Here is a 228,345-nt window from a genome sequence, read left to right as displayed (position 1 = left end):
GCGGGTCTGCCCGGCGAAGGCGGCCGCGAGGTCACCGAACAGCCACGGCCGGCCCAGGCAGCCGCGGCCGATGACGACCCCCGCGCAGCTGGTCCCGGCGACCATCCGCAGCGCGTCGTCGGCCTCCCAGATGTCACCGTTGCCGAGCACCGGGATGTCGACGGCCTCCACCAGCCGGGCGATGGGGGCCCAGTCGGCGGTGCCGCTGTAGAGCTGGTCGGCGGTGCGCCCGTGCAGGGTGATCCCCGCGGCGCCCTCGTCCTGGGCGATCCGCCCGGCGTCGAGGTAGGTGACGTGGTCGGCGTCGATGCCGATGCGGGTCTTCACCGTGACCGGGACGTCCCCGGCGGCGCGGACCGCGGCCCGGACGATGTCGCGGAAGAGCACCCGCCGCCACGGCAGCGCCGAGCCGCCGCCCTTGCGGGTGACCTTGGGCACCGGGCAACCGAAGTTCAGGTCGACGTGCGCCGGGCGGGTGCCGGCGACGCCCTCGTCGACCAGCATCTCCACCGCGCGGCCGACGGTGGCCGGGTCGACGCCGTAGAGCTGCACGGAGAAGGCATCCGCCTCGTCGGGGGTCGCCCGGACCATCTGCAGCGTCTTCTCGTTGCGCTCGACCAGCGCCCGCGTGGTGATCATCTCGCAGACGTAGAGCCCGGCACCGAACTCGCGGCACAGCGTGCGGAAGGCCGGGTTGGTGATACCGGCCATCGGTGCCAGCACCACGGCGGGGTCGACGGTGAGCGCGCCCAGGTGCAGCGGAGCAGGACCGGTCGCGGGGGACGACGGTCGCTCGAGGACGCTGCTGCTCACGATCTCCAGGGTAGGTGGCGAGCCGGCTTCCCCTCCCCCACCGCCCGGGTGACGGTTGTGGTCGTCGACACCGGAGCGTCCGTGTGTGCCGGCGACCACGACCGCTCACCCGGAGGGCGGCGGACGCGGTTGCGTCAGGCTGCCGGGTCCACCACGCGCAGGTCCGTGTGGGCGGCGAGCACGGTGAAGTCGGGGTCCCGGTGGAGCACCGGGACGCCGTGCCGCAGGGCGACGGCCGCGACCAGGCAGTCGTTCAGCGAGCGGGGGGTCTCACCCGCTCGCCGGCACGTGCGGTAGAGCGCAGCCGCGTGCTCGGCGTCCACCGGCGACTGCTGGCGGAGCAGGTGGGCCCCGGCCACGAAACGACGGAGGCGCGCCGCGCGCTCCTCGTCGGTCGTGCCGGCCAGCACCTCGAGCAGCACGACGTCGGTCGTCGCCGCCCGCTGTTCGCCGATGAGCCGCTCCAGCAGGTCCTGCTCGGGGCCACCGGAGTCCCGGAGATAGGCGATCCACACCGAGGAGTCGACGAGGACGGTCACTCCCCGGCCCACTGAGCGGCCGCCTCGGCAGCCTCGCCGCTCCGGATCTCCTCGAGGTCCGCACCCCACCCGCTGCCGCGCATCGCGTGCATCTCGCGCGTCGTCATCGGGACGACCGAGACCTGACGCAGGGCGAAGTCGACGGCGTCCTTCTTCGTCGACAACCCGTAGCGGCGCATGACGCCGGCGACGAGGTCGTCGTCGATGTCGATGTTGGTCCGACTCACACCTCCATCGTACACATCGAGGTGTATGCGATACACCACTGCGTGGTCGTGAGCGCGACCCCGTTGCGACCCCTGCCTCGGGGCACCGCGTCGGGCGCAGCGGACGCCTCGGCGTGAGCGGAGCGCCAGCAGCCGCAGCACCCGGACGGCCTGATCGGTCACGGCGACACGGTGGCCGACGATCCGGACCGCACCTGACTGCATCCGCCCCCAGCGTGCCGCCATGGAGACGACACGGACGACGACGGTGGACTGGACCTCCGAGCTGGTCGAGCAGCTGGACCTGCACTGGCGCACGCAGCTGCGGCCGCGGCTGGACGGACTCACCGACGAGGAGTACCGGTGGGAGCCGGTCCGCGGAGCCTGGAACGTCCGCCCGCGAGGCACCGGCGCGGCGCCGATCCAGGCGGGACGGGGCGACTTCACCATCGACTTCGCCGTACCCCAGCCCGACCCCGCGCCGGTCACCACCATCGCCTGGCGGATCGGGCACGTGGTCGTCGACGCGGCCCACGCCGCCTGGACCGCCGGCGTCCGCAGCCTGGACGAGCAGCGCCTGCGACGTCCGTGCGGCCCGGCCGAGGGTCCGTGGGCGGACTCCCCCATGGCCACGCTCGTGCTGCACATCAACCGGGAGGTGCTGCACCACGGCGCCGAGATGGCCCTGCTGCACGACCTGTACCGCTGGCGCGACTGAGTGGTCCGGGCGGCCGTCCCCGCGGGGAGGGCCGCCCGGACCGCTCAGCAGACGGGCAGGCGGGTCTTGAGGTAGGTCTCGACCTGGTCCAGGCCGATCCGCTCCTGGGTCATCGAGTCGCGCTCGCGCACGGTCACCGCGTCGTCCTCGAGGGTGTCGAAGTCGACAGTCAGGCAGAACGGCGTCCCGATCTCGTCCTGCCGCCGGTAGCGGCGGCCGATCGCGCCGGCGTCGTCGAAGTCGACGTTCCAGCTCTGCCGCAGCTTCGCGGCCAGGTCGCGGGCCTTCGGCGAGAGATCGGCGTTGCGCGACAGCGGCAGGACGGCGGCCTTGACCGGCGCCAAGCGCGGGTCCAGCCGCAGCACGGTGCGGGTGTCGACGCCGCCCTTGGCGTTGGGCGCCTCGTCCTCGGTGTAGGCCTCGATGAGGAAGGCCATCAGCGAGCGGGTCAGCCCGGCTGCCGGTTCGATGACGTACGGCGTCCAGCGGGTGTTGCTGCCCTGGTCGAAGTAGGCGAGGTCGGCGCCGGAGTGCTCCGAGTGCGTCTTCAGGTCGAAGTCGGTGCGGTTGGCGATGCCCTCGAGCTCGCCCCACTCGGAGCCCTGGAAGCCGAAGCGGTACTCGATGTCGACGGTGCGCGTCGAGTAGTGGGAGAGCTTCTCCTTCGGGTGCTCGTAGTGCCGCAGGTTCTCCGGGGAGATGCCCAGGTCGGTGTACCAGCGGGTGCGCTCGTCGATCCAGTACTGGTGCCACTGCTCGTCGGTGCCGGGCTCGACGAAGAACTCCATCTCCATCTGCTCGAACTCTCGCGTGCGGAAGATGAAGTTGCCGGGCGTGATCTCGTTGCGGAAGGACTTGCCGATCTGGCCGATACCGAACGGCGGCTTCTTGCGGGCCGCGCCCATCACGTTGGCGAAGTTCACGAAGATGCCCTGCGCGGTCTCCGGGCGCAGGTAGTGCAGGCCGGAGTCGTCCTCGACCGGGCCGAGGTACGTCTTGAGCATCATGTTGAAGTCGCGCGGCTCGGTCCACGCGCCCTTCGTGCCGCAGTTCGGGCAGGTGATGTCGGCCAGGCCGTTCTCCGGCAGGCGGCCCTTCCTGGCCTCGTAGTCCTCCTCCAGGTGGTCGGCCCGGAACCGCTTGTGGCAGTTCTGGCACTCGGTCAGCGGGTCGGTGAAGACGCCGACGTGCCCGGAGGCCACCCACACCTGGCGCGGCAGGATCACCGAGGAGTCCAGGCCGACGATGTCGTCACGGCCCTGGACGACGGTGCGCCACCACTGCCGCTTGATGTTCTCCTTGAGCTCGGTGCCCAGGGGTCCGTAGTCCCAGGCGGAGCGGGTACCGCCGTAGATCTCGCCCGACGGGAAGACGAACCCCCGGCGCTTGCAGAGGTTCACCACCTTGTCGAGGCGTGCGGGGTCGTGCTTGGCGGCGCTGTCGCTCACGGCGAGGGGCTCCATCCGGCTGGCGGTCGGCGGTTGACCCGTCCACGGTAGTTGCCGCTGCTCGTCCACTCCTCCGCCGCCCGGCCGGGCGTCCCGGTGCGAGCGACCGGTCCCCTGCGGTGCCTCACCCCCTGCCCACGGTGCGGGGCAGCGGGAGAGGTCAGCCAAGAGCCGCCCCGCCGGACCACCCGGCGAGGTCGCCGTCCACCCGCAGGTGCACGCCGAGGAACTGGACGTCGCCGTCGATCGTCGCGCCCCGCCACATCATGACCCCGAGGACTGCGCCGAGCACGACCAGCGCGAGTACGACGGCGAGGATCCACGGCCAGGTGCGCCGGCGCCGTCCGGGCCTCGGCCCGACGGTGACGCCGGTGCGCAGCGTGCCGTCGAGCTCCAGCGTGCGGTCCGGATCCCGCGGTACCGGGCCGTCGAGGTGGACGGTCGGCTCGTCAGGACGGACCGGGGGCGTGGCGAGCTCGCCGCTCGCGAGCTGCGCTCGCACCGCCCGACCGGGCAGTGGTGGGGGTTGCACCGGCCTGGTGGGTTCTGCGGACGGCGGGGGTGTCGCGTCGTCCCGCCTGGGCTCGCTCATCGTGCGTCCTCCGTGCTCGAGGCCCCGGCCCTGCAGCGGCCGTCGGCGCACCGGCCTCCCCGGGGGATGCCCACGACGACGCGGGATCACCCCTCGCGCGTCCCCTCCCCGGGCACGTACACGCCCGGCTCGTCCAACGCGTGGACCCAGACCGGCGCCCCGGCGAGCTTCACCTCGGCCGCCGAGAGCGCCCGGCGGTAGGCACCGACGCCGTCCCACCGGGTGACCAGCGCCCACAGGGCATCGTCGTCGGTGCAGCGGCCGAACTCGCCGTCCCGGAAGCCGGGGCGGGCGGCGAGCGCGGCCAGCAGGACGTCGACGGCGGCAGCGAACCCGTCGGCGTCGGCCTCGGGCACCCGCAGCCGGGTCACCGCGAACACGGTCGACCTCCCATCAGGCGCGGCCCCGTCCGGAGGCTCGCCGCGAGCTCGCGAGCGGGGAGAGGGACGGGGTCTCGGGGTCCTTCAGGCGCTGCCGAAGCGGCGCTGCCGCGAGGCGTACTCCTCGCACGCGGCCCACAGGTGCCGGCGGTCGAAGTCCGGCCACAGCGTGTCGAGGAAGACGAATTCGGCATAGGCCGACTGCCACAGCAGGAAGTTGCTGGTGCGGCTCTCCCCCGAGCTGCGCACGAACAGGTCGACGTCGGGCATGTCCGGCTCGTCGAGGAACCGGGCGACGGTGTCCTCGTCCACCTTCGCGGGGTCGAGCCGGCCGGCGGCGACCTCGCGGGCGATGGCCGCGGCGGCGTCGGCGATCTCGGCGCGGCCGCCGTAGTTGACGCACATGGTCAGCGTGAGGACGTCGTTGTCGCAGGTGAGCTCCTCGGCGACCTCGAGCTCCTTGATGACGCTGCGCCACAGCCGGGGACGGCGGCCGGCCCAGCGCACCCGCACCCCCAGCTCGTGCATCTCGTCACGGCGACGGCGGATGACGTCGCGGTTGAAGCCCATGAGGAAGCGGACCTCCTCCGGGCTGCGCCGCCAGTTCTCGGTGGAGAACGCGTACGCGCTGATCGCCTTGACGCCCAGCTCGATGGCGCCCTCGACGCAGTCGAACAGCGAGGACTCCCCCGCCTCGTGCCCGGCGGTGCGCGGCAGCCCGCGCCGCTTGGCCCAGCGGCCGTTGCCGTCCATCACGATCGCGACGTGACCGGGCACCTTGTCCGGTGGCAACTGCGGTGGGCGGGCACCCGAGGGGTGCGGGTTCGGGGCCTTGACCTCACGCCTCACTCAGCAGACCTGCTTCCCGGCGTGGCGCCGTCGGATCGGACCGGTCGACCAGCGGCAGCGAGCGCAGCCCGCGCTCGAGGTGCCACTGCAGCAGCGCGGCGACCAGCCCGCTGCCCTCACGGCGGTTGGCGCTCTGGCTGGCCTCGGCGGCGTCCCAGTCGCCGGTGAGCAGCGCGTCGAGCAGCTCGATGGTGGCCGGGTTGGGCATCGCCGAGCCGGTCGGGCGGCAGGGCGGGCAGACCATGCCGCCGGCGGGCACCGAGAAGTGCCGGTGCGGGCCCTCCTCGCCGCAGCGGGCGCAGCCGCCCAGCGCCGGCTCCCAGCCGGCGACCGACATGGCGCGCAGCAGGAAGGCGTCGAGCACCAGCGGCGCCGGGTGGGTCCGCTCGGCCAACGCCCGCAGCGCCCCGATGACGAGGAGGAACAGCCGCAGCGAGGGCTCCTTCTCCTCGGCGGTGAGCCGGTCGGCGGTCTCGAGCACCGCGGTGCCGGCGGTGTAGGCCGGGTAGTCGGCGACGATCGGCTGCCCGTAGGAGCGGATCGACTCGGCCTGGCTGACGATGTCGAGGGTGCGGCCGGTGTAGAGCTGCAGGTCCACGTGGCTGAACGGCTCCAGCCGGGCGCCGAACTTGCTCTTGGTGCGGCGCACGCCCTTGGCCACCGCGCGGACCTTGCCGTACCGGCGGGTGAGCACCGTGACGATGCGGTCGGCCTCGCCCAGCTTCTGGGTACGCAGGACGACGCCCTCGTCGCGGTACAGCGCCTTCGGTGTGGTGGACATCAGCAGCTGCACTTCCCGGCGCCGGCTCGCTCCGCTCCCCGGTCGCTGTCCCCCGCGAGCGGGACGTGCCCCCGGCCTCCGGCGATGCTCACTGTGCCGCCGCCTCAGTAACCAAGCCGGTTCAGCTTCTTCGGGTCGTCCTGCCACTCGCCGAGCACCGTGACGTGCAGGTCCAGGTGCACGCGGGCGCCGAGCAGCGCCTCGATGCCCTGGCGCGCCTCGCTGCCGATCGCCTTGATGACCTGCCCGCCGCGGCCGAGCAGCATCGGCTTCTGGCTGGGGCGCTCGCAGTGCAGCAGCGCGTGGACCTCGACCAGTTCACCGCTGTCCCGCTTGGGGTCGGGACGGCGGGTCATCTCCTCGACGGTGACCGCCAGCGAGTGCGGCACCTCCTGGAACACCTTCTCCAGCGCGGCTTCCCGGACCAGCTCGGCGATCTGCCGCTCGACGTCCTCGTCGGTGGTCTGCTCCTCCGGGTACAGCGGCGGGCCCTCGGGGAGCAGGCCGACGAGCAGGTCCTCGAGCAGCTCGACCTGGTCGCCACGCACGGCGCTCACCGGCACGACCTCGGCGGCCTCGACCAGCTGGCTGGCCGCCATCAGCTGCTCGGCGACCTGCTTCTTCGACGCGGCGTCGGTCTTGGTGACCACGACCACGACCGGTGCCTGCACCTCGCGCAGCTGGCGGGCGATGAACCGGTCGCCGCTGCCGACGGGCTGGTCGGCCGGCACGCAGAAGACGATGACGTCGACCTCGGACAGGGTGTCGCGGACGACGTCGTTGAGCCGACGGCCCAGCAGGCTCCTGGGCTTGTGCAGGCCCGGGGTGTCGACCAGCACCAGTTGCCCGCCCGGCCGGTGGACGACGCCGCGGATGGCGTGCCGGGTGGTCTGCGGGCGGTTGCTCACGATGCCGACCTTCTCGCCGACCAGGGCGTTGGTCAGCGTGGTCTTCCCCGCGTTGGGGCGGCCCACCAGACAGGCGAAACCGCTCCGGTACGGCGGCTGGTCCGGTGGTGTCACGCGTTCCATCCTCCCACCCGGGGACGACACCTCCGCGCCGCCCGTGCCGTCCGGGGCGGCTGGGAGGATCGGGTCCGTGACGCAGCGGAGGCGGGACGGACGGCGCCCGTCGGCGGAGGCGGTCGACACCGCTCGGCGCCTGCACGTGCAGCAGGTCGGCGCCCACCGGTTCCTCGCCGGGCTCGGCCCCAGGCGGACGGCCACGATCGTCCCCGCCCCGCTGCGCCACTCGGATACGGCCCCCGTCGGCGTACGAGATCGCCGGTCTCGCCCGGGGCTGGTTCAGACGGTGCTGCGCAGGGCGCCGTCCGGGCCGGCGAGGTGCACCGGGGCGGACGGGGCGAGGTCGTGGACGGCGGCCAGCCCGGCCTCCTCCACGCCGTCGGCGGCCGAGACGACGGCGGCCGCCTCGAGCCCCTCCACCCCGCTGGAGACGGCGGCGGCGACGGCGGCCTGCAGCGCGGACAGCTGCAGCGACGGCAGGGAAACGGTGGCGGCCAGGTAGGTGCGGCCGTCGGTGTCGCGGACCGCCGCGCCCTCAGGAGCGCCGGTGCGGCCGCGCGCGGAGCGGGCCAGGGTGACGAGCTTGGCGTCCTCGGGGTCCAGGGAACTCACGGGCCGTCAGCCTTCCACGACGCCGGCGGGCTCCTCGACGCGGGTGGCACTCGACGCCGTGGCACCGGAGGCGGTGGTCCCGGACGCGGTCGCACCGGACGCGGTGGCCCCGTGCGCCTGCGGCTCCTCGCCCTCGGTGGTCTCGGCCTCCTCCTCGGGCACCCGGCAGACCAGGATGGTGTCGATCCGGTTGCGCCGTCCGCCGGTGCTCTCGGCGACCAGCCGTAGCCCGGCGACCTCGGCCTGCGAGCCCTCGATCGGCACCACGCCGAGCTCGCGGGCGAGCAGCCCGCCGACGGTCTCGACGTCGTCGTCCTTGGGCAGCTCGACGTCGAAGAGGGCGGCGAGGTCCTCGACCGGCAGCCGGGCGGTGATCCGCACCGAGCCGTCGGCCAGTTCCTCGACCGGGGGGCGCTGGAAGCGGTCGTGCTCGTCGGCGATCTCGCCGACGATCTCCTCGAGGATGTCCTCGATCGTCACCAGCCCGGCGAAGCCGCCGTACTCGTCGACCACGATCGCGATGTGGATGCGCTGGGCCTGCATGTCCCGCAGCAGTTCGTCGACCGGCTTGGACTCCGGCACGAACGTCGGCGCACGCATGAGGTCCTCGACCTTGACGGTGTTCCTCGGGTCCTGCCCGCCCTGGGTCCGGCGGATGAGGTCCTTGAGGTAGATGACCCCCACGACGTCGTCGACGTTCTCGCCGATGACCGGGATGCGGCTGAACCCGCTGCGCATCGCCAGTGCGAGGGCCTGCCGCAGGGTCTTGGTCCGCTCGATCCAGACGACGTCGGTGCGCGGCACCATGACCTCGCGGGCGATGGTGTCGCCCAGCTCGAACACCGAGTGGATCATGTTGCGCTCGCCGGACTCGACGACCCCGCGCTCCTCGGCCATGTCGACCAGCTCGCGCAGCTCGACCTCGGAGGAGAACGGCCCGTCGCGGAAGCCGCGCCCGGGCGTGATCATGTTGCCGACCAGGATGAGCAGCGTGGCGATCGGCCCGAGCACCCGGCCCAGCAGCTTGACCACGCCCGCACCGGCCAGCGCGGTGCCGTAGGCGTGCTGGCGGCCGAGCGTGCGGGGTCCGACCCCGACCAGCACGTAGCTGACGACGGTCATCACCCCGGCCGCGGTCAGCACCGGCTGCCAGCCCCCGCCCCAGATCCGGTAGAGGATCACCGTGACCAGGGTGGCGGCCACCATCTCGCAGGCGATCCGCAGCAGGAGCAGCAGCGCCACGTGCCGGGCGCGCTCGGCGACGACCTCGGACAGGACGCCCGCACGCTTGACGCCGTCCCGGCGCATCTCGTCGACGCGTGCCTTGGAGACCCGCTGGAGCGCGGCGTCCATGGCGCCGAACAGGCCGGCGAACGGGATCAGACAGACGGCGATCACCAGCAGGGTGATCTCGCCGGAGGTCATCGGTCGACCGGTCCCCGGGGGACGGCCGCACCGGTCATCGGAGCCCGTGGGGTGGCGCGCCAGCCGTCGAGCAGCTTGGTCTGCAGGCCGAACATCTCCTTCTCCTCCTCGGGCTCCATGTGGTCGTAGCCGAGGAGGTGCAGCACGCCGTGCGTGGCGAGCAGGATCAGCTCGTCGTCCATCGTGTGGCCGGCCGCGCGGGCCTGCTTGATGGCGACCGAGGGGCACAGGACGACGTCCCCGAGCAGTGCGGGGCCGGGGTCCGGCTCGTCGGGACGGCCGGTGTCCAGCTCGTCCATCGGGAAGGCGAGGACGTCGGTCGGCCCCTTCTCCCCCATCCAGCGCTCGTGCAGCGTGCTCATGTAGTCCGGGTCGACGCAGAGGACCGACAGCTCGGCCATCGGGTTCACGCCCATCTCGCCCAGCACGTACGTGCAGACGGCGGCGAGGGAGGACTCGTCGACGGCGATCTCGGACTCGTTGGCGACCTCGACGGGCACGGCGCTCAGCTCCCCTGGCGGCGCGGCCGCGACGGGCGCACCGGCGGCTGCTGGCCGGTGGTGGGCCGGTTCTGGTTGTGCGTGGCGTCCCAGCGCTCGTAGGCGTCGACGATGTCGCCGACCAGCCGGTGACGGACGACGTCGGAACTGGTCAGGTTGGCGAAGTGCACGTCGTCGATGCCGTCGAGGATCTCGCGCACGATCCGCAGCCCGCTCTGCGCGCCACCGGGCAGGTCGACCTGGGTCACGTCACCGGTGACCACGATCTTGGAACCGAAGCCGAGCCGGGTGAGGAACATCTTCATCTGCTCGGCGGTGGTGTTCTGCGCCTCGTCGAGGATGACGAACGCGTCGTTGAGCGTGCGCCCGCGCATGTACGCCAGCGGCGCCACCTCGATCGTCCCCGACTGCATCAGGCGCGGGATCGACTCGGGGTCGACCATGTCGTGCAGCGCGTCGTACAGCGGCCGCAGGTACGGGTCGATCTTCTCGCTGAGCGTGCCGGGCAGGTACCCCAGCCGCTCGCCGGCCTCCACGGCCGGGCGGGTGAGGATGATCCGGTTGACCTGCTTGGTCTGCAGGGCCTGCACGGCCTTGGCCATCGCCAGGTAGGTCTTGCCGGTACCGGCGGGGCCGATGCCGAAGACGATGGTGTGCGCGTCGATGGCGTCGACGTAGCGCTTCTGGTTCAGCGTCTTGGGCCGGATCGTGCGCCCGCGGCGGCTGATGATGTCGAGGCTGAGGACGTCGGCCGGCCGCTCGGAACCACCCGCGCGCAGCATCCCGATGACCCGGCGCACCGAGTCCGGGCGCAGCACCTGACCGGTGCCCAGCAGCGCGATCAGCTCGTCGAACACCGCGACGGCGAAGGCGTTGTCGGCCGGCTGACCGGTCACGGCGATCTCGTTGCCGCGCACGTGGACGTCGGTGTCGACCTCCTTCTCGACCAGGCGCAGCAGCTCGTCCCCGGAGCCGAGCAGGGCGACCATCGGGACGGAGTCGGGAACGGTGATGGTGGTCCGGACGGTGGCCGGGGCGACGTCCCCCAGGCCGGTGTGTCCGGGGTGGCCGTCGGCGGCTGCAGCCTGCGCCGAGGCCTCACGCGAGGTGGGCGCTCCGGGCACGGGGACGTTCGGGGAGGAGTCGGGCAAGAACCCTCGACCCTGCCTTCCTGCGAGAGGAGGTGTGGACCCCTCGAGTCTACCCGCGCGTGCAGTCCCGGAACCGCCGTCCGGACCGTCGCTCACCTGCCCGAGTAGGTCGCCCTGCCGGGCCCCTCGCTGAGGAACGAGCGCACCGCGCCGCGCAGGTCCTGGGTGGCGAACAGCGCACCGGAGACGTCGGGCACCAGGTCGTCCGCGGCCCGCGCGCCCTGCCGGACGGCGGTCGTGACCAGCTGCTTGGTGGCCGCGTGCGCCACCGTCGGGCCGGCCGCGACCTGGCGGGCGTAGGCGCGGGCGGCCTCGGCGAAGCCCTCGTCGGGCAGCACCCGGTTGACCACGTCCCACCGCTCGAGGACGGCGGCCGGGTAGCGCTCGCCGGTGAACACCAGCTCCTTGGCCCGCGCGGACCCGGCCCGCTCCGCCAGCCGCTGCGGCCCGCCCATCGACGGGGTGAGCCCGACGACGATCTCGACGAGCCCGAACGACGCCTTCTCCGCCGCCAGCAGGACGTCACAGGCCAGCGCCAGCTCGAACGCGGCGGTGAGGGTCAGCCCGTGCGCGGCGAAGACGGTGGGCACCGGGAGGTCCTCGAAGGTCTGCGCCACCCGCAGCAGCCGCCGCCACAGGTCGGCGCCGCGCTCGGCGGGCTCGGGCCCCTCGGCGATGTCGCGGAACACCGTGACGTCGACACCGCCCGAGACGACCTTGCCGCGCGCCTCGACCAGCACCGCCCGGGCGCGTGCGGGGTCGGCCGGGTCGGTGAGCCGGACCAGCTCGTCGGCGACCCCCTCGATCGCGTCGAACACGGAGGCGTCGAAGAGGTTCAGCGGCGGGTTGTCCAGGACGACGACGGCGACGTCGCCGTCCCGCTCGATGCGCACGGGGGTGGGATCGGTCATGCCGGGCAGCCTGGCAGACGCCGGAGCCGGGTACGCGGGGCCGCATGACCGACCGCTCCCCCTACGCCCTGACCGCGGCCGCCGTCACCACCACCGCCGTCCTCGGCGGGATCGGCACGGCGACCGGCACCCGCTGGTACCGCGAGCTCGACAAGCCGCCGTGGCAGCCGCCCGGATCCGCCTTCGGGCCGGTGTGGACGGCGCTGTACGCCCTGCTCGCCCTCGCCGGCGGCCGGTCGCTCGCGGGTTCGGGCGGCCAGGAGCGGCGCCGGTACCTGCGGGCCTACCTGGCCAACCTGGCGCTCAACGCCGGCTGGACCTGGGTCTTCTTCCGCGCCCGGCGACCGGTGGCCGCCACCGCCGAGGCCGCGCTGCTGGCCGCCTCGACGGCCGACCTCGCCCGGCGCTCCTGGGCCGTCGACCGCCGGGCCGGCGCCGCGCTGGTGCCCTACGCGGCGTGGACGACGTTCGCGACGGCGCTCAGCGGAGCCATCGCCCGCCGCAACCCGCGCTGACCGTCGGCGTCGCTCAGCCGGGCGGCCAGCGGAGGTCGCGGCCACCGAGCACGTGCAGGTGCACGTGGTGCACGGTCTGCCCGGCGGCGGGGCCGGTGTTGGTGACCACGCGGTAGCCGGGCTCGACGCCGTCCTCGCTGGCCAGTCCCTCCTGGACCGCCACCTCCCCGGCCGCGCGGACGACCGCGCCGAGCAGGTCGGGGTCGGCCTGCGCCAGCGCGGCCACCGTCGGGTGGTGCTCCTTCGGCACGACCAGGACGTGGGTCGGCGCCTGCGGGTTGATGTCCCGGAAGGCGAACGTCCGGTCGGTCTCGTGCACGACGTCGGCGGGGATCTCCCCGGCCACCATCCGGCAGAACAGGCAGTCGGTCACACGACGACCCTAGAAGGACCCCGTCCTCCCCACCGCTCGTGGAAGGACCCCTCCTGCCCGCCCCCCGCAGGCTCGGGGCGGTGCCCTGGACGGGGCCGCGGCGAGCCTCCGGACGGGGCCTGCCGGGGACGGGGCCGGGGCGTCACCGCTGGCCGGGCGTGGTCTCGACCCCCAGATAGGCCTGCACGATGCGCTCGTCGGCGAGCAGCTCGGCCGCCGGGCCCGAGTGGACGACCTCGCCGCTCTGCAGCACGTAGCCGTGGTCGGCAGCGCGGAGCGCCCTGCGGGCGTTCTGCTCGACGAGCACCACGGTGGTGCCCGACGCCCGGATCTCCTCGATCACCCGGAAGACCTCGTCGACGATCTTGGGCGCGAGCCCCATGGAGGGCTCGTCCATGAGCATGACCCTGGGCTGGGCCACCAGGGCACGGGCGATGGCGAGCATCTGCTGCTCACCGCCGGAGAGCGATCCGGCGGGCAGCGCCCGGCGCTCCGCGAGCACCGGGAAGCGGTCGTACATGGCGTCCATGGACTGCTGAGCGGTCCCGCCGGTGTGCCACGCGCCCATCCGGAGGTTCTCCTCGATGGTGAGCGTGGCCAGGATCTGCCGGCCCTCGGGGACCTGCACCAGCCCGCGGCCCACCAGCTTGTGGGCCGGCGTCCGGGTCACGTCCCGTCCCTCGAAGGTGATCCGCCCGCCCGCCGGGCGCAGCATCCCCGAGACGGCGTTGATGACCGAGGACTTCCCGGCGCCGTTGGCCCCGACCAGGGTCACCAGGGAGCCCCGTTCGACGGCGAAGGAGACCCCGCGGACGGCCTCGACCCGCCCGTAGCTCACCCGCAGGTCCTCCACGCTCAGGATGGGGTTGCTCATGTCGCGTTCCTCGGGGTGGTGTCCGGGAGGCCCAGCGTGCCCGCCGCGCTCGGGTCCACGTTCGTGACGGCGCCGGGCGCGGCGACGGCGCCGCTGCCCCCGGTCGGGCCGGCCAGGGTCCCCTCGGCGACGGATCCGCCGTCCAGCTCGTCGTCCGCCGTGCCGAGATATGCCTCGATCACGGCCGGGTCGGCAGCGATCTCCGCCGGCGAGCCGCTCGCGATGACCTCACCGAAGTCGAGGACGACGACCCGGGTGCAGGTCTCCAGGACCATGCCGACGTTGTGCTCGATGAAGAGGATCGTCAGCCCGTCACGGGCCAGCGACCGGATGAGCTCGGACAGCCTCGCCGCCTCGACGTGGTTCATGCCGGCGGCCGGCTCGTCCAGGATCAGCAGGGACGGCTCCGAGGCGAGTGCTCGAGCGATCTCCAGCCGGCGCTGGTCGCCGTAGGACAGCGACGACGCCCGGTTGCCGGCCAGGTCGGCCAGCCCCACCCGCTGCAGGCAGCGGGCCGCGTGCTCGAGGGCCGCCCGCTCGTCACGGCGGGCCGAGGGCAGCCACAGCAGGCGGCGCAGGAAGGTCGGTCGGCTGACCAGGTGCGCACCCACGAGCACGTTCTCGAGCGCCGACAGCCGGTTGAACAGCTTGGAGTGCTGGAAGGTGCGGCTCACACCCGCCGCCGCCACCTTGTGCACGGGGGTCCGCCCGATCGTCGTCCCCAGGACGGTGGCGCTGCCCGACGAGGGCGGCACGAGGCCACTGATCATGTTCACCAGGGTGGTCTTGCCCGCGCCGTTCGGGCCGATCAGGCCCACGACCTCGCCGCTGCGGATCTCCAGGTCGATGCCGCGGACGGCGTGCACCCCGCCGTACTCCTTGGCCAGGCCCGTCAGGCTGACCACCGGCTCGCCGGCGGCGGGGTGCCGGCGGGCGGCCAGGCGCGGCGCGGGGTCGGCCCCCGCCGACGGGACGCGGGTGCGCCGCGGGATCAGGCTCGCCAGCCCACCCGGCAGGAAGAGGATCACCACGAGCAGCAGCAGGCCGGCGAGGAAGGGACGGATCCAGCCCGCCTCCACCCCGACCGCCCGCTGGACCTCGGGGATCATCGTCTGGAACCCGCTGCCCAGCAGCGGGCCGAGGAACATGGTGGAGCCCCCGAGCACGGCGGTGACCAGACCGTCCACGGCGGCGGTGAAGTCGAAGTCACCCGGTGCGATGAGCCGCACGTAGTAGGCGAACAGCACGCCGTACAGGCCGGCCACCGCACCGGCGGTGACGAAGGCGGCGAGTCGGTGGCGACCCACGTCGACGCCCATGGAGCGCGCGGCGAGCTCGTCCTCGCGGATGGCCTCGAGCGCCCGGCCGTACCGGGAGCGGCCCATCCGCCAGAACCAGTACGCGACGACGGCCAGCGCCGTCCAGGCCATCCCGACCGTGAGGATGCGGGGCACGGCGAGCCCCTGCGCGCCGCCGGTCCACTCGAGGTTCAGCAGGACGACACGCACCGCCTCGGCGAACCCGAGGGTGGCGATGGCCAGGAAGACGCCCCGCAGGTGCATCGTCGGCAGACCCAGCACGACGGCGGCGAGTGCGCCGACCGCCATGCCGATGACGACGGCGGTCAGCAGCGCGGGCACGTCGCCGACGTCGTCCCCGCTGGGGGCGAGGCTGGCCGCCGAGAAGGCCGCCAGGGAGGCGAACCCGGCCTGGCCGAGGCTCAGCTGCCCGGCGACCAGGACGGCGTAGAACGAGTAGGCGAAGATCGCGCCCAGGGCGATGAAGGTCAGCGTGGTGGCGTACTGGGCGAGCATCAGACCTCCCGGACCCTCCGGGCGCCGAGCAGACCCTGCGGGCGCACCAGCAGGATCAGGAACAGCAGCCCGAAAGCGATCACGTCTCGCCAGGACGACCCGATGTACTGGACGGCGAACACTTCGGCCAGCCCCAGCACGAGACCGCCGATGAGCGCACCCGGCAGCGAGCCCATGCCGCCGACGATGATGATGGCCAGTCCCTTGAGCTCGATGGCCGCGCCCATGCCGAGCTGGGCGGTGTTCACGTTGATGGCGAACAGCACGCCGGCGACCGCCCCGAGCGCCGAGGAGATGGCGAACGTGACGGCGGTGATCCGGTCGACGTTCACGCCGAGCACGCGGGCCGCGGTCGGGTTCTCCGCGACGGCGCGCATGCCGCGGCCCAGTCGGGTCCTGGTGACCATGTACGTCAGCCCCACCATGAGCGCGAGGGAGACGGCCAGGATGACCACCTGGACCAGGGTCACCTGCGCGCCGGCCACGTCGAACCGGGTCTCGGGGAACGACCCGGCCGGGAACCGGCGGGTGTCCGGGCCGTAGCGCCACTGCAGGAGCGCGATGAGCATCCCGGCCAGGGCGATCGAGGAGATCAGCCCGGCGAAGTGGGCGTCGGCCCGGCCCTTGAGGGGGCGGAACGCCAGCCGCTCGATCACCAGACCGAGCACCGCGCCGAAGACGAACACGACGGGCAGCGCCGCCCACAGCGACAGCCCACCCCGCTCGACCAGCTCGATGCCCACGAAGGCCGAGACGGCGAACACCGCGGGGTGCGCCAGGTTCAGCCGGTCCAGGATCCCGAAGACCAGGGTGAAGCCGATGGCGAACAGCGCGTAGATCGAACCGATGAAGATCCCGTTGAGGAGCTGCTGCACAGCCGTCCCTGTCTGATCGTGTCTGCAGACCCCGGCCTGCCGGGGCCCCGCGCGGTGGTCGCGTGCACCGGACCACCGCGCGGACGGTACCGAGAGCCCCCTCCGGCCGGTCCACCCGGCCGGAGGGGACACACGGCTCACTCCAGGACGGCGAACGCCCCGTTCCGGACGACCTGCACGACGGCCGGGTGGACGGCGTCCCGGTTCTCGTCGATGGAGAACGCCCCGAGCACCGTCGGGACGTTCTCCAGCTGGCCGAGCGCCTCCTTGAGGCTCTCCCGGTCGGCGGCGCAGTTGGCGCGGACGGCCTGGTCGACGAGCATCAGGCCGGCGTAGGCCTGGGCGGCGAACTGGTCGGGCTGAGAGCCGTACTCGGCCTCGAAGTCCGCCAGGAAGGCGGTGTTCTCCGGGTTGTCGGAGGCGGAGTTCCAGGCGGCGCCCACGACGACGCCCTCGGCCGCCGGACCGGCGTCCGCCATGAGGCGCGGGTTGTTGAACCCGTTGCCGCCGATGATCGGCACGTCGATGCCCAGCTCACGGGCCTGGGTCACCAGTGGGATGGCGGCCTCGATCAGCGCGGAGACGACGAGCGCGTCGGGGTCGCTCTGCTGGGCCTGGGTCAGCAGGGCGCGGAAGTCGGTGTCGGCCTTGGAGAAGGTGAGCGTCTCGCTCACCGTGACGCCCTGCTCCTGCAGCGCGGCCGCGAAGGCCTCGTAGCCGGACTCGGTGAACGCGTCGTCGTTGCTGTACATCACCACCACGTCCTGCAGCCCGAACTCCTCGGTGGCCGTGGCGATGGTCTGCGGGATCACCGCCTGCTCCGTGAGCGAGTTCCGGAAGATGTAGTCGCCGATCTCGGTGACGCCGGCGGCGGTGTTGGAGATGCCCAGCACGGGAACCCCCGCCTCCTGGGCGATCGGGTCGGCCTGCACCGCGGCGTTGGACAGGGTGGGACCGATGATCAGGCTCACGCCGTCGGACACGAACTGGTCGAACAGGGTGATGCCCTGGCGCGGGTCGGTCTGGTCGTCCTCGATCCGCAGGTCGTAGGTGACGCCGCCCTTCTCGGCCAGCTGCGCGGCAGCCAGTTCCAGCCCCCGCTGCTGCGACTCGCCGTAGCTGGCCGCGGCACCGGTCAGGCTCAGCACGGCGCCGATGGGCACCTCACCCTCGATGGTGCAGGAGTCCCCGCTCCCCTCTCCGGCGAGCTCGCCGGAGGCGGCCGCACCGCTGCCGCCTCCGTCGCCGGAGCCGCAGGAGGCGAGGAGGAGGACCGCCGCGGTGGCAGCGGCGGCGGTGCTGAGTGGAACGCGCATGTCTCTCCCTGGTCGTGCACGACGGCCCGTCGCGGCCCACGGGCGGCCGGGGCCCGGCGCACTGTCGCACGGACGTCGTGTGGCCGGCCGGTGTCCGGTCGGCGACTGGCAGCCGACACAGTAGGCACCTGCGGGCGGTGGTCCGTCGCGGACGGTGGCACCGTGCCCAGAACGTGACCCGGGGGCCGGTCACGGCAGCCCCGGGTCACGGCGGGGCCGCAGCCGGTACAGGATGGGCCCGACCAGTCCCCGACTCCGGAGGTGTCCCGTGCCCGTCGCCCAGCCCCGCGCCCGGACGTAGTGAGCACCCGCAGCGTCGCCCGGTCGGGTGGCCCCGGAACCCAGTCCCTCCTCCCCGCACTCTCCCGCCGCTCGTTCCTCGCCGCGGGTGCCGCGCTCGCCGCCGGGCTCGCCGGCTGCGGCCGCACCGCCGCCTCCACCTCCCCGGGCCCGCTGCGTGTCGGCGCCATCCCCGACCAGGACCCGGAGGTCCTGCAGCGCCTGTACGGCACCGTCGCCGACGCGATCTCCGCCGCGCTCGACCTCGAGGTGGAGTACACGCCGGTCACCGACTACGCCGCGGCCGTCTCCCTCTTCCGCACCGGCGACCTCGACCTCGTCTGGTTCGGCGGCCTCACCGGCGTCCAGGCGCGACTGCAGACCCCCGGGGCCGAGCCGATCGCCCAGCGCGACATCGACCAGGCCTTCACCTCGGTGTTCGTGGTCAACGCCGGCACCGGGCTGGCGCCGTCCGACGACCTGACCGCGCTGTCCCCGCTGCGGTTCACCTACGGCAGCGAGACCTCGACGTCGGGACGGCTGATGCCCGCCTGGTTCCTGCGCGAGGCCGGCGTCGACCCGCAGGGCTTCCCCGGCGGCCCCGGCTTCGCCGGCTCGCACGACGCGACGCTGGCACTGGTCGCCTCCGGCAGCTACCAGGCGGGGGTGCTCAACTCCCAGGTCTGGCGGTCGCGCAGCGAGCAGGGCGCGGTCGACCCGGCGGTCGTGCGCTACGCCGAGAGCCCGCCGTACCACGACTACCACTGGCTCCTGGGCCCGCAGGCCGCCGAGCGGACCGGCGTCCCCGACCTCGCCGACCGGCTGCGGGACTTCCTCACCGGCCTGCCCGCCGGCTCCCCGGTGCTGGAGCTCTTCGGTGCGGGGGCCTTCGTGCCGGCGCGGGCGTCGGACTACGACCGGATCGAGGAGATCGGCCGCGACCTGGGGCTGGTCAGCTGACCACCGTCCTGCGGCTGGACGACGTCACGGTCCGGTACGGCGGGACGACGGCGCTGGCCGGGGTCGACCTCGAGGTCGGTCCCGGCGAGCGGGTCGCCCTCGTCGGCGCCTCTGGAGCGGGCAAGTCCACGCTGCTCGCACTGGCCAACGGCACGGTGCCGCCCACCGCCGGCACCGTGCGGGTGCACGGGGCCGACCCCGCGGCGCTGTCCGGGCGGGACCGGCGCCGGCTGCTGGCGCGGGTGGGCACGGTGCACCAGTCGCTGGAGCTGGTCGGCCGGCTGCGCGTGGTGCACAACGTCAACGCCGGCCGGCTGGCGGACTGGTCGTCGGCGCGGGCGGCCTGGTCGCTGGTGCGCCCGCGGGGGCTGCCCGAGGTGCTGGCCGCGCTGGACCGGGTGGGCCTGGCCGACCGCGCGTTCGAGCGCACCGAGCGGCTCTCCGGCGGCCAGCGGCAGCGGGTGGCCCTCGCGCGCCTGCTGGTGCAGCAGCCGGACCTCGTGCTGGCCGACGAGCCGGCGTCCGCCCTCGACCCGGTGCTCGCCGACCGGGCGCTGACGCTGCTCGGCGAGCCGGCGCGGACCCGCGGCGGCGCGCTGGTCGCGGCACTGCACGATCCCGGGCTGGTGCGCCGGCACTGCGACCGGGTGGTCGGGCTGGCCGGCGGGCGGGTGGTGCTCGACGCCCCGGTGGCCGCGCTGTCGGCCGCCGATCTCGCGGAGCTCTACGGGGCCGCGTCGTGACCGGGCTCGCCCTCGACCGGCCGGTGCGGCCGGCTCCCCCGCGACTGCGGCGCGACCGGCGTCGCTGGGCCTGGGGTCTCGGTGCGGGGACGGCGCTGGTCTGGTCGCTGGCCGGCGCCGGGCTGTTCAGCGGCGAGGTGCTCAACCCCGCAGGGACGGCGCAGTTCGGCCGGTTCGCCGCCGCGGCGCTGGACCCGGCGGTCGACGCGGAGTTCCTCGGCCTGCTCGTCCGGTCGGCGCTGGTCACCGTCGCCTACGCCGCGGCCGGCACCGCGCTCGCGCTCGCGCTCGGTGCCGTGGGGGCGCTGCTCGTCTCGCGCACCACGTGGGGACGGCGCCGCGCCGGCTGGCTGGCCGCCCGCGGCGTGCTCGCCGTCCCGCGGGGGCTGCACGAGGCGGTGTGGGGGCTGCTGCTGGTCAACGTGCTCGGCCTGGACCCGTGGGTGGGCGTGCTGGCGATCGGGGTGCCCTACGGCGCGGTGACCGCCAAGGTCTTCGCCGACCTCGTCGACGAGGTGCCGCAGGGGGCGTACCGGGCGCTGCGGGCGGCCGGGGCCGGGCGGACGGCGGCCGCACTGTACGGGCTGCTGCCGCCGGCCGCGGGTGGGCTGCTCTCCTACGCGTTCTACGGCTCGAGTGCGCGGTCCGCTCGGCCGTCGTCCTCGGGATGGTCGGCGCCGGCGGGCTGGGCTACCAGCTGGCGCTGTCGTTCGCGTCGCTGCGCTGGGAGCAGGTGTGGAGCGCGGTCTACGCGCTGTCGCTGCTCTGCCTGACCGCCGACGTCGCCGGGCGGGCGGTGCGCCGGCGACTGGCCGCGCCGCCGTCGTCCGCCCGCCGCGACCCGGTGCTCACCGCGGCGGTCGTCGGCGCCGTCGTCCTGGTGGGGTGGTCGTGCTGGTACCTGGCGCTGTCGCCGGCGTCGCTGGTGTCGGACGGCACGGTCGCGCAGCTGGGTCACGTGCTGGGCGCGGCCTGGCCTCCGGCGACCGACGGCGACCTGCTGCGCACCACCGGCGCGCTGGCGGTGGACACGGTGCAGATGTCGGTGGTCGCGGTCGCGGTCGCGCTGCTGGGTGCGGTGCTGCTCGCCGGTCCGGCGGCGCGGCCGGCCGGGCGGCCGTCGCCCGCACGGCGGGTCGCGGGGGCGCTGGTTCGCGGCGGGCTGCTCCTGCTGCGTGCCGTGCCGCCGCCGGTGTGGGCGCTGGTGCTGCTCTTCGTGCTGCTGCCCGGCGTGCTCCCCGGCGCGCTGGCGCTGGGTGTCTACACGCTGGGGGTGCTGGGTCGGCTGGTGGCGGAGGCCACCGAGGAGCTCGACCCGCGGCCGCGGGCGGCGCTCACCGCGCTGGGCGCCCCGCCGGCAGGGACGTGGCTGTACGGGGTGCTGCCGCAGGCGGCCGGGCCGGTGCTGGCCTACGCGCTGTACCGGTGGGAGGTGGCCATCCGCGACACCGTGCTGGTCGGGCTGCTCGGCGCCGGCGGCCTCGGTGCGCTGCTGGCCTCGGAGCTGGCGACCTTCGACTGGGCCGCGGGAACGACGGTGCTCGCGGCGGTCGTCGTCCTGACCTGGGCGGTCGACCTGGTCAGCGACCGCGCCCGCACCGCCCTGCGCTGACAGCCGTCCACACAGTCCGATCGCCGTCCTGCTGCAGCGCGAGGACGGCGCCCCGACGGTGAGGTCGGCCGGACGTCCCGAGTGCGCCTGCGACGCCGCACGACGCGTCACAGGCGACGACCCGGCGCCACTCGTCCTGGCTCGGCGTCCCCGGTCCCGGCTGACGACCAGGAGTGAGCCAGGACCCGCGACGATCAGCTCAGCTGATCATCGACACGGACCGCCGTCACGCCCAGCGGGTGCGGACAGAGAGGGCGGCGAGGGCGGCGGCGCCGGCCGTCGAGGTGCGCAGCACCTCTGGGCCCAGCCGCACCGGGCGGGCGCCGGCGGCGGTCAGCGCGACCACCTCGCCGTCGCTGAGCCCGCCCTCGGGACCGACGATCACCGCGATCGAGCCCGACGTCGGCAGGTCGACGCGGGCCATCGGGTGGCGGGCCTGCTCGTGCAGCACCAGCGCCAGGTCGACGTCGGCCAGCGCGCCGCACACCTGGCGGGTGGTCAGCACGTCGGTCACCTCGGGCACATGCGGACGGCGGGACTGCTTGCTGGCCGCCCGGGCCGCCGCGCGCCACTTGGCGACGCCCTTGGCCGCACGGTCCTCCCGCCAGCGCGTCACGCAGCGGGAGGCCGCCCAGGGCACGATCCGGTCGACGCCGAGCTCGGTGGCCAGCTCGACGGCCAGCGGACCGCGCTCGCCCTTCGGCAGCGCCTGCACGAGCACCAGCTCCAGGGCCGGCGGCGGCACCTCGTGGCGCGCGGAGACCTGCACCCGCAACCCTTGCGGCCCGGCGGCGACGACCTCGCCCTCGGCGACGGTGCCGCGCCCGTCGCCGACGCGCACCCGCTCGCCGAGGGTCAGCCGCAGCACGTCGACGGCGTGCCGGCCCTCGGCGCCGTCGACCAGCAGGTCGACGGTGTCGGGCAGCTCGTCGAGCAGGAACAGCGGCGCCCCGTCGAGCTCGGGCAGCCGGTCGTCGGTCGGGACGGCGCTCATGGGTGAGCGTGCGAGCTCGCTCACTTGAACAGCCGGGAGAAGAGCCCGCCGTGGCCCTCGGCACCGGCGGCGGCCGGGCGGTCCTCGCCGCGCAGCGCGGCCAGCTCCCGCAGCAGCTTCTCCTGCTCGGCGTCCAGGCGGGTCGGCGTCTCGACCTCGACGTGCACCATCAGGTTGCCGCGGCCGGTGGCGCGCAGCCGCGGCGCGCCCTTGGCGCGCAGGGTGAGCACGCTGCCCGACTGGGTGCCCGGCCGGATGTCGACCTCCTCCTGCCCGTCGAGGGTGTCCAGGGTGAGGGTGGTGCCGAGCGCGGCCGCGGTCATCGGCAGGGTGACCCGGCAGTGCAGGTCCTCGCCGTCCCGGGTGAAGACGGGGTGCGGCCGCTCGGCGATCTCCACGTACAGGTCGCCGGCGGGCCCACCGCCGGGTCCGACCTCGCCGTGGCCGGTGAGCCGGATGCGCATGCCGTCCTCGACGCCCGCCGGGACCTTGACCGGGATGGTCCGCCGGGCCCGTACCCGCCCGTCGCCACCGCACTTGTGACAGGGCTCGGGGATGACCTGCCCGGTGCCGGCGCAGGTCGGGCAGGGGCGGCTGGCCACGACCTGACCGAGGAAGGAGCGCTGCACGCTCTGCACCTCACCGCGGCCGGAGCAGGTGGTGCAGGTGGTCGCGTGGGTGCCCGGAGCGGTGCCGGCGCCGGTGCACACGTCGCAGAGGACGGCGGTGTCGACGGTGATGTCCTTGGTGGTGCCGAACACCGTCTCGTCGAGGTCGAGGTCGAGACGGATGAGCGCGTCACCGCCCGCGCGGACCCGGCTGCGCGGACCGCGCGTGGTCGCCCCGCCGCCGAAGAAGGCGTCCATGATGTCGCCGAGCCCGCCGAAGCCGGCCCCGCTGAACCCGCCGGCCCCGGCCCCCGCGCCGTTGTCGAACGGGTCGCCGCCGAGGTCGACGATGCGGCGCTTCTCGGGGTCGGTCAGGGCCTGGTACGCGCGGCTGACCTCCTGGAAGCGCTCCTTGGCCGCCGGGTCGGGGTTGACGTCCGGGTGCAGGTCCCGGGCTAGCCGCCGGTAGGCCTTCTTGATCTCGGCGTCGGAGGCTCCGCGGGTCAGGCCGAGCACGCCGTAGTAGTCGGTTGCCATCGAGAAGTCTCTTACCTCAGCTCTCGGCCAGGATCTGGCCGACGTAGCGGGCCACGGCACGCACCGCGGCCATGTTGGTCGGGTAGTCCATGCGGGTGGGGCCGACGATGCCGAGCCCGCCGAGGGCGCGGTCACCCGAGCCGTACCCCACGGACACGACCGATGCACCGGAGAGCGCCTCGTGGGCGTTCTCCTCGCCGATCCGCACGAGCACGGCGCCCCCGGTGTCCACCTCGCTGATCAACCGCAGGACGACGACCTGTTCTTCCAGCGCCTCCAGCAGCGGGCGCAGGCTGCCGGGGAAGTCCAGGGCGGCCCGGGCGAGGTTCGCCGTCCCGCCGACGACGAGCCGGTCCTCCCCCGGCTCCACCAGGGTCTCGACCAGGGCGGCGCTGACCGCGGCGACCAGCCGGCGCAGGGGCGGCGGGGCGGTGTCCAGCAGGTCGGGCACGAGGCCCGCGGCGTCGGCCAGCTTGGCCCCGGCGAAGGTCTGGAGCAGCAGCGCGCGCAGGTCGGCGACGTCGTCGTGGTCGACGTCGACCGGGCAGTCGACGAGCCGCTGCTCGACCCGGCCGGTGTCGGTGATGAGCACCAGCAGCAGCCGGGCGGTGGCCACCTGCACCACCTCGAGGTGGCGGACGGCGCTGCGCGAGAGCGTCGGGTACTGGACGACGGCAACCTGGTGGGTCAGCTGGGCCAGCAGCCGCACGGTGCGGCTGAGGATGTCGTGCAGGTCGAGGGCGCCGTCGAGGAAGCGCTCGATCGCCCGCTTCTCCGCGACCGACAGCGGCTTGATCGCCGAGAGCCGGTCGACGAAGAGCCGGTAGCCCTTGTCGGTGGGTACCCGGCCGGCGCTGGTGTGCGGCTGGGTGATGTAGCCCTGCTCCTCGAGCACGGCCATGTCGTTGCGGATGGTGGCCGGCGAGACGCCGAGGTCGTGCCGCTCGGCGAGGGCCTTGCTGCCCACCGGGTCGTTGGTCGAGACGTAGTCCTGGACGATGGCCCGCAGGACCTGCAGGCGGCGTTCGTCGTGCGCCACGGTGACACCTCCCCGTACCGGTCGACGCGTCGGGCGGCGCTCCTTCCGGAGCCCCCGGCGCCCGGACGACGGGTCGCGGGCGCTGGCACTCGCGCTGACAGAGTGCCAGATCAGCATACGTCGGGACGGCGGTCCCGTCGCGGAGCTCGGCAGGGCTCGCGGCGCCCCCCACGGGGCGGTCGATAGGCTGGACGGCGGTCCAGTGCCCGCACCAGGCAGCGCAGAGCGGAGGTCGGTCCCCTGATCTTCAAGGCGGTCCGGAACGGCCGGCCCTACCCCGACCACGGGCTGTCGACGCGGGACTGGGCGATGATCCCGCCGCGCCAGATCCGGCTGGACACCCTCACCACGACCAAGCGCGAGCTGGCCCTGGACACCCTGCTCGCCGAGGACTCCACCTTCTACGGCGACCTGTTCCCGCACGCCGTCCAGTGGAGGGGCGAGCTATACCTCGAGGACGGCCTGCACCGCGCGCTGCGGGCCGCGCTGCAGCAGCGCAACGTCATCCACGTGCGGGTGCTCGACCTCGACGCGCTCATCCCCGCGATCCGCGACTGAAGGAGGACCACCCTCCCCCCACGCCTCGCAGGCCCGGCGCGGGCCCCTGGAGGATGGCCGCCCCTGCCTCCCGCCACTCGCAGGCTCGGGGCGGGACCCGGGACGGGGCCAGCGGGGCCCCGCAGGGGGGCCGGCGAGCCCGGGACGGGGCCGGGGCAGGCGGGTCCTCTCACAGCCAGCCCTTGTCCGCCGCCACCCGGGCGGCCTCGACGCGGGTGCGCGCACCGGTCTTGCCGATCGCCGAGGACAGGTAGTTGCGCACCGTCCCCTCGGAGAGGAACAGCCGGCGGGCGATGTCGGCGACCGTCGCGCCGTCGGCGGCCTCGCGCAGCACGTCGGCCTCGCGGGTGGACAGCGGCGTGGCGCCGAGCGCCAGCGCCGCGGCGGCCAGGTCCCGGTCGATCACCCGCTCACCGGCGACGACCGCGCGGATGGCCCGGGCCAGCTCGGCGACGGGCGCGTCCTTCACCAGGAACCCGGCCGCGCCGACCTCCATGGCCCGGCGCAGGAAGCCCGGCCGGCCGAAGGTGGTGAGGACGACGGCGCGCACGGCGGGCAGCTCGGCGGCCAGCTCCCGCGCGGCCTCGAGGCCGTCGAGGCCGGGCATCTCGATGTCGAGCAGCGCGACGTCCGGGCGGTGCTCCCGGGCGGCGGGGAGCACCTCGTCGCCGCGGCCGACCTCGGCGACGACGGTGAGGTCCTCCTCCAGCTCCAGCAGCGCCCGCAGCGCGCCCCGGACCATGGACTGGTCCTCGGCGATCAGCACCCGGATCACCGCGCCGCCCCGGCCGGCACCGGCGCCAGGGGCAGAGCGGCGCGCAGCTCGTAGCCGCCGTCGGGGCCGGCGCCACCGGTGAGCGCTCCGCCCAGCGCGCCCACCCGCTCGGCCAGGCCGGTCAGGCCGGAGCCGGGCTCGGTGTCGTCGGCGGGGCCGCGCCCGTCGTCGGTGACGGTGAGCACCGCCTCGGCGCCCTCCTCGGTGAGCGTGACGGTCACCGAGCGGGCACCGCTGTGCCGCAGCACGTTCGTCGTCGCCTCGCGGACCACCCAGCCCAGCGCCGCGTCGACCGGGCCGGGCAGCGCCGGCACCCGCGTCGGCAGCCGGGCGGTGATCCCGGCGCCGGACAACGCGGAGCGGGCCTCGGCCAGTGCCTGGGCGCAGCTGACCTGCCGGTAACCGCTGACCGCGTCACGGACCTCGGCGAGCGCGCGCCGGGCGGCGGCCTCGACGTCGGCCATCTCCGCCCGCGCCCGGACGGGGTCGGCCTCGGCCAGCCGGCCGGCCAGCTCGCTCTTGAGTGCGATGAGCGACAGGCTGTGGCCGAGCAGGTCGTGCAGGTCGCGGGCGAAGCGCAGCCGCTCCTCGGCGACGGCGTTGCGGGCCAGCTCCTCGCGGGCCTCGGCGAGCTCGGCGTTCACTGAGACCAGGAAGCGGGTGCCGCGCAGCGCGAACGCGGTGAGCAGGCAGATCACCGGGAGGATGAACAGCCCGGGCTCGTCGTCCACGGTGATCACCGCGGCGCAGACGGCGGCCGCTGCGACGACGGCCGGCCACACCCACCGCTGCGGCAGCCCGGCCGAGGCCGCCGCCGACACGTAGATGAGCAGCCCGGCCCACGACGGCCCGAGCCAGACGGCGAGGCCGACGCCCAGGACGGCGACGACCAGCAGCTGCCGCCACGGCCACGCCCCGGACGGTGCGAAGAACCGGGAGAACGCCGACAGGTAGGCGCCGGTGAACACCAGCAGCCCGGCGGCCGCCACCAGCCGGACGGCGAGCGGCCGGTCGGTCGTGAGCAGGTCGGCGACCGGGAAGAACTGGAACAGCAGCCAGGGCAGCGCCCAGCCGACGCGCTGCCAGCGGGGGCGGGGGTCCACGGCGCCCGACCGTAGCCGCATCAGCCGGCGACGGCGGTCAGCGGACGGCGCCGCGCCACGAGGACCGCCAGGGCGGCGAACACCGTGGCGAAGCCGATCAGTGCGGCGACGGCGAGCACCGACGGGAGCTCGCCACCCGCCGCGGCGCGACCGGTCTCGGCGTACCAGTACGACGGCAGGCCGTGCGCCACCGCCCGCAGGCCCGACGGGAACGCCTCGACCGGCACCCACAGCCCGCCGAGCGCGGCCAGCACGACGCCGACGATCCCGATCGCCCCGCCGGCGGCCTTCTCCTCCAGCGCCCAGCCGAGCAGCAGGCCGAGCGCGACGAACACCGCCGACCCCAGCCACAGCACGCCGATCAGTCCGGCCCACTCGCCGGGTGCGAGCCGCACGCCGTTGACGAAGCGGCCGGTGAGCGCGACGACCAGCAGCGGCGGCAGGGTCAGGAGCATCCCGACGACGACGTCGACGGTGACCACCGAGGTGTGCGGCACCGGGGTGACCCGCAGCTGGCGCAGCCAGCCCGACGCCCGGTCGAAGGAGAGCCGGATCGTCGCGCCGAGGGCCGCCCCGACCGCGCCGTAGGCCATCATCGAGACCGTCGTGGCGGTCGCCTGCTCGGCGTCGACCTGCCCGGACGGGCCGGCGAAGACCTTGGTGAAGAAGACCGTGAAGGCCGCCGGCAGCACCACCGTGAAGAAGAGGAACTGCCGGTTGCGCGCCACCCGGCGCAGCTGGAAGGCGAACAGCGGGCTCATCGCGCGACTCCAGGAGTGGTGAGGGACAGGACGGCGTCCTCGAGGCTGGCGCCGCGGACATCGAGGTCGGCCAGCGCGACGCCCTCGGCGAGCAACGCGCGCAGGGTGGCCTCGACGTCGGTGGTGGCCAGGGCGACCGAGCTGCCCAGCCGGGTGGCGCCGGTGACGCCGGGCACGCGGTCGACGACCACCCCGATGGGGGCCGAGAAGCGGACGGTGCGACCGGCGACGGCCGAGCGGACCGCCGCGGAGGGCCCGTCGGCGACCACCCGGCCGCAGGCCATGACCACGACCCGGTCGGCGACCGCGTCGGCCTCCTCGAGGTGGTGGGTGGCGAAGACGACGGTGGTGCCGCGGGCGGCGAGGTCGCGCATCGTCGCCCAGAAGGCGCGGCGGCCCTCGACGTCCATGGCGGAGGTCGGCTCGTCGAGCAGCAGCAGCGGCGGCTGACCGGCCAGCGCGAGCGCCAGCAGCACCCGCTGGCGCTGTCCGCCGGAGAGCGCGTCGACGTCGCGGCCGAGCAGCCCGCCGATGCCGGTGGTGGCGACCAGGTCGTCGAGCGGCCATGCCCTCGCTCGCCCGGCCCGCCCGTAACTGCGGCGGACCAGGTGCAGCACCTCGCCGACGCGCGCCTCGCCGGGGAGGCCGCCGCGCTGCAGCATCGCGCCGACGCAGCCGGCGCGGACGGCGTCGACCGCGGTACGGCCGAGCACCCGGACGGTGCCCGCGTCGGGGCACAGCAGCCCGAGGACGGCGCTGACGGTGGTGGACTTGCCGGCGCCGTTGGGGCCGAGCAGCGCGACGGTCTCGCCGCCGCGGATGCGCAGGTCGAGGCCGTCGACGGCGAGGACGTCGCCGTGGCGGACGGTCAGGTCGGTCAGGGTGAGGGCGTCGGCAGGCACGTGGCGAGCCTGCAGGTCAGCGCCCCGTCGGCAGTAGTGCGGGACGTCGCGATCTCCATCTGACATCTGTCAGCGGCGGGACTCCGCGCACGTCGGGACGGCGGCCTCCCTGCCGGCCCGTCCCGGCTCGCCGCGAGCCCCTGACGGCCCCCTTGCAGGGGCCGCCGCGAGCCTGCGAGTGGCGGAGGGCAAGGGGGTCCTCCACGAGGAGGACGGGGTCCTCCTTCAGTCGGTCAGGTCCCGGACGAGGGCGTCGGCGAGCAGGCGGCCGCGGTCGGTGAGGACGGCGCGGCCGGCGGCGTGCGCGTCGGGATCGAGCAGCCCGCGGACGACGGCGTGGGCAGCGCGGGTCCGTCCGGCGTCGGACAGCGCGGTCAGCGGCAGCCCCTCGCGCAGCCGCAGGCCGAGCATCACGGTCTCCAGCGCGCGGTCGTCGTCGTCGAGCTGCTCGGAGTCCTGCACCGGGCTCTCCCCGCGCAGCACCCGGCCGGCGTACGCGGCCGGGTGCTTGACGTTCCACCAGCGCAGCCCCCCGACGTGGCTGTGCGCACCGGGCCCGACACCCCACCAGTTGGCGTTGGCCCAGTACAGCTCGTTGTGCCGGCAGCGGGCGGCCTCGCTCCGCGCCCAGTTGGAGACCTCGTACCAGTCGAAGCCGGCGGCGCGCAGGGTCGCGTCGGCCTGCTCGTAGCGGTCGGCGAGCACGTCGTCGTCGGGCATCGGCAGCTCGCCGCGGGAGATGCGGCGGGCCAGCCGGGTGCCCTCCTCGACGATGAGGGCGTAGGCGCTGACGTGGTCCACCGGGGCGGCGAGGACGGCGTCGAGCGAGGCGGCCCAGTCGGCGTCGGTCTCCCCCGGCGTCCCGTAGATCAGGTCGAGGTTGACGTGCTCGAACCCGGCCGCGCGGGCCTCGTGGGCGGCCTCGACGGCGCGCCCGGGGGTGTGCCGCCGGTCGAGGACGGCGAGCACGTGCTCGGCCGCGGACTGCATGCCCAGGCTGACCCGGGTGAAGCCGGCCTCGCGGAGGGTGGCCAGGGACGCCGGTGTCACCGTCTCGGGGTTGGCCTCGGTGGTGACCTCGACGTCGGGGGCGACCGGGAACAGCCGGTGCACCTCGGCCAGGACGGCGGCCAGGTCGTCGGCGGCCAGCAGCGTGGGCGTGCCACCACCGACGAAGACGGTGGAGACGGTCGGCAGGTCCGGGCCCAGGGTCTCGGCGGCCTGGCGCAGCTCGGCGATCGCGGTGCCGGCGTACTCGGCACGGCTGGCGCCGGGTCCCAGCTCGTCGGCGGTGTAGGTGTTGAAGTCGCAGTAGCCGCAGCGGGTGGCGCAGAAGGGCACGTGCACGTACAGCCCGAAGGGCGTGCGGGCCAGCCCCTCGCGGGCGCTGTCGGGGAGCTGCAGGGTCCGCGGCGGGGCCTCGAGCAGCGGCAGGACGGTGTTCATCTGATCCCAGTGTGCCGCTCCCGGCAGGCTGCCGGGCGTGAGCGACGACACCGTGCTGCCGGACTCGACGTCCCGGGGTCGCGACCCTCACTCTGGCCTGCCCCGCCGACCGCAGCGGCGGGCGGCGCGGACGGCGACCAGGGTGGCGCGAACCGCCCGATTCGACTGGAGTGGGGGTGGCCCGCGCCCGCTGGGGACCCGCGGCCGACCGAGGCCCCGCGGACGCTCTGCCCCTGCCCCGCACTGTGGGCAGGGGCAGAGCGTCCGCGGGAACCTCAGAGCACGTAGCCCGCGACCATCTGCCCGAGGCCGCGGATGTCGGCGTTGCCCCTGAACTCCAGCCGGACGTTGCCCAGCCCGCTGAACCACAGGTCGAGCTCGGCGTCGAGGTCGAAGGTGCCGGCGGTCTCGATCGAGAAGGCCTGCACCTTGCTGTACGGCAGCGAGGTGAAGTCCCTCTTGCGGCCGGTCATGCCCTGGACGTTGACGGCGATCAGCCGCTTGTCGGTGAAGACGACGAAGTCGCGCACGGCCTTGAAGCAGGCCACGACCTGCTCCCCCGGGACGAGCAGCGGCGCCACCTCGGGGCCGAGCTCCTGCGGGGAGGCGGGGTTGAGCCTGAAGACGGAACCGTTGCTGAAGTCGATCACGGCATCACGGTAGGTCGCCGAGCAGACACTCCGGGCGTTCGCCGGGTGCGTCCTTGCCCCGGCCCACCGGCAGGAGGACCCTCCGGGCATGACCGAGCCCGACGAGCGCGAGCGGTTCCGTTCCCTGCCCGAACCCGTGCGGCTCGAGGACACGGTCGAGAGCGTCGACACGGCGGCCGGCCCCGCACCGGAGGCCTCCGACGAGCGCGAGCGCTTCCTCCGCGAGGCCGGCGGCTGAACGAGGACCCCCCGCCCCCACCGTGGAAGGACCCCGTCCTCCCCACCCTCGCGAGCTCGGGGCGGGACCCGGGACGGAGCCAGCGGTGGGACCCTGCAGGGGGCCACCGTCAGCGCAGGCGGCGGGTGTTGTCGGGCAGCCGCTCGGTGACGCCCTGCGCGTCCAGCCACTCCATCAGCGGAACGGCGACCCGCCGGCTGGTCCCCCACGCCGAGCGGGCCTGGCTCAGCGTGAACGGCGCGGGGACGCCGGCCAGCCGGGCGCGCGCCTGCTCGGCGACCCCCGGCGCGAGGTAGACACCATCGGCGATCTTGACCAGCTGTCCGTCGCGCACGGCCGCGGCCAGTTCGCGCGACCCCAGCCCTGCGGCGCGGAGCTGGTCGGCGTCCGGCGCGGCGAACGGGTCGGCGGCCAGCGTCGCCCGGATCCGGTCGACCGCCTGCTGCACCCGGGTGGGCAGGCCGGCGGTCGCGACGACCACCCGGCCCTCGCGCAGGGCCAGCGGCTCGCGGACGACGGCGGGTACCAGCTCGTCGTCGGGCAGCTCCAGCGCCCGCCGGGCGACGGCGACCGGCGGGCCGGGCTCGAGCGGGCGCAGCTGCCGGTAGCGGGCGACGATCCCGGGCAGGGCCGCGGCCAGCTCGTCGACCAGCCCGGGCGCGAGCAGCCAGGGCCCCACGCGCGTCGACTGCTCGGGCACCGGCCAGCCCATCGCGGCGAAGTCGGCGGCCCGGACGAACCGGCGCCGGGCCAGCTCGGCAGCGGCCCCGGCCGGGCCGACGGGCTGGGCGGCCAGCTCCTCGGCGCGCCGGCGGGCGGCTCCGCGGCGGCGCAGCTCGGGCGGGTCGACGTCGCGGACGTCGGCGCCGCACACGCGGTGGGCGCCGGGGTCGCGCAGCAGCAGCCGGTCGCCGACCCGCAGCGGCAGCGGCGTGGCCAGCCGCAGGCGCACCGCCGTCCCCTCCAGCGGGCGCAGCCGCGCGCCGACCGCGGCCGAGCCGACGTGCACGACCACCTCCGCGGGCAGTCGGGCATCGTCCCCGGCGGCCCACCCACCCCGTGCCAGGGTGGCGTCGAGCTCGGCGGTCGAGCGGAACGCTCCCGGCGTGAGCAGGGCGTCGCCGCGGGAGAGCTCCTCGACGGCGATCCCGCGGAGGTTCAGCGCCACCCGTGCGGTGGCCTGCGCCCGCTCGACCGGCTGCCCCAGCGAGTGCACGCCGCGCACGCCGACCTCCCGGCCGCCGAGCTGCAGCCGGTCGCCGGCGGCGACCCGCCCGGCGGCGAGGGTGCCGGTGACGACCGTCCCGGCGCCCCTGACGGGGAAGGCGCGGTCGATCCACAGCCGCACCGGAGCGTCCCGGTCCGGCGCCGGCAGCCCGGCGAGCAGCGACTCGAGCGCGGCGACGACGTCCGGCACGCCCGCGCCGGTGGCCGCGCTGACCGCCACCGCGGGCACCTCGCCCATCGGCCCACCCCCCAGGGACGTGGCGGCCAGCCGCTGCCGGACGTCGGCGAGCACCGGCGCGGGGTCGGCGAGGTCGGCCTTGGTGACGGCGAGCAGCGCGTGCCGCACGCCCAGGGCGTCGAGGACGGCGACGTGCTCGGCGGTCTGCGCGGACCACCCGTCGTCCGCCGCGACCACGACGAGCGCGGCGGGCACCGAGCCGACGCCGGCGAGCATGTTGCCCACGAAGCGCTCGTGGCCGGGCACGTCGACGATCGCGAGCCGGCGGCCCGAGGGCAGCGTCGTCCAGGCGAAGCCGAGGTCGATGGTCAGCCCGCGGCGGCGCTCCTCCTCCCACCGGTCGGGTTCCATGCCGGTGAGCGCGCGGACCAGCGTCGACTTGCCGTGGTCGACGTGGCCGGCGGTGGCGATGACGTCCATCCCGGACGCGCCGGGAGCGGTCAGGTCCACCGGCGGGCCACCTCCAGCACCACGGCCGCCAGCGTCTCGTCGTCCGCCGGCGGCAGGCTGCGCAGGTCGAGCAGGGTGCGGTCGCCGGCGACGTACCCGACGACGGGGGGCGTGCCGGCGCGCAGCGGCACCGCGAACTCCGCGGGCAGCGACACCGCGGCGCTGGGCAGCGGGTGCTCCGGCGCCCCTCCCCCGCCGACGCGGGCCTCGGAGTCCACCGCCACCGCGTCCAGCCCGGCGGCCGTCAGCCGGGCGGCGAGTGCGGCGGCGCGGCGGCGCAGGCCGTCGACGTCGGCGGCGAGCATCTGCTGCACCGGCGGCCGGGGGCCGCGCAGCGTGGCCTCCAGCGCGGCCAGGGTCGTCTTGTCGACGCGGAACGCCCGGTAGAGCGGGTGCCGCCGCAGCCGCTGCACGAGGTCGGCGCGGCCGAGCACCAGCCCGGCCTGCGGCCCGCCGAGCAGCTTGTCGCCGCTGGCCAGCACCAGGTCGGCGCCGTCGGCGAGGGTGGTCTGCAGGTCCGGCTCGTCGGGCAGCACCGGGTGCGGCCGCGCCAGGCCGGAGCCGACGTCGGCCACGAGAGGGACGCCGCTGCCGGCCAGCCCCGCGGCGAGTTCGGCCACCGGCACCGCCCGCGTGAACCCGCGGACGACGAAGTTCGACGGGTGGACCTTGAGCACGGCGCCGGTGTGCTCGGACAGGGCGCGGCGGTAGTCGTCGAGGGTCACGCGGTTCGTCGTCCCCACCTCGCGGAGCCGGGCACCGGTGGCCTCGAGCAGCTCGGGGATGCGGAAGCCGTCGCCGATCTCGACCAGCTCGCCGCGGGCGATGACCAGCTCCCCACCGAGCGCGGTGGCCACCAGCGCCAGCGCGGCGGCGCAGTTGTTCACCACGAGCGCGGCCTCCGCGGCCGGGACGGCGTCGAGCAGCGCGGCCAGCGCCGCCTCGCCCCGCGGGCCGCGCCGGCCGGTGGTCAGGTCGAGCTCGACGTCGGTGGTGCCGCTGGCGGCGACGACCGCCTCCACCGCGGCCGGCGAGAGCGGCGCGCGGCCCAGGTTGGTGTGCACGAGGACGCCGGTCGCGTTGAGCACCGGGCGCAGGCTGCTCGCCGTCGCCGGCAGCGCGGCGAGCACGGCGGGGACGGCGGCGTCGGGCGGGACGGCGCCGGTGCGGACCCGCTGCTGCACGTCCTGGACCGCGGCCCTGACCAGGTCGCGGCCCAGCCGGTCGGCGGCGGCGGCGAGCTGCGGGTCGGCCAGCAGCGTGTCGGTGCGCGGCACGCGCCGCCGGGGGTCGTCGCTCATCGCCCGGCAGCGTAGGCGGCGGCCGGGGTGGGCGGACGCAAACGGCGGGAGGAGTTGGCGGAGGCGGACGGGAATCGAACCCGCCTGACCGAGCTGCTCGGCCACGTCGGCTTTAGAGGCCGCGGGGGTCACCAGACACCCTGACGCCTCCACCGGGGAGCTTACGGTGGCCGCGTGACGTCCGCGCCCGCACGCATCCGCCTCACCCAGTACGCCCACGGGGGTGGCTGCGCCTGCAAGATCCCGCCCGGCGAGCTGGAGTCCGTGGTGGCCGGCCTGACCGCGGCCGGCCCGGTCGACCCGGCCGCGGAGCTGGTCGTCGGCCTGGACGACGGCGACGACGCGGCCGTCGTCCGGATCGCCGGCGGTCAGGGTCTGGTGCTGACCACCGACTTCTTCACCCCCGTGGTCGACGACGCCCACACCTTCGGCCGGATCGCGGCGACCAACGCGCTCTCCGACGTCTACGCGATGGGCGGCACGCCCGTCGTCGCGGTGAACCTGCTCGGCTGGCCGCGCGACCTGCTGCCCGCCGAGCTCGCCGCGGAGGTGCTCCGGGGTGGGCTGGAGGCCGCGCAGGAGGCCGGCTGCCACGTCGGCGGTGGGCACTCCATCGACGACCCCGAGCCCAAGTACGGCATGGCGGTGACCGGCATCGTGGACGTCGACCGGGTCGTCACCAACTCCGCCGCGGTGGCCGGGACGCCGCTGTCGCTGACCAAGCCGCTGGGGATCGGCGTGCTCAACAACCGGATGAAGGCCACCGGCGAGGTGTCGGAGGAGGCGGTCGCGGCGATGACCACGCTCAACCGCGACGCCGGCCGGGCCGCCGTGGCCGCCGGGATCCGCGCCGGCACCGACGTCACCGGCTTCGGGCTGCTCGGGCACCTCTACAAGATGGCCCGGGCCAGCGGGGTCACCGCGGTCGTCGACGCCGCCGCCGTCCCCTACCTGACCGGGACGCGGGAGGCGCTGGCCGAGGGCTTCGTCTCCGGCGGCACCCGGCGCAACCTCGACTGGGTGCGGCCGCACACCGACCTGTCCGCCGTCTCCGAGGACGAGGCGCTGCTCCTGGCCGACGCGCAGACCTCCGGCGGGCTGCTGCTCGGCGGCGAGGTGCCCGGCGCCCCGGTGATCGGCGAGTTCGTGCCCCGCCAGGAGCACGTCGTGGTGGTCCGCTGAGCCCGGTGCGGGTGCCCCCGTCATCGTGGAGCCCCGCGACTGACCGGCCCGGCAGGACGAAGGGCTCTGGGGGTGCCGGGGCCCGGCTGCCAGGGTCCTCCGCGAGGCTGCGAGGTCACCTCGCGCAGGAGGAGCCATGGCCACTCGCGCCGAACGGGTCGAACGGGCACGACAGCGGTGGAACGCCGGGGACCTGCCCGGCTACCTCCAGCTGTACGCCGAGGACCTGCGGTTCCACGGCGTGGAGCCGGAGCCGATGGACAAGCCGTCCGTGGCGCGCTTCTACCGACAGTTCTGGTCGGTCATGGGAGCACCGGGGCGGCCGAACCCGCAGCTGGACTTCCACGAGCACCTCGTCGACGGCGACCTGTACAGCTGCCGGTTCGCCGTGTCCGGCGAGCACCGCGGCGACTTCATGGGCGTGCCCGCCACGGGCCGGCCCTACGTGTTGGAGGGCATCACGATCATGAGGTTCCGCGGCGACCAGGTGGTCGAGCGCTGGACGACCGCCGACTTCCTGGGCCTCATGGTGCAGCTGGGCGCCGTCCCGGCCCCGGCCTGAGACCCGGCTCCCCTCCCGCGCCTGGCTCGACGTCGAGGGGTGTCCGCCTACCCTTCCCCCCTCGGCCGTGTCCCGGACACCGGGACACGGCGGGTGGCGCTGCCGGGTGGGCAGGTGGGGTCGTCCCGCCCGGCGTGTGCACGCGTGGCGACGACGAGACCTGCTCGGTCCGCCCGCGGAGCTGCGTCAGCCGCGGTGTGCCGTGACCAGCCAGGCGGCCGCGCCGAACAGGACGCCCGCGGGGGTCGCGTGCGCAGCCATCTGCGCGCGCAGGTCCGCGAGTGCCGCGCGCCGGGCGTGGTCGTCGAGCCCGCCGAGGAGTCCCCGGGTCAGCCCCAGCCCGCTGACGAAGCCGAACGCGTCCTCGGCGTCGGCGCCGAGCCGGACCGTCCCCGGCAGCCCGGCGAGGTCGACCGCCTCGAACCCCGCCGCGGCCAGGACGCGGCGGACGTGGTCGGGGTCGGACAGGCCGAACGGTCCGGGGGCATCGCCCGGTGGCTCCGGCAGCGGGCGACCGGCGGCCAGCGCGCGGCGCAGCACCAGCAGCCACTCGTTCCGGGCGAGCTCCTGCCACGACAGCAGGGCCAGCCGCCCGCCGGGTCGCAGGCCCCGGGCGAGGTTGGTGAACGCTGCGACGGGGTCGCCGAAGAACATCGCCCCGAACCGGCTGATCACGACGTCGTACGCCCCGGACTCGACGGGGTACACCTGGGCGTCGCCCTGGACGAACGTGGTGTTGGTCAGCCCGGCGGCCGCACTGCGCCGGCGGGCCTCGGCGAGCAGCGGGGCGGACAGGTCGATGCCGGTGGCGTGCCCGGCCGGGGCCGCGCGGGCGGCGGCGCGGGTCGAGACCCCGGCGCCGCAGCCGACGTCGAGCACCCGGTCGGTCGCGGTGATCCGGGCGCCGTCCAGGAGAGCGGGGTCGAAGGCCGCCGAGGCCGCGTCGTAGCGGTCGGCGTGGGCCACCCAGTCCTCGCCGTCCGCCCCGTTCCAGGCGCTGGCCATCTCGGCGTTCAGCGTATCGACGAGCGGGGTCTGCGGTGGTGTCGGCACGGTCATCACCGTCTCCCGTGGGCGCGGGGGCATCCGGTCTCGGATGGTCCCGGACGACGGCGCGACTGCCCACCCCGTCGGTCGCGGCTCGGCGGGTCGCAGTGACATAGTCCCGGCATGCTCGCTGCCTTCGTCTCCACGCCCGCCCCGAAGGACCCGCTCTCCGTGCTGGAGGTGGGTGAGCGCCCCGAGCCGGAGGTACCCGACGGCTGGACGACGGTGCAGGTCAAGGCCGTCTCGCTGAACCACCACGACCTGTTCAGCCTGCGCGGGGTCGGCCTCCCGCAGGAGCGGATGCCGATGATCCTCGGCACCGACGCGGCCGGGCTCGACGAGGACGGCAACGAGGTCGTCGTCCACGGTGTCGTCGCGACCCCGAACTGGACCGGTGACGAGACGCTCGACCCCAAGCGCACGCTGTTCTCGGAGCTGTACCAGGGCACGATGGCCGAGCGGGTCGCCGTCCCCCGGCGCAACGTGCTGCGCAAGCCGGCCGAGCTCTCCCTCGCCGAGGCCGCGTGCCTGCCCACCGCCTGGCTGACCGCCTACCGGATGCTGTTCGTGAAGTCCGGGCTGCGGCCCGGCCAGACCGTGCTGGTGCAGGGGGCCAGCGGTGGCGTCGCCACCGCGCTGACCGTGCTCGGCAAGGCCGCCGGCTTCCGGGTCTGGGTGACCGGCCGCAGCGAGGAGAAGCGGCAGGCGGCCCTCGAGCTGGGCGCCGAGCAGGCGTTCGAGAGCGGCGCACGGCTGCCCGAGCGGGTGGACGGCGTCATGGAGACCGTCGGCGAGGCGACCTGGAGCCACAGCGTCAAGTCGCTCAAGCCGGGGGGCGTCATCGTGACCTCCGGCGCGACCACCGGCTTCAACCCCGGTGCCGAGCTGAACCGGGTCTTCTTCACCCAGCTGTCGATCATCGGCTCCACGATGGGCACCCGCGAGGAGCTCGAGGCGCTGATGCGCATGTGCATCGCCACCGGCGTCCGCCCGGTCATCGACGTCGAGCTGCCGCTGCAGCAGGCACGCGCGGGCTTCGAGCGGATGCTCGAGGGCCGGACGGCGGGGAAGATCGTCTTCACGCTGTGAGCGGACGGGGGCGCGAGCATCGCAGTGGGCTCCGCGAGCGAGGAGCGGAGCGCCCCGCGGGAGCGAAGCCGAGAGCAGCGCCGTGAGCGCGGTCGACCGGGTGGTCGCCGCACTGCGCGAGGCCGGGGTGGACGCCGAGCTGCGCCGCTTCGACCAGCCGGTGCCGACGGCGGCCGCCGCGGCAGAGGTGCTTGGCTGCGACGTGGGCGCCATCGCCAACAGCCTCGTGTTCGAGGCCGACGGCGCGCCGCTGCTCGTGCTGGCCAGCGGCGCGCACCGGGTGGACACGAGGAAGGTGGCGGCGCTCGTCGGCGCGCAGCGGGTGCGGCGGGCCGCCCCCGAGTTCGTCCTCGCGGCCACCGGCCAGGAGGTCGGCGGGGTGGCGCCGACCGGCCACCCCGCCTCGCTGCGCGCGCTGGTGGACGTCGACCTGGCCCGGTACCCGCTGCTCTGGGCAGGCGGCGGTGACCACCACACGATGGTCGCGCTCACCTACACCGACCTGCTGCGGCTGACCGGAGGCGACGAGGCGGCCGTGGCCCGACCCTCGAGGAGGGGTGGACCATGATCGCCCGCACCTGGCGCGGCTGGGTCCGCACCGAGGACCGCGACGCCTACATCGCCTACGTCCGGGACACCGGCATCGCCCAGTACCGCGCCACCCCCGGCAACATCGAGGCCCACCTGCTCACCCGCGACCTCGACGACGGCCGCACCGAGGTGGTCACGCTCAGCTTCTGGACGTCGCTGGACGCCGTCCGCGGCTTCGCCGGCGACGACGTCTCCACCGCGGTCTTCTACCCGGAGGACGACCGCTGGCTGGTCGACCGCGAGCGCACCGTCACCCACCACGAGGTCCACTGACCGCGCGCGTCAACGACAGTTGACACCACCCCTGGTGTCAACCACAGTTGACGCATGGCCGACACAGCACAGGTGGCCTCCGCCGCGAGCAGCCGCGACCCCGCGGTCGGGCTGAAGGCGGTCCGCGCGCTGCGGACCCTGGTCGAGCGGCTGGAGGCCCTGCAGGTGGAGAACGCCCGCGACCAGGGCTGGACGTGGGAGCAGATCGCCCAGCTGCTCGGCGTCACCAGGCAGGCGGTGCACAAGAAGTACGCAGGCGGCCGCGGGCCGCTCCGGCGGAGGGACTGACCGTGTTCGAACGCTTCACGTCCGACGCCCGCGAGGTCGTCGTCCTGGCCCAGGAGGAGGCCCGTGCCCTCCGCCACGGCCACATCGGCACCGAGCACCTGCTGCTCGGCCTGCTGCGGCTGGACACCCCGACGACGCTCGTCCTGCGCCGGCACGGCCTCGACCACGACGAGGTGGCCGAGGCGGTCGCCGCCCACCACGGCGCGGCGGACCTGGATGCCGAGGCGCTGCGGACCCTGGGCATCGACCTCGACGCGGTCCGGGACGTCGCCGAGGCGACCTTCGGACGGGGCGCGCTGGACGCCCCGCGCCGCGGCCGGCAGCGGAGGATCCCCGGGCACGTCCCCTTCTCGTCCGGCGCGAAGAAGGTCCTCGAGCTCGCGCTGCGCGAGGCACTGGCGATGCGGTCGCGCTCCATCACCGACGGGCACATCGCTCTCGGCCTGCTCCGCGACGGAGGCACCGCGCTGGAGGTGCTGCGGGAGCGCGGCGTGGACCCGGGGGCCCTGCGCGCCGACCTCACCCGGTCGCCGGCCGCCTGAAGGACCCCTCCTGCCCTCACTGTCCGCAGGCTCACGCCAGGCCCCGTCCAGGGGCTCGCCCCGGCCCCGTCCCGGCGGCCCTCCTGCAGGGACCCGCCGCGAGCTCGCGAGCGGTGGGGAGCAGGAGGGTCCTCCTGCCGAGGCTGCGAGGGATGGGAGGACGGGGTCCTCCCACCGACAGGGGGGCCGCCCTGTCACCCTCCGGTGGCACGGTGCCGGCATGGAGATCCTCTTCGTCGCCAGCGTCAGCGTGATCGCACCCGACCCGGTGGAGAGCCGGCGCCTGTACGTGGACGCCCTCGGGCTGCCGCTCGAGCGCCTCGAGGGCGAGTACTTCGCCAGCGAGCACATCGGCGGCAGCAAGCACTTCGGCGTGTGGCCGCTCTCCGAGGCCGCGGCGGCCTGCTTCGGGGATCGCTCCTGGCCGGCCGGTCACCCGGTGCCGCAGGCCAGCATCGAGTTCGAGCTCGCCGACGCCGCTGCGGTGGCCGACGGCGCGGCCGAGCTGGAGGCCGCCGGCCACCGGCTGCTGCACGGGGCGCGGACGGAGCCGTGGGGGCAGACGGTCGCCCGGCTGCAGTCCCCCGAGGGGCTCGTCGTGGGACTGTCCTTCGCGCCGTGGCTGCACTGAGCAGCCGGCACCGGGGCCGGGGCGCGGCGTCCCCGACCGGGCAGACGTACCGGCTCAGCAGGTCGTGGTGACGGACCCAGGCCCACCCGGTGACCGCGTCCAGCCGGTTCGCCGCCCTCACGGCGAGCTCACCGTCGGGGAGGAGGGTGCCGGCTGCGGGACACCGGCACCGGCGCGGTCCGACAGCCGCCCCAGGTAGCGCACGAGGACCTCCTCGGACGCGGGCTGGGCGCGCAGCCCGACGTAGCCGTCCGGGCGGACCAGGTACAGGGCCTCGGCGGTCGCGCCGTAGCGCCGGTGCGTCCCGCCGTCCGGATCGAGGAGCACCCGCCGCCCGGCCAGCCCGGCGGGCAGCCGACGTCCCCACACCACCACCCACGGGCGGACGTCGCCGCCGGACAGCCGCTCGACGCCGTCGGCGATCCCGGTGAGCGAGATGTAGCCGTCGTCGGTGCCGGCCGCGCCGTCGAAGAGCAGCAGGGTGGACTGCGGGCCGCGGAAGGCGTCGAACAGTCGCGTGGGCTGCCCCGTGGCCGCGTCCTGGACGGCGCCGTCCGGGGCCCGATCCCCCGCGCGGACGCCTCGGGCGAAGCGGACCTGGTCCACCGCGTCGGCGCGCTCGTCGTCGCGACCGGGGCTCCACCGCGTCGCGGTCAGCGGAGTCCGGTGCTCCTCCGCCAGGGAGCTCTGCCGGTAGTCGAGGTCCAGCTCGCTGACGCCCCCGAGGACGGCCCGCTGCACGGCCGGGCTCCGCAGCGCCGGGGTCAGGACGTGCTCGCGCAGGAAGGTGGTGAACGGATCGGTACCGAAGACCGCGCGGTACCCGAGGTCGCTGCCGCGGAGGACGGCCTCCGCGATCGGCCGGCGCTCCTCCTCGTAGGTGTCGAGGAGACGGTCGGAGGCGCGGCCCCGGACCACCAGCCCGAGCTTCCAGCCGAGGTTGTAGGCGTCCTGGATGCCGGTGTTCATCCCCTGGCCGCCCACCGGGCTGTGCAGGTGCGCGGCGTCGCCGGCCACCAGCACCCGGCCCACCCGGTAGCGGTCGACGAGCCGCACGTTGCTGTGCCAGGTGGAGAGCCAGGTCGGGGAGGAGAGGCGTACGTGCGGCAGCCCGCTGCGCTCGGTGAACAGCCGCTGGAGCAGCTCCAGCGACTCCGGCTGCCCCGTCCCGTCGGCCGCGGGCGGCAGGCTGGCCTGCACCTGCCACGACCTCAGGCCACGGAACGGGCTGGCCGCGAGGTACTCACCGCCGTCGAACCACACGTAGCCGCTGTCGGCCGGCTCCAGCCCCTCGATCTCCACGTCGCCGAACAGGAAGCGCTCCTCGCGGGACTCCCCCTCCAGTGCCAGCGCCAGCAGGTCCCGGACCCTGCTGTGGCCGCCGTCGCAGCCCACCACCCAGGCGGCCCGGATCGTCTCCACGGCGCCGTCGTGGGACGTCGCGACGCGGGCGAGGACGCCGTCCTCCTCCTGCTCCAGGCCCACCAGCTCGCAGTTCCACTCGACCGTCCCGTCCAGTTCGACCAGCCGCTCGCGCAGGGTCTGCTCGGTGCGCCACTGCGGGATCAGCACGAGGTTCGGGTAGGGGACGTCGGGCAGCGGGTCGCGCCCGGGCAGGTGCAGGTCGACGAGCAGTTCGCGCTGGACGTACCAGCGCACGCGCAGGTCGCGGGACCACCCGGCTGCGAGCACCCGGTCGGCGATCCCAGGTCGTCGAAGACCTCGAGGGTGCGGGGCTGCAGCCCCTTGCCGCGCGACTTGACGTCCGGCTGCGGAAGCCGTTCGACCAGCCGGACGGCCAGGTCGCGGCGGCGCAGGTCGCAGGCCAGCGTGAGGCCCGTCGGGCCGGCGCCCACGACGAGGACGTCGACGTCCCGGGGCCCGCGTCGCTGCACCGGGACGCCGGAGGAGGACGGTGCTGGTGCCATCGGTACCCCCCGAGGTGCCTGTCCGACGCCCCGATGGTGAGGGTCGAGCCTCCGGCATGGGAAGACGCGACCCAGGGGGCGTCCTCCGCGTCCTGGCTGCTCCGGGGCAGCGCTCAGGCCGTGGCGCCGGTCCGCGCGGCGATCCTGGCGGCCAGCTTCGGCCGGTCCTTGAGCGGGAGGTGTTCGAGGGCCGGCGCGATCTCGGGCAGCCGGCTCCGCTGCGTCGTCGTCGCCCGGAACAGCAGCCCGACCGTGACGCCGTGGTCGGGACGGGAGACCACCTCGACCGCGTCGCCGGCGCCCACGCCGCCGGTCTCGAGGACCCGCAGGTAGGCGCCGCTGGCCCCGCGGGCGGTGAACCGCTTGACCAGCTGCGGCACGCCCCAGAACCGCTCGAAGTTGGCGCACGGGATGCGGCAGGCGGTCACCTCGAGCAGCGCCGTCCCGGCCCGCCAGCGCTCACCGAGCACCGCGCCGGTGAGGTCCAGGCCCGTCGTCCGCAGGTTCTCGCCGAACCGGCCGGGCGGCAGCTCGCGGTCCAGCTCGGCGGCCCACCAGTCGGCGTCCTCCTGGGAGTAGGCGTACACCGCCTGCCCCTCGCCGCCGTGGTACCTCCGGTTGACCTGCACGTCGCCGTCCAGCCCGAGCGGGTGGACGGTGACCCGTCCGGCGACCGGTCGCTTGTCGATGCCGCTGCGGTCCGGTCGCCGGCCGGGCAGCGGCAGCAGGTCGGCTCCGGAGACGCAGACCGCCTGGACCCGGCCGGGGCTCACTTCTTGGCGGAGGAGGCGCTGGGCTCGCTGGTGGAGAGCGCGGCCACGAAGGCCTCCTGGGGGACCTCGACGCGGCCGACCATCTTCATCCGCTTCTTGCCCTCCTTCTGCTTCTCCAGCAGCTTCCGCTTGCGGGTGATGTCACCGCCGTAGCACTTGGCGAGGACGTCCTTGCGGATGGCGCGCACCGTCTCGCGGGCGATGACCCGGGACCCGACGGCGGCCTGGATGGGCACCTCGAACTGCTGCCGCGGGATGAGCTCACGCAGCTTGCCGGCCATCATGACGCCGTAGCTGTAGGCCTTGTCCTTGTGCACGATCGCGCTGAACGCGTCGACGGGCTCGCCCTGCAGCAGGATGTCGACCTTGACCAGCTTCGCCTCCTGCTCGCCGGCCTCGGCGTAGTCGAGGCTGGCGTAGCCGCGGGTGCGCGACTTCAGCGCATCGAAGAAGTCGAAGATGATCTCACCGAGGGGCAGCGTGTAGCGCAGCTCGACCCGGGACTCGCTCAGGTAGTCCATGCCGCCGAGCTGGCCACGCCGGCTCTGGCAGAGCTCCATGATCGCGCCGGTGTAGTCGCTGGGCGCGATGATCGTTGCGTTCACGACGGGCTCGTAGACCTTGTCGATCTTGCCCTCGGGCCAGTCGCTCGGGTTGGTCACGGTGATCTCCGAGCCGTCCTCCATGACCACCCGGTAGACGACGTTCGGCGCGGTGGAGATGAGGCTGATGCCGGCCTCGCGCTCCAGGCGCTCGCGGACGATCTCCAGGTGCAGCAGGCCGAGGAAGCCGACGCGGAACCCGAAGCCCAGCGCCGCGGAGGTCTCGGGCTCGTAGGTCAGCGCGGCGTCGTTGAGCAGCAGCTTGTCCAGCGCCTCGCGCAGCAGCGGGTACTCGCTGCCGTCGATCGGGTAGAGGCCGGAGTAGACCATCGGCTTGGGGTCGCTGTAGCCGCCGATCGGCTCGGCGGCCGGGCGGTGCTGCAGCGTGACGGTGTCACCGACGCGGGACTGGCGGACGTCCTTCACACCGGTGATGAAGTACCCGACCTCGCCGACGCCCAGGCCCTCGACCGGCTTGGGCTCCGGGGAGATGACGCCGATCTCGAGCAGCTCGTGGGTGGCGCCGGTCGACATCATCCTGATCCGCTCACGGGCGGAGATCCGCCCGTCGACCACCCGCACGTAGGTGATGACGCCCCGGTAGATGTCGTAGACGCTGTCGAAGATCATCGCCCGGGCCGGGGCCTCGGCGTCGCCGGTCGGGGCGGGGATCTGGGCGACGATCGCGTCGAGCAGCTCGGGCACGCCCTCGCCGGTCTTGCCGCTGACCCTGAGGACGTCAGAGGGGTCGCAGCCGATGATGTGCGCGATCTCCTCGGCGTACCGCTCCGGCTGCGCCGCGGGCAGGTCGATCTTGTTGAGGACCGGGATGATCGTGAGGTCGTTCTCCAGCGCCAGGTAGAGGTTGGCCAGCGTCTGGGCCTCGATCCCCTGGGCGGCGTCGACGAGCAGCACGGCACCCTCGCAGGCGGCAAGCGACCGGGACACCTCGTAGGTGAAGTCGACGTGGCCGGGGGTGTCGATCATGTCGAGGACGTACTCGGTGTCCCCGACCTTCCACGGCAGGCGGACGTTCTGCGCCTTGATGGTGATGCCGCGTTCGCGCTCGATGTCCATCCGGTCGAGGTACTGGGCACGCATCTGCCGCGCCTCGATGATCCCGGTGACCTCGAGCATCCGGTCGGCCAGCGTCGACTTGCCGTGGTCGATGTGGGCGATGATGCAGAAGTTCCGGATGCGGGCCGGGTCGGTGGAGGCGGGAGTCGTCACAGTGCTCCCATCGTCCCACGCCCGGCCGCGTCGTCCAGCCACCGCCGCGGTCTCGGCCGCACACCCCGCAGGTTGGGGCCGGGCGGACGACGCTGGTATCTTGGCAGACCGGTCCGCTGACGCATGCCGTCCGGACGCACTGTCCAGAAGTACCCCCTCCGAGACACACCCGAGGCTCACGCGTGGCGAACATCAAGTCCCAGATCAAGCGGAACAAGACCAACGAGAAGGCGCGTCAGCGCAACGTTGCCGTCAAGTCCGCCCTGAAGACGGCTGTCCGCCGCTTCCGCGAGGCCGCTGCCACCGGGGACGCCGCGGCCGCGACGACCGCGCTGCAGACCGCCGGCAAGGCGCTGGACAAGGCGGCGAGCAAGGGCATCATCCACAAGAACCAGGCCGCGAACCGCAAGTCGGGCATGGCCAAGCAGCTGGCCGGCCTCTCCCGCTGACCTCCGGCCGCGTCCGCGCGGCCGTCCGACGAGCCCCCTCCCCCTGCGGGACGGGGGCTCGTCGCGTTCCCGGGGCTCCGGCCCCCTCTGCGGGTGGCAGGACCCCTCCTCCCCACCGTGGAAGGACCCCCTCCTCCCCGCCCTGCGCAGGCTCAGGGTGGGACCCCGCTGCTCCCCACCGCCCGCGAGTCGGCGGCGGGCACTGCAGGAGGGCCCCGGGCCGAGGCCTGCGGCGGCCCCTGGAGGGGGCCGGGGGGTGGGGGGCAGTGGGGTTCGTTCAGCCGCGGACGCCGCGGCCGGTCTCCCGGCGGATGGCGACGATCCGCCGGATCGCCCGCTCGAGCGCGTAGTCGGCGCTGGCCGCCGCACCCTTGACGTCGGCGTTGAGCTCGGCGGCCACGCCGATCGCCTGCTGCAGGCCGTCGATGCTCCAGCCCCGCGCCTGCGACTGCGCCCGCTTGACCTTCCAGGGCGGCATCTTGAGGGTGCGGGCCAGGTCGCCGGGGTTGGAGCTGCGGACCGAGGAGACGCGGGCCGCCGTCCGCACGCCGTCGGCGATCGCGTCGGCGATGAGGACGTGCGCGACACCGCGCTGCAGTGCCCACCGCAACGTCTCCAGGGAGCCCTGCCGGTCTCCGACGAGCACCCGCTCCGCGACGGTGAAGCCGGTGACCTCGGCCTGGCCCCGGTGGAAGCGGGCGACGGCGTCGGCGTCGATCGTGCCGCCGAAGTCCGAGACCAGCTGCGTGGCCGCGGACGACAGCTGCCGCAGGTCCGCGCCGATCGCCTCGACCAGCGCCGAGGCGGCGTCCGGGGTGATCCGACCACCGGCCGAGCGCACCTCGTTGCGGACGAAGGCGATCCGGTCGCCCACCGAACTGACCTTCGGGCAGTCGTCGACGGCCCCACCGGCGGCGGTGAACGCCTTGACGAGGGCCTCGTTGCGCTTGCCCCCGTGGTGCACGATCACGAGCGTCAGGTCCGGATCCGGGTCCCGGGCGTAGCCGGTGAGCGCGTCGACGAGCGCGCCGGCGGCCTCGTGCACCCCGGTGACCACGACCAGCCGGTGCGTGCCGAACAGCGAGGGTGCCAGGACGTCGGCCAGCTGGCCGACCGGCAGTCCCTGTGCCGGCAGCTCGTGCAGCTCGGCGTCGGGGTGGCGCTCGAGCACGGCGGCCCGCACGGCGGAGACGGCGCGCGAGCGCAGCAGCTCCTCCTCGCCCACCACGGCGCGCAGGCGGGAGGTCGGTGCGGGGGGTGCTGCGGCCACACCGGCATGGTGTCACGCGGGACCGACGCTCCCGCCGTCCCGCGCGGAGTCCCGGCCGACCGTCCACAGCTCCGGTGGGCGGCTCCCCCACCTCCCCGGGTCGGCCGGCCGCCGTAGCCCCGTCGCCCGGCCCGCGGACCGCCACGCCCCACGCACCGGCGTCGCCCACCACGGCCAGGTCGCCCTCCCGGTCGGTGCGGTGCACCCGCATCCCCTGCTGGGCCAGCCAGGACAGCACCCGGGCCGTCGGGTGCCCGTAGGTGTTGTCCGCGCCCACCGAGACCAGCGCGACCCGTGCCCCGGTGGCGGCGAGGAAGTCGTGGTCGGCGTCGGCACTGCCGTGGTGCGGCACCTTGAGCACGTCGGCGCGCAGGTCGATACCGCGGGCGACGACCCGCGCCTCCATCGCGCCGCTCAGGTCGCCGGTGAGCAGCACCCGGATCCCGCGCTGGGTCACCCGGACCACCAGGGACAGGTCGTTGGCCGGGACCGCGGCGGTGGCGAGCTCCGGTGGTGGGGCGAGCACCTCGACGGTCGCCGTCCCCACCGTCCGGCGGTCGCCGGGGACCAGGACGGCGCGCTCAGCACCGGACCGCCGCGCCGCCGCGTCGAGGACGCCGGCCCGGTCCTCGGCCGGTGAGAGCGCGCCCGTGGCGACCACGCCGACGTCCCGTCCGGACAGCGCCCCGGCCAGTCCCCCGGCGTGGTCGGCGTCGAGGTGGGTGACCAGCACCAGGGGCAGCGTGTCGATGCCCAGCCGGTCCAGGCAGCGGTCGACCGGACCGACGTCGGGCCCGGCGTCCACGAGCAGGCCCTCCCCCGGTGCGGTCGGCACCACCAGCGCGTCGCCCTGGCCGACGTCGCAGGCGACGAGGACCGTCCGCTCGGGCGGCCAGCCACGCGTGACCTGCCGCAACGGCCACCCGAGCACGACGACGCCGAGGAGGGCCGCGAGCGCCAGCGGCCGAGCGCGGGGGAAGCGCCACAGCAGCCAGCCGAGCGCCAGGAGCAGGACCGTCAGCAGCACCGCGCCCCGGGTGCCGGCCGGCCATCCGGTCGCACCGTCGGGCAGCGCCGCCGCGCGCTGGGCCACGACCACCAGCCACCGCACCGGCCACCCGGCCAGCCAGACCAGCGCCTCGCCCAGGGGTGGCACGACCGGGAGGGTGGCCGCGGCCAGCAGGCCGAGCACGGTGGCCGGGGCGACGGCCGGCGCGGCGAGCAGGTTGGCCGGCAGCGACACCGGGCTCACCAGCCCGGAGAGCCCGGCCACCAGCGGCGCGGTGGCCAGTCCCGCGGCCGCGGCCACGGCGACCGCGTCGGCCAGGACCGGCGGCCAGCCGCGGCCGCGCAGGCGGCGGGCCCACCGCGGTGCCAGGAGCACGATGGCCGCGGTGGCCGCGACGGAGAGCGCGAAGCCGGCGTCCCGGGCGAGGCCAGGGTCGACCAGGAGCAGCACGACGACGGCCGCCCCGAGGGCCGGGAGCGCCGCGCGGGACCGCCCGGTGGCCAGCGCGAGCAGCGTCACCGCGCCCATGGCCGCCGCCCGGACCACGCTGGCGCTGGGCCGGGCCAGCACCACGAACCCGACCAGCGCGGCCACCGCGACCAGCGCCTGCACCCGCCGGTCGACCGCCCGGCGCCGCAACGGCGCCAGCACCCCGGCGAGCACGATGGCCACGTTCGCGCCGGACACGGCCGTGAGGTGGGCCAGCCCGGCCCGCCGGAAGTCCTCGACGAGCACCGGGTCCATCGCCTGCGTGTCGCCGACGACCAGGCCCGGCAGGAGCCCGCCCGGCTGCGGGCCGAGCACCCGGACGGCGGCCTCGCGCAGTCCCTCCCGCAGTCCCCCGGCGACCTGCTGCACCACCGACGGCCCGCCGACCGGCACCGGCGGCGCCCGCGCCGACAGCCGCGCCACCACGCCCTCCTCCGCGGTGGCCGGGGCGACCGCGGCCCGCACCCGGACCACCTGGCCCGGCAACAGCCCGCGCCACTCGTCGGCGGGGCCGAAGAGCACCACGGCGTCGTCCAGCCGGGTGTGCGTGCCGCCGTCCTCCAGCGCGGTGACGGTGGCCTCCACGACGACCCGCGGCGGCCCTCCCCCGCGCACCGCTGTCGGGTCGCCGTCGAGCGCGACGACCAGCTCGACCGTCCGCCGCCCCTCGGCGACCCCGGCGAGCGGTGACCCCTCCCGCGCCGCCTCCCGCACCGCCGCGGTCGCCGCGGTGACGGCCAGCGCAGCCAGGACGCCCAGTAGCACGACCGCCGCCGGCGACCGGTTGCGGCGGGACACCGCGACCGCGGCCAGGACGGTCACCGGCACCGCGCCGGCCAGCACCGGGACGGGCAGGAGCGGGGCGAGGAGGGTGGTGGCCCAGACCGTCGCCGCCGCGGGCGCGAGCCGCAGGTCCAGCCACGACCAGCGCTCCCGCGCCGCGTTCACACCGCCACCAGCTCGGCGAGCTCGGCGTAGGTGGCCGGGCCGATGCCGGGGACGTCGTCCAGCTGCTCCACGCTGCGGAAGGGCCCGTTGCGCTCCCGGTGCTCGACGATCCGCTGGGCCAGCACCGGACCGATGCCCGGGAGCGCGTCGAGGTCGGCGGCAGTGGCGGCGTTGAGGTCGACCGGCCCGGCCCCGCCGGCTGTGCCCGAGCCGTCTGCGGCGCCGCCGACCACCCCTGCTCCGGGGACGCCGACCGCCACCTGCTGGCCGTCGGCGACGACCGCGGCGAGGTTGACCGAGGCCGGGTCGGCATCGGGCAGCAGGCCGCCGGCGGCCGCCACCGCGTCGGCCACCCGCGCTCCCTCGGGCAGCGTGACCAGACCCGGGCGGGCCACCGACCCCACCACCGAGACGACGACCGTGGCCGCCGACCCGGCGGCGACCCCCACCGACGGCGTCGCGGCGGGCTGCTCCTCCGCGGGCGGTCCGGGCGGGGCCGGCTCCACGGGTGCGGGCTGCACCTGCGGACGGTCCAGCCACGTGCCGCCGACCACGAGGAGCGCGGCGAGCAGGCCGACGACCCACAGCGACCAGGCGGCGCGGCGGGCCGGGGCCACCCGGACGGCGCTGCCCGGGGCGCGGTGCCGCCCGAAGCCGACCGGCAGCCCGTCCTCCGCCGCGGCGGGAGGGACCTGCTCGTCCTCCGGGTCGGGGTCCAGGTCGTCGTCGGGCACCCAGCCGGGTGGCCGGCTCTCCTGCAGCAGGTTCCGCAGCCGTTCCCGGATGAGGTCGGCGTCGTCGCTGCGGCGGAGAGGGAGGCGCACCGGCGCGACGCTAGGGAGCGACGCCCCCGACTGGTCGGGCCGGCCGCGGATTGTGGACAGCCGCACCCGCTGTGGACACCGAGCGCCCACGGCCGGGACGGCGGGGCACGCTGCGCCGGTGCCCGGCCCGTGCCTGCTACCGGTCCTCCGCCTCCTGCGGAGGATCCGTGACGCCGGGCTGCCGCGCGGGCACCGGCTCGGCCGGTGCCACCACCAGGCCCACCGCACCCGGCCCCACGTGGGCGCCGATCGCCGCGCCGAGCTCGCTCACGTAGAGCTCACGCAGGCCGGGCACCCGCTCCCCGAGGTCGGCGGCCAGTCGCTCGGCCCGCTCCGGTGCGGCCAGGTGGTGGACGGCCACCATCACCGGCCTCCCCGCGGCGGCCTCCACCCCGCGCTGGACCAGCCGGACGAGGGCCCGGGCCGTCGTGCGCACCTTCTCCAGGGGCACCACCCGGCCGTCGGCGACGTGCAGGACCGGCTTGACCGACAGCGCGGTGCCGATCATCGAGGCGGCGTGCCCGATGCGACCACCCCGGCGCAGGTGCTCGAGGGTGTCGACGACGAACAGCGTGCGGGTGGCGGCGGCGGTGTCCCGGGCGGCCGCGGCCACGGTGGCCATGTCCTCGCCCCGCGCCGCCGACCGGGCCGCGGCCAGCACCGCGAACCCGTTGCCCATCGCCGCGGAGCGGGAGTCGACGACGGTCACGATGTGCTCCCCGACCTGGGCGGCGGCCAGCCGGGCGGCGTCCACCGTGCCGGAGAGCTCCGCCGAGAGGTGGACCGAGACGATGTGGTCGGCCCCGGAGTCCAGGCGCCGGCGGTAGGCGGCGACGAAGTCGCCGGGTGTCGGCCGGGAGGTGGAGACGCGCTGGCCGCGGACACCGAGCGCGCGGGCGACGTCCGCCGGTCCGATGTCGTCGCCCTCGCGGCCCGAGTGACCGGCCATGACGACGTAGAGCGGGACGACCTCGACCGCGTACTGCTCCAGCAGGCGGGCAGGCAGGTACGCCGAGGAGTCGGTGACCACGGCGACGGACACCCGGCGAGGCTGGCCCGCGTGCTCCGACGGCCGACCGGCCACGGCGGGGATCACAGTGCGTCGGCGTCCTGCGTGGGGCCTGGTGCGCCCTCCTCGGGGCTGGCGCCGGCGTCGGGGCGACGCGCGCCCGGCTGCGGGGTGGGGACCGGACCGTCGGGGAGCTCGGGTGCCGTGGTGTTGTGCCGCAGCAGCCGCCACCGGCCGCGCTGCTCGGCCAGCTCGCTCCAGGCGCAGTTGGCCAGGGGTCCCAACACCCGGCGGTGCTCGGGGCCCAGCCCGAGCAGCGCCTCGATCAGGCGCGCGGAGGTCCCGCCGTGGGTGACGACGACGGCCGCCGGGGCCTCGGGCAGGTCGCGCAGCGCGGCCAGCGCCCGCGCCGGCACGTCCGCGAGGTCCTCACCGCCGCGCCCGGAGATGGGCCGCCCGGCCAGCCAGTCGGCGTACTGCTCGGGGTGGCGCTCGGCGACCTCCTCGCGGGTCAGCCCCTCCCAGGAGCCCATGCCGACCTCGCGCAGCCGGTGGTCCAGCCGCAGCGGCACCCCGAGCACGTCGGTGAGCGCCACCGCGGTCTCGGCGGCCCGGCCGAGGTCACTCGAGACGACGACCGTGCCCTCGGGCAGCGGCGCGGCCACGTGTGGCGCGGCCCGCCGTGCCTGGCGGCGGCCCACCTCGTCCAGCGGCGGGTCCAGCTGTCCCTGGAAGCGGCCCGCGGCGTTCCACTCGGTCCGCCCGTGCCGCCAGAGGACCAGCCGCGGCACCGGCAGCGCGGGGACGTCGCTCACCGGCCGGCCGCCTCCGACGCGGACGGTCCCTCGTCCTCCACTGGAGTGCCCCCCGCCGTGCCCTCGTCCGCCGGCTCGGGTGCCAGCGGGGTCGGGTCGGCGCTGGCGGGGTCCACGTCGTCGGCCGACAGCGTCGCAGTGCCGGTCCCCGCCCCGTCGCCCTGGAGCGCGGCGCGGTCGACGAACGGGATCGTCGGGCAGTCCTTCCAGAGCCGCTCGAGGGCGTAGTAGGCGCGCTCCTCGGCGTGCTGCACGTGGACGACGACGTCGACGAAGTCGAGCAGCACCCAGCGCGCCTCGGCCACGCCCTCCCGGCGGACCGGCTTGACGCCGTGCTGCCGCAGGCGCTCCTCCACCTCGTCGACGATCGCCTGGACCTGGCGCTCGTTGGGAGCCGACGCCAGCACGAAGGCGTCGGTGATGGCCAGCCGCTCGCTGACGTCGACGATGGCGACGTCGGTCGCCAACTTGTCGGCGGCGGCCTGGGCGGCCAGCAGTGCGGTCTCCCGCGCCTCGGTCGAGGCGGTCATCGGGGTACCTCCTGGAGATCGGTGGTCGGTGGTTCGGGAGGCGTGCCCTCGGTCCGGGGAGCCGTCGCGGGTGGCCGGTCGTAGGTCGGGCGGTCCCCGGACGGCGGGTGGTCGCCGGGGGCACCGTGGGCGATGCCCTCGCGCGCGACGGCGCGGGCACCGGCGCTCGACCGGTACAGCCCGCGCTTCTCGATGTACTGCACGACGCCGTCGGGGACCAGGTACCAGACCGGCATCCCGCGACCGACCCGGTCGCGGCAGTCACTGGAGCTGATCGCCAGCGCCGGCACCTCGACCAGGCTGACCGCCCCCTCCGGCAGGTGGGACGCGCCCAGGTCGAAGCCGGGGCGGGTGACGCCGATGAAGTGGGCGAGCTCGAAGCAGCGGTCGCTGTCGCGCCAGCTGAGGATCTGCGAGAGGGCGTCGGCGCCGGTGATGAAGAACAGCTCGTCCTCGGGCCGCTGCCGCCGCAGGTCGGTGAGGGTGTCGATCGTGTAGGTGGGACCGCCGCGGTCGACGTCCACCCGGCTCACCGAGAAACGCGGGTTGGAGGCGGTGGCGATGACGGTCATGAGGTAGCGGTCCTCGGCCGGTGCCACGTCGCGGTCGCTCTTCTGCCACGGCTGGCCGGTGGGCACGAAGACCACCTCGTCCAGACCGAAGAGGACCGCGACCTCGCTCGCCGCCACGAGGTGCCCGTGGTGGATGGGGTCGAACGTCCCGCCCATCACCCCGACCCGCCGACCTGCCACCGATCGAGCGTATCCGGGCGCTGCGGGGCCGGCCCGCGAGGACCGACCCCGGACCGCGGGCACGGGCCGCCCCGCACTCCGGACCGGGGACCAGCACGGCTCCGCAGGACCGGGACCCCGTGCCGCCGGTCGCGCCGGCCGCGTCCGGCGTGGACGCCGAGCCACCACCGACGCCGAGCCACCACCGACGCCGAGCCACCATCGACGCCGGGGCGCCCGGCACCTCCGGGTGGGAGGTCCGGCAAGGCCGTCAGCGCGTCCCGCCGGGGATCGAGCCGGGAGAGCGCCCCGGAGACCTCGCGGCCGAGGATTCTCTCCCCCTCCGCGACGGCCTCCAGTGCCCGCGCGATCCGCGCGCGGCTGGTCCCTTCACGAGATCGCCGCAGGACGGAACCGTGTGGGCCGCACTCGCCCACCTGGCCGGTCCCGTGCTCTCCAGCGGGAGTTCCCCGTCTGGGCCAGCGTCGTCGGGTGCCTCGTGCAGCCCGCGGCCCTGGTGCCGGTCGCCCGCGCGGCGCCGCTGACCCGTCGGGACGCTCCGGGCGCCAGATCGCCTCATCGACGTGTCGACGAGGCGACCTGGCGACACGTCGACGTCAGAGCGTCGTGACGAAGTCCGCGAGCTGGGCGGCGTTGCGGCACTCGACCATGTCGACCACCTCGCCGTAGCGGTCGGCCGCGGAGTCGCCGCTGCCCCACAGCCGGCGCGGCTCCGGGTTGAGCCAGTGCGCCGAGCGGGCGCGGCGGACCAGGTCGGCCAGCACCGGCAGCCCCGGCTGGCGGTAGTTGGTGCGGCCGTCCCCGAGCACGAGCAGCGACGTCTTCGGCCCGACCGCCGAGGCCCATCGGTCGGCGAAGACCTCGAACGCCGTCCCGTAGTCGCTGTGCCCGTCGAAGCCGACGACGTCGGCCTCCCGCCCGATCCGGGCGACCGCGTCGGCGACGTCCGCACCGGGGCGGAAGAAGCGGGTCACCTCGTCGGTGGAGTCGACGAAGGCGAACGCCCGGACACCGGAGAAGTGCTCGCGCAGCGCCTGGGTCAGCATCAGCGTGAAGTGGCTGAAGCCGGCCACCGACCCGCTGACGTCGCAGAGCACCACCAGCTCGGGCTTGTGCACCTTCCGCGGCCGGTGGTGGGTCACCACCGGCACGCCGCCGGTGCCCAGCGACGCCCGGACGGTCTTGCGGAAGTCCAGCCGGCCCTCCCGGCCCAGCTGTCGTCGCGCCGAGAGCCGGACGGCCAGTCGCCGCGCCAGGGGGGCGACGGTCCGGCGCAGCTCGGCGAGGTCCGAGGCCTGGGCGCGCAGGAAGTCGACCTGGTCGACGAGCGGGCGGACGGCGTTCTTGGCCACCCTGTCCCGGCCGCGCTCGGTCGCCGTCCGCCGCCGGACCTCGGCCTCCACCGCGGCGCGGAAGGCGGCCAGCCGCTCGCGCACCGTCTGGCGGGCGACCTGCTCGGCGAGCCCGCCGCGCCCGCCGTCCCCCAGCAGGCCGGCTAGCAGCTGCGCGACCAGGGTGTCCGGCGAGAGCGCCCGCATCACCCGGTAGCTGAAGAAGGACTGGCCGGACGGCGAGGGCGCCGTGCGGCCCAGCTGGTCGACCGCCTCGCGGGCGAAGCGGCGCAGCGCCTCCTCGTCGCCGTCGAGCAGCAGCCGGGCCAGCTCCTCGCGCATGAGCTGCGCCAGGTCGGCGCCGTCGGGCAGGTCCAGGGTCGACTCCCCGGACTCTCCCGGCTCCCCGCGGGGCTCGTCGTCGGCCACGGGGACCGCCGGCCGGTCCGACAGCGGCCACCACAGGTCGAACAGCACGTCGTAGGCCGGCCGCTGCGCCGCCCGCTGCAGCAGCACCGCCGCCAGCCCGTGCCGCAGCTGCTCGCGGTCGAGCAGGTCGACCACGGTGAGGATCTCGGCGGCGTCGACGGCCTGGCTGATGCCGACCGGGATGCCGGCGTCGCGCACCGCGCGGACGAACCCGTCGAGGTGCCCGGCGAGGCCGCCGGGCTCGGGGACGGCGGCCGGCACGGGCATCAGTTCAGCCGGAGCTCGGCCGCGGCCCGCTCCTGGTCGCTGGCGTGCTTGAGCACCACGCCCAGCGTGGAGCCGACCGCCGCCTCGTCGAGGGTGTCCAGGCCCAGCTCGAGCAGCGTCTGCGCCCAGTCCAGGGTCTCCGAGATCGACGGCGACTTCTTCAGCTCCAGCGCGCGCAGCGCCCGCACGGTACGCACCAGCTGCTCGGCCAGGCCCGGGGCGAGGTCGGGCACCCGGGAGAGCACGATCTCGCGCTCGCGCTCGGCCGAGGGGTAGTCCAGCGCCAGGTACAGGCAGCGCCGCTTGAGCGCCTCGGACAGCTCGCGGGTGGCGTTGGAGGTCAGCACCACCATCGGCCGGCGGACCGCGGTCACCGTGCCGAGCTCGGGGATGGTGACCTGGAAGTCGCTGAGCACCTCTAGCAGCAGGCCCTCGACCTCGACGTCGGCCTTGTCGGTCTCGTCGATCAGCAGCACGGTCGGCTCGGTGCGCCGGATGGCGGTCAGCAGCGGCCGGGAGAGCAGGAACTCCTCGCCGAAGATGTCGTCGTGGACGGTGCCCCAGTCGGCGCCGTCGGTGCCCTGCGCGGCCTGGATGCGCAGCAGCTGCTTCTTGTAGTTCCACTCGTAGAGCGCCCGCGCCTCGTCCAGGCCCTCGTAGCACTGCAGCCGGATCAGCTCCGACCCGGTGGCCGCCGCCAGCGCCTTGGCCAGCTCGGTCTTGCCCGTGCCCGCCGGCCCCTCGACCAGCAGCGGCTTGCCCAGCCGGTCGGCGAGGAAGACCGTGGTCGAGATCTGGGCGTCGGGCAGGTAGCCGGCCGCGGCCAGCCGCTTGCCGACGTCGGAGACCGAGGAGAACTGCGGGGACTGCGACGGCGGGCGGGGCATGCGGCTCCTCGATCGAGGCGGTGACGGGCGGTCAGCGGCGGGTGTGGCCGTTGCCCGTCACGACGTAGGTGGTGGAGGTCAGCTCGGGCAGGCCCAGCGGACCGCGGGCGTGCAGCTTCTGCGTGGAGATGCCGATCTCGGCGCCGAAGCCGAACTCCCCGCCGTCGGTGAACCGGGTCGAGGCGTTGACCAGCACCGCGGCCGCGTCCACGCCGGCGGTGAAGTCGGCGATGGCGCGCGCGGAGTCGGCGACGATCGCCTCGGAGTGCCCGCTCCCCCACCGCTCGATGTGGTCCAGCGCGTCGGTGAGGTCGTCCACCACGCGCACGGCCATGTCCATCGACAGGTACTCGGTCGCCCAGTCCTCGTCGGTGGCGGGGACGACGGCGCTGTGCGCGGCCTGCGCGTCGGCGTCCCCGTGCAGCGTCACGCCGGCGTCCACGAGCGCGGACAGCAGCCGCGGCAGGAACGCGACGTCGCGGTGCACCAGCAGCGTCTCGGCGGCGTTGCAGACGCTCACCCGGTGCGTCTTGGCGTTGAGCACGATCGCCTCGGCGGTCGCGGGATCGGCCGAGGCGTCGACGTAGACGTGGCAGTTGCCCTCCCCGGTCTCGATGACCGGCACCCGCGCCTCCCGCACCACGCGCTGGATCAGCGACGCCCCGCCGCGCGGGATCACCACGTCGACCAGGCCGCGGGCGTTCAGCAGCTCGCCGACCGAGGCGCGGTCGGCGGGCAGCAGCTCGATCGAGCCGGCGGGCAGCCCGGCCTTCTCCGCGGCCTCGGTGAGGACGGCGACCAGCGCGGTGTTGGTCCGGAACGCCGAGGCCGAGCCGCGCAGCAGCGCCGCGTTGCCGCTCTTGAGGCACAGGCCCGCGGCGTCGACGGTCACGTTGGGCCGGGCCTCGTACACGATGCCGACCACGCCGAGGGGGACGCGGACCTGGCGCAGCTGCAGCCCGTTGGGCAGCGTCGACCCGCGGACGACGTCGCCGACCGGGTCGGGCAGCGCGACCAGCTGGCGCAGCGCGTCGGCCACCCCCGCGATGCGGCCGGCGTCGAGCCGCAGCCGGTCGAGGACCGAGGCCGGGGTGCCGTCGGCCGCGGCCGCCGCCACGTCCGCGGCGTTGGCGGTGAGCACCTCGTCGGCGCGCTCGACCAGCGCGTCGGCCATGGTCCGCAGCGCGGCGTCCTTGGTGTCGGTGGGCAGGGTGCGCAGCACCCGGGCGGCGGCGCGGGCGCGCAGCGCCGCGGCCCCGATCAGCGGCAGGCCGGAGACGTCGGACACGTCCGCGAGCCTACGCGGGCCGGCGAGGGCCCCGACCGCCTCGAACACGGACCGCATGTGAGAATGATTCCCATGAACACTTGGACGGCGCGTGCCGTGACCGCAGCCACCGCCTCGGCCGCCGCTCTGGCGCTGGCCGGGTGCGGGAGCGCAGACGGGACCGCCGGCAGCACCGGCGGGGAGGACCTCACCGTGGTCGCGGGCTTCTACCCGCTGGAGTGGGCGGCGCAGCGCGTCGGCGGCGACCGCGTCGACGTCTCCTCGCTGACCCCACCGGGCGCCGAGGCCCACGACCTCGAGCTCGCGCCGCGGGACGTTGCGGCGGTCGCCGACGCCGACCTGCTCGTCTACCTCGGCGGCTTCCAGCCGGCGCTCGACGAGGCCGCGCAGAACGAGGCCGCCGACACGGCGTGGGACGCCGGCCAGGCGGCCGACCTCGTGCCGCCCGCCGAGGAGGCCGCCCACGAGGGCGAGACGGCCGCGGAGCACGACGCGCACGCGCACGCGCACGCGCACGAGGAGGGTGCGGTCGACCCGCACTTCTGGCTCGACCCGGTCCGGCTGGCCTCCGTCGGCGACGCTCTGGCCGAGCGGCTGGCCGAGGCCGACCCCGAGGGCGCGGCCACGTACGAGCGGAACGCCGCGGCCCTGCGCGCCGACCTCGAGGCGCTCGACACCGAGATGCGGACCGGCCTGGCCGGCTGCGCCGTGGACACCCTGGTCACCGGCCACGACGCCTTCGGCTACCTCGGCGACCGGTACGGTCTCGAGGTGGTCGGCATCAGCGGGCTGAGCCCCTCCGCCGAGCCCGCCCCGGCCGCCCAGGCCGAGATCGCCGAGCTGGTCCGGGAGCGCGGCGTGACCACCGTCTACACCGAGACCCTCGTCGACCCGGCCGTCGCCGAGACGGTCGCGAGCGAGGCCGGCGTGCGGACCGCCGTCCTGGACCCGATCGAGGGGCTGACCGACGAGTCGGCCGGCGGCGACTACCTCGAGGTCATGCGGGCCAACCTGGCCACTCTGCAGGAGGGACAGTCCTGCTCATGAGCGCCGTCCGGCTGCGCGACGCCCGCATCGGCTACGGCGACGTCGCGGTCGTCCAGGGCGTCGACCTGACCGTGGCCGACGGCGAGGCGGTCGCCGTCCTCGGGTCCAACGGGTCGGGCAAGACCACCCTCGCGCGCGGGCTGCTGGGACTGGCCACCGTGCTCGGCGGCGAGGTGGAGGTGCTCGGCGCCCCGGTGGGGCGGCAGCGCCGTCGCGCGCCCGCCCAGCGCGGCCGGATCGGCTACGTGCCGCAGCGGCACACGGTCAGCGGCGCGGTCCCGGCGACGGTGCGCGAGGTCGTCGGCGTCGGGCGGCTGGCCCGCCTCGGTGCCTTCGGCCGGCTGCGCCCGGCCGACCGCGCCGCGGTGCAGGACGCCGTCGCCGCGGTCGGGCTGGCCGACCGGCTCGGCGACCCGGTCGCCTCGCTCTCCGGCGGGCAGCAGCGCCGGGTGCTGGTGGCCCGCGCGCTGGCCGCCGAGCCGGAGCTGCTGGTCATGGACGAACCGACCGCCGGGGTGGACGTCGCGAGCCAGGACGCGCTGGCCGCCGTCCTGGCCGACGTGTCCGCCACCGGCACGACCCTGCTGGTCGTCACGCACGAGACCGCCGCGCTGGCCGGCGTCCTGACCCGTGCGGTCGTCGTCGACCACGGCCGGATCGCCTACGACGGCCCCCTGGCCGGAGCCGCGGCCGACGCCGACGGGCACCACCACGCCGAGGGCACGGGGCTGCCACCCTCGCGCGGGTACCGGCAGGACCAGCCCCGGGTGACGACGGACGGAGGGCGCTGAGGTGGAGCTCCTCGAGTACGGCTTCATGCAGCGGGCGCTGCTGGCCTCGCTGATGGTCGGCCTGGTCGCCCCGGCGGTCGGCGTCTTCCTCGTGCAGCGCCGGCTCTCGCTGCTCGGCGACGGCCTCGGGCACGTGGCGCTCACCGGCGTCGCGATCGGCGTCCTCACCTCCACCGCCCCGGTCGGGACGGCGCTCGTGGCCGCCGTGCTCGGCGCGGTCCTCATCGAGCTGGTCCGTGCGCGCGGCCGCACGAGCGGTGACGTCGCCCTCGCCGTCCTCTTCTACGGCGGCATCGCCGGCGGCGTCGTCCTGCTCGGCCTCGCCCCCCGCGGGCAGGCGACGAACCTCGATGCCTACCTGTTCGGCGCCATCACCACCACGACGGCCGCCGACGTCGCGGTCTTCGGGGTCATCACCGTCGTCGTGCTGGGCGTCGTGTGGCTGCTCGGCAGCAGGCTGTACGCGGTCAGCGACGACGAGGAGTACGCCCGTGCGGTGGGGCTGCCGGTCCTGGCGCTCAACGTCGTGCTCGCCGCCCTGGTGGCGGCGACCGTCGTCCTGTCCATGCGGGTGGTCGGCCTGCTGCTGATCAGCGCGCTCATGATCGTGCCGAGCGCGGTCGCCCAGCAGCTGGCCCGCAGCTTCCGCCAGACGGTGTACCTGGCCTGCGCCATCGGCCTGGTCACCAGCGTCGCCGGCACGACCGCCTCCTACTACGCCGGCACCCCGTCCGGCGGCACGATCGTGCTGCTGGCGATCGCGCTGTTCCTGCTGGCCACGGCGACGGTCGCGGTGCGCGAGGCGACCGCCCGCCGCCGGCACCGGCGCCGCGCCGAGGTGCACGCCGCCCACCCGCACGAGCACGGCGCGGGCTGCGGCCACCCGGCGGTGCCGCACGGCGACCACGTCGACTACGACCACGACGGCCACCTGCACGCCGCGCACCGCACCGGTGCGGGCGTCCACTACGACGAGCACGGCGAGCACGCAGCGCCGCCGGCGGGGACGGGAGGACGACCGTGACCGAGCTCGCGAGGTTCCCCATGGGCACAGCACGACCCGGCACGACGCCGACGAGCGCCAGCGAGGAGGTGGCGTGACGGAGAGCCCCCGCCGCCAGACCCGGCAGCGCAGCGCCGTCCTGGCCCTGCTCGACGACCAGGAGGGCTTCCGCACCGCCCAGGACCTGCACGCCCTGCTCCGCGAGCGCGGGGACGCCGTCGGCCTCGCGACGGTCTACCGGGCGCTGCAGGCCCTCGTGGACGACGGCCTGGTCGACGTGCTGCGCAACGAGGGCGAGGCCGCCTACCGGCGCTGCTCGCCGGTGCACCACCACCACCTGGTGTGCCGCTCTTGCGGGCGAACCGTCGAGGTCGCCGACCCGCCGGTCGAGCGCTGGGCCGCCCGCGTCGCCGCCGAGCACGGCTTCGCCGACGTCCAGCACCAGCTCGAGGTCTTCGGCACCTGCGCGCCCTGCGCCGCCCGCTGAGGGATCAGCGGTAGGGGTCGGTGATCTCCCGCAGCCGCTCGAGCGCCGCGCGCAGCTGGACGGTGGCCTCCTCACCCAGGTGCGCCGCCCACTCGGCCTCCACCTCCGCCTCGACCCGGCGGGCCAGCGCGACGACCTCCAGGCCGCGCTCGGCCATCTGCACCAGCCGCGCCCGCGCGTCGGTGGGGTCGGGCACTCGGCGCACGTAGCCGGCGCGCTCGAGCTGGTCGACCAGGTGGCCCGCCGTCTGCTTGGTCACCAGCGCCTGCTCGGCCAGTGCGGTCAGCCTCGTGCCCCCCGGGGCGATCCGGGCGACGATGCGGCCCTGCGCGGTGGTGATGTCGTCGAACCCCGCGGCCGCCAGCGCCGCGAGCAGCCGCGACTCCAGGGCCCGGTACGGGTAGAAGCAGAGCAGGCCGAGGTTCTGCCGCTCACCTGCCGGATCGGTCACGACACCTCTTGACGATGGTCAGATGATCTGACGGAATGGTCAGAACATCGTACGACCTGTGGAGGGGTCATGGACCTCGACGACATCTGGCGGACCATCGACGCGGAGCGGTCGAGTCTGGCCGAACTCCTCGAGGACCTCTCGCCCGCCGAGTGGGCGGCGCCCTCGCTGTGCGACGCCTGGCGGGTCGGCGACGTCGCCGTCCACCTCACCCAGGCGCACATGGGCATCCGGGAGGCGCTGGTCGGGGCGGTCCGTGCGCGCGGCAGCTTCGACCGGATGATCCGCGACGCCGCACTGTGCGCCGCCCCGCTCTCGCCCGGGGAGTGCGCACGCCGGCTGCGCGCGATGGTCGGCTCGCGGCGCACGGCGCCGTTCATCAAGCCGACGGAACCGCTCATCGACGTCCTCGTCCACGGGCAGGACACCACCGTCCCGCTGGGCAGGGAGCGGCCGGTGCCGCCGGTCCCCGCGGCGGTCGCGGCCCGGAGGGCGTGGGACATGGGTTTCCCGTTCCACGCCCGCCGGCGGCTGGCCGGCCTGCGGCTGGTGGCCACCGACGGCGACCTCGTCCTCGGCGAGGGCGCCCCGGTCGAGGGCACGATCGGCGACCTGCTGCTGCTGGTCACCGGCCGCACCGCCACGGTCGACCGGCTCTCCGGCGTGGGCGCCTCCCGGCTGGCGGCAGCACGGGGTCACCGGGACGGCTCACCGAGGAGTCCGGCATGACCGGCGAACCGACCCGGGGACGACGCCGCCGGTCCTCCCCCTGGCTCACCAGAGAGTGCGTATGGCGGGGAACTCCGTGAGTACGGCATCACTCGTGACGACGGTCAGGGACTCCAGCAGCGCCTGAGCGACGATCACCCGGTCGAACGGGTCGCGGTGGGACCACTGCAGGGTGCCGGCGGTCAGCGCGTGGTGCCCGGTGATCGGCAACTCCGCCGCCCGCAGCCTGGCGAGGTGTTCTCGGTAACCGCTCACCACCGCGGCAGCGCCCTGCATCTTGCCCGACCTGTGCTTCGTGGCGATCTCCCAGGCACTGGCCGCGGAGACGTGCACGGTGGTGTCCGGCGCCCGTACGGTCGCGAGGGTCTCCGCGGGGATGCGTTCCGGATCCAGCAGGACCCACAGCAGGGCGTGGGTGTCGAGCAGGAGCGCAGTCACTCCCACCGGGCCAGTTCGTCGTCCGGGAGTGGCTCGGAGAAGGACTCGGGGACGGAACCCGCCACGAAGCCGACGGGCCGGGGCTGGGGCTCGCCGACGGGCACGAGCCGCACCACCGGCCGTCCACCCCGGGCGATGACGACCTCCTCGCCGCGCTCGGCGGCCGCCAGGAGCTGGGACAGCCGCGTCTTCGCCTCCTGCACGTTGACGTGCGTCATGCCGTCACGGTACGGCTACTGGACCAGGTTGGCCAGGCCTGCTTGGCCAGGCCGACGAGGGACTCAGTTCAGCGCGCGGGTGCCCGCGGGGAGCGTGCCGCCGCGCACCATCTCGGCCGCGGCGTCCTGCAGCGCGGTCAGCGCGACCCGCTGCGTGAACGGGCCGGTGGAGACGCGGGCCACGCCGAGCTCCTGCATCTCGCGGGCGGGCAGCGAGGCGCCGGGCACGCTGATCAGCGTCAACCTGTTGCGGCCGAGGCCCTCGACGACCGCGGCGATCTCGTCGCGGTCGACCAGGCGCGGGACGAAGACGACCGGCGCGCCGGCCTCCAGGTAGGCGCGGCCGCGGCGGATCGCCTCGGCGACCAGCTCACCGCGGTCGGCGTCGGCGGCGGCTCGGATGAAGGTGTCGGTGCGGGCGTTGAGGACGAAGTCGATCCCTGCGTCCCGGCCGGCGCGCAGCACCGCCTCGACGGCGGCGACGGCCTCGTCGATCGGCTTCATCTGGTCCTCGAGGTTGCCGCCGACGACGCCGAGCTCGATGGCGCGGCGCGCGGTCTCGCCGGGGTCCCCGTAGCCGGCCTCCATGTCCATGCTCACCGGCAGGTCCACGGCGGCGGTGATCCGGCCGACCATGTCCAGGTGCAGGTCGAGCGGGATGTTCTCGCCGTCCTCGTAGCCGAACGTCGAGGCGATGCCGTGGCTGGCGGTGGCGAGGGCTCGGACGCCCTCGGTGGCGGCCACGACCTGGGCGGAGACGACGTCCCACACGTTGGCGAGGACCAGGATCTCCGGGGCGCTGTGCAGGTCGAGGAGGGTGCGGGCGCGGGTGGCGAGGTCGGTCACGCGGCCACCGTACGGCCAGGTCAGCCGCGGTCCCGCAGGGCCCGGAGCGCGGTCTTGCGCGCCTCCCCGGTGAGCCGGTCGAGGAAGACCTTGCCGTCGAGGTGGTCGACCTCGTGCTGCAGCGCGCGGGCCATGAGACCGGTGCCCTCCAGCCGGATCGGCTCGCCGTGCACGTCGAACCCCTCCACGACGGCGCGCATGGCCCGCACCGTGGGCGCCCACAGGCCGGGGATGGACAGGCAGCCCTCGTCGCCGTCCTGGGTCTCCTCGGACAGCTCGACGATCCGCGGGTTGACCACGTGCCCGATGCGCCCGTCGACGTTGTAGGAGAAGGCGCGCAGCCCGACGCCGATCTGCGGCGCGGCGACGCCGGCCCGGCCGGGGTCGGCGACGGTGTCCTCCAGGTCGCGCACGAGCGCGGCCAGCTCCTTGTCGAAGCTGCGCACCTCGTCGGCGGGTGTGCGGAGGACCGGGTCACCGAGCTCGCGGATGGGACGGATCGTCACGGTGCCAGTCTCCCCACCCGCCCAGTCTGTCAGCCGGGCGCTCCTGCACGGGCACGGGCGTCGGTCCAGCCGGACGCCACCGAGTTCCGGCACCGGTCAGGCTCGTCCCCCGCCGCGACGAACACCGCCACCGCCAGCTCGGGGGCGTGCAGCACCAGGGTCTCGGCCGGCAGCACGCCGGTCACGACGAGCATGGCCAGCCCGTGCCCCGCCGCCCAGTAGCGCGTGGCCACCTCGAGCGGCTCCGCCGTCCCGGCGAAGCGCTCGGCCTGCCGCGCCCGCTCCGCGGCGTCCACGAGCAGCGCGAAGGCGCTGTCCGCGACCGCCGGGTCCTCGAGGTCGGCCGCCGCGTCGAACATGGCCCGGTACAGGAAGGGATCGCTCCGGGCGCTGCCGAGGTATGCGGCACCCAGCGCCGCGAGGTCCCGGACCGGGTCGCTGCTCCGTGGGACCGCGCTCAGCCGCTCGGCCAGCCGCGTGAAGCCCTCCCGGCGCACGGCCCGCCACAGACCCGGCATGCCGCCGAAGTGCGTGTACAGCGCGGTCGTGGAGGTCCCCACCCGATCGGCGAGCGCCCGCGCGGTCACCGGCTCGCGGCGCGCCAGCAGCTCGGCCGCCGTCTCGACCAGCGCGCGACGGACGGCGGGGTCGGCGGTGCGGGGCATGTTGCCAAGCATAGCGCAACGGTGTTACATAACAACGTCACGTCTCGCCGCCAGGAGGTCGCCATGTCGATCGAGCTGTCCAACCCGCCCGGCATCCCCGCCCCCGAGCACTACCGCCAGATGGCCGTGGCCACCGGGTCCCGCACGGTCTACCTGGCCGGCCAGGTGGCCCGGACGGCGGACGGGGAGCCGGTGGGCGCCGGCGACCTCGCGGCGCAGGTGGAGCAGGCCTACCTGAACGTGGCCACCGCGCTCGAGTCGGTGGGCGGCACCTTCGCGGACGTCGCCAAGCTGACGATCTACGTCGTGGATTGGTCGCCGGAGAAGCTCGCGGACCTCGGTGCGGGGGTCGGCCGGGCCGCCGAGCGTCTCGGCCTCGACCTGGTCAAGCCGGTGACCCTCCTCGAGGTCACCGCCCTCGGCGAGCCCGACCTCCTCGTGGAGGTCGACGCCGTCGCCGTCCTGCCGTGAAGGACCCTCTGCCCCACACCGCTCGCAGGCTGGCTCGCCCGGAGGCTCGGCTCGAGCGTGCGCGGGCGGAGAGGGGCGAGGTCCTCCTTCAGCCGAGGGACGGGCGCCGCACCAGCACCATCTCGTCGCGGTGCACGATCTCGCGCTGGTACTCCGGGTCCAGCTCGCTGGTCTTGCGGCCCAGCAGCGGCGGCAGCTCCCGGGCGTCGTAGGCGACCAGGCCGCGGGCCACCACGACGCCGTCGGGACCGACCAGCTCCACGGGGTCGTCGGCGAGGAACTCCCCCGCCACCTCGGTGATCCCGGCCGGCAGCAGCGAGGCGCCGCGTTCGCGCAACGCCCGGACCGCGCCCTCGTCGAGGTGCAGCCGGCCGCGCGGGCGGGTGGCGAAGCGCAGCCAGAACTGGCGGGCGCGGGGGCGCGGCCCCATGACGGCGAAGCGGGTGCCCACCTGGTCCCCGGCCAGCGCCGCGGCGGCCTGGGCGGTCGAGGTGACGACGACGGGGACGCCGGCGTGCGCGGCGATCAGCGCGGCCTCGACCTTGGTGGCCATCCCCCCGGTGCCCACGCCGTTGCGGCGGGCGGTGCCGAGGGTGACCTCGCCGAGGTCCGCCGGGTCGCGCACGGTGTCGATCAGCTGCGCCGGGCCCTGCCGCGGGTCGCCGTCGTAGACGCCGTCGACGTCGCTGAACAGCAACAGCGCGTCGGCCCGGGCGACGTGCGCGACGAGCGCGGCCAGCCGGTCGTTGTCGCCGAACCGGATCTCCTCGGTGGCCACCGTGTCGTTCTCGTTGACGATGGGCAGCACGCCGAGGGTGAGCAGCCGCTCCAGCGTGCGCTGGGCGTTGCGGTAGTGGCTGCGCCGGGTGAGGTCGTCGGCGGTCAGCAGCACCTGGCCGACGGTGACGTCGTGCCGGGCGAAGGCGTCGGCGTAGGTCTGCACCAGCCGCAGCTGGCCGACGCTGGCCGCGGCCTGGGCGGTGGCGAGGTCCCGCGGCCGGCCGGCCACCCCGAGCGGGGCCAGGCCGGCGGCGATCGCCCCCGAGGAGACGAGGACGACCTCTCGGCCCTGCCCGTGCACCGCACCGAGGACGTCCACCAGGGCGGCCAGGCGCTGCTCGTCCAGCCCGCCGGGCAGGCTGGTCAGGGACGAGGAGCCGACCTTGACCACGACCCGCCGCGCACCGGCGATCTCCGCCCGCAGAGTCACTCGTCGTCCTCGGGCAGGTCGTCGTCGGTCCAGGTCTCGGTGAGCTCGTAGGGCACCCGGCGGGCCCGCTTGGCGGCCAGTCGCTCCTCGGCGCGGACCCGGTGCGGGGCGTCGATGCGCGAGTCGGTGCCCCGGCCGCCGAGCCCGGCGGTCTCCTCGGCGCTCAGCGTGCCGGCCGGCAGCGTCGGCACGAAGTCGAAGGTGACGTCGCCGATGGTGATCGCGTCCCCCTCCTGCGCGCCGGCCTCGGCCAGCGCGTCCTCGACACCGAGGCGGTTGAGGCGGTCGGCGAGGAAGCCGACGGCCTCGTCGTTGGTGAAGTCCGTCTGGCGCACCCAGCGCTCGGGCTTGACACCGCGCACGGTGAACGCGCCCTCGTCGTCCGGGTCGCGCTCGACGGTGAAGCCGCTGTCGTCCACCGCCCGCGGGGTGAGGGTGACCCGCACCGGCTCGGGTTCGGGCAGCGCGGCGCGGTACTCCTCGACCGCCCGGGCCAGGGCGAAGCCGAGCTCGCGCAACCCCTCGCCGGTCGCCGCGCTCACCGCGAAGACCGCCAGGCCACGCGCCTCCAGCGGCTCCCGGACCAGATCGACCAGCTCCCGCCCGTCGGGCACGTCGATCTTGTTGAGGACGGCGACCCGCAGCCGGTCGACGAGGTCCTCCCGGTACTGCGCCAGCTCGTGCTGCAGCGCCTCGATGTCGCTCTCCGGGTCGCGCCCGGGCTCCATCGTGGCCATGTCCACGACGTGCACGAGGACGGCGCAGCGCTCGATGTGCCGGAGGAACTCCAGGCCCAGCCCGCGGCCCTCGGACGCGCCGGGGATGAGCCCGGGGACGTCGGCCATCGTGAAGACGGTGTCGCCGGCCCGGACCACCCCGAGGTTGGGCACCAGCGTGGTGAACGGATAGTCGGCGATCTTGGGTCGCGCGGCGGACATGGCCGCGATCAGGGAGGACTTGCCCGCCGAGGGGAAACCGACCAGGCCGACGTCGGCGATGCTCTTGAGCTCGATGACGGCCTCGAGGGTCTCGCCCGGCTCGCCGAGCAGCGCGAAACCCGGGGCCTTGCGGCGGGGGTTGGCGAGCGCGGCGTTGCCGAGGCCGCCCTTGCCGCCGTGGGCGAGGACGACGCGGGTGCCGGCGCCGACCAGGTCGGCGATCACCCGACCGTCGGGGGTGCTGACCACGGAGCCCGGGGGGACGCGCAGGACGCGGTCCTCGCCGCGGGCGCCGTGCCGGTTGCTGCCCGCACCCGGGCGGCCGTTGCCGGCCTTCTGGTGCGGGTGGTGGTGGAAGTCCAGCAGGGTGTGGACGTTGGGGTCGACCTCGAGGACGACGTCCCCGCCGTTGCCGCCGTTGCCCCCGTCGGGACCGCCGAGCGGCTTGAACTTCTCGCGGTGGATCGAGGCGACGCCGTGCCCGCCGTTGCCGGCGGCGACGTGCACGACCACGCGGTCGACGAAAGCGGCCATGTCCGCGCCGCCTCCTGTCTCTGGTCTGTCAAGCGCCACGAGCGCACGGGCCGGTGGCCCGTGCGCTCGTGAGCGTGGGGAGTGTGCTGTCGGCCCCTCTGCAGGGCCCCGCCGCGAGCATGCGGGTGGTGGGGGCAGAGGGGTCCTTCCTCAGGCCTCGACGGCGGTGATGGAGACGGTCTTGCGACCCCGCCGGGTGCCGAAGGTGACCGCGCCCGGCTGCAGCGCGAACAGCGTGTCGTCGCCGCCGCGGCCGACGCCGAGACCCGGGTGGAAGTGGGTACCGCGCTGGCGCACGATGATCTCGCCGGCCTTCACGACCTGACCACCGAAGCGCTTGACGCCGAGGCGCTGTGCGTTCGAGTCGCGGCCGTTGCGGGAGGACGAGGCGCCCTTCTTGTGTGCCATGGAAGTCGTCAGCCCTTCGTGATGTCGCGGACCACGACGTCGGTGAGGGGCTGACGGTGCCCCTGACGCTTGTGGTAGCCGGTCTTGCTCTTGAACTTGTGGATGCGGATCTTCGGGCCCTTGCCGTGGCCGACGATCTCGCCGGTCACGGTCACGCCGGCCAGCGCCTGGGGGTCGCTGGTGACGGTGTCGCCGTCGACCAGGAGCAGGGCCGGGAGGGTGACGGTGTCGCCCGCCTCACCCACGAGACGGTTGACCGTGAACCGGTCGCCCACGGCCACCTTGTGCTGCCGGCCACCGGCCTTCACGACTGCGTACACCACTGAACTCCTCGATCGCTTCTGTCGTGTCCTGCGTGCGCCCGGACGTCGGGCGCCGGGTGCTGGACGGGCTGCCCGCCTCCCAGGCGGCACCGCGAGGTGCGCGGCCCGGGGCGGTGCAACCCGATCAGCGTACCCGAGCCCCGACGGCTCTGCCGCAGGGTGCCACCGCGAGCTCGCGAGCGGTGGGGGGTGGCGGGGTCCTTCCTCCAGTCGAACGGGGAAGAACCCCTGCTCCCCACCGTGGAAGGACCCTGGCCCCCTTGCAGGGTCCCGCCGCGAGCCTGCGAGCGGCGGGGGGCAAGGGGGTCCTTCTTCAGGACGCGGGCGGTCCGGCCGGCCGGCTGGCTGCCCGGCGGCGGCGCGGGCGGGTGACCGGCACAGCGGTCCCGCTGCCGTCGTCGGCCACCGGCGGCTGGGCCTCCTCCGTCGCCCCGCCGGACGACGGTGTGTCGGCGGGCACCAGCTCCGCGGGGGGCTCGGCGTCCATCGGGCCGGGGTCGTCCGGGCCGGCGCCCGCGGGCACGGCTTCGTCGTCGTCGGACCGCTCCCCCTCCACGGCCCGGTCCACCGGCTCGGCGGGCGTCTGCTGCGCGGGGACCGGCTGCGGAGCGGGGGCCGGCTCGGCAGCGGGCTCGGCGGCCGGCTCCTCGGCGACGGGCTCAGGGGCCGCCTCCGGGATCACTGCGTCGGGCTGGTCCGGCTCGACCGCGGCCACCTCTGCGTCCGGTGTCCCGGCGTCCGGCGTCCCGGCGTCCTCAGCGGCTCCACCGGCGGCGGCGAGCACCGCGGCGTCCTCGGCCGCGCGCTCCTCGCCGGACTGGCCGCGGTTGCGGCGGCCGCGGTTGCGCCGGCCACCGCCGGAGCGCTGACCCTCGCCCTCGCCGTCGGGGCTGCCCGCGGCCGGCGCCTCGGCGCCGACGGCCACGGTCTCGGCCGGCACGGCGTCCTTGCCGTCGTCGCGGGCACCGTTGTCCCTGCTGCCACCGCGCTGCTGGTCGCGTCGGCCGTTGCCCCCACCGCCGTTGCCGCGGCGCTTCTCGTCCACCGGGTCGACGTGCACGATCACGCCCCGGCCGCGGCAGTGCTCGCACGGCTCGGAGAAGACCTCGAGCAGCCCCTGGCCGACCCGCTTGCGGGTCATCTGCACCAGGCCCAGCGAGGTGACCTCGGCGACCTGGTGCTTGGTGCGGTCGCGGCCCAGGCACTCGGTCAGCCGCCGCAGCACCAGGTCGCGGTTGCTCTCGAGCACCATGTCGATGAAGTCGATGACGATGATGCCGCCGATGTCGCGCAGCCGGAGCTGGCGGACGATCTCCTCGGCCGCCTCCATGTTGTTGCGCGTGACGGTCTGCTCGAGGTTGCCGCCGGAGCCGGTGAACTTGCCGGTGTTGACGTCGACGACGGTCATCGCCTCGGTGCGGTCGATGACCAGGGAGCCGCCCGAGGGCAGCCACACCTTGCGGTCGAGGGCCTTGGTCAGCTGCTCGTCGATGCGCAGGTCGCGGAAGACGTCGCCCTCGCCGGTGAACCGGGTCAGCCGGCCGACCAGTTCCGGGGACACGTGCGCGACGTAGGCCTCGACGGTGTCCCAGGCGTCGTCGCCCTGGACGACGAGCTCCTTGAAGTCCTCGTTGAAGACGTCGCGGATGACCCGGATGGCCAGGTCGGGCTCGCCGTAGAGCAGGGTCGGGGCGTTGGCGGAGGACTCGGCCTTCTTCTGGATGACGTCCCACTGCGCCTGCAGGCGGGCGACGTCGCGGGTCAGCTCCTCCTCGGAGGCCCCCTCGGCGGCGGTGCGGATGATGACGCCGGCGTCCTCGGGGACGATCTTCTTGAGGACGTCCTTGAGCCGCTGCCGCTCGGTGTCGGGCAGCTTGCGGCTGATGCCGGTCATCGAGCCCCCGGGCACGTAGACCAGGAAACGGCCGGGCAGGTTGACCTGCTGGGTGAGCCGGGCGCCCTTGTGGCCGATCGGGTCCTTGGTGACCTGCACCAGCACCTTGTCGCCGGACTTGAGCGCCTGCTCGATGGAGCGCTGCTTGCCGGTCAGCCCGGCGGCGTCCCAGTTGACCTCACCGGCGTACAGGACGGCGTTGCGGCCCTTGCCGATGTCGATGAAGGCCGCCTCCATGCTGGGCAGCACGTTCTGCACCCGGCCGAGGTAGACGTTGCCGGCGAAGGACGTCGCCTGCGCCTGGGTCACGTAGTGCTCGACGAGCACGTCGTCCTCGAGGACGGCGATCTGCGTGCGCTCGCCGCGCTGGCGGATGACCATCTTGCGGTCGACGGCCTCGCGGCGGGCGAGGAACTCGGCCTCGGTGAGGATCGGCGCCCGGCGGCGGCCGTTGTCCCGGCCGTCGCGGCGGCGCTGGCGCTTGGCCTCCAGCCGGGTGGAGCCGGTGACGCCCTTGACGTCGTCGTCGCTGGTGGTGCGGCCGTTGCGGCCGGCCCGCTCGGGACGGTCGTCGTCGGTCTCCGCGACGGCCTCGCCGGCCTCTCCGCTGGTCCCGCGCCGGCGCCGCCGGCGCCGCCGGCGGGTGCTCGAGCCGGCCTCGCCCTCGTCGCCCTCGGCGGTGTCCTCGCCGCCCTCGGCGTCGGTGTCGCCGTCCTCGTCGGTCTCGTCGGCGCCCTGCTCCTCGTCGGTGTCCTCGTCGACGGAGTCGTCGTCGCCCTCGGTGTCGGCCGCGTCCTCCCCGCTGCGTCCACGGCCACGCCCGCGCCGGCCCCGGCGGCGGCGCCGGCTGCCCCCGGCCCCGTTGTCCTCGGTGTCGTCGGCGCCGGCGTCGCCCTCGGCGTCCGTCCGCTCCTCGTCGGCGTCGGTGTCGATGTCGGTCTCGGTGTCCTCGCCGGTCGCGGGGCTCTCGTCCCCGCCGCCGGAGCGGCGGCGGGAGCGGCTGCGCCGCGAGCGGGGCGCCGGGATCTCGTCCTCGTCGTCCTCCACCGGCTCGACGTCGGTCTCCTCGACCGCCGGCGACTCGGCGAGCGGACGGCGGCTGCGCCGGCGGAGCGGGGGCGCGACGTCGGTCTCGGCGGGCGCGACGAAGCTCACGAACGCCGGGATCGTGGGCGGCGCGGACGGCGCGGGCGGGTGGTCGCCGGGGTCGGCCGCGCCGGCCGGGCGGGTGGCCCGCCGGCGGGGACGGGCGATGACGGCCGTGGGCTCCGGGGAGCTGAACTGGGCGCCGAAGCGGGGGACCAGCGGCTCCTCGGGCTCCTCGGGCTCGGCGGCCACCGGCTCGGGGCTCTCGGCGTCCTCCTCGGCGGCGGCGAGTTCCTCGACGGCGGCGACGTGCTCGCCGGCGTCGTCCTCGCCGGCCTCGGCGGCGCGGACGTCGTCCTCGGCCTCGGCGGCCTGTGTGCCCTGGGGCAGGGCCGCGGGGTCGAGGCCCTCGTCGGCCGGGGTGGTCGTGCTGTCGTCTGTCTGGTCGGCCACGCGTGGCTCGCCTCCTGTGTGGTGCTCCCGGGCGCCGATCGCAGGGACTGGCGGCCGCGCAGGAGCACGGGGTCGGACGGGTCGGGCCCCCGCGCCGGGTGCGGCGGCAGGCGCGACCCGCGAAGTCTGGGGTCGGTGTCCGGGCGAGGAGTTGCCGCGGCCGGGCGCCGGTGGTGCGGGTCCTTCGGTGTGCGAGATCTCGGGGTGCGTCACGTCTGGCAGCCGTGCCGCTCGACGGCGTGCGGCCCCGGGGCCCACCGGTCAGACCGTGGCGGGCTCCCCCTGGCAGCGGGTGCCCGCGACGCGGTCCGGGCCGAGCGGGTCGGCCACGGTCCCGTTGTCGTCGAGCCGGCCCTGCGCCTCACGCACGGCCCGAGGGGGCAACGGCGGGCGCAGGTCGGCGACGGCAACCAGGGCGGCCAACACGTCGTCGGGTCGAACGGCGGGCGTCACCTGCCGGACGACCATGTGCAGTATGGCACAACCCGCTTCCTCGGCCGCCGACGCGCTGGCCACGGCCCCCCGCGCGTCGACGTCCCGCAGGCCGTTCTTGGTGCGCTTCTCGACGGTGACCACGTCGGCGGCGAGGAACGCCTCGACGGCCGGCGCCAGCTCGGCCAGCGCCACCCCCGGCAGCTCCACGCGCCAGGTCGCGGCATCGATCCGGTCGGCCAGCGACCCGGAGCCCGAGGCCTCCACGCACTCGAGGACGTCGATGCCCGGCGGCAGCGAGGCGTCCAGCGCGGCGCGCACCTCCTCGGGCTCGCGCCGCTCGGCCAGGCCGATCTCCACGTACTCGGCCTCGCTGGCCGCGCCGGTGGGCGCCGCGCCGACGTAGGAGATCTTCGGGTGCGGCGAGAAGCCGGCGGAGAAGGCCATGGGCACCTGCGCGCGGCGCAGCGCCCGCTCCAGGGCGCGGGCGAGGTCGCGGTGCGAGGCGAAGCGCAGCGGACCGCGCTTGGCGTAGCGCAGGCGCAGCTTCTGCGCGGTGGGCGGCGGGGGCGGCCCCTCGGGCTGGCGGGCCACTAGCGGCCGACGACCGTGAGCGGGAGCAGGCTGCGCCCGGTGGGACCGACCTGGATCTCGGTGCCGTTGGTCGGGCAGACGCCGCAGTCGTAGCAGGGGGTCCACCGGCAGTCGGCGACCTCCTCCTCGCTGAGGGCGTCCTGCCAGTCGTCCCAGAGCCACTCCTTGTCCAGCCCGGAGTCCAGGTGGTCCCAGGGCAGGACCTCGTCCTGGCCGCGCTCGCGGGTGGTGTACCAGTCGAGGTCGACGCCGAGGGGCCCGAGCTCGGCGGCCGCGGCGGCGGTCCAGCGCTCGTAGGAGAAGTGCTCGCTCCAGCCGTCGAACCGGCCGCCCTCGCGCCACACCCGCTCGATCACCCGGCCGACGCGGCGGTCGCCGCGGGAGAGCAGGCCCTCGACGATGCCCGGCTTGCCGTCGTGGTAGCGCAGGCCGATCGAGCGGCCGACGCGGCGGTCGGCGTTGATGGCCTGCCGCAGCAGCTTGAGCCGGGAGTCGATCGTCTCGGCGCTCGCCTGCCCGGCCCACTGGAACGGCGTGTGCGGCTTGGGCACGAACCCGCCGATCGACACCGTGCAGCGGATGTCCTTGCGGCCGCTGGCCTCCCGGCCGGCGCGGATGACCTCGACCGCAAGCTCGGCGATCTCCAGCACGTCCGCGTCGGTCTCGGTCGGCAGACCGCACATGAAGTAAAGCTTCACCTGCTGCCAGCCGTTGGCGTAGGCCGTGGTGACGGTGCGGACGAGGTCGTCCTTGGACACCGTCTTGTTGATCACCCGGCGGATCCGCTCGCTGCCGCCCTCGGGGGCGAAGGTCAGGCCGGACCGCCGGCCGTTGCGGGACAGCTCGTTGGCGAGGGTGACGTTGAAGGCGTCGACGCGGGTGGACGGCAGCGACAGCCCGGTGTTGGTGCCCTCGTAGCGGTCGGCGAGCTGCTTGGCGATCTGGCCGATCTCGGAGTGGTCGGCGCTGGACAGCGACAGCAGCCCGACCTCCTCGTACCCGGTGGCACGCAGGCCCTGGTCGACCATCGAGCCGATGCCGGTGATGGTCCGCTCGCGCACCGGGCGGGTGATCATCCCGGCCTGGCAGAACCGGCAGCCGCGGGTGCAGCCGCGGAAGATCTCCACGCTCATCCGCTCGTGCACGCTCTCGGCCAGCGGCACCAGCGGCGTCTTCGGGTAGGGCCACTCGTCGAGGTCCATGACGGTGCGCTTGCCGACCCGCGCGGGGACGTCGTCCCGGGTGCGCGTGACCGCGGCGATGGCGCCGTCGGGGGCGTAGGAGACGGCGTAGAACCGCGGCACGTAGACGCCGTCCACACGGGCGAGGCGGGCCAGGAGCTCCAGCCGCCCGCCGGGGCGGCCCTGCTCCTTCCACGCCCGCACCACGTCGGTGATGTCGCCGACGACCTGCTCGCCGTCGCCCAGGACGGCGCAGTCGACGAAGTCGGCGATCGGCTCGGGGTTGAACGCGGCGTGCCCGCCGGCCACCACGACCGGGTGCGTCTCGTCGCGGTCGGTCGCGTGCAGCGGGAGCCCGGCGAGGTCGAGGGCCTCGAGCAGGTTGGTGTAGCCCAGCTCGGTGGCGAAGCTGACGCCGAGCAGGTCGAAGTCGGCGACCGCGCGGTGCGAGTCGACGGTGAACTGGCCGACGCCGTGCTCGCGCATCAGGGCGGCGAGGTCGGGCCAGACGGCGTAGGTGCGCTCGGCGAGGGCGTCGGGGCGCTCGTTGAGCACCTCGTACAGGATCATCAGGCCCTGGTTGGGCAGCCCGACCTCGTAGGCGTCCGGGTACATCAGCGCCCAGCGGACGGCGACGTCGTCCCACGCCTTGACCTGCGCGTTCAGCTCACCGCCGACGTACTGGATCGGCTTCTGCACCTGCGCGAGGAGCGATTCGAGACGGGGGTACAGCGATTCACCGTTCATGACCCGTCCAGGGTAGACGGGTCGCGGGCGGCCCTCCCCCTGCCCAGGCATAGGAGGCAATGCATACGTCCCGGGTGGCCGGGACGTATGCATTGCCTCCTATGCCTGGAGCGAAGCGGCCCTTCCTCAGCCCAGCTTCGGGAAGAACAGCGCGATCTCGCGGGCGGCGGACTCGTCGGAGTCCGAGCCGTGGACGATGTTGTTCTGCACCTCGAGGGCGAAGTCGCCGCGGATGGTGCCGGGCGCGGCCTTCACCGGGTCGGTGGCGCCGGCCAGGGCGCGGAACGCCTCGACCGCCCGCGGGCCCTCGGCGACGAGCGCGAGCAGCGGGCCGCCGGTGATGAACTCGACCAGCGGACCGAAGAACGGCTTCTCGCGGTGCTCGCCGTAGTGCTCCTCGGCGACCTCCCGGGTCAGCGTGCGCAGCTCGGCGGCGACCAGGCGCAGGCCCTTGGCCTCCAGGCGCGAGATCACCTCGCCGACCAGGCCACGGGCGACGCCGTCGGGCTTGACGAGGACCAGGGTGCGTTCTGCGGTGGCTTCGGACACGAGCGCGGAGCCTACGCGGCACCCGTCCCGGCGTCGTCGTCCTGACGAGGGCCCGGCTCGGCGAACGGCGAGCCCAGCAGCTCCCTGCGGACCTGCAGCAGGTACAGCCAGATGAGCACGAAGAGACCGCCGACGAACCACATGACGCTGTTGATCAGACCGGTGAGCAGCAGCGGCACCTGCAGCGCGGTGGCGGCCACCAACCCGTGGGGACGGCGCTGCACCCCGCTGGCCAGCACGAGGACGACGGCCAGCACCAGCAGCAGCGTCAGCCGCACGCCGCCCAGGCCCTCCTCGGTCTGCGCGATGCCGCGCGGCACGAGGAGGACCGCGATGCCCTCGAGCACCAGCACGCCGGCCGCCGCACCGCGCAGGGCGCGGGCCGCCCGCACCGGGTCGGCCGCGGTCACGGCTGCTTCCCGCCCATGAGCGTGCGGGCCTCCCCCGCCGTAATCACGCTGCCGGTGACCAGGACGCCGGAGCCGCCCAGCGCGTCGTCCGGACCGGCCTCGGCCAGCTCCACGGCCTCGGTCAGGGCCTCGGGCAGCCGCGGCGAGACGCTGACCCGGTCGGCGCCGAAGACGTCGACGGCCAGCGTGCCGAGCTCGTCGGCGGGCATCGCGCGCGACGAGCTGTTCTGGGTGACCACGAGCTCGGCGCAGACGGTCTCCAGCTCGCGCAGCATGCCCTCGACGTCCTTGCCGTGGACCACGCCGACCACGCCGACCAGCCGGGTGAAGTCGAACGACTCCCGGATCGCCTCGACCGTGGCGGCCATGCCGGCCGGGTTGTGCGCGGCGTCGACGAGCACCGTCGGGCTGCTGCGCACCCGCTCCAACCGGCCGGGTGAGCGGACGGCGGCGAACGCGGCGCGCACGGTCTCCTGGTCGATCGGCCCGGTCGCGGCGCCGGCGCCGAGGAACGCCTCGACGGCGGCGAGCGCGGTCGCGGCGTTCTGCGCCTGGTGCGCGCCGAAGAGCGGGAGGTAGACCTCCTCGTACTCACCGCCGAGGCCCTGCAGCCGCAGCTGCTGCCCGCCGACGGCGACCCGCCGGTCGAGGACACCGAACTCGGTGCCCTCGCGCGCGACCACGGCCTCCACCTCGACCGCGCGGCGGACCAGCGCGTCGAGCGCCGCGGGCTGCTGGCGGGCCAGCACCGCGACCGCGTCGCGCTTGATGATCCCCGCCTTCTCGCCGGCGATCGTGCCGACGTCCGGGCCGAGGTACTCGGCGTGGTCGAGCGCGACGGGGGTGACGACGGCGACGCGGGCGTCGACCACGTTGGTCGCGTCCCAGGTGCCCCCCATCCCGACCTCGATGACCGCGACGTCGACCGGGGCGTCGGCGAAGGTGGCGTAGGCCATGCCGACCACGACCTCGAAGAAGCTCATCGGGTGCTCGCCGGCGGCGTCGACCATCTGCACGTAGGGCGCGATGTCGTCGTAGGTCTCGACGAACCGCTCCGCGCTGACCGGCTCGCCGTCGAGGACGATCCGCTCGCGCACCGACTGCAGGTGCGGGCTGGTGAACCGGCCCACCCGCAGGCCGAAGCCGCGCAGCAGCTCGTCGACCATCCGCGCCGTCGTCGTCTTGCCGTTGGTGCCGGCCACCTGGACGACGGGGTAGGCCCGGTGGGGGGCCCCGAGCAGGTCGACCAGGGCGGAGATGCGGGTCAGCGAGGGCTGCAGCCGCGTCTCGGGCCAGCGGGCCAGCAGCTCCTTCTCGACGCGGGCGAGATCGGCGTCCCGGCTGCTGCTCATCCTCCCCAGGATGCCAGTCACCGACTACCTACGATGAACGGCATGACCACCGACATCCACACCCCGGAGACCTCCGTCCCCGGAGCGGGCGCCGGTGTACCGGAGAAGCCGTCGCTGGACGGGCTCGAGGAGAAGTGGGCCGCCCGCTGGGCCGAGGGCGACACCTACGCCTTCGACCGCGCGGCCGCGTTCTCCGCCCCGCGGGAGCAGACGTACTCGATCGACACCCCGCCGCCGACGGCCAGCGGATCCCTGCACGTCGGGCACGTGTTCAGCTACACGCACACCGACATCGTCGCCCGCTACCAGCGGATGCGCGGCAAGCACGTCTACTACCCGATGGGCTGGGACGACAACGGCCTGCCCACCGAGCGCCGGGTGCAGAACTACTACGGCGTCCGCTGCGACCCCTCGCTCCCCTACGACGGGGACTTCCAGCCCCCGGCCAAGCCGGGCAAGGACCAGGTGCCGGTCTCGCGGCGCAACTTCGTCGAGCTGTGCATGCGGCTGACCGAGGAGGACGAGCGCGCCTTCGAGCAGCTGTGGCGCCGGGTCGGGCTGTCGGTGGACTGGCACAACGTCTACCGGACGATCTCGGAGGCCTCCCGCGCCACCGCGCAGCGCGCCTTCCTGCACAACCTCGCCCGCGGTGAGGCCTACGCCCAGGAGGCGCCGACCCTCTGGGACGTCACGTTCCGCACGGCGGTCGCGCAGGCCGAGCTCGAGGACCGCGAGCGCCCCGGCGCCTACCACCGCATCTCGTTCCACACCGCCGACGGCCCGGTGTTCATCGAGACCACCCGGCCGGAGCTGATCCCCGCCTGCGTCGCGCTGGTCGCCCACCCCGACGACGAGCGCTACCAGCCGCTGTTCGGCCGGACGGTGCGGACGCCGCTGTTCGACGTCGAGGTGCCCGTGGTCGCGCACCGCCTCGCCGAGCCGGACAAGGGCTCGGGCATCGCGATGATCTGCACCTTCGGCGACCTCAACGACGTCACCTGGTGGCGCGAGCTGCAGCTGCCCACCCGAGCGGTCGTCGGCTGGGACGGCCGGCTGCTGCCCGACGCGCCGCCCGGCGTCCCCGCCGACCGGTACGCCGAGCTGGCCGGCAAGACCGTGTTCAGCGCCCAGCAGCGGATCGTGGAGATGCTGCGCGAGTCCGGCGACCTGGACGGCGACCCGCGGTCGATCACCCACCCGGTGAAGTTCTACGAGAAGGGCGAGCGCCCGCTGGAGATCGTCACCACGCGCCAGTGGTACATCCGCAACGGCGGCCGCGACGAGGACCTGCGCGCGGCGCTGATCGCCCGGGGTCGCGAGATCCAGTGGGTGCCCGAGCATATGCGGTACCGCTACGAGAACTGGGTCGAGGGGCTCAACGGCGACTGGCTGATCAGCCGCCAGCGGTTCTTCGGCGTCCCGTTCCCGGTCTGGTACCGGCTGGACTCCTCCGGTGAGCCGGTGTACGACGAGCCCCTGCTCGCCCCGGAGGAGTCGCTGCCGGTCGACCCGTCCTCCGACGTCCCGCCGGGCTTCTCCGAGGACCAGCGCGGCAAGCCGGGCGGCTTCGTCGCCGACCCCGACGTCATGGACACCTGGGCGACCTCGTCGCTGTCGCCGCAGGTGGCCTCGGGCTGGGACACCGACCCGGAGCTGTTCGCGCACGTCTTCCCGATGGACCAGCGCCCGCAGGCCCACGACATCATCCGGACCTGGCTGTTCTCCACCGTCGTCCGCTCGCACTTCGAGCACGGCACGGTGCCGTGGACGCACGCGACGATCTCCGGCTTCGTCGTCGACCCCGACCGCAAGAAGATGTCGAAGTCCAAGGGCAACGTCGTCACGCCGATCGACGTGCTGGAGCGCTACGGCACCGACGCGGTGCGCTGGCGGGCCGCCGGCGCCCGGCCGGGGGCGGACTCGCCGTTCGACGAGGCGCAGATGAAGGTCGGCCGCCGGCTGGCGATGAAGATCCTCAACGTCGGCAAGTTCGTGCTCGGGCTGGGCGCCGTCGACGTGGACCTCGGTTCGGCCGCCGACCGGATCACCGAGCCGATCGACCGTGGCCTGCTGGCCGGGCTGGCGGCGGTCGTCGACGAGGCGACCGCAGCGATGGAGTCCTACAACTACACCCGCGCGCTCGAGGTCGCCGAGGCGTTCTTCTGGTCCTTCTGCGACGACTACGTGGAGCTGGTGAAGTCCCGGGCCTACGGGTCGGGGCCGGCCGCCGGGTCCGCGCGGGCCACGCTGGCGCTCGCGCTGTCGGTGCAGCTGCGGCTGTTCGCGCCGGTGCTGCCGTTCGTCACCGAGGAGGTCTGGTCCTGGTGGCAGCCGGGCTCGGTGCACCGCGCGCCGTGGCCGGCCGCCACCGAGCTGCCGGCCGGCGGGGACCCCGCGGTGGTGTCGGTGGTGGCGGCCTCGCTGGCCGGGGTCCGCAAGGCCAAGTCCGACGCCAAGGTCTCGATGCGGGCCGACGTCGAGTCCGCGACGGTGACCGCGCCGGCCGAGCAGATGCCGCTGGTCGAGGCCGCGCGCGGCGACCTGGTCGAGGCCGGCCGGATCGCGTCGCTGGAGGTCGTCGCGGGCGAGGGCCCGCTGGCAGTCGACGTCGTCCTCGCGCCCCCCGCGGAGGCCTGAGCCTCCGGGCGACTCGGTGATGTGCGGTCATGGGGCGCTCTCACGCAAAGATGCGCCACGACCGCACATCACCGCCGCCTCCACAGGCCGGTAGCCGGTCCACAGATCACGGACGTGCCATCCCGGACGCGTCCGTCCCCGTGACGGTGCCCGGGTGGCTCACGACCTCGCGGCACTCCTCGGCCCACACGGGGTCGCCCGGGTGGCCGAACTCGCCGGCCGGGTGGACCGGCACACCGTCGGTCGGTGGGTGGCCGATCGACGACTGCTGCGCCCCCGTCAGGGCGTCGTGGTCCTGCCTCCCGCCTGGGAGGACTGGCGAACTCGCGCGCTGGCCGCCGGCCTGGCGACGGACGGCACGCTGAGCCACGTCTCCGCTCTGACCGTGTGGCGGGTGCTCGATGACGACAACGGGCCGGTGCACGTGTCCGTCCCGGCCACCCGCAGAGCATCGCGCAGCCGTGGGCTCGTCGTGCACCGGGTCCAAGACCTGGTGTCCGACCAGCTCGACCGTTCCCTGTCACCCCGCTCCCCCGCGCGCTTGCAGACAGCTGGGGCGCGGCGTTCGGTCAGAGCGGCGGTCGCAGAGCAGTCGAACGGGTCCGCGGCGCCGTGATCGACTCACTCCGCGAGCGGCGAGTGACAGTGGCCGAGCTCCGCACCGAGGCCGCTCGGCGTCCGGGCCCTGCCCGGACGCCGAGGACTGCGGTCCCTCGTCGATCTGGTCGCGCAGGGGTGTCAGAGCGAACTTGAGATCTGGGGCGTCCGCCAGGTCCTCCAGGCTCCGGGGATGCCGCGCTTCGTGCAGCAGCACCCGGTCGTCCTGTCGTTCGGCACGGTCCACCTGGACGCCGCGGTGCCGGAGCTCAAGGTCGCCGTGGAGCTCGACGGCGCGGCCTTCCACGGCAGCTCGGAAGCACGTGAGCGGGACACCCGGCGGGACGTCGCGCTGGCGGGCCTGGGCTGGGTGGTCCTCCGGTTCAGCTACCACCGCCTGACCCGTGAGCGGGAGGCCTGTCGGCGTGAGGTCCTCGCCGTCTGCCGAGCCCGCCAGGAGCTGTTCGGGGTCCGGTGATGTGCAATTGCGGCGCGTCTCTGCCACGGAGTGCGCCATGCATGCACATCGCCCTCCCGCCCGCTGCCGGGAACGACGACGGCCCGCCTCCCAACTGGGAGACGGGCCGTCGTGGTGCGCCTGTGCTCAGGCCGACTTCTCGCGGGGGGCGCGGGTCGGCTTGCGCGGCACGATCGTCGGGTTGACGTGCTCGAGCACGACCTCCTTGGTGATCACCACGGAGGCCACGTCGTCCCGGCTGGGCACGTCGTACATCACCGACTGCAGGACCTCCTCCATGATCGCCCGGAGGCCGCGGGCACCGGTACCGCGGAGGATGGCCTGGTCGGCGATCGACTCGAGCGCGTCGTCGGTGAACTCGAGGTCCACCCCGTCGAGCTCGAACAGCCGCCGGTACTGGCGCACCAGGGCGTTCTTGGGCTCGGTCAGGATGTTGATCAGCGCCTCGCGGTCCAGCTTCTCCACGCTGGTGATGACCGGGAGCCGGCCGATGAACTCGGGGATCATCCCGAACTTCAGCAGGTCCTCGGGCATGACCTCGGCGAAGGCGTTGGCCTCGTCGATCTCCTTCTTGCTGCGGATCTCCGAGCCGAAGCCGATGCCCTGCTTGCCGGCCCGCTGCTCGATGATCTTCTCCAGCCCGGCGAAGGCGCCGCCCACGATGAACAGCACGTTCGTCGTGTCGATCTGGATGAACTCCTGGTGCGGGTGCTTGCGGCCACCCTGCGGCGGCACCGACGCCGTCGTCCCCTCGAGGATCTTCAGCAGCGCCTGCTGCACGCCCTCGCCGGAGACGTCGCGCGTGATCGACGGGTTCTCGCTCTTGCGCGCGATCTTGTCGACCTCGTCGATGTAGATGATCCCGGTCTCCGCCCGCTTGACGTCGTAGTCGGCGGCCTGGATGAGCTTGAGCAGGATGTTCTCGACGTCCTCGCCGACGTAGCCGGCCTCGGTCAGCGCCGTGGCGTCGGCGATGGCGAACGGGACGTTGAGCATCCGGGCCAGGGTCTGCGCCAGGTGCGTCTTGCCGCAGCCGGTCGGGCCCATCAGCAGGATGTTGGACTTGGCCAGCTCGACCGAGTCGTCGCGGCTCCCGGCGCCGCCGGCCTGCACCCGCTTGTAGTGGTTGTAGACCGCGACCGAGAGCGCGCGCTTGGCCTTGTCCTGGCCGATCACGTACTGCTCGAGGAAGTCGTGGATCTCCTTGGGCTTCGGCAGCTCGTCGAACTTCAGGTCCGACGACTCCGAGAGCTCTTCCTCGATGATCTCGTTGCAGAGGTCGATGCACTCGTCGCAGATGTAGACCCCGGGGCCAGCGATGAGCTTCTTGACCTGCTTCTGGCTCTTCCCGCAGAACGAGCACTTGAGCAGGTCGCCGCTCTCACCGATTCGTGCCACCTGCTGACCTCCACCTCGGGGGGAACTCCAGGCCCCTGGTCTCAGGTGCCCGCCTGTTGATGGTGCTGATGTCCCGTGCTCGGCCCCGCTCGGCGAGGCTCTCCTCCCGGCGGCTCAGACCGGGGATCGGGCGCTCGCCGACCGTACCTGCCGACGCCGCCCCCGGAGAGCGATGACTCGCCCGACGGGGACGGCGCCCTGACCACATGCGTCCCGCGTCCCCGACGGTACGGGTCGAGCGCCCGACACGCGCGTACTCGACCCGTACCGCTTTTCGGAGGATCAGGCCGGCAGGGCGTTGAGCTTGCGGCTCTGGATCACCGCGTCGACGATCCCGTACTCCTTGGCCTCCTCGGCCGTGAGGATCTTGTCGCGGTCGATGTCGGCCCGGACCTGCTCCGGCGTACGCCCGGTGTGCCGCGCCAGGATCTGCTCCATCTGGGTGCGCACCCGCTCGATCTCCGCGGCGTGGATCTCCAGGTCGGACACCTGACCGCCGGCCTCGCCGGAGGGCTGGTGGATCAGCACGCGCGAGTACGGCAGCGCGAGCCGCTTGCCGGGGGTGCCGGCGGCGAGCAGGACGGCGGCGGCCGAGGCGGCCTGGCCCATGCAGACGGTCTGGATGTCGGGCCGGACGAACATCATCGTGTCGTAGATGGCCATCAGCGAGGTGAAGGAGCCACCGGGCGAGTTGATGTAGATCGTGATGTCGCGGTCGGGGTCGTTGGACTCCAGCGTGATCAGCTGGGCCATCACGTCGTTGGCCGACGCGTCGTCGATCTGCACCCCGAGGAAGATGATGCGCTCCTCGAAGAGCTTGTTGTACGGGTTGGACTCCTTCATGCCGTAGCTGGTGCGCTCCACGAAGGAGGGCAGCACGTAGCGGCTGGAGGGCATCTCGAAGCTCATGTCAGTTCTCCTCCGAACCGTCAGTTGTCGGTGACCGGGTTGGCCTGGTCGGTCATGGCGGCACGGCTGACGACGTGGTCGACGAAGCCGTACTCGAGGGCCTCCTGCGCGGTGAACCAGCGGTCGCGGTCGGAGTCGCGCTCGATCTGCTCGATCGGCTGACCGGTGTGGAAGGACTGCAGCTCGTTGAGCTCGCGCTTCGTGCGCCGGAACAGGTCGGCCTGGATCGCGATGTCGGCCGCGGTGCCGCCGACGCCGGCCGAGGGCTGGTGCATCATGATCCGCGCGTGCGGCAGGGCGTAGCGCTTGCCCCTGGTGCCGGCGGTGAGCAGGAACTGGCCCATCGAGGCGGCCAGGCCCATGGCGTAGGTCGCGACGTCGCAGTCGATGAACTGCATCGTGTCGTAGATCGCCATGCCGGCGCTGACCGAGCCACCGGGCGAGTTGATGTACAGGTGGATGTCGCGCTTGGGGTCCTCAGCCGACAGCAGCAGCATCTGCGCCGCCAGCTGGTTGGCGATGACGTCGTCGACCTGGGTGCCCAGGAAGATGATGCGCTCGCGCAGCAGGCGCTCGTAGACCGAGTCGTTGAGGTTCATCCCCCCGGCGGCGCCACGCATCAGCGGCGCGCTGGCCTGGATCGGGTTGGTGCTCACGGGTGCGGTGACCTCCGTAGGACTGTCGTGCAGGCGATCTGGGGCGGGCTGGGTGGTGCGGGGCCCGGGTGAGGCCCCCAGGGGTGTCTTTCCCCGGTGCTCGCCAGAGTCTGCGTCGACCCTAACGCGGACCCGTGCAGCGACAGTCCCGGCGCAGGGGGGTGTTCGCCGTGGGCGCAGCGCCGGGTGCGCCGGTCAGCCGCGAGACGACCGACGCCGTCCCATCCCGGTCTCGGGGTGGGACGGCGTCGTGGCGGCGCGGTCCCGTCCAGGGGCCTCGCCCCGAACGTGCGAGGGATCGCCCGACCCCTGCAGGGTCCCGCGGCCGGCCCTGTCCAGAGGCTCGCCGTGAGCCTGCGAACGGTGAGGAGGACGGTGCCCTTCAGCGGTGGGGGGCAGGGGGTCCTCACTCAGCCCTTGGTGACGTCCTCGGTGTCCTCCGTCGCGCCCTCGGCCGCCTCGACGGCGACCGCGTCCGCCACCTCGGCGTCGGGCGCCTCGTCGGCGACCTCGGCGTCGGCGGTCTCGCCCTCAGCACCCTCGCTGCCGGCGTCCTGGCTCTCGGCGGTGTCGGCGCCGGCGGCCGGGGCCTGCACCGTGCGCGGACGCAGCGCCTCGAGGTCGACCACGTTGCCGGAGGCGTCGGTGATCGTCGTCTCCTCGAGCAGCTGGGCGAGCACCTTGGTGCGGCGGACGTCGGCGACGAACTCGGCGATGTTGCCGCCCTGCTGCAGCTGCTGGGCGTACTGCTCCGGGCTCATCCGGTTGCGCTGCGCCTGCGCCATGATCTGGGCCGAGAGGTCCTCGTTGTCGACGGTGACCTCACGGGCGTCGGCGACGGCGTCCAGGATGAACTGGGTGCGCACCGCCTCCTCGATGTTCTTGCGCTGGTCGGCGTCGTAGGCCTCACGGTTCTCGACACCGGTCATCTGCAGGAAGCTGTCCCAGTCCATGCCGGCCTGCTGTAGCTCGTTCTGCATCGCCTGGTTGCGGAACTCGATCTCGCGGTCGACCAGGTTCTCCGGGATCGGCACCTCGACGGTCTCGAGCAGGTGCTCGACCAGCTTGTCGCGGGCCTGCGCACCCTGCTGGAGCACCTTGGTACGGGCCAGCCGGGTCCGGATGTCCTCCCGCAGCTCCTCGAGGGTGTCGAACTCGCTGGCGGTGGAGGCGAACTCGTCGTCCAGCTCCGGGAGCTCCTTGGTCTTCACCGAGCGGACGGTGACGGTGACGTCGGCCGTCTGCCCGGCGTTCGGGCCCTGCAGCAGCGCGGTCTGGAAGGTCTTCGACTCGTCGGCCGACAGCCCGCGGACGGCGTCGTCGAGGCCCTCCATGAGGTTGCCGGAGCCGACCTCGTAGGACATGCCGGTGGTCGAGCCGTCCTCGAGCACCTCGTCGCCGAGCTTGGCCTCGAGGTCGATGGAGACGAAGTCGCCGTCCTGGGCGGGGCGGTCGACGCCGGTGAGCATGCCGAAGCGCTCGCGCATGACCGAGATCTGCTGGTCGATCTCCTCGTCGGTGACCTCGACGTCGTCGACGGTGACCGCGAGGGAGTCGAGCGGCGGCAGCTCGATCTTGGGGGCGACGTCGACCTCGGCGGTGAAGGCGAGGGTGTCGTTGTCGTCGAGGCGGGTCACCTCGATCTCGGGCTGGCCCAGGACACGCACCTGGTTCTCCCGCACGACCTCGGAGTAGACCTCCGGGATGGCGTGCTGGACGACCTGCTCGAGCACCACCGGCCGTCCGATGCGCTGGTCGAGCACCCGGTTGGGCACCTTGCCGGGGCGGAAGCCGGGCACGCGCACCTGCCGGCCGAGCTCCTTGTAGACCTCACCGAAGGCGTGGTCCAGGTCCCCCCACGGCACCTCGATCGCCATCCGGACCCGCGTGGGGCCCAGTTCCTCGATGGTGCTCTTCACAGCGGCAGTGCTCCTCGATCGACAGACGGGGATGGGGCGCCGGACAAGACGGACGACGCCGGGTCGACCCCCGAGTCTAGAGACCGCCGCGCGGGTGCCGGTCCGGCGGACCGGGAGGACGGGAACGGTCGGGGTGACAGGATTTGAACCTGCGGCCCCCCGCTCCCAAAGCGGGTGCGCTACCAAACTGCGCCACACCCCGTGACAGCCGCGAGTCTAGGCGCCCCTCCCCCAGCGGCCGCTGCCCGCTCAACCGTGCACGACAGGACGCCGATCCGCCCAGGGCGCCGCCTGCTCCAGGGCCGCAGCCACGCGGACGAGCACGTCCTCCCGGCCGGAGGCGGCCACCAGCTGGACACCGACCGGCAGCCCCTCGGCGGTCCAGTGCAGGGGCAGGCTGATCGCTGGCTGCCCGGTCACGTTGAACTGGGCGGTGTAGGGGATGAAGCTGTTGATCCGCCGGCCCTCCTGCTCGGGCCCCTCGGCGGTGAACCACCCGAGCTCCGGCGGCGGCGCCCCGACCGTCGGGGTGACCAGCAGGTCGAACCCGGCGCCGCCGACGTCGGCCGGGGCCCACCAGGCGGCCATCCGGCGGGTCCACGAGCCCAGCCACGTGCGGGCGCCCAGGTAGTCCTCCGCCGACAGCTTCCGGCCCACGGCGCGGTTCACCATGTTGCGCGGTTCCAGCTCCGCGTCGTCCACCGGGCGGCCGAGGGCGAAGCGTCCGAAGGCCGAGATGGTGAGCGCGGTGTCGGCGGCGATCGTGGTGGTGAAGAAGCGGGGGAAGAGCGGGTCGAACACCGCCTCGGGCGTGCCCGGCTCCACGGTGCAGCCGAGCTCCTCCAGCAGCCGCCCCGTGCGCTCCACCGCCTCCCGGCAGGCCGGGTCGTCCAGGTACTGCTCCCCCGGGTCCGCGTCGAGCAGACCCATGCGCAGCTTGCCCACCGGCGCGCCGACCTCCTCGACGAGCGGCCGGGGCAGTGGCGGGGCGGCGTACGGGTCGCCGGGCATGGGCACGCCGATGGCGTCCAGGGCCCCTGCGGTGTCGCGGACCGAGCGGGTGACGACGCCGTCGATGGTGGCGCCGGCCCAGCTCTCCCCCAGCTCGGGCCCTGGCTCACGCGGGCCCGCGTCGGCTTCAGCCCGACCAGACCGCACGCGCTGGCGGGGATGCGGATCGAGCCACCGCCGTCGTTGGCGTGCGCCACGGGCACCAGGCCGGCAGCGACCGCGGCCGCCGACCCGCCGCTGGACCCGCCCGTCGAGCGACCGGTGTCGTAGGGGTTGCGGGCGGGACCGTTCGCCTGCGGCTCGGTGGTGCCGAGCTCCGGCACGTTGGTGCGGCCGAGGAAGACGAACCCGGCGGCGCGGAAGAGGCGAGCGAGATGGCTGTCGGTGGGCCAGCGGACGCCGGCGTCGCGCAGGAACGAGGTGCCGTAGTGGGTCTCCTCGCCCGCGACGTGGCAACCGAGGTCCTTCAGCAGCATCGGCACCCCGCGGAACGGCCCGTCGGGGAGCTCACCCGCCGCCTCCCCGCGCGCGGCCTCGAACCGTTCGCGGATGACCGAGTGGAGCTGTGGGTCGACCCGCTCGATGCGCTCGATGGCCGCCTCGACGAGCTCCTTGGCGCTCGCCTCCCCGGAGCGCACCAGCTCCGCCTGGGCGGTCGCGTCCATCCACGTGGTCTCCGTCACGCGGCGGACCGTAACGAGGGCGGACGACGCAACGCCCCGACCGCCGGCCCGCGGTCGGGCCGACGGAGGCTACGCTGTCCGAGCACCTCGCGGGTGTAGCTCAATGGCAGAGCCCCAGCCTTCCAAGCTGGCCATGCGGGTTCGATTCCCGTCACCCGCTCCACGTATAACCGCAGGTCAGCTCGCCTGTTAGGTCCTCTGGAGGGTTACCGGAGGACCGTCCGGAGAGCCCGTTTCAGGCCCCTGGAGACCCCTGTTTTCCGCTCCATTGGTCATGGATTGGTCACGCCGGGCCCCCCATACGGCCAGGTCGCGGCCCTCGTTCGTCCCCTCCCCGTGACCACAACTGGTCACGCGGTGAGCTCGAGGCTGTGCGCGGCGGCAATCTGCCGAGCGACCTCCCCCACCGGGACCGAGCGGCGCTCGGCTGCGGCACGGCTGTAGATGACGACGGCGAAGACGGCGTACTGCCACAGCGGGGTCTGCCACCAGCCGGCATCGCTCAGCAGGTCGGGCTGCGGGCCGCCGCGCATGCAGGCGACGGCGTAGACGGCGTACTGGCCGTTGCGGTGCTCCACACGGTCGCGGAACGTCACCTCGGGAAGGAAGCGCTCGCGCAGCCCCTCGGACTCCAATGGCTCAGCGCCGGCCGGACTGCGAGGTCGAGCGCCGTGACGGCGTGTTCCAGCAGTGCGACGTCCGGGGTGAACCAGCCGGGCACATGGCTAGGAGCCGCGGCCGCCACGAGCTCGTAGACGTCGTCGCCCCGAGCCAGGCCGGACAGCACCGCAACCTGAGCCCGGCGATGCAGGACGTCCCGGTCGATGCGCTCGGGCTTCGTCACCGCGACATCGTCACCCGAAGGTCTAGTCCTGCACTGCCATCCAGAGGACGCCGCCCAGCCCACTGAATCGAGCGCCCGGTCGGAGCGGCGCAACCTAGTACGACAGGCGGCGCCTTCGACAGGTCAATGTAACGACCAGGACACTTTTAGAACTGGCGTGCCAGGGGAGCTTGGTCTGCACCCGGCGTGATGCGTGGGACCAGGGCGGCCAGCGCCCAGGTCTCCCGAAGGGCAACGGTTTTGCAATCATTTGCTCCGTCTGAACCGTCCTGGATCTGACGGAGGCTGGGTTCAAGCCACCTTGAGGGCCCGGGTAGCCATGGTGGAGGGTCTTCGAACTCGACCGGCGGCCGGTATTCGATTTCCGAGTGCAGGCGTTCGGTGTCCGACCTATGAACCCAGGCGGCGGTCTCCCGTTCGACCGCGTTGCGGCCGGTCCAAGACCGCTGGCGGTCGATCAGCTCGGTCTCGTAGAGGCGCGTCGTCCGGCGCGGGACCGCGGTGGTCGACGAGGTCCGCCGACGCCACAATCACGCGCCGCGGCCCACCTAGGCGCGTCCGATGATTACCAGGGCCGGACGAAGGATCCGGGCTAGTCGGCGGCGGCGTTTCGGCGCCCTTCCCTCTCCCGCTCCTTGATCATCTCCCGCCACTGAGAAACGATAACCCAGAGCGCGGCCGTGCCAAAGAAGGCCCCCACGTACATGAAGCCTTTCGCCCACTCTGGCAGGTTGTCCTCGAATCCCCACATCAGAATGAGGGCCAGCGCGCAAATGCCCAGATAGGCGCCCATTGCACCTTCCCTCCCCAACCACGGGCTCGGGGCGCGCCTGCTGGTGCGCCCTCCCCCTCTCCTCGGCAGGCACCGTAGGGACTCTGACCGGGGCAGTCATCGCCCATTGGGGGCACTTTTGGCGGGTTGGAAGGTCGACTTCACTCGCCACGTAGGCGCCATGCCCGTCCCGAGTCATTGTGGCGCAGTCGTCAGCAGCCCAATTCGGCGAAGCGCAGGCCAAGCGCGGTGACCCTCTGGGGATCGAGCCCACAACCCGTGGAGTAAAGGGCTGGGGCTCACTGAGCCATTCCCAGTAATGGCTGGGTTGCTGGCCATGTGGTGCGGCCGTGCTGGTGGTGGAGCAGCGCGAGAGCGGCGGCGACTATCGCACCGATGGCCAGGGACAGAGGCTGACCCGGCGCAGGGCCTTAAAGGTGGTTCCGGGCAGGCAATTGCGGCGTTCGGCTACGGCCCGGGTGGCCGCGTGCAGCAGGGTCACGGTGCGCTGATCGTCGGTCAGCGGCGCTTCGGTGGTCTTCTTGATCGGCATGGTCAGCGCCGCCCGCTCACCCTCGTACCCCAGATTGGCCAGGACGGCATGATCCTCGTCGGTCCACTCGCCCAGTAGCGGCAGCGACTCGGCGTGGGTGCGCAGCGCGGTGGTGTCGTGCTCACGGCCGGGCCGCAGGGGGAGGTCCACAGCGGCCAGCCGTCCGTGCGGCGATGACCTGCACATTGCCGCCGTCGCAGGCGTGCTTGCCCGACCACCACAGGTCCACCCGCCGGTCAGGCCGGTCGGTGCGCGCGGCCGGCCCCGCAGCCCGGCAGCGGTAGGTGCGGACCAGCGCGCCGTCCAAGGTCCATGCGCATGGCCGGCGCCGCGCAGTCCGGGCGCCGCGGCGGCCAGGGCGTCGATGCCCTCGTGAAGATGGCGGTAGGCCGTCGAGCGGCCGATGGCGTTGTCGGCGGCCAGCTGAGCCAGCCGGGTTCCGTCGACAAACCAACGGAGCAGCAGCACTGCCTGCCGGTAGCAGCCCAGCGCCCGCCGCCGACCGCGGGTGCCGCGGCGGCGGCGCTCGGCGGCCAGCAGCCGCGACACGAACAGCACGGTCTCCTCCGCGACGGGGAGCACGGCGGCGTAGGTGACAGGATCGGACACAACAGGACCTCGGTGTGGGGCATCCGTGAGCAGACGTCCCTCCTACCGAGGTCCTGTGCTTGTTCCGGTCATCTCCTCGCCGTCGGCGTGTCCCTCTGACCAGCCAACCCTCCGCTACTCGGAATGGCTCAGTATCTATTGACGAGAAGCAACTGAAGTGCAGGGTGTTGCGACCGCCCTATGAACCTTCGCCTACTGCGCCTATACCACTTGCTCAGGGAGTGTTATGACATACAACCGCACCCCCCAACGGTCATGGCTGTCAGGGCTACTTGCTGCACTCGGGCTCTATGCCCTGCTGTTCTCCGGCCTCGCGGTCGCTATCGTGGCGGGAATTATTGTCGCCTTGCCGCTAGTTGACGTGTCCAGCGGCGTTGCGAACCCCGCGCCAAGTGGATGGGTGGCACTTCTGGTCATCATGGGCAGCGGAGTTGCTGCGATGATCAGCATCGAGATAGTGCGCCGACTCGTTCCAATCCGCGGCATTTACCAGAGAAGGGCGGTGTCACGACTTTTGGGCGGAGCTGTGACCTCAGGGTCGCCCTATGGGCTTCGCGCGGAGTTGGCCTGGTACGACGTTCCGCTCGAACAGCTGATAGCCCAGATGGGCGGGATCGCAGAAAAGGAACTGTTGGCACTAGAGGCGGACTCAGGCTCATCAGACACTAGGCAAGTTCCGGCCCTCTTGGGAGCGCTCACTAAAATGGAGGAGATGCAGCTCACCACCTCGATGCCGGTTCCAGCGCCTACCCTTCCAAGCCAGTACTCTATTCGGCGGCGCCGGGACGAACCCATGACGATGGAGTACCGCGAAGTCCCCGGCGATGAGGCTGAGGTACGGGCCCGACTGGAGGCGGCGCTTGACGAGCTGCAAATTGTTATCGGAGCCCGGTGGAGAAGGTGTCTCCGCTTGTCAGGCTGCCTCCTTGCCGCCTGCATCACTTACATAGCGATTGCCGTGGCGTACTACCCACAGGGCGACGGAGCTGCTCTTCTACCTTTCCTACCGTCAGCCTTTATCCTCGGGGGCTTCATATCCTGGTTGGCTCGCGACCTGGTCGCAGCCGTTGAGCGTTGGCGGCGATGAGGGGGCGCGGGCCCATTCAGGTCTTAGCACGCGAAATTGCCGTCGCCGGCCGACCCGCGGCGCCGCGGTCACGCTGGGGGTCGCTCATCGGTCGGACAACGCTGACAATTTTCATACACGGATTCAACAACAGCGAGCCTCGAGCGACGGACACGTGGGAGAAGACTTATTCCCAGCTGTGCGACAGGCTCAGCGACAGACAACTCGATCAGCTCGTGCTCTACTACTGGCCAGGCGACGCCACGTCTCGGCAGGCGACTTCGGCTCCCCTCTACTTTAGCCGGGTTCCACAAGCGGCGCAATGCGGACAAGACCTTGCAAGCTATCTCGCTCATTTGGCGCAGCGAATCAAAACCCTGAGATTGCAGATTGTCGCACACTCCCTCGGGTCAAGGGTGGCGCTAGAAACCATTCGAGCGCTCGGCGGACACCCAAAAGTTCGAGTCGAGAACGTTTTGCTTCTGGCCGCCGCCGTGCCGGCGGGCCTGTGCGAGGACCCACGCCGTTACGGCAAATCACATGCTGCGAAGGAGGTCGTCGTTCACTCGCGGAACGACGACGTTCTGCGGCGCTCATTTCCTGCGGGTCAGTGGATGGCAAGACACATGGCAAGCCGCACCCGTCGGGACCCGGACCCCGGACCACTTAAGGAGGCAGTAGGTTACCGTGGTAAGCCAACAACTCGCTGGTCCGGTGAGCCGGACTCAAGCGGCCTGAGGCACGGAGAGTATTGGACCAATGAGGGTGTAATAGATCGCATTGCATCCCTACTCGGACGCAGGGCAACACGGACACTGGCAGAGCGAGCCCCTAGAACTCGAGAGACCCCGCAGCGCAATCCCCGTTGGTGACATGAGGTACTTGCCGCGCGCAACGGCGCTTTCGTCGCGGCCGGCGCGCTATCCGGAAAGGGTCCGTTCGGGACGCGCTACCCGGAGTTGCTCGACGGGCCGCTGCGCGGCATCGCCGCCGATCCCGACGACCTGGCCGAAACCGTGGGAGCGCTGGTCGGCTACCCGCTGGCCCGCCGCTCTCCCCGGCGGCTTCCAAGTCCACCGGCTGGTGGCCGCGGTGATCCACCACCAGCTCTCCCCGAACCGGCAGCAGGCCACCGCCGAGCGGGTGGTGGCGCTGCTGGCCGCCACCGCCGGCGACCCTGACGATCCGGCCAGCTGGGCCGGCTACGCCCGGCTGGCTCCACATGTGCTCGCCACCGCCCCGCAGAATGACTCCTCTCCCGCCGGCCGGCGACTGGCCTTGGACACGAACTGCCCTCTGCAAGCCAAAGGAATCAGCTCCGCCAGCCGGACCGTCGCCGAACAGCTGCTTGACCGCTGGCAGCGGGAGCTTGGCCTCGACCATCCCGACACCCTCACCGCCGCCAACACCTTCACCTGTGCACTGGTCCCGCTGGGCGAGGCCGAGCCGGCCCGAACCCTGGGTCAGGACACCCTGCAGCGCTGCCGCCGCGTGCTCGGCCCCGACCACCCGACCATCCTGTACCTAACCCAGGCCGCCAGCCTCGGCGACCTCATGCTCGGTGGCGGTGCTGCTCCTGACCGCCCGGATCGTCCGCTGTGATCGTGGATCTACGGAACCCGTGCGCCTCATCGTGGAAACGGTGAGCCCCACGGCGCTACGGCGTGACCCGTGATTATCCGGCGTGCTCAGGTGCCGGTGCACCATACGATATGGCGGCTTGCATGTTCGAAGGGCGCGGGTCGCGCGTACGCCGCGTGATGTGTATCGCTGTTGCGTGAGTGGTCGGGGAGTCGAATTCTTCGTCAGCCACGCGGGCGGGACACCGGATGGGCGGAGTAGCTGGCCTGGCAGCTGGAGCTGGCCGGCTACATGGTCGATCTGGACGAGTGTGATTGGCCTCCGGTGAGGTTCCGTGGCCCGCGTGCAGCAGGCGCTGAAGCGGGCAGACCAGCTGCCGATGCTATGCACCGAGGCCTACTTCGCCTCAGCGTTCGGCGACGCAGAGCTGGGGCGGCCTTAACCGCGTCCGGGAACAGCCTTAATCAGCGCCAAACGAAATACATCATCCACCCAACCCCATAGACGCCTCGATCGCTGCTGCAGCGACCGAGACACCGACCTCGTTAGCCCGGTCGAGAGCCCACCTTCCAGCACGCCGCAAAGCGCCACCAAGTTGCTCATCGTCTCCATCCTCAGCCGATTCTACGGCTTCAGCCAATGCCTCAACGACCCGCATCGGGCGCTCCGCGGTTGGAGAGCTCTTGACCACCCGGATGAGTTCCGTCAGCTCACTCACCAACCGATCCCGGTCGATCGGCCGAGTCGCCGTCTCCCCGTTGATGATGACGAAGTCAGACGCCCTGGCGCCGCGCCCCACGCTGCCAGCCGGCCCGTAGACGTTGTACGTTTCACCCATCGACCTCTCCTCCCTGCCCTGCAGGTTGACATTCACTACAATCCCACCGGCTGCGCCAGTGGTCCTGGGCTCAATCTCCTGTTCCGAAGAGTCCTCCTGGCCAAGCACAATCTTAATGGGAGTGAGGTTTTGAGCGCGCAAAGCACTCATGATCCACTCGGATCCGACCTCCGACTCCCGGATCACCTCGTCGGCTAGGCCAGTCAGCTTGGCCGGCAAGCGAGGAAAGTAGAAGGCGGGGAACACGGTAATCCACCGGGGGCTTTCCGCCCAGATTAGTGCCCACGCTAGCGGGTCGCGCGTGTCGCTCATTTCCACAACCCCGGCGGCAGCCTGCCCCATCGCCTCGAAGTAGACGTCCGCTGCCCCTTGCTGTGCGGCAATCAATCCGCGCAACCAACAGGTGGCGCTGTTGCTCTGCAGTCGACCGGCCTCGTACGCTTTGAGGGCCCTGTCGGGATCCCCCTCGACCAGCCAGCAGAACGCCACCTGAGCCGCTACGGTGGGGTAACCCAGATGAGATTCTCCTAAAACTGCCGCCGCCTCGTATCGGCCCTGAAGTTGGAGCGACAGGATATCGCACAAGGACGGCTGATGCTCATTGATCCCCTGTGCCAGGATTGCATCCCGTGCCCGACTTACAGATCTCCCGTCCCCTTGAGCGAAGGCGATGAAGGCCGCCTGCTCAAAGAGTCTCCAACTGTACTTCACCGCTGGACCAATTTCAGTGTACCCATCGAGCAGGAGACGGACTGCATCCGCGTGCGCCTCCATTCCGCAGAGGACGAAGGCGCCGACCGAGAGAATTCTGAGCTTGTGGGCAGGAGGCAGAGACTCAAGACCAGCATTGATCAACTGCAATGCCAAGTCGCGCTCGTTCCGCTCCACCAACTCCTGAATGGCTTGATCAAGCACCTGAACGGCGCCACCCGAAGAGAGCCCCTGCAATGCCTGATGCCCGATTGCAGACACTGCCCGAGCAGTATCCAGACGGGCGGCCAATTTTGCGCGTAGAATCCAGGCCGCCGGATCCTTTAGCTGACGCGTGGCAAGTCCAACCTGGCGATAGGCGAGGCGTTCGTCGTCGGCGCGCCCCCGAGCAGTTAGCAACTGGGCCATTACGTATCTCAGGCGATGATGACCCTCTCCGCTATCCGCCAGGGCTGCTACAAGGGTTGCGAGCAACTGACTCGCAGCGCGCGGATCAGTAGGCACCCTAGACAGCGCTTGGTAATTGGCGAGCAACAGATCGCGATACTCGGAGGCCATTCCCTGAAAATGATTGTCCCGCCCTGATTCAAGGAGATGGTACCTAGCCTCGACGAAGTCGCTCCCGGCTCTCACGAGGTCCCGAAAGCCCGAAGGTCGAACCCTCTTCACGAAGTGATCAGCCGCAAGACTATGCGCAGCGACGCGACGCCGTTCCGTTGCCGAGAGACGGGATATGCTCAACTGGCGCGCCACAGGGTTGACCGAATACCAGCGCCCGACGCGAGTGATCAAGAAGCGACTTATGAGCGCATCCTTCATTACTTCGGGCTTGGCGCCATGCGGCGCGGCGGACGCGAGCGCCTCAACAAGGAAAGGCTTACGGTAGACTGCCGCATTCTCCAGGCCCACCACGGTCGACGCATCGAGGCGCCCGATTGTCTTCTCAAGAAACTGGCGCTCTAGGCGCTGGACAAGTTGGGGTGAGACGACTTGGTCGCGAAGATCCCAAGCTTCAACGTCGAGATCAATTAAGTTCTGCACGGGCTCCTCACGAAGACACGCGACGAAGGCCTGCATAGCGCGAGGGTTTCTGCCGAGCCAGGAGGCAATGTCTCCCAAGCTTCGCTCGGCCACCTCCTGAGTCAACCCACGATCCTTCAACAGCCTTCGTAACAGACTGACCGCATCATCGTCGCTGGGTGGAGCCATTGTCTTGATTGCTGCATCCTCAAGCCACGGGCCTTCGGACGGTGATTCTGATGTTACAAGCACTAGGCGGCCATCTCCCGCCTTCCGGCCTACGGTTCGGATGAAGTCAAGAACCGACGAGTCGGGAAGTCGAGTCTCAGGTGCCAGTAGTTGGTCGAAGTCGTCGACGATCACGAGAGCTGGCTCCTGAAGGAGATCAAGCAGCCCTGCGCGGAAATCTCCGTCTGGATGGTCGGCTACCATCGAATGCCCACCCGCCTCAAAGGCGGCCGCGATCTCAAACAAGAGACTTTCAAGGCCGTATTCGCCTGGCACGGCCCTCACCAATGCCGACGGCCCCCTCCACAGGCGCCGAACTTGTCGAGCGAGGGAACTTTTACCTATTCCGCTGAAGCCCTCTATGATGCAAATGCTGGGCCCAGATTCCGGTAAGTCGTCGACCAGCCACTTAAGTAAATCGAGCTCGCTCAAGCCGTGGTACATATGTCATGTCCCCCCACATGCGCCGGACACCGTGGCCTTCCACAAAGTGAAGCTCATCCGGCCTGGCGATGAGCGTAGGGCAACGACCTCGTCAGGCTGCTCAACGCCGCGCCCCATCAAGGCGGTGCCGCAGCGCAGGACCGACGTCAACGTCGCTGAGTGGATCGGTCAGCTGCTCGAGCATCGGCTGCTGTACCCGTCGTTCGTGCCGCCACCGGGTATCCGCCGGTTGCGGATGCTGACCCGCCACCGGGTGCAGCTGATGCGTGACCGCGCGAGGGAGGCCAGCTGATGCTGAAGGACGCCTCCATCAAGCTCTCCGCAGTGGCCTCGAGGCTGACTACGGTCTCGGCGCGGGCGATGCTGATTGATGGTGAGCGGGATCCGCGGGTGCTGGCGAGTTGACCAAAGGCAGGATGCTAGCCAAGATCACGCAAGTAATCTAGGCGCTGACCGGCAGCTTTGACGACCACCACGCCCGACGAGTCAGGGCGATCCTGCGCCGTCTGGAGTAGGTCGGGTACGCCCTCGCCGAACTGGATGCGGTGACCGCCGATGCCTGCCAGCCCTGGGCATACCCAGGTTGCCAAACGGCAAGTACTGACCGTGGTACAGGACGAGCACGGCGATGAGCACACCCGCCACTTCGAGCGGGCGTCGACGTCAAGCGCTGGCTGGATGGGGTCACCGCGGCCATGTTCACCGGTACCTACGTCGACCCGTCCGGTGGCCAACGGACCTTCGCCGAGTGGTCCGCCCGTCACGTCTGGGCGCCTGGCACCGAGGCTGCCATATGCCTCGCTGCCCGTTAGACCACCTTTGCCGCCACTCGGGTGCGGCTCCCTGCGGCGCCTCCACATCGAGTACTGGATGGAGAGGGTCACCCGCGGTCCAGCCCCCGGCACGGTGCACACCCGACCCAAAGATCGTCGCGCCGTTCTCCGCGGCGCCGTCGCCAACCGGGTCATCCCTCGCGGCCCCAGCGAAGGTGTCACCTTCCCCGCAATCGCCGCGCGGCCGTCGCCATGACGCTGCCAACACTGGCTCAGGTCGGCACTCTCCTCAAAGCCGCCGACGATCCCTTCCGCGCCTTCATCGGGCTGTGCGCCTTCGCTGGGCTCCGGTTCGGCGAGGCCGCCGCCGTCCGCGTCGGCGACATATCGGCTCCCTCGAACACCGTCAGCACCGCTGGCGCATCCCGCGCGCGCGGCGGCCGGGCTTAACGGCGCGAAACTGCACGACTCAAGCCTGGTCGGACGCCGGCTGGTCGTCCGCTTCCCCCTCCTTGACGGTTAGTGGAGCGACGGGCCTCCCCGTCACGGACTCAATCTGGTCTACGACGGTCCTGAGTCGATCGAGGAGGAATGCAGCATAGTCGTCCGCCGCAAGCGCCTCCGCCGAGGCGAGGTGCGAGTCAAGCAGGGCATCGACGTCAGAAGACGCCTCTTGCATCGCCTGTAGGTAGAGACTCGGCTTTTTTGCACCTATACGTCGATTTGTCTCCGCATCAATCAGAGCCCGGTTGAGAATCAGCTCCGGACTGTAGCCACCATTGTCGATACGAGTCGCCGGATTGGTGTCATTGAGGCGCGCCTTCGGGTAAAGGTGATGTGAGTTGACCTTGTTCTCGATGTAGGTCGAAGGCGTCAGAGGTTCGCCTTTATGGAAGTCTTTCGCGCCTGCCTTGACGGACAGGGCCATCAGAGCCTGGAGCAGCGCCTTCTTCTTGACCGTTGCGGCGAGAATGTCGTCGGCCTTGATAGTGAGCGTGCCGATCGCCTCCGGTTCAATGGGCACGCCGCCCCTCTCTTCATTCACGAGCCAAGCGATGAGGTCTTTGTAATCTTTTTCGGACTGACTCGCCGCCCCTTGGTCGAAGTTGCTTGTAAACACTGAGGCCCAAAAGTACTGTTCGATCTTCTTGATCGCCTGAGCCTTCTTCTCGCCCAAGAGCGACTCCCGAAATAGCCAAGCGCCAGCGAAGGGGACCAGGATGGCCTGGTACGGCAAAATGTCTCGGTGAATAATTCCACAGTTGTCGCGCAACCACTCAATTGAACGCTTCAGGGCAAGGATGACATCATCCCACCCTTCTTCGACGTCTTTCGCCCTGAGCTTGTTGAGCACCGCGTTCCGTTGAGGGCTGCCGTGCTTCACGAGGGTGAGAATCTGTAGAACCAAGTATGGATCAATGGAAAAGCCGCCGTGATCGTTCTCCAGGTTTGGGTCCCGCAGTACTGAGTGATTCGCCTTGGCAGTGTCCCAGTAGTCGCGAAGGTTGACTCCGTCGCTGTAGAATTTGGCAGTCAGAATCTCGAAGGGCCCGAGTCGAATACTGTTCGTGTTCAGCTTCTCGAAAACATTACATACAGCGGCCACGGAAGCCGCCCCGGTCAGGGTAATGACCGGAAACCGGTAGTTCTTCAACTGGTCCAGGTATCGATCACGAACTTCGCGCAGAGTCCCTTGCCTCCGCTTCCGCTCGGCCTTCGTATCCGCCTCTTCGACAAGTTCGTCCATCCAGTCGTCGAACTTGTCACCCAATGGGAATCTAAAGTGCTTGTGCTGCCACTTCAATGACCGATGCTCCGGCTGCTCAGGCTGAGTCTTTTTCAGTCCTCTTCGCTCTCGGGCAGTCAGTTCCTGAGCGACCACGACGCTGTCCCAATTAATGACCTCACTAGGAAGCAACTCATAGCTTTCCATGTCCACAAGAGCGTCGATGGCGACGAAGTAGGACTCTTCAGTCTTCCGGTTCAAGGCCCGATACAACGCGGTCAGGCGCTGCTGTCCATCGAGGATGAGTCGATCTGGAAGTCGATTGGCCGGTAGCGCGGGAGCATTGGCAACAGGACGCGCGTCCAACAGTTGCCCCTCTGGGCGCCAGAAAAGCAGGGCGCCCGCCGGATACTTGGCCATAATTGAGCTAAGGAGGCTCGCCGTATTGGCCGGCGCCCAGATGAAGTCACGCTGAAACTGGGGCAAAGCCAGCTTGCCTTGCGCGACCTCCAGGAGGAGCGTCGTCACGGATTCGGGGTTGGTCTGAAAGAGATCCGCCTCGTGCTGGTCCACAGTTAGAACCTACCCGCGTCGAGCCTCCAGCCTTGTCAAGACGGCGGCGGGTGGTTCCGCGGCATGTCACGTGCGGCGAACGCGCTACGTCCCTCTGAGAGAAGACAGCTGCGCTGCCCCGTCAGCGATACGTCGTCGAGGCCCGGAAACTCACCGGGGCACCTCGAGTTTCACTACGGCGTCATGGTTCTCCTCAGTTCGGCTGCGCGGGGGCAACTGCCTCTGCACGTCGCTGAGGCGCAGGTGGCTCAGGGCGTTGCTGTGACTGCGGCGAGCGGACGCACCAGCGGTTGCGCCCTGGGCAGGTCGGCCGGTGTGAACAGCCGCAGGTCGGTGGGGTTCCGGCGGTCTCGAACGAGCAGGACCGGCACGATGCCGGCTGCCTGGTTGCCGAGGGCCTCAACGAGGAGGTCTACGGCGGCCTGAGTCGACTTGGTCGGCTTAACCTCTGCCGCGGGTGCCGCCGGCCCGAAGGCGGCCAGATCGGTGACGGTCGTGTCGCCGAAGTCGACGGGGCCGTCATGCAACGCCAGCCAGCGGGCTACTTGCTCGGCAGTGAACAGCTGGTAGTCGCCGTCGCTGGTCTTGTAGGGGGCCTGACTGAAGTCGCGGGTGATGAGGTCCTGAAGGGCAGCGTGGACAGGTGTGTCAGCTCTGACCTGATGGGCCGGGACTGCAATCTCGCCGATCCTCGGTGGCTGATGGCTCAGCCGGCTGCTGACGATCTGCACCAGCTCGACCAGCGCGCCGGTGGGGACCGCGAGCGGCACGTTGCCGGACAGCGGGGTGCTGTGGGTCAGGGCGTTGCGGATCTTGCGGGCGCCGTCGAGCTGGCTGTGCTCCCGATTGCTGATGTCACCGCGGCGGCGCAGCTCCGCGAGGGCGGCTTCGATCTCCCGCGGGCCGGTGGCATGGCTGGCGAGGGTCTCGAGGTAGCGCCAGGCGGCGTCAAAGGCTTCGAGGTCGCTGCTGGTCGCCATGCTCGGACTGTAGGTCGATGGACCGGTGCCCCGGTGGACCACACGACCGGCGCTCTCTCGACGGCGTGGACAACCCGCCAGCGCCCCGCCCCTACTTGACCGTAATCCGCGAGGTTCTCACCAAGGTGGCCACGGGCTCATTCGATGGCGATGTGACCGCGTCAGCGGCCTGCAAGACGTACCCCGGCGACCGCCTACGCGGAGTGACCTGCGCCCAGCCGATCAGCACTGTAGATCCACAAGATCGCGAGCCGACACACCTCATGCACCTCAGGTTGGATGGGCCTCGCCCCGGTATCGACGGGGTCCGCGCCGCCGTCGGGAAGGCTCTACCTTTTGCTGCCCGGCTCTCGGGCTGAGGCTCTGTTGAGTGGGTGCCTCCCGGCGGCGGTTCCAGTCCGGGCAGCTGACGCTCGATAGAGGCGTGGGGACGCGGCTCGTGGTCCCTTGAGGTGCTCGCGCTCTGCCCGGCCGCGGTCGACATCGGGAGCGGAGGCTCGAGTGTTCGCAGGAATCGACAGCCACAAGGACACGCTCGCGGTCGCGGTGATCGACGCCGCCGGGCGGGTGGTCACCGTCCGGCAGGTGGCCAACGAACCGGCCGGGTTCACCGTCCTGGCTGACCTGGTTGCCGAGCACGCGGTCGTGCGGGTCGGCATCGAGGGCTCGGCCAACTTCGGCTGGGCCGCCGCGATGCACCTGGTCGAGACCGGCGTAACCGTGGTGGAGGTGCCGCCGCTGATGACCTCCCGGGAGCGGCAGTCCCGACCGGGGCAGGGCAAGACCGATCCGGTCGACGCGGTCGCCATCGCCCGGATCACCGCCCGCGAGACGTTCCTGCCGCCGGTGCGCCCGATGGACGGGCTGCCGGCCGACCTGCGGGTGCTGATGGACTTCCGCGAGCAGCTCATCGACGAGCGCACCGCCCTGGCCAACCGGATCCACGCCGACCTGGGCTGGCTGCACCCGGGCTATCAGCGCCGGCTGCCGCGGCTCACCCAGCCGGCGCATCTGCAGGCGGCGCTGGCGCTACTGCAGAACGACTCCAGCATCCGGGCGGCGGTGACCCGCAGGCGGCTGCAGCGGATGGTAGAGATCAACGCCGAGCTGGCCGGCCTGCGCGCCCAGATCGCCGAGTTGGTGGAGCAGTCTGGCACGACCCTGACCGGCATCTATGGCGTCGGCGTGTTCGTCGCCGCGCGGATCCTGGCCGAGGTCGTCGACGTCGGTCGCTATCCGACCCGGCACACCTTCGCCGCCGCGAATGGCTCCGCGCCGATTCCGGCCTCCTCCGGGCGGACCGTGCGGCATCGGCTCAACCGTGGCGGCAACCGGCAGCTCAATCGGGCGCTCTACACGATCGCGATCACCGAGATCCGTGCCGACACCGAGGGCCGCGTCTACTACGAGCGCAAACGCGCCGAGGGCAAGACCAGCCGCGAGGCGCTGCGCTGCCTCAAGCGCCGGCTCTCCGACGTCGTCTACCGGACCCTGCGCGCCGACCAGGTGGCCGACGCGCCCATTCCGATCCCCGTCGCGGCCTGACGGGCGGTGGACGTGAGGCCGGCACATGGGACACGGCTCTACGGCCTCAGCCGGCTGCGTGGCAGGACTTCCAGTCCCTCTCCCGCTCTTCGCCTCAGCCTGACTCCCACGCCCACCGCAGCCCTCAACGTAGAACTCCGGCGGCACTAGACATAGAGGCCCACTCTGGCGCAGCTGACTCGTTGTGACGAGTTCGCCGACGCCAACAGGCGGAGCTAGGCCGCCTCGCCGGGGTGTGTGCTCCTGCCTTTTGCACCAGGGCAGTCCGGTCACCAGATGACTTCGACGGCGCCGGTCTCAGCGACCGCGGCGATGGCGCGATCCTTCATGCCCAGCGGAGCCCCGTGATCGATCGCCGCAGAGTTGATTAGCCGGTCTCATGGGTCGCGGAGTGCGGCCAACTCCGCGGAGTCGAAGTGGGGCACCGCTGGGGCCGTGATCGGGACCGCGCTGGTGGTCGAGCTCGGGTCCTCCGTGACCGCCCAGATGCGTCGGACGTCGTCTGGGCTGAACCGGCCGGCTCTATGGCGGTAGTGCAGGTCAAGTCGGCTCGCCAGGGAGACGGCGATGCCGCCGTCGGGGTGGTGCTGGGCCCGCTCGAGCGTTCCCGGGCCGCGTACTCAGGCGCTCGTCGGCCTCGAGGAACTAGACGAGTGCATGTCGTGTCAGCGACGACCCTCACCGATCGGCAGAGGTCGGGCCCGACTCGACGTCCTCCACTGCGAGGCGGCTGGCAGCTTCGAAGTCCTTCCAGGACACCTGACGGACCTCCCCGGAGCACGCCATAGACCCGGCGGATCTGCGGACGTTCGACCTGGGCCACGATGCGCAGGTGCGCGCCCCGGCTACACCATGGCGCGCAAGCTCCTCGGGTGCGATGCCGCCGTCAGTACCCACCACGACCTCGAAGCCCGCGTCCGCACTCATCGCGTCGAAGGGTCACACGGTCAGACGCCGAAGGAAGGACGACCGGAGGATCACCGGAGGTCCACAGGAGGATCACCGGCGACGCTAGATCCCATGACGACGCGAGCGGCACAGGATCGGCATTCCGACCGCGACCCGCTCCTGACCGTCGCGCAGGCCGGCGAGTACCTCGGTACCGGCGAGCGGTTCATTCGCCGGCTCATCACCGAGCGCCGGATCGACTACGTCAAAGTCGGCAAGTATGTGCGCCTGGAGCGCTCGACGCTAGACGCCTTTGTGGATTCCGGCCGCGTCCACAGCCAGCGGTGATCGTCGAGGACGCGAGCTGAGGTACCCGTCAAGGTCTCGACGTGGCCAAGCGGACGTTCGGGTCGGTCGACCGGCTCCCGAGTGGCCGCTACCGCGCCCGGTACCTCGGCCCTGATGGTCGGCGCCACACCAAAATCTTCGGCACCAAGGCCGACGCCTGGGCGTGGCTGGCAAGTCAGCAGACCGACCTCCTGCGGAAGAGCTGGCGAGCGCCGAACGCCAGCAGCCGCGCCGTCGGCGAGTACGCCGAGGACTACCTCGCCCGCAATGACCTCCGCGAGGGCACCCGCGTCCTCTACGCCGGCCTGTGGCGTCACCACCTCGCCGAGCCATGGGCGGACGTTCCCGTCGGCGAGGTCACCCCCGCCGCCGTCCGCTCCTGGCACGCCAAGGCCGGCCGGACGACGGGCCCGACAGCACTGGCGCAGTCGTATCGGCTCCTGCGCGCCATCCTCAACGTCGCGGTTGCCGACGAAGCCATCGCGTCCAATCCATGCCGGTTGCGGGGCGCCGGCACGCCCAAGGCCACCCGGCCGTCTCGCGCACTCACCGCCGCAGAAGCACTGCAGCTTGCCGACCAACTGGGGCGGGACCGGAGGACCGCTCGCTACCGCGCCCTGCTGCTCGTCCTCGCCTTCGGCGGGCTCCGGTTCGGTGAAGCCACGGCCCTGCGCCGATCCGACGTCCTGTCTGGCGGCCGGCTGCGCGTCGAGCGTTCGGTGCGACGCGTTGGCGGCCGGTGGGTGCTCGGCGAACCGAAGACCGACGCCGGACACCGGACGGTGACCCTCCCCGCCGCGGTCGCGGCGGTACTGGAGGAGCACCTGGAGAAGCACGTCCCGACTCCTTCGGACGCCCTCCTGTTTGGCACCAGTACCGGCGGCTACCTCGCCCGCAGCAACTGGAACTCAACCTTCCGCCGCGCCGCCGACGCCATCGGGTTGCCGCCGGTCCGGCCACACGAACTCCGTCATACCGGCGCCACCCTGGCCGCTGCTACCGGAGCGACCACGAAAGAGCTCATGCGCCGGCTCGGTCACTCCTCCCCCGCCGCCGCGCTCCTCTACCAGCACGCCGCCGACGACCGCGATGCCGACATCGCCCGGGCCCTTGACGCCATGCTCGGTGCTATCACCAAGGCACCGGAGAGCAACGGCGACCAGCGGCCGGAGTGATGCCGACCGAGAGGCGATTGGTCACATAGTGGTCACGTGGACCCTCTTGGGGAGCGCAACAAGCCGCTGACCAGAGCCTATAGGTCTACAGCGCCCCGCCTTCCAAGCTGGCCATGCGGGTTCGATTCCCGTCACCCGCTCCACGTCTAACCGCAGGTCAAGACGCCTGTTAGGCCTACTGGAGAAGGTCTGGAGGACCCTCCCGAAGACCGTTTCAGGCCCCCGGAGACCCCTGTTTTCCGCTGCGTGGGTCATGAATGGGTCACGCCGCCGAGCCACATGCAGCCTGGTGAGGACCTTGTCGGGCCGACGGACATGACTTCGTGACCCAGCTGGGTCACGAAGTTCCCTCTGCTGGCCAGTTGCCAGGTTCCGCCGGCGGCCACGGACTCAAGCTCACACGTGGCCGGAGCGGTTCGAACCGATCACGCCGCGTTAACGCGATCCCGGGATAGGCCGACGCCGGCCGGGGTCGCCGGCGCAGTCGTTCCCGGGCGCCGGCCAGGTCGCCGTCGTGGACGCCGCGGTCATAGGCGTAGATGAACCCGACGCGAGGATCGTCTTCATCTGCTTCGACCGGCCGCACCGGGCGACGAAGACCCGGCCGGGCTCGTTGACCCAGACCTCCTCGACCTCCGGGTCGTCCAGCCACCGCTGCAGCGGCCCGAACCCGGCCACCCGGTCCAGCACGTCCCGGACCACCGCGTCGGGATCACCGATCGGCGGCAGCGCCGAGGCCAGCGAGCGCTCCGAGTAGTCGGCCACCACGTCCCGCACCAGCAGCCGGACCGGCCCGGGATCGGTGAACGGGTCCAGCCCGCGCCGGCGGATCAGCTCCCGCACCTCGCCGTCGACGACCTCCAGCGCACTGGTGGGCACGGCACCCCCGTCATCGAGCTCGGTCAGGACGACGACGGACAGTAGGCCGACTCAGCGGTCCACGGGCGCCGGTCACCACGATCTGTGGACGACGGACCGACCGCCCCACCCGGTCGGGTGTCAGCCGGCGGGCGGGGTGTCTGGCCGCGGATGGCGACGCCGTGTCAGCAGCCGAGGGAACCGCTGCGCCGGGGTCAGCTCCCCGACGGCATCGGGGGCGCGTCGTCAGGCGCCACCACGGCCCCGATCAGGCGGAAGAGGCGGTCGGCGGCGTTGGGGTAGTTCCCCTGCGCGTCGAACGCCTCGGGGAGGTAGGTCGCGACCACCGCGATGGCGACGTCCTGGGAAGGCAGGTAGGCAGCGGTGCCGCTGAGGCCGCTCAGCTGGGGGTTCTGCAGGATCCACGAGCCCGAGCGGACCACACCGAGCCCGAAGTTGTACCCGTCGACCTGGGTGAAGCAGGACGGGGCACAGCCGGGATCCGGGTGCCCGAAGCCCAGCAGGTGGGGCCCGGTCATGGCGTCGTGGCTGGACCTCGACAGCAGCGCGCCGGTGCCGACCTGCGCCGCGGTCGTCGCCAGGTCGTCGATGGTGGTGGTCTGGTTGGCCCCGACGGGAGTGCCCCACTGCGTGTTCCAGAACGTCGACTCCTCGTAGAAGGGAGTCGACGGCGGGATGCCGAGGGCCGCCCGCCGTTCCGAGCTGTAGGTGTGCAGGACGGGGGCGGGGATGTCGGAGAACTGCGTCGCAGTGGTCCCGGTCAGGCCCATCGGGTCCAGCACCTCCTCGCGCAGGAGGGTGTCCAGTGGCTTGCCGCCGATCTTCGCGAGGATCTCGCCGAGGACCATGAAGTTGGTGTGCGCGTAGCTCCAGTTCGTGCCGGGTGCGAAGTGCACCGGGCGGTCGAACGCGTAGGCCAGCCGCTCCTCGAACGTCCAGACGTGGAACGGGTCGGCGTTCCAGGCGGCCTCCCAGGCCGGATAGGTCTCGTAGTCGGGGTAGCCGGAGGTCTGGTTCGCCAGCATCCGCAGCGTGACCTGGTCGGCCGCCGGCAAGGTCGGCATCCAGCGGGTGATCGGGTCGTCGAGCCCCACCCTGCCCTCGTCGACGTACTTCATGAGCAGCGTGCCGAGGTAGGCGAAGGCGATGGCGCCGTTCCGGACGTGCATGTCGGTGCTGACCGGCACCCCGTCCATCGACGTGCCGAAGGCCGCGGAGGTTACGACCTGATCGCCACGGGTCACCTTGACCAGGACCGCTCGGAGGTGCCCCTCGGCCATCGCGTCCTGGACGACGTCCGCGACGGCGTCCGCCGATGACGACGGGGCCGCGTCCGCGGATGGTGTCGCCGGGGCTGCCGTGGCCGGCACCGCCAGCCCCAGCACCGCCAGGGCGACGCCTGCCACGAGGGCTCGTCGCCCCCTCCGGACCCTGCACCTGCTGCACACCGTCACGAGACCCTCCTGCGGGTCATTGGCACCGTCCGTGGTAGCCGACCCGGCGGGTCGCGGCGAGGAGTGTTGCACCAGCGTTGCAGCACCGGGAGGTCCGCGCCTCCGCGGTCGGGAGGCTGTTGGTCGCGTCGCTGTCACCGGCCGTGGGGAGCACCGCCTGGTCGGGCCGGTCGACCTCCTTCCCACGTCGCGCCGCTGGACCCAGCGGCTGCGGAGGCCGCGGACGCGGGACCCCGCCGAGGCGTCCCGCCTCGGGGATGACCCCCGACGGCAGGGGTGGGTGTGCACGGCACACCCTCAGAGGAGCAGCGCCACGTGGGTGTGGCGCAGGTCCTGCAGCCGGGTCACGGAAACTGCCCTTGAGCAGCCGTGCCGGACCCGCCCACCCCCGAGCGGGTCGGGCGCCGTGGAGTGCTTGCTCAGGCAGTCCGCTCGCGCGGTATCGGGCCGTGGACCTACTCGTGCGACGGGCCGGCCGTCGTTGTTCGCGGGGCTCACCGACACGGGGCGGCACGCGCTGGTGGCCGAGGTGGCGCGGCAGGAGGCCAACGCCCGCGCAGCCCGGGGCCGGCTGGCGGTGCGCCCGGCATGAGCCTGGAGGCCAACCTGCTGGAGGTGCGGTACCGGCGGCTGTTGCGCCTGCTGCCCGAGCCCGCCCGGTCCCGCTGGACCGATGACATGGTCGCGACCTACCTGACGGCGAGCACCGCGAATGACCCGGAGTACGCCGAGTTCGGCAGCCCGACGCTGGCCGACCGCGTGGACGTCTGGCGCCTGGCGCTGCGGCTGCGGCTGGGGGCCCCGGGGGCGACGGTGCGTGCGGTGGTGGCCGGGCAGACGTTGCGGCTCGTGGCCCTGATCGGCAGTGCCGCGCTGGCGGCCCAGGCTCTGCTCGGGCTGGCCGTGACGGCCTGGTGGTACGGCCTGCTGCCCGGTGTCCCCGCCCCGGCACTGACTGCGCCGTTCTCGTTCGGCCCGGGGGATGCGCTCGTCCGCGCCCTGGACGTGCTCATCGTCGCGCTGGCGGTGTGCCTGTTCGGCGGAGTGCAGGTCGCCCGGCCACTCGCCGTCGGCATCCTCCTCGGCGAGGTGCTGGTGACGCTGGTGCAGGCCTCCGGGCCGTCGATCGTGTCGGCCGCGCTCTGGCTGGCGACGATGGCGGTTCCGCTGCTCGCCGCCGGGCTCGTGCCCGCGCAGCCGGTGCCCCGCAGGCTCCGGTGGCTGGTCGGCCTGGCGGCGCTGGGCACGGTCCTGCTACCGGGCACCGCTGTCGCGTGGTGGGCCGCCAGCGGGCAGCCGGACCAGCCGAGCGCCTGGCTGGTGGCTCTGACCCAGCCGACCGGCCCGTGGGCGGTGGCCGTGGTGGCCGCGGGGGTGGTCGTGCTCACCCGACGGTCCGCCACGCCGGCCGCACGGTTGGGCGTGGCCGCCCTGGGGCTTGCCGTGCTGCCTGCCCTGGCCAACCAGCTGGCGTTCGGCGAGCCGGCCTGCTTCCAGGCGGTCGTCGCCACCGAGCTGGTCCTCACCGGCGCGACGGTGTTCGTCACCGGGCTCGCCGGCGGCCGAGCCGTGCAGGCACTGCCGGCCGGAGTCACCGGCGACGGGAACGGCTGACGTTCACCCCGAGCCGTCGAGTCACACGACGAGGAACTGGGAGGCTTGTCCGATGGGGGATGTCGTACGGGGACTTCGGCAAGCGCTGGTCATGCTGGTCTTCTCGGCCGCGGCGGGACTCGTCGCTGCGGGGCTGTGGTCCGCCGTGCAGGGCGGCGGGTTCCGGTCGAAGGCCGGGATCGCGTTGATGGTCCTCGCCGGCCTCCTCAGCCTCACAGGCGGCACTGCGCTCTCCCGGGCCACCACCCTCGAGACCCGAGCCTTCCTCGGCATGGGACCGGATTTCGAGGAGCCCGCCAGCGGCGAAGGACTGACCGCCCTGGGGGTCTTCCTGTTCGTGTCGCTGCCACTGTTCCTCGTCGGTGGCCTGCTGTTCGGCCGGGGCTGACAGCGGCGAGCCACCCCCAGCGGGCCGCTCCGGCGCACCCGCCCGGCCACCGGTGCACATGGCGGGGAACGGGCGGTTGTCTGTCATCTTCCCGCCGTACGCCACAGCTTCTGGTGAGGAGGGCAGGCGTGGGGCATACGGCCTGAGCCGACGACGAGCACGCCCTGCTCGGGCAGCGGCCACAGCCGCTCGCCAAGGGCCAGCAGCCGGTCGGGGTCCTCGGTCGGCAGGCTCAGCTGTAGCACCGGGACGCCGGCGGCCGGGTACATGATCTTCGGCTCGTCCTCACATGGCGGTACCAGCTAGCGCACATCGGCGAGGTGGCGTCGGAACCACGTGGTCAGGCCCGCGTCCACCTCGCGGGCCAGCGGCAGCTGCGGCGCGGGCTCGATGCCGGGCTCGTCGGCGAGCGGATGCGCCAACCCAGGGATCGACAGCAGTTCGGCGCCCTCGCCCAGGGCGTCGACCAGGCGGAGCGCGTCGGCACGCAGCGCCGGGTGGTCCAGCTCGCCGCTGACCACCAGCAGCGGCGCGCGACCGGCGATGACGCCCGCCCTGGCGACGAAGTCCAGGCTGTCGACGGCCTTCTCCGACTCGGCGTCATACGGGTAGTCGCCTGGGAACAACTCGACGACCGACCGCATCCGGATGGCGCCGTTGACGACCGCGCCGGCGAAGACGGGTATCTCGGTGTCGGCCAGGATCCGCAGCGCGACGGCACCGCCCAGCGAGCCGCCGAGCACGCCGATGGGGCCGTCATCGACCGGCAGCTGGGCACGGATCGACGCCAGCGCGGCCGGGAACTCCTCGGTCGCCTGTCGGACGAACGGATACAGGTAGGACATCAGGGGGTCCGTGCGGATCAGCTCCGCGATGGCGTCCGTGCTCCCGTCGACCATGCGCGCACCGCACATCGGCATGCCCAGATGCACCCGCCACGCGGGCAGGTCGGTCATCGGCAATGCGGCGGCGAACGCGGCGTTCGACCTCGGCGCGTCCAGCATGTGCCAGGTGACGATCAGCGGCGCGGGACCGTCGTCGGCCGGCGGCAACGCGGTGAACGGCACGCCGGCGGCCGTGCCGGTGATCGGTGCGTGCATGCGCCCACGGTAGGTCTGCGGCAGCGTGCCCGGACCCGGTCGCGCTGGCGGCAGAAGACTGCGCTATCAGGCCGACGACCGGGCGTCCCGTTCCAGCGCCCCCTGGCGGTGCGCCTGCGCAATCCCAGGCCCCGCCTGGGCATCGGCGCCTTCACCACCGCGGTCAAGGTCCTGTCCAGCCCGGTCCTCGGCGCCCTGGGAGACCAGGTCTGCGCGCGTCCGGCCGACCAGCCGCAGCTCCCCCGACTACGCGGACCCGGCCTCCTGCTGATCGGCCAGCAGCCGCGCCATCGCGTCGCCGGCCTTCAGGCCGGAGCCGGTGAGGACCAGGACGACGCGGTCGCCGGCCGACACGTGGCCCTCCCGTGCGAACTGCTCGAGCGCGGGGACGACCTGACCGCAGGTCGGCTCGACGTACAGGCCGGTCGCGGCGAGCGCCAGGGTCGCGGCGCGCAGGTCCTCCTCCCGGACCGCGGTGGCCGACCCGCCACTGTCCCGGATGGCCGCGAGCACCTCACGGTCGCGGACCGGCCGGGCGATGGCGGTGCCCTCGGCGATCGTCGGCTCCCAGGTGCGCGGCTCGACGGTGTCGCGACCGGCCGCCAGCGCCTCGACCAGCGGGCTGCACCGGGCGGGCTGGGAGACCAGGATCCGGGGCACATGGGTGATCTCACCGGCCCGCTGCAGCTCGGCGAACCCGGTCGCGCAGCCGAGCACGAGGCTCCCCGCACCGGCCGGGAGGACGACGGCGTCGGGCGCGGTGAAGCCGAGGTCCTCCCAGATCTCGTAGGCGATGAGCTTGGTGCCCTGGAGGAACATCGGGTGCCAGTTGTGGCTGGCGTAGAAGCGCTCCTGCGACCGGCGGACGGCCTCGTCGGCGGTGTCCTGCCGGCTCCCCGGGACCAGCTCGACCGTGGCGCCGTGCAGGCGGCTCTGCAGGACCTTGGCCGGCGACGTCGACGCCGGGGCGAGGATGAGCGCGTCGATGCCGGCCGCCGCGCTGTAGGCGGCCACCGAGGACCCGCCGTTGCCGCTGGAGTCCTCGAGCAGCGCGGTCACGCCCTGGGCGCGCAGGGCGCTGACCATCACGGAGACCCCGCGGTCCTTGAAGCTCGCGGTGGGGTTGACCGCCTCGACCTTGACCGCGACGTCCAGCCCGGCGAGCCGTCGCGGCAGCAGCGGCGTCCGGCCCTCGCCGAGGGTGACCGGTGGCAGGTCGGGCAGCGGCAGCGCCGCCCGGTACCGCCACTGCGACGGCACCATCGCGTCGATCGCGTCCCGGGTGATGCCGGGCAGCGGCTCGACCACGAGCGGTGACCCGTCGTCGCCGCACCAGCGCGGCTCGTCCAGGGGATAGCGCCGGCCGGCGCGGTCGACGACGGCGGGCGGGGTGGTGGGCATCGGGGTCTCCCTGCGTCGTGCCGTCGGGACGGATGGCCTGGTCGCGGACCGGGACCCCAGCCTCGCGCACGCCGCGGCGCGACCGGGACGGCGCCCGGCCGGGGGTCCGGGACAGCGCCGAGCGGTTATGGTCGGCGGCGCCTGAGCCCGCGGGCCCCGCCGTCCCCCGGAGCGCCCCATGACCGGCTCCCGGCTGCGCCCCCCCGCCCCCGCACCCAGCGCCGGCACCCCTCGGCCGCTGTCGGTGCTCCTGGTCGTCGACTCCCTCGACGGCGGCGGCGCCGAGCGCTACGTCGTCGACCTCGCCGTGGCGCTGCGCCGGCGTGGGTGGCCGGTGCACGTGGCCTGCTCGGTGGGCGGGATCCGCGCCGCGGCCCTCGCCGACGCCGGGGTGCCGGTCACCGTCCTGCTCGACGAGCTGGTCAAGCGACGGGTCAGCGGCCGGTACGAGCGCGCGCTCACGCAGCTGGTCGCGGACCTGCGGCCGGCCGTCGTGCACGCCCACCTGTTCGCCAGCGCGGCCGCCGCCGTGCACGCCGTCCGCGACCGGTCGGTGCCGCTGGTGGTCACCGAACACACGGAGGGGCCCTGGCGGGACGGCCGGGCGCGCGCGGTGAGCGGCCTGGTCTACCGGGACGCCGACCTGGTGGTCGCCGTCTCCTCGGCGATCCGGGACCTGCTGGTGACCGGCTACGGGGTCGCACCCGAGCGGGTGGAGGTGCTCCTGCCGACGACGGCCGCACCGCCCGTCGTGGCGAGCCGGTCCGCGGACCCGGGACGGCCGGTGGTCGGGGTGGTGGGCCGGCTGGTCCCGGAGAAGGGCGTCGACGTCTTCCTGCGGGCCGCCACGCTGGCGTCGGCCGTCGTTCCGCAGGCCCGGTTCCTCGTGGTCGGCGACGGGCCGCTGCGGCCGGACCTCGAGCACCGCGCGGCGGTGCTGGGGCTCGCCGACGCGGTCACCTTCACCGGGTACCGCTCCGACGCGCCGCGCCTGCTCGCCGGCCTCGACGTGCTCGCCGTGCCCTCCCGGTCCGACGGCTCCCCGTTGGTGGTCTGCGAGGCCATGGCCGCGGGCGTGCCGGTGGTCGCCAGTCGGGTGGGCGGGCTGCCCGACCTGATCGAGGACGGCGGCAGCGGGCTGCTGGTGCGCCCGGGCGAGGCCGAGGACCTGGCCCGTGCACTGGTGTCACTGCTGCTCGACCCGGAGGCGGCCCGGCGGCTGGGCGCCCGCGGTCGCCGGCTGGCCGCCGGCCGCTCGCACGAGCGGCTGGTCGACCGGATGACGCAGCTGTACGCGGGCGTGGCCCGGGCAGCAGCCGGCTGACCGGGGTCGGCGCACCACGGTCGCCCGGTACGGCGCGCCGGCCTCGGCGTGGGTGTTCTACTCCCCCACCTGGCGGCCTGGTCGAAGGTGCCCGTCCGCAGCCGGGTGCCGTCGAGCGGAACCACTCCCCGTGGACTCCGGGCGGCCGTCGACGACCGGATCCCGGGCACGCGGTGAGCCGTCGCGGTGCCCCCGGTGGGGTCCTCGTTCACCCCGGCGGCTCGACCGGCAGGCCGAGCCGCCGGAACAGGTCGTTATCGAGGTCGAGGAAGCTGGAGATGTGCGCGACGCGGCCGGCGCGCACCTCGAGCACGTGCAGCGCCCACGGCTCGTGCCCGCCACCGGCGCGGGGGCGGTACTGGGCGAAGGCCGGGGCCCCGTTGGCGAGGGTCGGCAGCACCCGGGAGCCGCGGCAGTTCGCGCCCGGGCCGAGCATCCAGGTGCCGATGTCGGCCCGGCCGCGCAGCCACATCACGAACGGCGGCATGTGCTGCGTGGCGTCCTCGTGCAGCAGCCCGACGAGGGCCTCGATGTCGTAGCGCTCGAAGGCGTCGACGTAGCGCTCGAGCAGGGCGCGCTGGACGTCGTCCAGCGGCTCGGTCTCGTCCTCGCCGCCGACCTCGGCCATCGTGGCGCGGGCCCGCTGCAGCGCGCTGTTGACCGACGCGACGGTGGTGTCGAGCAGCTGGGCGACCTCGTCGGCCCGCCAGCGGAGCACCTCGCGCAGCAGCAGCACGGCCCGCTGGCGCGGTGGCAGGTGCTGCAGCGCGGAGACGAAGGCCAGCCGGATCGACTCCCGCTGCACGGCCTGCTCGGCGGGGTCGGCGTCCTCGGCCACGACCTGCCGGTCGAGCACCGGCTCGACCCACGCCGTCCCCGGTCGGCGGACGGCCAGCGAGGCCTCGACCGGCTGCCACGGGGAGCCGGTGAGGTCCATGGGCAGCGCCCGCCGCTGTCGGCCGGAGAGGTGGTCGAGGCAGACGTTGGTGGCGATCCGGTACAGCCAGGAGCGCAGCGCCGAGCGGCCCTCGAAGTCGGCCAGGCCGCGCCAGGCGCGGACCATCGTCTCCTGCACGGCGTCGTCGGCGTCGAAGGCCGACCCCAGCATGCGGTAGCAGTAGCCGGTCAGCTCCCGGCGGTGCTCGAGCAGCCGCGGGTCCAGTTCGTCGGTGAGCACGGTCGTCACGGGTCCTCCTCGGGCGCGGGCCGCGACAGCTCACCACAGGACACCGACGGAACGGGAGGTCCCGTCGCCCGGCGGAGGACGCTCCCCGTCCGCCCGGGCGGGCCGGGCGGACGGGGCCCCTGCGGGGGTCCTCCCTCACGGGACGAGCCGCGTCCCGCCCACCTCCAGCTCCCAGCTCTCGACGGGGAAGTCGGCGGGGTCGACCACGCCGACGGCCTGCGCGTCGTCGATGAGCAACTGCCGGATCTCCCGCTGCTCGTCGTACACGACCGATGCTCACACGAGAGGTGATACTCCGTCGCAGCGGGTGATGGACGAGCTACTGGTAGCTGATCAGGTTCGGTCGCGGCTCGACGGCGACCGTCTGCTCCGGGGTGAGCATCGGCTGGTCCTCGTCGTAGAAGTTCTTCCACCCCCAGGCGACCTCGTCCGGCTCGGTCTGCCGCAGCGTCCGCCACGTCTCCTGCTTCGACCCCTGCGGGCCCTGGCCGTCGGCGTGCACCATGAGTGCCAACTCGTCGCGGGAGGTGTCCAGCCGGTCGCGGTCCGGGATCATCCGCACCTGGAACTGGTGCAGCAGGAGGAGCTTCTGCGGCAGGTCGTCGGCCCGGGTCAGGTCGGCCAGCCAGGTGACGACCCGGTTGACCTCGTCGATCGACACCGACCCGATCTGATTCAGGTGCACCTCGTTCGGGCCCAGCCGCCACTCCGGGTCCAGCGCCAGCCCGACGTGCGGCAGCTCCAGCAGCGAGCGGTACCGCTCGGCCTGGGTCACGAAGTCGGTGCGCCCGGGCTGCAGGTCGACGACCACGTACATGCCCGCCTCGCCGGCCGCCTCGACCCAGGGCCGCAGCTCCTCGACCGGCAGCTCGGTGGAGTAGTTGCCGTCCGGCCCGGCCACCGAGGAGGCGACGCTGGCGATGACCTCGAAGGCGGGGACGACGGTGGCGTCCGGCACCAGCGGCTCGTAGTCGGCCGCGTGGGCCCGCGCCCGCTCGATGGAGGCCGGCAGGTCCTGCTCCCCCAGGACGCCCAGCGCGCCGGTGCCCGGGCTGCCGTACAGCGCCACGAGGAAGTGCTGCGGGAAGAGCAGCTGGCCGCCGCCGGGCAGCTGCCGACCGGTGGCGGCGGTCTCGAGCTTCCAGTCCAGCCCCTCCTCGGCGCCGAAGCCGGCGCCCAGCGCCACCACGGTCCCCGGCTGCTGCTCGCCCAGCAGCTCCACCAGCTCGGCCGAGCCGCGCGGGTCGGTGCCCCCGTCGGTCAGCTGCACCCGCGCCCCGGCGGCCCGGGCGGTCGCCACGCCGGCCAGCGCCTCCGGGGCGCCGGTGGTCACGACGACGGTGTCCTCGAGCGGCCCGGCGCGCTCGACGGCGGGCAGCTCGCCGTCCCCGGCCTCGCCGCCGGCCGGCCCCGTGCCGGCGGGCTGGAGCGCGGCCGGCTGCTCGGGGTCCAGGTCGGCGACCGCGGCGACCGCGCCGGCGGCGTCCACCTGCTGTGCCTCGCCCAGCTCCAGCCCGGTGGCCTCGGCGACGGCGTCCGGGGCGGCGGGGACGGCCACCACCTCGGATCCGCCGTCGCCGCCGGCGTCGCCCTCGGCGGCCCCGACGGCGAGCACCGTCGTGGTGCCGAGGCGCTCCAGCTCGCCGCTCAGCGCGTCGGCGGTGCCGCCGCCGGCCGGCTCGAGCAGCAGCGGGACGCCGAGGCCGGTGGCGGCCGAGGCGCCCAGCAGCGTGCCTGCGTCGTCGCCGTCGCGGGCGACGACGACGACCTCCGCGCGGTCGAAGAGCGCCCGGCTGGCGGAGGCGGCCGAGGCGACGGGGTCCTCGTCGGCCACGAGGGTGAGGCGGGCGTCGGGCGCGGAGGTCGCCACACCAGCGGCCGGCTCGGCCTCGTCGCCCGAGGCCGCGCCACAGCCGCTGACCAGCAACACCACGGTCACGGCGACCGGCACCGTCGGAGAGCGCACGGCTCCCTCCCCCCGGCCGGGCACACGGTCGCGCGGGAGCACGACGGCGGTGGCCGTGCCCGGCCTCCGGCGACCCTAACGACGCACCGGCCCTGGACAGCCGACATCCTCCCTCGGGAGCATCGCGACCGAGATGAGCCGCACCCCGCTGTCGGGTCAGCCCGACACCCGATCGACCGGCTGGCAGGCTGGGTCCTCCCGCCCGTCCCGGCCAGGCTCGACGGCATGACCACAGACACCGCCGTCCTGCCGACCGTGGCCCCGACACCGCACGCCCCGACCCGAGCGCACGGGTGGTTGCGGCAGCTCGGGATCGACACCGGCTACGCACTCCTCGCCTTCCCCCTGGCCGTCGTCGGCTTCGCCGTCGTGGTCACCGGCCTGGCGGCCGGCACCGGGCTGCTGGTCGTGTGGGTGGGCGTGGCCGTCCTCGCCGCGACGCTCCTGGCGGCCCGGGGGTTCGCCGGCGTCGAGCGGGCCTGGCTGCCCGGCGTCCTCGGGACCCCGCTGCCCCGCCCGGCCTACCGGAGGGCGGAGGGGCGCGCGGTCCGCCGGCTGACCACGCCGCTGCGCGACCCCCAGTGCTGGCTGGACGCGCTGCACGCCGTGCTGCGCTTCCCGGTCGCCCTGGTGGCGTTCGTGCTCACCGTCACCTGGTGGGCGGGAACCCTGAGCGGGCTGACCTACGGCCTCTGGGACTGGGCGCTGCCCGACGCCTCCACCGACCCGGACGACACCGACCTGCTCGAGCTGCTCGGGTTCGAGTCGTCGGCGTGGTCGCGGATCGCCTTGTACACGCTCATCGGCGCCGTCTTCGCCGTCCTGCTGCCGTTCGTCGTCCGCGGGGTGGCGCTGCTGCAGGCCACCCTCGGGCGGGTGCTGCTGACCTCCCGCGCCGCCACGCAGGCCGAGCTCGGCCGCCTGGCCGAGGGGCGGGACGCCGCGGTCGCCGCCGAGGCGGTGGCGCTGCGCCGGCTGGAGCGCGACATCCACGACGGGCCGCAGCAGCGCCTGGTGCGGCTGGGGATGGACCTCGCCCGGGCCCAGCGCCAGCTCGACCGCGACCCCACCCCCGCCCGGGCGACCCTGGGCGAGGCGGTCGACCTGGCGCACGAGGCCCTGGAGGAGCTGCGCGCGCTCTCGCGGGGCATCGCGCCGCCGGTGCTGGCCGACCGTGGCCTGGCTGCCGCGCTGGCCGCCGTCGCGGCGCGCTCCCCGGTGCCCGTCGAGCTCGCCGTGGACCTGCCCCGGGAGCGGCTGGCCCCCGCCGTGGAGCACACCGCGTACTTCGTGGTCAGCGAGGCGCTGGCGAACGTGGCCAAGCACAGCGGCGCGACGACCTGCCGGGTCACCGTCGAGGACGACGGTCGTGGCGGCGCGGTGACGGCGCCGGGACACGGCCTCGCGGGGCTCGCCGACCGGCTGCGCGCGGTGGACGGCGTCCTGACCGTCGACAGTCCGCCCGGCGGACCCACCCGGCTGGTCGCGGAGCTGCCGTGCGGGTCGTGATCGCCGACGACTCGGTGCTGCTCCGGGAGGGGCTGGTGCGGCTGGTCGAGGAGGAGGGGTGCGAGGTCGTCGCCGCCGTCGGCGACGGCCCCGGGCTGGTGCGGGCGGTGGTCGAGCACCGGCCCGACGTCGCCGTGGTCGACGTCCGGATGCCCCCCACCCACACCGACGAGGGGCTGCGGGCCGCGGTGGAGGCCCGGGCCGCCGTCCCCGGCACGGCGGTGCTCGTGCTCTCCCAGTACGTCGAGGTGGCCTACGCGGACGAGCTGCTCGCCGACGGCCGCGGCGGGGTCGGCTACCTGCTCAAGGACCGCGTCGCCGACCTCGACTCGTTCCTGGCCGCGCTGGCCGGCGTCACCGCCGGCGGCACCGTGCTCGACCCCCAGGTGGTCGCCCAGCTCTTCGCCCGTCGCCGCGCCGACGACCCGGTGCGCCGGCTGACGCCGCGGGAGCGCGAGGTGCTCGGCCTGATCGCCGAGGGCCACTCGAACGGCGCGATCGCCCGGCGGCTGGTGGTCACCGAGGGCGCCGTCGAGAAGCACACCCAGCGGATCTTCGCCAAGCTCGGTCTGACCCAGGACGAGGACCAGCACCGCCGGGTGATGGCGACCCTCGCCTACCTGCGCCACTGACCGGGAGGTCACCCACGGTGGAACCCGACGACGCTCCCGAGGTCCGAGTCCTCAACACCAACGTGTCGATGTCGCGGCACAAGGCGGCGGCGCAGGCCGTGCACGCCGCCCTGGCCGCGTTCGGGATCCCCCACGGGCGGGTCGTCGTGCTGGGCGGCCGGCCGGACGAGGTGGCCGCGATGGACGTCGTCGTCCGGGACGCCGGCCGCACCGAGGTGGCACCCGGGACCCTGACCGCCGGCGCCACGGTGGTCCGCTGACGGCTCCCCGCTGCCCGCGGCACCGTCGCGGCCGGCCGGGGGGACGGACGGGAGGAGTGGGCGTGGGTGTGCGACAGGGTGACGTCGTCCAGGTGGCCGAGGCCGTCTTCTGGGTCCGCGGGACCCTCGTGAACTGGTACCTGCTGCAGGACGGCCGGGACCTGACCCTGGTCGACACCGGCTACCCCGGCGACGCCGACGACGTCGAGGCCTCCATCGGGCTGACCGGCCACCGACCCGAGGACCTCCGTGCCGTCCTGATCACGCACGCCCACACCGACCACCTCGGTGCGGTGGCCCGGCTGCACGACCGGTACGGCACCCCCGCCTACGCCGACCCGGTGGAGGTGCCCCACGCCCGGCGCGAGCACCTGGAACAGGTGTCGGTCCCCACGGTCCTGGCGCACGCCTGGCGCCCGCGTGTGGCCGCCTGGGCGCTGCGCGCCCTGCGCAGCGGGGGGACGCGCGACGTGCGCGCGGCCGAGGTCGTCCCCTTCCCCGCCGGTGGAGCGCTGGACCTGCCGGGCGCCCCGGTCCCCGTCCCGACCCACGGCCACACGTCGGGCCACACGGCCTTCCACCTGCCGCGGGCCGGCGTCGTGCTGACCGGGGATGCGCTGGTGACCGGCCACCCGACGTCGGCCCGCCGCGGTCCCCAGCTCCTGCCGGCCTTCTTCCACCACGACACGGAACGGGCGGTTGCGACCCTGGCCGACCTCGCGCGGCTGGACGCCGACGTGGTGCTGCCGGGGCACGGCCCGGCCCACCGCGGTCCGGTGCGCGACGCCGTCCTCCGTGCCCTGGACCGGTAACCGGTCGCACGAGGTCGCAGGCTCCCGGTAGACAGCTCGGGTGACCGACTTCGCCGACCAGCTGCGCCCCGCCACTCCCGAGGACTGGCCGTCGTTCAGCCGGGCCCTGTTCACCGCGTTCGCCGAGGAGCCGCCCGCGTCCTTCGTCGACGCCGTCCCCGCGCACGCGGAGCTGGACCGCTCCCTCGGGCTGTGGGAGGGCGACCGGGTGGTCGCCACGTCCGGCGTCTACAGCCGGGAGCTCACCGTGCCCGGCGGCGTCGTCCCGTGTGCCGCCGTGACCTGGGTGAGCGTCGCGCCCAGCCACCGGCGGCGCGGCGTGCTGACCGCGGTCATGCGGCGCCAGCTCACCGAGATCCACGAGCAGGGGCGCGAGCCGGTCGCGGCGCTGTGGGCCTCGGAGTCCTCGATCTACGGCCGCTTCGGCTACGCGCCGGCCACCGAGCGCGGCAACCTCTCCGGCGATGTCGCCCGGCTGGTGCTGCGGCCGGACGTCGACCTCGGCGCGGGGCGGGTCGAGCAGGTCGGCGTCGAGGACTTCCGCGCGGCCGCCGTGGGCCTGCACGACCGGGTGCGCCGATCCGTGCCCGGCAACCTCGCCCGCGACGCCCACTGGTGGGACCGGGGCCTGGACGACGACCCCACCCAGCGCCACGGCGCGTCCGAGCGGCGCTTCCTGCGGCACGTCGAGCCCGACGGCGCGGTCACCGGCTACGCCGCCTACCGCGTCCGGTCGGCGTGGAGCGACGACGGTCAGCCCGAGGGCACCGTCGTCGTCGAGGAGGTGCGCTCCCTGACGACGCCGGCGTACGCGGCGCTGTGGCGGTTCCTGCTGTCGCTGGACCTCGTCCGCACGATGCGGGCGCCGAGCGCCCCGCCGGACGACCCGCTGCGGCACCTGCTGGCCGAGCCGCGGGCGCTGCGCGCGCAGCCGTACGACGCGCTGTGGGTGCGGCTGGTCGACGTCGGCCGCGCGCTGGCCGCCCGCCGCTACCCGGCCCGGGTCAACCTGGTGCTCGAGGTGCGTGACCGGTTCTGCCCCTGGAACGACGGCCGCTGGGCCCTCGTCGGACACCCGGCCGGCGCCTTCTGCGCCGAGACCGACGCCGACCCCGACCTCGTGCTCGACGTCGAGGCGCTGGGCGCGGCCTATCTCGGCGGGGTGTCGCTGGCGACGTTGCAGGCGGCCGGCCGGGTCACCGAGGTCAGCCCGGGTGCGGTCACCCAGGCCGGGACGGCGTTCCGCTGGCCGGTGACGCCGTGGTGCCCCGACGAGTTCTAGACGGACTCCTCGCGCGTGGGGAGCCCACCTGCAGGACGGCGTCGGTCGCGCTCGTAGTCGGTGATCAGGCCGATCCGGCGCACGTGCCGCTCCTCGCCGCTGAACGGCGTGGCGAGGAAGTGCAGCACCAGCTCGGTGGCCTCCTCGACGCTGTGCTGACGGGCGCCGATCGAGACGACGTTGGCGTCGTTGTGCTGGCGGGCCAGCTCGGCGGTCTCCCGGTTCCACACCAGCGCGGCGCGCACCCCGGGCACCTTGTTGGCCGCGATCTGCTCGCCGTTGCCGGAGCCGCCGATGACCACGCCGAGGCTGCCGGGCTCGGTCACCGTCCGCTCCCCGACCTCGAAGCAGAACGGCGGGTAGTCGTCCTGGGCGTCGTACTCGAACGCCCCGCAGTCGACCGGCTCGTGGCCGGCGTCGGCCAGCGCCTGCTTGAGGTGCTCCTTGAACTCCAGGCCGGCGTGGTCGGTCCCGACGAAGACGCGCATGCCGGGGAGTCTGTCAGGCTGCCGGGATGGCGGTGCTCGGTGTCGACGGCTGGCGCGGCGCCTGGGTCGGCGCCCGGCTGGACGGCCGCACGGTGGAGCTGCTGGCGCTGCCCGACGCAGCCGCTGTCCTCGCCGTGCCGGGCATCGAGGCGGTCGGCATCGACATGCCGATCGGGCTGCCGGACGACCGCCCGCGGGTGTGCGACGACCTGGCCCGCGATCGGCTCCGCCCGTACGGCGCCGCGAGTTCCGTCTTCCCCACCCCGGTCCGGGCGGTCCTGGCCACGGACGACTACGCCGAGGCACGGGCGCTCTCCCGCGCGGCGACTGACCCGCCGCGCGCCCCGTCCGCGCAGTCGTTCCGGCTGGTGAGGGCCATCCGGTCGCTGGACGACGCCCTGGGTGAGCCACCGGCCGACCACGTCGTGGAGGTGCACCCCGAGCTGACCTTCCGGGCGCTCGCCCCCGGGCTCCGGGATGCCAAGGTGACCGCACGTGGGATGGCGCGGCGACTGGCCGCCCTCCGCACGGTCATGGACGTGGACGCGGCCCTGCTGGAGGCCCCGCCGCGGGTGCCGGCCGTGGACGCGCTCGACGCCTGTGCCGCAGCCTGGTCGGCCCGGCGGATCGCCGACGACACCGCGGAGTGCCTCGGGGACGGCGCGGTCGACGCCCGCGGCCGGCCGATGCGCATCTGCTGGTAGGAGGACCCCCTGCCCCCTGGCCGGCTCGAGAGGCGGAGGGGATCCTCTCTTCAGGTCACCCGGCGCACCACCGGCAGAGGCAGCACCCGCAGCAACCCGGCGACCGGACGCCAGGGCCACCCGGGCACGTAGGCGCGCACCGGTTCGCGCTCGATGGCAGCGGTGAGCGCGTCGACGCCGGTGTCGAGGTCGACGGTGAACGGGCCGCGGCGGCCGACGTTGATGTCGGTGGCGATGTAGCCCGGCAGGATCGTCGAGACGACGATCGGCGTGCCGTGGACGTCGGAACGGATGCCCTCGGCGAGGGAGTTGAGCGCAGCCTTGCTCGCGCCGTAGGCGGTGCGGGTGCCGCGCATGCCGCGGATCGAGGCGACCGAGGAGATGAGCACGAGGTGCCCGGCGCCCTGGGCGCGGAAGAGCTCCATCGCGGCCTCGCACTGGGCGTGCGAGCCGAGGACGTTGGTCTGCAGGACGGCGCGGTTGGCCGCGGCGTGCCCGGTGCCGACCGAGCCGCCCTTCCCGATGCCGGCGTTGACGACCGCGCGGTCCAGGCCGCCGAGCCGATCGGCCAGCGCCGGCACGACCGTGGCGACCGACTCGGGATCATCGACGTCCATCGCCGCGACCTCGACCCGGATGCCGGGACGGGCGGCGCGCAGCTCCCGCTGCAGGGCCTCGAGGCGGTCGAACCGGCGGGCGGCGAGCGCGAGGTCACGGCCCATCCCCGCTAAGCGGCGGGCCATGCCCTCGCCGAGGCCGGAGCTCGCGCCGGTGATCAGGATGCGCTGTCGGGCGGGGTGCGGCACCGGCTGAGGATGCCGCACCCCCGGCCCCGCTGCAGGGGCCCTGGCCCCGTCCCGGGCCCCACCCTGAGCGTGCGAAGGGTGGGGAGGGCGGGGTCCTCCCACGAGTGGCGGGGGCAGCGGGGTCCTTCGCTCAGCGGCGGGTGATCTCCAGCGCGTCGGCCGGCACGGAGTCCATGTCGGGCCCGGAGAGCCGGGTCCGCTTGAGCTCCCAGAAGTCGGGGAGGTTGGCCAGCAGGACGGCGCCGTCGAATGCCTTGCCGGCGTCCTCACCGGTGGGCACCTTGCTGATGACCGGACCGAAGAACGCCACGCCGTCGATGTGCATGACCGGGGTGCCGACGTCGTCACCGACCGGGTCCATGCCCTCGTGGTGGCTCTTCTCGAGGGCCTCGTCGTACTCGGTGGAGGTGGCGGCCTCGGCCAGCGAGGCCGGCAGGCCGACCCGCTCCAGCGCGGGGGCGATCAACTCGTCGAGCTCGAGGCCCTCGTGGTGGCGCAGCGTGCCCATGGCCGTGTAGAGGTCGCCGAGGACGTCGTCGCCGTGCTGCTGCGCCGCGGCGATCGCGACCCGCACCGGGCCGATCGCCTTCTCCATCATGCGCTGGTACTCCTCCGGCAGGTCCCGGCCGCGGTTGAGCACCGCCAGGGACATGACGTGCCAGTGCAGGTCGATGTCGCGGACCTTCGCCGCCTCCAGCACCCAGCGGCTGGTCAGCCACGCCCACGGGCACAGCGGGTCGAACCAGAAGTCCACGCGGGCCTTCACCGGCGCGCTCTGCACTGCCTCGGTCATGCGTTCTGCTCCTCGCGTCGTTCCTGCCCGGCGACGGTGCGCCGGTGTCGTCTCTGCCGGGTGCCAAGCCGGCCGGGGGAGGCGTTGTTCCCGCGGTGCCCCGCGGTCGCCCGGGCGGTGGCCCGGGCGGTCGCCCGGGCGGGTGGCCTCCCGGTCCAGGTCGGGGGCGTGTCGGGGGGCCGTGGGAAGCTCGCCTGCGTGGCCGTACCCAACCTGACCCGCGATGACGCCGCCGCCCGCGCCCGACTGCTGGCGGTCGACAGCTACGACGTCCAGTTCGACCTGACCGACGGCGCCGGGCACGCCGGCGAGCACACCTTCGGGTCGACGACGACGGTGCGGTTCACCTGCCGCGAGCCCGGGGCCGGCACCTTCATCGACCTGGTCGCCGAGAAGGTCCACTCGGCCACGCTGAACGGCGAGCCGCTGGACGTCTCGGCCTACAGCGAGGAGGGCGGCCTGCCGCTGCCCGGGCTGGCCGCCGAGAACACCCTCGTCGTCGAGGCCGACTGCCGGTACTCCAACTCCGGCGAGGGGCTGCACCGCTTCGTCGACCCCGAGGACGGGCAGGTCTACCTCTACACGCACTTCGAGCCGGCCGAGGCCAAGCGGGTGTTCACCTGCTTCGACCAGCCCGACCTGAAGGCCAGCTACACGGTGCACGTCACCGCGCCGTTCGACTGGCAGGTCGTCTCCAACACCGGCGAGCGCACCGTCGAGGCGGGCCCCGGCGGCTCCCAGCTGGTGCACTTCGGGCCGACGAAGCGGCTGTCGACCTACCTGCTCGCGCTGATCGCCGGCCCCTACGCGAAGGTGACCGACTCCCACGAGGGCATCCCGCTGGGGCTGTACTGCCGTGCCTCGCTGGCCCGGTACCTCGACCCCGAGGAGCTGTTCCGGGTCACCAAGCAGGGCTTCGACTTCTACCACCGGGTCTTCGACTACCCGTACCCGTTCGACAAGTACGACCAGCTGTTCGTGCCGGAGTTCAACGCCGGGGCGATGGAGAACGCCGGCGCGGTGACCTTCCTGGAGGACTACGTCTTCCGGTCAAAGGCCACCCGGGCGCGCTACGAGCGGCGCGCGGAGACCGCGCTGCACGAGCTGGCGCACATGTGGTTCGGCGACCTGGTGACCATGCGCTGGTGGGACGACCTGTGGCTCAACGAGTCCTTCGCCACGTACATCTCCACGCTGTGCCAGGCCGAGGCCACCGAGTACACGACCGCGTGGACGACGTTCGCCAACACCGAGAAGGCGTGGGCCTACGCGCAGGACCAGCTGCCCTCGACCCACCCGATCGCCGCCGACATGGTCGACGTGGCCGCGGTCGAGGTGAACTTCGACGGCATCACGTACGCCAAGGGCGCCTCGGTGCTCAAGCAGCTGGTGGCCTACGTCGGCCGCGACCAGTTCCTGGCCGGGATCCGCCGCTACTTCCGCACCCACGAGTACGGCAACACCACGCTGGCCGACCTGCTCGGCCCCCTGGAGGAGAGCACGGGCCGCGACCTCACCGAGTGGGCGCGGCAGTGGCTGGAGACCAGCCAGGTGAACACGCTGCGGCCGGTCCTCGAGCTCTCCGACGACGGCCGGTACGCGCGCGTCGCGATCCAGCAGACGGCGGTGCCCGAGCACCCGGTGCTGCGGCGGCACCGGCTGGCCGTGGGCCTCTACGACAGGGGGCCCGAGGGGCTGACCCGGCGCACCCGGGTGGAGCTGGACGTCGAGGGTGAGCTGACCGAGGTGCCCGAGCTCGCCGGCCACCCCGTGGCGGACCTCGTGCTGGTCAACGACGACGACCTGACGTACGCCAAGCTGCGGCTCGACGAGCGCTCGCTGGCCACCCTGCAGGAGGCGATCGGCACCATCCCCGACCCGCTGCCGCGCGCGCTGTGCTGGTCGGCGGCCTGGGACATGACCAGGGACGCGGAGCTGCCGGCCCGCGACTGGGTGGCACTGGTGCTGGCCGGGGTGGACGCCGAGACCGAGATCAGCGTCGTCCAGTCGCTGCTGGCCCGGGTGCAGTCGGCGCTGGCCAACTACGCCGATCCCCGCTGGGCCGAGACCGGCTGGCGGGCCCTGGCCGACAAGGCCCTGGCCGCCCTCGAGGCGGCGGAGCCCGGCAGTGACACGCAGCTGCAGTGGTCGCGCACCTTCGCCGCCGCCGCCCGGACCGAGGAGCACGCCGCCGTGCTGCGCGGTCTGCTCGACGGCTCCCGGGTCGTCGAGGGGCTGCCGGTCGACGCCGACGCCCGCTGGGCCTTCCTGCACGGCCTGGTCGCCATCGGTGCCGCCGGGGACGCCGAGATCGCCGCCGAGGAAGCGCGCGACGCCACGGCGACCGGGCAGCGGCGGGCCGCGACCGCACGGGCGCTGCGGCCGACGGCGGCGGCCAAGGAGGAGACCTGGCAGCGGGCGTTCCACGACGACACCGTCCCCAACGCGGTGCACGAGGCGATGCTGCAGGGCTTCTGGCACCCCGCCCAGCGGTCGCTCACGGCCGGCTACGTCGAGCGGTACTTCGCCGACATCCGCCCGCTGTGGGACCGGCGTCCCGGCGAGATCGCCAAGAACGCGGTGCAGTACCTCTTCCCGCCGGTGGTCGAGCTGCGCACGGTGCAGGCCGCCGACACCTGGCTGGCCGACCCCGACCACCCGGCGCCGCTGCGCCGGCTGGTCGCCGAGGGCCGCGACGGGATCGCCCGGTCGCTGCGGGCCCGGGAGCGGGACGCCGCCGCGAGCGACTGAACCGTCGAACGCGAGAGGCCCAGGACCCGACGGGTCCTGGGCCTCTCGCGTTCGACAGCCGTCCCCGGCCCCCCTGCAGGGCCCCGCCGCGAGCCTGCGAGGGGCGGGGGCAGGGGGCCTCAATGGGTGCGCAGCCCCCGGGGGTGGCCGGCCTGGTCCGACAGCTGGCGCAGGCCGTTGACGATGCCGCCCACCAGGTCGCCGGTGGCGAAGGCGTTGGTCATCGACAGCACGGCCAGGGCGCAGGCGCGGTCGGGCAGCCGGCGCGCGGCCGCGGCACCGGTGACGACCTCGACGACCCGCTGGCCGGGCGAGACGGCGATGAGCACCGACTCGGGCAGGTCCGAGCCGGAGCGCTCGAAGAGCTCCTCGGCGCGGGCCCGGGTCTGGGAGCCGAGGTCACCGATGTAGAGGGTGAAGCGCAGCCCGGTCTCCCGGGAGGACATGGTCAGTGCCTCGTCGATGCGCAGCAGCTCGCGGTAGCTGAAGATCGAGTCCGGGGCCTCGGCCTCGTCGGCGCGCGTCGCCGTGGTGCCGGCCGACGTCGCGGTGTCGTGCGACGTCGCTTCGAGTGCGCTGGTCATCTCCCGCCTCCGTGGGGGATCTCGGGGGTGCTGCGGTGGACGATCACGCGGTCACCAGGTCCCGCGGGCGCCGCCGAACGGACGCGCTGCGGCCGCGGCGGACGGACCGGCCGCCAGGACGCGCGCCCCGATGGCGCCGTGCGTGCCGTCGCCCCCGCCGTGGGGCGCGGTCGGCGCACCGGGCTGACCGGTGTTCCGCTCGCCGTGCTGTTCCGGGTACATGGACGAGCCCAGCGCGGTGGTCCCGTCACCGGGGACGGCGGCGGGGCCGTGCGCCTCGGTGGGGCCGTGGCCACCACCGCCGACCGGGTGCGGCTCGTACCAGACCGGCTCGTGCTCCCACGGCTGGCCGGGCTTGTAGCGCGGCTTCTTGCGCCGCCCGGGGACGAGGGTGAGCAGGGCCAGGACGGCCACCACGGCCAGCGGGGCCACCGCGTAGACGAGGATGGTCTCGACGACGGTCACGTCCCTCAACCTACCGGCAGCCGCCGCTGCTCTCATGATCAGTACCAGGACGGCGGGTGGCGGTGCGCCCAGGGGCGGGCGGCCTCCAGCTGGGCGGCCAGCGCGATGAGCGTGACCTCGTCCGCGGGCCGCCCGACGAGCATCGTCCCGACCGGTAGCCCGTCGTCGGTCCAGTACAGCGGGACGCTCACCGCCGGCTGACCGGTGACGTTGAAGACCGCGGTGAAGGCCGCGTAGCGCTTCTGCCGCTCGAAGTCCGCGGCACCGTCGCCGTCGGCGTCGAACCAGCCCAGCGGCCGCGGCGTCATGGTGGTCACCGGAGCGAGCAGCACGTCGTAGCCGGCGGTGGCGGTGGTGAAGCGGCGGGCGAACAGCCGCAGCGCGGTGAGCGCCTCCATCGCCTGCTGCGCCGACAGCGCCAGGCCGCGGGCCCGCAGCTCCCGGGTGAGCGGCCGCAGCTCGCCGACCCGCTCCGGCGGCACCGGCAGCAGCGTGCCCGAGAGGGTCCACACCCGCTCGAAGGCGGCGAGGACGTCGGGGCCCAGCAACCCGACCGGCACGTCCTCGACCTCGTGCCCGAGGTCCCCGAGCAGGCGGGCGGCGTCGTCGAACGCCGCCTGCACGGCCGGCTCCAGCCCGGCGTCGGCCATGGGTGACTCCAGGTACCGGCCGATGCGCAGCCGGCCGACCGGTCGGTCGGCCGCACCGAGGAACGTCTCGCCGGGCGGCAGCGGCGGCGCCCACGCCGGGTCACCGGTCACCGGCCCGGCCATCGCGTCGAGCAGCACCGCCGCGTCGCGCACGGTGCGGGCCAGCGGACCGTTGGTGCCCAGCCCGGTGACGTCGCCGCCGAGGGGCGCGTTGCTCACCCGGCCGCGGCTGGGCTTGATGCCGACCAGGCCGTTGATGCTCGCCGGGATGCGGATCGACCCGCCGCCGTCACTGCCCTGCGCGACCGGCAGCATCCCGGCGGCCACGGCGACCGCCGCTCCCCCGCTGGAGCCGCCGGCCAGCCGGCCGGGGTCCCACGGGCAGCGGGCCGGGCCGGCCAGCTCGTTGTCGGTGTAGCAGGGGAATCCGAACTCGGGCGTGTTCGTCTTGCCGAGGCTGATCGTCCCGGCCTCGGCCAGCCGGGTCACCACCGCGTCGTCGACGGTGGGGACGTTGCCGGCGAGCACGGTGCTGCCGAACGTCGTCCGGACGCCGGCGGTGTTGTTGAGGTCCTTGACCGCCGTCGGGACGCCGAGCAGCGGCGGCAGCTCGCCGCCCTCGCGCAGCCGGCGCTCGGCACGGCGGGCCCCGGCCAGGGCGCGCTCCGGGGTCACGGTGAGGAAGGCGCCGAGGCCGGCGTCGAGGGCCTCGACCCGGCGCAGCGCGTGCTCGACGAGCTCGGTGGGGCTCACCTGCCGCGACCGGACGGCGGCCGCCTGTTCCAGCGCGGTCAGATCGTGCAACTGCGTCACGGCCGCGAACGCTAGCCTCCGCCCGTGACGCTCGGCCGCCCGTTCTGGACCTTCTGGACGGCGGCGGTGCTGGTCAACCTCGGCGACGGCATCCGGCTCGCGGCCTTCCCCCTGCTCGCGGCGTCCCTCTCACCGGACCCGTTCACCGTGGGCGCGGTCGCGGCGGCGGGCACGCTGCCGTGGCTGCTCACCGGCCCGGTCGCCGGTGTCCTCGCCGACCGGCACGGCGCCCGGCTGGTCCTGCCGTTGGCCGACGCCGGGCGCGCGCTGGTGCTGCTCGTCCTGGTCGGGCTGCTCCTGGCCGGACGAGCCCCTGTCCCGGTCGTCGCGGCCGCCGCCTTCCTGCTCGGGGTCGGCGAGACGGTCCGGGACGTGGCGTCCGAGACCGTCGTCCCCCGGCTGGTCCCCCAGGTGCTGTTGGAGCGGGCGAACGGGCGGCTGAGCGCGGGCACCGTCCTCGGGAACGAGTTCGTCGGCCCGCTGGCCGGCGGGGTGCTGTTCGCCGCCGGCGCCGCGCTGCCCTTCCTCGTCAACGGCGCCACCACCGCGCTGGCCGTCCTCCTGGTGCTGTGGCTCCCGGCCGCGCTGCTCTCGGCGGTGGCGGCGCCGCCGGGACAGCGGGAGCCGGGATGCCGCAGTCTCCGCGCCGGGCTGGCATGGCTGGCCGGCGACCGGCCACTGCGCGCCCTGGCCCTCGCGGTCGCCGCCATCGCGCTCGCCGACAGCGCCTGGTTCGCCGTCTTCGTCGTCTTCGCCGAGCAGCGGCTCGGGCTCGGTCCGGCCGGCTTCGGGGCGCTGCTGGCGCTCGGTGCGGGCGGTGGGCTGGTCGGGGCGTTGCTGGCCGACCGGCTGGTCGGTGGGCGGCGGCACCGGCCGGTGGTGGCCGGCAGCGCGCTGCTGGCCTCCGTCACGCCGTCCCTGCTGCTGGTCGCCGGGGAGCTGTGGGCGGCCGGCGTGGTCGTCGTCGCGACCAGCGCCGCGTTCGGGACACTCAACGTGGCGGCCGCGTCGCTGCGCCACCGGGGCGTCCCCATCCACCTGCTCGGCCGGGTGACCGCGACCTGGCGCACCGGCGTCTACGGCTGCTCCGCCCTCGGCGCGCTGAGCGGTGGACTGCTCGCCTCGACCGCGGGGCTGGACGCGCCGTTCCTGGCCGGCGCGGCCCTCGGCGCCGCGGCCGCCGTCGCGTGGTGGCTGGCCTCGGCACCGCGCCCCCGTCCGGCGGGGTAGACACAGCCGCGTGGACCTGACCCGCGCCGCCGCCGCGGCCCTCGACGCCGCCGACCCGCTGGCCGGGTTCCGCGCCCGGTTCGCCGGCGCGGGGGACGATGCTTCCGACCCCACCCGCCCGCTCTACCTGGACGGCAACTCGCTGGGGAGGATGCCGGTGGAGACGCCGGCCGCGCTCGCGCGGGTGGTCGAGGAGGAGTGGGCGCGGGGCCTGGTGCGCTCGTGGTCGTCGTGGATCGGCGCCGCCACCCGGGTGGGAGACCTGCTCGCCGAGGGTGTGCTGGGCGCGCGGGCGGGCGAGGTGCTGGTGGGTGACTCCACCACGGTCGACCTCTACAAGCTGCTGGTGGCTGCCGCGGACGCCCGGCCAGGCCGCGACGTGCTCGTCTGTTCCGCCGACGACTTCCCCACCGACCGCTACGTGGTCGCCGGGGTGGCGCAGGCGCGCGGGATGACCGTGCGCGAGGTGCCCGCCGACGTCGACGAGGGGCTGGACCCGGCGGTGCTGACCGCGGCGCTGGACGAGCGGGTCGCCGTCGTCGTCCTGTCCGCGGTCGCCTACCGCTCCGGGGCGCTGGTCGACGTCGCCGCCGTCACCCGGACGGCGCGGGAGGCCGGGGTGCTGGTTGTCTGGGACCTGTCGCACGCCGCGGGCGCGGTGCCGGTCGACCTGGCGGCCAACGGCGTCGACCTGGCCGTGGGCTGCACGTACAAGTACCTCAACGGCGGGCCGGGCGCCCCGGCCTTCCTCTACGTGCGCCGCTGGCTGCAGGAGCAGCTCCGGCAGCCGATCTGGGGATGGTTCGGTCAACGCGCCCAGTTCGCCATGGGCCCGGTCTACGACCCGGTCCCGGGTGTGGAGCGCTTCGCCGTCGGGACGCCGCCGGTGCTGGCGCTCGCCGCGGTGGAGGTCGGCGCCCGGCTGGTGGCCGAGGCCGGGGTCGACCGGCTGGCGGCCAAGGGCCGCGCGCTGGGTGAGCTGATCGTCGCCCTGGCCGACGCCTGGCTGGCGCCGCACGGCGTCGCGCTGGCCTCACCCCGCGACCCGGCCCACCGCGGCACGCACGTGACCCTCGCCTCCCCCTGCGCCTGGCAGCTCACCCAGGCGCTGGTCGACCGGGGCGTCGTCCCCGACTTCCGGACGCCGGATCGCGTCCGGCTGGGCCCGGCGCCGCTCTACACCCGCTTCGTCGACGTCTGGGACGCGATGGCCTGCCTCCGCGACGTGCTGGCGAGCGGGGCGCACGAGGCGTACCCGACCGAGCGCGCCCGCGTGACCTGAGGAACGGCCCTCGTGCAGGAACCCGCCGTGGCCCCGTCCAGAGGCTCGCCGCGAGCCTGCGAGCGGTGAGGGGGACGGGAGTCCTTCTTCAGTCCGGGTCGGGGACGCCGATCGGGTTGCCCTCCGGCCAGACGCCCGCCGCCACGACCGTGCGGCGCACCGGCCTCAGCAGCGCGGCCAGCCGGTCGCAGCGCGCGTCGCCGAGCGCCTGCCACGGACCCAGCGCCAGCCGGTCGGTGTCGGCCTCGACGGCGGCGACGATCGCGGCGCCCTCCGCGGTGAGCTCCTCGCCGGCCAGCCAGCCGCGGGCAGCGAGCGCGCCGGCGGCGGCGTCCCACGCGGTGTCGTCCCACCCGCGGGCGCGCATCAGCCACTCCCGCGCCGTCCGCCCGGCCGCGGCGGCCAGGACGTGCGCACCGACGCCGGAGATGCCCCGCTGCAGCAGGGCCGCGTTGTGCCCGTCACCGCGGTACTCGCGCAGCGTGGTGAGGGACTGCCAGACCGACAGGTGCGGCTCCGAGGGCACCGGCAGCCCGGCGTTGGCCGCGGCCAGCGGGCGGCCGGGGGCGTCCACCGCCGCGGCGGCGACGGCGAGCAGCTCGGCGGTCTCCGCCGCGGCGGCCGAGCCGGGCCACTCCTCCCCCAGCACCCGGCGCACCGCGGCGTCCACCCCGGCCAGCCGCGCGTCGAGCACCGTGGCCGGGGCGGCCACCTCCCACACCGCGGGCACGCGCCGGGCCACGAACGCCGGCGCGAAGTTGTAGAAGGTCGCCGTCACGACCTCGGCACCGACCGGGCCCAGCGGCGCGGCGCGCTGCGCGAAGTAGGTGCTCCAGAACCCGCGCAGCCCGGTCGCCTCGGCCGCCGACCGGGACCCCTCGGCGAAGTAGGTGAGCGCGTGGTACGGCTCCCCCAGCGCCCACAGCCGCCGCGCCGTGGCTGGTGAGGTCATGAGAAGGACCCCCTGCCCCCCACCACTCGTGGGAGGACCCCGTCCTCCCCACCCTTCGCCCGCTCAGGGCGGGGCCCGGGACGAGGCCGGGGCCCGTGCAGGCGGCCAGGCTCTCTCATGCGCTGACGCTCTCCGGCATGCCGAGCCACTCCCGCCAGCGCGGGTCGACGGTGCGCGCGCCGAGCAGCCGCCAGGCCGCACCGCTCGGGGTCCGGGGCGGGTGCGGCAGCTTCCAGCCGAGCTCGGCCAGCGACCGGTCGGCCTTGGTGTGGTTGCAGCGTCGGCAGGCCGCGACGACGTTGTCCCAGGTGTGCGTGCCGCCGCGGCTGCGCGGGACGACGTGGTCGATGCTCGTGGCCGAGCCGCCGCAGTAGACGCAGGTCGAGGCGTCGCGGTGGAACACCGCCCGTCGCGACAGCGGAACCTGTGCCGGGTAGGGCACGCGGACGTAGCGGGTCAGGCGCACCACCACCGGCACCGGCAGGGACACCGTCTCGGCGTGCACCTCCTCGGCCGCGCTGTGCACCGAGACCGCCTTGTCGGCGAGCACGAGCACGATGGCGCGCCGGCTGGAGACCACGCACAGCGGCTCGTAGGTGGCGTTGAGCAGCAGCGTCGCGGCTGCGGTCGACCGCGCCGGGACGGGGGCCATCGGATGGGAGTGGTGGTCGCGCCGCGGACCTGGCTGGCCTGCGGACGACCCGGACGCGGTACGCGGCACGGGGCACCTCCGGCGCCCGGGGCCGCGCGCCGGGTGCAGTGCGACCCGTGGGCGACCCCATTCTGACCTGCGAACCCGCTCCCGCGCTCCCGGGAGGTGTTCCGCGGGCTCGGGAGCGGCTCGGGCCGTCACTACCGTGGGCCGCGTGCGCTACCCCGAGGCCCCCCGGCTCGACCTGGTCGAGCACCTGCACGGACACGCCGTCGCCGACCCCTACCGCTGGCTCGAGGACCCCGCCGACCCGCGGACGGCGTCCTGGACCGCCGCCCAGGACGAGCTGACCGCCGGGGCGCTGGCCGCCCTGCCGCTGCGCGACCGCTTCGCCGCGCGGCTGGGCGAGCTGGTGCACGCCGGCGCCGTCGGCGTCCCGGTGTGGCGGGCCGGCCGCGCCTTCTCCACCCGGCGCGACCCCGGCCAGGAGCACGCCGTGCTGCGGGTGCGCGAGCCCGACGGCGACGAACGGGTCCTGGTCGACCCCATGGCGGTCGACCCCTCCGGCACCACGACGCTGGACGCCTGGTCACCGTCCTGGGAGGGCGACCGGCTGGCCTACCAGCTCTCCACCGGCGGCGACGAGGAGTCGCGGCTGTTCGTGCTCGACGTCGCCACCGGCGAGCAGCTCGACGGGCCGATCGACCGCTGCCGCTACTCCCCCGTCGCCTGGCTGCCCGGCAGCGAGGACCTCTTCTACGTCCGCCGGCTGGCCCCCGAGCTGGTGCCCGCCGGTGAGGAGCAGTTCCACCGGCGGGTGTGGCGCCACCGGGTGGGCGCCGACACCGACGGCGACGTCCTCGTGCACGGCGAGGGCAGCGACCCGGCGACCTACTTCGGCGTGCGCACCAGCCGCGACGGACGCTGGCTCGTCGTGTCGGCGTCCATCGGCACCGCACCCCGCGACGACGTGTGGCTGGCCGACCTCGCCATGTCGCCTGGCGGCGGGCCGGCGCACCTGCGGGAGCTGCAGGTCGGCGTCGACGCGCAGACCGCGGCGTGGGTCGCCCGGGACGGCCGGCTCTGGGTGATGAGCGACCGCGGCACCCCCCGCTGGCGGCTGGCCGTCGCCGACCCCGCGGACCCCGCCACCTGGACGCCGGAGGCCTGGCGTGACGTCGTCCCGCAGCAGGAGGACGGCGTGCTCACCGACGTGGCCCTGGTCGACGGCCCGGACGGCTGGCTGCAGGTGCTCGCCGTGCACTCGGTGGACGCCACCGACCGGCTCTCGGTCTGGGCCGCCGACCCCGCCGACTCCCCGCCCGCCCCGCAGGCCGAGGTCGGTGCCCTGCGCGCCGGGAGCGTCTCCGGCGTGAGCGCGCCCCCGGAGGGCGGCACCACCGCCTGGGTCGGTTTCACCGACTTCTCCACCCCGCCGTCGGTGCTGCGCTGGGACGCCGCCGACCCGGCGTCCCTGACCAGCTGGGAGCAGGCGCCGGTCGCCGGCGACGTCCCGGAGGTCCGGGTCGTGGAGACGCACGCGACCTCCGCGGACGGGACGCCGGTGCACCTGTTCGTGGTCTCGCGGGTCGGGGTGCCCGACCGACCGCGGCCCACCGTGCTCTACGGGTACGGCGGCTTCGACGTCGCCCTCACCCCGTCCTACTCGGCGCAGGCCCTGGCCTGGGTCGAGGCCGGCGGCGTGTGGGCGGTGGCCAACCTGCGCGGTGGCTCCGAGCACGGCGAGGAGTGGCACCGCGCCGGCATGCGCGAGCGCAAGCAGAACGTCTTCGACGACTTCGCCGCCGCCGGGGAGCACCTGGTCGCCGAGGGGTGGACGACGCACGCGCAGCTGGCGGTGATGGGTGGCTCGAACGGCGGCCTGCTGGTCGGCGCGACCCTGACGCAGCGCCCGGACCTCGCGGCCGCCGTCGTCTGCAGCGCGCCGCTGCTGGACATGGTCCGCTACGAGCGCTTCGGCCTGGGCCGCACGTGGAACGACGAGTACGGCAGCGCCGAGGACCCCACGGAGCTGGGCTGGCTGCTGGGCTACTCGCCCTACCACCGGGTGGTGGCCGGGACGGCCTACCCGGCGGTGCTGTTCACGACCTTCGAGTCCGACACCCGGGTCGACCCGCTGCACGCCCGCAAGCTGGCCGCGGCGCTGCAGCACGCCACGTCGTCGGACGCGCCGGTCCTGCTGCGGCGGGAGACCGCGGTCGGCCACGGCGCCCGGGCGGTCAGCCGGACCGTGGGACTGGCCGCCGACCAGCTGGCCTTCCTCGCCGCGCACACCGGCCTGACCGGCTGATCCCGGCGGATGTGCCGCGCCACACCGAACTCGGCACGACGACAACGCTGGGTTGCTCTTCCTGCACCTGAGAGTATCGCCGTGATGACTGCTTCACCCTCCGTGATCACTGCCGCTGCCGACGACGCCGGGACCGGCTCCGTACCCGACTGCGCCGACTACTGGCTCTGTCAGCAGGTCTACGAGTGGTCGGGCGCCGACTGGCTGGCGGAGAACGCCCGGGCACTGATCGCCACACCGGCGCGGATCCTGTTCATCGTCGTGGTCGCCGTCCTGGTGCGGTACCTGGCGCACCGGGCGATCCGCCGGCTGACCGACACCACCGCCGTCGGCCCGCTGCCCTCGATCCTGCGGGCCCGGCGGCTGCGCGCCACCGCCCTGGGGGACGGCGCGGAGCAACTGACCGCGCGGCGCACCCAGCGGGCCGAGGCCATCGGGTCGGTGCTGCGCAGCTGCGCCTCGATCCTGGTGCTGGGCATCGCGGTGGTGCTCGTGCTCGGCGAGCTGGGCATCAACCTCGCCCCCATCCTGGCCAGCGCCGGAGTGGTCGGCGTGGCGCTGGGCTTCGGCGCGCAGAACCTGGTCAAGGACTTCATCGCCGGGATCGGGATCATCCTCGAGGACCAGTACGGCGTCGGTGACGTCGTCGACCTCGGGGAGGCCAGCGGCACCGTCGAGGCGGTCGGCCTGCGGATCACCCGGCTGCGCGACGTCAACGGCGTCGTCTGGTACGCCCGCAACGGCGAGATCCTGCGGGTCGGCAACAAGAGCCAGGGCTACGCGCAGGTCGTCATCGACATGCCGGTCGCCCACGACACCGACCTGGAGCGCTGCCGGACGGTCATGCAGGAGGTGGCCGACGCGATGTACGCGGAGGAGGGGTGGGCCGACGTGCTGCTGTCCGAGCCGGAGTCCCTCGGCGTCGAGATGATCACCGCAGAGGGCGTCGTCATGCGCCTGCAGGTCCGTGCCACCAACGCCGACCAGTGGCGGGTCGGCCGCGAGCTGCGGCTGCGGCTCAAGGAGCGCTTCGTCATCGAGGGCATCCGCACGCCCGTGCCGCTGCTGTCCGCGGCCGGCGTCCCGGCGGGAGCGTCCTGAGCGGCAGCACGCCGGCCGGCGGGAACCCGGCCGGCGCCACCGCGCGCCCGGCGACCTTCCGGGACCTGTTCGCCGTCCGCGAGTTCCGCCCGCTGTTCGGCACCTACCTGCTGTCGACCATCGGCGACGAGCTCGCCCGCGTCGCGCTGACCGTGCTGGTCTACCAGCGCACCGACTCCCCGCTGCTGTCGGCGGTCACCTTCGCGATCAGCTACCTGCCGTGGCTGCTCGGCGGGCCGCTGCTGTCGACCCTGGCCGACCGGTTCCCCCGGCACCGGGTGCTCATCGCCACCGACGCCGCGCGCGCCCTGCTGGTCGCCGGGATGGCCGTCCCGGGGACGTCGCTGCCGCTGCTGCTGGGCCTGCTGCTCGTCGTCGCGGTGTGCGGGCCGCCGTTCGAGTCGGCCCGCTCGGCGCTCATGGCCGACGTCCTCGACGGCGACCGGTACGCGCTGGCGACGTCCCTGACCAACGTCGGCTCGCAGGTGGCGCAGGTCCTGGGGTTCGTCCTCGCCGGCACGCTCGTCGCCGTCCTCGACCCGTCGGCGGCGCTGCTGATCGACGCGGCCACCTTCGCCGTCTCGGCGGTGTGGCTGTGGGCGCGGCTGCAGCGTCGCCCGGCCCCTGACGACGGCGGCGAGGGCGAGCGGTCCCGCTCGATGTTGCGGGACGCGGCCGAGGGGCTGCGGCTGATCGGCCGGACGCCGCGGCTGCTGGCGATCATCGCCGTCACCTGGGTGGGGGCGCTGTTCGCCAACGCACCCGAGGGCATCGCCGTGCCGCTGGTCGAGCAGCTGGGCGAGGGCCCGGCCCAGGTCGGCGTCCTGCTCGCCGCCAACCCCGCGGGGCTCACCGTGGGCGGACTGGTGGTCGCTCGCGCCCTCACCCAGGAGCGCCGCGAGCGCCTCGTGCCGCCCCTCGTCGCGCTCTCGCTGGCGCCGATCCTGCTGGCCGGCCTGGTCACCGTCTGGGGCGGACCGGGCACCGGCGCCTACGCGACCGTCCTGGGCCTGCTGTTCGTCGCCGGGCTGGGCGGCGCCTGGACCATCCCGCTCAACGTCGCCTTCGTGCAGACGGTTCCCCCGGCCTACCGCGGCCGCGCCTTCGGCGTCGCGGTCAGCGGGCTCTACGGCGTCCAGGGCATCGGCGTGCTCGGCGCCGGCGCCCTGGCCGAGGGGCTGACCCCCGGGACCGTGGTGGCGCTCGTCGGCGCGCTCGGATTGCTGGCCGTGACCCCGCCGCTGGTGGGCTACCTGCGTACCCAGGGTCACGTGGCAGCGGCTGCCCCGGCTGAGAGACCATCGGAGGCATGAGCCGATCCCTGCCGTCGGCGCGGACCTTCTACGAGGAGGTCGGCGGCGCCCCCACCTTCCGTCGGCTCGTGGCCCGCTTCTACGCGGGGGTGCGCACCGACCCGGTGCTCGCGCCGCTGTACCCGCAGGACGACTGGGCCGGCGCCGAGACCCGGCTGCGCGGCTTCCTCGAGCAGTACTGGGGCGGCCCGACCACCTACTCCGAGCAGCGCGGCCACCCCCGGCTGCGGATGCGCCACGCGCCCTTCGCCATCGGCCCCGCCGAGCGCGACGCGTGGCTGCGCCACATGCGCGACGCCGTCGACTCCCTGGAGCTGACCCCCGAGCAGGACGCGACCCTGTGGGGCTACATGGAGATGGCCGCGCGCAGCATGCAGAACCGCTGGCCCGACGACGCGCCCGGCGGCCTCTCCATAGCCTGACGAAGGAGCCCGTCCTCCTCACGCCTCGTGGAAGGACCCCCTGCCCCCCAATCGGAGAAGGACCCCGTCCTCCCCACCCTTCGCACGCTCAGGGCGGAACCCGGGACGGGGCCGGGGATCCTGCAGGGGGCCAGCGAGCCTCCGGACGGGGCCACCCGCACGCACGACACCCGAGGAGCCCGGTGACCCCGGTGGACCCTGCCCAGACCCCGTTCCGTCGCACCGATGCCGACTGGTGGCGCGACGCGGTCTTCTACCAGGTCTACATCCGCAGCTTCGCCGACGGGAACGGCGACGGCGTCGGCGACCTCGCCGGCATCCGCGCCCACCTGCCGCACCTGGCCGCGCTCGGGGTCGACGCGCTGTGGATCACGCCGTTCTACCCCTCGCCCATGGCCGACCACGGCTACGACGTCGCCGACCCGCGGGACGTCGAGCCCGTGTTCGGCGACCTCGCCGAGTTCGACGCGCTGCTGGCCGAGGCCCACGCGCTCGGCATCCGGGTGACCGTCGACCTGGTGCCCAACCACAGCTCGCACCAGCACGAGTGGTTCGAGGCGGCGCTGGCCGCCGGCCCCGGGTCGCCCGAGCGGGCCCGTTACCTGTTCCGCGACGGCCGCGGGCCGGACGGCGCGGAGCCGCCGAACAACTGGCCGTCGGTCTTCGGCGGCCCGGCGTGGACCCGGGTGCCCGACGGCCAGTGGTACCTGCACATCTTCGCGCCCGAGCAGCCCGACCTGGACTTCACCAACCCCGAGGTGCTCGCCGACCTCGAGACGACGATGCGGTTCTGGCTCGACCGCGGCGTCGACGGCTTCCGCATCGACGTCGCCCACGGCATGGCCAAGCCCGAGGGGCTGCCGGACATGGAGCCCATGGAGGACACCGGCCTGCTCGACGACCACGGGCCCGGCGACCACCGGTTCGACAACGACGGCGTGCACGAGGTGCACCGGCGGATCCGCGCCGTCCTCGACGAGTACCCCGGCACGATGGCCGTCGGCGAGGTCTGGGTGTCCGACGACGACCGGCTGGCGCAGTACCTGCGCCCCGACGAACTGCAGCTGGCGTTCAACTTCAAGCTGCTGACCGCCGACTGGGACGTCGACGAGCTGCGCGACGCCGTCGTCCACTCGCTGGCCACCGTGGCCGGGACGCCGGCACCGGCCTGCTGGGTGCTGTCCAACCACGACCGGCCCCGGCACGTCACCCGCTACGGCGGTGGCGAGGTCGGCACCCGGCGGGCGCGGGCGGCGGCGCTGCTGCAGCTGGCCCTGCCCGGCGCGGCCTACCTCTACAACGGCGACGAGCTCGGCATGCCCGACGTCGACCTGCCTGACGAGGCACTGCAGGACCCGATCTGGGAGCGGTCGGGGCACACCGAGCGTGGGCGCGACGCCTGCCGCATCCCGGTGCCGTGGTCGGGTACCGCGCCGTCCTACGGCTTCTCCTCGCGCGCCGAGACCTGGCTGCCGATGCCCGAGGGTTGGGGGCCGCTGACCGCGGCGGCCCAGGAGGACGACCCCGGTTCGGTGCTGTCGCTGTACCGAGCCGCGCTCGCCCTGCGTCGGACCTCACCCGCCTTCGCCGGTGAGGGCCTCGACTGGGTGCCGGCACCCGACGGTTGCCTGGCGTTCCGCCGTCCCGGCGGGCTGGTGTGCCTGCTCAACCTCTCCGGCGCCCCGGTGCCGCTGCCCGAGGGCCGCGTGCTGCTGGCCAGCGCGGACACCGCCGACGGGCTCCTGCCGGACGACGCGGCGGTGTGGCTGCACGCGTAGCGGACCCCGTCCTCCCACCCTTCGCAGGCTCTGGGCGGGACCCGGGACGGGGCCGGGCTGGTCGCCCGTCCGCCGGGCGTGGCCGACCCGCGAGCCGGGTAGCATCGAACTGGTGACACAGCGTCGCGGGGGACGCTGACGGCTCGGTCTCCGACCGCGGGGTCGGGGCCTGTTCGGGGGAGGCCCGCCCGTCCATGACGCTGCTGCAGGTCGAGGGACTGAGGAAGTCCTTCGGGGCCCGGCGCGTCCTGCGGGACGTCTCCTTCAGCATCGCCGAGGGCGAGATCGTCGGGCTCGTCGGCAGCAACGGCGCGGGCAAGTCGACCCTCGGGGACGTCCTGGCCGGCATCACCCCGGCCGACGCGGGCCTGATGACGCTGCAGGGCCACCCGTACGCGCCGCTGTCGGCGGACGACGCTCGCCACCTCGGCGTCGGCGTGGTCGAGCAGCTCGTCCGGATCGACCCCGGGCTGACCGTGGCGCAGGCGGTCTTCCGTGGCACGCCGCAGGCCGACCGCCCGCAGGCCGAGCTGCGCGAGCAGGCGCGGGTGCTGCTCGCCGAGGTCACCCTCGACGTCGACCCCGACACCCTCGTCGCGGAGCTGCCGCACTTCGTGCACGGTCTGGTGGAGACCGCGCGCGTGCTCGCCGAGGACACCCGGCTCGTCGTGCTCGACGAGGTGTCGGCGGCGCTGCTGCCCGTGGAGGTCACCCGGCTGCACGCCGTCGCGGCCCGGCTCAGCCAGCAGGGCCGCGGCGTCCTCTACATCAGCCACCGGCTGCCCGAGATGCTCGCGGTGGTCGACCGGGTGCTCGTGCTGCGCGACGGCGTGATCGCCCTGGACCGCGCGGCGGAGGACCTCGACCCGGTGGGGCTGGCCGCGGAGACCGTGGGCGAGCCGGTGTCGCCGCCGGCGCCCAGGGTGGCCACGATCCCCGCGCGGTCCGGGCAGGGCGGCGTCCCGGCGCGCGCCTCGACGTGGCCGGCGCCCTCGGACGGCGACGTGGCCCTGCGGGTCCGCAACCTGCGGGTCCCCGGCCGGGTCGAGGGGGTCGACCTGCTGCTGCGCCAGGGCGAGGTGGTCGGGCTGACCGGGCACCGTTCCTCGGGCGTCCAGGAGATCGCCGGCGCCCTGGCCGGGGAGCTGTCGGCGCTGAGCGACGAACTGGTGCTGCACGGCGAGCCGCGGTCGCTGGGCGCCTCGACGGACGAGGCGGCGCTGCGGCTGCCCGCCTACCGGCCCGACGACGACGCCTACGGGGTCGACCCCGGCGAGACGATCGCCCGGACCCTGACCCGGGAACCGTGGGGCGCGCTCACCGACGTCCGCAGCGAGATCGCCTCGCTGCGCGGTGTGATCCGGACCGTGCACCAGCTCGACGTCAAGGCGCTGAGCATCCGCACCGTCTTCGGCGCGCTGTCCGGCGGCGACCAGCACAAGCTCGCGCTGGCCCGCTGGATGGCCTCGGCGGAGGACGTCGTCGTCCTGCACGAGCCCACCCGCGGGCTGGACGTCCGGGCCCGCCGGCAGGTGCGCCAGCTGCTCGACGAGGCCACGGCGCACGGGACGTCGGTCGTGGTGGTCTCGGTGGACCCCGACGAGCTGGCCGAGTGCTGCGACCGCGTCGGCATCGTGGCCGGCGGCCGCGTGGCCCGCTGGATCGACACCCGCGAGCTGGCCGTGGACGCCGTGCGGGAGCGGATCGTCGAGGCCGCCACCGCCGCCTGACGAAGGGCCCCCTCGCCCCCCACCGCTCGCGAGCTCGCGGCGGGGCCCTGCGAGGGGGCCGTTCCGAGCTCTCGAGGGATGGGGGACGCGGGGTCCTTGCTCAGACGCTCACGGTGGCCGCGACGGACCGCAGCTTGTGCCGCGCCAGCGCCAGGTTGGCGGTCACGCGGTTTAGCACCAGGTAGATGAACAGGCCCGCGTTGCCCTGGCCCTTGAGCACGTTGATCAGGTGGTACTGGCCCTGCAGCGTGATGAGGACGTCCTCGATCTCGTCCTTCAGCTCGAGGTCCTGGATGGTGCGCAGCTTCGCGCGCACCACGTTCGAGTTGCCGGCGGCCGCGACGTTGAGGTCGAACCCGGGGGTGCCACCGGTCGCCAGGGCCATGCCGCTGTCGATGTCGACGATCGCGGCGCCGCTGGCGCCCTCGATCGCGAGCAGGCCGGCGATGACGTTGTCGAGCTGTGCCACGGATGGGACTCCTGTCGTGTCGATGGGAAGGCGCAGCGGGGTGCTGCGGCCCGGGTCGGGGTGTGACCCGGGCCGACCGGACGGACCGGACGCCTGCAGGTGCGCGGGCCCCCCGGGCGGCCACGGTGCCGCGCCGGCGCGCGTCGCACCGGCCGGAGCGCGGTGCGCAGCCGTCTCGTCGACGGCGGGAGGGGCACCGGGCGTCGACGTCCGCACGGGCCGGTACCCCCTGTCCGGCTCCCGGTCCGGGTCCTGCGGACCCTGCGTGGGGAGCTCGTGCGCCGTGGGGCGTCCCCACGACCACAGCGACGCCCACCACCCGGTTGCCATGCCGTTCGTTCCGCCTTCGCCGAGGGGCTCCGGGACCCAGACAACACGCCCCTGGGAGGGCGGGCAAACCGGCGGACGTATCTGCAGGTGAGCACGCCGACACCGACGGCCACCGCTCTGTGGAGGCCCGGGGAGCCGTTCCCCGACCCGCACCGGTCGGCGGCCCGCCGTCCTCGGGTACCTTCCGCCCCGGGCCGCGCGGCCCGTCGCGCCCCGGGAGGAGACCGCCGTGAAGACCAGGGACCTCGCCTACGTCGCCCTCTTCGCGGCGGTCATCGCCGTGCTCGGGACGATCCCGGCCATCCCCGTCGGTCCGGTACCGATCACCGCCCAGACGCTCGGCGTGATGCTCGCCGGCGCCGTGTTGGGGGCCCGCCGCGGCGCCCTCGCCGTCCTGCTGTTCCTCGTCCTGGTGGCGCTCGGACTGCCGCTGCTGGCCAGTGGCGCCGGCGGCCTGGCCCCCTTCGTCGGCACCACCGCCGGCTACCTCTACGGCTGGCCGGTGGCTGCGTTCGTCATCGGCTGGCTGACCGAGCGCTCCTGGGACCGCTACAACGTCCTGCGCGGCACGCTGATCAACGTCGTGGGCGGCATCGTCGTCATCTACGCGGTGGGGGTGCCGGTGCTCAAGGCCGTCGGGGGCCTGTCGTGGACCGCGGCGCTGACCGGGGGCGCCCTGCCGTTCATCCCCGGGGACCTGTTCAAGGCGTTCGTGGCCGCGGCCATCGCCGACGTCGTGCGGCGCAGCTACCCGGTCATCGAGCGTCCCCGCCGGGCCGCCGGCACCCGGTGAGGTTCCGCCGTCCCGGTGCCGCGCCCGCGGCAGACGTCGTCGTCGACCCCGGTCGCGGCATCGAGCTCCGCGAGGTCGGGCACCGGTACGGCGAGCGGGTGGTCCTCGAGGGCATCGACCTCCAGCTGACCGAGCCACGCGTCGGCGTGGTCGGCGCCAACGGGTCGGGCAAGAGCACCTTCGCCCGGCTGCTCAACGGCCTGGTGGTGCCCACCGACGGGCGGGTGCTGGTCGACGGGCTGGACACCCGCACGCAGGTGCGCGCCGTGCGCCGCCGGGTCGGGTTCGTCTTCCAGGACCCGGACGCGCAGATCGTGCACCCGACCGTCGCCGAGGACGTTGCCTACGGGCTGGAGAACCAGGGCGTGCCCCCGGACGAGCGGGCTGTCCGGGTCGCGGAGGTGCTGGAGCGATACGGCCTGGACGGGCACGCCGACCACCCGGCGCACCTGCTCTCCGGCGGCCAGAAGCAGCTGCTCGCCATCGCCGGGGTGCTGGTCATGCGGCCGGCCCGGATCGTGTTCGACGAGCCGACGACGCTGCTGGACCTGGTGAACGCCCGCCGCGTGGCGGAGCTGATCGCCGGCCTCGAGCAGCAGGTCGTCGTCGTGACCCACCAGCTGGACCTGCTCGACGGCTTCGACCGGGTGCTGGTGGTCGACGATGGCCGGGTGGTCGAGGACGCTCCCCCGGGTCCGGCCGTGGCCGCCTACCGGGCGCTCATGGAGCACCGGTGACCCTCGCGCTGTACGTGCCGGTGGCCAGCCCGGTGCACCGGCTGCCGGCCGGGGTCAAGCTGCTGTGCCTGGCTGCGCTCGCCGTCCTGCTCTTCGCGCGGTCGACGCCGACGGTGGCCGGGGCCGCCCTCGCCGGCACGCTCGTCGTGGGGCTGGTCGTGGCCCGGCTGCCGGTCGCCGTGCTGGCCCGGCAGGCGTGGGCGCTGCGGTGGTTCCTGCTCGCGCTCCTCGTCGTGCACGCGCTGACCACCGACGTCGTCACCGGCGCCCGGACCGTGCTGCGGCTGCTCACCCTGGTGCTGGCCGCGGCCGTCGTGACGGCGACGACGCGGGTGACCGAGATGGTGGCGGTGGTCGAGCGGCTCTGCGCCCCGCTGCGGCTGGTGGGCGGGCGGCCGGAGCGGGTGGGCCTGCTGATCGCGATGGCGCTGCGGTTCATCCCGGTGCTGATCGAGCGGGCCGACCGGATCCGTGCCGCGCAGGCGGCCCGGGGCGGTGCGCCGCGTGGCGTGCGGGCACTGCGGACGACGGTCGCCCCGCTGCTGGTGCAGCTGCTGCAGATGGCCCACGACGTGAGCGAGGCGCTGGACGCGCGGGGTGCGGACGACGTGCCGGCGCACCGGCCGAGGAGGGCGTGATGGACGCCGGCGTGCTGACCGGGATCTGGCTGGCCTCCGAGGCGGCCGCGCCGATGCGGCGGGTGCCCTCGGCCCAGCTGCTGGCCGGGCGCGGGCTGGAGGGCGACCGCTACGCGCTGGGCGGCGGGACGTGGGCGCAGTACCCCGACCTGGAGAAGCAGGTGACGCTCATCGACGCCGCGGACGTCGCCGCGGTCGCCGCCGAGGTGGGCGTGCCGCTGACCCCGGGCGACACCCGCCGGAACCTGGTGACCGCGGGCGTCGACCTGCCCGCGCTGGTGGGCCGCTGGTTCGCCGTCGGCGACGCGCTGCTGTTCGGGGTGAAGCGCTGCCCGCCGTGCACGCACCTGGAGCGGCTGACCGGTGCCCGGCTGGTCAAGGCGATGGTGCACCGCGGCGGTATCAACGCGGCGGTCTTCTCCGGGGCGCCCATCGCGGAGGGAGCGGTGGTGCGGCCGGTGTCCGAGGAGGAGGCCGCACGGCGGGGCGCGCCCACCGGCGCCGACCGGCCGGTGCCGCGGATCGTCAACGGCTGACCCCTGGGACGCTCGCCCCCTGCCCCGTCCTGTGGGCAAGGGGTGAGGTCTCGGGGAACCGGGCGGTTCCCAGGTCCGTCGAACAGGTGTGGACGGACTCCGGACGCTGCTCAACCTGGTGTGGCTGGTCCTGCACGGGTGGATGCTCGCCCTCGCCTACGCGCTGGCCGGGCTGATCGCCTGCCTGCTGGTCGTCACCATCCCCTTCGGGATCGCCGCCTTCCGCCTGGCCGGCTTCGTCGTGTGGCCCTTCGGCCGGACGACGGTGCCCGCCCCCGGCGCCGGGGTGGCCTCGGCCGTGGGCAACCTCGTGTGGTTCCTCGTCGCCGGGTGGTGGCTGGCGCTGGTCCACGTCGCGGCCGGCATCGCGTTCTGCGTGACGATCATCGGCATCCCGTTCGGGATCGCCTCGTTCAAGCTGGCCGCGGTCGGCCTGTTCCCGCTCGGCAAGCGCGTCGTGGAGACCGCTGCCCCGCGGGACTGGCTGCACGCCGGCAGTGGCGTGGTGCACGGCGCGCCGGTCCGCTGAGGGCCGCGGGCTCAGTCGCCCGTCGGCTCGTCGGTGTAGCGGACGAGGAAGGCCTTCTCGGCCGGGGTGAGCCGCCGGGGCCGGTCGATGCCGAAGTCGAAGGGCACCAGCAGGGTGCTGCCCGTGACCGCCCGCCGTCCGTGGTCGAAGAGCTCGTAGTGGCAGGTGAAGGCCGCGGCCCGGATGCCGGACACCCAGATCTCCGCATCCAGCGGGTCGCGGGAGTAGACCACCGGCAGCTTGTACTGGACGTCGTGGGCCGCGACGACGGTCCCCCGCCGCAGGCCGGTCTGCTCCTCCAGCGAGGCCTTGTCGAAGAAGAGGTCGACGCGGGCCATCTCGAAGTACGTCAGGAAGACGACGTTGTTGACGTGGCCGTAGGCGTCCATGTCCGACCAGCGCATGGGGATCTGCACGGTGTGCCTCACGCCCGACACCCTGCCGCATCGGCCCGGACGACGGCCCTCCGGCCGGGGACCGTGGCGCAGACGCCGACGGCCGGCCAGAGCCAGTGCTCCGGCCGGCCGTCGGCGTCGTGCGGGTCCGCCCAGCCCCGTCCCGGGCCGGCCCCGTCCAGGAGCTCTCCGCGAGCCTGCGAGCGGCGAGGACGACGGGCACCTTCCCCGAGGGATGGGGGACGCGGGGTCCTTCCTCAGTCCCGGGTCAGCTTGCGGTAGGTGGCCCGGTGCGGGCGGGCGGCCTCGGCGCCGAGGCGCTCGACCTTGTTCTTCTCGTAGTCGGCGAAGTTGCCCTCGAACCAGAACCACTTGGAGTCGCCCTCGTAGGCGAGGATGTGCGTCGCCACGCGGTCGAGGAACCAGCGGTCGTGGCTGACCACGACGGCGCAGCCGGGGAACTCCAGCAGCGCGTTCTCCAGGCTGCTCAGCGTCTCGACGTCCAGGTCGTTCGTCGGCTCGTCGAGCAGCAGCAGGTTGCCGCCCTGCTTGAGGGTCAGGGCGAGGTTGAGGCGGTTGCGCTCACCGCCGGAGAGCACGCCGGCCGGCTTCTGCTGGTCGGGGCCCTTGAACCCGAACGCGGCGACGTAGGCCCGGGACGGCATCTCGACGTTGCCGACCTGGATGTGGTCCAGGCCGTCGGAGACGACCTCCCACAGCGTCTTCTTGGGGTCGATGCCGCTGCGGTTCTGCTCGACGTAGGAGACCTTGACGGTCTCGCCCACCTTGATCTCGCCCTCGTCCGGCTTCTCCTCGCCGACCAGCATCTTGAACAGCGTGGTCTTCCCGGCGCCGTTGGGGCCGACGACCCCGACGATGCCGTTGCGCGGCAGGGTGAACGACAGGTCGTCGATCAGCACCCGATCGCCGAAGCCCTTGGTGAGGTCACTGGTCTCGACGACGACGCTGCCCAGGCGCGGGCCCGGCGGGATCTGGATCTCCTCGAAGTCGAGCTTGCGGTACTTGTCGGCCTCGGCGGCCATCTCCTCGTAGCGCTGCAGCCGGGCCTTGCTCTTGGCCTGCCGCGCCTTGGCGCCGGAGCGGACCCACTCCAGCTCCTCCTTGAGGCGCTTCTGCCGCTTGGCGTCCTTGGCGCCCTCGACCTTGAGGCGGGCGGCCTTGGTCTCCAGGTAGGTGGAGTAGTTGCCCTCGTAGGGGTAGGCCCGGCCGCGGTCGAGCTCGAGGATCCACTGGGCGACGTTGTCGAGGAAGTACCGGTCGTGGGTGACGGCCACGACGGTGCCGGCGTACTTCTCCAGGTGCTGCTCCAGCCAGGCGACGCTCTCGGCGTCGAGGTGGTTGGTGGGCTCGTCGAGCAGCAGCAGGTCCGGCGCCTCGAGCAGCAGCTTGCACAGCGCGACGCGACGGCGCTCACCACCGGAGAGGACGGTGACGTCGGCGTCGCCCGGCGGGCAGCGCAGCGCGTCCATGGCCTGCTCGATGCGCGCGTCGAGCTCCCAGCCGTCGTGGTTCTCGATGTACTCCATGAGCTCGCCCTGCTCGGCCAGCAGCGCGTCGAAGTCGGCGTCGGGCTCCCCCATCGCCGCGCTGACCTCCTCGAAGCGGGTCAGCGCGTCGCGCAGGGGCTTGACCGCCTCCTCCACGTTGCCGCGGACGTCGAGCTCCTCGTTGAGCGGCGGCTCCTGCAGCAGGATGCCGACCGTGGCATCCGGCGCCAGCATCACGTCGCCGTTGGAGGGCTGCTGCATGCCGGCCATGATCTGGAGGACGGTCGACTTGCCGGCGCCGTTCGGGCCGACGACGCCGATCTTGGCGCCGGGCAGGAACGACAGGGTGACGTCGTCCAGGATCACCTTGTCGCCGTGCGCCTTGCGCGCACGCACCATCGTGTAGATGTACTGAGCCACTGGGGTTCGAGGCCTTCCGTCGGTTCGCGAGTGGCGGGCGGGCCGACCGGTGTCGACCCGCCCCCGTGCGTTCTCCCCTCCGATCCTCCCAGCCCGGGCGACTAGACGTGCGCGGGCTCCATGGCGAGATCGGAGGTGTCCATCCCGTGCAACGTCTCCGGGGCCGCCTCGTAGTCCCGCCCGGACACCAACTCCTCCTCACCGCCGGGGAGGGCGTCGTGCGCGGCCCCCGCCGCGGCCGGCACCGGCTCCGCCGGGCGCGCCGACCTGTTGCGCCTGAACACCCCGGTGCCGCGGGCGAGGTTGTGGCCGACGGCGGCGGCCCGGATCCGCGGTGTGCTGCGCCTGCCGTTCTCCCCCTCCCAGCTGTGCGTGGTCAGGGTGCCCTGGACGATGACCGGATCGCCCTTGCTGACGCTGCCGGACACGTTGCCGGACAGGTCGTTCCAGCACTCGACGTCCACCCAGAAGGTGCCGGCGTCGACGAACTCCTGGGTCTGGCCGTCGAAGCGGCGCGCGGTCGAGGCCAGGCGGAAGTTGGTGACCGCACCGTTCTCCAGGCTGACGCGGCGGGGTGAGTCGACGACGTTGCCGACGACGGTGACGTGGGTGTCGTTCACGGTGCTCCTCAGGGGGCTCTCCGCCGGGTCCGGCGGGTCCGGCGCGGTGCCGGGTGCACCGAGGACCCTGGGCCGCGGCGGCCCGGCGCGGAGGCCGCCGCGGCGATCTGTGGACGGCCGCGCACCCTGTGGACGGCCCGGTGCCGGCTGTCGGACGCCGGTGCGCTCCTCCCCGCGTGACCGATTCAGGGACGCCGTCCGCGCACCGCCCACGCCCGTGCCCGCAGCCGGACCGAGCCGTCGTCCGCGACCGGCACCCGGGCCCGCAGGGTCCGGCGCAGCGCCGCTCGCCGCCCCTCCTCGAGCGACGTCACGTACGCCGGCGCCGGCGCGGGCGGCGGCGCCCGACGAAGGACGCCGAGGGATCGAGGCCCAGGACGAGCGCGGGTGAGCAGACCCGCAGGACTTCCTCGGTGAGGGTGCCGGTCCCGCAGCCGACGTCCAGCCAGCGACGTCCGGCCGGATGCCGAGGTGGACGAGGACCTGTTCTGCGACCAGCCGGCTCCGGCGGCCGACGTAAGCCTCGTACGCCGCCGCCCCGCGCCACGTGCCCGGCTCGTCCACGACCCACCTCCACACCGGGGTCGTCGCTCGACGCGGATCGTCGTGCGGCGGCGGCAGCAGGTCAACGGACGGCGGAGCGCGAGAGCACGGCCGCGGAGGTGCGATGATCGGGGCCCGAGCGCCCGTAGCTCAGCGGATAGAGCAGGTGCCTTCTAAGCACTTGGTCGCAGGTTCGAGTCCTGCCGGGCGCGCCCATCAGGACGGCTCGACGTCGTCGCAACGGTCGGCGAGGCCGGGATCGTCACCTGTGAGGTCGCCTGGCCGCCCGTCGACCTGCACGTGCGTCCGACCGGTGCTGTGCTGTCGCGGTGGCCCGGGCGGTCATCCCGCGCGCAGACCTCGGCGCAGTTCATCGGGGCTGACGTTGACCTGGAAGTGCATGGCGTCCTTGACCGACCGCCAGCGGCCACCCCACGCGATCGCCTGCAGGCCGTCCACCGTCGAGATCGCCTCGACCGCAGCGACCTGGTCCGGCGTGAATGCCGTGTCGGCGAGTCCGGCCGCGACGTCGGCACACCGCTGCTCCTGGGTGGGTCTGGCCGAGAAACGAACCGGGGGTCCGCCCGGCGTCACCCGGTAGGGGTTGCAGCGGGGGTCGACGTCGGTGGCGATTCCGTAGGCGTGCAACGACGGTGCGGAGCCCCCGGTGATCGGCCGGTTGTTGTAGTTCCACACGCTCCGTGGGCGGTAACCGGTGGCGCTGAGGGCGCGCTCCATCGCGCGCCACGCGTCGACCGTGTACGGGTGGACCGGGGTCGAGGAGAGTCCGAACAGGCGCAGCGGCACCATCCGGACGGTCTTCTCGCCGAGGTGCTCGGCCCAAGCCCGGCGCAACCACGTGGTCGAGCGGGTGCCGGCGAGGACGGGCGGGGACCCGGTCGCCGTGGATGCCGACAGCCTGCGCAGCTCAGGGCGGACGAGGGCGTCCCGGATGCGCCTCCACTCCTGCGCCAGGGCCCTCTCGTGCGGTGCGATCGGCCGGCCCCGCCGCTCGGGGTGGGCGGCGGAGAAGACCAGGTCGGTGAGAGCGTTCTCGTCCCGGGTGCCCAGGGCGTGGGCCGCGGTGATCGCCTGGGGCCAGCGTCGCGCCGCGAGTGCGGTGCGCAGCTGCTGGACCGGGTCCGGGGCCGGACCCGCGTTCTCCCGCTCCTCCTCGGCCGCGCGCCAGGCCTCGTCCACCTCGGGTGACACGGTCACCGCACCCCCCGGGAGGAGCGCGGTCGTGGCCCGACGGCCGTGCGCCGGGTGCGGGTGGCGCGGACGCGGGCCGCCGTAGAAGAAGCGCGTGCCGACGCGCCGGCGTGCCAGCCGGCCGTCGGATCGTCGTGCCACCCGGGCGAGGTGGTAGTGCGGACGTGGCCCGGGGTCGTGGACGATGGTCCACCCGGGTCCGAGGGCCCGGGCCCGGCCGACCGCGAGGGCTCGCGCGTGTGCCCGTTCGGCGCACCAGAACTCGCGCCGTCCCGGCTGATCGGTGACCCTGATCAGCTCCGCAGCGGACGGGACAAGTCCAGCCCCGGTCACGGACGACTCGCGCATGGGAGCTCCTCTCCCGGGCCGGGGGGCGGGCTATCCGAGGGCGAGGTCGCGGCGTCGGTCGGGTCTCCCGACGGCCGGGGAGCGAGGCCCGCGAGCCGCGGCCGCCTGGGGCACCACCGCCCCCGCGGGTCGCTCGGTGGCGACGCCGATGGCCTGGGCGCTGGTCAGCCACTCTTCCGAGTCCTCCGCGATCTCTAGGAGCAACGCTTCGAACTCGGTCCTGCCGGTCTGCAGGACGTGGGGCTGGGCCAGCCAGCGGAGGATCTCCCGGCCGGTGACCGCCATGCGCTGGCGCGGGGACGTCGTCAGCGGTTCGTGGAAGTAGCGCGTCAGCACCTCCTCGATCACGTCCCAGGCGTTGTCGGCCCCGAAGACCCGCTTGACGTCGTCGGCGTTGAGGATGCGGAAGGCCTCCTCGAGCAACTGCATGACCTCGACGCGGAGGACGTTGATGTTGCCGTACGACACGAACTTCAGGTTGTTGCGCAGGTCGAGGCCGGCCCGCCGGACGACGGCGATGCTGCCGAACGTCGGGTCGTTGGCGCGGTCACGGATCACGTCCGAGATGCGCTTGTCCCGCCAGTACTGGGCGACGTGCCGGTTGAACAGCGTGAAGAGCGGGTGGAACTCCCGGTTGGGGCGCATACCTCCGGTCAGCGCCTTGGCTCCGTAGCCGAACGCCCGCCGATAGGCGGCCGCACGCTCGTGCCGGGTCCCCCGCAGGACCTCGCGGCGGTCGAACTGGTACAGCCCGTAGGCGCCGGGCCCCGACGACAGGCGGACGGCACCGTGGCGGAACAGCTCCCGCAGCTTCTGGACGACGCGGAAGACCCCGACGCGTTCATGCTGGTAGATGTAGTAGAGGTCGCCGATCGCGATGATGCGCTCGGACGTGACCGTCTCGTCGTAGCCCTCGACCCCCTGGGGGATGCGCGTTTCCCCGAAGTGCCGCGCCGCCTCCGGGCCGACGCCGACCAGCTGGGCCAGCCCGCTGTCGGGCGGAACCGGCGTGGCGCTGTCCGCCTCGGCTGCCTGACGCACGTAGTCGTCGATCTGACCGACGAGGGCGTCGGCCAGCCGCGGGGTCTCCAGCAGATCCACGCCGAGCTGGTCGATCGCCTCCTGCCGCAGCTGGGCGAACCGGTCAAAGAGAGCCTGGTACTGCGCCTCCGTTGCCATCAGGACCCCTCCCTACCGCTGCTCGCCACTGCCAGGACCCGTCGGAGACGCCTTGCGGGGCGCCCGCTTCCGGGGGTTGTCCTTGCCGGGACTCCTCGGCCGGGGCGGCGCGCCACCCGGCGCCGTGTCCGCGGACGTCTCGCGCCCGGATTCGTCCCCGGACGGGGCACCGGGGACGTAGGTCCCCCCTTCTTCCTCGCATGCGGCCTCGACCACCGCCCGCAGGTGGTTCTCGAGCGCTCGCAGGGCTTCCTGCACGGCGATCGAGGAGAAGCCGAGACCGTCGCCACCCTCCGCGGTGCACCGGGCGTCGGCAACGAGGTCTCGCAACTCCGTCGCGGCGGAGCCGAGGACCTCGGTGATGGCGAGCCGGCCACCGTCCTTGACCAGCCGCGGCCCCTCCTGGGTCGCGAAGTCCTCCACCCACTCCAGCAGGTCCTCGAGCAGGATGTTGCCCCCGCCGGACAGCTCGACCGCGAAGGTGCGGCGCTCCTCCGCGTCGATGAGCACCGCGTCCAGAGCGGTGCGCAGCTCCCCGACGGAACCGGCGACCACGGCGAGCCTGCGCTCGAGCTGGACGAGGCGGATGCCGAGGAAGGCCGAGCTGCTCGTCCCGCCGAAGAACTCCGCGTCCCGCTCCCAACTCGCTCGCAGGGACACGAGGTCGTCGGTGATGATGCGGAAGCTGGTCAGCTGCTGCTCCTCATCCACGTTGTTCACCCGGTCGTTCGAGTCGTTCTGGGAGAGCCCGAGCGCGTCCCGGAGCCGTCCCAGCTGACCACCCACGTGATCGGGATCGACCAGCACGCCCTCCCCCTCGCCGAGCAGGACCCGCCACAGCTGGTCGACCCGCTGGACCCTCGGCCCTCCCAGCCGGCCGAGTTCCTGAACCAGCTCGCGCAGCTCTGTCTCGATTACGCCCTTGACCGCAGCGGCGATCTCGTCGTCCGCGTCCTCGATGAGCGGCTCCAGCCCCTCCAGCAGCGGGAGAGCCCGGTTCAGCGCCTCCGTGGCCCGCACGTGCAAGCTGGCCTGGGCGCCGACCACGCCGCCCTCGAGCTCACTGTGGAAGCTGGCGATGTTGGGTTGGTGCCGGTAGAGCACCCGCCCGTCCTTCTCATAGGGCAGGAAGGCCTGCTCCAGGGCGGCCAGGACACCCTCGATCCGGCCCGGCTTCCGGCGCCAGCCCAGGACGTCGCCGATCGCGTCCTCGACGGCGTCCTTGAGGTCGCCGGTGCCCCGCTCCTCCCGCTCCCGCAACGGGGCGCCGGGCGTGGTCCGCACCGGGTAGGCCAGGAACTGGCGGAGGGCGAGCGCCAGTTGCTCGTCGCCTCTTCCGTTACCGGTTGCGTTCGTCATGCCGTCCTCCCCGGCGTGTGTACGTAGACCGGCCCGACCGACGCCCGGTCAGCGAGCTCCTGCCAGCACTGGCAGAGCGCGTCCAGCACCGCGGTCACCGGCGGCCGGCAGCGGTCGACCCCCTGCCGGACGACCTGCACCCAGGTGACCCACTCACCCCCGCGGTGCCGCAGCCCGACGATCGGCTCGAGCGCCTCGTAGGACGTGACGTCGTCCCGGAACCGCTCCGCCAGCGCGGTGAGCGCGGCCTGCGCCGCGGCCAGCTGCCGGTGCGCGCCGACGAGGTCGAGCCGGGCCGCGGCCTCGGCGGCGAGCATCGCCCCGCAGGACGCTTCCTCGGCCCGCCCGCCCAGGTCGTCGACGGCCCTGCTCAGCCGGTCGACCACCGCCAGGTCGGCCGGTGCGTCCTCACCCAGCGTCAGGTCGAGGGTGCGCAGCTCCGCACGGAGCCGCCGGCATCCGTCGGTCAGGTCGGCGAGGGCGGTCGGCACACTCATCGCAGGTCACCGCCGCGCGAGGTCGCGGTAGAAGTGGCGGGTGATGACGTCGGGCGAGGCGAGCCGCCGGTCGAAGGCCAGCCGGGCCGCGCCGATGAGGAACCGCTCCGGGAGGATGCCCGGGTCGATGCCCCGCGCCAGGCGCCCCGCGGCCTCGTCGATCATCTGCTGCTCCTTCGGCGCGAAGCGGATCACCTGCGCCAGCGGACGGCGGCCGAGCGTGTCGTACGGCTGGAAGCACATGGTGTCGACCACGAGGCGGACCGCGTCGTCGGCCGACTCCAGCAGCGCCTCCGGGTACGGCGCCGCGCGCCTGCCGTAGGTGCGCCGCCACGCCTGCCGGCAGCCCTCAGCCTCCCCCGCGAACCCCATCCGCGACAGCAGTTCGGCGCTGACGAACAACCTCAGCCACGGTGTGGGGTGGACCGCCGCCGGGTTGTAGGTCCAGACGCTGACCGGTGCGCGGGCCAGGATGTCCATCAGCGAGGCGACGACGGCGGGGCCCCCGAGCAGCAGGCCGCACAGGTCGGCGAAGGTCTCCCTGTTCCACCGGCGCCACACCCGGGCGACCTCCGGTGGGTGGCCGGCCTGCACGAGCCTGCGCTCGACGGCCTCGGGGACCACCCGGGCGAGACCCAGTTCGTTCTGCAGGTTGTGGCTGACCTCGTGGAGGATCGCTCCGAGGGTCCAGGGGTTCACCAGCCGGTGGTAGGGCAGCTGGATCTGCGGGAAGGGGTTGCGCTGGAACCCCAGCCGTCGCAGGCGGACGTCGCGTCGGAAGGTGGCCGGGGTGGACCCGGCCTCCATGCAGCTCATCGGCGCCGGCTGCGGAACCGACTTCGCCGTCCCCAGACCGAGGAACGCGTCCTGGTAGCAGTCCAGGGCGATCCGGTCGCAGCCGAGGAGCCACTCGCCGAACCGCCCCTGGCGCTGACCGAAGAACCCCATGTAGAAGTCCCAGACCCGCTCGACCGCGCGCACGTGCTCGTGGGCGACCTCACCGGCCGTGACGAGCCGGCGCAGCCGTTCCGGCGTCGGGTCGCCCTGGGTCTGGGAGGCGATCCGGGCCACTCTCCGGTTCATCGCCTGGAGGGGGCGGCGCAGCGTGCTGATCAACGCGTTCACCGCCTCGACGTGCCCCTGGGTCGGCGCGGCGTGCCCGGTGCCGAACTCCTCCCGGGTGAAGGGACGCAGGGCCAGCGCGTGACGTTCGAGGTTGCGCGTCTGTGCGCTGATCCACCGCCCCAGGACGGCGGGTGGCCGCGGCGGGGACGGGCGGGAGTCAGGCCCTCGCCCGTCCTGCTGCGCCGGGACGGCTGCCGCGGTCATTCCGCACGCTCCTCACGCGCACTCCAGCGGAGCGCACCTCAGCACCGGCACCAGCGCTGTCCGTTGACGACGATCGACCGTCCCGGGACGGCGCCCGTACCGATCGGCACCGCACGGTTCGGCTGGGGGGCGCGCCGACGGGCGTCGGCCATCCAGGCCCGGTCCGCGGCTCGAGCCCGCTGGATCACGCGGCGGCGCCGGTCCGGCTGGCGCAGCGCCCGGGAGGCGTGGTGTGCAAAGCGGCGGCTCACGAGGTCGAGGGAGACCGGCGCGCCCCGTGAGTAACGCCCGGCCACGTCGGCCGTGGTGCGTCGCACGACGTGGGGCAGCGCCTGGACGTACGGCTTGGCCGCCGGGCTGTTCCACAGCTGCCGGCCCAGCTGCACGGCCCGCTTCGTCAGCTCGGGGACCCAGCGGGCCGCCGCGGGGGCGAGCCGCGCCGCGAGCGCGGGCAGCGCACCGAGGAACGCCTCAGCCTCGGACTCGGACTCCGTCTGCGCGGCCATGGCCGCCAGGTGCTCCATGAGCCGCACCTCGGCGGCGGGGGACGACACCGTCTCGTACTCGACCGTCTCGTACTCGGGGTCGCCGTACAGCTCGTCCTCGAGGTCGCCGTAGAGCTCGTCCTCGCCCTCGGCTGGGAGGAGGTCCTCCATCATGATCGACATCGCTGCGCCTCCTCGGACGGTGGTCAGCCGGTCAGCGCGCCGCGGCGCGCAGGGGGGGTCTGGGTGGCTCGGCGGACGGCCCGCAGGTTGCGCTGCGCGGCTCGGGCGGCTACCCGCGGCTGGGTCAGGGCACGCCGGGTCTGCGTCTGGACGACGCGGCCGACGGTCGCTCTCGTCACGCGCTGCCCGCGGCGGGCACGCCGGACCAGCGGCCGGACGGTCGCCCGTGTCACCGCGGTCGGGAGGATCGTGACGATCGGCTGGGTCGCCCTCCGGCGGCGAGCCATGCGGGTGAGGATGCTGTTGACCTGCACCAGCTTGGGGACGATGTCGGGGACCAGCCGCTGGAGGGTGGCCTGTTCGCGCGGGGTGATCATCATCACGGTCGCGGCCCCGATCAGCGCCTCGGCCTCGTGGGTCGACGGCGTCCGAGCGGCCGCCGCGGCCATCGTCTGGGCGATCGCCTCGTTCTTCGTCATCGGTGCCGCGGGCGACTCGTCCTCGTACTCCAGCTCGAACTCGAGCTCGTCCTCGTACTCGCCCTCCCGCTGGCGCCGGCGCCGCCGGCGGCCGAACAGCCCGCCGATGGCGCTCAGCGCGCTGGGCAGGAACTTCGTGGCCAGGGGTAGCGCCTTGGCGGCGAGCGGTGCCGCCGCGGCGAGCAGCGGGAGGAACTGCTCGTCCTCGAACTCGCCCTCGCCGAGCGTCGTCGCCGTCTCGGTGGTCAGCTCGGTGAGGACCTCGTCCTCGAACTCGTCCTCGAACTCGTCCTCGCCCTCACCCAGGCCGAGTGCACCCCCGAGGCCCTTGAGCAGCCCGCCGATGAACTCCTCGTCCTCGTCCTCGAACTCGGCCTCGTACTCACCCAGCGGGATCTCGGTCGCCGGCTCGGTCAGCAGCTCGTCCTCGTACTCGTCCTCGGGCTCGCCCAGGAGTTCGGGGTCCAGCGTCTCGAACCCGACCTCGCCGTCCTGCGAAACGCTCATGAGGCCCTCCCTCATCGTGCCGATCCCTGGCCTGGCGCGAGATTAGGGAGTAATGGCGTCCCGCCCCATTCACACGTCCGTGGGTCACGCACTCTGGTGTCACATGGACACGGGACACCGGCCCTCGTCGAAGATCCGAGCGACCATGGCGGCCCGGGAATTGACCTCGAGTTTCGAGAAGACCCGCCGCAGATGAGTGCCCACCGTCCATTCACTGATGTCGAGGACGGAAGCGATCATGCGGTTCGTGCACCCCCGGGCGACCATGCGCACGATCTCCTCCTCGCGGGGGCTGAGCGGCACGGCCGCCGGGGCGGGCTGAGCCGGCGCGTCGAGCCTGACCACCTGGCACGGCACACCGTCGACGTCGAACCGGAGGAGGACACCTCCGTCGTCACCTGCACGGATACACAGGAGACGGCGCACCGCCCGGCGCAGGTCGGCCACGACAGCACCGCCGACCTCGTCCGCCTGCTGGGGTCTCGAGCGAGAGGTCGGGCGATCACGGGGTGCGGGGTCGTGGCGGACGCGGGCTCCGGTCTGCCGACTGCCCCCTGCGGTCACTGGCACCGCGGCCACCCCGTTCCCTCTGTCCGGGTCGACGGTGCCGACCCTAACGGGCATGTACTGCGACCTCGTGTCACACGTCCTGAGGACTCGGGTGGCCCACCACGCCCGACGCCATTCCGGGCGCCCTTCCGCACGGTGCACGGAAAGGACCGATCCCTTCCCTGCGCGTGCTCGACGACTCCTCCCCCTGCCACCTCCGGCCGTTTCGGGGTAAACGGCGTGGCCTCTGTCCTGGAAATGATGGGCATGGGCCGTCACGGCGACGTCACGGCCGCGTCATCGCCGCGTCACGGCGCCGGGCAGCCCACCCGCGCCCCCACGTCTCCCTGGGAGTGCGTTCGTCTGCGCGCCCATCCGCCCTCCGTCGCGCGGCGTGCCACGGGTTCCGCGAGTCGGCGAGCAGACACTCGACTGCGTCTCAAGGCCACGACGAGTCCGCCACCAGACCCACCCGCCACCGTTCCTCCCGAGCCCCCGCCACGAGAGGAACCAGGTCATGACCCAGCAGATCGGCCAGCAGGGGTACAACCCGCAGCCGCAGCCCCCGTCGTACGGCCCCTCCGGTCAGGCGGCCGCGCCGTTCGGTTCCCCGCCCGCCGGGTTCGCCAGGTCGCAGACGCCGGCGCCGCCGCACCGGTGCCGTCGTCGCCGGCATAGTGACCGCAGTCCTCGCGGTCGTCGGCCTCGGCGTCGCGGCGCTGTTCCTGTTCGGCAGCGAGCTCGTCGACACCGCCGAGGCCGAGCGCGAGATCACCCGGATCACCGAGGAGCTCGCCGTGGCGCCGACCGGCGCCACCGCGTCCGTGCGTGTCAGGCCCGCGGGCGCCAGCCGATCGCCGGGGCGACGTGGCGGGCGATCGTCTCCAGCAGCCGCGCGTTGTACTCGACGCCGAGCATGTTGGGCACGGTCAGCAACAGGGTGTCGGCCTCGCCGACGGCGGCGTCCTTGACCAGCTCCTCGGCCAGCTGGTCGGGCTCGCCGACGTAGCTCTTGCCGAAGCGGGCGCGCACGCCCTCGAGCAGCCCGACCTGGTCCTCGCCCGAGCGCTCGCCGAAGTACTGCCGGTCGAGATCGCTGGTGATCGGCAGAACGCTGCGGCTCACCGACACGCGCGGCGTCCGCTGCCAGCCGGCCTCGGCCCAGGCGGCGCGGAAGCGGGCGATCTGGTCGGCCTGCAGCTCGTCGAAGGGGACGCCGGTGTCCTCGCTGAGCAGCGTGGAGCTCATCAGGTTCAGCCCCTGACGCGCGGCCCACTCCCCCGTCGCCCGCGTGCCGGCACCCCACCAGATCCGCTCGGCCAGTCCCGGCGACTGCGGCTGGACCGCCAGCTTGCCGGGCACGCCGCCGGTCATCCGCGGGTCGGCGTCGACCAGCCGCTCGCCCCGGACCGCCGCCAGGAACAGCGCGGTCTTCTGCCGGGCGAGGTCGGCGTCCGTCGAGCCCTCCGGCGGCACGTACCCGAAGGCCTCGGAGCCGCGCAGCGCCGTCTCGGGTGACCCCCGGCTGACGCCGAGCTGCAACCGGCCGCCGCTCAGCAGGTCGGTCGCCGCGGCCTCCTCGGCCATGTACAGCGGGTTCTCGTAGCGCATGTCGACCACACCGGTGCCGACCTCGATCCGGCGGGTGCGCGCGGCCATGGCGGCCAGCAGCGGGAACGGCGAGGCCAGCTGCCGCGCGAAGTGGTGCACCCGCACGTAGGCGCCGTCCAGCCCGATCTCCTCGGCCGCGATCGCCAGCTCCACGCTCTGCACGAGCGCGTCCCGCCCGGTCCGCACCTGCGAGCCCGGGATCGGCTGCCAGTGCCCGAAGGACAGGAACCCGATCCGCTTCTCCATCACCCTCACCTCTCGTCGCTCTGCTGCGGTCGAGCGCCGGAGGTTCCGCGCGGATTCCCGACGGGGTAGCGCCACCCGAGCGGGCCCTCCCCGGGCGCCCCAGCCGCCCCACCTGCCACACGCTGCACGCGATGTGACGTTCCGTGATCGATCGACCACGACTCTCCGTCGACCGGTTCCCGGCCTGGACGGGTCCGGTCCCGCACGCTGTCCGGGTGAACCCGAGCGCCCCCGACGTGTCGCGTCCCCAGGAGGGGACCGCCGGCGCCGCCGCCGGCCCGAGGCTCCGCGCCATCGACACCCTGCTGGCCGACCGCGGACAGCTGTTTCGCGCCCTGTTCCTGGCCGCGCCGATCCCCAAGGCCCTGGTCGACCTCGACGGCCACGTGCTCGTGGTCAACGACGCGCTGTGCACGATGACCGGTCGCACGCCCGAGGACATGGTCGGCCGGCACGTCGACCTGCTGGCCCACCCCGACGAGGCCCCGGTCCCCGACCGCGGCGACGGCCCGCTGGACCCCTGGCTGCGCGTCGACGGCGAGCGACGGCTGCGCCGGGCCGACGGCACGGAGCTGTGGGCGACCCAGTCGCACGAGGTCGTCCACACCAGCACCGGGACGCCGCAGTTCGTCGTCCTCTCGCTGGTCGACGTCACCGACCGCCGCCGCGCCGAGGAGGACCTGGTCCGGCGGGCCTTCACCGACCCGCTGACCGGCCTGCCCAACCGGCGGGCCCTCAACGACCGGCTCAACCACGCCCTCGCGCTGTCCCGCCGCCGTGGGCTGCAGGTGGGACTGGTCCACCTCAACCTCGACCGGTTCCAGGCGGTCAACGACGTCCTCGGCAACGAGGCCGGGGACCAGCTGCTCATCCAGGTCGCCGACCGGCTGCGCTGGAGCACGCGCGTCGAGGACACCGCCGTCCGGCTGGGCGGCGACGAGTTCCTCATCCTGGCCGAGGACGTCGAGGACCTCGACGGGCTGCGCACCATGGCCACCCGGCTGCTGTCGGTGCTCGACGACCCGTTCCTCATCGGCAAGCGCGAGATCGTGCTCTCGGCCAGCGTCGGCCTGACCCTCGGCTCCGACGTCGCCCCCGACGACCTGCTCCGCCAGGCGCACGCCGCGCTCGCCCGCGCCAAGGCCGACGGCAGCCGCGCCCGCATCGAGGTGCACGACGGCGGGCTGTCCGACAGCGAGGTCGACCAGCTGCAGCTGGAGGCCGACCTGCGCAACGCCCTGGAGTCCGACGAGCTGCGGCTCTTCTACCAGCCGATCGTGTCCCTGCACGACGAGACGCTGCTCGGCTACGAGGCGCTGATCCGCTGGCAGCACCCCACCCGCGGCCTGCTGCCGCCGGGCGCCTTCCTCGCCGCCGCGGAGGACAACCGGCTCACCTCCCGGCTGGGCGCCTGGGTGCTCCGCCAGGCGTGCCTCGACGCCGCCGGCTGGCCGGCGGGACTGCGGGTGCACGTCAACATCTCGGCGCGGCACCTCGCCGAGCCCGGCTTCGCCGACCTGGTCACCGACGCGCTGGCCGAGTCCGGCCTGCCGCCGGAGCGGTTGGAGCTGGAGATCACCGAGTCGACGGCGCTGTTCGCCGCCGACGCCACCCTGCAGGCGGTCTCCGAGGTCACCGACGCCGGCGTCACCCTCGCCCTCGACGACTTCGGCACCGGCTACTCGGCGATCACCGCGCTGCACCGGCTGCCGATCCACACGGTGAAGATCGACCGGTCCTTCGTCGCCGACGTGGTCACCGAGCCCTCGACCGCCGCGCTGGTGCAGGGCCTGGTGCAGCTGGGCCTGGGCATGGGCCTGCAGGTCATCGCGGAGGGCATCGAGGACCTGGACCAGGCCGACTGGCTGCGCGAGCACGGCTGCGAGATGGCCCAGGGCTACGCCTTCGGCCGGCCGGCGCCGCTGCCCGCCACCATCCCGAGCACCGGGGACGTCGACCTGACCGGCACCCTGCCACCGGGAGAGGTCACCGTGCAGGACGTGCTGGACGGCGAGGCCGTGGTCACCTCCGGGCTGCCGCCGGTGCCCGCCCCCAAGCCGCCGGCGACCCGGGCGATGACGATCGACGAGCTGATCGCCGAGGGCCTGCCCACCGAGGACCGCCGGCTCGACGAGGACTAGGAACCGCCCTCGGGCGCGGAGCGGTCAGCGCGGGGCAGCGCCAGCGGCACCGGCCGCTTGGCTGCGCGGCCGTCCCCCGAGGAGCGGCCGCGCAGCCGCCGGCCGATCCACGGCGCGACGAACCCGCGCACCCACGCCGCCTCCTCGGCCAACGCCGCCCGCAGCGCGCGCGGCGGCTGGGGCGGCAGCGGGGTGCGCCAGTCGTCGACCACCCGCAGACCCAGCGCGGTGGCGGCGGCCAGCGCCGTCCGCCGGTGGCCCTCGGTGGTGAGGTGGATGCGGTCGCTGTCCCACATCCGCCAGTCCTGCACCCAGCCGGCGCCCCACTGGTCGAGGACGACGGCGCCGTGCCGGGCCGCGATCGACCACAGCGAGGCGTTGAGGACCGCGACCCGCCCGCGGGTGCGCCGGATGATCGGCGTCTGCCGCGGGTCCACGCCGGTCGCCAGCAGCACGTCGGCGCCGGCGGCGCGGAAGCGGACGACGGCGTCCTCCAGGTCGGCGGCCAGCCGGTCGGGGTCGGCGCCGGGGCGCAGCAGGTCGTTCCCGCCGGCGACCAGGCTGACCAGGTCCGGCTCGGCGGCCAGCGCGACCGGCACCTGCTCGGCGAGCACCTGGCCGAGCAGCCGGCCGCGGATGGCCAGGTTGGCGTACTCGACCTCGCCGTCGGCCGCGGCCGCCAGGTGCTCGGCCAGCCGGTCGGCCCAGCCGCGGAACTCGTCGGGGCGCTGCGGATCGGGGTCGGCCAGCCCCTCGGTGAAGGAGTCGCCGAGGGCGACGTACCGGCGCCAGGAGGAGCGGGAGGGTCCGAGCTGCACGCCTCCACTCCAGCACGGTGACCGGGCACACAGCCGCCCGCCCTGGGAGGCTGCCCGCGTGCGGACGACGGGCAGCAGGGAGGTCTACCGCAACCCGTGGATCCGGGTGCGGGAGGACGCGGTGGAGCGCGACGACGGCAGCGCCGGGGTCTACAGCGTGGTCGAGAAGCCGCACTTCGCGCTCGTGCTGCCGTACGAACGCGACGGCTTCTGGCTGGTCGCGCAGTTCCGCTACCCGGTCGGCCGCCGGGCCTGGGAGTTCCCGCAGGGCACCTGGACGGCGGGGTCGGACGGCTCGGCGGAGGAGCTGGCCCGCGCCGAGCTGGCCGAGGAGACCGGCCTGCGCGCCGGGTCGCTGCGCCACCTCGGGCACCTGGACCTCGCGCCGGGGCTGTCCACGCAGGAGTTCGACGTCTGGCTGGCCACCGACCTGACCCAGGGGCCGACCGCGCGCGAGGCGACCGAGGCCGACATGCGGTCGGCCTTCGTCAGCGAGGCCGAGCTGCGGGCGATGGTCCGCGACGGCCGGTTCACCGACGGGCCCAGCCTGGCCGCCTACAGCCTGCTGCTGCTCGACCGCCCCTGACGAAGACCCCCGGGACCGGGGACCGCCGGACGGCACGGCCCCACTGTGGTCGACTGGCCGTCATGCCGGTCGACCCCGCCACCTTCGCCGAGGCCCTCCGCCAGTACGCCGCCGGGGTGTGCCTGCTGACCGTCCGCGACGACATCGACGACGTCGGCACCACGGTCTCCTCGGTGATGAGCGTGTCGGCGCAGCCGCCGCTGGTCGCGGTCGGGCTCTCCGCCGGCGGCTACCCGGCGGAGGTGCTCGAGGAGGTGGGCAGCTGCGGGCTGACCGTGCTGGCCGCCGAGCACGCCATCGTGGCCAGCCGGTTCTCCTCGGCCGGGCGGCCCAGCGCCCGCCACCTGCTCGAGTCGGTGCCCTGGCGGCGGGCCGAGGCCAGCGGGGCGATCGTGTTGGAGGGTGGGCTGACCGCGCTGGACTGCCGGCTGGAGCGGCTGGTCGAGGCCGGCGACCACGTGCTGGCGCTGTTGGAGGTCACCGCCGTCCCCGTGCCTGCCCGGGGCGGCGCCCCGCTGCTGCGGCTGCGCGGCCGCTACGTCGACGCGACCGGGGAGCCCTCCGGACGGGCCTGATCGGCCGCGTCGTCCGGCACACTCCGACCGCGGATGTCACATCGGGGGCCCGGGCGGTGCTGTAGGGACATGGAGCTCGTTCGACGCGCGCGGCCCGAGGCCGTCCTGGCCCTCCCGGGCACGGCGCCCCGGGGCGCGACGGACCGGGTCGGGGGGACGGACGGCGGAGCGGTGCCGCGCGCGGCGTCCGGGGCCGTGCGCGCCGACCTCGGCGAGGTGTTCCGCGAGGAGTACGCGCGGGTCGTCGGCGTGGCCGCCCGGGTGCTCGGGTCGCGGGACTGGGCCGAGGACGTCGCGCAGGACGTGTTCCTCTCCTTCGCCCGGTCGTCGGTCCCGGCCGGCGAGGCCCGCGGCTGGCTCTCGGTCGCCGCGGCGCACACCGCGCTGAACCTGCTCCGCTCGGGACGCCGCCGCGCGTCCCGCGAGGAGACCGCCGCCGCGGCGGCCGACGTCGTCGCGCCCGACGTGGCCGACGCCGTCGTGACCCTCGAGGAACGCCGCCGGGTGCGGGCCGCGCTCGCCCGGCTGCCCCGCAAGCAGGCCGTGGCGCTCGTGCTGCGGCACAGCGGCATGGGCTACGCCGACGTCGCGGCGGCCCTCGACCTGTCCCCGGGGAGCGTCGGCACGACCGTGCGGCGCGCCGAGTCCGCACTGAAGAAGGAGCTGGACCACCATGCGTCATCCGACTGAGGGCGTGCTGCGCCGCCTCGTCGACGAGCCGGCCGGGGTCTCGGACGCCGACCGGCAGCACGTCGCCGACTGCCCCGTGTGCCTCGCCGGCCTGGCCGCCGCGCGCGAGGACGCCGCGGCCGTGGGGGCCGTGCTGCGCTCCGACGGCGCCGCCCACCCCGATCCCGCGGCGGCGTGGCGGCGCCTGTCGTCGGCGTTGCCCGCCCCGTCCGTGACGCCGGCACCCGCGCCGGCCCGCCGGCGCAGCGGGTGGCTGCACCGCCCGGCCGCGGCCGCGCTCGCCTTCGCCGTCGTCCTCTCCGGCGCCGGTGTGGCCGCCGCGAACGACTGGCTGCCGATCTTCCGCACCGAGCAGATCGCCCCGCTCGAGATCAGCACCACCGACCTCGTGGCGCTGCCCGACCTGACCGCCTACGGCGACGTCGAGCTGACCGGGGACGACGGCCCGCACGCGGTGCCCGACGCCGCGGCCGCCCGCGCCGAGTCCGGCCTGGACGTCCCGGAGGTGGGCGTCCTGCCCGAGGGCGTGGCGGGTGAGCCGACGTACCAGGTGGTCGGCGAGCTGAGCGGCGTCTTCACGTTCTCCGCGGCGAAGGCCGCCGAGGCCGCGGCGGCGTCCGGGGAGCCCCTGCCGCCGGTGCCCGCGGGCCTCGACGGCAGCCGGGTGCGACTCACCGCCGGTCCGGGGGTCGCGGCGGTCTGGTCACAGCCCTCGGGGCTGCCCAGCCTGGTGGTCGGCCGCGCGGTGGCGCCCTCGGCGTCCTCGTCGGGCGTCCCGTTCGAGACCGTCCGCGACTTCCTGCTCTCGCTGCCGGGCCTGCCTGCCGACGTGGCGGCCCAGTTGCGCACCTTCACCGCCGACGGCTCGACCCTGCCGATCCCGGTGCCGGCCGACCTGGTGGACACCTCGCAGGCGGAGGTCGGCGGCCTGCCGGCCACCGTGCTCGAGTCACGCGACCAGGCCCTGGCCGCCGTGGTCTGGGTCGACGACGGCGTCATCACCCTGGTCGGCGGCACGCTGAGCACCGACGAGGTGCTCGACGTCGCCGGGGACCTGGGGTGAGCACGACCGACGCACCAGCGGTCGCCGGCCCGGGCGACCCCGCCGTCCGGGCCGCGGCGCAGTTGGTCCGCGACCTGCCACCGTCCCCGGCCCTGTGGTGCGACGGCCTGCGCAAGCGGTACGGACGGCGCACCGCGGTCGACGGCGTCTCGCTGTCGGTGGGCCGCGGTGAGGTGGTCGGCCTGCTCGGGCCGAACGGCGCCGGCAAGACCACGGTCATCAAGATGCTGCTGGGGCTGGTCCGGCCCGACGCCGGTGAGGTGATGGTGTTGGGTCGGCCCGGCAGCGACCCGGCCGGCCGCGCCCGGGTGGGCTACCTGCCCGAGCTGTTCCGCTACCAGCCCTGGCTGACCGCGGCGGAGGTGCTCGAGCTGCACGTCCGGCTGGCCGGTGCCGACGTCTCCGGGGACGAGCGGCACGGTTGCCTGGAGCTGGTCGGGCTGGCCGCCCGCGCCGGCGACCGGGTCGGGGGCTTCTCCAAGGGCATGCAGCAGCGGCTGGGGCTCGCCGTGGCGCTGGTCGCCCGCCCCGAGCTGGTGGTGCTCGACGAGCCGACCAGCGCCCTCGACCCGCTGGGCCGGGCCGACGTGCGCGACGTGGTGCTCTCGCTCAGGGAGCGCGGCGTGGCGGTGCTGCTGAACTCGCACCTCATCGGGGAGGTGGAGCGGGTCTGCGACCGCGTCGTCGTCCTCGACCGCGGGCGGGTCGCCGCCTCCGGGACGCTGGCCGAGCTGCTCGGCCAGCGCGAGGTCCGGCTGCACCTGACCGGCGTGGTCCCCGCGGCCGAGGCGCGGCTGGCCGCGGCGGGGCCGGTCGAGCGCGCGGGCGAGTGGTCCACCGTCGCGCTTCCGGCCGACGACGACGGGACCGCCGTGCCCGACCTGGTGCGCGACCTGGTGGCGCTGGGCGTGCGGGTCCACGCGGTGGAGCCGGCGCGGATCAGCCTGGAGGAGCGCCTGCTGGGCATCCTGCGGGCCGGCTCCGGGGACGGCCGGCCGTGACCGCCCGCACGGTGCTCACCGTCGCGGCGCTCACCCTGCGCGAGGCCGCCCGGCGACGGGTCGTCTGGGCGCTCCTGGCGCTGACGGTGGTGCTGCTCGCACTCAGCGCCTGGGGCTTCTCGAAGCTGGTCGGACTGGACACCGAGCTCGGCACCATGACCAGCGGTGAGGCCCGCCTCGTGGCCTCGCTGCTGCTCAACCTGATCATGTTCGGGCTGAGCCTCATCGCGGCGATCGGCACGGCGTTCCTCGCCGGGCCCACGTTGGCCGGGGAGCTGGAGTCGGGACAGGCGCTGGTGATCCTCGCCCGGCCGGTCCGCCGATCGGCCGTCCTGCTCGGCAAGTGGCTCGGTCTGGTCGCCTTCGGCTGCGGCTACGTGGTCCTGGCCGGCCTGGCGCAGATCCTCGTGGTCGGGGTGACGGTCGGCTACTGGCCTCCGTCACCCGCGACCGGGCTCGCGCTGCTGGGCGCGGAGACGGTCGTGCTGCTGACCCTGGCCCTGCTGCTGTCCAGCGTCGTCTCGACCATGGCGTCGGGCATCGTCGCCGTCGGTCTCTTCGGGGCGACCTGGGTCGCAGGCGTGGTCGGTGGGCTCGGCGGGGCGCTGGGCAACGAAGGCGTCGAGAGCGTGGGCACGGTGTCGCGGATCCTGCTGCCCACCGACGGGCTGTGGCGCGGCGCCATGAACGCGTTCCAGGACCCGATCGCGCTCGTCCAGATGGGCCCGGGCGAGGGCGGGTTCCCCTTCCTGAGCGAGGCCGCGCTCTCACCGGCCTACCTGGCGTGGGCCGCGGTGTGGATCGCCATGGTCTGGGGACTGACCGCGCTGTCCTTCTCCCGGCGCGACGTGTGACGCGACCGGCCCCCTGCAGGGTCCCGCCGCTGGCCCCGTCCCGAGGCTCCCCGCGGCCCCGTCCCGGGTCCCGCCCCGAGCCTGCGAGGGGTGGGGAGGACGGGGTCCTTCCACGGTGAGGAGGACGGGCGGCCCCCTGCAGGGTCCCGCCGCGAGCCTGCGAGTGGTGGGGGGCAGGGGGTCCTTCGTCTAGCGTCGGACGCGATGACCGAGCCGTTGAACCCGTCGGAGTCCGCCGTCCGCCGTGCGCTGGTGCGCGCCGAGCGCGGGGTGACCCTGGACGCCGTCGAGGCCGAGACGCTGCTGCACGCCCGGGGGCTGGCTGAGGGCGAGCCGCTGGACCGGCTGCTCGCCGCGGCCGGCCGGGTCCGCTACGCGGGACTCGCCTCGGCCGGGCGGCCGGGCGTCGTCACCTACAGCCGCAAGGTGTTCATCCCGCTCACCCACCTGTGCCGCGACCGCTGCCACTACTGCACGTTCGTGACGACGCCCGGCCGGCTGCGCCGGGAGGGGAAGGCGCCGTTCCTCTCCCCGGACGAGGTGCTCGACATCGCCCGGGCGGGCGCCGCGCGGGGGTGCAAGGAGGCGCTGTTCACCCTCGGCGACCGCCCCGAGGACCGCTGGCCGGTCGCGGCCGAGTGGCTCGAGGCGCACGGTTTCGACTCCACGCTGGCCTACCTGCGCGCGATGGCGATCCGGGTGCTGGAGGAGACCGGGCTGCTGCCGCACCTGAACCCCGGGGTGATGAGCTGGGAGGAGATCCAGCGGCTCAAGCCCGTGTCCGCGTCGATGGGGATGATGCTCGAGACGACGGCCACCCGGCTGTGGTCGGAGCCGGGCGGCCCGCACTTCGGCTCTCCGGACAAGGAGCCGGCCGTCCGGCTGCGCGTGCTCGAGGACGCCGGCCGCTCGGCGGTCCCGTTCACCACCGGCGTGCTGCTGGGCATCGGCGAGAACCACGCCGAGCGGGTCGACGCCGTCCTGCAGATCCGGGGCGCGGCGCAGCGGCACGGGCACGTGCAGGAGGTCATCGTCCAGAACTTCCGCGCCAAGCCGCGCACCGCGATGGCCGCACACGACGACCTCGGGCTGCAGGAGTACGTCGCCGCGGTCGCCGTGACCCGGCTGCTGCTCGGTCCGAAGGCGCGGGTGCAGGCGCCGCCGAACCTGTCGGACTCCACCGAGCTGGGTCTGCTGCTGCGCGCCGGCGTGGACGACTGGGGCGGGGTCTCCCCGCTGACCCCCGACCACGTCAACCCCGAGCGCCCGTGGCCCAACATCGACAAGCTGGCGGCGCTGACCGCCGAGGCCGGGTACGAGCTGCGGGAGCGGCTGGCCGCCCAGCCCCGGTACGTGCAGGAACCGGAGCCGTGGATCGACCCGCGGGTGCGCCCGCACGTCGCCGCGCTGGCCGGCCCCGACGGGCTGGCGGCCGACGGCCGCGTGCCCACCGGGCTGCCGTGGCAGGAGCCGGACGAGGGGTGGACGTCGTCCGGCCGGACCGACCTGCACGTCGAGGTCGACACCACCGGGCGCACCGGCGACCGGCGCGGCGACTTCGACGCCGTCTACGGCGACTGGGCCGAGCTGCGCTCGCGCACCGAGAGCGCCCGCGACGGGCACACGACCGCGCTCGCCGCCGGCGACCCGGCGGTGCACGCCGCCCTGCGGTCCGCCGAGACCGACCCGGCGGGGCTGACCGACGACGGGTACCTGGCGCTGCTGGGTGCGGACGGCCCGGACCTCGACGCGTTGTGCGCGCTGGCCGACGCCGTCCGCCGGGACGTCAACGGCGACGACGTCACCTACGTCGTGAACCGGAACATCAACTTCACCAACGTCTGCTACACCGGCTGCCGGTTCTGCGCCTTTGCCCAGCGGCGCACCGACGCCGACGCGTACACGCTGTCCCTCGAGGAGGTCGGGACGCGCGTGGACCGGGCGTGGGCCGCCGGGGCCACCGAGATCTGCATGCAGGGCGGCATCCACCCGGACCTGCCCGGCACCGCCTACCTCGACCTCGCCCGCGAGGTGAAGCGCCGGCAGCCCGGCATCCACCTGCACGCCTTCTCGCCCATGGAGATCGTCAACGGCGCGGCCCGCACCGGGCTGTCCTTCGAGGAGTTCCTGGTGGCCGCGAAGGAGGCGGGGCTGGACTCCGTCCCGGGGACCGCGGCGGAGATCCTCGACGACGACGTCCGCTGGGTGCTGACCAAGGGCAAGCTGCCGACGGCGACCTGGCTGGAGATCATCACGACGGCGCACCGGCTGGGCATCCCGACGACGTCGACGATGATGTACGGCCACGTCGACACCCCCGCCCACTGGGTGGCGCACCTGCGCACGCTGGCCCGGGTGCAGGACGCCACCGGCGGCTTCACCGAGTTCGTGCTGCTGCCCTTCGTGCACCACAGCTCGCCGATCTACCTCGCCGGCGTCGCCCGCCCCGGGCCGACCGTGCGGGAGAACCGCGCGGTGCACGCCGTCGCCCGGCTGCTGCTGCACGGGCGCATCCCCAACATCCAGACCTCGTGGGTCAAGCTCGGCGACGTCGGCACGCAGACGGTGCTGGCCGGCGGGGCGAACGACCTCGGCGGCACGCTGATGGAGGAGACGATCAGCCGGATGGCCGGCAGCGAGAACGGCTCGCTGAAGACCATCGCCGAACTGGAGGCGATGGCCGCCGCGATCGGCCGGCCGGCCCGGCAGCGGACGACGGAGTACGGCACCCCGTCCGAGGAGCGGCTGCGCACCGCGCGCTCCGAGGCGGGCCGCCGCGCGCTGGACCTCTCCATCACCCCCGTCTAACCCTCCAACCCGCGTCGCGGCGAGATGTCAGCCGCGGCTGTGCCGGAGCGGCGGGAGGGTCCAGGCCGCACCGAGCCACGCGTCGAGGTCGGGCTCGAGCGGGGACAGCCCGGCGCCCGGGTACGGGGTGAGCTCGCCGAACCACAGCTCGCCGTCGACCTCGTAGAAGTCGACGCGCAGCATGTCGAAGCCGTCGGCGAGCGCGGTGGCGGCCTTGAGCAGGTCCTCCAGGCGCTCGGGCGGGTCGGCGTCCGGACCGGGCCGGAAGCCGATCGTCCAGGGCAGCGGCTCCCACTCCGGCGAGTACAGCCGGGCCTGGTGGTCGTCGCCCCGGCCGGTGTGCAGCTCGACCAGCCGGGGCTCCCCGTCGACCACGAGGACCTTGAGGTCGGCGGGCACCAGGCCCGGGACGCCGACGAACTCCTCGACCAGCAGGCCCGGCCGCGCCCGCCGGTAGGCCCACTCCTCGCTCTTGCGCCAGTACCGCTCCTCCACCCAGCCCGCGGTGCACCGGCGCAGGTCCACGACATCGGCCGGACCGCGGCCGAAGACCCGCCGGATGCAGGAGTGGTTGGGCTTGAGCACCCAGTGGCCGGGCAGGTCGAGGTCCGTCAGCTCGCCGACGTCGGTACCGGACCAGAGGGTCTCCGGGACGCGCACCAGGCCCGGCGCCAGCGTGCGGGCGTGCTCCTTCATCGCGAGCTTGTCGCAGGTGGGCGCGAGCAGCTCGCGCCGGTCGAGGGTGATCCGCCAGTTGAGCTTCTCGGTGAAGGTCCGCGGCCGCAGCAGCGACGGGAGGCGTCCGGTGGCCTGCCGGTACAGCAGGGTCCGGCGCACCGGCGCGGGCAGGACGCCGGAGCGCGGGACGAGCACGTCCCGACCCCACCAGCCGGGACGGTGACCGGCAACCGCACGCCCGGGGTCCGCGTGCCTCGTCCTCCGGACGGGGTACCACCTCGCGGGGGACGGATGGTGCGGACGGCGACGCGAGGGTGGGCCGTGGCTGCGGTCGCGGTCCTGCTGGCCTCCTGCTCCTCGACCGTCGTGGGGTCGGCATCCCCCGGCGGTCCACCGGACCTGCAGGCCGCGCTGTCCGTGCCCGTCCCTGGTCTGCGGCCGGTCGACCCGCCCCCGCCGCCCTGGCAGCTCTGCACGACCGCGCCGGGCAGCCGGGCACCCCGCCTGGACCCCGCGCTCGGCGAGCCGGTGGCCCCCGGCCACGCCTCCGAGGGGACCACCCTGTACGTCCATGCCTGGGCCACGTCGGTCCCGATGGTCGCGGAGGCGATCCTCGACCAGGCGGCGATGGAGGCACCGGACTGCGTGTCGGCACCGCCGTCCGTCGACGCCGGCCCGGTCGCCCGGACGGTCGACGACTGGACGGGGTCCGGGTGGATCGGCGTCGCGATCCGCTCCGAGGTGCCCGGCCCGGACCCCGCAGTCAGCGAGACCCGGCTGGTGCGCTCCGGCGAGGTCGTCGTCCTCGTCGTCGCGGCAGGACGCGAGCCCGACCTCCAGGTGGTCGACGACCACCTGGTCGCGGTCGCCGAGCGACTGGGGTGAACGCTCCTGTCAGCAGCTCCCTCTACGGTGACCGCCATGCCGAAGCAGGTGATCCCCTTCCTCATGTTCCAGGGCGACGCGGGGCCGGCGCTCGACCTCTACACGTCGCTGTTCGACGACGCCCGCGTCCTCGAGCTCACCCGGTGGAGGGCCGACGGTCCCGGCGCGGAGGGCACGGTGCAGAGCGCCACCTTCTCCGTCGCCGGTCAGGTGTTCCGATGCTTCGACAGCCCCCCGGTCCACGACTTCACCTTCACGCCGTCCTTCTCGATCTGGGTCGAGACCGCGTCGGTGGAGGAGCTCGAGCGCCTCTATGCGGGCCTGTCCGAGGGTGGCGCCGTCCTCATGGAGCTCGGTGACCACGGCTTCAGCCGACGCTTCGGCTGGGTGAACGACCGCTACGGCGTCTCCTGGCAGCTCAACCTGGCCTGAGCCGCCCGCGCATGGCCGCGCCCGACCGGGTAGGACGGGACCGTGCGAGCCATCGTCTACACCGAGAACGGCGACCCCGACGTCCTGCGGCTGGTCGAGCGCCCCACCCCCGAGCCCGGCCCGGGTGAGGTGCGGGTCCGGCTGGCCTTCTCCGGCGTCAACCCGACCGACTGGAAGTCCCGGCGCACGAACCCGCCCGGCTCCGACGGCCAGGTACCCGACCAGGACGGCGCCGGCACCGTCGACGCCGTCGGCGAGGGCGTCGACCCGGTGCTGGTCGGCGAGCGGGTGTGGGTCTGGGAGGCGGCCTGGCAGCGCCCGCACGGGACGGCGGCCGAGTACACCGTCGTCCCGGCGCGGCAGGTCGTGCTGCTCGGCGCCGGGCCCACGTTCGAGCTCGGCGCGGCGCTGGGCATCCCGTTCCTCACCGCGCACCGCTGCCTGACCGTGGCCGAGTCGCTGCCCGACCGGCTCGGGCCCGGGTCGCTGACCGGGCACACCGTCCTCGTGCAGGGCGGGGCCGGCGCGGTCGGCAACGCCGCGATCCAGCTGGCCCGCTGGGCGGACGCCACCGTGATCGCCACGGTCAGCAGCCCGCGCAAGGCGCAGCTGGCCGCGGCGGCCGGCGCCTCGAACGTCGTGAACTACCGCGAGGAGGACGTCGTCCGCGAGGTCCGCAAGGTCGCCCCGAAGGGCGTCGACGCGATCGTCGAGGTCTCCGCCGCCACCAACGCCGCGGTCGACGCACAGGTGATCGGCCTGCACGGGGCGGTGGCGATGTACGCCGACGACGGCGGCGCGGAGGTGACCGTGCCGGTCCGCGCGCAGATGGTGCCGAACGCGCGCTGGCAGTTCGTCCTGGTCTACACCGAGCCCGAGCGCGCCAAGGCCATCGGCGTCGAGGACGTCAACGCCGCCGTGCTCGACGGCGCCGTGCGGGTCGGCGAGGACGCCGGCCTGCCGCTGCACGTCTTCCCGCTGGCGGAGACCGCGCAGGCGCACCGGGCGGTCGAGGACGGCGCGGTCGGCAAGGTGCTCGTCGACGTCACCGCCTGAGCGGGCTGCCAGGATCGGCCCGTGCCTCGCGTCCTCGTCGCCCCGGACAAGTTCAAGGGATCGCTGACCGCCCCCGAGGTGGCCGCCGCGGTCGCGCGCGGGCTCACCGCCGGCCGGCCCGGTGTGGAGGTGAGCTGCCTACCGGTCGCCGACGGCGGTGACGGCACCCTCGCCGCCGCGCTGGCCGCGGGATACGAGGCGGTGCCGGTTCCCGCGACCGGCCCGACCGGCGAGCCGGTGCAGACCGCGTACGCCCGGCTCGGCGACGTCGCCGTCGTCGAGATGGCCGACGTCTCGGGGCTCGGCCGGCTGCCCGGGGGCCGGTTCGCGCCCCGCACCGCCACCAGCCGGGGCACCGGCGAGGTCGTCGCGGCGGCGCTGGCCGCCGGCGCCCGCCGGATCGTCCTCGGCATCGGCGGCAGCGCCACGACCGACGGCGGTGCCGGGCTGCTGCAGGCCCTCGGCGCGCAGCTGCTCGACGCGGACGGCGCACCGGTCGGGCCCGGCGGAGGAGGGCTGGAGCGGCTGGCCCGGGTGGACGTCAGCGGGGTCGCCACCGCGCTGCAGGGGGCCGAGGTCGTCGTCGCCTGCGACGTGGACAACCCGCTGACCGGACCCGCGGGCGCCGCGGCGGTCTACGGCCCGCAGAAGGGCGCGGACCCCGACGACGTCGCCTACCTCGACGGCTGTCTGGCCCGGCTGGCCGACGCGGTCGCCGAGGCCACCGGCCGGGACCTGCGTGACGAGCCGGGCGCGGGCGCCGCGGGCGGGGTGGGGTTCGCGGCCCTCGCCGTCCTCGGGGCGCAGCTGCGGCCGGGGATCGACCTGCTGCTGGACCTGCTCGGCTTCGACCGGCTGGTGGCCGACGCCGACCTGGTCGTGGTCGGCGAGGGGTCGCTGGACGAGCAGAGCCTGCGCGGCAAGGCACCGGTCGGCGTCGCCCGCCGGACCCGGGCGGCCGGCGTCCCCGCGGTGGTCGCCGTCTGCGGACGGCGCGACCTGGACGACGCGGCGCTGCGGGAGGCCGGCATCGACGCCGCACACGCGCTCACCGACCTCGAGCCGGACCCCGCGCGCTGCATGGCCGAGGCAGGTCCGCTGTTGGAGCGCCTGGCGCAGCGCATCGCCGCCGAGCACCTGCCGACCCCGACCTGACCGGGTGACCGGGCGTGCTGCCGCGCCGCGCCCGCGGCCTCACCAGGAGGCGAGGACGCGCGCGGGACCGCCCGAACCCTCCTCGAACGGGATGAGGCCGACCACGATCGTCGCCCCCGTGGGTGGGATGCGGTCGAGGTGGGCGAGGTTTTCCAGCCCGTAGCGGTCGGCGCCGGTGAGCAGGAGGTGGGTGTCGAAGGTCGTGGACACGCCCGGGTCGATGCTCAGCGTGTCGACGCCGAGGCTGCGGATGCGCCGGCGTTCCACGAGCCAGGCGCAGGTGTCCGCACCGAAGCCGGGGAAGTGCAGCGTCCCCGCCGCGTCCGCGCCGCGGTAGGCCTCCGGATCGCCGATCCTGGCGCTCCAGCCGGAGTTCATGAGGACGGCGGCGCCGTCCGGGATGCGACCGTGGCGCCGCTCGTGGGCGCGGACGTCGTCGACCGTGACGACGGTGTCGGGCTCCTCCGCCGCGCGCGTGCTGATGTCGATGACGACGGCGGGCGTGACGAGCTCGTCGATCCGCAGCTCGGGCGCGAGGCGACCGCCCGGCGTGAAGTGCCCCGGCGCGTCGACGTGGGTGCCGGTGTGCTCCGCCAGGCGCCACTCCTGCGAGTAGTAGCCGTTCTGCTCGATCGTCACGACGGTGCGACGCGCGGGCCCCGCGCCCGGCACGTACGTCGGCAGGCTCGTGGTGAACGGGTGCGTGAGGTCGCACAGGCCCCGTCGGCCCCAGCTCGGGGCCCGCGGTGGTCGGTCCCCGGCCCGGGCGGTACCGGTCAGTGCAGCGGTCACGGCCGCGGCCGCCCCGCCCACCAGCGCTGCCCGCCGGGAGAAGCCGGCCCCCGACCCGTCGCGGCACTCCTGCGCCACCCTGCCGGTGTGCTCCGTGCACATGCGCGCTCTCCGCCGTCCCACCGTGGTCGGGCTGCCCTGAGCTCGGGTGCCCGCGCACCATAGCCCCGGGGCCGGCCGCGGGGCCGCACATCGCCGCGCGGGACGGGACGCCCGACCCGGCGGGATCGCCGGAGACCGGCCCCCTGCATGGTCCTGCCACGAGCCTGCGAGTGGTGGGGGCAGGGGTCCTTCTTCAGCCGACGCCGAGGTCGCGGGCGATGAGCATCCGCTGCACCTCGCTGGTGCCCTCGCCGATCTCGAGGATCTTCGCGTCGCGGTAGAAGCGGCCCACCGGGAACTCGTTCATGAAGCCGTAGCCGCCGTGCACCTGGGTGGCGTAGCGGGCGTTGTCCATCGCCGCCTCGGAGCTGTAGAGCTTGGCGATCGAGGCCTCCCGCGCGTACGGCTCGCCGCGCAGCATCTTCTCCGCGGCCCGGTAGTAGGCCAGCCGCGCGGTGGAGGCCCGCACCTCCATGTCGGCGATCATGAACTGGATCGCCTGGTTGCGGCCGATCGGCTGACCGAACGCCTCGCGCTGCGCCGCGTACGTGACCGACTCGTCCACGCAGCCCTGGGCCAGCCCGACCGCGAGCGCGGAGATCGCGATGCGGCCCTCACCCAGGATGGAGAGGAACTGCGCGTAACCGCGGCCGCGCTCCCCCACCAGGTTCTCCGCCGGCACCCGGCAGTCGGTGAACGACAGCTCCCGGGTGTCCGAGGCGTTCCAGCCGACCTTGGAGTACCGCTTGCCCACGCTGAAGCCCGGCGTCCCCGACGGGATCGCGATCGCCGAGATCTCCTTGCCGCCGTCGGGCCGGGTGCCGGTGACCGCGGTGACGGTGACCAGCTCGGTCAGCTCGGTGCCGGAGTTGGTGATGAACGCCTTGGACCCGTTGACCACCCAGGAGCCGTCCTCGAGGCGCGCGGTGGTGCGGGTGGCGCCGGCGTCCGACCCGCCGCCGGGCTCGGTGAGACCGAACGCGGCCAGCGCCTCGCCGCTGCACAGCCGGGGCAGCCACTGCTGCTTCTGCTCCTCGGTGCCGAACCGGTAGATCGGCATCGCGCCGAGCGAGACGCCGGCCTCCAGGGTGATCGCCACCGACGAGTCGACCCGCGCGAGCTCCTCGAGCGCCACGCAGAGGGTGAAGTAGGTGCCGCCCGACCCGCCGTACTCCTCGGGGAAGGGCAGGCCGAACAGGCCCAGCTCACCCATCTGCCGCACGATCGCGGTGGGGAACTCGTCGCGCTCGTAGAACTCCCCGATCTGCGGGGCGATCACGTCGTGGGCGAACTCGCGCACGACCTTGCGCAGGGCTTCGGTCTCCTCGTCGAGCCGGTAGTCCAGCATCACGTCTCCTGCTCAGGGGAGGTGGCCGGTGGGGTCACCACGGCCACCCGCTCGTCGAGCCGGACCTGTTGGCCGGCCGTCACGCCGAGCTCGGTGACCGTCCCCGCGAGGGGGGCGGTCAGCACGTGCTCCATCTTCATCGCCTCGACCACGAGCAGCGGGGCGCCGGCCTCGACCCGGTCGCCGACCGCGGCCCGCACGACGGTCACCGTCCCGGGCATGGGCGCGGTCACGGCGCCGTCCCCGGCCTCGCCCTCGGCGGCGGCGTGCAGCCGCTCGTGCTCGCGCAGCGCGGTCACCCGGCCGTCGGCGGACAGCCACACCTGCCCACCGGCGTGGACGACGGCGTACCGGGAGGTGACGCCGTCGAGGGTCACGGTCAGCTCCCCACCGTCCCTCGCCGCCGACGCGCGCACCGGCTCGCCGGACCCGACCTGCACCTCCGCGGCGGACGACCGGCCGCGCACCCGCACGGTCACCGGATCGCCGCCGGTGGGCTGCAGGCGGCGCACCGTCCACGCCGGCTCGCCCAGCCGCCAGCCGTCGGGCACGTCCCAGCGGTCGACGACCGGCCCGGCCGGCTCGGCCTCCAGCAGCTCGTACAGCGCGGCGGCCGCGTACACCGACGGCGGCACCGGCTCGGCGGCGGTCAGCGCCGCGCCGCGCCGCTCGATGAGCCCGGTGTCCAGCCGCCCGGCGACGACGTCGGGGTCGGTGAGCAGCGCCCGGAGGAAGGCGGTGTTGGTCGGCACCCCGAGGACGGCGGTGTGCCCGAGCGCGCCGACGAGCCGGGCGCGCGCGGTGTCCCGGTCGGGGCCCCACGCCACCACCTTGGCCAGCATCGGGTCGTAGTCGGTGCCGACGACCGAGCCCACCGTCAGCGAGCTGTCCACGCGCACGCCCGGCCCCGTGGGCTCGCGCAGGCCGAGCACGGTGCCGGTCTGCGGCAGGAAGCCGCGGGCCGGGTCCTCGGCGTAGAGCCGGGCCTCGATGGCGTGCCCGTCCAGCACGACGTCGTCCTGGGTCAGCGGCAGCGGCTCCCCCGCGGCGACCCGCACCTGCAGCTCGACCAGGTCCAGGCCGGTGACCATCTCGGTGACCGGGTGCTCGACCTGCAGCCGGGTGTTCATCTCGAGGAAGAAGAAGTCGGTCGGCCGCTCGGCGTCGACGATGAACTCCACCGTGCCGGCGCCGGTGTAGCCGACGGCCCGGGCGGCCTCGACGGCGGCGGCGCCCATCGCGGCGCGGGTGGCGGCGTCCAGCAGTGGGGACGGCGCCTCCTCGATGACCTTCTGGTGCCGGCGCTGCAGGCTGCACTCCCGCTCGCCCAGGTGGACGACGGTGCCGTGCGCGTCGCCGAGCACCTGCACCTCGACGTGCCGCGCCGACCCGACGTAGCGCTCGACCAGCAGCGTGTCGTCGCCGAAGGAGCTCCGGGCCTCGCGCCGGGCGGCGGAGATGGCGTCACGCAGCTCGGCGTCCGCGCGCACCACCCGCATGCCCTTGCCGCCGCCGCCCGCGCTGGGCTTGAGCAGCACCGGGAAGCCGACCTCGACCGCGGCCGCCGCGACCTCGTCGTCCGACATGCCCGGCTCGGTCCGCCCGGGGACGACGGGGACGCCGGCGGCCACGACGGTCTGTTTGGCGCGGATCTTGTCGCCCATCGCCTCGATCGCGGCGACCGGTGGGCCGATGAAGACGACGCCGGCCTTCTCGCAGGCCCGGGCGAACTCGGCGTTCTCGGACAGGAAGCCGTAGCCGGGGTGCACGGCCTGGGCGCCGGTGCGGGCGGCCGCGTCGAGCACCCGCTCGATCGACAGGTAGCTCTCGACTGCGGGCGCCGGGCCGATCGGGACGGCGACGTCGGCCTCCCGGACGTGCCGGGCCCCGGCGTCGGCCGCGCTGTACACGGCCACCGAGCGGACGCCCATCGCGCGCAGCGTGCGGATCACCCGGACGGCGATCTCGCCGCGGTTGGCCACCAGGACGGTCTCGAACATCAGGCACTCACATCCGGAAGACGCCGTAGCCCAGCTCACCCAGCGGCGCGTTCGCACACGCCGACAGGGCCAGGCCGAGCACGGTGCGGGTCTGGGCGGGGTCGATCACGCCGTCGTCCCACAGCCGGGCGGTGGCGTAGTACGGGTGGCCCTGGGTCTCGTACTGGTCGCGGATCGGCTTCTTGAACGCCTCCTCGTCCTCGGCCGGCCACTCCTCGCCGCGGGCCTCGAGGCCGTCGCGGCGCACCTGGGCCAGCACCGAGGCCGCCTGCTCCCCGCCCATGACCGAGATGCGGGAGTTGGGCCAGGTGAACAGGAAGCGGGGCGAGTAGGCCCGGCCGCACATGGAGTAGTTGCCGGCGCCGAACGAGCCGCCGATGACGACGGTCAGCTTGGGCACCCGCGCGCAGGCGACGGCGGTGACCATCTTGGCGCCGTGCTTGGCGATGCCCCCGGCCTCGTAGTCGCGGCCGACCATGAACCCGGAGATGTTCTGCAGGAACAGCAGCGGGATGCTGCGCCGGTCGCACAGCTCGATGAAGTGCGCACCCTTGAGCGCGGACTCGGCGAACAGCACGCCGTTGTTGGCCACGATGCCGACCGGGTGGCCGTGCAACCGGGCGAACCCGGTGACCAGCGTCTGCCCGTAGAGCGGCTTGAACTCGGCGAACCGGCTGCCGTCGACCAGCCGGGCGATGACCTCGCGGACGTCGTAGGGCGTGCGCGGGTCGGGCGACACCACCTCGTAGACCGACTCCGGCGGGTACAGCGGCTCCTCGACCGGTTCGACGTCCCACGGCCGGGGCGCGCGCGGGCCGAGGGTGCCGACGATCTGGCGCACCAGCTGCAGGGCGTGCGGGTCGTCCTCGGCCAGGTGGTCGGTGACCCCGCTGACCCGGCTGTGCAGGTCTCCCCCACCGAGCTCCTCGGCGGTGACCACCTCACCGGTCGCGGCCTTCACCAGCGGCGGGCCGCCCAGGAAGATCGTCCCCTGCTCGCGGACGATGACCGCCTCGTCGCTCATCGCCGGCACGTACGCCCCACCCGCGGTGCACGAGCCGAGGACGGCGGCGATCTGCGGGATGCCCGCCTCGGACATGGTGGCCTGGTTGTAGAAGATCCGGCCGAAGTGCTCGCGGTCGGGGAAGACCTCGTCCTGCATCGGCAGGAAGGCCCCGCCGGAGTCGACCAGGTAGACGCAGGGCAGCCGGTTGTGCAGCGCCACCTCCTGCGCTCGCAGGTGCTTCTTCACCGTTATCGGGTAGTAGGTGCCGCCCTTGACGGTGGCGTCGTTGGCGACGACGACGACCTCCCGCCCGGCGACCCGGCCGATGCCGGTGATGATCCCGGCGGCCGGCGCCTCGCCGCCGTACATGCCGTGCGCGGCCAGCGGTGAGAGCTCCAGGAACGGGCTGCCCGGATCCAGCAGGGCGTCGACCCGCTCGCGCGGCAGCAGCTTGCCCCGCGCGGTGTGCCGCTCGCGGGCCCGCTCCCCACCGCCGAGCGCCACCCGGCGCAGCTGCTCGGCGAGGTCGGCGACGAGCGCGGCGTGCGCCTCGGCGTTGCGCGCGGCGGCCGCGCCGTCGGTCGTCGGCCTGCCGGTCAGCACGGGGGCGTCCACGGCCGGGATGTTAACCGTGGTTCACGAACGGGGTCAACGGCCGTTAACATCGCCGCCGTGACGGACGCCAACACCGCGCTGCACGCGGACGCCGCCCGTCCGTCGCGCCGGGAGCAGATCCTGCGGGCCGCCGCACAGCTGTTCGCCGAGCGCGGCTCGCGGGCCGTGGGCGTGGACGACGTCGGCGCGGCGGTCGGCGTGACCGGCCCGGCCATCTACCGGCACTTCGCCAGCAAGGACGCGATGCTCGCCGAGATGCTGCTGCGCATCAGCGAGCGGCTGCTCGAGGGCGGCACCGCACGGGTGACCGCTGCCGGGGACGACCCGATGGCGCAGCTGCGCACGCTGATCGCCTTCCAGGTCGACTTCGCGCTGGACAACCCCGCGCTGATCACCGTGCACGACCGCGACCTCGGCTCGCTGGCCGACGACGACGCCGCGCAGGTGCGCCGACTGCAGCGCCGCTACGTGGAGGTGTGGGTCGACGTCCTGGGGCGCGTGCACCCGACCTCGGACGCCCTGACCAACCGCGCCCGGGCGCACGCCGTCTTCGGGCTCGTCAACTCGACCCCGCACAGCGCCGGCCGGCTGCCCCGCCGGCGCACGGCGGCGCTGCTCGCCGCGATGGCCGAGGCCGCCGCGACCGCCCCGGGTGTCCCCGATGATCAGGTGAGCTGATCATCGAGGGTCCTGGCTCACCACCGGGTGCGAGTCAGGAACCGCAACGGTCAGCTCAGCTGATCGTCGGTGCGCGTCAGCCGGCGGCCGTGGGCTCCGGCATGGGCAGCACCAGCGCGGTCGAGGCGACCACGTCGAGGTCGGCGGTCGAGCCGGTCGACCCGGGCCCGGCCCAGGCGGTCTCGACGATCGTCACGGTGCTGCCCGAGACGGCGCTGGCGTACTCCGCTCCGGAGAGCTGCGCGGGACCGCCCGGATAGCGGACGCCCTCGCGCAGCAGGTCGCTGACGTTGCCGCTGCCGTTCTGGTCAGCCAGCGCGCGCAGCGCCAGGGCGCCGCTCTCCTGACCCATGTCGGCCACCGACACCGAGACGACGACCGGTCGGCCGCCGACGTCGGTCGAGTACAGCGCCCGCGCCAGGCCCGCGCAGTCGGTGGCGGCGAAGAAGTCGGCCACCGCGCCGTAGGCGTTGCCGACGCAGGTGGGGTCGGTCTGCACCCGCTGGGCGACGAAGGTCCGGCCGTCCACCGTCTCGATCTGCCCGGGCTGCGGCCCGCTGGCCGCCTCGGCGGACGCTGCGGCCTGCTCCGCGGTGGACGGCGGCGCACCGGCGTTCGCCGCCTCGTCCCCGCCGAAGACCGCGGTGACGCCCACACCGAGGAGGACCACGAGGAGCAGCGCGGCCGCGACGAGCAACGCGGTCCGCTGTGGCGAGCGCTGCCGCCGGCGCGGCCCGACGAGGGGGACGTCGACGGGCCGCACACCGGCGGCGACGGGTGGCGCGGCCGGGGGCTCGACGCGGATCGGCGGCGCGCCGGCCTGGGGAGCCACCGGCTCGGCGGCGGCCGGCTGGGGCGCGGCCGGCTCGGCGCCGGCGAACAGCCCGCCGATGCCGCCGGAGTCCTCCTCGTGGACGCCGACGGTCGGTCCGACGAGGGTGTCCCCGACGACGGGAGCCGACGGTGCGGCGGGTACCGGCGGCGCGGCCGCGGTCGACGGCGGGGCGACCGCGGCGACGGCGAGGTCCTGGGCCCGCGCGTACCCGGGGGCCGCGGCGCGGGCGGCCTCCTCGTCGGCGCGGATCGCGGCGGCGGCCACGGCCGCGGCGGCCGCCGGGTCGACCAGCGGGCGCATCGGCTCGGGTGCGGCGGCGTGCGGCGCCGGGTGGTGCGCCGCCGGTGCCGGAGCCGCTCCGCCGACCTCGGTCCCCGCCACCGCCGCGGCCATCGCGGCCGGGGCGAGCAGCTCGGGCGTCCGCAGCACGTAGGGCGAGTAGGGGAAGCCCTCGCCGTTGAGCTCCTGGGTGGTGGGTACCCGGCCGTCGAGCTCGAGGGCCTCCAGGGCGGCGCGCACGTCGGCCGTCGTCCACAGGCGCGGGTTGGCGATGCCGGTGTAGCGGGCCGAGCGGGCGATGCCCAGCAGCAGCGAGCGGGGCTCGAGCAGCGCGACCTGGTCGCCCTCGCCCAGGTCGCCGTCGGCGGGCACCAGGCCGGAGAGGTCGCCGACAAGCACGGTCAGCCGGGCGATCCGGCCGGGCTCCAGGCCGGCCCGGCGCAGCCGCACGGCGGTGTCCATGCCGGCGCGCATCAGCCCGTCCAGCGGGGTGGACCCGCCGCCGGAGAGCTGCACCACCTCGCCCGGGCGGCCGGCCTCGGAGCCGATGGTCCACGCCCCCTCGGGCAGCGCGGTCACCACGCCGCGCTGCCGGGCGACCTCGGCGATGCGGACGACGGCCAGCCCCTCCGGCACGAAGAGCACCGCGTCGGCGATCCGGCGGCCCACCGGCCCGTCGAGGACCGGCAGGGAGGCGACGACCGCGCCCCGGACCGCGCCGCCGGTGTCCCAGCGGGTCAGTTCGGCGAAGAGCGCACGCTCCCCCACCGTCTGCAGCGGCCTGGGGATCAGGGCCAGCACGTCGGTCCTTCCGGGGCGGGGAGCAGGGGCGGTGGGGCGACACGGGGCCGCGGAGCGCCGGGTCGCGGCGCGGTCACCAGGAGGAGCTGCCTCCGACGCTACGGCATGTGACGGGCCGGTCCGGGACGCTCAGCGGGTCGGCGCGCCGCTGGTCGCCGGGACGGCGGGGGTCTCCCCGTGCTCCTCGAGGGGCGCGGACCAGCCCACCAGCCACCGACTCTGTGCCAGCACGTCGAGCAGCGTCCACAGGAGGGTGGACACGAGCACGGTGGCCAGGATCACCTCCGGCCGCCAGTCCCACGGCGGGAGGAGCCCGGCGGCGTCCAGGGCCGCACCCGCACCGTAGGTGACCGCGGCGACCAGCGGGCCGGCCAGCCGGCCGGGCAGGCGCCGGGACACGGCGACGTCGACGGCGAGCGCGCCGGCGAGCAGTGCCAGCGGCAGCACCGAGGGCGGGAAGCCGATCGCCACCAGGCCCACCCACATCGCCGCGCGGTAGGCCAGGTAGGCGGCCGCGACCGTCGTGGCGGCCCAGCGCAGGCCGGTGACCCGCCGGGCGACGACGAGGGTGAGCAGCCCGGCGCACAGCAGCCACGCCGGGTGCACCCAGGCCGGCACCGGGAGCATGAACTGCGTCGGGCTCTGCGCCTGGGCGACGGCGAAGTCGAGCAGCTGCGGCTCGGCCGTCGTCCGCCCGGCCTCGTAGGCGCGCAGCGAGAGGACGCCGTACTCCTGGTGCTGGTTGGGGAACAGCACGTTCTCCGCGAAGAAGAGCCACAGGCCCAGCGCGACGGCGTCCCGCACCCGTCCCGGCGCGGCGTACAGCCACCAGCCGCGCAGCGCCCCGGCCAGCATCACCGCCGTCCCGAGGTAGAGCAGCGAGTGGCTGGGGCTCCAGCTGGTGATGTCCAGCCCGTTGATCCGGTGGTTGACGATGTCGACGGGCACGGCGACCAGGAACAGCCCGGTGCCCACCTGCATCAGGCGCAACGCCCGGCGGTCGACGCCGTAGCCGGTGTAGCTGGAGAAGAGGACCAGCGCGACCACCACGACGGTGCCGGCGGAGTTGAGCAGGTGCGGTGGGGCGAGGTCGTCGCGCAGCCACTTGAAGTGCCAGGAGACGTCCCACGACGAGCCGAGCATCTTCAGCAGGAAGGCGCCCAGCCAGGCCGTGTAGATCCAGCGCAGCTCCTGCTGGGTCGTCGGTCGGCCGGGGCGACCCGGCGTGACGTAGGCCGGCCACAACCACCGGAGGGTCGCGACCGGGTGGCGGAGGGCGGTCCTCGCCGAGCCAGGGGCCGGTGGGGTCGCTCGGTCGACGACGGAGGCGGCATGGGGCACGGTGGGACTCCTGGACTCGGGGCCGGCGCGGCGGAGCCTAGCGGCGCGCGAGGCGCGTTCCCCACTCCCGAGTGGACCCGGAGTGGCGGGTGCGGTAGGGGCTTGCCGTGCAGGCGGCCGGGACGGGGGGCACGTAGGGTCGGAGCCCGTGGCTGACAGTGCGGGACACCTGGTCTGGATCGACTGCGAGATGACCGGGCTGGACCTCACCCGGGACAAGCTCATCGAGGTCGCGGTGCTGGTCACCGACTCGGAGCTCAACGTCCTCGACCCGGGCCTGGACCTGGTCATCTCCGCGGACGACGACGCGCTGGAGGGCATGGCCGACGTCGTGACCGAGATGCACGCGAAGTCCGGCCTGACCGAGGCCGTGCGGGCCTCGACGCTCACCCTCGCCGAGGCCGAGCAGCGGCTGCTGGCCTACGTGCGACGGTTCGTGCCCGAGCGGCGGACGGCGCCGCTGTGCGGCAACTCGATCGGCACCGACCGCGGCTTCCTCGCCCGGGACATGCCCGAGCTCGACGACCACCTGCACTACCGGATGATCGACGTCTCCTCGATCAAGGAGCTGGCCCGCCGCTGGTTCCCGCGGGTGTACTTCGCCCAGCCGCAGAAGGGTCTGGCCCACCGCGCGCTGGCCGACATCATCGAGTCGCTGCGCGAGCTGGCCTACTACCGGCGGACGTTGTTCGTCGACGGCCCGGGCCCCTCGACGTCCCAGGCGCAGGCGGCCGCCGCCGAGGTCACGGCGTCCTTCGCGGAGCTGTTCGCGGCCGAGGACGCCGGCGCGCCGGGGCAGCAACCCCCGGCCGCGTCCGACGCCTGAGGGTCTCCGGTATCGTGGTAGCCGCTTCCCGGACGCCCCGCTGACGAGCGGCCGCCCGGGAGACACGGTGGGTGTAGCTCAGCTGGTAGAGCACCAGGTTGTGATCCTGGGTGTCGCGGGTTCGAGCCCCGTCACTCACCCTCCGCGGGGAGGCCCTGGTCAGGTGACTGACCAGGGCCTCTTTCCGTATCCGCGGTGGGGACCGGGGCAGGGCAGCCGATCGCGAACCGCCCGGCCCACACCGTCAAGCGTGGACGGGGGACGCTCTCGTGCAGCCGCGACCGGCGCCCTGACGCCCGGCGACGGCCAGGGAGCGGACCTGCCGGCCGATGCGTTCACCCGCGACCGCGGCGAGGCGCCTCGACAGGTCGGGGTCCCGGCTCGGGTCCACGTCGGTCAGCTCGGCGAGCGCGACCACCTGCTCGAGTCCGAGCCGCCGGCGCTCCTCGGGGGTCAGGAGCGACTGCCCGACGACGGCAGAGACGGTGCGCGCTGCCGATCGTGCCGCGACGACGGCGGGCAGCTTCCCGGCCAGGGTCTGCCCGTCCATGCGCCCCTCGCCGGTCACGACGGCGACGCAGTCCGCGGCCGCGGCGTCGAAGCCGAGGAGGTCGAGGAAGAACTCCGCGCCGGCGACGCGCCGGGCGCCGAGCCACCGGCAGGCGAGGCCGAGACCGCCCGCCGCCCCTGCACCGGGTTCGTCTACGAGGTCCCCTCCGCGGTCAGCCGCCGGTGACCGGGAGGCGTCCAGCAGGTCGACGAGGTGCCGCAGGCCGACCTCGAGCTCGCGGACCTGGTCCGGCGTGGCGCCCTTCTGCGGCCCGAACACGGCGGCGGCACCGTCGGCACCGAGCAGCGGGTTGGTGACGTCGGTGGCCACGACGAGCTCGACGGCGTCCAGGTCCCGCAGGCCGGACAGGTCCACCTTGGCGATCTGCGTCAGCGTTCCCCCCGTCGGCTCGACGTTCCGTCCTGCGTCGTCCGTGAACCGGACGCCGAGGGCGGCGAGCAGTCCCGCGCCGCCGTCGGTGCTGGCGCTGCCACCGAGGCAGAGGACGATGCGTCGAGCTCCCGCGTCGAGGGCCGCGAGCACCGCCTGCCCGAATCCGTAGCTGGACGACGTCATCGGGGCCAGTTCGTGGGGCGGGAACGTGCCCAGTCCGCAGGTGTTGGCGACCTCGACGACCGCGGTGGTGCCGTCGAACGCGAACTCGGTGGAGTGCCGGCGTCCATCGGCGCCGCGCACCGTGACCGGGCGGGGAACCGAGCCGGCGTGCAGGGCGGCAGCCACGCTGCCGTCACCGCCGTCGGCCAGCGGCAGGAGCCTGGAGGCGACACCGGCCGCCTCCAGGCCCTGCCCGATGGCCGTCGCTACCTCGAGGGCGGTGAGGGAGCCCTTGAACTTGTCCGGAGCGACGAGGACGCGCATGTCAGGCCCTCGCCCCCGCAGGAACAGGAACGGCGACGGCGCCGGGAGCCGGCGTCGCTGGTGCGGCGGCGTCCTCGGTGTCCACGGTCGCTGCCGGCACCTCGTCGATCTCGTGCAGCGGCGGGACGTCGTCACCGCGCAGGACCCGGCGGGCGCGGTCGCGGTCCAGGGTCTTGTCCCAGTGGGCGATGAACAGGGTGGCGACGGCGTTGCCGCAGAAGTTCACCAGCGCGCGGCACTCGGACATGAACTTGTCGATGCCGAAGACGAGCATGATGCCCGCGGCCGGGATGGTGCCGACGGTGGACAGGGTCGCGGTGAGGGCGATGAAGCCGCCACCGGCGACGCCGGCCGCACCCTTCGACGTCAGCAGCATGATGGCGAGCAGGCCCAGCTGCTCGGTGATCGACAGGTCGGTGTTGGTGGCCTGGGCGATGTAGAGCGCGGCCAGGGACAGGTAGATGGCCGCGCCGTCGAGGTTGAAGGAGTAGCCGGTCGGGACCACGAGGCCGACGGTCGACTTCTCCACACCGGCGTGCTCCATCTTCCTCATCAGGCCGGGCAGGGCCGGCTCGGCGGTGGAGGTGCCGAGGATGAGCAGGAGCTCCTCCCGCAGGTAGCGCAGCAGGTGGAAGACGTTGAGCCGCAGGTAGGCCATCAGCGAGCCCAGCACCACGAAGACGAACAGCGCCGAGGTGACGTAGAACAGCGCGATGAGCGAGCCCAGGCTGGTCAGCGTCTCGAGGCCGTACTCGCCGATCGCGTAGGCCATCGCCCCGAACGCGCCCAGCGGGGCCGCCTTCATGATGAAGGCGAGCACCTTGAACACGACCGCGGTCAACCGCTGGATCCCCGACAGCACCGGGGCGCCGACCGCGCCGACGGCGTTGAGCGCCACGCCGAAGACCACCGCCATGAAGATGATCTGCAGGATCTCGCCCTCGACGAACGGGGCGACCGCGCTCTCCGGCAGCACGCGCAGCAGGAAGTCCCACCAGTGCTGGTCCTGCCCGGCCTCCACCAGCGAGCCGACGTCCTCGGTCGGCTCCAGCGTGCTGACGTCGGCGTTCACGCCGTCACCCAGGCGGAAGAGGTTGATGGCGACCAGCCCGAAGACCATGGCCAGGATGGTGCCGATCTGGAAGTAGGTCAGCGCCTTGATGCCGGTCAGGCCGACCTTCTTCAGGTCGGCGACGCTGGCGATGCCGCCGACGATGGTGAGGAACACGATGGGGCCGATCAGCATCTTCATCAGCCCCACGAACGCGGTGCCGATGGGCTCCATCGCGACCCCGACCCCGACGCCGGGCCAGGCGGCGCCGACGACGACGCCGAGCACGATGGCGACGAGGACGTAGAAGTACAGCTGCCGGTACCAGCGCTTCTTCTCGGCCGGTTGGGTGTGCGCGTGGGACAGGTCCATCGGAGGCACCTCGGTCCTTCATCTGCGGGACGGGCGTGGTGCCGACCACAGTCGGTGACCCGGACCACACGCGTCCAAGACGCATTCGCTACGTCGCCGGTAGGTTCGGCCTATCGGTCCCTCGGGAGGGCACGCGGTGGACGTCCGGCAGCTGACCTACTTCCTCGCCGTCGTCGAGACCATGAACTTCGGCCGCGCCGCCGAGCAGCTGCACATCGCGCAGCCCTCGCTGTCCCAGGCGATCGGCACCCTCGAGCGGGAGCTCGGCGTACCGCTGTTCCACCGGGTGGGCCGCGGCATCGTGCTCAGCGACGCCGGCGCCCAACTGATCGAACCCGCCCGCCAGGTGGTCCGCGACCTGGAGGCCGCGAGAGCTGCTGCCCGGTCCGCCCGTGGACTCCAGCGTGGCCGGGTCGAGTTGGTCGCGATGCCCAGCCCCGCCATGGAGCCGCTGGCGACACTCATCCGCGACTTCACCGCCGCGTACCCGGCGATGACGGTCACGGCCGACGCCGCGTTCACCCCCGAGGAGGTGATCCAGGCGGTCAAGGCCGGCCGGGCCGAGCTCGGGCTGCTCGGTGCGGCCACGCCGCCCCGCGCCGGCGGACTGCGCATCCTGCCGATCGAGGACCAGACGCTCGTGCTCATCTCCCCGCCGCGGTCCGGCGAGTCGCCCACGGTGCCCGCCCGCGGGCGCGCGGCCGGCTCCGGTCGCGTCCCGGTCACCCGCGAGGACCTCACCGGTGCGCGGCTCATCGTGAGCAAGCGGGGCAGCCTGATGCGGCAGTTCGTGGACGACGTGCTGGCCAGCGGCGTCGATGCCCGCATCGTGGTCGAGGTCGAGCACCGCACCTCGATCCTGCCGATGGTGCTCGCCGGTATCGGTCACGCCGTCATGCCCACGTCCTGGGCGCCCCTGGCCGAACGGGCCGGCGCCCTCGTGCGGGACATCGAGTCCTCGTCGGTGCTGCGGATCGCGCTGGTCTCCCGCACCACCGCGCTCACCCCGGCCGCCCGGGCCTTCGTCGAGTGCGTGGAGTCCTACGTCGCCGAGCACCGGACTCCAGTCCCCGTACGGCCGCAGGACCGATAGGCCGCAGCTATCCCGGGGATCGTCAATGCGTCTTGGACGACAGGCGACGTGACCCGTTCACTCGGTGACGACCCCAGCAGTCGTCCCCACGGAGCCCGTCATGACCCCCCAGCGCACGTTCCGCATCGCCGCCATCCCCGCCGACGGAGTCGGTGTCGAGGTCGTGGCGGCCGGCCGCGCCGTCCTCGACGCCCTCGCCGAGGCCTCGGACGGCCGCTTTGCCTTCGCCTGGCAGGAGTTCCCCTGGGGCTCCGACTACTACGCCCAGCACGGCCGGATGATGGACGAGGACGGCCTCGACCAGCTCAAGGACTTCGACGCCATCTACTTCGGCGCCGTCGGCTGGCCCACCGTCCCCGACCACGTCAGCCTCTGGGGCCTGCGGCTGAAGATCTGCCAGAGCTTCGACCAGTGGGCCAACGTCCGTCCCGTCGAGTTCCTCCCCGGCATCCAGAGCCCCCTGCGCAAGGCCGACACCACCGACCTGAGCTGGGTCGTCGTCCGGGAGAACTCCGAGGGCGAGTACGCCGGCTTCGGCGGGCGCAACTTCGCCGGCCGGGACGACCGCGGTGAGGTGGCCGTCCAGTCCGCGGTGTTCACCGAGGTGGGCTGCGAGCGGATCATCCGGTTCGCCTTCGACCTGGCCCGCACCCGGCCCCGCAAGAAGGTCTCCAGCGTCACCAAGAGCAACGCCCAGCAGTACGGCATGGTGCTCTGGGACGACGTGTTCAAGCGCGTCGCCACCGAGTACCCGGACGTGGAGACCGAGAGCGGGCTGGTCGACGCGATGGCCGCCAAGTTCGTCCTGCGCCCCGAGGACCTCTCCGTCGTCGTCGCGTCCAACCTCAACGCCGACATCCTCTCCGACCTCGGCAGCGCACTCGCCGGGAGCCTCGGCCTCGCGGCCAGCGCCAACCTCAACCCGGAGCGGCGCTTTCCCTCGATGTTCGAGCCGGTCCACGGCTCCGCGCCCGACATCGCCGGCCAGGGCATCTGCAACCCCGTCGGCGCCATCGGCAGCGCGGCGCTGATGCTCGAGCACTTCGGCCTGCACGACGAGGCCAAGGCCGTTCAGCACGCCATCGAGGTCGTCTCGGGCAAGGGCATCCGGACCTGCGACGTCGGCGGGACCGCCAGCACGGAGGACGTCACCGCCGCCATCATCGACGACCTGTCCCTCTGACCGCCCCCACCCGGAGCAGCCCCCGGCCCGCACGCGGGCCGGGGGCTGCTCCACGTGCTCCGCACCTGCCGCACTGCGCGTGGACACCCGCGGCTCGGGGCTGGCACCACTCGGTGCGGCCCCCGCGGCGCCGTCCGACGGACGGGGAGCGCCATGGATGCGGCGGGGAACGCCGGCTCCTGCCCTCCCGGCCGGGTCCGTCCTCCTTGTCGCTCGGCACGTGTGGTGATCGACTGGCCGCGTGCCCACGGATCCGGGGCCACCGGGCCGGTGCGGGACCATCAGCGTGCACCGTGACGCCGGCGGGACGGTGCTGCGCCTGACCGGGGAGATCGACGCGGCGGTGGTCGCTGCGTACGAGGACGAGCACGGTCCCCAGCCGGAGCCGATCGACGCCGTCGACGCCGAGGAGGTCACCTACATCTCCTCGAGGGGCATCGCGTTCCTGCTGCAGTGGGCCGATGCCGCCCCTCGCGCACCGGTGTTGCGCCGTTCCTCGCGGCAGCTGGACCGGATGCTGCAGTTGTCCGGCCTGATCGAGGTCTTCCAGCGGCCGCCCGGGACCTGAGCGTCGTCGCGGCCTCCACCGGGGACGGGCACGGTCACGTGCGCTGAGGCTCCATCCGATGGTCCAGTGGCCTGGGAGGTCCGGCCGCGGCCACGCTGACCCGGCGCACCTGCTCGGCCGCCCGGCGGAGGTCCCCCGTGGCGCTGTGGCGCCTGGAGACGTGGTCGGCGCTGTCGGCCGCGGCGGTCACCACCAGCCGGTCCAGGGTCAGCGTCGTGTGCGTGGCCGTCACCGACAGCCGGGTGGCCAGCTCGCGGGCGCGGTCGGTCGCCGCACGGGCCCGTTGGTGCAGCGGCGGTCCGGGCGACGGCACGGGGTCCACCCGGGCCCAGACGGTCTTCCGGTCGCCGTCGACGGACCAGCCCGTGCGCGCCGCAGATCCGGGCCACCAGACCCAGGCCCATGCCGCCCTCGGCGGCATCCCGGCCGATCGCCGGGACCGGCGGCCGGTCGGTCGCGGCATCGCTCACCTCGAGGAGCCAGCCGCCACCGGCCGCGGTGACGACGACCTCGACCGGGGGGCCGCCGTGCCGGAGCCCGTTGGAGACGAGCTCCTCGAAAGCCAGCAGCAGCCGCTCGCCGTCGTCCTCGCCCGCCGGTCGTGCGCCACTGTGCAGCGCCCGCCGCAACTGCATCCGCATGCGGGTGAGGTCAGCCGGGGTGGCCGGCTGCCCCTGCCAGGCCGCAGCCCCGTCGTGGTCCGACGCCGGTGGCGGTCGGCGGTCCCACGATGCCTCGCCCATGTGCCCGTCCCGAAGGTGTCGAGCCGCGCTCGGCCCCGCAGGCTGGAGTGCTCCCCGTCCCGAGGACCGGTCGGACCCGTACTGTCACAGCTCCTTCCGCCCTGCCGCGTACCCGCCGGGCGGGTGTCCCATGCGGCGAGCGCGGGGGCCCGCCGGCGTCCCCCTCGCCCCGCGTGCACGAGCCGGAGCGGATGGCCCGGGCCGACCGCCGTCCACCCTGGTCGAGCGGGCGGCGACGGAGCGGCCCACCGTCCCGGACGGCTCAGCGCTGGGCGGCCTCGACGGCGGCGGTCAGTGCCTCGGCCGTCGGCACCTCCAGCGGGACCCCGTCGACGAGGACCCACGGCGTGCCGGTCAGTCCGTCCCGGCTGGCCTGGTCGGTGGCCCGCGCGACCCAGGTGCCGAAGCGGAGGTCCCGGATGCCGGAAGCGACGTCGTCGCCGCCTGCACCGGCCTGGGCCGCCAGGGTGATCAGCTCGTCGTCGGGCAGGCCGGGGCCGCCCTCGGCGGGCTGCCGGGCGAACAGCAGCTCGCTGAAGGTGTGGAAGGCCTCGACGCCGGCGGCGTCGGCGACCACGGCGGCCGCGTTGGCCGCGCGGGTCGAGTAGTCGTCGTCGGACAGGCGGTCGAGGATGGCGACCGGCCGGTACCGGACCCGTACCACCCCGTCGGTGACCAGCTGGTCGATCGTGCCCGACGCGTCGGTTTCGAAGGCCCGGCAGGCGGGGCAGAGGTAGTCCTCGTAGACGTCGACGGTGACCGGCGCGTCGGCCGAGCCGAGCGCGAAGCCGGTCTCCGCCGTCCCCTCGGCGGTGTTCCCGGGCGCCACTGCGGCGCTGGTGTCGGTGCGCGCCGACTGGATCACCACGGTGACGACGACGGCGATCACCACCAGCACGGCGACGGCGATGCCGGCGCCGAGCTGGGCGCGCCGCCTACGCCGTCGCCGCTCGGCCGCCAGCTCGGCGGCCCGACGGGCGGCGATGCGCTCGCGGGCGGCCTGCCGCCCACGTGTCGGACCAGGGGTCCGGTCAGGAGTCGCGGGCATCGGCACCTCCCGGGATGGCCCGGCCGGTCGCCGGCCGGGCGCGGTCGAGCAGCGCCAGCCGCGTCCGCGGCCGGAGTGCGAGCAGGACGGAGGCGGCCAGCAGGACGACGTCGCGCAGGATCTCGCTCAGGTAGGCGGTCTGGTCCGCGTCGACGTGGCCGCCGCCGCCGAAGCACCCGCAGTCGATCGTCAGCCCCCGTGCCCAGGCCGAGGCGACCGCGGCGGTGAACCCCGCGAGCAGCAGCGCGGAGACCGCCGCGGCCGGCCGCACGAAGACACCGGCGAGCAGCAGGACGCCGATGGCGATCTCGAGCACCGGGAGCCCGAAGGCGAGCACCGGGACGAGGGCCTCGGGCGCCAGCTGGTATGCGCGGACGGCCCGCTCGGCGGCGGCCGGGTCCGGCAGCTTCAGCAGTCCAGCGACCACCCACACCCCGCCGAGCACGACGCGGACCGTGGTGCCGGCCCAGGGCAGCACCTCCGTGCGCCCGTGACGGCGCACGAGGCGGACGCCGGTGCCGGTTCGCGCCACGACTCCTCCTCTCCGACCCGCCGGCCATCGTCCCGGCTCGCGAGCCACAGCGGCGGCACCTGCCGCACGGGCGGGCGCCGTCACCGCCTGGTCGTCAGCTGGTACGCCGCCGCGCGGACAGGCCCAGCCCGAGGCCGGCGAGGCCGGCGCCCAGACCGAGGGCGCCCACGACGAGGGCCGTGACGGTCAGCCCCGAGTCGTCGGAGTCCGCGTCGGCGGCCGTCGCGTCGGACTCGGCCGAGGCCTCGGAGACCGACGGGCTCTCCGCGGCGCCGCCGCCGTCGGCGTCGAGGCCGCCCGCACCGGCGAACGCGAGTACGGGAGCCGGGCTCTCCGGCTCCTCCTGGCCCTCCACGGTCGGCTCGATCCAGGCCTGCTCCGTGCCGTCGTCGTAGGTCTGGATGGTCGGGAAGCTCATCGCGTCGACCTCGGGGATGGGGCCCGCGCTGATCGAGAACGTCCGGTACTGCCCCGGCGCGATGCCGGCGCCCGGGTCGGCGGTCCAGGTGATCTCCGTGACGGCCTCGGTGACCTCGCTGCCGTGGACCTCGACCGGCGGGTCGATCTGCCCGGTCGTGGTCGTCGCCGTCCAGCCGGGCACCGGCTCGAGGCTCACCGAGGCGAGCGGGGTGTCGGCGGGGACCTGCACACGCAGCGAGACCGTCGAGGCCGTGTCGCTCTCGTTGGGCACGCGGAAGGTCAGCTCGCCGTAGCCGCCAGGGGCCGCGTCGGTCGAGGAGACGCGGACGTGTGCGGAGGCGGTGCCCACCCCGGTGGCGAGGACCGCGACGGTCACGACGGAAGCCGCGGCCAGCGCGCGGAGGGGACGGACGTGCACAGGAGAACTCCTTCGTCGACTGCGTGCCGGCCCGTTGCCCGGCTCGCGCGGTGTCCCGGTAGTCGCTCCGGCGTCCCCTCGGGTTCCCGGACGCCGGAGCGACGACGGTCACCGCGACCGCAGCACCGGCTACCGGTGCGTCACGCCGGCGGTGCATCCGGCGGCAGACCGCACGTCGTCGAGGATCGGGATCCCCCTCACCGGGTCACCACCCACCCACGCGTGAACGGACGGTCCGGACCCGTCGCGTCGACCTGACCAGCCCCTCCCCCGCCGGGCGCGGCGCACGGCGGGGAGCGCCTCGACGCATCCGGTGGCGGCGCACGTGAACGGGTTCACACGGTCGCGGCCGGGCGTCCATGCTCGGTCATCTTCCCGCTCAGAGGAGGCGACCATGCCGACCGCAGCCCGTCGCACCGCCACCACGACGGACACCTCCAAGACGAGGACCCCCACGACCGACCGCCCCGCCGGTTCCGCCACCACGAGCACCCCCGGTGGGACCCGGGGCAGTGGGCGGGCCACCGGCAGGGCACCCGCGCGGAGCGGGGCCGCTGGTCGGACCGGCACCGCCACGAGACAGCGGCCGACCGGTTCCGCCCTCACGTACGTCGCCGGCGCGCCCGTGGGCCCTGAGCGGGCCACCAGCAGGGCACCGGCACGGAGCGGGACCGCTGGTGCGACCGGCACCGCCACGACCCAGCGGCCGGCCGCCGCTGCCGCGACGAGCGCCCCCGGCGCGACCCCGACCCGAGACCAGGCCGCCGAGCAGGCCGAGAAGATGGCGCGCGCCGCCGTCGAGAAGGCCGCCGCCCTCGGGTCGGGAGTGGCCCGTTCGGTGCGGACGGTCGTCACGCTGCCGGCGACCGCGACCGTCGCGGTGGTCGACGACGTCGTCTCCGCCGTCCGGCGACCCGATGCCGTGCTGTACGGCGGCGCCCTGGTCGGCCTGGCCGCCTTCGGCCTCCTGGAGTGGCCGGTGGCCGCCGCCGTCGGTGTGGGCGTCGCGGTCGCCAGCGGGGTACGACGCGCCCGCGGCTGACGGCGACACCGGGACGCGCTGCCGCCGGGTGCGGGACCCGGCGTCGTACGGCCGTCGGGTCGGCGCCCGGCTGGTCGACCCGCACGGGCACGCGGCCGGCCGCTCGAGGGGGCTGCTTCGGTGCCCCGGCCGTGGACCCGCGGAGGGTGCGGTCGAGCAGTGCGCCTCCGACACCCGCGGCAACGGCCACGACGCGACGGAGAGGGACGGCGCGGCCGATCGGTCGTGAGGGGGCGCCGCGCAGTTCCGCACCGGAGCCCTGAGGAGCCGACGTGACCAGGCGGCTCCCGGTCGGGCTGGCCGCCGCCGCGGTTGCCCGTGCCACGCGAGGACCGCCCACACCGCCAGCCCCCGGAGGAGGAGTGATGACCCTGCGCACCCGCTTCACCGAGCGCTTCGGGATCGACCACCCCATCGTCTCCGCACCGATGGACCTCGTCTCCACCGCCGAGCTGGCCACCGCCGTGAGCCGAGCCGGAGGCCTGGGGCTCCTCGGCGGCGGCTACGGGGACGAGGAGTGGCTCAGCCGGGAGCTCGCCGCAGCCGCGGGCACCCGGGTGGGGTGCGGGTTCATCACCTGGAGCATCGACGCCCGCCTCATCGACACCGCCCTGTCGCACGAGCCTGCCGTCATCTTCCTGTCCTTCGGGGACGCCGGCCCCTACGTCGAGCAGATCCACCGGGCCGGCGTTCCGCTCGTCTGCCAGGTGCACGACCTGGCCCAGGTCGAGGAGGCGCTGCGCATAGGTGCCGACGCGGTCTGCGTGCAGGGCGGGGAGGCCGGTGGCCACGGCAAGGGGACCCGGTCGACCTTCACGCTCGTTCCCGAGGCTGCCGACCTCATCGCCGCGCGGCGGCCGGAGGTGCTGCTGCTCGCGGCCGGCGGGATCGCCGATGGGCGGAGCCTCGCCGCGGCGTTGGTGCTGGGCGCGGACGCAGTCGTCGCCGGCACCCGCTTCTGGGCCACCCGGCAGGCGGCGGTCACCCGCGCCGCCCATGCCCGTGCCGTTGCCATCACCGGCGACGCGACCCGCCGCACCGGCGTCTACGACATCGTCCGCGGCAAGGACTGGCCCCCGGTCTACACCGGGCGCGTCGTGGCCAACGACTTCGTGGTCCGCTGGCACGGTCACGAGACCGAGCTGGTCGAGCACCTCGACGCCGCACGTGCGGAGTTCTCGCACGCCGTCGACGCCGATGACGTCGACCTCGCCAACATGATCGTCGGCGAGGCGGTTGGCCAGGTCCACGCGATCGAGGACGCCGGCGACGTCGTGCGCACCATGGCCGCGCAAGCGGAGGACATCCTGACCGGTGGGCCACTGCAGCGACGCCCCGGCGCATGGTCGGGGTCGGGGTCGCACCCGTAGCCCTCGCTCCGGGGACCGCCGACCAGCGGCCCCGCTGACCTCGAGGAGGAGTCGTGATCGACGTCGACCTGCCGCCCGGACCCCACGCGGGTGCGCTCGCCCGCGGGTTCGCCGCGTGCCTGGCGTCGGTCACCGAGGTGCCGGTGACCGACCTGCCGCTGCCCGACGCCGATCTGGCACACGCCCTGGGCGCCTGGCGGACCTGGCTGGCCGAGCACGGCTCGGGTCTGGTGCCCATCGCCGACCCCGTGCGCTTCCAGTGGGCCGGGTGGTGGATCGCCGTCGTCGAGGACCCGCCCGGGCCGGCGGGCGGCCGGCCGGCCGGCCAGACGGCGGTGGCCGTGCTGGCCTTCGGCACGCCGCCGGGCGTGGTGCTCAGCCCGCAGGCACCCGCGCTGCTGGGGCGGGCCACCGCGGACCTGCGCATCCGGGAGGCCTACGCGGTCGCCTCCCTCGACCCGGTGCTGCACCGGCGGCCGACCGCGCCGGACCTGCGCGGCACCGTCGCGGGCCTGGCCGTGGCGCCCGCGGCGGAGGCGCCGATGCGGCTGCTCGAGGTCGCGCACGCCCGCGCGGGCCGCGGACTGGACGGCGACCGCTACGCCGCGGGTGCCGGCACGTTCAGCCCCCGCGCCGGCCGGCGGCCCGGCTACGACCTGACCCTGATCGCCGCCGAGGTGCTCGACGAGCTGGCCGCGGCCGGGCAGGTGCTGGACTTCGCCGGCACCCGGCGCAACGTCCTGACCCGCGGCCTCGACGTCGACGCGCTGGTCGGTCGGCGCTTCCGCATCGGGGAGGTGCTGTGCGACGGCCGGCGGCCGTGCGAGCCCTGCGTGCACCTCGACCGGCTCAGCGGACCGGGGATCCTGCGGCCGCTGATCCACCGCGGCGGGCTGCGCGCCGACGTCCTCACCGACGGGGAGATCCGCCTGGGAGCACCGATCCTCTCCGTCTGATCGAACGCATCGACCCCGGCTTGCCGGCGCCGAGCCGGTCGCGGACCTGATCCGTCACCGTCCTGCGCTCGGCGCCGCTCCTCCCGGCAGGAGCAGCCCGCGGGCCGGCCGGGGTCAGCCCGGGTCGGCGGCGTCCGTCCGCGCACGCGTCCCCACCCCCGTGACCGCGTCCCCGGGTGGGGACGTCGACCCCTGACGACGCGGCCGGTGCCGCGGCGGCGACCGGGCCGCGGATCCTGACGAGACCCCGACGCCGGACTGCGCCTCGAGGCACTCCTGCCGGTCGATCATGGACGCCGTGTCCCGCGGAACCCTGCGCATCCACCTCGGCGCCGCTCCCGGCGTCGGGAAGACCTACGCCATGCTGGGTGAGGCGCACCGGCGGCTCTCCCGCAGCACGGACATCGTCGTCGGTCTCGCCGAGACGCACGGCCGCCGGCGCACCGCTGACCAGCTCGAGGGCCTGGAGGTGCTGCCCCGGCGGGAGGTCACCCACGGCGGCGTCACCCTGATCGAGGTGGACGTCGGCGCCGTGCTGGGACGGCGGCCGGAGATCGTCGTCGTCGACGAACTCGCCCACACCAACGCACCGGGGTCGAGGAACCCGAAGCGCTGGCAGGACGTCGAGGAGATCCTCGACGCCGGCATCCACGTGTTGTCCACGGTCGACATCCAGCACCTGGAGAGCCTCAACGACGTCGTCGAGCAGATCACCGGCATCGCCGAGCAGGAGACGGTTCCCGACGCCGTCGTCCGCCGCGCCGACGAGATCGAGCTCGTCGACACGACCCCGGAGGCGCTGCGCCGCCGGCTGGCGCACGGGGACGTCTACCCGGCCGAGCGGGTCGACGCCGCGCTGACCGACTACTTCCGCATCGGCAACCTCACCGCCCTGCGCGAGCTGGCGCTGCTCTGGCTGGCCGATCAGGTGGACGAGGGGCTGCGGCGGTACAAGGCCGAGCACCACATCGACCACGTCTGGGAGACCCGCGAGCGAGTGGTGGTCGCGCTGACCGGCGGCGGTGAGGGCGAGACGCTGATCCGCCGCGCCTCTCGGGTGGCCCAGCGGTCGGGAGGCGACCTGCTCGCCGTGCACGTCCTCGCCTCCGACGGGCTCACCGGCGCCTCCCCCGCGGCGCTGCGCACCCTGCGCGAGCTGGTGGAGAGCCTGGGCGGCAGCTACCACCAGGTCGTCGGCGACGACGTCGCCGCGGCCCTGCTGGAGTTCGCCCGCAGTGTCGACGCCACCCAGCTGGTCCTCGGCTCCAGCCGCCGCTCCCGCTGGGCCCGCGCCCTCCGCAGCGGGATCGGGGCCCAGGTGATCGTCGACTCCGGCGAGATCGACGTGCACATCGTCACCCACGCCGCGGCCGGGTCCCGCGGCTGGCGGCTGCCCCCGCTGACCGGCGCGCTCACCGCCCGCCGCCGCTGGCTCGGCCTGGCACTGGCGCTGCTCGGCGTGCCGGCGGTGACCGCCGCGTGCCTCGCGGCCGGTTCCGCCGTCTCGCTGTCGGTGGTGCTGCTCGCCTTCCTGCTGCTGGTCCTCGCCGTCGCCCTCGTCGGCGGACTGTGGCCGGCCGTGGCTGCCGCCGTGCTGGGCGGGCTGGCCGAGAACTGGTTCTTCGTCGCCCCCACCGGCCACCTGGACGTGCACCAGGTCGACGACGTGGTCGCCCTCGTCGGCGGCCTGATCGTGGCGGTCGCCGTGGCGTCCGTGGTGGACCGCTCGGCACGACGGGCGACCGTCGCCGCGCGGTCCCAGGCCGAGACGGCCATGCTCGCCTCGCTGTCGAGGGCGGTGCTGGCCGGTGACCGCGGACTGCCCAGCCTGCTGGAGCAGATCCGGGAGGCGTTCGGGCTGCGGACCGTGGCGATGATCGAGCGGACGCCGGACGGTGACCGCGTCGTCGGCACGTGCGGCCAGGTCGGCGGCTCCCCATCCGACGCCCCCGTCGAGGACGTGACCGTCACCGACACCCTGGTGCTACGGCTCACCGGCCGCTGCCTGCCGGCCAGCGACCGACGGGTGCTGGTCGCCTTCGCCGAGCAGGCCGCCGTCGCGCTGCAGCAGGGCCGGCTGGCCGCGCAGGCCGCCGAGGCCGACCGCCTGGCCGCCGCCAACAGCATGCGCACCGCCCTGCTCGCCGCCGTCAGCCACGACCTGCGCACTCCGCTGGCCGGGATCAAGGCCGCCGCCTCAGCCCTGCGCTCCGACGACATCGACCTCGACGACGCCGACCGCGCCGAGCTCGAGGCGACCATCGACGAGTCGGCCGACCGGCTCACCGATCTGGTCGACAACCTGCTGGACATGAGCCGACTGCACGCCGGCGCCGTCAGCCCGGCGCTGATCCCGTCCGACGCCCCGGCCGTCGTGCACCGGGCACTGAACGGGCTGGACGGAGCCGAGCGCGCTCGTGTGACGCTGGAGTGGCCGGCGGACCTGCCACCCGTCCTGGCCGATCCCGGCCTGCTCGAACGGGTGGTCGCCAACCTCGTGAGCAATGCCGTGCGCCACGTACCCGGCGGCCCGGTGACCGTGACCGCCGGCACCGTGGGCGACCGGTTGGAGCTGCGGGTCGTCGACCGCGGCCCCGGAGTGCCCCTCGCCGACCGAGACCGGGTGTTCGCCCCCTTCCAGCGGCGGGGCGACGCCCCCTCCGGACAGGGGGTCGGCCTCGGGCTGGCTGTGGCGCGTGGGCTGTCCGAGGCGATGGACGGCACGCTGACCGCGGAGGACACCCCCGGCGGGGGCCTGACGATGGTCGTCTCCCTGCGGGCGGCCGCCGTCCCCACCCCGCCCGCCCCGGTACCGGCGCCGTGAGCCGAGTCCTGGTCGTCGACGACGACCCGCAGTTGACCCGGGCCCTGCGGATCACCCTCCGTGCGTCCGGCTACGAGGTGGCGACCGCTGCCGACGGGCGGACGGCGTTGCGCGAGGCGGCCACGCACTCCCCCGACCTCGTCGTCCTGGACCTGGGCCTGCCCGACCTGGACGGCACCGAGGTCCTCGCGGGACTGCGTCCCTGGTTCACCGGCCCGGTGCTGGTGCTGTCCGCCCGCGCCGACAGCCGGGACAAGGTCGGCGCCTTGGACGCCGGCGCCGACGACTACCTGTCCAAGCCGTTCGACATGGGCGAGCTGCTCGCCCGTCTGCGGGCGCTGCAGCGGAGGGCCGTCTCGGAGCCGGAGACCTCGGTGGTGCACGCCGGCTCCTTCACCGTCGACCTGGCCGCCAGACAGGTGACGGTCGACGGCGCGGTCGTCCGGTTGACCCCGACCGAGTGGGGACTGCTCTCCGAGCTGGCCCGTGCGCCCGGGCGGTTGGTCAGCCAGCGGCAGTTGCTGCAGTCGGTGTGGGGACCGGCGTACGAGAAGGAGACCCACTACCTGCGCGTCTACATCGGGCAGCTGCGCCGCAAGCTCGAGCCGGACCCGGCGCATCCCCGCCACCTGCTCACCGAGCCGGGGATGGGCTACCGCTTCACCCCGTGAGCGACCGGCCCATCAGCCGACGTGCACGCGGGGGCGGCGCGTGCGGTCGGGCTCGGCCTCCCGGAGCACCTCGCGAGTCACCGGGGCGACCTCCCCGGCGCCGGTGAAGACGAACCGCAGCAGGTTGAGCAGCGGGTTGCCCTCGGTCCACTCGAAGTAGATGTGCGGCACCCGCTTGGTCTCGTCCCGGACGTGCAGCAGCAGCGCCGCCAGCGCGTTGGGGACGCTGGCGTGCGTCGTCCGGAGCACCCGGTAGCGCTCGTGGAGGATCTCGCCGCGGACGTCGAGGGCGGTCTCGAAGTCCGAGGGATCGGTGAGGGTGACCTCGACGAAGACCAGGTCGTCGTCGTCGGGGAGGTCGTTGTCGGCCTGGATCTGCCGCATCTTCTCCCGGTACTCGAGGTGGTCGAGTTCATCCGGTTCGTTGGCCACCAGGCGGATCTTGCGCCGCGAGCAGTCGCGGACGAACAGCTCCGCCTTCGCGTCGAGGCGGACCTCGGTCACTCGGAGCTCGAGCGAGCGGGTCAGCCGGGAGACGAGCGACACCAGGACGATCGCGGTGATGAAGCACGCGGCGATCTTCACGCCGTCGGGCCGTTCGACGACGTTGACCGCGGTCGTGTAGACGAAGACCACCGCGATCGACCCGAAGGCCAGGGTCAGCGCGCGTTGGCCCGCGGCCCGTGCGGCGAGGGTGACGGCGATGGCCGCCGAGGTGATCAGCGCCAGGACACCCGTGGCGTACGCGCCGCCCTGGGCGTCGACGTCGGCCTCGAACACCCAGGTCACCACGAAGGCGACCGCGGTCAGGACCAGCACGAGCGGGCGGACGGCGTGCGCCCAGTCCGGCGCCATGCCGTACCGCGGCAGGTACCGCGGGATCAGGTTGAGCATGCCGGCCATGGCCGAGGCGCCGGCGAACCACAGGATCGCGACGGTGATCGAGTCGTACGCGGTGCCGAATCCCTCGCCGAGCAGTTCGTGGGCGATGTACGCCAGCGCACGGCCGTTGGCCTCGCCGCCCGGCTGGAACTCCTGCTGCGGGATCAGCAGGGTCGTGATGACGCTGCTCGCGATGAGGAAGACGCTCATGATCAGGGCGGCCGAGGTCAGCAGCTTCTTCGTGTCGCGGATCCGGCCCACGGGGTGTTCGTCGGTGTCGTCCGGGCCGCCCTGCACGTGCGGCATCACCGCGACACCGGTCTCGAAGCCGGAGAGGCCGAGAGCCAGCGCCGGGAAGACGACGAGCGCGGCGCCCACCATCGGGAAGGGACTGCCGTGCTGCCCCGTCAGGGCGCTCCACCAGTCGGCGGTCAGTGTCGGGGCCGCGACGACGTGCCAGAGGCCGACGACCACCACGACCGCGTTCAGCGCGAGGTAGAGGGCGACCACGCCGACCGCCACTCCGATCGCTTCGGTGAACCCCTTGAGGAACACCGCGCCGAGCAGCGCGAGCAGCCCCAGGGTGATGGCCACCTCGTGACCGTGCAGCGCGGAGGGGACGTGCGGGTTCTCCACGATGTGCGCGGTCGCGTCCGCGGCCGACAGGGTCATCGTGACGATCCAGGAGGTGGCGGCGAAGCCGAGCAGCACGAGGACGAACAGCTTGCCCTGCCACGAGGGCAGGAGCCGCTCGAGCATCGCGACCGATCCCTCACCTCGCGGGCTCTCCGCGGCCACCCGTCGGTACACCGGCAGGGCCCCGAACAGGGTCAGCGCGACCAGCACCAGCGTGGCGATCGGCGACAGCAGACCGGCCGCCAGGGCGGCGATGCCGGGCTGGTAGCCGAGGGTGGAGAAGTAGTCGACACCGGTGAGGCACATGACCTGCCACCACCGGTGCGTCTCGTGCGTCGCCGCGGGGTGCGCGTGCGGACCGGGGATCCCCCGGCGCTTCCGCGGCCGACCCTGCAGGAGCCAGTCGCGCAGCGGCGTCGTCGTCTGCGCCGGCGTCTGGGTCTCGGTCGAGGTGGCCACCTGCGCTCCTGTCCGCCGACGTCAGCACCGGATTCCACGGCCGACGCTAGGGCCCGCCGGAGGCCTGGGCCGCCCTGCGGAGGCAGGGAGGGCGTAAGGATTCCGTCAAGATCGTGTCGCCGTACCTCCTGGCGCGGGAGCGTGTCCGTGGACGTGCCGAGGTGGCGCCGCGCTGCGTCGGCATGCGCGCCGGCCGGCAGCCGTGCCCCGTCGGGGACGCCGACATCTCGGTCCCGATGACGTGAGGAGGGGCCATGAGCACCGGTACCGACTTCGCCGTCCCGGCGCGGGTCCCGACCACCTGCCCGCCCCCGGAACCGTCCGGCCGGCTGGAGCGCTGGCTGCTGGAGCACCGGGTGCACCAGCCCGAGGGGCCGGAGGAGGCCGAAGCCCACGCGACGGGCCACCCCTGGTGGCAGGTCACGTGCCTGACCGGCGTGGACTACTTCTCCACCCTCGCCTATCTGCCCGGCATCGCCGCCCTGGCCGCCGGCGCGCTCTCCCCGCTGGCGACGCTGCTGATCGTGGCGCTGACCCTGTTCGGCGTGCTCCCGATGTACCGGCGGGTGGCGCGGGAGAGCCCGCACGGGCAGGGGTCCGTGGCGATGCTCGAGGACCTGCTGCCGTACTGGAAGGGCAAGGTCTTCGTCCTCGTGCTGCTCGGCTTCGTCGCCACCTCCTGGATCATCACGATCACGCTCTCAGCTGCCGACGCCTCGGTGCACGTGCTGGAGAACCCGTTCTTCCCCGACCTCCTCGAGGGCCACGCGGTCGCACTCACCGTCGCGCTGCTCGGGCTGCTGGGCGGGGTGTTCCTCCTGGGGTTCAGCGAAGCGGTCGTCGTGGCGATCCCCCTCGTGCTCCTCTTCCTCGCGCTCAACGGCGTGATCGTCGTCGTCGGCATCCCGTCGTCCTGGTCTACACGGCGGTGAGCATCGTCATCACGCTCGTCTTCCGGGCCGACGTCAACGCCCAGGCCGGGGCCTACGCCACCGGCATCCTGGCGATGATGGTCTCCGGCGCGATCGCCGTGACCATCTCGGCGGTCCGGCGACGTCGGTGGCCTGCCGCCATCGGGTTCGGCGTCCTCACGCTGGTGCTGCTCTACGCGCTGGTCGCCAACGTGGTCGAGAAACCGGACGGCATCACCATCTCGGCGTTCTTCATCGTCGGGATCATCGTGATCTCGCTGATCTCCCGGGTCACCCGCACCACCGAGCTGCGGGCCGACCACATCGAGTTCGACGACGACGCCCGCCGGTTCAACACCGACTCCCTGGCCTCCTGCAAGGCCAACTGCACCTCGTGGCGAACAAGCGACAGGCCGGGGACAAGGCCGAGTACGACGAGAAGGAGGCCGCCCAGCGCGGCATGAACCCGGTGCCCGATCCGGCCGACGTCCTCTTCCTGGAGATCGACGTCGTGGACCCGTCGGAGTTCAGCGGCGCTCTGTGCGTACGGGGAGTGCAGATCGACGGCCACCGGGTGCTGACAAGCGGTGTGCTCATTGCTTGGTGGGGTAGTCGCCGTGAGTGCGGGCGTACTCGATGGACCTGCGCGAGCGGGTGGTTGCCGCGGTTGATGGTGGGATGAGCCAGGAGCAGGCGGCGGTGGTGTTCGGGGTGTCGGTCAACACCGTCGGCCGGTATCTGGCTCGCCGGCGGACCACCGGCAGCCTGGCCCCGACCGCACAGCGGCACGGCCCGACGCCGAAGAAGAGGCAGCGGCTGCACGCCTGGCTACCGGGTCGGCTGGCCACCGCGGCCGATGCCACGCTGGCCGAGCACGCCGCGGCGTTCGCCGCCGAGGCCGGCCTTCGGGTGTCCCTGGCGACGATGTCGCGGGCCATCGCCAGCCTGCCGGCCGACGATCCCGGCCAGGCGCTGACCCCGACGGGGCGTCGGCGGCGGCCGGGCCGACCGCTCAAGCAAAGACCCTGACCGCCACCGAGCGCGACGAGGCTGCTCGCACCCAGTGGCGGGCGGACATGGACCGGGTGGACCCGGCCCGGCTGGTCTTCGTCGATGAGTGCGGCACCCACACCTCGATGACCCGCCGCCGCGCCCGCGCCGCCTGTGGCCGTCGGGCCCCTGGTGCGGTGCCGCGCAACCGCGGACCGGTGACCACCCTGCTCGCCGGACTGTCGCTGGCCGGAATGACCCCGGCGATGACGGTCGAGGGCGGCACCACCGCGGCGGTGTTCGCCACCTTCCTCGAGCGGGTCCTGCTGCCGGCGCTGCGCCCCGGGCAGGTGGTGGTGGTCGACAACGTCGGCGCGCACAAGCCCGACCGGATGCACCAGCTGGTCGAGGCCGCCGGCTGCCGGCTGGTGTTCCTGCCCGCCTACTCCCCGGACCTGTCCCCGGTGGAGGAGGCCTTCAGCAAGGTCAAGACCCTTCTCAAGGCCGTCGGTGCACGCACCCGCGCGGCGCTGGATGCCGCGATCGCCGCCGCCCTGGAGGCAGTCACGCCCGCCGACGCCGCCGGCTGGTTTACCCACGCCGGCTATCCCACCGCCCAACCCACCTGAAATCCGCTGTGAGAACAGAGGCGCCGGCGGCGCCCAATGCCCTCGCAGCCATCCTGCTGGCCCTCCGCGACGCGACCGGCGTGCGTCCCCACGCGCACTTCGAGTGGTCGGAGGGCAACCCGCTGGGCCACCTGTTCCGCTACCTGCTGCTCGGCCGCGGCGACACCCCACCGGTCGTGCGGGAGATCATCCGCGAGGTCGAGCCCGACCCCGCGCCGTCCCGGCATCCACGTCGGCGGCTGACCGCGGCCGGCGATCGGGTCACACCATGAAGGGCATCGCCGGTCCGGCCCTGTACCTGCTGATGGTGCTGGGCGGGGCAGCGAGCTACGCGGCGGCCCGCACGCTGTGGAGGCCCGCCTCCACGCGGCGGGGGCCGATGTGGGAGCCGTGGTTGCTCCTGGTCACGGGGAGCACGGCGGCATGCGCCGCTGTCGTGCTCCTCTGACCTCCGCCCCGCTCCCGGGAGCCCGACCGAGTCCCGCTACCGGTCCGCGCCGCGCGTCGACGAGCCGCTCGACGCCCTCCGGGCATCCTGCGGTGAGTGACGCTGCCGCGGGTCAGCACGGTGTCCGTGCGGGCGTGACCAGCGCCTCACGCCGTCCCAGGGGTGCGTTCGCTCCTCCCCCGCCGGGGCGTGCAGCTCGCCCGCCGCGGCGCCGATGCCCTCACCGGGACCACACCGGTCCACCCCAGGAGGCACGACGATGGCGCAGCACCCGACGGCTCCCCGTGGGCGGCGGTCGCCGTCGCGCCGGGGACGCGCGGTCGCCGCGGACCCGCCGGTGACCGCCGACGCGCTCCTGCCCGCAGCGACGCGGCCATGTACGCCGCCAAGCGCGCCGGCAAGGCCGTCTTCACCCGCGTCGACGCCGCGACCGGCGCGGTCGTCCGGGCCGGGCTCCTGCCGGCACGGTCCTGACGCCGGGCGGTCACCGGCCGGGTGGCGCGACCCCGGAGCTGTCGCCCATCGGCACCTCTCGCGCCACGTTCGGCTCGCGCACGGAGGACGGCTGCGGCCGGGCGGGTGCCGGTGGGAGCGCCCCCGGGTCGGCGCGGCCCCACTCGGCCTCGACGTCGGCGAGCAGCGCCTCGAGGTAGGCCCGCAACTGGGTCCGGCAGGCCTGGCCGAAGGCCCGCAGGTAGGCCGCCTGCTCCTCGAGCTCCTGGGTGCTGCGTCCGGGCGTGTCCGCGGCGGGGGCAGGACCGCCGGCGGTCATCCTGGCCGCCGCCTCCTGGGCCGCGGCGATGATGGCTCCGGCGTTCTCCCGCGCCTGGCGCAGCTGCTCCTCGTACTGCGCGCGGGCGTCGGCGGTCATCTGCCGACTGAAGTCCTCTGCCTCGGCGACGTAGCTGTCGGCGGTCTGCTGCGCGGTCGCCAGGATGCGCACGGCCTGGTCGCTCGGCGGCTCCGGGACGGGGGCGGCAGCGCCGGCCACCTGCTCCTGCAGCGCACGCACCTGGTCGCGCAGCTCGGCCTTCTCCCCGTGCAGGCGGGCCATCTCGTCGGCCAGCCGGTCGAGCAGGCGGTCCACCTCGACGTCGTTGTACCCCGGCCGCAGCATGGTGGCTCGCGGCAGCCGCACGTTGCGGACGTCGGCGGGGCTCAGGCGGCGCCCGGCGGCGCCCGGCCCGTTCTGGTCGACGCTCACTCGGTCACCTCTCCGTCCAGGCCGGGGCTCAGCCGGCTCGGCGCGAACACCTCGCTGCGGATGCGCTCGGGGCGGACGCCCCCCGCAGTCAGCCGGGCGGTCGTGTCCTCGACCATCGGGGCCGGGCCCGCGACGTAGACGTCACGGCTGTTCCAGGGTCCGTGCCGGGCGACGACCTCACCGATGTCCCCGTGCTCGAGCGAGGACAGGTCGTCGTGGGAGACGGCGAAGGTCACCGTCAGCCAGCCGTGCTCCCGGTCCAGCCGCTCGAGGTCGGCCCGGTCGTAGATCCGCTCCTCCGTGCGCGAGCCGACGAACAGGTCGACCCGCCGGGGTGGCCCGTACCGCGCGACGTGGTCGACGACGGCCTTGAGGGGTGCGAGGCCGGTGCCGCCGGCGACCAGCAGCAGGTCGCGGTCGGACTCGGCGTCGAACGAGATGTGCCCGATCGGCGGGCCGAGCCGGAGGACGTCACCGGGGCCGACCCGGCGGACGAGGGCGGTGCTCACCGGGCCGCCGTCGTAGGCCCGGACGTGCAACTCGATCAGCCCGTCCGGGCGGGGGGCGCTGGCCGGCGAGTAGTAGCGCCACAGCTTGGGACGGACGTCGGTCTCCAGGGAGACCGACTGCCCCGCCTCGTAGGGGAACTCGGGCTCGGGCCGCACCCACATGACGACGGTGTCGATGGTGCGCCGCTCGTGCGTCACCACCTCGGCGTCCCACCAGGGCGGCTGGTCGGCGGACTCCCCGGCGGCCTCGATCATCACGTTCGCGACCAACCCGTAGGCGTCGGACCAGTCCCGTTCGAGCGCGGGACTCCACTCGTCGTCGAAGTGGCGCAGGGTCGCGAGGAGGCTCGCCCCGGCCGCCGGGTAGTGCTCGGGGACGACCCCGAACTTGCGGTGGTCACGGCCGAGCGCCTGGAGCACCGGCACGACCCGGTCGAGGTCGTCGACGTGCGCCACGACGTCGCCCAGGGCGTGGAAGAACCGGTCACGCTGGTGGGCCATCGAGACGGGGAACATCCTGCGCGTCTCGGGGTGGCTCAGGAACAGGTGCGAGTAGAAGTAGAGGGGAGCCTCGTCGCCCGTGGCAGCCGCCTTGGCGAAGCTCGCCCGCATCGCCGCGACGTCCATCGGCACGCTCGGGGTCGTCAGGCGCCCGCGTCGCTGCCGGGCGCGGGCTCGGTGCGGAAGTCGGCCTGCCACAGGTCGGGCCCGAACACCTCGTACTGGATGTCCCGGGGCGGGATCCCGCGCTCGACGAGGGCGCTGCGCACCGCCTGCATGAAGGGCAGGGGACCGCACAGGTAGTAGGCGGCGCCCTCGGGGAGGTCCACCGCGGTGAGGTCCATCATCCCGGCGTGCACGCCGTCGACCGGCAGTGCGCTCTCGGCGCCGGACTCGTACCAGACGTGCACCCTGGCGTCGGGCAGGGCGCGGACGTCGTCGAGCACCTGGTGACGCAGGGCGAAGGAGCTCTCGTCCCTGTCGGCGTGCAGCAGGGTGATGGGCAGCCCGGAACCCGCGTGCCGCAGGTGGGAGAGCATGCCCGCCATCGGGGTGATGCCGATGCCCGCGCTGGCGAAGACCGCCGGCCGCCAGTCGTCGAGCACCACGTCACCGAAGGGCAGCGAGAGGGTCAGGACGTCGCCGACCTGGACGCTGTCGCAGAGGTGGTTGGAGACCTCGCCGTCCGGCTTGCCGCCGCCGCGGACCCGCTTGACGGAGAACTGGCGGTGCTCGCCGTCGTCGGCGCGCGTCAGGCTGTACTGCCGCGGCTGGTGGACCCCGTCGGGCATGCGGACCTTGACCGACACGTACTGCCCCGGCAGGGAGGTCTTGACCAGCCGGTCGTCGACCCGCCCGACCCGGAAGGTGACCACGTCCTCGGTCTCGGCGACCTTCTCCTCGACCTGCCAGTCCCGCCACACCCTCTCCGGGCGCACGCCGCGGGCACTGTACAGACCCCGCTCCTGGTGGATCAGGGCGTAGGCCATCAGCCAGTAGACCTCGTCCCAGGCGGCGGCGACCTCGGGCGTGACCGCGTCGCCGAGCACGTCGGCGATCGCCCAGAACAGGTGCTCGTGCACGACCTGGTACTGGTCGGGCCGGATGCCCAGGGACGCGTGCTTGTGCGCGATCCGGTTCAGCAGCTGCTCGGGCAACTGCTCCGGCGTCTTCACCAGCGCGCTGGCGAACGCGGCCACGGACCCGGCGAGGGCCACCTGCTGGGTGCCCTCGGCCTGGTTGCCCCGGTTGAACACCCCGTCCAGGAGCTGGGGATGGGCGTTGAAGAGGTGGCCGTAGAACCGGCGGGCGATCTCGCCGATGTTGTCGGCGACCGGCGCCAGAGTCGCCTCCACCACGGGGCGGGCTCGATCGGACAGCACGTGGAGTCCCCCTCCTCCCCCTGGAACGGCCCGTCGCTCGGCCGCCCTGCCGTCCATCCTGGACCCCGCCCGGCAGCCTCGCCCGGCGAGATCCGGGGGCGACCGGACGGCCGTGCTGTGACGGCAGCGACGGCTGTGGCGGGTGCAGCCGACACGCACCCCTCGGGTGCTGGCCCGCCCCGGCTCCTCCTGGCGACGCTGGGGCCATGACTCTCGCCTACTCCTACGGGACCGCTCACGCCGTCGTGATGGTCGGCTCGGTGGGCAGCGCGGAGGGCCTCGTCCCGCGGCAGATCGGGCCGGCGCACGCGACCATCGGCCGGGTGACCGGCCGCAGCCGCAAGGCGCTCTGCGGCGCCTACGTCGCGGTGGACGACCAGACCGTGTGGCCGCCGGAGGACCACGACAGCTCGCAGCTGTGCGCCGAGTGCACGACCCTGGCCGCTCTCTGACGCCTCGCCGGGAGGGCCGTGAGCCGGAGGCCCCCGGGAGCCCGGGCGGCTCCGCTGGGACACGCGGCGCTCGACCCGCCTCTCACCCCGAGGCGAGTGGCTGCCCGGCCGCGGCCAGGATGCGTTCGACGTTCGCGGGGGCGAAGAAGTCGGCCGGCGACTCGGTCCCGGCGTTGACCCGCGCGAACTGGTCCATCGCCTCCTGGTCGCCGTGGGCGGCGGCGAGCAGACGCTGGAGATCCGGCGGCGGGGGCTCCAGTGCGGCGAGCCCGAGGGTGAACTCGTACATGGCCAGGACCTGCTCGTCCCGCCGCGACCGGTACTCGCTCATGGCGGCGTCGAACGGCCGCACGCCTGCGAGGACGTCGTGCAGTGCTGCCGCGCAGAGCTCGGCGTCCCGGAAGGCGTCCTGGATCCCCTGGGCGGTGATGGGGTCCTTGGTGTAACCGGCGTCGCCGACCAGCGCCCAACCGGGTCCGTAGGGCTTGCGGAAGAAGTTGGGCACCGCGGCGCCGACCAGGCGTGCGGTGCGAGTGGCCGGGCGGAGTCGCTCGGCCAACTGCGGAACCAGCTCGAGCGTCCGCAGGTACGTGCCCTCGAAGTCCTTCCTGTTCGCCTCGAACTCCGCGTACGGCCACCCGGCGATGACCAGCGTCAGGTCCTCGTTGGTCTGCCACGCGCCGATCCCGCGGTGCGGGCGGACGTAGATCTCCCACCGGCTACCCACCGGCAGCCCGCTCCAGTAGGTGTAGTAACCGCACAGCAGCGGCCGCTGCTCGCGGTACTGCTCCGGTCGCACGACACGGGCCACGAACGAGCGCAGGCCGTCCGCGCCGACCACGACCCGGGCGCGCTCGGTGACGGTCCGCCGATCGTCCTTGCCGTGGCCACGGACCCCGACGACCGACCCGTCCTCGATGACGAGTTCGTCGACCGTGAAGCCTTCCCGGATCTCGGCTCCCGACTCGGCCGCCGCCTCGACCAGGATCTGGTCCAGGACCGTCCGGCGCGGGGAGTAGGCGACGGGCGAGTCGGGGGTCCCCGGTGACCCGGAGATGGTGAAGGGCCCGAAGTCGAACGCGTACGTGTCGATCGGTGGACAGCCCGTGGCGACGACACGGTCGAGGAGGCCCCAGCGCTGGAGAGCTGCCACCCCCAGGGGGTGGACGAGGTGCGTGGAGACGGTGTCGCTGGGGAAGGTCGACCGGTCCACCAGCAGCACACGGTGGCCGTGGCGGGCCAGCAGCATCGCGGTGGGAGACCCGGCACACCGCGCGCCGACGACGATGACGTCGTACCGGTCCTCGTCCATGTCGCACCGCCCAGGCGGGGGATCCCCGGACGCAGCAGGCTCTGCGCGGAGAACGGTACCGCCGGATCGCCCCGCGGCGGCCGGGCGAGCGCGCCCGGCACGACGCGAGGGCACGACCGGGCGACCGTCCGGCCCCCGGGAGCCGTGGGTCAGCCGCCGGCCACCGACGGCAGCACCTGGACCACGGCGCCGTCGGAGACCGGGGTGCCCAGCCCGCCGGCGTACCGGACGTCGTCGCCGTCGACGTAGACGTTGACGAAGCGCCGCACCGCACCGGCCTCGTCGCGGATCCGGCGGGCCAGCGCCGGGTGGACGACGGCCAGCGTGTCCAGCAGGTCGGCGAGCGTGCCGCCGGCTGGCTCGACCTGCAGGTGTTTCGTGCCGCCGGCCAGGTCGGCCAGGACGCCGGGCAGCACCACCTCGACGGCCACGGTCAGATCCGGGCAGCGCGGACGACGAGCACGTCGGGCAGGTGGTCGGCGACCAGGGTGAAGGTGCCGCCCTCGTCTGCGCTGGCGTAGACGCAGCCGTCGCGGGTGCCGACGTACAGCCCGGTCGGGTCGGCCTCGTCGGCGCAGGCCGCGTCGCGCACGACGGCCGTCCAGCAGGCGTCGGGCAGGCCGGTGGTCAGCGCGGTCCAGGTCTCCCCCGCGTCGCGCGTGCGGTGCACCTGCAGCCGGCCCTCCGGCGGCACGCGTTGGACGTCGGCGACCAACGGCACCACCCACGCCGTCCCGGGGGTGGACGGCGAGGCGACGACCGGGAAGCCGAAGTCGGCGGGCAGCCCCTCGGCGATCGACGTCCAGGACCGCCCCGCGTCGTCGGTGCGGAAGACGCCGAAGTGGTTCTGCGCGTACATGCGGTCCGGACCGGCCGCGTCGGCGGCGACCTTGTGCACGCACTGGCCGTACTCGGGCGTCGGTTCGGGCAGGAAGACGGCGCTGATGCCGGAGTTGCGCGGCTCCCACTTCCCGCCGCCGTCCTCGCTGACGTACACGCCGCCGGTGCTCATCGCGACGGTCACCCGGTCCGAGGCCGGATCGGGCAGCACGGTGTGCACCGCGCCTCCCCCGCCGCCGGGCTCCCAGGTCGGCCGGTGCGGGTGGTCCCACAGGCCGCGCACCAGGTCGAAGCTGCGGCCGCCGTCGGTGCTGCGCCACAGCGAGTGCGGCTCGCAGCCGGCCCAGACGACGCCGGGCCGGTCCGCGCTGTCGGGGCGCAGCTGCCAGACACGGGCGAGCGCCGCGCCGGTGTCCTCGGGGAAGCGGATGGCGCCGGCCTCGGTCTCCTCCCAGCTCGCGCCGAGGTCGTCGGACCACATGACCGTCGGACCCCAGTGCCCGTACTGGATGCCCGCCAACACGCGCGGGGACGGGCCGCGGGTGTCGATCGAGACCGCCGCGACCTCCTGGGCGAGCAGGTGCGGCTCACCCAGGGTCCAGGTGCGGCGGTCGTCCTCGCTGCGGGCCAGCCACAGGCCCTTGCGCGTGCCGATGGCGAGCAGGTCGGTCATGGCACCCCTCCGGGAGTCGGGCGGGGCACGGATCGGCCCCTCGGACGTCAGACCGCCCGAGGAGCCGGAACTCAGCGGCGGGTGGCGCCGCCGGCGGGCTGGTCGGGTCCGGCCGTGTCGGTCGCACGGCCGTCGGCGTGCCGGCCGTGCTGGTCGGCCAGACCCGGCGCCAGCTTCTCCGCCTTGGCGCGCAGCTCCTCGGCCGCCGAGGCGTGTTCGCCCGCCCGTGCCGCGCGCTCGCGCGCCTCCTGCTCGGCCAGCCGGGTCCGCTCCTCGACCTCGGCCCGCTCCCGCCGGGCGCGGGCCGCCTGCTCCTCGGCGGCGGCCTGCTCCTTCTCGGCCTGCGTCCGGCGCAGCTCGGCCTCGCGCAGGTGGTCGCGGGCCTGCTCCCGCTTGCGGGCGCCGTTGATGCGGTTGCGCTTGGCCATGGTGAGGGCCAGCGCGGCCAGCAACGCGACGACGACCACGACGATCAGCACGATCACCCAGGTGTCCACGGCACTCTCCTCGCGCTCAGGGGACCGGGGTGATCATTCCCCGGGCGTGGCGCGGGGAAACCGTTCAGGTCAGCGCGCTGCCGGCCCGCCACTCCTCCCAGGGGATGGTCCAGTCGTTGATGGGCGAACGCAGGGTGCCGGCGTCGGAGCCGCGGATCTCCACGACGTCGCCGGGCTGGGAGAACTCGAAGAACCAGCGGGCCCGCTCGGTGGAGAGGTTGATGCAGCCGTGGGAGACGTTCTCCCGGCCCTGCTGGGCCACCGACCACGGGGCGGCGTGCACGAACTCGCCGCTGTCGGAGATGCGGACGGCGTACTCGACCGGCGTGCGGTAGCCACCCGGGCTGTCGACCGGGACGCCGTAGGTGCTGGAGTCCATCACGCGGTCGCGGTTCATCTCGGTGACCACGTGCGCGCCGTTGTAGCTGGGGTTGTCCGGGCTGCCCGCGCTGATCGGGAAGGTCTGCACCAGCTGGTCGCCGTCGTAGACCTCCATCTGGTGGGTGTCCGCGTCGGCCACGGAGACGTGCCGCTCGCCGATCCGGAAGGAGACCGTGCGGTCGGTCTCGCCCCACACCCCGTTGCCGAAGTCCACGCCGTAGAGGTCGGCGTCGAGGGTGACGTCGGTGTTCTCCGGCCAGTACTGCGACGGGCGGAAGTGCACCTCGGTGTCGCTGAACCAGTTCCAGACGCCGTCGGTCGGGGTGGAGCTGGTCACCGTCAGGTTGCGCTCGACGGCGGCCTTGTCGGTGATCGGCTGGTCGAAGTAGACGCGGATGGGCATGCCGACGCCGACGGTCTGGCCGTCCAGCGGGCCGATGGCCGGCGTCAGCTGCCGCTGCGGGGTGACGGTGGTGAAGGTGGTCGCCGCCTGGGCGGGCTCCGCGCTCACCCCCTCGGCGGTGGCGGTCAGCGTGTAGGTGGTGCCGTAGGCCAGCGGGGTCTCCGGCGTCCAGACCTCGACGGCCGGGTCCTCCGGCGAGTCGGCCACCGCGCCCGGGACCGCGGCACCGGCACCGTCGACGACGGCCACGTCGGTCAGCTCGCCGTCCGTGACGGAGATCTCCACCGGGACCGTGGGTGAGACGTCGATCGCACCGTCGGCCGGGGTGACCTCGACCGCGACCGGGGGCGCCTCGGGGATGACCGGAGCCGCCACCGCCCCACCGCCGCCGCTGCCCTGGCAGCCGGCCAGCAGGGCCAGTGCCGCCGCTGTGACCAGCGCCGACGTCCTCCGCATCACCATCTCCTCCGCGTCCTGGACAGTCGCCTCCTCCGGACGACAGCTTGCACCGACCAACCAGTGTCCACGTCGAAGACGGAACACTCTCGTCCGTTGGACTGCGGGCCCACTCGGCGAAGGGCTCCCGCGCGCTGGTATCGTTCTCCACCGTCGCCCGGTCCAGCCGGACGACACGCGCCATTAGCTCAATTGGCAGAGCAGCTGACTCTTAATCAGCGGGTTCGGGGTTCGAGTCCCTGATGGCGCACCCTCTCACCTCTCACACCCTTCTGACCTGCAGGTTTGCCAGAGAGACTCCTGCCGAGACGGCCGCCGTCCGGGCGGGGCCATGGAAAACCCATCGAAAACCTCGCGCGCAGGCCGCGCTCCGAGGACCCGGCGAGGGCACCGCACCTCGGGGCAGCCTCACCGGACTGCCGACCGGGACGGAATCGACGGCCTCTCGACGCCATGGACGCCGGCCGAGGCGCCGCGAAGCTGGTTGCGCCCATCCCCGAGGCGCTGATGCGACTCGGCGCCTTGCGACGAGGGCAAGGCCGCTACCAGACCGTCTTGACCAGTCCGGAGTCAGTGATGCGCCGGTCGCGGGTGACCAGCGGCAGGTCGAGGGCCATGGCCGTGGCGGTGATGAAGCGGTCCCACGGATCACCAAGCGCGTCGCGGGGGATCTGCCGGAACGCCGCGGCGATGTCCAGGGTGATCGGCTCGGCCTCGAGCGAGGTCTCCGGATCGCGGAGCAGCCCGAGGACCTGATCCAGCTGGTCGTCGGTGAACGTCCCGCGCGTGCGGATCACGTACCAGAGGTCGACGACCGAGGCGACGGAGACGGCGATGCCGTCGGTCGACTCCGCTTGCTCCAGCGCAGTGCGCGCATCCGGCGAGAGCCGGCGATCCGGGTCGTCGAGCAGGTACCAGACCAACGCCTGGGTGTCGGCGACGACCCTCACAGGGTCGTCGGGTCCCAGACGCCGCCCTGGCGGTAGCGATCGACTGAGTCCCGGGCCGCGGCGGAGCTGGCGGCCTCAAAGTCCTCCGGACTCGGCGCCGGCCCTGAACCGGCCAGAGCTCCCCGCACGGAGCGGCGGCGCTCCGCCGCCCGGGGAGGACTAATGGGCACGACGCTCAGGTGAGTGCCGGGCTCGACGCCCAAGCGAGCAAGTTGCGCGGCGTCGACGCTGCCAGAGCCGTCAGCGCCGATGACGAGGTCCAAGACCTCGGACTGCCGCTCGGCGGAAGACATGATCGAAGAGTAGCCCCGTCGACCTGCGCGCAGACGACGATGAGCAGACCGGGGAATCCATGCCGACCTGGGCTGCCGCCCGAGCGGACGCAGCGTGCCGACCGCTGCGGTCGCCATCCTCAGCGCACTTGCGAAAGGTTCGGCGGAGTCAAAGACCCAGAACTGACCCGGGGTGCACGGCTGCATGCGGTAAACGATGGAACCTGGGCCTGACCTGCGGCTTCACGATTGAGCGTCCTTGGCCGCTGACGACCGGTGTTGGCTGAGTTGCGGACTTCCTGCGGACTCTGTGGACTTTGTGCGGACTGAGATGGCGTGCTCCGCGGGCCCAGCGGAGCCGCCACGAGGCGCCAGGGAAGCCGCTTTACAGCCGCCGAGGGTTCCGGCTGCAATGGGTTGTCGGAGGGGCGCCGCGCGTCCCTGCGGGATGGGCCTACGGCCTACCCCTCCCCCATCCCGTTGCAGCCGGACCCGGTTATGGGGAGCGGCCAGGAGTTTGGGGATGGGCGTCGGTGAAGCCGCCTACGCCGACGTGCTGGCCTTCAACGCCTTCCCAGGGAGGTCTGGCGGCAGATCTGGTCGAACAAACCCCTCGGAGCGGCTTAACCGCGAGACCGCCCGCCGCACCGACGTGGTCGGCATCCTTCCCGACCGCGACGCAATGATCCACCTGGTCGGCGCCGTGCTGGCCGAGCAACACAACGAATGGATCGAAGGCCGCCGCCATCTGAGCCTGGATGTCCTCGCCCGCTGCCGCATCCGACTCGTCACCGAGCCGGCGACCGGGACCACCGAGGAGGTGATCATTCCGGCGCTCAGAGCCGGACCGAACTGGGAGATCACGCGGTCGCCGTCACACACCACGCCACGGGACTTGACCCGGCTGACGACTCGCCAAGTCCAGCCGAACCTAGTACAACACCACGCACGGCCTGGAGCCCGGACGCCGGCGCTGCCGCAACGGCTGGCGGTTCCACTGTTGATCGCGAGGCGTCGGATGGCGGAGGTCGTGTTCGTCCATGGCATTGGTCAGGAGCAGTTGGGGCCGGCTGTGCTGGGGCAAGGGTGGCGACCGGCGTTGTCGGATGGGGTATTGAGGGCCGGGGCGCCGGAGTTGACCGAGCGATTGTTGTTGGCCCACGGTGTGGCGGGTGCGGTCGATGCACGAATGGTGTTCTACGGGGACCTGTTCACACCGACCGACGTGCAGGGTGGCGGAGCCGACCTAGACGACCTGGACGAGGATGAGGCGGCGCTGGTGCAGGAGCTGGCGGTCGCGTTGCTGCATCGGGCCGCAACGCATGCGGCTCGTAGCCAGGATCGGCGAACGGCGCAGGATGAGCTGGACCGGTTGCAGGGCACCCTCGGGGAGGAGCAGAGCGCGCGGAATGCGGCCCGGTCGGCGTTGGCGGGGCTGGCGCGGCTGCGCTGGTTCGCTCCGATGGGAATGGCGGTCGCGCAGCGGTTCGTTGTTCGGTCCCTGACGCAGGTGACCCGTTACCTCAGCGAGCCAGAGCTGCGAGAGAAAGTTCAGGCGCGGGTCGCCGAACACCTAAAAGAAGACACCCGGGTGCTGATCGGGCATTCACTGGGCTCGGTGGTGGCCTACGAGGCGGCCTGCCGCCGCACGACGCCGTTGCCACTGCTGGTCACGCTGGGCAGCCCGCTGGGATTGCGCACGCTGATCTACGACCGGTTGGAGAAGCAGCCGCCGCCGTTTCCGCCGCACGTGGGCTGGTGGGTCAACGTCGCCGCGGAAGATGACATTGTGGCGGCAGTGCCGGACCTGACGCCGCTGTTCGCGGTGACGGTGCCGCCAGGCGCGCGGTGGGAGGGGGGCGTGTCGGTCGACAACGGATCCAAGCCGCATGACGCGACTCACTACTTGACGAAGCCGGCCGTGGGCCGGCCGGTTGCCGCCGCGCTGAGCCAGGATGCCCATTGACCGACGTCGGGTCGTGACCGCGGCTCGTCCCCTGGGTGGCGCTCCAGGGCGGTGGGAGACCGGCGCGATGAAGGGGGAGGGATGGCTGGTCGGCGGGCGTTGGTGATCGGGTCGCAGTGTCAGCAGCTGGGAGAGCTGTCGTTTCTGCCGCGGCTGGCCGAGGAGCTGTATGCCGTGTTGACCGATCCGCTGCTCGGCGGGTGCGAGCCGGCCCTGCCCGCGCAGCCCGGGCCGTTGCTCAATCCCAGTCGTGCCGAGCTGGAGCAGGCGCTGGGGGACGCGTTCGCGGGTGCGCGCGAGGCCGAGGCCAGCCTGTTTCTGACCTTTCTCGGACACGGGGAGGTCGGCTTTCCCGGCGACGGCGTGACCGGCGGCAAGGACTTCTATCTGCTGCCGTACGACTGCCCGACACCGCAGCAGCCGACCATGGGCTCGGCGTGGCTGCTCGGACAGGGGCTACGCGAGCTGATGCGCGATCACGACACCATCGATGGGCTGGTTGTTCTCGTGGACGCATGCCACGCCGGTGAGGGTGCTCTGGACGTCACCGAGCGGGTGGCCCGAGTGGCGGCGGCCGCTGGAACCCGCTTTGAGATGGCCACGGCGACCGACGACCGGACAGCCGCCGACGGCTGCTTCACCCGCGGCGTCATCGAGCTGTTGCGCAACGGGGATCCCGCGATGGGATCGCGGATGGCGTGCCGCGACATCCGAGCACGGATCATCTGCCGCGGGCAGGTGCCGCAGTGGCTGGCCTACGACGGGCGGCACCTCAGCGACGATGACCCAGCGGGTGACGCCTCGCTGTGGTTGGCCCCCAACGTGGCCCATCGGCCTGCCCGCATCCCCCTCGCCGGCACCCGGGCCGCGGACACCGTCGAGTACTTGACCGCCGGATTCGAGCCGCCTGCGCTGCTGGAGGGCCTGCTCGTACGGGCGCGGCGGAATCGCTGCGTGACCGTCAGCGGGCCCGCGGGCTCGGGCAAGTCGACGCTGCTGGCCGCGTTGGCCCGGCCCGAGTTGTCTGTGGGCCGCGTGCCCGACCGGTTCGTGCACGCGGTGGTGTTCCTGGACCGGACGGTCACCGAGCGGTCACTGGCCTACGACTTGCGTGATCAGCTGATGGTCAGCGTCGACGGTTACCGGGCCGCGGTCAGCACACACCGGGAAGCAGCCGACGGCTGGGAGCACCAGCCCGCTCTCGTTCAGCAGGTGTCCGGCCCGCTCGGTCACCTGACCGGTGCAGGTCCGGTGCGCCTGGTCCTGGACGGACTGGACCAACTCCGCGATGACATTGCCCCCGCAATCCAGGCGTGGCTGGCACAGCTGCTCACCGATCCCGACGGCCACGTCCATCTGATCGTGAGCCAGCGGGCCAACAGCGGTGAGCCCATCATGTTCGACGGAGCCCGGCTCACGGTCGACGCTCCTCCTCCCGACGTACTCGTCCGCTACCTCGAAGGCCGTCGACTCCCCCGGGCCCTCGCCAAGTTCCTAGCCGACGCCTGCGCGCGGGGCGCTAGCGCATGGTTGCTCGCCCGGCTGATCGCCGACACGCACACCAGCCTGGACGAGACCGCGCGCGACGACCTGCTGGAGCGGCTCAACCCCGGCGGGGACCGGGCCGGCGCCCTGGCCCTGCTCTATGACCGCATGCTGGATGAGGTCGGCGCGGCCGATCCCAACGAGTGGGCGCAGCAGCTGCGCCCGGTGCTCACTCCGCTGACCGCGGCCGGCGCCGGTCCGGTCATGCCCCTGACCCTGCTCGGCGCCGTCAGCGCCGTGTTCGGTGGACCGTCGGGGCCCGCACGGCTCCGCGCCGTCCTGCAGCGACTCAACCGTCTCATCGTGCGCTTTGAGCCCGGGACCGACCGGGAACTCGTCGGACTCTTTCACCCCACACTCGCTGAACACCTGCAACACCACGCCCGGCGACCCGTCGACGTCATCAACGGCCACCGCATCCTGCTCGAGCAGATCGAAAAGCTAGCCCCGGTCACTGGCCTGTACATGGACAACCCCCTCTACCGCTGGGCAGCAGAGGCCGAAGCCGAACACCTGTGGCAGCTGGGGGACATCACCGCCGCGCTGCGCGCCCTACAGCGCCGACCGCTGCCAACTCCGCGCAGGAACCTTGAACGGTGGATCACCTGGGGTACCCGCGTTCGAATGCGCCTTGAACACGACCACATGGACAGGCTTTGGATTCGACACGAGATTGCGTACTGGACCGGGGAGGCGGGGGACCCGGCGGAGGCGCTGCAGCTGTTTCAGGAGCTGTTATTCGACCGGGAGCGGGTGCTGGGTCCGCACCACCCCGACACACTCAGCACCCGGCACAACGTTGCGTTTCAGACTGAAGAGCTGGGAGACCGGGCGCAGGCGCTCCGGCTGTATCAGGAGCTGCTACCCGACCGGGAGCGGGTGCTGGGTCCGCACCACCCCGGCACGCTCAGCACCCGGATGAACATCGCGTCGTGTACCGGAGAGCTGGGAGACTCGGCGCAGGCGCTGCGGCTGTTTCAAGAGCTGCTACCCGACCAGGAACGGGTGCTGGGTCCGCACCACCCCGACACGCTGATCACCCGGCACCACATGGCCTTCCAGACTCAAAAGCTGGGGGACCCGGCGCAGGCGCTCCGGCTGTATCAGGAGCTACTACCCGACCGGGAGCGGGTGCTGGGTCCGCACCACCCCGACACGCTGACCACCCGGAACAACATCGCGTCGTGTACCGGAGAGCTGGGAGACCCGGCGCAGGCGCTCCGGCTGTATCAGGAGCTACTACCCGACCGGGAGCGGGTGCTGGGTCCGCACCACCCCTACACGCTGACCACCCGGATCAACGTCGCGGTGTGGACCGGAAAGCTGGGAGACTTGGCGCAGGCGGTGCGGCTGTCCCAAAGACTGCTACCCGACCTGGAGCGGGTGCTGGGTCCTCATCACCCCTACACGCTGACCACCCGAAACAACATCGCGGCGTGGACGAGCGGAGGACAAGATCCCGAAGAAGGTGAGTGACGACAGCAGCGGACGCATTCGGAGTCACGTGCAGAAGTTGAATTGCAAGGAGTCTTGGGGCGGTGCCCATATCGTTCCAAACCCCTAAGGCACGTCATGACGAGCAGCGCGCCGCTCTTGGCCGGACTCTGGCTCTGTTAAAGCGGGGTGCCCGGTCCCCATGGCCGACAATGAATGGTTGGCCACTGCACAGGCACCGCTCGTTACAACTACGCTGACGACGGGCCAAGTCCATCGAAAGGGGCGTGGCGCCACCCACCATCAACATATGGTTATAATATCAGTCCCCGTACGATTCGGAGCCTCGCAACAACGGTCAATCCCAGTTCCCGGCACACGGCTAACAACCAGTATGTCTCACCCTCGCCCCGGCAGTGTCTCGCCTCGGCCAGCGAGGCGCTGCTCAGCAGCGAGCGGAGCTGTTTTCTCACGTCCCAGGACGCGCCGATCTCGCCGGTCTGGTCGTCGCTGGCCAGGGTAGTCCGCAGCTGGTCGGAACGTTCAGCGCACGGCGCGTGCACATCCCGGACATGATTGAGGCCAGGTTGTTGACCTGCGCCGACCTACCCCAGCAGGTCCCTGACCAGCGGATATAGCGCTGACTGTGATTGACGGTCGACGGGCGGAAGCGGGCGTTCTGCGGACTATCTGCGGACTCGGGGCGGACTACCGACGGAGTCGGAGGACCGCAGTCAGGAGCGACGCCGCCCCGCAGCCGGCCGAGGATGCCGGCTGCATCGGTCGCCGGAGAGGCGCTGCGCGTCCCTTCGGGATGGGCCTGCGGCCCACCCTTCCCCCGACCCGCTGCAGTCGGAGGAGGCCGGTTGTGCGGAAGCGGCCAGAGGAGTGCGACGGGCGCAGATCCGCCATCGGCCCCGACGTCGCCAGGGAGCAGCAGGCCTCTCCTGAGCAGCCACCGGAGCACTGCGGGATCACTCCACGGCACGAGCTGCTCGAGATCGGCGGGAGTCGGTGACCGCAGCACCGCGCACCGAGGCGAGGCTCCGCCGGAGACCTGCTGGACCGTGCGGGCTCGGATTCGGGTTGCGACGTCTGCCGGCAGGCGGCGGGTGCCCTGCCAGGTGTCAACCGCGGACCTGCAGTAGTCCTCCAGTAATCCTCCAGTCCGGGTGAACGCGGTCGGGGCGGTGCCGCCCGCACCTGTGGAGAGCGACGGTCGGGACTGCCCCCGGTTCGGTTGACTCCTTGTCTGTGAGGCTTCGGCCTCGCTGGAAGGATCGGCATCGTGCCCAAGCCGTTTCCGGCGGAGTTCCGTCGTGACGTGATCGCCGTGGCCCGCAAGGGCGAGGCGTCGATCGCCCAGATCGCGCGGGACTTCGGCATCTCGGAGTCCTGCCTGGCCCGCTGGCTGAAGATCGCCGACCGCGAGGACGGGATCGCGCCGCCGGCCGGCGGTGACCGCGGCGGCGGTGGCAAGGACGACTCCGCGGAGCTGCGCGAGCTGCGCCGGCGCAACAAGCTGCTGGAGCAGGAGAACGAGATCCTGCGGCGGGCGACGGCCTACTTCGCCCGCGACGTGCTCCCAAAATGATCTACCCGCTGGTCCGTGAACTCGCCGCCGAGCACATCCCCGTCGCGGTGATCTGCCGGGCGCTGGGCTTCTCTCCGCAGGCCTTCTACAAGTGGTGCGCCAACCCGGTCAGCCAGCGGGACTGGGACGACGCGCACCTGATCAACGCCGCCTACGACATCCACGCCGACGACCCGGCCTTCGGCTACCGGTTCATCGCCGACGAGCTGCGCGAACGTGGCCTCACCGCGGGCGAGAACCGGGTCGCGCGGCTGTGCTCGCAGCAGCGGATCTGGTCGGTGTTCGCCAAGAAGCCCGGCCTGAACCGGCGCTCCGGGCCGCCGGTGCACACCGAACACCCCACCGCCGAGGGCAAGCTCTACCTCTGCGCGATCAAGGACGCCTACTCCGGGCGGATCGTCGGCTACTCCATCGACTCGAGGATGAAGGCCTCACTGGCCGTGGCGGCGCTGCGCAACGCGATCATCCGTCGCAGCCCGGCCGGCACCGTGGTGCATTCGGATCGCGGCAGCCAATTCCGGTCGAACGCCTTCGTCCGCGCCCTGGCCACCAACGGGCTGGTCGGCTCGATGGGCCGGGTCGGCGCCTGCGGCGACAACGCCGCGATGGAGTCCTTCTTCGCGCTGCTGCAGAAGAACGTTCTGGATCGGCAGCGCTGGGCGACCCGGGAGGAGCTGCGGCTGGCGATCATCACCTGGATCGAGCGCACCTACCACCGCCGCCGCCGCCGCCAACGCCGCCTCGGACGGCTCACCCCAGTCGAGTACGAGACACTCACGCCCGCTGCGTCAGCGGCCTGACCACCCACCCGACGAGTCAACTGAAGTCGGGGCAGTCCCGTTTGACCGACACCGCAGATTTGCCGTCCCATACACGCGTCTGGCTTGTGTATGCCCCTGTCTGTCCCGCCCTTAGGGACGGAGTGGATTCACTCCCAGGCGCCGGGCCAGGCGGTCTCGTCGTCCCACTCAGTCGCCCCGCAGGTGACAACCCCTTGACGGGCGCGCGGCCGGGGCGAACCGTGACTTGTCTGCGCGGGGGAGCATCCCGATGGGAGCATCCGATGCCCGACGCAACCAGATCGGCCCCCGTCCGGACCCGGCGCGGCAGCGCACGGCGACCCTCTCTGACGTCATGATTCCCCCGGCGCCCGGAAAGCCGATGCGGTTTGCGGCCTTCGGCGACTCGCTGATGTGGGGCCAGGGCGTGGCCCGCAGCGCCCGGTTCTCCGCGCTCATCGCCAAGGAGGTCGGAGCGCTGCGCAAGCGCAACGGCCTCGTGGCGCACGACCTCTCCCGATCCGGCGCACAAATCAAACTCAGCGCCCACCAAGGCTCCAGCCGGGAAGACTTCGTGGACACCTTTCCCAGCCTATTCACGAGCGCGGCGGAGGAGGCCGCTTTCCTCCTCGGCAACGAGAAGGCCGCCACTCGACTGTTCGGCGAAGTGCCCGCGTCATTCCCGACGATTCTCTGGCAGGTAAAGGAGGGCCTTCCCGACGCACTCGCCAACGACATCGAGGTCGCGCTCATCTGTGGCGGCGGAAATGACATCGATTTCGAGGCCATCCTCGATTCCACCGCGAACAACAATGCGTTCGTCGACAAGTTCGGCGGAGACATCCGGGAGATCTGCTTCCAGCACACTCTGGAACTGCTGAGGGCCGCGCGCACCAAGATGCCGCACGCGGTCATCCTGCTGTTCGGCTACTTTCCGCCCTTCTCCTACGGAACCAGCCTCGCCTCTCTCAAGAACTTCTTCAAGAGCGAGAAGACCACCACGGTCAAATGGTATCTCAACGCGGTGGCCAACCTCTTTAACCTTCCGGGCAGCGTCGATGTGGACAAGGCGGTCGCCGAGGCGCGCGTTCGGTCCGTGTGGGCGCAGGGGCTGGCGACCTACTGGCTTCGCGCGGCCGTCACCGAGGCGAACCGGGACTCCAGCGTGCGGGGACCCGGGATCATCTTCGTTCCCTCCGGGTTCAGGGACGTGAACTCCGTGTTCGCAGCCGAACCCCTGGTCGCCGGGGCATTCCGCCCGCCGACCAAGGATCCCATGGAGGTGGAACGCCGCAAGCACATCGACCGGCTCGACGCGCTGGAAGACATCCAAAAGATGTTCGTTCAACTGACCGTGGAGGGGGACAGTGGATTTGAGGGCGCTAAGGCGTTGCGGGCCAAGATCGACGGCCCCCGCTCCATGAAGCAGGCGCTGTTCACCCGGAAAATCGAGAGGGGGCGCACCCCGCGGGAGCATCTGGGCGGGGAGGTCTACCGCATCCACCGTGCGCTCATCGCGTCCTTCATCCATCCGAACACGCAGGGCGCCCGCCGGTACGCGGACATGGGCATCGCCCGGCTGGAAGCGCATCGCAGCACGCTCGCCAGCCTGCCCCTGGGGCCCCTGCCGCCGAAGCCACCACTGCCCGGCGGCCCCGAGTCCCTGGAGGACCGCCTGAAGCGGTTCGGGCTGCGAGGAACGGGAAACATTCGGGCCGACATCGGGCACGAGTTCATCGATGCGATCCGGGTGACCGTGAAGACATCCCAGCAGTCCAGCAAGGACTTTCCGGCCGACATCTACCTGTTCCTGATGATCAAGAAGGACGGGCTTGCGGGGAACCCGCTGGACCAGGTCAAGTTGCAACTGAACATGCAGTACTTCAAACAGGATCTGCTCGGGGATTTCGTCAAGGTCACGAAGTTCCACCGGCAATTCGAGCCGGGTCACGAGGACGCGTTCGCGGTGGACGTCTCGGCCTGCCACAAGAAGCACCGGGTCCTTCTGAAGGAACTGCTCGGCACACGGCTCGTGGTGAGCACCTGGAACCAGGGCGCTCCCACTTGGAGACCGGAGGACCTCCGGCTGGACATCAACGGGGTCGAGGTTTTCCACCGGGCGTTCAAGGGCGTCACCCTGCGGCCTGGCGACAGTCTCGACCTGGGATATCCCGCTCCCTTCCAAGGAAAGCCGCCCGTGATAAAACCAACCGTGCTACTAGAAAGCGAGTTGGCCGCAGTCTGACGCCGGGATCTCTCCTTCGACTGCGCACAGCCTCGTCGTGTGACTGCGGGGTGGAGGTGGTCTCGTGCGAATGATTCCGACTCCGGTGGCTGCCCTCGGCCTGGCGACGGTGACGCTTCTGAGTGGCTGTGATGGCTCCGGTCCGGATGCCCCGCCTACCAACGCACCCCCGTCCACCGATGGTCCCGTAACGGATGATCCTTCGCCGCCACCACCGGAAGGCAATGGGCCCGAGCCCCCGGACTCACCGGGGCCCGGCGAGGTGGTTCTGTACCTCCCAACCCCGCCAATCGGTGTCAACGTGGGAGTCGAGGAGCAATCCGCCTGCGTGAACGTGAGATACCTTGGCCCGGACGAACCTCGCATTCCCGACGGCGCCCAGATAGTGGTTACCGCCATCCGGTTGACCGATCCAGTTACCGGTGCCCGCTTCGAGCCCGAGAATTTTCTGCGTATCGGCGGGGCGGGCTGCGGCGATAGCCGTACCTGCCACGTCGGGGAACTCGCTTTTACGGCCGAGGATGATGACTGTGGCGTGGCGGTCACGATCAGCGGAGAACCGAAGCCCGAGGAAGACGCCGACGGGATAGAGGTCGCGATGGTCATGGACACCGCCGTTCACTGCCCAGAGGCCCAGCGACAGGAGTGCGAAAGCTTTGTTCAGGACCTGAGAGCGGCCATCAGCCAAGGGGGCCTCCAAACGAAAATCGCCATCACCGTCTACCGCTGGAAGCCGGGATCCGATCCCGACCCGCAGCCCGATCCCGACCCGCAACCCGATCCCGACCCGCAGCCCGATCCCGATCCCGACCCGCAACCCGATCCCGACCCGCAGCCCGATCCCGATCCCGACCCGCAACCCGATCCCGACCCGCAACCCGATCCCGACCCGCAACCCGATCCCGACCCGCAACCCGGCGGCGCGGGAACGCCGTAGCCGTGACGCCGACGCCCACGCCGACGCCGGAAGACGGCTCGACCCTGGCCCGGGTCGAGCGCTTCCTGGGCAATGTGGCATCGGTTGCGGCGCCGTTCACCCTGGTCACCGCGTTGCTCTTCTACTTCGGGTACGCCGCTTCGCGTGCCCAGTACCGGTACTTCGGCGTCGATGTCGACACCATTGGGCTCGGGACGCAGGACTACGTCATGCGCAGCCCCCAGGTGCTGCTGGGTCCGCTTCTTGTGTTGTTGGCCTCGGGAGCCCTGGGAGTCGCGGTTGACGCGGCCGTGCGCCGCCAGATCGCAGCCGTGTTCGATCGGCATCCGGGCGTTGCCGAGGCCACGGTCGTGGAGTCCTCCAGATACCTGCAGGGCATCCAGCAGGTCACCCGCCTACTCAACGTGGCGGGGTACTGCGTGCTCGCGGCGAGCGCAGCGCTCCTCGCTACCTATCCGGCGCTGCGGAACTGGGCGGCCTACCCGCTCGTGACGCCGCTGCTGCTGGCGCTCGGGTCCGCGCTTTCAGGCTACGGGCACCGCCTGGCGGGCCTGCTCCACCCTCGGGACCGATCCCGCGGGATGACCGTGGTGGCGATGTGGCTCGTCCTGACGGTGAGCCTCTTTTGGGCCACAGCCACGGTGGCGGAGGCATCTGGCAGGGGTATCGCGCGCGACACGGCGCAGCATCTCGACCGTCTGCCGGGCGTCATCCTGGACACGACCGAGCGCCTCTACCTGACTTCGCCGGGCATCGAGGAGACGGCGCTCGCCGTGGAAGCAGACCAGCGTTTTCGCTACCGCTACCGGCAACTGCGATTGTTAATCCAAGGACCCGAACGGCTCTTCCTCGTCCCGGGCACGTGGTCGGCCAGCAACTCGACTCTTGTCATTCCGATGGACGATGACTCGGTACGGGTGCAGTTCCGGTTCGTGAACGATCCCCCGTAGAGGTCCCCGCTCCACGCGCAGGGCTTCGCGCATCTCTCCCTGAGTACCGCACCACTGAATGCCATGAAGACGGGGACCTCCCCCCGGAGCACGCTGCTGGTGAGGCCGGCAGTCGTGACGAGAGGAGGCCTGGTCCTCATGTTGCACGTTGGGCTGGACCTGAGCAGGACCCGTGTGGATGTGCACGTCATGAATGAGACGGGCGCGCCGATGCTGGTGACCACCGCGGCGCCGGACGCCGGCGGCCTGGCCTCGCTGGCCGCCCGGATCGGTGCGTTCGAGCAGCCGGTGACGGCGGCGATCGAGTCGATGACCGGCGCCCGCTTCGTCCATGACCAGCTGGAGCTGCTCGGCTGGGAGGTCCAGGTCGCCGATGCGGTCAAGGTCAAGGGGCTGGCGCCGCTGGCGGCCAAGACCGATCGCATCGATGCGTGGGTGCTCGCCGAGCTGTCCCGGCGGGAGTTGGTACCGGCGATCTGGTTGCCCGATCCGGATGTGCGCGCCGAGCGGGAGCGGGCCCGGTGGCGGTTGCACCTGGTGCGCCATCGCACCGCGCTGAAGAACCGCATCCACGCCATCCTGATGGCCTTTGGCCATCCGTGCCCGGTGTCTGACCTGTTCGGCGCCGCCGGCCGCCGCCTGCTGACGGGCCTGGCGCTGCCCGAGCCGTGGGCCGGGGACGTCGCGGCGGCGCTGCGGCTGATCGACGACCTCGACGACCAGATCGCCGACTGCGAGGCGGCGCTGCGCCGGCTCGGCGCCGATCACCCGTACGTGCCGTTGCTGGTGACCGTGCCGGGCATCGGGCCGGTGCTGGGTTACACCATCGCCGCTGAGATCGGCGACATCGCCCGGTTCGCCACGCCGAAGAAGCTGGTCGGCTACACCGGGCTGTGCCCGACGGTCTACCAGTCTGGCCGCCGCGATCACCGGAACTCACTGGCCAAGAACGGGCCGAAGTACCTGCGCTGGGCGCTGATCGAGGCGGCCACCCACGCCGCCCGCCACCCGGCCTACGCCGAGCGCTACCAGCGGACCCGGACCCGCCTGGGCAAGCAGCGCGGGGCCCGGATCGCCCGGGTCGACCTCGCTCGCCGGCTGGCCGAGGCGATCTGGTTCATGCTCACCACGAATAAGCCCTTCGCTCCGGCAGGCGCCGTAAAACCTCTGGCCGCGTAGACGGCCCCGCATTGAATTGCGCCACCGGAGCGAAGCCCCTCCCATCCGACCTGGTCCTCCTGCCGAGGAGGCGATAGAGAGATGAGCGCGGCTCTTCACCCACCCGGCCGATCCCCTCCGAATCGGTGTCCCTGATCGGTGTCCCTGATCGGTGTCCGTGAGTGGTATCCCAGGGATCCCACGTTCTCCGCGGCCGGTCATTCTGCCGCCGGGTCCTCGCACGTCCAGGTCGTTCGTCCTCGCCGCTGTGCGGCTGCGGGCGCTCCACCTGGACCCGCTGCGGCACCCCGCGGCGCCAGGCTCCTACGCGGGAACGACAGGATCCTTGACAGCGGCCCCCGTCTTCATAGAGAGGTTTTCTCACCTGGCGGACTCAATCGGTCGTCGCAACACCCCGTGATCACGGAGGTGTTCGATGGTGCGACGTCAGCAGCAAGCGGATCGGGCTTTGCGGCCCGCGATGCGCTCACCGGGCCGGCCGATGCCGGCCCGGCATGTGGAGCGCGCGTTCTGGCGCTTGATCGCGCAGGGCAAGCGCACCGAGGACGCCGGGCTCGAGGTCGGCGTGTCCACGCCCGTCGCGTCGCGCTGGTTTCGTCACGCTGGCGGCATGCCGCCGCTGAGCCTGGCCGAGCCCACCGGCCGCTACCTGTCGTTTCACGAGCGTGAGAACCTCGCTCTGCTGAACGCGAAGGGTCTCGGAGTCCGGGCGATCGCTCGTAAGCTCAAGCGCGATCCCGGCACGATCTCGCGCGAGCTGCGACGCAACGCCGCGACCCGCAGCGGCCGAATCGAGTACCGGGCGACGGTCGCGCAGTGGAAGGCGCAGACCGCTGCTCGGCGCCCCAAAACGGCGAAGCTGGCGAGCGATCCGCGGCTGCAGGAGTACGTCCAGACCCGGCTCAGTGGGCAGTTGCAGCGGCCCGACGGGACGGTCGCCGCGGGCCCGCCGACGACCTGGAAGGGCTTGAACAAGCCCCATCGTGCCGACCGTCGCTGGGCGACGGCCTGGAGCCCGGAGCAGATCAGCCGACGGCTCGTCATCGACTTCCCCGACGATGCGGACATGCGCATCAGCCACGAGGCGATCTACCAGGCGCTCTACATCGAAGGGCGCGGCGCGCTCAAGCGCGAGCTGGTGGCCTGCCTGCGGACCGGGCGGGCGCTGCGCAAGCCCCGCGAGCGCTCACGCAACAGGCCGCAGGGTCACGTCACCGCCGAGGTCGTGCTCAGCGAGCGGCCGGCCGAGGCCGAGGACCGCGCGGTCCCCGGGCACTGGGAGGGCGACCTGATCATCGGGCTGAACCGGTCGGCGATCGGCACCGTGGTCGAGCGCACCAGCCGCTACACGCTGCTGGTTCACCTGCCGCGTCTGGAGGGCTACGGCACCGTCCCACCGGTCAAGAACGGACCTGCCCTCGGCGGCTACGGCGCCGTCGCGATGAAGGACGCGTTGCAGGCGACGATGGCCACGATGCCCGCCGAGCTGCTGCGCTCACTGACCTGGGACCGCGGCAAGGAGCTCTCCGCGCACGCACAGTTCACGGTCGACACCGGCATCGCCGTCTACTTCGCCGACCCGCACTCGCCCTGGCAGCGCGGCACGAACGAGAACACCAACGGCCTGCTGCGCCAGTACTTCCCCAAGGGCACCGACCTCTCCCGCTGGGACCTCGAGGACCTGCTCGCCGTGCAGGCCGCGGTCAACAGCAGGCCCCGGAAGGTCCTCGACTGGAAGACCCCGGCCGAGGTCCTAGACGAGCAACTACGGTTGCTCCACCAAGCGGGTGTTGTAACGACCGGTTGAGCCCA

218 protein-coding genes, 6 tRNA genes and 6 pseudogenes (1 of these 230 only partly in view) are annotated in these 228,345 nt (G+C 73.6%); 99 read left to right on the top strand and 131 right to left on the bottom strand.

The genetic code is table 11. The features are described 5' to 3' along the window. The 3 genes from dusB to ACU610_RS01185 all read right to left on the bottom strand — a co-directional run. Positions 1-813, bottom strand: the 5' portion of a protein-coding gene (dusB, locus tag ACU610_RS01195) for a tRNA dihydrouridine synthase DusB (RefSeq protein WP_446765900.1). Its footprint begins 360 nt before the window's first position; only the first 813 of its 1,173 coding nucleotides appear in the window; its start codon is at positions 811-813; the stop codon falls past the left edge of the window. A 134-nt stretch (positions 814-947) separates the two neighbouring features. Then, entirely contained in the window at positions 948-1,352 is a 405-nt protein-coding gene (gene vapC / locus ACU610_RS01190; protein ID WP_446765899.1) for a type II toxin-antitoxin system VapC family toxin, read from the bottom strand. Continuing rightward, positions 1,349-1,579: a type II toxin-antitoxin system VapB family antitoxin gene (locus ACU610_RS01185; protein ID WP_446765898.1), complete on the bottom strand. Its 231-nt coding sequence runs from the start codon at positions 1,577-1,579 to the stop codon at positions 1,349-1,351. The genes vapC and ACU610_RS01185 overlap by 4 nt, the downstream gene beginning before the upstream one ends. A 223-nt stretch (positions 1,580-1,802) precedes the next feature. Between ACU610_RS01185 and ACU610_RS01180 the strand changes: the two genes are divergently transcribed. Further along, positions 1,803-2,276 (top strand): DinB family protein, encoded by a 474-nt coding sequence (locus ACU610_RS01180; RefSeq protein WP_446765897.1) that lies wholly within the window; start codon positions 1,803-1,805, stop codon positions 2,274-2,276. A 44-nt stretch (positions 2,277-2,320) separates the two neighbouring features. Here the strand turns inward: ACU610_RS01180 and ACU610_RS01175 are convergent, their stop codons facing one another. From ACU610_RS01175 to ACU610_RS01125, 11 genes are all read right to left on the bottom strand, one after another. Next, positions 2,321-3,724: a glycine--tRNA ligase gene (locus tag ACU610_RS01175; protein ID WP_446765896.1), complete on the bottom strand. Its 1,404-nt coding sequence runs from the start codon at positions 3,722-3,724 to the stop codon at positions 2,321-2,323. A gap of 160 nt (positions 3,725-3,884) precedes the next feature. After that, a complete protein-coding gene (locus ACU610_RS01170) occupies positions 3,885-4,316 on the bottom strand; it encodes a hypothetical protein (protein WP_446765895.1) in 432 nt (143 codons plus the stop codon). A gap of 86 nt (positions 4,317-4,402) precedes the next feature. Further along, positions 4,403-4,696: an antibiotic biosynthesis monooxygenase family protein gene (locus tag ACU610_RS01165; protein ID WP_446765894.1), complete on the bottom strand. Its 294-nt coding sequence runs from the start codon at positions 4,694-4,696 to the stop codon at positions 4,403-4,405. 84 nt (positions 4,697-4,780) lie between these two features. Continuing rightward, the gene (locus ACU610_RS01160; RefSeq protein ID WP_446765893.1) at positions 4,781-5,545 is read right to left on the bottom strand and encodes an isoprenyl transferase; all 765 of its coding nucleotides are present in this window, start codon (positions 5,543-5,545) and stop codon (positions 4,781-4,783) included. Next, a complete protein-coding gene (gene recO / locus ACU610_RS01155) occupies positions 5,535-6,326 on the bottom strand; it encodes a DNA repair protein RecO (protein WP_446765892.1) in 792 nt (263 codons plus the stop codon). The genes ACU610_RS01160 and recO overlap by 11 nt, the downstream gene beginning before the upstream one ends. 104 nt (positions 6,327-6,430) lie before the next feature. Continuing rightward, positions 6,431-7,357, bottom strand: coding sequence for a GTPase Era (gene era / locus ACU610_RS01150; protein ID WP_446765891.1), 927 nt, complete (start codon positions 7,355-7,357; stop codon positions 6,431-6,433). Positions 7,358-7,630: 273 nt separating this feature from the next. Then, positions 7,631-7,963: a cytidine deaminase gene (locus ACU610_RS01145; RefSeq protein ID WP_446765890.1), complete on the bottom strand. Its 333-nt coding sequence runs from the start codon at positions 7,961-7,963 to the stop codon at positions 7,631-7,633. Positions 7,964-7,969: 6 nt separating this feature from the next. Next, on the bottom strand, positions 7,970-9,388 hold the full coding sequence (locus ACU610_RS01140; protein WP_446765889.1) for a hemolysin family protein: 1,419 nt from the start codon (positions 9,386-9,388) through the stop codon (positions 7,970-7,972). Beyond that, complete coding sequence (gene ybeY / locus ACU610_RS01135; RefSeq protein ID WP_446765888.1) at positions 9,385-9,888, bottom strand: rRNA maturation RNase YbeY; 504 nt, start codon at positions 9,886-9,888, stop codon at positions 9,385-9,387. The genes ACU610_RS01140 and ybeY overlap by 4 nt, the downstream gene beginning before the upstream one ends. Before the next feature lie 5 nt (positions 9,889-9,893). Continuing rightward, the gene (locus tag ACU610_RS01130) at positions 9,894-11,039 is read right to left on the bottom strand and encodes a PhoH family protein (RefSeq protein WP_446765887.1); all 1,146 of its coding nucleotides are present in this window, start codon (positions 11,037-11,039) and stop codon (positions 9,894-9,896) included. A 92-nt stretch (positions 11,040-11,131) separates the two neighbouring features. Continuing rightward, complete coding sequence (locus ACU610_RS01125) at positions 11,132-11,950, bottom strand: enoyl-CoA hydratase/isomerase family protein (RefSeq protein ID WP_446765886.1); 819 nt, start codon at positions 11,948-11,950, stop codon at positions 11,132-11,134. A gap of 44 nt (positions 11,951-11,994) precedes the next feature. Here ACU610_RS01125 and ACU610_RS01120 point away from each other — a divergent pair, with 44 nt between their 5' ends. After that, positions 11,995-12,465, top strand: coding sequence for a TspO/MBR family protein (locus ACU610_RS01120; RefSeq protein WP_446765885.1), 471 nt, complete (start codon positions 11,995-11,997; stop codon positions 12,463-12,465). A 13-nt stretch (positions 12,466-12,478) separates the two neighbouring features. Here the strand turns inward: ACU610_RS01120 and ACU610_RS01115 are convergent, their stop codons facing one another. The 5 genes from ACU610_RS01115 to ACU610_RS01095 form a co-directional block, all read right to left on the bottom strand. Continuing rightward, positions 12,479-12,838, bottom strand: a complete 360-nt coding sequence (locus tag ACU610_RS01115; protein ID WP_446765884.1) for a histidine triad nucleotide-binding protein — start codon at positions 12,836-12,838, stop codon at positions 12,479-12,481. A gap of 142 nt (positions 12,839-12,980) precedes the next feature. Beyond that, positions 12,981-13,712 (bottom strand): ABC transporter ATP-binding protein, encoded by a 732-nt coding sequence (locus ACU610_RS01110; RefSeq protein ID WP_446765883.1) that lies wholly within the window; start codon positions 13,710-13,712, stop codon positions 12,981-12,983. Then, positions 13,709-15,526: a branched-chain amino acid ABC transporter ATP-binding protein/permease gene (locus ACU610_RS01105; RefSeq protein WP_446765882.1), complete on the bottom strand. Its 1,818-nt coding sequence runs from the start codon at positions 15,524-15,526 to the stop codon at positions 13,709-13,711. Before ACU610_RS01105 ends, ACU610_RS01110 begins: the two co-directional genes overlap by 4 nt. Then, positions 15,526-16,401, bottom strand: coding sequence for a branched-chain amino acid ABC transporter permease (locus tag ACU610_RS01100; RefSeq protein ID WP_446765881.1), 876 nt, complete (start codon positions 16,399-16,401; stop codon positions 15,526-15,528). Before ACU610_RS01100 ends, ACU610_RS01105 begins: the two co-directional genes overlap by 1 nt. Before the next feature lie 137 nt (positions 16,402-16,538). After that, positions 16,539-17,717, bottom strand: a complete 1,179-nt coding sequence (locus ACU610_RS01095) for an ABC transporter substrate-binding protein (RefSeq protein ID WP_446765880.1) — start codon at positions 17,715-17,717, stop codon at positions 16,539-16,541. Between the two features lie 300 nt (positions 17,718-18,017). Here ACU610_RS01095 and ACU610_RS01090 point away from each other — a divergent pair, with 300 nt between their 5' ends. From ACU610_RS01090 to ACU610_RS01075, 4 genes are read left to right on the top strand one after another with little or no spacing between them, the layout of a single operon-like run. Further along, complete coding sequence (locus ACU610_RS01090; RefSeq protein ID WP_446765879.1) at positions 18,018-18,956, top strand: putative selenate ABC transporter substrate-binding protein; 939 nt, start codon at positions 18,018-18,020, stop codon at positions 18,954-18,956. Then, on the top strand, positions 18,953-19,699 hold the full coding sequence (locus ACU610_RS01085; protein ID WP_446770679.1) for a phosphonate ABC transporter ATP-binding protein: 747 nt from the start codon (positions 18,953-18,955) through the stop codon (positions 19,697-19,699). The genes ACU610_RS01090 and ACU610_RS01085 overlap by 4 nt, the downstream gene beginning before the upstream one ends. Next, positions 19,696-20,472, top strand: coding sequence for a hypothetical protein (locus ACU610_RS01080; RefSeq protein WP_446765878.1), 777 nt, complete (start codon positions 19,696-19,698; stop codon positions 20,470-20,472). Before ACU610_RS01085 ends, ACU610_RS01080 begins: the two co-directional genes overlap by 4 nt. Next, positions 20,367-21,311, top strand: coding sequence for an ABC transporter permease subunit (locus ACU610_RS01075; RefSeq protein WP_446765877.1), 945 nt, complete (start codon positions 20,367-20,369; stop codon positions 21,309-21,311). The genes ACU610_RS01080 and ACU610_RS01075 overlap by 106 nt, the downstream gene beginning before the upstream one ends. Positions 21,312-21,537: 226 nt before the next feature. Here the strand turns inward: ACU610_RS01075 and ACU610_RS01070 are convergent, their stop codons facing one another. Genes ACU610_RS01070 through hrcA form a run of 3 tightly spaced genes read right to left on the bottom strand, consistent with a single transcriptional unit; the run spans position 21,538 to position 24,489 of the window. Beyond that, positions 21,538-22,305: a 16S rRNA (uracil(1498)-N(3))-methyltransferase gene (locus tag ACU610_RS01070; RefSeq protein WP_446765876.1), complete on the bottom strand. Its 768-nt coding sequence runs from the start codon at positions 22,303-22,305 to the stop codon at positions 21,538-21,540. A gap of 20 nt (positions 22,306-22,325) precedes the next feature. Beyond that, positions 22,326-23,450 (bottom strand): molecular chaperone DnaJ, encoded by a 1,125-nt coding sequence (dnaJ, locus tag ACU610_RS01065; protein WP_446765875.1) that lies wholly within the window; start codon positions 23,448-23,450, stop codon positions 22,326-22,328. 16 nt (positions 23,451-23,466) lie between these two features. Then, the gene (hrcA, locus tag ACU610_RS01060; RefSeq protein WP_446765874.1) at positions 23,467-24,489 is read right to left on the bottom strand and encodes a heat-inducible transcriptional repressor HrcA; all 1,023 of its coding nucleotides are present in this window, start codon (positions 24,487-24,489) and stop codon (positions 23,467-23,469) included. A gap of 240 nt (positions 24,490-24,729) precedes the next feature. Between hrcA and ACU610_RS01055 the strand changes: the two genes are divergently transcribed. Then, positions 24,730-25,047: a type II toxin-antitoxin system VapB family antitoxin gene (locus ACU610_RS01055; protein WP_446770678.1), complete on the top strand. Its 318-nt coding sequence runs from the start codon at positions 24,730-24,732 to the stop codon at positions 25,045-25,047. Positions 25,048-25,216: 169 nt separating this feature from the next. Here the strand turns inward: ACU610_RS01055 and ACU610_RS01050 are convergent, their stop codons facing one another. The 6 genes from ACU610_RS01050 to ACU610_RS01025 all read right to left on the bottom strand — a co-directional run bounded on the left by ACU610_RS01050 (position 25,217) and on the right by ACU610_RS01025 (position 30,684). Further along, positions 25,217-25,822 (bottom strand): response regulator, encoded by a 606-nt coding sequence (locus ACU610_RS01050; RefSeq protein ID WP_446765873.1) that lies wholly within the window; start codon positions 25,820-25,822, stop codon positions 25,217-25,219. Beyond that, positions 25,819-26,925: a sensor histidine kinase gene (locus ACU610_RS01045; protein ID WP_446765872.1), complete on the bottom strand. Its 1,107-nt coding sequence runs from the start codon at positions 26,923-26,925 to the stop codon at positions 25,819-25,821. Before ACU610_RS01045 ends, ACU610_RS01050 begins: the two co-directional genes overlap by 4 nt. A gap of 20 nt (positions 26,926-26,945) precedes the next feature. Beyond that, positions 26,946-27,686 carry an ABC transporter permease gene (locus ACU610_RS01040; protein WP_446765871.1) on the bottom strand — a complete coding sequence of 247 codons (741 nt, stop codon included), beginning with the start codon at positions 27,684-27,686 and terminating at the stop codon, positions 26,946-26,948. Beyond that, complete coding sequence (locus ACU610_RS01035; protein ID WP_446765870.1) at positions 27,683-28,588, bottom strand: ABC transporter ATP-binding protein; 906 nt, start codon at positions 28,586-28,588, stop codon at positions 27,683-27,685. The genes ACU610_RS01040 and ACU610_RS01035 overlap by 4 nt, the downstream gene beginning before the upstream one ends. 225 nt (positions 28,589-28,813) lie before the next feature. Continuing rightward, positions 28,814-30,034: a radical SAM family heme chaperone HemW gene (gene hemW / locus ACU610_RS01030; RefSeq protein ID WP_446765869.1), complete on the bottom strand. Its 1,221-nt coding sequence runs from the start codon at positions 30,032-30,034 to the stop codon at positions 28,814-28,816. A gap of 275 nt (positions 30,035-30,309) precedes the next feature. Next, the gene (locus tag ACU610_RS01025; protein WP_446765868.1) at positions 30,310-30,684 is read right to left on the bottom strand and encodes a PH domain-containing protein; all 375 of its coding nucleotides are present in this window, start codon (positions 30,682-30,684) and stop codon (positions 30,310-30,312) included. Positions 30,685-30,772: 88 nt separating this feature from the next. Here ACU610_RS01025 and ACU610_RS01020 point away from each other — a divergent pair, with 88 nt between their 5' ends. Further along, on the top strand, positions 30,773-30,922 hold the full coding sequence (locus tag ACU610_RS01020; RefSeq protein ID WP_446765867.1) for a hypothetical protein: 150 nt from the start codon (positions 30,773-30,775) through the stop codon (positions 30,920-30,922). Positions 30,923-31,031: 109 nt separating this feature from the next. On the opposite strand, the gene selB is transcribed toward ACU610_RS01020, so the two are convergent. The 3 genes from selB to ACU610_RS01005 form a co-directional block, all read right to left on the bottom strand. Next, positions 31,032-32,837: a selenocysteine-specific translation elongation factor gene (gene selB / locus ACU610_RS01015; protein ID WP_446765866.1), complete on the bottom strand. Its 1,806-nt coding sequence runs from the start codon at positions 32,835-32,837 to the stop codon at positions 31,032-31,034. After that, complete coding sequence (selA, locus tag ACU610_RS01010) at positions 32,828-34,138, bottom strand: L-seryl-tRNA(Sec) selenium transferase (protein ID WP_446765865.1); 1,311 nt, start codon at positions 34,136-34,138, stop codon at positions 32,828-32,830. Before selA ends, selB begins: the two co-directional genes overlap by 10 nt. 55 nt (positions 34,139-34,193) lie before the next feature. Beyond that, positions 34,194-34,289, bottom strand: a tRNA-OTHER gene (locus ACU610_RS01005). Positions 34,290-34,312: 23 nt separating this feature from the next. Here ACU610_RS01005 and selD point away from each other — a divergent pair. Beyond that, complete coding sequence (selD, locus tag ACU610_RS01000; RefSeq protein ID WP_446765864.1) at positions 34,313-35,320, top strand: selenide, water dikinase SelD; 1,008 nt, start codon at positions 34,313-34,315, stop codon at positions 35,318-35,320. Positions 35,321-35,456: 136 nt separating this feature from the next. After that, complete coding sequence (locus tag ACU610_RS00995; RefSeq protein WP_446765863.1) at positions 35,457-35,882, top strand: ester cyclase; 426 nt, start codon at positions 35,457-35,459, stop codon at positions 35,880-35,882. A 186-nt stretch (positions 35,883-36,068) separates the two neighbouring features. On the opposite strand, the gene ACU610_RS00990 is transcribed toward ACU610_RS00995, so the two are convergent. Then, the gene (locus tag ACU610_RS00990; protein WP_446765862.1) at positions 36,069-36,941 is read right to left on the bottom strand and encodes a class I SAM-dependent methyltransferase; all 873 of its coding nucleotides are present in this window, start codon (positions 36,939-36,941) and stop codon (positions 36,069-36,071) included. Positions 36,942-37,052: 111 nt separating this feature from the next. Between ACU610_RS00990 and ACU610_RS00985 the strand changes: the two genes are divergently transcribed. The 6 genes from ACU610_RS00985 to ACU610_RS00960 all read left to right on the top strand — a co-directional run bounded on the left by ACU610_RS00985 (position 37,053) and on the right by ACU610_RS00960 (position 40,343). Next, on the top strand, positions 37,053-38,018 hold the full coding sequence (locus ACU610_RS00985) for a zinc-binding dehydrogenase (RefSeq protein WP_446765861.1): 966 nt from the start codon (positions 37,053-37,055) through the stop codon (positions 38,016-38,018). Between the two features lie 82 nt (positions 38,019-38,100). Beyond that, positions 38,101-38,586: a YbaK/EbsC family protein gene (locus ACU610_RS00980; RefSeq protein ID WP_446765860.1), complete on the top strand. Its 486-nt coding sequence runs from the start codon at positions 38,101-38,103 to the stop codon at positions 38,584-38,586. Further along, entirely contained in the window at positions 38,583-38,882 is a 300-nt protein-coding gene (locus tag ACU610_RS00975; RefSeq protein ID WP_446765859.1) for a hypothetical protein, read from the top strand. The genes ACU610_RS00980 and ACU610_RS00975 overlap by 4 nt, the downstream gene beginning before the upstream one ends. A 54-nt stretch (positions 38,883-38,936) precedes the next feature. Next, positions 38,937-39,170, top strand: coding sequence for a helix-turn-helix domain-containing protein (locus ACU610_RS00970; protein WP_446765858.1), 234 nt, complete (start codon positions 38,937-38,939; stop codon positions 39,168-39,170). A gap of 2 nt (positions 39,171-39,172) precedes the next feature. Further along, positions 39,173-39,712 (top strand): Clp protease N-terminal domain-containing protein, encoded by a 540-nt coding sequence (locus ACU610_RS00965; protein ID WP_446765857.1) that lies wholly within the window; start codon positions 39,173-39,175, stop codon positions 39,710-39,712. Between the two features lie 220 nt (positions 39,713-39,932). Next, a complete protein-coding gene (locus tag ACU610_RS00960; protein ID WP_446765856.1) occupies positions 39,933-40,343 on the top strand; it encodes a VOC family protein in 411 nt (136 codons plus the stop codon). Between the two features lie 117 nt (positions 40,344-40,460). Here the strand turns inward: ACU610_RS00960 and ACU610_RS00955 are convergent. The 3 genes and pseudogenes from ACU610_RS00955 to lepA all read right to left on the bottom strand — a co-directional run bounded on the left by ACU610_RS00955 (position 40,461) and on the right by lepA (position 44,876). Then, positions 40,461-42,271, bottom strand: a pseudogene (locus tag ACU610_RS00955) (FAD-dependent monooxygenase). A 113-nt stretch (positions 42,272-42,384) separates the two neighbouring features. Next, entirely contained in the window at positions 42,385-43,044 is a 660-nt protein-coding gene (locus ACU610_RS00950) for an MOSC domain-containing protein (RefSeq protein WP_446765855.1), read from the bottom strand. After that, the gene (gene lepA / locus ACU610_RS00945) at positions 43,041-44,876 is read right to left on the bottom strand and encodes a translation elongation factor 4 (RefSeq protein WP_446765854.1); all 1,836 of its coding nucleotides are present in this window, start codon (positions 44,874-44,876) and stop codon (positions 43,041-43,043) included. The genes ACU610_RS00950 and lepA overlap by 4 nt, the downstream gene beginning before the upstream one ends. A 182-nt stretch (positions 44,877-45,058) precedes the next feature. On the opposite strand from lepA, the gene rpsT reads away from it, so the two are divergent. Continuing rightward, a complete protein-coding gene (gene rpsT / locus ACU610_RS00940; RefSeq protein WP_446765853.1) occupies positions 45,059-45,325 on the top strand; it encodes a 30S ribosomal protein S20 in 267 nt (88 codons plus the stop codon). 277 nt (positions 45,326-45,602) lie between these two features. Here rpsT and holA read toward each other — a convergent pair whose 3' ends face one another. Then, a complete protein-coding gene (gene holA / locus ACU610_RS00935) occupies positions 45,603-46,595 on the bottom strand; it encodes a DNA polymerase III subunit delta (RefSeq protein WP_446765852.1) in 993 nt (330 codons plus the stop codon). A 331-nt stretch (positions 46,596-46,926) separates the two neighbouring features. Continuing rightward, positions 46,927-48,348: pseudogene (locus tag ACU610_RS00930) on the bottom strand (ComEC/Rec2 family competence protein); the annotation flags it as partial. On the opposite strand from ACU610_RS00930, the gene ACU610_RS00925 reads away from it, so the two are divergent. Beyond that, entirely contained in the window at positions 48,301-48,783 is a 483-nt protein-coding gene (locus tag ACU610_RS00925) for a hypothetical protein (RefSeq protein ID WP_446765851.1), read from the top strand. The pseudogene ACU610_RS00930 and the gene ACU610_RS00925 overlap by 48 nt on opposite strands. A gap of 254 nt (positions 48,784-49,037) precedes the next feature. Here the strand turns inward: ACU610_RS00925 and ACU610_RS00920 are convergent, their stop codons facing one another. From ACU610_RS00920 to ACU610_RS00885, 8 genes are all read right to left on the bottom strand, one after another. After that, positions 49,038-49,865, bottom strand: a complete 828-nt coding sequence (locus ACU610_RS00920; protein ID WP_446765850.1) for a ComEA family DNA-binding protein — start codon at positions 49,863-49,865, stop codon at positions 49,038-49,040. A 136-nt stretch (positions 49,866-50,001) separates the two neighbouring features. Next, positions 50,002-50,907, bottom strand: coding sequence for a DegV family protein (locus ACU610_RS00915; protein ID WP_446765849.1), 906 nt, complete (start codon positions 50,905-50,907; stop codon positions 50,002-50,004). Between the two features lie 50 nt (positions 50,908-50,957). Next, complete coding sequence (locus ACU610_RS00910) at positions 50,958-51,689, bottom strand: histidine phosphatase family protein (RefSeq protein WP_446765848.1); 732 nt, start codon at positions 51,687-51,689, stop codon at positions 50,958-50,960. Beyond that, a complete protein-coding gene (rsfS, locus tag ACU610_RS00905; protein WP_446765847.1) occupies positions 51,686-52,219 on the bottom strand; it encodes a ribosome silencing factor in 534 nt (177 codons plus the stop codon). Before rsfS ends, ACU610_RS00910 begins: the two co-directional genes overlap by 4 nt. Then, on the bottom strand, positions 52,216-52,971 hold the full coding sequence (gene nadD, locus ACU610_RS00900) for a nicotinate-nucleotide adenylyltransferase (RefSeq protein ID WP_446765846.1): 756 nt from the start codon (positions 52,969-52,971) through the stop codon (positions 52,216-52,218). The genes rsfS and nadD overlap by 4 nt, the downstream gene beginning before the upstream one ends. A 596-nt stretch (positions 52,972-53,567) precedes the next feature. Beyond that, positions 53,568-54,998, bottom strand: a complete 1,431-nt coding sequence (locus tag ACU610_RS00895) for a vWA domain-containing protein (RefSeq protein ID WP_446765845.1) — start codon at positions 54,996-54,998, stop codon at positions 53,568-53,570. Further along, positions 54,998-55,885 carry an AAA family ATPase gene (locus ACU610_RS00890; protein ID WP_446765844.1) on the bottom strand — a complete coding sequence of 296 codons (888 nt, stop codon included), beginning with the start codon at positions 55,883-55,885 and terminating at the stop codon, positions 54,998-55,000. The genes ACU610_RS00895 and ACU610_RS00890 overlap by 1 nt, the downstream gene beginning before the upstream one ends. 31 nt (positions 55,886-55,916) lie before the next feature. Further along, entirely contained in the window at positions 55,917-57,173 is a 1,257-nt protein-coding gene (locus ACU610_RS00885) for a glutamate-5-semialdehyde dehydrogenase (protein WP_446765843.1), read from the bottom strand. Between the two features lie 96 nt (positions 57,174-57,269). Here ACU610_RS00885 and ACU610_RS00880 point away from each other — a divergent pair, with 96 nt between their 5' ends. From ACU610_RS00880 to ACU610_RS00865, 4 genes are all read left to right on the top strand, one after another. Then, positions 57,270-58,220 carry a metal ABC transporter substrate-binding protein gene (locus ACU610_RS00880; protein ID WP_446765842.1) on the top strand — a complete coding sequence of 317 codons (951 nt, stop codon included), beginning with the start codon at positions 57,270-57,272 and terminating at the stop codon, positions 58,218-58,220. Further along, positions 58,217-59,011, top strand: coding sequence for a metal ABC transporter ATP-binding protein (locus ACU610_RS00875; protein ID WP_446765841.1), 795 nt, complete (start codon positions 58,217-58,219; stop codon positions 59,009-59,011). Before ACU610_RS00880 ends, ACU610_RS00875 begins: the two co-directional genes overlap by 4 nt. A 1-nt stretch (position 59,012) precedes the next feature. Further along, positions 59,013-60,035 carry a metal ABC transporter permease gene (locus tag ACU610_RS00870; protein ID WP_446765840.1) on the top strand — a complete coding sequence of 341 codons (1,023 nt, stop codon included), beginning with the start codon at positions 59,013-59,015 and terminating at the stop codon, positions 60,033-60,035. Between the two features lie 73 nt (positions 60,036-60,108). After that, positions 60,109-60,501 (top strand): Fur family transcriptional regulator, encoded by a 393-nt coding sequence (locus tag ACU610_RS00865; RefSeq protein ID WP_446765839.1) that lies wholly within the window; start codon positions 60,109-60,111, stop codon positions 60,499-60,501. Between the two features lie 4 nt (positions 60,502-60,505). Here the strand turns inward: ACU610_RS00865 and ACU610_RS00860 are convergent, their stop codons facing one another. After that, positions 60,506-60,952 carry a MarR family winged helix-turn-helix transcriptional regulator gene (locus tag ACU610_RS00860; protein ID WP_446765838.1) on the bottom strand — a complete coding sequence of 149 codons (447 nt, stop codon included), beginning with the start codon at positions 60,950-60,952 and terminating at the stop codon, positions 60,506-60,508. Between the two features lie 69 nt (positions 60,953-61,021). Here ACU610_RS00860 and ACU610_RS00855 point away from each other — a divergent pair, with 69 nt between their 5' ends. Further along, the gene (locus tag ACU610_RS00855; protein ID WP_446765837.1) at positions 61,022-61,681 is read left to right on the top strand and encodes a maleylpyruvate isomerase family mycothiol-dependent enzyme; all 660 of its coding nucleotides are present in this window, start codon (positions 61,022-61,024) and stop codon (positions 61,679-61,681) included. A gap of 45 nt (positions 61,682-61,726) precedes the next feature. On the opposite strand, the gene ACU610_RS00850 is transcribed toward ACU610_RS00855, so the two are convergent. The 5 genes from ACU610_RS00850 to ACU610_RS00830 form a co-directional block, all read right to left on the bottom strand. Beyond that, complete coding sequence (locus tag ACU610_RS00850) at positions 61,727-62,119, bottom strand: type II toxin-antitoxin system VapC family toxin (protein WP_446765836.1); 393 nt, start codon at positions 62,117-62,119, stop codon at positions 61,727-61,729. Then, positions 62,116-62,337: a type II toxin-antitoxin system Phd/YefM family antitoxin gene (locus ACU610_RS00845; protein WP_446765835.1), complete on the bottom strand. Its 222-nt coding sequence runs from the start codon at positions 62,335-62,337 to the stop codon at positions 62,116-62,118. Before ACU610_RS00845 ends, ACU610_RS00850 begins: the two co-directional genes overlap by 4 nt. A gap of 63 nt (positions 62,338-62,400) precedes the next feature. After that, positions 62,401-63,183 (bottom strand): isocitrate lyase/PEP mutase family protein, encoded by a 783-nt coding sequence (locus ACU610_RS00840; RefSeq protein WP_446765834.1) that lies wholly within the window; start codon positions 63,181-63,183, stop codon positions 62,401-62,403. A 20-nt stretch (positions 63,184-63,203) separates the two neighbouring features. Next, positions 63,204-63,689 carry a peptide deformylase gene (def, locus tag ACU610_RS00835; protein ID WP_446765833.1) on the bottom strand — a complete coding sequence of 162 codons (486 nt, stop codon included), beginning with the start codon at positions 63,687-63,689 and terminating at the stop codon, positions 63,204-63,206. Between the two features lie 29 nt (positions 63,690-63,718). Beyond that, entirely contained in the window at positions 63,719-64,354 is a 636-nt protein-coding gene (locus ACU610_RS00830; RefSeq protein WP_446765832.1) for a TetR/AcrR family transcriptional regulator, read from the bottom strand. A gap of 63 nt (positions 64,355-64,417) precedes the next feature. Between ACU610_RS00830 and ACU610_RS00825 the strand changes: the two genes are divergently transcribed. Continuing rightward, complete coding sequence (locus ACU610_RS00825) at positions 64,418-64,825, top strand: RidA family protein (protein WP_446765831.1); 408 nt, start codon at positions 64,418-64,420, stop codon at positions 64,823-64,825. An 88-nt stretch (positions 64,826-64,913) separates the two neighbouring features. Here the strand turns inward: ACU610_RS00825 and proB are convergent, their stop codons facing one another. The 10 genes from proB to folC all read right to left on the bottom strand — a co-directional run bounded on the left by proB (position 64,914) and on the right by folC (position 76,936). Continuing rightward, entirely contained in the window at positions 64,914-66,035 is a 1,122-nt protein-coding gene (gene proB / locus ACU610_RS00820; protein ID WP_446765830.1) for a glutamate 5-kinase, read from the bottom strand. Beyond that, positions 66,032-67,507: a GTPase ObgE gene (gene obgE, locus ACU610_RS00815; protein ID WP_446765829.1), complete on the bottom strand. Its 1,476-nt coding sequence runs from the start codon at positions 67,505-67,507 to the stop codon at positions 66,032-66,034. Before obgE ends, proB begins: the two co-directional genes overlap by 4 nt. A 150-nt stretch (positions 67,508-67,657) precedes the next feature. After that, positions 67,658-67,915, bottom strand: coding sequence for a 50S ribosomal protein L27 (gene rpmA / locus ACU610_RS00810; protein WP_135140668.1), 258 nt, complete (start codon positions 67,913-67,915; stop codon positions 67,658-67,660). 8 nt (positions 67,916-67,923) lie between these two features. Further along, positions 67,924-68,235, bottom strand: coding sequence for a 50S ribosomal protein L21 (gene rplU, locus ACU610_RS00805; RefSeq protein WP_446765828.1), 312 nt, complete (start codon positions 68,233-68,235; stop codon positions 67,924-67,926). A 316-nt stretch (positions 68,236-68,551) separates the two neighbouring features. Continuing rightward, a complete protein-coding gene (locus ACU610_RS00800; RefSeq protein ID WP_446765827.1) occupies positions 68,552-71,671 on the bottom strand; it encodes an Rne/Rng family ribonuclease in 3,120 nt (1,039 codons plus the stop codon). 261 nt (positions 71,672-71,932) lie between these two features. Further along, complete coding sequence (locus ACU610_RS00795) at positions 71,933-72,697, bottom strand: TIGR03936 family radical SAM-associated protein (RefSeq protein ID WP_446765826.1); 765 nt, start codon at positions 72,695-72,697, stop codon at positions 71,933-71,935. Then, the gene (locus ACU610_RS00790) at positions 72,697-74,625 is read right to left on the bottom strand and encodes a TIGR03960 family B12-binding radical SAM protein (protein ID WP_446765825.1); all 1,929 of its coding nucleotides are present in this window, start codon (positions 74,623-74,625) and stop codon (positions 72,697-72,699) included. Before ACU610_RS00790 ends, ACU610_RS00795 begins: the two co-directional genes overlap by 1 nt. Before the next feature lie 126 nt (positions 74,626-74,751). Beyond that, positions 74,752-75,174, bottom strand: a complete 423-nt coding sequence (ndk, locus tag ACU610_RS00785) for a nucleoside-diphosphate kinase (protein WP_446765824.1) — start codon at positions 75,172-75,174, stop codon at positions 74,752-74,754. Positions 75,175-75,185: 11 nt separating this feature from the next. After that, positions 75,186-75,584 carry a DUF4233 domain-containing protein gene (locus ACU610_RS00780; RefSeq protein ID WP_446765823.1) on the bottom strand — a complete coding sequence of 133 codons (399 nt, stop codon included), beginning with the start codon at positions 75,582-75,584 and terminating at the stop codon, positions 75,186-75,188. Next, a complete protein-coding gene (gene folC, locus ACU610_RS00775; RefSeq protein ID WP_446765822.1) occupies positions 75,581-76,936 on the bottom strand; it encodes a bifunctional tetrahydrofolate synthase/dihydrofolate synthase in 1,356 nt (451 codons plus the stop codon). The genes ACU610_RS00780 and folC overlap by 4 nt, the downstream gene beginning before the upstream one ends. Positions 76,937-76,978: 42 nt before the next feature. Between folC and valS the strand changes: the two genes are divergently transcribed. The 3 genes from valS to ACU610_RS00760 all read left to right on the top strand — a co-directional run bounded on the left by valS (position 76,979) and on the right by ACU610_RS00760 (position 80,648). Further along, positions 76,979-79,573: a valine--tRNA ligase gene (valS, locus tag ACU610_RS00770; RefSeq protein WP_446765821.1), complete on the top strand. Its 2,595-nt coding sequence runs from the start codon at positions 76,979-76,981 to the stop codon at positions 79,571-79,573. A gap of 154 nt (positions 79,574-79,727) precedes the next feature. After that, positions 79,728-80,189: a hypothetical protein gene (locus ACU610_RS00765; protein WP_446765820.1), complete on the top strand. Its 462-nt coding sequence runs from the start codon at positions 79,728-79,730 to the stop codon at positions 80,187-80,189. 174 nt (positions 80,190-80,363) lie between these two features. Then, positions 80,364-80,648: an endonuclease domain-containing protein gene (locus ACU610_RS00760; RefSeq protein ID WP_446765819.1), complete on the top strand. Its 285-nt coding sequence runs from the start codon at positions 80,364-80,366 to the stop codon at positions 80,646-80,648. A 126-nt stretch (positions 80,649-80,774) separates the two neighbouring features. On the opposite strand, the gene clpX is transcribed toward ACU610_RS00760, so the two are convergent. The 7 genes and pseudogenes from clpX to ACU610_RS00725 all read right to left on the bottom strand — a co-directional run. Next, the gene (gene clpX, locus ACU610_RS00755; protein ID WP_446765818.1) at positions 80,775-82,046 is read right to left on the bottom strand and encodes an ATP-dependent Clp protease ATP-binding subunit ClpX; all 1,272 of its coding nucleotides are present in this window, start codon (positions 82,044-82,046) and stop codon (positions 80,775-80,777) included. Between the two features lie 282 nt (positions 82,047-82,328). Next, entirely contained in the window at positions 82,329-82,955 is a 627-nt protein-coding gene (locus ACU610_RS00750; protein ID WP_446765817.1) for an ATP-dependent Clp protease proteolytic subunit, read from the bottom strand. Between the two features lie 20 nt (positions 82,956-82,975). After that, positions 82,976-83,611 (bottom strand): ATP-dependent Clp protease proteolytic subunit, encoded by a 636-nt coding sequence (locus ACU610_RS00745; RefSeq protein WP_446765816.1) that lies wholly within the window; start codon positions 83,609-83,611, stop codon positions 82,976-82,978. Between the two features lie 410 nt (positions 83,612-84,021). Then, positions 84,022-85,530: a trigger factor gene (gene tig, locus ACU610_RS00740; protein WP_446765815.1), complete on the bottom strand. Its 1,509-nt coding sequence runs from the start codon at positions 85,528-85,530 to the stop codon at positions 84,022-84,024. A gap of 128 nt (positions 85,531-85,658) precedes the next feature. Next, positions 85,659-85,732, bottom strand: a tRNA-Pro gene (locus ACU610_RS00735). A 47-nt stretch (positions 85,733-85,779) separates the two neighbouring features. Further along, on the bottom strand, positions 85,780-86,688 hold the full coding sequence (locus ACU610_RS00730) for an amidase (protein ID WP_446765814.1): 909 nt from the start codon (positions 86,686-86,688) through the stop codon (positions 85,780-85,782). 2 nt (positions 86,689-86,690) lie between these two features. Next, positions 86,691-87,206: pseudogene (locus ACU610_RS00725) on the bottom strand (amidase family protein); the annotation flags it as partial. Between the two features lie 107 nt (positions 87,207-87,313). Between ACU610_RS00725 and ACU610_RS00720 the strand changes: the two are divergent. Beyond that, positions 87,314-87,387, top strand: a tRNA-Gly gene (locus ACU610_RS00720). Positions 87,388-87,574: 187 nt separating this feature from the next. Here the strand turns inward: ACU610_RS00720 and ACU610_RS00715 are convergent. The 5 genes and pseudogenes from ACU610_RS00715 to ACU610_RS00695 form a co-directional block, all read right to left on the bottom strand. Then, positions 87,575-87,820 carry a hypothetical protein gene (locus ACU610_RS00715; protein ID WP_446765813.1) on the bottom strand — a complete coding sequence of 82 codons (246 nt, stop codon included), beginning with the start codon at positions 87,818-87,820 and terminating at the stop codon, positions 87,575-87,577. Further along, complete coding sequence (locus ACU610_RS00710; protein WP_446765812.1) at positions 87,817-88,068, bottom strand: hypothetical protein; 252 nt, start codon at positions 88,066-88,068, stop codon at positions 87,817-87,819. Before ACU610_RS00710 ends, ACU610_RS00715 begins: the two co-directional genes overlap by 4 nt. Before the next feature lie 332 nt (positions 88,069-88,400). Beyond that, positions 88,401-88,544, bottom strand: a pseudogene (locus ACU610_RS00705) (IS3 family transposase); the annotation flags it as partial. Between the two features lie 116 nt (positions 88,545-88,660). Then, complete coding sequence (locus ACU610_RS00700) at positions 88,661-88,861, bottom strand: hypothetical protein (RefSeq protein WP_446765811.1); 201 nt, start codon at positions 88,859-88,861, stop codon at positions 88,661-88,663. Positions 88,862-89,139: 278 nt separating this feature from the next. Next, positions 89,140-89,975, bottom strand: a pseudogene (locus ACU610_RS00695) (transposase family protein). Between the two features lie 253 nt (positions 89,976-90,228). On the opposite strand from ACU610_RS00695, the gene ACU610_RS00690 reads away from it, so the two are divergent. The 3 genes from ACU610_RS00690 (at position 90,229) to ACU610_RS00680 (ending at position 92,670) form a co-directional block, all read left to right on the top strand. Then, positions 90,229-91,089, top strand: coding sequence for a hypothetical protein (locus ACU610_RS00690; RefSeq protein ID WP_446765810.1), 861 nt, complete (start codon positions 90,229-90,231; stop codon positions 91,087-91,089). Beyond that, positions 91,086-91,940 (top strand): alpha/beta hydrolase, encoded by an 855-nt coding sequence (locus ACU610_RS00685; RefSeq protein WP_446765809.1) that lies wholly within the window; start codon positions 91,086-91,088, stop codon positions 91,938-91,940. The genes ACU610_RS00690 and ACU610_RS00685 overlap by 4 nt, the downstream gene beginning before the upstream one ends. A gap of 211 nt (positions 91,941-92,151) precedes the next feature. Continuing rightward, positions 92,152-92,670: a tetratricopeptide repeat protein gene (locus ACU610_RS00680; RefSeq protein WP_446765808.1), complete on the top strand. Its 519-nt coding sequence runs from the start codon at positions 92,152-92,154 to the stop codon at positions 92,668-92,670. A gap of 463 nt (positions 92,671-93,133) precedes the next feature. Here the strand turns inward: ACU610_RS00680 and ACU610_RS00675 are convergent, their stop codons facing one another. Beyond that, positions 93,134-95,722: a hypothetical protein gene (locus tag ACU610_RS00675; RefSeq protein WP_446765807.1), complete on the bottom strand. Its 2,589-nt coding sequence runs from the start codon at positions 95,720-95,722 to the stop codon at positions 93,134-93,136. Positions 95,723-96,014: 292 nt separating this feature from the next. On the opposite strand from ACU610_RS00675, the gene ACU610_RS00670 reads away from it, so the two are divergent. Next, entirely contained in the window at positions 96,015-96,182 is a 168-nt protein-coding gene (locus ACU610_RS00670) for a hypothetical protein (RefSeq protein ID WP_446765806.1), read from the top strand. 950 nt (positions 96,183-97,132) lie between these two features. On the opposite strand, the gene ACU610_RS00665 is transcribed toward ACU610_RS00670, so the two are convergent. Both ACU610_RS00665 and ACU610_RS00660 read right to left on the bottom strand, forming a co-directional pair. After that, the gene (locus ACU610_RS00665; protein WP_446765805.1) at positions 97,133-98,962 is read right to left on the bottom strand and encodes a GmrSD restriction endonuclease domain-containing protein; all 1,830 of its coding nucleotides are present in this window, start codon (positions 98,960-98,962) and stop codon (positions 97,133-97,135) included. Between the two features lie 248 nt (positions 98,963-99,210). Further along, positions 99,211-99,942, bottom strand: coding sequence for a hypothetical protein (locus ACU610_RS00660; RefSeq protein ID WP_446765804.1), 732 nt, complete (start codon positions 99,940-99,942; stop codon positions 99,211-99,213). A 501-nt stretch (positions 99,943-100,443) separates the two neighbouring features. Between ACU610_RS00660 and ACU610_RS00655 the strand changes: the two genes are divergently transcribed. From ACU610_RS00655 to ACU610_RS00645, 3 genes are all read left to right on the top strand, one after another. Beyond that, on the top strand, positions 100,444-101,487 hold the full coding sequence (locus ACU610_RS00655) for an IS110 family transposase (protein ID WP_446765803.1): 1,044 nt from the start codon (positions 100,444-100,446) through the stop codon (positions 101,485-101,487). Positions 101,488-102,507: 1,020 nt separating this feature from the next. Further along, entirely contained in the window at positions 102,508-102,723 is a 216-nt protein-coding gene (locus ACU610_RS00650) for an excisionase family DNA-binding protein (RefSeq protein ID WP_089305213.1), read from the top strand. Between the two features lie 41 nt (positions 102,724-102,764). Further along, positions 102,765-103,898 carry a site-specific integrase gene (locus tag ACU610_RS00645; RefSeq protein WP_446765802.1) on the top strand — a complete coding sequence of 378 codons (1,134 nt, stop codon included), beginning with the start codon at positions 102,765-102,767 and terminating at the stop codon, positions 103,896-103,898. Between the two features lie 435 nt (positions 103,899-104,333). Here the strand turns inward: ACU610_RS00645 and ACU610_RS00640 are convergent, their stop codons facing one another. Then, the gene (locus tag ACU610_RS00640; RefSeq protein ID WP_446765801.1) at positions 104,334-104,777 is read right to left on the bottom strand and encodes a hypothetical protein; all 444 of its coding nucleotides are present in this window, start codon (positions 104,775-104,777) and stop codon (positions 104,334-104,336) included. 194 nt (positions 104,778-104,971) lie between these two features. Next, on the bottom strand, positions 104,972-106,183 hold the full coding sequence (locus ACU610_RS00635; protein WP_446765800.1) for a serine hydrolase domain-containing protein: 1,212 nt from the start codon (positions 106,181-106,183) through the stop codon (positions 104,972-104,974). A gap of 636 nt (positions 106,184-106,819) precedes the next feature. On the opposite strand from ACU610_RS00635, the gene ACU610_RS00630 reads away from it, so the two are divergent. Both ACU610_RS00630 and ACU610_RS00625 read left to right on the top strand, forming a co-directional pair. Next, positions 106,820-107,845, top strand: coding sequence for a hypothetical protein (locus ACU610_RS00630; protein ID WP_446765799.1), 1,026 nt, complete (start codon positions 106,820-106,822; stop codon positions 107,843-107,845). Positions 107,846-107,936: 91 nt separating this feature from the next. After that, a complete protein-coding gene (locus ACU610_RS00625) occupies positions 107,937-108,233 on the top strand; it encodes a hypothetical protein (protein ID WP_446765798.1) in 297 nt (98 codons plus the stop codon). A gap of 302 nt (positions 108,234-108,535) precedes the next feature. On the opposite strand, the gene ACU610_RS00620 is transcribed toward ACU610_RS00625, so the two are convergent. Next, positions 108,536-109,333 (bottom strand): alpha/beta hydrolase family protein, encoded by a 798-nt coding sequence (locus ACU610_RS00620; protein WP_446765797.1) that lies wholly within the window; start codon positions 109,331-109,333, stop codon positions 108,536-108,538. A 246-nt stretch (positions 109,334-109,579) separates the two neighbouring features. Next, positions 109,580-110,734 (bottom strand): threonine synthase, encoded by a 1,155-nt coding sequence (locus tag ACU610_RS00615; protein ID WP_446765796.1) that lies wholly within the window; start codon positions 110,732-110,734, stop codon positions 109,580-109,582. 178 nt (positions 110,735-110,912) lie between these two features. Between ACU610_RS00615 and ACU610_RS00610 the strand changes: the two genes are divergently transcribed. Continuing rightward, positions 110,913-112,058 (top strand): glycosyltransferase, encoded by a 1,146-nt coding sequence (locus tag ACU610_RS00610; RefSeq protein WP_446765795.1) that lies wholly within the window; start codon positions 110,913-110,915, stop codon positions 112,056-112,058. Positions 112,059-112,266: 208 nt separating this feature from the next. On the opposite strand, the gene ACU610_RS00605 is transcribed toward ACU610_RS00610, so the two are convergent. From ACU610_RS00605 to ACU610_RS00595, 3 genes are all read right to left on the bottom strand, one after another. Further along, positions 112,267-113,244, bottom strand: a complete 978-nt coding sequence (locus ACU610_RS00605; RefSeq protein WP_446765794.1) for a sigma-70 family RNA polymerase sigma factor — start codon at positions 113,242-113,244, stop codon at positions 112,267-112,269. 135 nt (positions 113,245-113,379) lie between these two features. Continuing rightward, a complete protein-coding gene (locus ACU610_RS00600) occupies positions 113,380-113,511 on the bottom strand; it encodes a hypothetical protein (RefSeq protein ID WP_446765793.1) in 132 nt (43 codons plus the stop codon). 52 nt (positions 113,512-113,563) lie between these two features. After that, the gene (locus tag ACU610_RS00595) at positions 113,564-115,210 is read right to left on the bottom strand and encodes a hypothetical protein (RefSeq protein ID WP_446765792.1); all 1,647 of its coding nucleotides are present in this window, start codon (positions 115,208-115,210) and stop codon (positions 113,564-113,566) included. 225 nt (positions 115,211-115,435) lie between these two features. Here ACU610_RS00595 and ACU610_RS00590 point away from each other — a divergent pair, with 225 nt between their 5' ends. The 5 genes from ACU610_RS00590 (at position 115,436) to ACU610_RS00570 (ending at position 119,705) form a co-directional block, all read left to right on the top strand. Then, positions 115,436-116,719 (top strand): sensor histidine kinase, encoded by a 1,284-nt coding sequence (locus tag ACU610_RS00590; protein WP_446765791.1) that lies wholly within the window; start codon positions 115,436-115,438, stop codon positions 116,717-116,719. Beyond that, positions 116,707-117,351: a response regulator gene (locus ACU610_RS00585; RefSeq protein WP_446765790.1), complete on the top strand. Its 645-nt coding sequence runs from the start codon at positions 116,707-116,709 to the stop codon at positions 117,349-117,351. Before ACU610_RS00590 ends, ACU610_RS00585 begins: the two co-directional genes overlap by 13 nt. Before the next feature lie 17 nt (positions 117,352-117,368). Continuing rightward, positions 117,369-117,611 carry a hypothetical protein gene (locus ACU610_RS00580; RefSeq protein ID WP_446765789.1) on the top strand — a complete coding sequence of 81 codons (243 nt, stop codon included), beginning with the start codon at positions 117,369-117,371 and terminating at the stop codon, positions 117,609-117,611. Positions 117,612-117,673: 62 nt separating this feature from the next. Continuing rightward, complete coding sequence (locus ACU610_RS00575) at positions 117,674-118,423, top strand: MBL fold metallo-hydrolase (protein ID WP_446765788.1); 750 nt, start codon at positions 117,674-117,676, stop codon at positions 118,421-118,423. A gap of 40 nt (positions 118,424-118,463) precedes the next feature. Then, the gene (locus ACU610_RS00570) at positions 118,464-119,705 is read left to right on the top strand and encodes a GNAT family N-acetyltransferase (protein ID WP_446765787.1); all 1,242 of its coding nucleotides are present in this window, start codon (positions 118,464-118,466) and stop codon (positions 119,703-119,705) included. Here ACU610_RS00570 and ACU610_RS00565 read toward each other — a convergent pair. Continuing rightward, positions 119,702-120,193: a ribose-5-phosphate isomerase gene (locus ACU610_RS00565; protein ID WP_446765786.1), complete on the bottom strand. Its 492-nt coding sequence runs from the start codon at positions 120,191-120,193 to the stop codon at positions 119,702-119,704. The two genes, ACU610_RS00570 and ACU610_RS00565, sit on opposite strands and share 4 nt — an antisense overlap. 26 nt (positions 120,194-120,219) lie before the next feature. Here ACU610_RS00565 and ACU610_RS00560 point away from each other — a divergent pair, with 26 nt between their 5' ends. Beyond that, on the top strand, positions 120,220-120,897 hold the full coding sequence (locus ACU610_RS00560) for a DUF429 domain-containing protein (RefSeq protein ID WP_446765785.1): 678 nt from the start codon (positions 120,220-120,222) through the stop codon (positions 120,895-120,897). Positions 120,898-120,947: 50 nt separating this feature from the next. On the opposite strand, the gene ACU610_RS00555 is transcribed toward ACU610_RS00560, so the two are convergent. Next, complete coding sequence (locus ACU610_RS00555) at positions 120,948-121,703, bottom strand: SDR family oxidoreductase (RefSeq protein ID WP_446765784.1); 756 nt, start codon at positions 121,701-121,703, stop codon at positions 120,948-120,950. Between the two features lie 130 nt (positions 121,704-121,833). Further along, positions 121,834-122,496 carry a mycothiol-dependent nitroreductase Rv2466c family protein gene (locus ACU610_RS00550; RefSeq protein WP_446765783.1) on the bottom strand — a complete coding sequence of 221 codons (663 nt, stop codon included), beginning with the start codon at positions 122,494-122,496 and terminating at the stop codon, positions 121,834-121,836. 198 nt (positions 122,497-122,694) lie between these two features. Here ACU610_RS00550 and pepN point away from each other — a divergent pair, with 198 nt between their 5' ends. Continuing rightward, on the top strand, positions 122,695-125,247 hold the full coding sequence (pepN, locus tag ACU610_RS00545; protein WP_446765782.1) for an aminopeptidase N: 2,553 nt from the start codon (positions 122,695-122,697) through the stop codon (positions 125,245-125,247). Between the two features lie 119 nt (positions 125,248-125,366). On the opposite strand, the gene ACU610_RS00540 is transcribed toward pepN, so the two are convergent. Genes ACU610_RS00540 through ACU610_RS00530 form a run of 3 tightly spaced genes read right to left on the bottom strand, consistent with a single transcriptional unit; the run spans position 125,367 to position 127,759 of the window. Continuing rightward, positions 125,367-125,831, bottom strand: coding sequence for a DUF5130 family protein (locus tag ACU610_RS00540; protein WP_446765781.1), 465 nt, complete (start codon positions 125,829-125,831; stop codon positions 125,367-125,369). Between the two features lie 51 nt (positions 125,832-125,882). Further along, complete coding sequence (gene ctaJ / locus ACU610_RS00535) at positions 125,883-126,296, bottom strand: aa3-type cytochrome oxidase subunit CtaJ (RefSeq protein WP_446765780.1); 414 nt, start codon at positions 126,294-126,296, stop codon at positions 125,883-125,885. A gap of 38 nt (positions 126,297-126,334) precedes the next feature. After that, the gene (locus ACU610_RS00530) at positions 126,335-127,759 is read right to left on the bottom strand and encodes an amidase (protein ID WP_446765779.1); all 1,425 of its coding nucleotides are present in this window, start codon (positions 127,757-127,759) and stop codon (positions 126,335-126,337) included. A 24-nt stretch (positions 127,760-127,783) separates the two neighbouring features. On the opposite strand from ACU610_RS00530, the gene ACU610_RS00525 reads away from it, so the two are divergent. Both ACU610_RS00525 and kynU read left to right on the top strand, forming a co-directional pair. Then, entirely contained in the window at positions 127,784-128,989 is a 1,206-nt protein-coding gene (locus ACU610_RS00525; RefSeq protein ID WP_446765778.1) for an MFS transporter, read from the top strand. A gap of 10 nt (positions 128,990-128,999) precedes the next feature. Beyond that, entirely contained in the window at positions 129,000-130,271 is a 1,272-nt protein-coding gene (gene kynU / locus ACU610_RS00520) for a kynureninase (protein WP_446765777.1), read from the top strand. Positions 130,272-130,359: 88 nt separating this feature from the next. Here the strand turns inward: kynU and ACU610_RS00515 are convergent, their stop codons facing one another. Together ACU610_RS00515 and ACU610_RS00510 are read right to left on the bottom strand one after the other, a co-directional pair. Next, entirely contained in the window at positions 130,360-131,223 is an 864-nt protein-coding gene (locus ACU610_RS00515) for an SCO6745 family protein (RefSeq protein WP_446765776.1), read from the bottom strand. Between the two features lie 115 nt (positions 131,224-131,338). Further along, a complete protein-coding gene (locus ACU610_RS00510) occupies positions 131,339-131,875 on the bottom strand; it encodes an HNH endonuclease (protein WP_446765775.1) in 537 nt (178 codons plus the stop codon). Between the two features lie 214 nt (positions 131,876-132,089). Between ACU610_RS00510 and ACU610_RS00505 the strand changes: the two genes are divergently transcribed. The 6 genes from ACU610_RS00505 to ACU610_RS00480 all read left to right on the top strand — a co-directional run bounded on the left by ACU610_RS00505 (position 132,090) and on the right by ACU610_RS00480 (position 140,530). Beyond that, complete coding sequence (locus tag ACU610_RS00505) at positions 132,090-134,186, top strand: prolyl oligopeptidase family serine peptidase (protein WP_446765774.1); 2,097 nt, start codon at positions 132,090-132,092, stop codon at positions 134,184-134,186. Between the two features lie 84 nt (positions 134,187-134,270). After that, positions 134,271-135,287, top strand: coding sequence for a mechanosensitive ion channel family protein (locus ACU610_RS00500; protein WP_446765773.1), 1,017 nt, complete (start codon positions 134,271-134,273; stop codon positions 135,285-135,287). Then, positions 135,173-136,600 (top strand): MFS transporter, encoded by a 1,428-nt coding sequence (locus tag ACU610_RS00495; protein ID WP_446765772.1) that lies wholly within the window; start codon positions 135,173-135,175, stop codon positions 136,598-136,600. Before ACU610_RS00500 ends, ACU610_RS00495 begins: the two co-directional genes overlap by 115 nt. After that, complete coding sequence (locus ACU610_RS00490; RefSeq protein WP_446765771.1) at positions 136,597-137,022, top strand: globin; 426 nt, start codon at positions 136,597-136,599, stop codon at positions 137,020-137,022. The genes ACU610_RS00495 and ACU610_RS00490 overlap by 4 nt, the downstream gene beginning before the upstream one ends. Positions 137,023-137,204: 182 nt before the next feature. Next, the gene (locus tag ACU610_RS00485) at positions 137,205-138,800 is read left to right on the top strand and encodes a glycoside hydrolase family 13 protein (RefSeq protein WP_446765770.1); all 1,596 of its coding nucleotides are present in this window, start codon (positions 137,205-137,207) and stop codon (positions 138,798-138,800) included. Positions 138,801-138,994: 194 nt separating this feature from the next. Next, a complete protein-coding gene (locus ACU610_RS00480) occupies positions 138,995-140,530 on the top strand; it encodes an ATP-binding cassette domain-containing protein (protein WP_446765769.1) in 1,536 nt (511 codons plus the stop codon). Positions 140,531-140,630: 100 nt separating this feature from the next. Here ACU610_RS00480 and ACU610_RS00475 read toward each other — a convergent pair whose 3' ends face one another. Further along, entirely contained in the window at positions 140,631-140,999 is a 369-nt protein-coding gene (locus tag ACU610_RS00475; RefSeq protein WP_446765768.1) for a hypothetical protein, read from the bottom strand. Between the two features lie 559 nt (positions 141,000-141,558). Between ACU610_RS00475 and ACU610_RS00470 the strand changes: the two genes are divergently transcribed. The 5 genes from ACU610_RS00470 to ACU610_RS00450 all read left to right on the top strand — a co-directional run bounded on the left by ACU610_RS00470 (position 141,559) and on the right by ACU610_RS00450 (position 144,562). Further along, positions 141,559-142,122 (top strand): biotin transporter BioY, encoded by a 564-nt coding sequence (locus tag ACU610_RS00470; RefSeq protein ID WP_446765767.1) that lies wholly within the window; start codon positions 141,559-141,561, stop codon positions 142,120-142,122. Further along, positions 142,119-142,859 carry an energy-coupling factor ABC transporter ATP-binding protein gene (locus ACU610_RS00465; RefSeq protein ID WP_446765766.1) on the top strand — a complete coding sequence of 247 codons (741 nt, stop codon included), beginning with the start codon at positions 142,119-142,121 and terminating at the stop codon, positions 142,857-142,859. Before ACU610_RS00470 ends, ACU610_RS00465 begins: the two co-directional genes overlap by 4 nt. Next, positions 142,856-143,497 (top strand): energy-coupling factor transporter transmembrane component T, encoded by a 642-nt coding sequence (locus tag ACU610_RS00460; protein ID WP_446765765.1) that lies wholly within the window; start codon positions 142,856-142,858, stop codon positions 143,495-143,497. Before ACU610_RS00465 ends, ACU610_RS00460 begins: the two co-directional genes overlap by 4 nt. Then, entirely contained in the window at positions 143,497-144,033 is a 537-nt protein-coding gene (locus ACU610_RS00455) for an MOSC domain-containing protein (RefSeq protein WP_446765764.1), read from the top strand. Before ACU610_RS00460 ends, ACU610_RS00455 begins: the two co-directional genes overlap by 1 nt. A gap of 88 nt (positions 144,034-144,121) precedes the next feature. Continuing rightward, the gene (locus tag ACU610_RS00450) at positions 144,122-144,562 is read left to right on the top strand and encodes a YccF domain-containing protein (RefSeq protein ID WP_446765763.1); all 441 of its coding nucleotides are present in this window, start codon (positions 144,122-144,124) and stop codon (positions 144,560-144,562) included. 11 nt (positions 144,563-144,573) lie between these two features. Here ACU610_RS00450 and ACU610_RS00445 read toward each other — a convergent pair whose 3' ends face one another. The 5 genes from ACU610_RS00445 to ACU610_RS00425 all read right to left on the bottom strand — a co-directional run bounded on the left by ACU610_RS00445 (position 144,574) and on the right by ACU610_RS00425 (position 148,052). Next, positions 144,574-144,990, bottom strand: a complete 417-nt coding sequence (locus ACU610_RS00445; RefSeq protein WP_446765762.1) for an acyl-CoA thioesterase — start codon at positions 144,988-144,990, stop codon at positions 144,574-144,576. A 224-nt stretch (positions 144,991-145,214) separates the two neighbouring features. Continuing rightward, complete coding sequence (gene ettA / locus ACU610_RS00440; protein WP_446765761.1) at positions 145,215-146,885, bottom strand: energy-dependent translational throttle protein EttA; 1,671 nt, start codon at positions 146,883-146,885, stop codon at positions 145,215-145,217. A gap of 101 nt (positions 146,886-146,986) precedes the next feature. Further along, complete coding sequence (locus tag ACU610_RS00435; RefSeq protein WP_446765760.1) at positions 146,987-147,505, bottom strand: single-stranded DNA-binding protein; 519 nt, start codon at positions 147,503-147,505, stop codon at positions 146,987-146,989. Between the two features lie 185 nt (positions 147,506-147,690). Further along, positions 147,691-147,819 (bottom strand): hypothetical protein, encoded by a 129-nt coding sequence (locus ACU610_RS00430; RefSeq protein WP_446765759.1) that lies wholly within the window; start codon positions 147,817-147,819, stop codon positions 147,691-147,693. Beyond that, positions 147,816-148,052, bottom strand: coding sequence for a methyltransferase domain-containing protein (locus ACU610_RS00425; RefSeq protein WP_446765758.1), 237 nt, complete (start codon positions 148,050-148,052; stop codon positions 147,816-147,818). Before ACU610_RS00425 ends, ACU610_RS00430 begins: the two co-directional genes overlap by 4 nt. Before the next feature lie 135 nt (positions 148,053-148,187). On the opposite strand from ACU610_RS00425, the gene ACU610_RS00420 reads away from it, so the two are divergent. Next, positions 148,188-148,260, top strand: a tRNA-Arg gene (locus ACU610_RS00420). Positions 148,261-148,390: 130 nt separating this feature from the next. On the opposite strand, the gene ACU610_RS00415 is transcribed toward ACU610_RS00420, so the two are convergent. The 9 genes from ACU610_RS00415 to ACU610_RS00375 all read right to left on the bottom strand — a co-directional run bounded on the left by ACU610_RS00415 (position 148,391) and on the right by ACU610_RS00375 (position 158,032). Next, positions 148,391-149,608 (bottom strand): M15 family metallopeptidase, encoded by a 1,218-nt coding sequence (locus ACU610_RS00415; protein WP_446765757.1) that lies wholly within the window; start codon positions 149,606-149,608, stop codon positions 148,391-148,393. A 30-nt stretch (positions 149,609-149,638) separates the two neighbouring features. Next, the gene (locus ACU610_RS00410; protein WP_446765756.1) at positions 149,639-150,787 is read right to left on the bottom strand and encodes a hypothetical protein; all 1,149 of its coding nucleotides are present in this window, start codon (positions 150,785-150,787) and stop codon (positions 149,639-149,641) included. 12 nt (positions 150,788-150,799) lie between these two features. Further along, positions 150,800-152,146, bottom strand: coding sequence for a hypothetical protein (locus ACU610_RS00405; RefSeq protein ID WP_446765755.1), 1,347 nt, complete (start codon positions 152,144-152,146; stop codon positions 150,800-150,802). Next, positions 152,143-152,643: a hypothetical protein gene (locus tag ACU610_RS00400; RefSeq protein WP_446765754.1), complete on the bottom strand. Its 501-nt coding sequence runs from the start codon at positions 152,641-152,643 to the stop codon at positions 152,143-152,145. The genes ACU610_RS00405 and ACU610_RS00400 overlap by 4 nt, the downstream gene beginning before the upstream one ends. 6 nt (positions 152,644-152,649) lie before the next feature. After that, entirely contained in the window at positions 152,650-153,972 is a 1,323-nt protein-coding gene (locus tag ACU610_RS00395) for a hypothetical protein (protein WP_446765753.1), read from the bottom strand. 38 nt (positions 153,973-154,010) lie between these two features. Then, a complete protein-coding gene (locus ACU610_RS00390) occupies positions 154,011-154,640 on the bottom strand; it encodes a hypothetical protein (protein WP_446765752.1) in 630 nt (209 codons plus the stop codon). A gap of 23 nt (positions 154,641-154,663) precedes the next feature. Next, positions 154,664-155,626, bottom strand: a complete 963-nt coding sequence (locus ACU610_RS00385; RefSeq protein WP_446765751.1) for a hypothetical protein — start codon at positions 155,624-155,626, stop codon at positions 154,664-154,666. Positions 155,627-155,725: 99 nt separating this feature from the next. Further along, positions 155,726-156,073, bottom strand: a complete 348-nt coding sequence (locus ACU610_RS00380; RefSeq protein ID WP_446765750.1) for a helix-turn-helix domain-containing protein — start codon at positions 156,071-156,073, stop codon at positions 155,726-155,728. 933 nt (positions 156,074-157,006) lie between these two features. Continuing rightward, positions 157,007-158,032 carry an LLM class flavin-dependent oxidoreductase gene (locus tag ACU610_RS00375; protein ID WP_446765749.1) on the bottom strand — a complete coding sequence of 342 codons (1,026 nt, stop codon included), beginning with the start codon at positions 158,030-158,032 and terminating at the stop codon, positions 157,007-157,009. 215 nt (positions 158,033-158,247) lie between these two features. On the opposite strand from ACU610_RS00375, the gene ACU610_RS00370 reads away from it, so the two are divergent. After that, positions 158,248-160,173 carry a putative bifunctional diguanylate cyclase/phosphodiesterase gene (locus ACU610_RS00370; RefSeq protein ID WP_446765748.1) on the top strand — a complete coding sequence of 642 codons (1,926 nt, stop codon included), beginning with the start codon at positions 158,248-158,250 and terminating at the stop codon, positions 160,171-160,173. On the opposite strand, the gene ACU610_RS00365 is transcribed toward ACU610_RS00370, so the two are convergent. Continuing rightward, positions 160,170-160,991 carry an SGNH/GDSL hydrolase family protein gene (locus ACU610_RS00365; RefSeq protein ID WP_446765747.1) on the bottom strand — a complete coding sequence of 274 codons (822 nt, stop codon included), beginning with the start codon at positions 160,989-160,991 and terminating at the stop codon, positions 160,170-160,172. The two genes, ACU610_RS00370 and ACU610_RS00365, sit on opposite strands and share 4 nt — an antisense overlap. Positions 160,992-161,049: 58 nt before the next feature. Here ACU610_RS00365 and ACU610_RS00360 point away from each other — a divergent pair, with 58 nt between their 5' ends. The 7 genes from ACU610_RS00360 to ACU610_RS00330 all read left to right on the top strand — a co-directional run bounded on the left by ACU610_RS00360 (position 161,050) and on the right by ACU610_RS00330 (position 168,568). Beyond that, entirely contained in the window at positions 161,050-161,577 is a 528-nt protein-coding gene (locus ACU610_RS00360) for an NUDIX domain-containing protein (protein ID WP_446765746.1), read from the top strand. A 62-nt stretch (positions 161,578-161,639) separates the two neighbouring features. Beyond that, on the top strand, positions 161,640-162,152 hold the full coding sequence (locus tag ACU610_RS00355) for a flavin reductase family protein (protein ID WP_446765745.1): 513 nt from the start codon (positions 161,640-161,642) through the stop codon (positions 162,150-162,152). 69 nt (positions 162,153-162,221) lie between these two features. Continuing rightward, positions 162,222-162,842, top strand: coding sequence for an RNA polymerase sigma factor (locus ACU610_RS00350; protein WP_446765744.1), 621 nt, complete (start codon positions 162,222-162,224; stop codon positions 162,840-162,842). Further along, a complete protein-coding gene (locus ACU610_RS00345) occupies positions 162,826-163,905 on the top strand; it encodes a hypothetical protein (RefSeq protein ID WP_446765743.1) in 1,080 nt (359 codons plus the stop codon). The genes ACU610_RS00350 and ACU610_RS00345 overlap by 17 nt, the downstream gene beginning before the upstream one ends. Continuing rightward, positions 163,902-164,906: an ABC transporter ATP-binding protein gene (locus ACU610_RS00340; protein WP_446765742.1), complete on the top strand. Its 1,005-nt coding sequence runs from the start codon at positions 163,902-163,904 to the stop codon at positions 164,904-164,906. The genes ACU610_RS00345 and ACU610_RS00340 overlap by 4 nt, the downstream gene beginning before the upstream one ends. Beyond that, positions 164,903-165,760, top strand: coding sequence for an ABC transporter permease subunit (locus ACU610_RS00335; RefSeq protein ID WP_446765741.1), 858 nt, complete (start codon positions 164,903-164,905; stop codon positions 165,758-165,760). Before ACU610_RS00340 ends, ACU610_RS00335 begins: the two co-directional genes overlap by 4 nt. A 204-nt stretch (positions 165,761-165,964) precedes the next feature. After that, positions 165,965-168,568, top strand: coding sequence for a bifunctional FO biosynthesis protein CofGH (locus ACU610_RS00330; RefSeq protein ID WP_446765740.1), 2,604 nt, complete (start codon positions 165,965-165,967; stop codon positions 168,566-168,568). Between the two features lie 27 nt (positions 168,569-168,595). Here the strand turns inward: ACU610_RS00330 and ACU610_RS00325 are convergent, their stop codons facing one another. Beyond that, the gene (locus ACU610_RS00325; RefSeq protein ID WP_446765739.1) at positions 168,596-169,441 is read right to left on the bottom strand and encodes an ATP-grasp fold amidoligase family protein; all 846 of its coding nucleotides are present in this window, start codon (positions 169,439-169,441) and stop codon (positions 168,596-168,598) included. Positions 169,442-169,567: 126 nt separating this feature from the next. Between ACU610_RS00325 and ACU610_RS00320 the strand changes: the two genes are divergently transcribed. From ACU610_RS00320 to ACU610_RS00305, 4 genes are read left to right on the top strand one after another with little or no spacing between them, the layout of a single operon-like run. Then, on the top strand, positions 169,568-170,131 hold the full coding sequence (locus ACU610_RS00320) for a hypothetical protein (RefSeq protein ID WP_446765738.1): 564 nt from the start codon (positions 169,568-169,570) through the stop codon (positions 170,129-170,131). 36 nt (positions 170,132-170,167) lie between these two features. After that, entirely contained in the window at positions 170,168-170,563 is a 396-nt protein-coding gene (locus ACU610_RS00315; protein WP_446765737.1) for a VOC family protein, read from the top strand. A gap of 42 nt (positions 170,564-170,605) precedes the next feature. Continuing rightward, positions 170,606-171,619, top strand: coding sequence for an NADPH:quinone reductase (locus ACU610_RS00310; RefSeq protein WP_446765736.1), 1,014 nt, complete (start codon positions 170,606-170,608; stop codon positions 171,617-171,619). 21 nt (positions 171,620-171,640) lie between these two features. Beyond that, entirely contained in the window at positions 171,641-172,774 is a 1,134-nt protein-coding gene (locus ACU610_RS00305; RefSeq protein ID WP_446765735.1) for a glycerate kinase, read from the top strand. A 39-nt stretch (positions 172,775-172,813) separates the two neighbouring features. Here the strand turns inward: ACU610_RS00305 and ACU610_RS00300 are convergent, their stop codons facing one another. The 4 genes from ACU610_RS00300 to ACU610_RS00285 all read right to left on the bottom strand — a co-directional run bounded on the left by ACU610_RS00300 (position 172,814) and on the right by ACU610_RS00285 (position 178,637). After that, positions 172,814-173,668, bottom strand: coding sequence for a cyclase family protein (locus ACU610_RS00300; RefSeq protein WP_446765734.1), 855 nt, complete (start codon positions 173,666-173,668; stop codon positions 172,814-172,816). Positions 173,669-173,861: 193 nt separating this feature from the next. Beyond that, positions 173,862-175,016: an acyl-CoA dehydrogenase family protein gene (locus ACU610_RS00295; protein ID WP_446765733.1), complete on the bottom strand. Its 1,155-nt coding sequence runs from the start codon at positions 175,014-175,016 to the stop codon at positions 173,862-173,864. Continuing rightward, positions 175,016-177,016 (bottom strand): ATP-binding protein, encoded by a 2,001-nt coding sequence (locus ACU610_RS00290; protein WP_446765732.1) that lies wholly within the window; start codon positions 177,014-177,016, stop codon positions 175,016-175,018. Before ACU610_RS00290 ends, ACU610_RS00295 begins: the two co-directional genes overlap by 1 nt. 7 nt (positions 177,017-177,023) lie before the next feature. Continuing rightward, positions 177,024-178,637: a carboxyl transferase domain-containing protein gene (locus tag ACU610_RS00285; RefSeq protein WP_446765731.1), complete on the bottom strand. Its 1,614-nt coding sequence runs from the start codon at positions 178,635-178,637 to the stop codon at positions 177,024-177,026. 57 nt (positions 178,638-178,694) lie between these two features. Between ACU610_RS00285 and ACU610_RS00280 the strand changes: the two genes are divergently transcribed. Further along, positions 178,695-179,315 (top strand): SACE_7040 family transcriptional regulator, encoded by a 621-nt coding sequence (locus tag ACU610_RS00280; RefSeq protein WP_446765730.1) that lies wholly within the window; start codon positions 178,695-178,697, stop codon positions 179,313-179,315. A 76-nt stretch (positions 179,316-179,391) separates the two neighbouring features. Here ACU610_RS00280 and ACU610_RS00275 read toward each other — a convergent pair whose 3' ends face one another. Together ACU610_RS00275 and ACU610_RS00270 are read right to left on the bottom strand one after the other, a co-directional pair. Further along, on the bottom strand, positions 179,392-181,230 hold the full coding sequence (locus tag ACU610_RS00275; RefSeq protein ID WP_446765729.1) for a hypothetical protein: 1,839 nt from the start codon (positions 181,228-181,230) through the stop codon (positions 179,392-179,394). A 129-nt stretch (positions 181,231-181,359) separates the two neighbouring features. Next, positions 181,360-182,571, bottom strand: a complete 1,212-nt coding sequence (locus ACU610_RS00270; RefSeq protein ID WP_446765728.1) for a hypothetical protein — start codon at positions 182,569-182,571, stop codon at positions 181,360-181,362. A 148-nt stretch (positions 182,572-182,719) separates the two neighbouring features. On the opposite strand from ACU610_RS00270, the gene orn reads away from it, so the two are divergent. Further along, positions 182,720-183,397: an oligoribonuclease gene (gene orn / locus ACU610_RS00265; RefSeq protein ID WP_446765727.1), complete on the top strand. Its 678-nt coding sequence runs from the start codon at positions 182,720-182,722 to the stop codon at positions 183,395-183,397. 67 nt (positions 183,398-183,464) lie between these two features. Next, positions 183,465-183,537 (top strand) — tRNA-His (locus tag ACU610_RS00260). Positions 183,538-183,641: 104 nt separating this feature from the next. Here the strand turns inward: ACU610_RS00260 and ACU610_RS00255 are convergent. Both ACU610_RS00255 and dctA read right to left on the bottom strand, forming a co-directional pair. Then, positions 183,642-184,826 (bottom strand): glycerate kinase, encoded by a 1,185-nt coding sequence (locus ACU610_RS00255; protein ID WP_446765726.1) that lies wholly within the window; start codon positions 184,824-184,826, stop codon positions 183,642-183,644. Position 184,827: 1 nt separating this feature from the next. After that, positions 184,828-186,249, bottom strand: coding sequence for a C4-dicarboxylate transporter DctA (dctA, locus tag ACU610_RS00250; protein ID WP_446765725.1), 1,422 nt, complete (start codon positions 186,247-186,249; stop codon positions 184,828-184,830). Positions 186,250-186,385: 136 nt separating this feature from the next. Between dctA and ACU610_RS00245 the strand changes: the two genes are divergently transcribed. The 3 genes from ACU610_RS00245 to ACU610_RS00235 all read left to right on the top strand — a co-directional run bounded on the left by ACU610_RS00245 (position 186,386) and on the right by ACU610_RS00235 (position 189,093). Beyond that, positions 186,386-187,342, top strand: a complete 957-nt coding sequence (locus tag ACU610_RS00245) for a LysR family transcriptional regulator (RefSeq protein ID WP_446765724.1) — start codon at positions 186,386-186,388, stop codon at positions 187,340-187,342. Between the two features lie 100 nt (positions 187,343-187,442). Beyond that, positions 187,443-188,525 carry a tartrate dehydrogenase gene (locus tag ACU610_RS00240; protein ID WP_446765723.1) on the top strand — a complete coding sequence of 361 codons (1,083 nt, stop codon included), beginning with the start codon at positions 187,443-187,445 and terminating at the stop codon, positions 188,523-188,525. Positions 188,526-188,766: 241 nt separating this feature from the next. Beyond that, entirely contained in the window at positions 188,767-189,093 is a 327-nt protein-coding gene (locus ACU610_RS00235) for an STAS domain-containing protein (RefSeq protein ID WP_446765722.1), read from the top strand. A gap of 34 nt (positions 189,094-189,127) precedes the next feature. Here ACU610_RS00235 and ACU610_RS00230 read toward each other — a convergent pair whose 3' ends face one another. The 5 genes and pseudogenes from ACU610_RS00230 to ACU610_RS00210 form a co-directional block, all read right to left on the bottom strand. After that, positions 189,128-189,406, bottom strand: coding sequence for a hypothetical protein (locus ACU610_RS00230; protein ID WP_446770763.1), 279 nt, complete (start codon positions 189,404-189,406; stop codon positions 189,128-189,130). Between the two features lie 124 nt (positions 189,407-189,530). Beyond that, positions 189,531-189,728: pseudogene (locus ACU610_RS00225) on the bottom strand (ATP-binding protein); the annotation flags it as partial. Positions 189,729-190,098: 370 nt separating this feature from the next. Continuing rightward, positions 190,099-190,884, bottom strand: coding sequence for a DsbA family protein (locus ACU610_RS00220; protein WP_446765721.1), 786 nt, complete (start codon positions 190,882-190,884; stop codon positions 190,099-190,101). Continuing rightward, on the bottom strand, positions 190,868-191,416 hold the full coding sequence (locus tag ACU610_RS00215; protein ID WP_446765720.1) for a MauE/DoxX family redox-associated membrane protein: 549 nt from the start codon (positions 191,414-191,416) through the stop codon (positions 190,868-190,870). Before ACU610_RS00215 ends, ACU610_RS00220 begins: the two co-directional genes overlap by 17 nt. A 94-nt stretch (positions 191,417-191,510) precedes the next feature. Then, the gene (locus ACU610_RS00210; RefSeq protein ID WP_446765719.1) at positions 191,511-192,254 is read right to left on the bottom strand and encodes a YcnI family copper-binding membrane protein; all 744 of its coding nucleotides are present in this window, start codon (positions 192,252-192,254) and stop codon (positions 191,511-191,513) included. A gap of 781 nt (positions 192,255-193,035) precedes the next feature. Between ACU610_RS00210 and ACU610_RS00205 the strand changes: the two genes are divergently transcribed. The 5 genes from ACU610_RS00205 (at position 193,036) to ACU610_RS00185 (ending at position 199,117) form a co-directional block, all read left to right on the top strand. Next, positions 193,036-193,296 (top strand): hypothetical protein, encoded by a 261-nt coding sequence (locus ACU610_RS00205; protein WP_446765718.1) that lies wholly within the window; start codon positions 193,036-193,038, stop codon positions 193,294-193,296. A 365-nt stretch (positions 193,297-193,661) separates the two neighbouring features. Next, on the top strand, positions 193,662-194,666 hold the full coding sequence (locus ACU610_RS00200; protein WP_446765717.1) for an NAD(P)H-dependent flavin oxidoreductase: 1,005 nt from the start codon (positions 193,662-193,664) through the stop codon (positions 194,664-194,666). A 53-nt stretch (positions 194,667-194,719) separates the two neighbouring features. Beyond that, the gene (locus ACU610_RS00195; protein WP_446765716.1) at positions 194,720-195,622 is read left to right on the top strand and encodes an MOSC domain-containing protein; all 903 of its coding nucleotides are present in this window, start codon (positions 194,720-194,722) and stop codon (positions 195,620-195,622) included. A gap of 298 nt (positions 195,623-195,920) precedes the next feature. After that, positions 195,921-198,446, top strand: a complete 2,526-nt coding sequence (locus ACU610_RS00190; protein ID WP_446765715.1) for an ATP-binding protein — start codon at positions 195,921-195,923, stop codon at positions 198,444-198,446. Then, entirely contained in the window at positions 198,443-199,117 is a 675-nt protein-coding gene (locus tag ACU610_RS00185; protein WP_446765714.1) for a response regulator, read from the top strand. Before ACU610_RS00190 ends, ACU610_RS00185 begins: the two co-directional genes overlap by 4 nt. Before the next feature lie 12 nt (positions 199,118-199,129). Here ACU610_RS00185 and ACU610_RS00180 read toward each other — a convergent pair whose 3' ends face one another. After that, on the bottom strand, positions 199,130-201,094 hold the full coding sequence (locus ACU610_RS00180; RefSeq protein WP_446765713.1) for a hypothetical protein: 1,965 nt from the start codon (positions 201,092-201,094) through the stop codon (positions 199,130-199,132). A gap of 254 nt (positions 201,095-201,348) precedes the next feature. On the opposite strand from ACU610_RS00180, the gene ACU610_RS00175 reads away from it, so the two are divergent. Genes ACU610_RS00175 through ACU610_RS00145 form a run of 7 tightly spaced genes read left to right on the top strand, consistent with a single transcriptional unit; the run spans position 201,349 to position 204,072 of the window. Further along, positions 201,349-202,026: a hypothetical protein gene (locus tag ACU610_RS00175; protein ID WP_446765712.1), complete on the top strand. Its 678-nt coding sequence runs from the start codon at positions 201,349-201,351 to the stop codon at positions 202,024-202,026. After that, the gene (locus ACU610_RS00170) at positions 202,023-202,469 is read left to right on the top strand and encodes a hypothetical protein (protein ID WP_446765711.1); all 447 of its coding nucleotides are present in this window, start codon (positions 202,023-202,025) and stop codon (positions 202,467-202,469) included. The genes ACU610_RS00175 and ACU610_RS00170 overlap by 4 nt, the downstream gene beginning before the upstream one ends. Next, positions 202,400-202,687, top strand: a complete 288-nt coding sequence (locus ACU610_RS00165) for a hypothetical protein (protein ID WP_446765710.1) — start codon at positions 202,400-202,402, stop codon at positions 202,685-202,687. The genes ACU610_RS00170 and ACU610_RS00165 overlap by 70 nt, the downstream gene beginning before the upstream one ends. Next, a complete protein-coding gene (locus ACU610_RS00160; RefSeq protein WP_446765709.1) occupies positions 202,684-203,034 on the top strand; it encodes a hypothetical protein in 351 nt (116 codons plus the stop codon). The genes ACU610_RS00165 and ACU610_RS00160 overlap by 4 nt, the downstream gene beginning before the upstream one ends. A gap of 47 nt (positions 203,035-203,081) precedes the next feature. After that, a complete protein-coding gene (locus ACU610_RS00155; RefSeq protein WP_446765708.1) occupies positions 203,082-203,624 on the top strand; it encodes an IS630 family transposase in 543 nt (180 codons plus the stop codon). 8 nt (positions 203,625-203,632) lie between these two features. Beyond that, a complete protein-coding gene (locus ACU610_RS00150; RefSeq protein ID WP_446765707.1) occupies positions 203,633-203,896 on the top strand; it encodes a hypothetical protein in 264 nt (87 codons plus the stop codon). Further along, positions 203,893-204,072: a hypothetical protein gene (locus tag ACU610_RS00145; protein ID WP_446765706.1), complete on the top strand. Its 180-nt coding sequence runs from the start codon at positions 203,893-203,895 to the stop codon at positions 204,070-204,072. The genes ACU610_RS00150 and ACU610_RS00145 overlap by 4 nt, the downstream gene beginning before the upstream one ends. Before the next feature lie 484 nt (positions 204,073-204,556). On the opposite strand, the gene ACU610_RS00140 is transcribed toward ACU610_RS00145, so the two are convergent. From ACU610_RS00140 to ACU610_RS00130, 3 genes are read right to left on the bottom strand one after another with little or no spacing between them, the layout of a single operon-like run. After that, on the bottom strand, positions 204,557-205,276 hold the full coding sequence (locus ACU610_RS00140) for a DivIVA domain-containing protein (RefSeq protein ID WP_446765705.1): 720 nt from the start codon (positions 205,274-205,276) through the stop codon (positions 204,557-204,559). Next, a complete protein-coding gene (locus ACU610_RS00135; protein WP_446770677.1) occupies positions 205,273-206,412 on the bottom strand; it encodes a globin domain-containing protein in 1,140 nt (379 codons plus the stop codon). The genes ACU610_RS00140 and ACU610_RS00135 overlap by 4 nt, the downstream gene beginning before the upstream one ends. A gap of 17 nt (positions 206,413-206,429) precedes the next feature. Beyond that, the gene (locus tag ACU610_RS00130) at positions 206,430-207,668 is read right to left on the bottom strand and encodes a globin domain-containing protein (RefSeq protein ID WP_446765704.1); all 1,239 of its coding nucleotides are present in this window, start codon (positions 207,666-207,668) and stop codon (positions 206,430-206,432) included. Positions 207,669-207,874: 206 nt separating this feature from the next. Here ACU610_RS00130 and ACU610_RS00125 point away from each other — a divergent pair, with 206 nt between their 5' ends. After that, positions 207,875-208,120, top strand: a complete 246-nt coding sequence (locus tag ACU610_RS00125) for a hypothetical protein (RefSeq protein ID WP_446765703.1) — start codon at positions 207,875-207,877, stop codon at positions 208,118-208,120. Positions 208,121-208,202: 82 nt separating this feature from the next. On the opposite strand, the gene ACU610_RS00120 is transcribed toward ACU610_RS00125, so the two are convergent. The 5 genes from ACU610_RS00120 to ACU610_RS00100 form a co-directional block, all read right to left on the bottom strand. Then, positions 208,203-209,432 (bottom strand): NAD(P)/FAD-dependent oxidoreductase, encoded by a 1,230-nt coding sequence (locus tag ACU610_RS00120; protein WP_446765702.1) that lies wholly within the window; start codon positions 209,430-209,432, stop codon positions 208,203-208,205. 149 nt (positions 209,433-209,581) lie between these two features. Then, positions 209,582-209,863 (bottom strand): ubiquitin-like small modifier protein 1, encoded by a 282-nt coding sequence (locus ACU610_RS00115; protein ID WP_446765701.1) that lies wholly within the window; start codon positions 209,861-209,863, stop codon positions 209,582-209,584. A gap of 2 nt (positions 209,864-209,865) precedes the next feature. Next, positions 209,866-210,945 (bottom strand): exo-alpha-sialidase, encoded by a 1,080-nt coding sequence (locus tag ACU610_RS00110; protein ID WP_446765700.1) that lies wholly within the window; start codon positions 210,943-210,945, stop codon positions 209,866-209,868. 71 nt (positions 210,946-211,016) lie between these two features. Further along, the gene (locus ACU610_RS00105; protein WP_446765699.1) at positions 211,017-211,442 is read right to left on the bottom strand and encodes a hypothetical protein; all 426 of its coding nucleotides are present in this window, start codon (positions 211,440-211,442) and stop codon (positions 211,017-211,019) included. A 64-nt stretch (positions 211,443-211,506) separates the two neighbouring features. Beyond that, positions 211,507-212,682 (bottom strand): L,D-transpeptidase, encoded by a 1,176-nt coding sequence (locus ACU610_RS00100; RefSeq protein ID WP_446765698.1) that lies wholly within the window; start codon positions 212,680-212,682, stop codon positions 211,507-211,509. Positions 212,683-212,859: 177 nt separating this feature from the next. Here ACU610_RS00100 and ACU610_RS00095 point away from each other — a divergent pair. Continuing rightward, positions 212,860-212,932: transfer RNA gene (locus ACU610_RS00095), tRNA-Lys, on the top strand. A 292-nt stretch (positions 212,933-213,224) separates the two neighbouring features. Here ACU610_RS00095 and ACU610_RS00090 read toward each other — a convergent pair. After that, positions 213,225-213,632, bottom strand: coding sequence for a type II toxin-antitoxin system VapC family toxin (locus ACU610_RS00090; RefSeq protein WP_446765697.1), 408 nt, complete (start codon positions 213,630-213,632; stop codon positions 213,225-213,227). A 795-nt stretch (positions 213,633-214,427) separates the two neighbouring features. Here ACU610_RS00090 and ACU610_RS00085 point away from each other — a divergent pair. From ACU610_RS00085 to ACU610_RS00050, 8 genes are all read left to right on the top strand, one after another. Further along, entirely contained in the window at positions 214,428-215,870 is a 1,443-nt protein-coding gene (locus tag ACU610_RS00085; RefSeq protein WP_446765696.1) for a transposase, read from the top strand. Between the two features lie 81 nt (positions 215,871-215,951). Then, a complete protein-coding gene (locus ACU610_RS00080; RefSeq protein ID WP_446765695.1) occupies positions 215,952-218,891 on the top strand; it encodes a tetratricopeptide repeat protein in 2,940 nt (979 codons plus the stop codon). A gap of 1,246 nt (positions 218,892-220,137) precedes the next feature. Continuing rightward, a protein-coding gene (locus tag ACU610_RS00075; RefSeq protein WP_446765694.1) for an IS3 family transposase occupies positions 220,138-221,243 on the top strand; the annotation gives its coding sequence in 2 pieces (ribosomal slippage) (positions 220,138-220,432 and positions 220,432-221,243; 1,107 coding nt in all). Positions 221,244-221,493: 250 nt separating this feature from the next. Continuing rightward, positions 221,494-223,467: a hypothetical protein gene (locus tag ACU610_RS00070; protein ID WP_446765693.1), complete on the top strand. Its 1,974-nt coding sequence runs from the start codon at positions 221,494-221,496 to the stop codon at positions 223,465-223,467. Between the two features lie 328 nt (positions 223,468-223,795). Then, complete coding sequence (locus ACU610_RS00065; protein WP_446765692.1) at positions 223,796-224,404, top strand: hypothetical protein; 609 nt, start codon at positions 223,796-223,798, stop codon at positions 224,402-224,404. Between the two features lie 2 nt (positions 224,405-224,406). Beyond that, complete coding sequence (locus ACU610_RS00060; RefSeq protein ID WP_446765691.1) at positions 224,407-225,354, top strand: hypothetical protein; 948 nt, start codon at positions 224,407-224,409, stop codon at positions 225,352-225,354. A 63-nt stretch (positions 225,355-225,417) separates the two neighbouring features. Next, positions 225,418-226,533, top strand: a complete 1,116-nt coding sequence (locus tag ACU610_RS00055) for an IS110 family transposase (protein WP_446765690.1) — start codon at positions 225,418-225,420, stop codon at positions 226,531-226,533. Between the two features lie 415 nt (positions 226,534-226,948). Then, positions 226,949-228,340, top strand: coding sequence for an IS30 family transposase (locus tag ACU610_RS00050; protein ID WP_446765689.1), 1,392 nt, complete (start codon positions 226,949-226,951; stop codon positions 228,338-228,340). Positions 228,341-228,345 lie beyond the last annotated feature (5 nt).

Source organism: Geodermatophilus sp. URMC 61 (genome assembly GCF_052931555.1).
Note: the sequence above shows the minus strand (reverse complement) of the source record. Positions and strands in the feature narration are given on the sequence as shown.

Coding starts and splice junctions, on each gene's coding strand:
- ACU610_RS01180 (WP_446765897.1), top strand. CDS start 1,803: ATGGAGACGACACGGACGACGACGGTGGACTGGACCTCCGAGCTGGTC.
- ACU610_RS01170 (WP_446765895.1), bottom strand. CDS start 4,316: ATGAGCGAGCCCAGGCGGGACGACGCGACACCCCCGCCGTCCGCAGAA.
- recO (WP_446765892.1), bottom strand. CDS start 6,326: ATGTCCACCACACCGAAGGCGCTGTACCGCGACGAGGGCGTCGTCCTG.
- era (WP_446765891.1), bottom strand. CDS start 7,357: ATGGAACGCGTGACACCACCGGACCAGCCGCCGTACCGGAGCGGTTTC.
- ACU610_RS01140 (WP_446765889.1), bottom strand. CDS start 9,388: ATGACCTCCGGCGAGATCACCCTGCTGGTGATCGCCGTCTGTCTGATC.
- ACU610_RS01125 (WP_446765886.1), bottom strand. CDS start 11,950: ATGACCGATCCCACCCCCGTGCGCATCGAGCGGGACGGCGACGTCGCC.
- ACU610_RS01120 (WP_446765885.1), top strand. CDS start 11,995: ATGACCGACCGCTCCCCCTACGCCCTGACCGCGGCCGCCGTCACCACC.
- ACU610_RS01110 (WP_446765883.1), bottom strand. CDS start 13,712: ATGAGCAACCCCATCCTGAGCGTGGAGGACCTGCGGGTGAGCTACGGG.
- ACU610_RS01105 (WP_446765882.1), bottom strand. CDS start 15,526: ATGCTCGCCCAGTACGCCACCACGCTGACCTTCATCGCCCTGGGCGCG.
- ACU610_RS01095 (WP_446765880.1), bottom strand. CDS start 17,717: ATGCGCGTTCCACTCAGCACCGCCGCCGCTGCCACCGCGGCGGTCCTC.
- ACU610_RS01075 (WP_446765877.1), top strand. CDS start 20,367: ATGGTCGGCGCCGGCGGGCTGGGCTACCAGCTGGCGCTGTCGTTCGCG.
- ACU610_RS01070 (WP_446765876.1), bottom strand. CDS start 22,305: ATGAGCGCCGTCCCGACCGACGACCGGCTGCCCGAGCTCGACGGGGCG.
- dnaJ (WP_446765875.1), bottom strand. CDS start 23,450: ATGGCAACCGACTACTACGGCGTGCTCGGCCTGACCCGCGGAGCCTCC.
- ACU610_RS01040 (WP_446765871.1), bottom strand. CDS start 27,686: ATGAGCCCGCTGTTCGCCTTCCAGCTGCGCCGGGTGGCGCGCAACCGG.
- hemW (WP_446765869.1), bottom strand. CDS start 30,034: ATGAACACCGTCCTGCCGCTGCTCGAGGCCCCGCCGCGGACCCTGCAG.
- ACU610_RS01020 (WP_446765867.1), top strand. CDS start 30,773: ATGACCGAGCCCGACGAGCGCGAGCGGTTCCGTTCCCTGCCCGAACCC.
- selA (WP_446765865.1), bottom strand. CDS start 34,138: ATGAGCGACGACCCCCGGCGGCGCGTGCCGCGCACCGACACGCTGCTG.
- ACU610_RS00995 (WP_446765863.1), top strand. CDS start 35,457: ATGGCCACTCGCGCCGAACGGGTCGAACGGGCACGACAGCGGTGGAAC.
- ACU610_RS00990 (WP_446765862.1), bottom strand. CDS start 36,941: ATGACCGTGCCGACACCACCGCAGACCCCGCTCGTCGATACGCTGAAC.
- ACU610_RS00985 (WP_446765861.1), top strand. CDS start 37,053: ATGCTCGCTGCCTTCGTCTCCACGCCCGCCCCGAAGGACCCGCTCTCC.
- ACU610_RS00975 (WP_446765859.1), top strand. CDS start 38,583: ATGATCGCCCGCACCTGGCGCGGCTGGGTCCGCACCGAGGACCGCGAC.
- ACU610_RS00970 (WP_446765858.1), top strand. CDS start 38,937: ATGGCCGACACAGCACAGGTGGCCTCCGCCGCGAGCAGCCGCGACCCC.
- ACU610_RS00960 (WP_446765856.1), top strand. CDS start 39,933: ATGGAGATCCTCTTCGTCGCCAGCGTCAGCGTGATCGCACCCGACCCG.
- rsfS (WP_446765847.1), bottom strand. CDS start 52,219: ATGACCGCCTCGACCGAGGCGCGGGAGACCGCACTGCTGGCCGCCCAG.
- ACU610_RS00895 (WP_446765845.1), bottom strand. CDS start 54,998: ATGCCCGTGCCGGCCGCCGTCCCCGAGCCCGGCGGCCTCGCCGGGCAC.
- ACU610_RS00890 (WP_446765844.1), bottom strand. CDS start 55,885: ATGCCCCGCCCGCCGTCGCAGTCCCCGCAGTTCTCCTCGGTCTCCGAC.
- ACU610_RS00875 (WP_446765841.1), top strand. CDS start 58,217: ATGAGCGCCGTCCGGCTGCGCGACGCCCGCATCGGCTACGGCGACGTC.
- ACU610_RS00855 (WP_446765837.1), top strand. CDS start 61,022: ATGGACCTCGACGACATCTGGCGGACCATCGACGCGGAGCGGTCGAGT.
- ACU610_RS00845 (WP_446765835.1), bottom strand. CDS start 62,337: ATGACGCACGTCAACGTGCAGGAGGCGAAGACGCGGCTGTCCCAGCTC.
- ACU610_RS00830 (WP_446765832.1), bottom strand. CDS start 64,354: ATGCCCCGCACCGCCGACCCCGCCGTCCGTCGCGCGCTGGTCGAGACG.
- ACU610_RS00825 (WP_446765831.1), top strand. CDS start 64,418: ATGTCGATCGAGCTGTCCAACCCGCCCGGCATCCCCGCCCCCGAGCAC.
- obgE (WP_446765829.1), bottom strand. CDS start 67,507: ATGGCCGCTTTCGTCGACCGCGTGGTCGTGCACGTCGCCGCCGGCAAC.
- rpmA (WP_135140668.1), bottom strand. CDS start 67,915: ATGGCACACAAGAAGGGCGCCTCGTCCTCCCGCAACGGCCGCGACTCG.
- ACU610_RS00790 (WP_446765825.1), bottom strand. CDS start 74,625: ATGAACGGTGAATCGCTGTACCCCCGTCTCGAATCGCTCCTCGCGCAG.
- folC (WP_446765822.1), bottom strand. CDS start 76,936: ATGAGCAGCAGCCGGGACGCCGATCTCGCCCGCGTCGAGAAGGAGCTG.
- valS (WP_446765821.1), top strand. CDS start 76,979: ATGACCACCGACATCCACACCCCGGAGACCTCCGTCCCCGGAGCGGGC.
- ACU610_RS00760 (WP_446765819.1), top strand. CDS start 80,364: ATGCCGCGCTTCGTGCAGCAGCACCCGGTCGTCCTGTCGTTCGGCACG.
- ACU610_RS00750 (WP_446765817.1), bottom strand. CDS start 82,955: ATGAGCTTCGAGATGCCCTCCAGCCGCTACGTGCTGCCCTCCTTCGTG.
- ACU610_RS00700 (WP_446765811.1), bottom strand. CDS start 88,861: ATGGGCGCCTATCTGGGCATTTGCGCGCTGGCCCTCATTCTGATGTGG.
- ACU610_RS00690 (WP_446765810.1), top strand. CDS start 90,229: ATGACATACAACCGCACCCCCCAACGGTCATGGCTGTCAGGGCTACTT.
- ACU610_RS00685 (WP_446765809.1), top strand. CDS start 91,086: ATGAGGGGGCGCGGGCCCATTCAGGTCTTAGCACGCGAAATTGCCGTC.
- ACU610_RS00660 (WP_446765804.1), bottom strand. CDS start 99,942: ATGGCGACCAGCAGCGACCTCGAAGCCTTTGACGCCGCCTGGCGCTAC.
- ACU610_RS00650 (WP_089305213.1), top strand. CDS start 102,508: ATGACGACGCGAGCGGCACAGGATCGGCATTCCGACCGCGACCCGCTC.
- ACU610_RS00630 (WP_446765799.1), top strand. CDS start 106,820: ATGAGCCTGGAGGCCAACCTGCTGGAGGTGCGGTACCGGCGGCTGTTG.
- ACU610_RS00625 (WP_446765798.1), top strand. CDS start 107,937: ATGCTGGTCTTCTCGGCCGCGGCGGGACTCGTCGCTGCGGGGCTGTGG.
- ACU610_RS00620 (WP_446765797.1), bottom strand. CDS start 109,333: ATGCACGCACCGATCACCGGCACGGCCGCCGGCGTGCCGTTCACCGCG.
- ACU610_RS00615 (WP_446765796.1), bottom strand. CDS start 110,734: ATGCCCACCACCCCGCCCGCCGTCGTCGACCGCGCCGGCCGGCGCTAT.
- ACU610_RS00610 (WP_446765795.1), top strand. CDS start 110,913: ATGACCGGCTCCCGGCTGCGCCCCCCCGCCCCCGCACCCAGCGCCGGC.
- ACU610_RS00590 (WP_446765791.1), top strand. CDS start 115,436: ATGACCACAGACACCGCCGTCCTGCCGACCGTGGCCCCGACACCGCAC.
- ACU610_RS00565 (WP_446765786.1), bottom strand. CDS start 120,193: ATGCGCGTCTTCGTCGGGACCGACCACGCCGGCCTGGAGTTCAAGGAG.
- ACU610_RS00560 (WP_446765785.1), top strand. CDS start 120,220: ATGGCGGTGCTCGGTGTCGACGGCTGGCGCGGCGCCTGGGTCGGCGCC.
- ACU610_RS00550 (WP_446765783.1), bottom strand. CDS start 122,496: ATGACCGAGGCAGTGCAGAGCGCGCCGGTGAAGGCCCGCGTGGACTTC.
- ACU610_RS00540 (WP_446765781.1), bottom strand. CDS start 125,831: ATGACCAGCGCACTCGAAGCGACGTCGCACGACACCGCGACGTCGGCC.
- ACU610_RS00515 (WP_446765776.1), bottom strand. CDS start 131,223: ATGACCTCACCAGCCACGGCGCGGCGGCTGTGGGCGCTGGGGGAGCCG.
- ACU610_RS00510 (WP_446765775.1), bottom strand. CDS start 131,875: ATGGCCCCCGTCCCGGCGCGGTCGACCGCAGCCGCGACGCTGCTGCTC.
- ACU610_RS00500 (WP_446765773.1), top strand. CDS start 134,271: ATGACTGCTTCACCCTCCGTGATCACTGCCGCTGCCGACGACGCCGGG.
- ACU610_RS00490 (WP_446765771.1), top strand. CDS start 136,597: ATGAGCCGATCCCTGCCGTCGGCGCGGACCTTCTACGAGGAGGTCGGC.
- ACU610_RS00480 (WP_446765769.1), top strand. CDS start 138,995: ATGACGCTGCTGCAGGTCGAGGGACTGAGGAAGTCCTTCGGGGCCCGG.
- ACU610_RS00455 (WP_446765764.1), top strand. CDS start 143,497: ATGGACGCCGGCGTGCTGACCGGGATCTGGCTGGCCTCCGAGGCGGCC.
- ACU610_RS00415 (WP_446765757.1), bottom strand. CDS start 149,608: ATGCGCGAGTCGTCCGTGACCGGGGCTGGACTTGTCCCGTCCGCTGCG.
- ACU610_RS00410 (WP_446765756.1), bottom strand. CDS start 150,787: ATGGCAACGGAGGCGCAGTACCAGGCTCTCTTTGACCGGTTCGCCCAG.
- ACU610_RS00405 (WP_446765755.1), bottom strand. CDS start 152,146: ATGACGAACGCAACCGGTAACGGAAGAGGCGACGAGCAACTGGCGCTC.
- ACU610_RS00400 (WP_446765754.1), bottom strand. CDS start 152,643: ATGAGTGTGCCGACCGCCCTCGCCGACCTGACCGACGGATGCCGGCGG.
- ACU610_RS00395 (WP_446765753.1), bottom strand. CDS start 153,972: ATGACCGCGGCAGCCGTCCCGGCGCAGCAGGACGGGCGAGGGCCTGAC.
- ACU610_RS00390 (WP_446765752.1), bottom strand. CDS start 154,640: ATGTCGATCATGATGGAGGACCTCCTCCCAGCCGAGGGCGAGGACGAG.
- ACU610_RS00385 (WP_446765751.1), bottom strand. CDS start 155,626: ATGAGCGTTTCGCAGGACGGCGAGGTCGGGTTCGAGACGCTGGACCCC.
- ACU610_RS00375 (WP_446765749.1), bottom strand. CDS start 158,032: ATGGAGAAGCGGATCGGGTTCCTGTCCTTCGGGCACTGGCAGCCGATC.
- ACU610_RS00355 (WP_446765745.1), top strand. CDS start 161,640: ATGCCGGTCGACCCCGCCACCTTCGCCGAGGCCCTCCGCCAGTACGCC.
- ACU610_RS00350 (WP_446765744.1), top strand. CDS start 162,222: ATGGAGCTCGTTCGACGCGCGCGGCCCGAGGCCGTCCTGGCCCTCCCG.
- ACU610_RS00345 (WP_446765743.1), top strand. CDS start 162,826: ATGCGTCATCCGACTGAGGGCGTGCTGCGCCGCCTCGTCGACGAGCCG.
- ACU610_RS00330 (WP_446765740.1), top strand. CDS start 165,965: ATGACCGAGCCGTTGAACCCGTCGGAGTCCGCCGTCCGCCGTGCGCTG.
- ACU610_RS00315 (WP_446765737.1), top strand. CDS start 170,168: ATGCCGAAGCAGGTGATCCCCTTCCTCATGTTCCAGGGCGACGCGGGG.
- ACU610_RS00300 (WP_446765734.1), bottom strand. CDS start 173,668: ATGTGCACGGAGCACACCGGCAGGGTGGCGCAGGAGTGCCGCGACGGG.
- ACU610_RS00295 (WP_446765733.1), bottom strand. CDS start 175,016: ATGCTGGACTACCGGCTCGACGAGGAGACCGAAGCCCTGCGCAAGGTC.
- ACU610_RS00290 (WP_446765732.1), bottom strand. CDS start 177,016: ATGTTCGAGACCGTCCTGGTGGCCAACCGCGGCGAGATCGCCGTCCGG.
- ACU610_RS00255 (WP_446765726.1), bottom strand. CDS start 184,826: ATGCGCGTCCTCGTCGCTCCGGACAAGTTCAAGGGCTCCCTCACCGCC.
- dctA (WP_446765725.1), bottom strand. CDS start 186,249: ATGGACCTGTCCCACGCGCACACCCAACCGGCCGAGAAGAAGCGCTGG.
- ACU610_RS00240 (WP_446765723.1), top strand. CDS start 187,443: ATGACCCCCCAGCGCACGTTCCGCATCGCCGCCATCCCCGCCGACGGA.
- ACU610_RS00220 (WP_446765721.1), bottom strand. CDS start 190,884: ATGCCCGCGACTCCTGACCGGACCCCTGGTCCGACACGTGGGCGGCAG.
- ACU610_RS00205 (WP_446765718.1), top strand. CDS start 193,036: ATGGCGCGCGCCGCCGTCGAGAAGGCCGCCGCCCTCGGGTCGGGAGTG.
- ACU610_RS00200 (WP_446765717.1), top strand. CDS start 193,662: ATGACCCTGCGCACCCGCTTCACCGAGCGCTTCGGGATCGACCACCCC.
- ACU610_RS00175 (WP_446765712.1), top strand. CDS start 201,349: ATGAGCACCGGTACCGACTTCGCCGTCCCGGCGCGGGTCCCGACCACC.
- ACU610_RS00160 (WP_446765709.1), top strand. CDS start 202,684: ATGAGCCAGGAGCAGGCGGCGGTGGTGTTCGGGGTGTCGGTCAACACC.
- ACU610_RS00155 (WP_446765708.1), top strand. CDS start 203,082: ATGGACCGGGTGGACCCGGCCCGGCTGGTCTTCGTCGATGAGTGCGGC.
- ACU610_RS00145 (WP_446765706.1), top strand. CDS start 203,893: ATGAAGGGCATCGCCGGTCCGGCCCTGTACCTGCTGATGGTGCTGGGC.
- ACU610_RS00135 (WP_446770677.1), bottom strand. CDS start 206,412: ATGGACGTCGCGGCGATGCGGGCGAGCTTCGCCAAGGCGGCTGCCACG.
- ACU610_RS00125 (WP_446765703.1), top strand. CDS start 207,875: ATGACTCTCGCCTACTCCTACGGGACCGCTCACGCCGTCGTGATGGTC.
- ACU610_RS00120 (WP_446765702.1), bottom strand. CDS start 209,432: ATGGACGAGGACCGGTACGACGTCATCGTCGTCGGCGCGCGGTGTGCC.
- ACU610_RS00110 (WP_446765700.1), bottom strand. CDS start 210,945: ATGACCGACCTGCTCGCCATCGGCACGCGCAAGGGCCTGTGGCTGGCC.
- ACU610_RS00100 (WP_446765698.1), bottom strand. CDS start 212,682: ATGCGGAGGACGTCGGCGCTGGTCACAGCGGCGGCACTGGCCCTGCTG.
- ACU610_RS00085 (WP_446765696.1), top strand. CDS start 214,428: ATGGGCGTCGGTGAAGCCGCCTACGCCGACGTGCTGGCCTTCAACGCC.
- ACU610_RS00080 (WP_446765695.1), top strand. CDS start 215,952: ATGGCTGGTCGGCGGGCGTTGGTGATCGGGTCGCAGTGTCAGCAGCTG.
- ACU610_RS00070 (WP_446765693.1), top strand. CDS start 221,494: ATGGGAGCATCCGATGCCCGACGCAACCAGATCGGCCCCCGTCCGGAC.
- ACU610_RS00055 (WP_446765690.1), top strand. CDS start 225,418: ATGAAGACGGGGACCTCCCCCCGGAGCACGCTGCTGGTGAGGCCGGCA.
- ACU610_RS00050 (WP_446765689.1), top strand. CDS start 226,949: ATGGTGCGACGTCAGCAGCAAGCGGATCGGGCTTTGCGGCCCGCGATG.